204 protein-coding genes, 1 tRNA gene and 2 riboswitches (2 of these 207 running past the window's edge) are annotated in these 230686 nt (G+C 70.7%); of the genes, 120 read left to right on the forward strand and 85 right to left on the reverse strand.

The features are described 5' to 3' along the window. The 4 genes from ACFYRY_RS12130 to ACFYRY_RS12145 all read right to left on the reverse strand — a co-directional run. Positions 1-15, reverse strand: the 5' end (the start) of a protein-coding gene (locus ACFYRY_RS12130) for a GntR family transcriptional regulator (RefSeq protein ID WP_389142940.1). 609 nt of this gene lie to the left of the window's left edge; the window shows 15 of its 624 coding nt (coding positions 1-15); the start codon lies at positions 13-15; its stop codon lies off the left edge, out of view. Between the two features lie 226 nt (positions 16-241). Continuing rightward, positions 242-2062 (reverse strand): 2-oxoglutarate dehydrogenase, E2 component, dihydrolipoamide succinyltransferase, encoded by a 1821-nt coding sequence (gene sucB, locus ACFYRY_RS12135; RefSeq protein WP_389142943.1) that lies wholly within the window; start codon positions 2060-2062, stop codon positions 242-244. 68 nt (positions 2063-2130) lie between these two features. Continuing rightward, positions 2131-3519 carry a dihydrolipoyl dehydrogenase gene (gene lpdA / locus ACFYRY_RS12140; protein WP_356764960.1) on the reverse strand — a complete coding sequence of 463 codons (1389 nt, stop codon included), beginning with the start codon at positions 3517-3519 and terminating at the stop codon, positions 2131-2133. 249 nt (positions 3520-3768) lie between these two features. After that, positions 3769-5307 carry a leucyl aminopeptidase gene (locus ACFYRY_RS12145; RefSeq protein WP_389142946.1) on the reverse strand — a complete coding sequence of 513 codons (1539 nt, stop codon included), beginning with the start codon at positions 5305-5307 and terminating at the stop codon, positions 3769-3771. Positions 5308-5563: 256 nt separating this feature from the next. Here ACFYRY_RS12145 and ACFYRY_RS12150 point away from each other — a divergent pair, with 256 nt between their 5' ends. Next, positions 5564-6352 (forward strand): endo alpha-1,4 polygalactosaminidase, encoded by a 789-nt coding sequence (locus tag ACFYRY_RS12150; protein ID WP_389142948.1) that lies wholly within the window; start codon positions 5564-5566, stop codon positions 6350-6352. A gap of 11 nt (positions 6353-6363) precedes the next feature. Here the strand turns inward: ACFYRY_RS12150 and ACFYRY_RS12155 are convergent, their stop codons facing one another. After that, on the reverse strand, positions 6364-7146 hold the full coding sequence (locus tag ACFYRY_RS12155) for an adenosylcobinamide-GDP ribazoletransferase (RefSeq protein WP_389142951.1): 783 nt from the start codon (positions 7144-7146) through the stop codon (positions 6364-6366). Positions 7147-7229: 83 nt separating this feature from the next. Here ACFYRY_RS12155 and ACFYRY_RS12160 point away from each other — a divergent pair, with 83 nt between their 5' ends. After that, the gene (locus tag ACFYRY_RS12160; RefSeq protein WP_389142953.1) at positions 7230-7982 is read left to right on the forward strand and encodes a hypothetical protein; all 753 of its coding nucleotides are present in this window, start codon (positions 7230-7232) and stop codon (positions 7980-7982) included. On the opposite strand, the gene ACFYRY_RS12165 is transcribed toward ACFYRY_RS12160, so the two are convergent. The 3 genes from ACFYRY_RS12165 to cobT all read right to left on the reverse strand — a co-directional run bounded on the left by ACFYRY_RS12165 (position 7934) and on the right by cobT (position 11794). Continuing rightward, the gene (locus ACFYRY_RS12165) at positions 7934-8620 is read right to left on the reverse strand and encodes a hypothetical protein (RefSeq protein ID WP_389142956.1); all 687 of its coding nucleotides are present in this window, start codon (positions 8618-8620) and stop codon (positions 7934-7936) included. The genes ACFYRY_RS12160 and ACFYRY_RS12165 overlap by 49 nt on opposite strands. After that, positions 8620-10467 (reverse strand): phosphatidylglycerol lysyltransferase domain-containing protein, encoded by a 1848-nt coding sequence (locus ACFYRY_RS12170; RefSeq protein ID WP_389142959.1) that lies wholly within the window; start codon positions 10465-10467, stop codon positions 8620-8622. The genes ACFYRY_RS12165 and ACFYRY_RS12170 overlap by 1 nt, the downstream gene beginning before the upstream one ends. A gap of 124 nt (positions 10468-10591) precedes the next feature. Continuing rightward, on the reverse strand, positions 10592-11794 hold the full coding sequence (gene cobT, locus ACFYRY_RS12175) for a nicotinate-nucleotide--dimethylbenzimidazole phosphoribosyltransferase (RefSeq protein WP_389142961.1): 1203 nt from the start codon (positions 11792-11794) through the stop codon (positions 10592-10594). 138 nt (positions 11795-11932) lie between these two features. On the opposite strand from cobT, the gene ACFYRY_RS12180 reads away from it, so the two are divergent. Next, the gene (locus ACFYRY_RS12180) at positions 11933-12643 is read left to right on the forward strand and encodes a class I SAM-dependent methyltransferase (RefSeq protein WP_389142964.1); all 711 of its coding nucleotides are present in this window, start codon (positions 11933-11935) and stop codon (positions 12641-12643) included. Here the strand turns inward: ACFYRY_RS12180 and ACFYRY_RS12185 are convergent. Beyond that, positions 12632-13834, reverse strand: coding sequence for a bifunctional adenosylcobinamide kinase/adenosylcobinamide-phosphate guanylyltransferase (locus tag ACFYRY_RS12185; RefSeq protein WP_389142967.1), 1203 nt, complete (start codon positions 13832-13834; stop codon positions 12632-12634). The genes ACFYRY_RS12180 and ACFYRY_RS12185 overlap by 12 nt on opposite strands. Positions 13835-14004: 170 nt before the next feature. Between ACFYRY_RS12185 and ACFYRY_RS12190 the strand changes: the two genes are divergently transcribed. Beyond that, positions 14005-14220 carry a hypothetical protein gene (locus tag ACFYRY_RS12190; protein ID WP_356764940.1) on the forward strand — a complete coding sequence of 72 codons (216 nt, stop codon included), beginning with the start codon at positions 14005-14007 and terminating at the stop codon, positions 14218-14220. Positions 14221-14494: 274 nt separating this feature from the next. Here ACFYRY_RS12190 and ACFYRY_RS12195 read toward each other — a convergent pair whose 3' ends face one another. Together ACFYRY_RS12195 and ACFYRY_RS12200 are read right to left on the reverse strand one after the other, a co-directional pair. Continuing rightward, positions 14495-15196, reverse strand: coding sequence for a class I SAM-dependent methyltransferase (locus ACFYRY_RS12195; RefSeq protein WP_389142969.1), 702 nt, complete (start codon positions 15194-15196; stop codon positions 14495-14497). Positions 15197-15279: 83 nt separating this feature from the next. Beyond that, a complete protein-coding gene (locus ACFYRY_RS12200) occupies positions 15280-15918 on the reverse strand; it encodes a DUF3043 domain-containing protein (RefSeq protein WP_389143748.1) in 639 nt (212 codons plus the stop codon). A gap of 260 nt (positions 15919-16178) precedes the next feature. On the opposite strand from ACFYRY_RS12200, the gene ACFYRY_RS12205 reads away from it, so the two are divergent. From ACFYRY_RS12205 to ACFYRY_RS12225, 5 genes are all read left to right on the forward strand, one after another. Next, positions 16179-16973 (forward strand): PspA/IM30 family protein, encoded by a 795-nt coding sequence (locus tag ACFYRY_RS12205; protein ID WP_389142972.1) that lies wholly within the window; start codon positions 16179-16181, stop codon positions 16971-16973. A gap of 61 nt (positions 16974-17034) precedes the next feature. Continuing rightward, on the forward strand, positions 17035-17313 hold the full coding sequence (locus tag ACFYRY_RS12210; RefSeq protein WP_389142975.1) for a hypothetical protein: 279 nt from the start codon (positions 17035-17037) through the stop codon (positions 17311-17313). 122 nt (positions 17314-17435) lie between these two features. After that, positions 17436-18665: a sensor histidine kinase gene (locus ACFYRY_RS12215; protein WP_389142977.1), complete on the forward strand. Its 1230-nt coding sequence runs from the start codon at positions 17436-17438 to the stop codon at positions 18663-18665. Beyond that, positions 18662-19345 carry a response regulator gene (locus ACFYRY_RS12220; protein WP_389142980.1) on the forward strand — a complete coding sequence of 228 codons (684 nt, stop codon included), beginning with the start codon at positions 18662-18664 and terminating at the stop codon, positions 19343-19345. Before ACFYRY_RS12215 ends, ACFYRY_RS12220 begins: the two co-directional genes overlap by 4 nt. 160 nt (positions 19346-19505) lie before the next feature. Continuing rightward, a complete protein-coding gene (locus ACFYRY_RS12225; protein ID WP_389142983.1) occupies positions 19506-22646 on the forward strand; it encodes an efflux RND transporter permease subunit in 3141 nt (1046 codons plus the stop codon). Positions 22647-22731: 85 nt separating this feature from the next. On the opposite strand, the gene nadA is transcribed toward ACFYRY_RS12225, so the two are convergent. Next, positions 22732-23916 (reverse strand): quinolinate synthase NadA, encoded by a 1185-nt coding sequence (nadA, locus tag ACFYRY_RS12230; RefSeq protein WP_389142986.1) that lies wholly within the window; start codon positions 23914-23916, stop codon positions 22732-22734. Between the two features lie 274 nt (positions 23917-24190). Between nadA and ACFYRY_RS12235 the strand changes: the two genes are divergently transcribed. Further along, positions 24191-24547, forward strand: a complete 357-nt coding sequence (locus tag ACFYRY_RS12235; protein ID WP_030794551.1) for an iron-sulfur cluster assembly accessory protein — start codon at positions 24191-24193, stop codon at positions 24545-24547. Positions 24548-24664: 117 nt separating this feature from the next. Here the strand turns inward: ACFYRY_RS12235 and ACFYRY_RS12240 are convergent, their stop codons facing one another. After that, positions 24665-26749, reverse strand: a complete 2085-nt coding sequence (locus ACFYRY_RS12240) for a hypothetical protein (protein ID WP_389142989.1) — start codon at positions 26747-26749, stop codon at positions 24665-24667. A gap of 151 nt (positions 26750-26900) precedes the next feature. After that, on the reverse strand, positions 26901-27134 hold the full coding sequence (locus ACFYRY_RS12245) for a hypothetical protein (protein ID WP_389142992.1): 234 nt from the start codon (positions 27132-27134) through the stop codon (positions 26901-26903). 180 nt (positions 27135-27314) lie between these two features. Here ACFYRY_RS12245 and ACFYRY_RS12250 point away from each other — a divergent pair, with 180 nt between their 5' ends. Further along, on the forward strand, positions 27315-28289 hold the full coding sequence (locus tag ACFYRY_RS12250) for a carbohydrate kinase family protein (protein WP_389142995.1): 975 nt from the start codon (positions 27315-27317) through the stop codon (positions 28287-28289). 56 nt (positions 28290-28345) lie between these two features. Here ACFYRY_RS12250 and ACFYRY_RS12255 read toward each other — a convergent pair whose 3' ends face one another. Continuing rightward, positions 28346-29725, reverse strand: coding sequence for a cysteine desulfurase/sulfurtransferase TusA family protein (locus ACFYRY_RS12255; RefSeq protein WP_389142997.1), 1380 nt, complete (start codon positions 29723-29725; stop codon positions 28346-28348). Positions 29726-30023: 298 nt separating this feature from the next. Between ACFYRY_RS12255 and coxB the strand changes: the two genes are divergently transcribed. From coxB to ACFYRY_RS12275, 4 genes are all read left to right on the forward strand, one after another. Continuing rightward, the gene (gene coxB, locus ACFYRY_RS12260; RefSeq protein WP_389143000.1) at positions 30024-30983 is read left to right on the forward strand and encodes a cytochrome c oxidase subunit II; all 960 of its coding nucleotides are present in this window, start codon (positions 30024-30026) and stop codon (positions 30981-30983) included. Next, entirely contained in the window at positions 30980-32722 is a 1743-nt protein-coding gene (gene ctaD, locus ACFYRY_RS12265) for a cytochrome c oxidase subunit I (protein ID WP_389143003.1), read from the forward strand. Before coxB ends, ctaD begins: the two co-directional genes overlap by 4 nt. Next, positions 32719-33117, forward strand: a complete 399-nt coding sequence (locus tag ACFYRY_RS12270) for a cytochrome c oxidase subunit 4 (protein WP_389143006.1) — start codon at positions 32719-32721, stop codon at positions 33115-33117. Before ctaD ends, ACFYRY_RS12270 begins: the two co-directional genes overlap by 4 nt. A gap of 130 nt (positions 33118-33247) precedes the next feature. Then, positions 33248-34522: an Ig-like domain-containing protein gene (locus ACFYRY_RS12275; protein ID WP_389143009.1), complete on the forward strand. Its 1275-nt coding sequence runs from the start codon at positions 33248-33250 to the stop codon at positions 34520-34522. Between the two features lie 129 nt (positions 34523-34651). On the opposite strand, the gene ACFYRY_RS12280 is transcribed toward ACFYRY_RS12275, so the two are convergent. Beyond that, entirely contained in the window at positions 34652-35053 is a 402-nt protein-coding gene (locus ACFYRY_RS12280; RefSeq protein ID WP_389143012.1) for a hypothetical protein, read from the reverse strand. 189 nt (positions 35054-35242) lie between these two features. On the opposite strand from ACFYRY_RS12280, the gene ACFYRY_RS12285 reads away from it, so the two are divergent. The 6 genes from ACFYRY_RS12285 to ACFYRY_RS12310 all read left to right on the forward strand — a co-directional run bounded on the left by ACFYRY_RS12285 (position 35243) and on the right by ACFYRY_RS12310 (position 42385). After that, positions 35243-35863: a heme-copper oxidase subunit III gene (locus ACFYRY_RS12285; RefSeq protein WP_389143015.1), complete on the forward strand. Its 621-nt coding sequence runs from the start codon at positions 35243-35245 to the stop codon at positions 35861-35863. 63 nt (positions 35864-35926) lie between these two features. Continuing rightward, on the forward strand, positions 35927-36736 hold the full coding sequence (locus tag ACFYRY_RS12290) for a c-type cytochrome (protein ID WP_389143017.1): 810 nt from the start codon (positions 35927-35929) through the stop codon (positions 36734-36736). Next, positions 36733-37806, forward strand: coding sequence for a Rieske 2Fe-2S domain-containing protein (locus ACFYRY_RS12295; protein WP_389143020.1), 1074 nt, complete (start codon positions 36733-36735; stop codon positions 37804-37806). Before ACFYRY_RS12290 ends, ACFYRY_RS12295 begins: the two co-directional genes overlap by 4 nt. Further along, on the forward strand, positions 37803-39443 hold the full coding sequence (locus ACFYRY_RS12300) for a cytochrome bc complex cytochrome b subunit (RefSeq protein WP_389143023.1): 1641 nt from the start codon (positions 37803-37805) through the stop codon (positions 39441-39443). Before ACFYRY_RS12295 ends, ACFYRY_RS12300 begins: the two co-directional genes overlap by 4 nt. Positions 39444-39579: 136 nt before the next feature. After that, on the forward strand, positions 39580-40644 hold the full coding sequence (trpD, locus tag ACFYRY_RS12305; protein ID WP_389143026.1) for an anthranilate phosphoribosyltransferase: 1065 nt from the start codon (positions 39580-39582) through the stop codon (positions 40642-40644). Between the two features lie 71 nt (positions 40645-40715). Then, a riboswitch (SAM riboswitch) is annotated at positions 40716-40832 on the forward strand. A 179-nt stretch (positions 40833-41011) separates the two neighbouring features. Further along, a complete protein-coding gene (locus ACFYRY_RS12310) occupies positions 41012-42385 on the forward strand; it encodes an aminotransferase class V-fold PLP-dependent enzyme (protein ID WP_389143028.1) in 1374 nt (457 codons plus the stop codon). 15 nt (positions 42386-42400) lie between these two features. Here the strand turns inward: ACFYRY_RS12310 and ACFYRY_RS12315 are convergent, their stop codons facing one another. Next, complete coding sequence (locus tag ACFYRY_RS12315) at positions 42401-42682, reverse strand: Lrp/AsnC ligand binding domain-containing protein (RefSeq protein ID WP_356776441.1); 282 nt, start codon at positions 42680-42682, stop codon at positions 42401-42403. After that, on the reverse strand, positions 42679-43422 hold the full coding sequence (locus ACFYRY_RS12320; RefSeq protein ID WP_389143031.1) for a rhomboid family intramembrane serine protease: 744 nt from the start codon (positions 43420-43422) through the stop codon (positions 42679-42681). The genes ACFYRY_RS12315 and ACFYRY_RS12320 overlap by 4 nt, the downstream gene beginning before the upstream one ends. Before the next feature lie 195 nt (positions 43423-43617). Between ACFYRY_RS12320 and ACFYRY_RS12325 the strand changes: the two genes are divergently transcribed. From ACFYRY_RS12325 to ACFYRY_RS12345, 5 genes are all read left to right on the forward strand, one after another. Next, the gene (locus ACFYRY_RS12325; protein ID WP_389143033.1) at positions 43618-43857 is read left to right on the forward strand and encodes a hypothetical protein; all 240 of its coding nucleotides are present in this window, start codon (positions 43618-43620) and stop codon (positions 43855-43857) included. A 68-nt stretch (positions 43858-43925) separates the two neighbouring features. Further along, entirely contained in the window at positions 43926-45269 is a 1344-nt protein-coding gene (locus ACFYRY_RS12330) for an NYN domain-containing protein (RefSeq protein WP_389143035.1), read from the forward strand. Positions 45270-45478: 209 nt separating this feature from the next. Continuing rightward, entirely contained in the window at positions 45479-46516 is a 1038-nt protein-coding gene (locus ACFYRY_RS12335) for an NlpC/P60 family protein (protein WP_389143038.1), read from the forward strand. A 226-nt stretch (positions 46517-46742) separates the two neighbouring features. Further along, the gene (locus tag ACFYRY_RS12340; RefSeq protein ID WP_389143040.1) at positions 46743-47765 is read left to right on the forward strand and encodes an NlpC/P60 family protein; all 1023 of its coding nucleotides are present in this window, start codon (positions 46743-46745) and stop codon (positions 47763-47765) included. A 31-nt stretch (positions 47766-47796) separates the two neighbouring features. Next, complete coding sequence (locus tag ACFYRY_RS12345; RefSeq protein WP_389143042.1) at positions 47797-48993, forward strand: hypothetical protein; 1197 nt, start codon at positions 47797-47799, stop codon at positions 48991-48993. A gap of 17 nt (positions 48994-49010) precedes the next feature. On the opposite strand, the gene ACFYRY_RS12350 is transcribed toward ACFYRY_RS12345, so the two are convergent. Next, positions 49011-50246 (reverse strand): glycosyltransferase 87 family protein, encoded by a 1236-nt coding sequence (locus ACFYRY_RS12350; protein ID WP_389143044.1) that lies wholly within the window; start codon positions 50244-50246, stop codon positions 49011-49013. 121 nt (positions 50247-50367) lie between these two features. On the opposite strand from ACFYRY_RS12350, the gene ACFYRY_RS12355 reads away from it, so the two are divergent. After that, positions 50368-51510, forward strand: coding sequence for a glycosyltransferase family 4 protein (locus ACFYRY_RS12355; protein ID WP_389143047.1), 1143 nt, complete (start codon positions 50368-50370; stop codon positions 51508-51510). 139 nt (positions 51511-51649) lie between these two features. Continuing rightward, complete coding sequence (locus ACFYRY_RS12360) at positions 51650-53236, forward strand: GMC oxidoreductase (RefSeq protein ID WP_389143750.1); 1587 nt, start codon at positions 51650-51652, stop codon at positions 53234-53236. A gap of 22 nt (positions 53237-53258) precedes the next feature. Here ACFYRY_RS12360 and ACFYRY_RS12365 read toward each other — a convergent pair whose 3' ends face one another. After that, positions 53259-55055 (reverse strand): AMP-dependent synthetase/ligase, encoded by a 1797-nt coding sequence (locus tag ACFYRY_RS12365; protein WP_389143049.1) that lies wholly within the window; start codon positions 55053-55055, stop codon positions 53259-53261. 385 nt (positions 55056-55440) lie between these two features. On the opposite strand from ACFYRY_RS12365, the gene ACFYRY_RS12370 reads away from it, so the two are divergent. From ACFYRY_RS12370 to ACFYRY_RS12395, 6 genes are all read left to right on the forward strand, one after another. After that, on the forward strand, positions 55441-56196 hold the full coding sequence (locus ACFYRY_RS12370; RefSeq protein ID WP_389143753.1) for a metallophosphoesterase: 756 nt from the start codon (positions 55441-55443) through the stop codon (positions 56194-56196). A 126-nt stretch (positions 56197-56322) separates the two neighbouring features. Then, positions 56323-56766 (forward strand): SRPBCC family protein, encoded by a 444-nt coding sequence (locus ACFYRY_RS12375; protein WP_389143051.1) that lies wholly within the window; start codon positions 56323-56325, stop codon positions 56764-56766. A 59-nt stretch (positions 56767-56825) separates the two neighbouring features. Beyond that, positions 56826-57995 (forward strand): ArsA family ATPase, encoded by a 1170-nt coding sequence (locus tag ACFYRY_RS12380; RefSeq protein WP_389143054.1) that lies wholly within the window; start codon positions 56826-56828, stop codon positions 57993-57995. Positions 57996-58052: 57 nt separating this feature from the next. Then, positions 58053-58550, forward strand: coding sequence for a DUF5304 domain-containing protein (locus tag ACFYRY_RS12385; RefSeq protein ID WP_389143057.1), 498 nt, complete (start codon positions 58053-58055; stop codon positions 58548-58550). 135 nt (positions 58551-58685) lie between these two features. Next, positions 58686-59639, forward strand: coding sequence for an ROK family glucokinase (locus ACFYRY_RS12390; RefSeq protein ID WP_389143059.1), 954 nt, complete (start codon positions 58686-58688; stop codon positions 59637-59639). A gap of 201 nt (positions 59640-59840) precedes the next feature. Further along, positions 59841-60599 carry an endonuclease/exonuclease/phosphatase family protein gene (locus ACFYRY_RS12395; RefSeq protein ID WP_389143062.1) on the forward strand — a complete coding sequence of 253 codons (759 nt, stop codon included), beginning with the start codon at positions 59841-59843 and terminating at the stop codon, positions 60597-60599. Positions 60600-60630: 31 nt separating this feature from the next. Here ACFYRY_RS12395 and ACFYRY_RS12400 read toward each other — a convergent pair whose 3' ends face one another. Together ACFYRY_RS12400 and ACFYRY_RS12405 are read right to left on the reverse strand one after the other, a co-directional pair. Next, positions 60631-61347: a hypothetical protein gene (locus ACFYRY_RS12400; protein WP_389143064.1), complete on the reverse strand. Its 717-nt coding sequence runs from the start codon at positions 61345-61347 to the stop codon at positions 60631-60633. Next, positions 61340-62119 carry an alpha/beta hydrolase gene (locus tag ACFYRY_RS12405; RefSeq protein ID WP_389143756.1) on the reverse strand — a complete coding sequence of 260 codons (780 nt, stop codon included), beginning with the start codon at positions 62117-62119 and terminating at the stop codon, positions 61340-61342. Before ACFYRY_RS12405 ends, ACFYRY_RS12400 begins: the two co-directional genes overlap by 8 nt. Before the next feature lie 160 nt (positions 62120-62279). On the opposite strand from ACFYRY_RS12405, the gene ACFYRY_RS12410 reads away from it, so the two are divergent. From ACFYRY_RS12410 to ACFYRY_RS12425, 4 genes are all read left to right on the forward strand, one after another. Continuing rightward, positions 62280-63041, forward strand: coding sequence for a lysophospholipid acyltransferase family protein (locus ACFYRY_RS12410; RefSeq protein ID WP_389143758.1), 762 nt, complete (start codon positions 62280-62282; stop codon positions 63039-63041). 81 nt (positions 63042-63122) lie between these two features. Further along, positions 63123-64355 carry a MacS family sensor histidine kinase gene (gene macS, locus ACFYRY_RS12415; protein WP_389143067.1) on the forward strand — a complete coding sequence of 411 codons (1233 nt, stop codon included), beginning with the start codon at positions 63123-63125 and terminating at the stop codon, positions 64353-64355. Then, positions 64352-65041: a response regulator gene (locus ACFYRY_RS12420; protein ID WP_389143070.1), complete on the forward strand. Its 690-nt coding sequence runs from the start codon at positions 64352-64354 to the stop codon at positions 65039-65041. The genes macS and ACFYRY_RS12420 overlap by 4 nt, the downstream gene beginning before the upstream one ends. A 120-nt stretch (positions 65042-65161) precedes the next feature. Further along, the gene (locus ACFYRY_RS12425) at positions 65162-66190 is read left to right on the forward strand and encodes a 6-phosphofructokinase (RefSeq protein WP_389143073.1); all 1029 of its coding nucleotides are present in this window, start codon (positions 65162-65164) and stop codon (positions 66188-66190) included. Between the two features lie 90 nt (positions 66191-66280). Here the strand turns inward: ACFYRY_RS12425 and ACFYRY_RS12430 are convergent, their stop codons facing one another. Next, positions 66281-68176 (reverse strand): anthranilate synthase family protein, encoded by a 1896-nt coding sequence (locus ACFYRY_RS12430; RefSeq protein WP_389143076.1) that lies wholly within the window; start codon positions 68174-68176, stop codon positions 66281-66283. Positions 68177-68278: 102 nt separating this feature from the next. Further along, the gene (locus tag ACFYRY_RS12435; protein ID WP_076973970.1) at positions 68279-68335 is read right to left on the reverse strand and encodes a trp operon leader peptide; all 57 of its coding nucleotides are present in this window, start codon (positions 68333-68335) and stop codon (positions 68279-68281) included. A gap of 96 nt (positions 68336-68431) precedes the next feature. Between ACFYRY_RS12435 and ACFYRY_RS12440 the strand changes: the two genes are divergently transcribed. Then, entirely contained in the window at positions 68432-69784 is a 1353-nt protein-coding gene (locus ACFYRY_RS12440; RefSeq protein WP_356776481.1) for a class II 3-deoxy-7-phosphoheptulonate synthase, read from the forward strand. 145 nt (positions 69785-69929) lie between these two features. Continuing rightward, entirely contained in the window at positions 69930-70172 is a 243-nt protein-coding gene (locus tag ACFYRY_RS12445) for a bacterioferritin-associated ferredoxin (RefSeq protein WP_389143079.1), read from the forward strand. 11 nt (positions 70173-70183) lie between these two features. Here the strand turns inward: ACFYRY_RS12445 and bfr are convergent, their stop codons facing one another. Next, the gene (gene bfr / locus ACFYRY_RS12450; RefSeq protein WP_389143082.1) at positions 70184-70663 is read right to left on the reverse strand and encodes a bacterioferritin; all 480 of its coding nucleotides are present in this window, start codon (positions 70661-70663) and stop codon (positions 70184-70186) included. Positions 70664-70838: 175 nt separating this feature from the next. Between bfr and ACFYRY_RS12455 the strand changes: the two genes are divergently transcribed. Further along, positions 70839-71486: a sulfite oxidase-like oxidoreductase gene (locus ACFYRY_RS12455; RefSeq protein WP_389143084.1), complete on the forward strand. Its 648-nt coding sequence runs from the start codon at positions 70839-70841 to the stop codon at positions 71484-71486. A 25-nt stretch (positions 71487-71511) separates the two neighbouring features. Here ACFYRY_RS12455 and ACFYRY_RS12460 read toward each other — a convergent pair whose 3' ends face one another. From ACFYRY_RS12460 to thiO, 5 genes are all read right to left on the reverse strand, one after another. Next, on the reverse strand, positions 71512-72432 hold the full coding sequence (locus ACFYRY_RS12460) for a deoxyribonuclease IV (RefSeq protein WP_389143086.1): 921 nt from the start codon (positions 72430-72432) through the stop codon (positions 71512-71514). A gap of 34 nt (positions 72433-72466) precedes the next feature. After that, entirely contained in the window at positions 72467-74401 is a 1935-nt protein-coding gene (gene pknB, locus ACFYRY_RS12465) for a Stk1 family PASTA domain-containing Ser/Thr kinase (RefSeq protein ID WP_389143089.1), read from the reverse strand. A 192-nt stretch (positions 74402-74593) separates the two neighbouring features. Next, positions 74594-75388, reverse strand: a complete 795-nt coding sequence (locus ACFYRY_RS12470) for a thiazole synthase (RefSeq protein ID WP_389143092.1) — start codon at positions 75386-75388, stop codon at positions 74594-74596. Between the two features lie 3 nt (positions 75389-75391). After that, entirely contained in the window at positions 75392-75592 is a 201-nt protein-coding gene (thiS, locus tag ACFYRY_RS12475) for a sulfur carrier protein ThiS (protein WP_389143095.1), read from the reverse strand. After that, positions 75589-76764, reverse strand: a complete 1176-nt coding sequence (thiO, locus tag ACFYRY_RS12480; protein WP_389143097.1) for a glycine oxidase ThiO — start codon at positions 76762-76764, stop codon at positions 75589-75591. Before thiO ends, thiS begins: the two co-directional genes overlap by 4 nt. Continuing rightward, positions 76761-76873, reverse strand: a riboswitch (TPP riboswitch). Its footprint overlaps the gene before it by 4 nt. Before the next feature lie 52 nt (positions 76874-76925). On the opposite strand from thiO, the gene ACFYRY_RS12485 reads away from it, so the two are divergent. The 6 genes from ACFYRY_RS12485 to ACFYRY_RS12510 all read left to right on the forward strand — a co-directional run bounded on the left by ACFYRY_RS12485 (position 76926) and on the right by ACFYRY_RS12510 (position 81890). After that, a complete protein-coding gene (locus ACFYRY_RS12485; protein ID WP_389143100.1) occupies positions 76926-77297 on the forward strand; it encodes a hypothetical protein in 372 nt (123 codons plus the stop codon). Between the two features lie 32 nt (positions 77298-77329). After that, positions 77330-78571, forward strand: a complete 1242-nt coding sequence (locus ACFYRY_RS12490; protein WP_389143103.1) for an NAD(P)/FAD-dependent oxidoreductase — start codon at positions 77330-77332, stop codon at positions 78569-78571. A 113-nt stretch (positions 78572-78684) separates the two neighbouring features. Beyond that, a complete protein-coding gene (locus tag ACFYRY_RS12495) occupies positions 78685-79056 on the forward strand; it encodes an Rv2175c family DNA-binding protein (RefSeq protein WP_389143105.1) in 372 nt (123 codons plus the stop codon). 117 nt (positions 79057-79173) lie between these two features. After that, positions 79174-79827 carry a thiamine phosphate synthase gene (thiE, locus tag ACFYRY_RS12500; RefSeq protein ID WP_389143108.1) on the forward strand — a complete coding sequence of 218 codons (654 nt, stop codon included), beginning with the start codon at positions 79174-79176 and terminating at the stop codon, positions 79825-79827. A 126-nt stretch (positions 79828-79953) separates the two neighbouring features. Then, positions 79954-80877, forward strand: a complete 924-nt coding sequence (gene metF / locus ACFYRY_RS12505) for a methylenetetrahydrofolate reductase [NAD(P)H] (protein WP_389143111.1) — start codon at positions 79954-79956, stop codon at positions 80875-80877. Positions 80878-80933: 56 nt separating this feature from the next. After that, complete coding sequence (locus tag ACFYRY_RS12510) at positions 80934-81890, forward strand: hypothetical protein (protein ID WP_389143114.1); 957 nt, start codon at positions 80934-80936, stop codon at positions 81888-81890. 31 nt (positions 81891-81921) lie between these two features. On the opposite strand, the gene ACFYRY_RS12515 is transcribed toward ACFYRY_RS12510, so the two are convergent. The 5 genes from ACFYRY_RS12515 to ACFYRY_RS12535 form a co-directional block, all read right to left on the reverse strand. Next, the gene (locus tag ACFYRY_RS12515; protein ID WP_389143117.1) at positions 81922-83424 is read right to left on the reverse strand and encodes a phytoene desaturase family protein; all 1503 of its coding nucleotides are present in this window, start codon (positions 83422-83424) and stop codon (positions 81922-81924) included. Between the two features lie 67 nt (positions 83425-83491). Further along, entirely contained in the window at positions 83492-84106 is a 615-nt protein-coding gene (locus ACFYRY_RS12520) for a DUF4126 domain-containing protein (protein ID WP_389143120.1), read from the reverse strand. Between the two features lie 402 nt (positions 84107-84508). Next, positions 84509-85138: a TetR/AcrR family transcriptional regulator gene (locus ACFYRY_RS12525; RefSeq protein ID WP_389143122.1), complete on the reverse strand. Its 630-nt coding sequence runs from the start codon at positions 85136-85138 to the stop codon at positions 84509-84511. Between the two features lie 47 nt (positions 85139-85185). Further along, on the reverse strand, positions 85186-87270 hold the full coding sequence (locus ACFYRY_RS12530) for a YhgE/Pip family protein (RefSeq protein ID WP_389143125.1): 2085 nt from the start codon (positions 87268-87270) through the stop codon (positions 85186-85188). Further along, entirely contained in the window at positions 87242-87979 is a 738-nt protein-coding gene (locus ACFYRY_RS12535; RefSeq protein ID WP_389143128.1) for an ATP-binding cassette domain-containing protein, read from the reverse strand. The genes ACFYRY_RS12530 and ACFYRY_RS12535 overlap by 29 nt, the downstream gene beginning before the upstream one ends. Before the next feature lie 167 nt (positions 87980-88146). Between ACFYRY_RS12535 and ACFYRY_RS12540 the strand changes: the two genes are divergently transcribed. The 3 genes from ACFYRY_RS12540 (at position 88147) to ACFYRY_RS12550 (ending at position 90435) form a co-directional block, all read left to right on the forward strand. After that, on the forward strand, positions 88147-88713 hold the full coding sequence (locus ACFYRY_RS12540; protein ID WP_389143131.1) for an SAV_6107 family HEPN domain-containing protein: 567 nt from the start codon (positions 88147-88149) through the stop codon (positions 88711-88713). A gap of 274 nt (positions 88714-88987) precedes the next feature. Beyond that, the gene (locus ACFYRY_RS12545; RefSeq protein ID WP_389143133.1) at positions 88988-89758 is read left to right on the forward strand and encodes a class I SAM-dependent methyltransferase; all 771 of its coding nucleotides are present in this window, start codon (positions 88988-88990) and stop codon (positions 89756-89758) included. Positions 89759-90045: 287 nt separating this feature from the next. Next, positions 90046-90435: a DUF3040 domain-containing protein gene (locus ACFYRY_RS12550; protein WP_389143136.1), complete on the forward strand. Its 390-nt coding sequence runs from the start codon at positions 90046-90048 to the stop codon at positions 90433-90435. A 320-nt stretch (positions 90436-90755) separates the two neighbouring features. On the opposite strand, the gene ACFYRY_RS12555 is transcribed toward ACFYRY_RS12550, so the two are convergent. The 4 genes from ACFYRY_RS12555 to ACFYRY_RS12570 form a co-directional block, all read right to left on the reverse strand. Continuing rightward, positions 90756-93146 (reverse strand): DUF3488 and DUF4129 domain-containing transglutaminase family protein, encoded by a 2391-nt coding sequence (locus ACFYRY_RS12555; protein WP_389143138.1) that lies wholly within the window; start codon positions 93144-93146, stop codon positions 90756-90758. Then, positions 93143-94507: a DUF58 domain-containing protein gene (locus tag ACFYRY_RS12560; RefSeq protein WP_389143141.1), complete on the reverse strand. Its 1365-nt coding sequence runs from the start codon at positions 94505-94507 to the stop codon at positions 93143-93145. The genes ACFYRY_RS12555 and ACFYRY_RS12560 overlap by 4 nt, the downstream gene beginning before the upstream one ends. Beyond that, positions 94507-95541: an AAA family ATPase gene (locus ACFYRY_RS12565; protein WP_389143144.1), complete on the reverse strand. Its 1035-nt coding sequence runs from the start codon at positions 95539-95541 to the stop codon at positions 94507-94509. The genes ACFYRY_RS12560 and ACFYRY_RS12565 overlap by 1 nt, the downstream gene beginning before the upstream one ends. Before the next feature lie 289 nt (positions 95542-95830). Further along, a complete protein-coding gene (locus ACFYRY_RS12570; RefSeq protein WP_389143147.1) occupies positions 95831-96379 on the reverse strand; it encodes a beta-class carbonic anhydrase in 549 nt (182 codons plus the stop codon). 495 nt (positions 96380-96874) lie between these two features. On the opposite strand from ACFYRY_RS12570, the gene rsmH reads away from it, so the two are divergent. The 16 genes from rsmH (at position 96875) to ACFYRY_RS12650 (ending at position 114958) form a co-directional block, all read left to right on the forward strand. Then, positions 96875-97831: a 16S rRNA (cytosine(1402)-N(4))-methyltransferase RsmH gene (gene rsmH, locus ACFYRY_RS12575; protein ID WP_389143150.1), complete on the forward strand. Its 957-nt coding sequence runs from the start codon at positions 96875-96877 to the stop codon at positions 97829-97831. An 85-nt stretch (positions 97832-97916) separates the two neighbouring features. Beyond that, positions 97917-98519, forward strand: a complete 603-nt coding sequence (locus ACFYRY_RS12580; RefSeq protein ID WP_389143153.1) for a septum formation initiator family protein — start codon at positions 97917-97919, stop codon at positions 98517-98519. Then, positions 98516-100495 (forward strand): peptidoglycan D,D-transpeptidase FtsI family protein, encoded by a 1980-nt coding sequence (locus tag ACFYRY_RS12585; RefSeq protein ID WP_389143156.1) that lies wholly within the window; start codon positions 98516-98518, stop codon positions 100493-100495. Before ACFYRY_RS12580 ends, ACFYRY_RS12585 begins: the two co-directional genes overlap by 4 nt. A 207-nt stretch (positions 100496-100702) precedes the next feature. Beyond that, entirely contained in the window at positions 100703-102286 is a 1584-nt protein-coding gene (locus ACFYRY_RS12590; RefSeq protein WP_389143159.1) for a UDP-N-acetylmuramoyl-L-alanyl-D-glutamate--2,6-diaminopimelate ligase, read from the forward strand. A 4-nt stretch (positions 102287-102290) separates the two neighbouring features. After that, positions 102291-103712: a UDP-N-acetylmuramoyl-tripeptide--D-alanyl-D-alanine ligase gene (murF, locus tag ACFYRY_RS12595; RefSeq protein WP_389143161.1), complete on the forward strand. Its 1422-nt coding sequence runs from the start codon at positions 102291-102293 to the stop codon at positions 103710-103712. Beyond that, on the forward strand, positions 103712-104800 hold the full coding sequence (gene mraY, locus ACFYRY_RS12600; RefSeq protein ID WP_389143761.1) for a phospho-N-acetylmuramoyl-pentapeptide-transferase: 1089 nt from the start codon (positions 103712-103714) through the stop codon (positions 104798-104800). Before murF ends, mraY begins: the two co-directional genes overlap by 1 nt. Continuing rightward, positions 104782-106230, forward strand: a complete 1449-nt coding sequence (gene murD, locus ACFYRY_RS12605; protein ID WP_389143164.1) for a UDP-N-acetylmuramoyl-L-alanine--D-glutamate ligase — start codon at positions 104782-104784, stop codon at positions 106228-106230. The genes mraY and murD overlap by 19 nt, the downstream gene beginning before the upstream one ends. Before the next feature lie 90 nt (positions 106231-106320). Further along, on the forward strand, positions 106321-107676 hold the full coding sequence (gene ftsW / locus ACFYRY_RS12610; protein WP_389143167.1) for a putative lipid II flippase FtsW: 1356 nt from the start codon (positions 106321-106323) through the stop codon (positions 107674-107676). Between the two features lie 6 nt (positions 107677-107682). After that, on the forward strand, positions 107683-108780 hold the full coding sequence (gene murG / locus ACFYRY_RS12615) for an undecaprenyldiphospho-muramoylpentapeptide beta-N-acetylglucosaminyltransferase (protein WP_389143170.1): 1098 nt from the start codon (positions 107683-107685) through the stop codon (positions 108778-108780). Between the two features lie 25 nt (positions 108781-108805). Continuing rightward, positions 108806-109600, forward strand: coding sequence for a cell division protein FtsQ/DivIB (locus tag ACFYRY_RS12620; protein ID WP_389143173.1), 795 nt, complete (start codon positions 108806-108808; stop codon positions 109598-109600). 283 nt (positions 109601-109883) lie between these two features. After that, a complete protein-coding gene (ftsZ, locus tag ACFYRY_RS12625; RefSeq protein ID WP_389143176.1) occupies positions 109884-111089 on the forward strand; it encodes a cell division protein FtsZ in 1206 nt (401 codons plus the stop codon). A 10-nt stretch (positions 111090-111099) separates the two neighbouring features. Next, positions 111100-111831 carry a peptidoglycan editing factor PgeF gene (gene pgeF / locus ACFYRY_RS12630; RefSeq protein ID WP_389143179.1) on the forward strand — a complete coding sequence of 244 codons (732 nt, stop codon included), beginning with the start codon at positions 111100-111102 and terminating at the stop codon, positions 111829-111831. A 6-nt stretch (positions 111832-111837) separates the two neighbouring features. Next, the gene (locus ACFYRY_RS12635) at positions 111838-112557 is read left to right on the forward strand and encodes a YggS family pyridoxal phosphate-dependent enzyme (protein ID WP_389143182.1); all 720 of its coding nucleotides are present in this window, start codon (positions 111838-111840) and stop codon (positions 112555-112557) included. Positions 112558-112686: 129 nt separating this feature from the next. Then, positions 112687-113346 carry a cell division protein SepF gene (sepF, locus tag ACFYRY_RS12640; protein ID WP_389143185.1) on the forward strand — a complete coding sequence of 220 codons (660 nt, stop codon included), beginning with the start codon at positions 112687-112689 and terminating at the stop codon, positions 113344-113346. A 72-nt stretch (positions 113347-113418) separates the two neighbouring features. Further along, on the forward strand, positions 113419-113703 hold the full coding sequence (locus ACFYRY_RS12645) for a YggT family protein (RefSeq protein ID WP_266440999.1): 285 nt from the start codon (positions 113419-113421) through the stop codon (positions 113701-113703). 46 nt (positions 113704-113749) lie between these two features. Next, positions 113750-114958 (forward strand): DivIVA domain-containing protein, encoded by a 1209-nt coding sequence (locus ACFYRY_RS12650; protein WP_389143188.1) that lies wholly within the window; start codon positions 113750-113752, stop codon positions 114956-114958. A 167-nt stretch (positions 114959-115125) separates the two neighbouring features. Here the strand turns inward: ACFYRY_RS12650 and ileS are convergent, their stop codons facing one another. Continuing rightward, entirely contained in the window at positions 115126-118263 is a 3138-nt protein-coding gene (ileS, locus tag ACFYRY_RS12655; protein ID WP_389143194.1) for an isoleucine--tRNA ligase, read from the reverse strand. A 600-nt stretch (positions 118264-118863) separates the two neighbouring features. On the opposite strand from ileS, the gene ACFYRY_RS12660 reads away from it, so the two are divergent. From ACFYRY_RS12660 to ACFYRY_RS12680, 5 genes are all read left to right on the forward strand, one after another. Continuing rightward, positions 118864-119934 (forward strand): TraR/DksA C4-type zinc finger protein, encoded by a 1071-nt coding sequence (locus tag ACFYRY_RS12660; protein WP_389143197.1) that lies wholly within the window; start codon positions 118864-118866, stop codon positions 119932-119934. A gap of 70 nt (positions 119935-120004) precedes the next feature. After that, positions 120005-120616: a signal peptidase II gene (gene lspA, locus ACFYRY_RS12665; protein WP_389143199.1), complete on the forward strand. Its 612-nt coding sequence runs from the start codon at positions 120005-120007 to the stop codon at positions 120614-120616. 75 nt (positions 120617-120691) lie between these two features. After that, a complete protein-coding gene (locus tag ACFYRY_RS12670) occupies positions 120692-121636 on the forward strand; it encodes an RluA family pseudouridine synthase (protein WP_389143202.1) in 945 nt (314 codons plus the stop codon). Then, complete coding sequence (locus tag ACFYRY_RS12675) at positions 121633-122103, forward strand: GNAT family N-acetyltransferase (protein ID WP_389143204.1); 471 nt, start codon at positions 121633-121635, stop codon at positions 122101-122103. The genes ACFYRY_RS12670 and ACFYRY_RS12675 overlap by 4 nt, the downstream gene beginning before the upstream one ends. A 119-nt stretch (positions 122104-122222) precedes the next feature. Further along, entirely contained in the window at positions 122223-123809 is a 1587-nt protein-coding gene (locus ACFYRY_RS12680; RefSeq protein WP_389143207.1) for a Na+/H+ antiporter, read from the forward strand. A gap of 120 nt (positions 123810-123929) precedes the next feature. Here the strand turns inward: ACFYRY_RS12680 and ACFYRY_RS12685 are convergent, their stop codons facing one another. Next, entirely contained in the window at positions 123930-125069 is a 1140-nt protein-coding gene (locus ACFYRY_RS12685) for a mechanosensitive ion channel family protein (RefSeq protein ID WP_389143209.1), read from the reverse strand. A gap of 143 nt (positions 125070-125212) precedes the next feature. On the opposite strand from ACFYRY_RS12685, the gene ACFYRY_RS12690 reads away from it, so the two are divergent. Then, complete coding sequence (locus ACFYRY_RS12690) at positions 125213-125782, forward strand: dienelactone hydrolase family protein (protein WP_389143212.1); 570 nt, start codon at positions 125213-125215, stop codon at positions 125780-125782. An 85-nt stretch (positions 125783-125867) separates the two neighbouring features. On the opposite strand, the gene ACFYRY_RS12695 is transcribed toward ACFYRY_RS12690, so the two are convergent. From ACFYRY_RS12695 to ACFYRY_RS12710, 4 genes are all read right to left on the reverse strand, one after another. After that, entirely contained in the window at positions 125868-127538 is a 1671-nt protein-coding gene (locus ACFYRY_RS12695; RefSeq protein ID WP_389143215.1) for an alkaline phosphatase D family protein, read from the reverse strand. A 93-nt stretch (positions 127539-127631) separates the two neighbouring features. Beyond that, complete coding sequence (locus ACFYRY_RS12700; protein WP_389143217.1) at positions 127632-128441, reverse strand: thioredoxin domain-containing protein; 810 nt, start codon at positions 128439-128441, stop codon at positions 127632-127634. A 116-nt stretch (positions 128442-128557) separates the two neighbouring features. Continuing rightward, positions 128558-129256, reverse strand: coding sequence for a hypothetical protein (locus tag ACFYRY_RS12705; protein ID WP_389143220.1), 699 nt, complete (start codon positions 129254-129256; stop codon positions 128558-128560). Between the two features lie 79 nt (positions 129257-129335). Continuing rightward, positions 129336-130661 (reverse strand): DUF2252 domain-containing protein, encoded by a 1326-nt coding sequence (locus tag ACFYRY_RS12710; protein ID WP_389143223.1) that lies wholly within the window; start codon positions 130659-130661, stop codon positions 129336-129338. Positions 130662-130886: 225 nt separating this feature from the next. On the opposite strand from ACFYRY_RS12710, the gene dnaE reads away from it, so the two are divergent. Next, the gene (gene dnaE, locus ACFYRY_RS12715) at positions 130887-134426 is read left to right on the forward strand and encodes a DNA polymerase III subunit alpha (RefSeq protein ID WP_389143226.1); all 3540 of its coding nucleotides are present in this window, start codon (positions 130887-130889) and stop codon (positions 134424-134426) included. 119 nt (positions 134427-134545) lie between these two features. Here dnaE and ACFYRY_RS12720 read toward each other — a convergent pair whose 3' ends face one another. Next, positions 134546-134710, reverse strand: coding sequence for a hypothetical protein (locus ACFYRY_RS12720; RefSeq protein WP_356767132.1), 165 nt, complete (start codon positions 134708-134710; stop codon positions 134546-134548). A 222-nt stretch (positions 134711-134932) separates the two neighbouring features. On the opposite strand from ACFYRY_RS12720, the gene ACFYRY_RS12725 reads away from it, so the two are divergent. From ACFYRY_RS12725 to ACFYRY_RS12740, 4 genes are all read left to right on the forward strand, one after another. Further along, the gene (locus ACFYRY_RS12725) at positions 134933-136156 is read left to right on the forward strand and encodes an NYN domain-containing protein (protein ID WP_389143229.1); all 1224 of its coding nucleotides are present in this window, start codon (positions 134933-134935) and stop codon (positions 136154-136156) included. Positions 136157-136279: 123 nt separating this feature from the next. Next, the gene (locus tag ACFYRY_RS12730) at positions 136280-137254 is read left to right on the forward strand and encodes an ABC transporter ATP-binding protein (protein ID WP_389143231.1); all 975 of its coding nucleotides are present in this window, start codon (positions 136280-136282) and stop codon (positions 137252-137254) included. A gap of 82 nt (positions 137255-137336) precedes the next feature. Then, a complete protein-coding gene (locus ACFYRY_RS12735; protein WP_389143234.1) occupies positions 137337-138158 on the forward strand; it encodes an ABC transporter permease in 822 nt (273 codons plus the stop codon). Between the two features lie 34 nt (positions 138159-138192). After that, the gene (locus ACFYRY_RS12740; RefSeq protein WP_389143237.1) at positions 138193-138897 is read left to right on the forward strand and encodes an AAA family ATPase; all 705 of its coding nucleotides are present in this window, start codon (positions 138193-138195) and stop codon (positions 138895-138897) included. Between the two features lie 48 nt (positions 138898-138945). Here ACFYRY_RS12740 and ybaK read toward each other — a convergent pair whose 3' ends face one another. From ybaK to ACFYRY_RS12760, 4 genes are all read right to left on the reverse strand, one after another. Beyond that, on the reverse strand, positions 138946-139446 hold the full coding sequence (gene ybaK, locus ACFYRY_RS12745) for a Cys-tRNA(Pro) deacylase (RefSeq protein WP_389143240.1): 501 nt from the start codon (positions 139444-139446) through the stop codon (positions 138946-138948). A gap of 34 nt (positions 139447-139480) precedes the next feature. Next, positions 139481-140221, reverse strand: coding sequence for an LON peptidase substrate-binding domain-containing protein (locus ACFYRY_RS12750; RefSeq protein ID WP_389143243.1), 741 nt, complete (start codon positions 140219-140221; stop codon positions 139481-139483). Positions 140222-140232: 11 nt separating this feature from the next. Then, the gene (locus ACFYRY_RS12755; protein WP_389143246.1) at positions 140233-141330 is read right to left on the reverse strand and encodes a hypothetical protein; all 1098 of its coding nucleotides are present in this window, start codon (positions 141328-141330) and stop codon (positions 140233-140235) included. Between the two features lie 184 nt (positions 141331-141514). Then, complete coding sequence (locus ACFYRY_RS12760) at positions 141515-143092, reverse strand: oxidoreductase (RefSeq protein ID WP_389143249.1); 1578 nt, start codon at positions 143090-143092, stop codon at positions 141515-141517. A 190-nt stretch (positions 143093-143282) separates the two neighbouring features. On the opposite strand from ACFYRY_RS12760, the gene hisD reads away from it, so the two are divergent. From hisD to ACFYRY_RS12810, 10 genes are all read left to right on the forward strand, one after another. Beyond that, positions 143283-144605, forward strand: a complete 1323-nt coding sequence (hisD, locus tag ACFYRY_RS12765) for a histidinol dehydrogenase (RefSeq protein WP_389143252.1) — start codon at positions 143283-143285, stop codon at positions 144603-144605. 8 nt (positions 144606-144613) lie between these two features. Beyond that, positions 144614-145720, forward strand: a complete 1107-nt coding sequence (locus ACFYRY_RS12770; protein ID WP_389143764.1) for a histidinol-phosphate transaminase — start codon at positions 144614-144616, stop codon at positions 145718-145720. Next, positions 145717-146310 (forward strand): imidazoleglycerol-phosphate dehydratase HisB, encoded by a 594-nt coding sequence (hisB, locus tag ACFYRY_RS12775; protein WP_123988567.1) that lies wholly within the window; start codon positions 145717-145719, stop codon positions 146308-146310. Before ACFYRY_RS12770 ends, hisB begins: the two co-directional genes overlap by 4 nt. Then, positions 146307-146471 carry a hypothetical protein gene (locus ACFYRY_RS12780; RefSeq protein WP_356767108.1) on the forward strand — a complete coding sequence of 55 codons (165 nt, stop codon included), beginning with the start codon at positions 146307-146309 and terminating at the stop codon, positions 146469-146471. The genes hisB and ACFYRY_RS12780 overlap by 4 nt, the downstream gene beginning before the upstream one ends. Next, on the forward strand, positions 146468-147118 hold the full coding sequence (hisH, locus tag ACFYRY_RS12785; RefSeq protein ID WP_389143256.1) for an imidazole glycerol phosphate synthase subunit HisH: 651 nt from the start codon (positions 146468-146470) through the stop codon (positions 147116-147118). Before ACFYRY_RS12780 ends, hisH begins: the two co-directional genes overlap by 4 nt. Continuing rightward, complete coding sequence (gene priA, locus ACFYRY_RS12790; RefSeq protein ID WP_389143259.1) at positions 147118-147867, forward strand: bifunctional 1-(5-phosphoribosyl)-5-((5-phosphoribosylamino)methylideneamino)imidazole-4-carboxamide isomerase/phosphoribosylanthranilate isomerase PriA; 750 nt, start codon at positions 147118-147120, stop codon at positions 147865-147867. Before hisH ends, priA begins: the two co-directional genes overlap by 1 nt. Then, the gene (locus ACFYRY_RS12795) at positions 147864-148262 is read left to right on the forward strand and encodes a RidA family protein (protein WP_389143261.1); all 399 of its coding nucleotides are present in this window, start codon (positions 147864-147866) and stop codon (positions 148260-148262) included. Before priA ends, ACFYRY_RS12795 begins: the two co-directional genes overlap by 4 nt. After that, complete coding sequence (gene hisF, locus ACFYRY_RS12800) at positions 148259-149014, forward strand: imidazole glycerol phosphate synthase subunit HisF (protein ID WP_389143263.1); 756 nt, start codon at positions 148259-148261, stop codon at positions 149012-149014. Before ACFYRY_RS12795 ends, hisF begins: the two co-directional genes overlap by 4 nt. A gap of 167 nt (positions 149015-149181) precedes the next feature. Beyond that, positions 149182-149763: a helix-turn-helix domain-containing protein gene (locus ACFYRY_RS12805; RefSeq protein ID WP_389143265.1), complete on the forward strand. Its 582-nt coding sequence runs from the start codon at positions 149182-149184 to the stop codon at positions 149761-149763. A 14-nt stretch (positions 149764-149777) separates the two neighbouring features. Beyond that, the gene (locus ACFYRY_RS12810) at positions 149778-151025 is read left to right on the forward strand and encodes an MFS transporter (RefSeq protein WP_389143267.1); all 1248 of its coding nucleotides are present in this window, start codon (positions 149778-149780) and stop codon (positions 151023-151025) included. A 33-nt stretch (positions 151026-151058) separates the two neighbouring features. Here the strand turns inward: ACFYRY_RS12810 and ACFYRY_RS12815 are convergent, their stop codons facing one another. Both ACFYRY_RS12815 and ACFYRY_RS12820 read right to left on the reverse strand, forming a co-directional pair. After that, on the reverse strand, positions 151059-151457 hold the full coding sequence (locus ACFYRY_RS12815; RefSeq protein ID WP_389143270.1) for a VOC family protein: 399 nt from the start codon (positions 151455-151457) through the stop codon (positions 151059-151061). Positions 151458-151469: 12 nt separating this feature from the next. After that, positions 151470-152105: a TIGR03085 family metal-binding protein gene (locus ACFYRY_RS12820; RefSeq protein WP_389143273.1), complete on the reverse strand. Its 636-nt coding sequence runs from the start codon at positions 152103-152105 to the stop codon at positions 151470-151472. Between the two features lie 83 nt (positions 152106-152188). Here ACFYRY_RS12820 and hisI point away from each other — a divergent pair, with 83 nt between their 5' ends. The 11 genes from hisI to lgt all read left to right on the forward strand — a co-directional run bounded on the left by hisI (position 152189) and on the right by lgt (position 161193). Beyond that, positions 152189-152638 carry a phosphoribosyl-AMP cyclohydrolase gene (gene hisI, locus ACFYRY_RS12825; RefSeq protein WP_389143276.1) on the forward strand — a complete coding sequence of 150 codons (450 nt, stop codon included), beginning with the start codon at positions 152189-152191 and terminating at the stop codon, positions 152636-152638. Positions 152639-152649: 11 nt separating this feature from the next. After that, positions 152650-154137 carry an anthranilate synthase component I gene (locus ACFYRY_RS12830; RefSeq protein ID WP_389143279.1) on the forward strand — a complete coding sequence of 496 codons (1488 nt, stop codon included), beginning with the start codon at positions 152650-152652 and terminating at the stop codon, positions 154135-154137. A 69-nt stretch (positions 154138-154206) separates the two neighbouring features. Beyond that, positions 154207-154845, forward strand: coding sequence for a TIGR02234 family membrane protein (locus ACFYRY_RS12835; protein WP_389143282.1), 639 nt, complete (start codon positions 154207-154209; stop codon positions 154843-154845). 160 nt (positions 154846-155005) lie between these two features. Continuing rightward, on the forward strand, positions 155006-155257 hold the full coding sequence (locus ACFYRY_RS12840; protein WP_389143285.1) for an HGxxPAAW family protein: 252 nt from the start codon (positions 155006-155008) through the stop codon (positions 155255-155257). Between the two features lie 103 nt (positions 155258-155360). Next, positions 155361-155816 (forward strand): DUF2752 domain-containing protein, encoded by a 456-nt coding sequence (locus tag ACFYRY_RS12845; RefSeq protein WP_389143287.1) that lies wholly within the window; start codon positions 155361-155363, stop codon positions 155814-155816. Positions 155817-155992: 176 nt separating this feature from the next. Beyond that, on the forward strand, positions 155993-156802 hold the full coding sequence (trpC, locus tag ACFYRY_RS12850) for an indole-3-glycerol phosphate synthase TrpC (RefSeq protein ID WP_389143290.1): 810 nt from the start codon (positions 155993-155995) through the stop codon (positions 156800-156802). Between the two features lie 22 nt (positions 156803-156824). Continuing rightward, positions 156825-157037, forward strand: a complete 213-nt coding sequence (gene trpM, locus ACFYRY_RS12855; protein WP_389143293.1) for a tryptophan biosynthesis modulator TrpM — start codon at positions 156825-156827, stop codon at positions 157035-157037. 68 nt (positions 157038-157105) lie between these two features. Beyond that, positions 157106-158395, forward strand: a complete 1290-nt coding sequence (gene trpB / locus ACFYRY_RS12860; protein ID WP_389143296.1) for a tryptophan synthase subunit beta — start codon at positions 157106-157108, stop codon at positions 158393-158395. Further along, positions 158392-159210, forward strand: coding sequence for a tryptophan synthase subunit alpha (gene trpA, locus ACFYRY_RS12865; protein WP_389143299.1), 819 nt, complete (start codon positions 158392-158394; stop codon positions 159208-159210). Before trpB ends, trpA begins: the two co-directional genes overlap by 4 nt. An 89-nt stretch (positions 159211-159299) precedes the next feature. After that, on the forward strand, positions 159300-160076 hold the full coding sequence (locus ACFYRY_RS12870; RefSeq protein WP_389143302.1) for a DsbA family protein: 777 nt from the start codon (positions 159300-159302) through the stop codon (positions 160074-160076). A 94-nt stretch (positions 160077-160170) separates the two neighbouring features. Continuing rightward, complete coding sequence (lgt, locus tag ACFYRY_RS12875; RefSeq protein ID WP_389143305.1) at positions 160171-161193, forward strand: prolipoprotein diacylglyceryl transferase; 1023 nt, start codon at positions 160171-160173, stop codon at positions 161191-161193. 67 nt (positions 161194-161260) lie between these two features. On the opposite strand, the gene ACFYRY_RS12880 is transcribed toward lgt, so the two are convergent. The 6 genes from ACFYRY_RS12880 to ACFYRY_RS12905 are packed head-to-tail and all read right to left on the reverse strand — an operon-like array spanning position 161261 to position 168278. After that, positions 161261-162091, reverse strand: a complete 831-nt coding sequence (locus ACFYRY_RS12880; protein ID WP_389143308.1) for an HpcH/HpaI aldolase/citrate lyase family protein — start codon at positions 162089-162091, stop codon at positions 161261-161263. Further along, the gene (locus ACFYRY_RS12885) at positions 162088-163305 is read right to left on the reverse strand and encodes a CaiB/BaiF CoA transferase family protein (RefSeq protein WP_389143311.1); all 1218 of its coding nucleotides are present in this window, start codon (positions 163303-163305) and stop codon (positions 162088-162090) included. The genes ACFYRY_RS12880 and ACFYRY_RS12885 overlap by 4 nt, the downstream gene beginning before the upstream one ends. Next, on the reverse strand, positions 163302-164714 hold the full coding sequence (locus ACFYRY_RS12890) for an ADP-ribosylglycohydrolase family protein (protein WP_389143314.1): 1413 nt from the start codon (positions 164712-164714) through the stop codon (positions 163302-163304). The genes ACFYRY_RS12885 and ACFYRY_RS12890 overlap by 4 nt, the downstream gene beginning before the upstream one ends. Then, positions 164702-165877 carry an ADP-ribosylglycohydrolase family protein gene (locus ACFYRY_RS12895; protein ID WP_389143317.1) on the reverse strand — a complete coding sequence of 392 codons (1176 nt, stop codon included), beginning with the start codon at positions 165875-165877 and terminating at the stop codon, positions 164702-164704. The genes ACFYRY_RS12890 and ACFYRY_RS12895 overlap by 13 nt, the downstream gene beginning before the upstream one ends. A gap of 8 nt (positions 165878-165885) precedes the next feature. After that, positions 165886-167193 carry an ADP-ribosylglycohydrolase family protein gene (locus ACFYRY_RS12900; protein ID WP_389143320.1) on the reverse strand — a complete coding sequence of 436 codons (1308 nt, stop codon included), beginning with the start codon at positions 167191-167193 and terminating at the stop codon, positions 165886-165888. Continuing rightward, complete coding sequence (locus tag ACFYRY_RS12905) at positions 167190-168278, reverse strand: ADP-ribosylglycohydrolase family protein (RefSeq protein WP_389143323.1); 1089 nt, start codon at positions 168276-168278, stop codon at positions 167190-167192. The genes ACFYRY_RS12900 and ACFYRY_RS12905 overlap by 4 nt, the downstream gene beginning before the upstream one ends. A gap of 258 nt (positions 168279-168536) precedes the next feature. Between ACFYRY_RS12905 and ACFYRY_RS12910 the strand changes: the two genes are divergently transcribed. The 3 genes from ACFYRY_RS12910 to ACFYRY_RS12920 all read left to right on the forward strand — a co-directional run bounded on the left by ACFYRY_RS12910 (position 168537) and on the right by ACFYRY_RS12920 (position 175711). Further along, a complete protein-coding gene (locus ACFYRY_RS12910) occupies positions 168537-169268 on the forward strand; it encodes a VIT1/CCC1 transporter family protein (RefSeq protein WP_389143326.1) in 732 nt (243 codons plus the stop codon). A gap of 370 nt (positions 169269-169638) precedes the next feature. Then, positions 169639-174255, forward strand: coding sequence for a glutamate synthase large subunit (gene gltB / locus ACFYRY_RS12915; RefSeq protein ID WP_389143767.1), 4617 nt, complete (start codon positions 169639-169641; stop codon positions 174253-174255). Next, positions 174248-175711: a glutamate synthase subunit beta gene (locus tag ACFYRY_RS12920; RefSeq protein WP_389143329.1), complete on the forward strand. Its 1464-nt coding sequence runs from the start codon at positions 174248-174250 to the stop codon at positions 175709-175711. The genes gltB and ACFYRY_RS12920 overlap by 8 nt, the downstream gene beginning before the upstream one ends. Positions 175712-175944: 233 nt before the next feature. Here the strand turns inward: ACFYRY_RS12920 and ACFYRY_RS12925 are convergent, their stop codons facing one another. The 7 genes from ACFYRY_RS12925 to ACFYRY_RS12955 form a co-directional block, all read right to left on the reverse strand. Beyond that, positions 175945-177294 carry a phosphomannomutase/phosphoglucomutase gene (locus ACFYRY_RS12925; protein WP_389143332.1) on the reverse strand — a complete coding sequence of 450 codons (1350 nt, stop codon included), beginning with the start codon at positions 177292-177294 and terminating at the stop codon, positions 175945-175947. Positions 177295-177493: 199 nt separating this feature from the next. After that, positions 177494-178261, reverse strand: a complete 768-nt coding sequence (locus ACFYRY_RS12930) for an NDP-sugar synthase (protein ID WP_389143335.1) — start codon at positions 178259-178261, stop codon at positions 177494-177496. A 52-nt stretch (positions 178262-178313) separates the two neighbouring features. Then, positions 178314-179189: a polysaccharide lyase gene (locus ACFYRY_RS12935; RefSeq protein WP_389143338.1), complete on the reverse strand. Its 876-nt coding sequence runs from the start codon at positions 179187-179189 to the stop codon at positions 178314-178316. Between the two features lie 115 nt (positions 179190-179304). After that, positions 179305-181389 carry a right-handed parallel beta-helix repeat-containing protein gene (locus ACFYRY_RS12940; protein ID WP_389143341.1) on the reverse strand — a complete coding sequence of 695 codons (2085 nt, stop codon included), beginning with the start codon at positions 181387-181389 and terminating at the stop codon, positions 179305-179307. Between the two features lie 331 nt (positions 181390-181720). Further along, a complete protein-coding gene (locus ACFYRY_RS12945; RefSeq protein ID WP_389143344.1) occupies positions 181721-183529 on the reverse strand; it encodes a right-handed parallel beta-helix repeat-containing protein in 1809 nt (602 codons plus the stop codon). Next, positions 183526-184755: a glycosyltransferase gene (locus ACFYRY_RS12950; protein ID WP_389143347.1), complete on the reverse strand. Its 1230-nt coding sequence runs from the start codon at positions 184753-184755 to the stop codon at positions 183526-183528. Before ACFYRY_RS12950 ends, ACFYRY_RS12945 begins: the two co-directional genes overlap by 4 nt. A 188-nt stretch (positions 184756-184943) precedes the next feature. Next, positions 184944-185831, reverse strand: coding sequence for a 2-dehydropantoate 2-reductase N-terminal domain-containing protein (locus ACFYRY_RS12955; RefSeq protein ID WP_389143350.1), 888 nt, complete (start codon positions 185829-185831; stop codon positions 184944-184946). 566 nt (positions 185832-186397) lie between these two features. On the opposite strand from ACFYRY_RS12955, the gene ACFYRY_RS12960 reads away from it, so the two are divergent. Then, on the forward strand, positions 186398-186640 hold the full coding sequence (locus ACFYRY_RS12960; protein WP_389143353.1) for a hypothetical protein: 243 nt from the start codon (positions 186398-186400) through the stop codon (positions 186638-186640). Positions 186641-186662: 22 nt separating this feature from the next. Here the strand turns inward: ACFYRY_RS12960 and ACFYRY_RS12965 are convergent, their stop codons facing one another. Beyond that, positions 186663-187598: a chitosanase gene (locus ACFYRY_RS12965; protein WP_389143356.1), complete on the reverse strand. Its 936-nt coding sequence runs from the start codon at positions 187596-187598 to the stop codon at positions 186663-186665. A gap of 246 nt (positions 187599-187844) precedes the next feature. Here ACFYRY_RS12965 and ACFYRY_RS12970 point away from each other — a divergent pair, with 246 nt between their 5' ends. Then, on the forward strand, positions 187845-189503 hold the full coding sequence (locus tag ACFYRY_RS12970; protein ID WP_389143359.1) for a cytochrome bc complex cytochrome b subunit: 1659 nt from the start codon (positions 187845-187847) through the stop codon (positions 189501-189503). On the opposite strand, the gene ACFYRY_RS12975 is transcribed toward ACFYRY_RS12970, so the two are convergent. Both ACFYRY_RS12975 and ACFYRY_RS12980 read right to left on the reverse strand, forming a co-directional pair. Then, positions 189491-190516 (reverse strand): acyl-CoA dehydrogenase family protein, encoded by a 1026-nt coding sequence (locus tag ACFYRY_RS12975; protein ID WP_389143362.1) that lies wholly within the window; start codon positions 190514-190516, stop codon positions 189491-189493. The genes ACFYRY_RS12970 and ACFYRY_RS12975 overlap by 13 nt on opposite strands. After that, the gene (locus tag ACFYRY_RS12980; protein ID WP_389143365.1) at positions 190516-191655 is read right to left on the reverse strand and encodes an acyl-CoA dehydrogenase family protein; all 1140 of its coding nucleotides are present in this window, start codon (positions 191653-191655) and stop codon (positions 190516-190518) included. The genes ACFYRY_RS12975 and ACFYRY_RS12980 overlap by 1 nt, the downstream gene beginning before the upstream one ends. A gap of 59 nt (positions 191656-191714) precedes the next feature. Between ACFYRY_RS12980 and ACFYRY_RS12985 the strand changes: the two genes are divergently transcribed. Genes ACFYRY_RS12985 through ACFYRY_RS12995 form a run of 3 tightly spaced genes read left to right on the forward strand, consistent with a single transcriptional unit; the run spans position 191715 to position 194352 of the window. Beyond that, the gene (locus ACFYRY_RS12985) at positions 191715-192500 is read left to right on the forward strand and encodes an SDR family oxidoreductase (protein WP_389143368.1); all 786 of its coding nucleotides are present in this window, start codon (positions 191715-191717) and stop codon (positions 192498-192500) included. 26 nt (positions 192501-192526) lie between these two features. Then, on the forward strand, positions 192527-193159 hold the full coding sequence (locus tag ACFYRY_RS12990) for a TetR/AcrR family transcriptional regulator (protein WP_389143370.1): 633 nt from the start codon (positions 192527-192529) through the stop codon (positions 193157-193159). A 35-nt stretch (positions 193160-193194) separates the two neighbouring features. Then, positions 193195-194352, forward strand: a complete 1158-nt coding sequence (locus tag ACFYRY_RS12995; RefSeq protein WP_389143372.1) for an acetyl-CoA C-acetyltransferase — start codon at positions 193195-193197, stop codon at positions 194350-194352. 6 nt (positions 194353-194358) lie between these two features. On the opposite strand, the gene ACFYRY_RS13000 is transcribed toward ACFYRY_RS12995, so the two are convergent. From ACFYRY_RS13000 to ACFYRY_RS13015, 4 genes are read right to left on the reverse strand one after another with little or no spacing between them, the layout of a single operon-like run. Then, complete coding sequence (locus ACFYRY_RS13000) at positions 194359-195408, reverse strand: NAD(P)H-dependent flavin oxidoreductase (protein WP_389143770.1); 1050 nt, start codon at positions 195406-195408, stop codon at positions 194359-194361. Further along, a complete protein-coding gene (locus ACFYRY_RS13005; protein WP_389143375.1) occupies positions 195408-196139 on the reverse strand; it encodes a CoA-transferase subunit beta in 732 nt (243 codons plus the stop codon). Before ACFYRY_RS13005 ends, ACFYRY_RS13000 begins: the two co-directional genes overlap by 1 nt. Next, positions 196136-196981: a CoA transferase subunit A gene (locus tag ACFYRY_RS13010; protein WP_389143378.1), complete on the reverse strand. Its 846-nt coding sequence runs from the start codon at positions 196979-196981 to the stop codon at positions 196136-196138. The genes ACFYRY_RS13005 and ACFYRY_RS13010 overlap by 4 nt, the downstream gene beginning before the upstream one ends. Further along, the gene (locus ACFYRY_RS13015) at positions 196982-197740 is read right to left on the reverse strand and encodes an enoyl-CoA hydratase family protein (RefSeq protein WP_389143380.1); all 759 of its coding nucleotides are present in this window, start codon (positions 197738-197740) and stop codon (positions 196982-196984) included. Between the two features lie 54 nt (positions 197741-197794). Between ACFYRY_RS13015 and ACFYRY_RS13020 the strand changes: the two genes are divergently transcribed. Beyond that, positions 197795-198535 carry an SDR family oxidoreductase gene (locus tag ACFYRY_RS13020; protein WP_389143382.1) on the forward strand — a complete coding sequence of 247 codons (741 nt, stop codon included), beginning with the start codon at positions 197795-197797 and terminating at the stop codon, positions 198533-198535. A gap of 1 nt (position 198536) precedes the next feature. Then, a complete protein-coding gene (locus ACFYRY_RS13025) occupies positions 198537-199442 on the forward strand; it encodes an SDR family oxidoreductase (protein ID WP_389143385.1) in 906 nt (301 codons plus the stop codon). A 172-nt stretch (positions 199443-199614) separates the two neighbouring features. Here the strand turns inward: ACFYRY_RS13025 and ACFYRY_RS13030 are convergent, their stop codons facing one another. Both ACFYRY_RS13030 and ACFYRY_RS13035 read right to left on the reverse strand, forming a co-directional pair. After that, complete coding sequence (locus tag ACFYRY_RS13030) at positions 199615-200493, reverse strand: hypothetical protein (RefSeq protein ID WP_389143387.1); 879 nt, start codon at positions 200491-200493, stop codon at positions 199615-199617. Positions 200494-200598: 105 nt separating this feature from the next. Then, positions 200599-202392 (reverse strand): beta-galactosidase family protein, encoded by a 1794-nt coding sequence (locus tag ACFYRY_RS13035; RefSeq protein ID WP_389143390.1) that lies wholly within the window; start codon positions 202390-202392, stop codon positions 200599-200601. A gap of 98 nt (positions 202393-202490) precedes the next feature. Between ACFYRY_RS13035 and ACFYRY_RS13040 the strand changes: the two genes are divergently transcribed. From ACFYRY_RS13040 to ACFYRY_RS13070, 7 genes are all read left to right on the forward strand, one after another. Beyond that, positions 202491-203378, forward strand: coding sequence for a helix-turn-helix domain-containing protein (locus ACFYRY_RS13040; RefSeq protein ID WP_389143393.1), 888 nt, complete (start codon positions 202491-202493; stop codon positions 203376-203378). Between the two features lie 11 nt (positions 203379-203389). Next, positions 203390-203731 (forward strand): chorismate mutase, encoded by a 342-nt coding sequence (locus ACFYRY_RS13045; RefSeq protein ID WP_356767015.1) that lies wholly within the window; start codon positions 203390-203392, stop codon positions 203729-203731. 189 nt (positions 203732-203920) lie between these two features. Further along, positions 203921-204472: a two-component system response regulator gene (locus ACFYRY_RS13050; protein WP_389143396.1), complete on the forward strand. Its 552-nt coding sequence runs from the start codon at positions 203921-203923 to the stop codon at positions 204470-204472. Positions 204473-204528: 56 nt separating this feature from the next. Then, positions 204529-207030, forward strand: coding sequence for an aminopeptidase N (pepN, locus tag ACFYRY_RS13055; protein WP_389143399.1), 2502 nt, complete (start codon positions 204529-204531; stop codon positions 207028-207030). A gap of 108 nt (positions 207031-207138) precedes the next feature. Then, entirely contained in the window at positions 207139-207972 is an 834-nt protein-coding gene (locus ACFYRY_RS13060; protein ID WP_389143402.1) for an NAD(P)H-binding protein, read from the forward strand. A 131-nt stretch (positions 207973-208103) separates the two neighbouring features. Next, entirely contained in the window at positions 208104-209462 is a 1359-nt protein-coding gene (locus tag ACFYRY_RS13065; RefSeq protein WP_389143404.1) for a pyridoxal phosphate-dependent decarboxylase family protein, read from the forward strand. Beyond that, positions 209459-210883, forward strand: a complete 1425-nt coding sequence (locus ACFYRY_RS13070; RefSeq protein WP_389143406.1) for a lysine N(6)-hydroxylase/L-ornithine N(5)-oxygenase family protein — start codon at positions 209459-209461, stop codon at positions 210881-210883. The genes ACFYRY_RS13065 and ACFYRY_RS13070 overlap by 4 nt, the downstream gene beginning before the upstream one ends. Positions 210884-210943: 60 nt before the next feature. Here ACFYRY_RS13070 and ACFYRY_RS13075 read toward each other — a convergent pair whose 3' ends face one another. Beyond that, the gene (locus tag ACFYRY_RS13075) at positions 210944-212761 is read right to left on the reverse strand and encodes a bifunctional metallophosphatase/5'-nucleotidase (RefSeq protein WP_389143408.1); all 1818 of its coding nucleotides are present in this window, start codon (positions 212759-212761) and stop codon (positions 210944-210946) included. Positions 212762-212914: 153 nt separating this feature from the next. Between ACFYRY_RS13075 and ACFYRY_RS13080 the strand changes: the two genes are divergently transcribed. Together ACFYRY_RS13080 and pyk are read left to right on the forward strand one after the other, a co-directional pair. Further along, positions 212915-213634 (forward strand): SIMPL domain-containing protein, encoded by a 720-nt coding sequence (locus ACFYRY_RS13080; protein WP_389143410.1) that lies wholly within the window; start codon positions 212915-212917, stop codon positions 213632-213634. 178 nt (positions 213635-213812) lie between these two features. Beyond that, positions 213813-215243: a pyruvate kinase gene (pyk, locus tag ACFYRY_RS13085; protein WP_389143413.1), complete on the forward strand. Its 1431-nt coding sequence runs from the start codon at positions 213813-213815 to the stop codon at positions 215241-215243. A gap of 8 nt (positions 215244-215251) precedes the next feature. Here pyk and ACFYRY_RS13090 read toward each other — a convergent pair whose 3' ends face one another. After that, complete coding sequence (locus ACFYRY_RS13090; RefSeq protein WP_389143415.1) at positions 215252-216040, reverse strand: helix-turn-helix domain-containing protein; 789 nt, start codon at positions 216038-216040, stop codon at positions 215252-215254. An 82-nt stretch (positions 216041-216122) separates the two neighbouring features. After that, positions 216123-216205, reverse strand: a tRNA-Leu gene (locus ACFYRY_RS13095). 101 nt (positions 216206-216306) lie between these two features. On the opposite strand from ACFYRY_RS13095, the gene ACFYRY_RS13100 reads away from it, so the two are divergent. Further along, the gene (locus tag ACFYRY_RS13100) at positions 216307-216963 is read left to right on the forward strand and encodes an ANTAR domain-containing response regulator (RefSeq protein WP_389143418.1); all 657 of its coding nucleotides are present in this window, start codon (positions 216307-216309) and stop codon (positions 216961-216963) included. An 81-nt stretch (positions 216964-217044) separates the two neighbouring features. Here ACFYRY_RS13100 and ACFYRY_RS13105 read toward each other — a convergent pair whose 3' ends face one another. The 7 genes from ACFYRY_RS13105 to ACFYRY_RS13135 form a co-directional block, all read right to left on the reverse strand. Then, the gene (locus ACFYRY_RS13105; RefSeq protein ID WP_389143421.1) at positions 217045-217761 is read right to left on the reverse strand and encodes an ABC transporter ATP-binding protein; all 717 of its coding nucleotides are present in this window, start codon (positions 217759-217761) and stop codon (positions 217045-217047) included. Continuing rightward, positions 217758-218612, reverse strand: coding sequence for an ABC transporter ATP-binding protein (locus ACFYRY_RS13110; protein WP_389143424.1), 855 nt, complete (start codon positions 218610-218612; stop codon positions 217758-217760). Before ACFYRY_RS13110 ends, ACFYRY_RS13105 begins: the two co-directional genes overlap by 4 nt. A gap of 5 nt (positions 218613-218617) precedes the next feature. After that, on the reverse strand, positions 218618-220435 hold the full coding sequence (locus ACFYRY_RS13115; protein ID WP_389143427.1) for a branched-chain amino acid ABC transporter permease: 1818 nt from the start codon (positions 220433-220435) through the stop codon (positions 218618-218620). Positions 220436-220440: 5 nt separating this feature from the next. Continuing rightward, on the reverse strand, positions 220441-221370 hold the full coding sequence (locus ACFYRY_RS13120; RefSeq protein WP_389143430.1) for a branched-chain amino acid ABC transporter permease: 930 nt from the start codon (positions 221368-221370) through the stop codon (positions 220441-220443). A 114-nt stretch (positions 221371-221484) separates the two neighbouring features. Beyond that, positions 221485-222714, reverse strand: coding sequence for a branched-chain amino acid ABC transporter substrate-binding protein (locus tag ACFYRY_RS13125; protein ID WP_389143433.1), 1230 nt, complete (start codon positions 222712-222714; stop codon positions 221485-221487). A gap of 608 nt (positions 222715-223322) precedes the next feature. After that, the gene (locus tag ACFYRY_RS13130) at positions 223323-223811 is read right to left on the reverse strand and encodes a PaaI family thioesterase (RefSeq protein WP_389143436.1); all 489 of its coding nucleotides are present in this window, start codon (positions 223809-223811) and stop codon (positions 223323-223325) included. A gap of 76 nt (positions 223812-223887) precedes the next feature. Continuing rightward, the gene (locus ACFYRY_RS13135) at positions 223888-226167 is read right to left on the reverse strand and encodes an FdhF/YdeP family oxidoreductase (RefSeq protein WP_389143439.1); all 2280 of its coding nucleotides are present in this window, start codon (positions 226165-226167) and stop codon (positions 223888-223890) included. Positions 226168-226401: 234 nt separating this feature from the next. Between ACFYRY_RS13135 and polA the strand changes: the two genes are divergently transcribed. Beyond that, entirely contained in the window at positions 226402-229128 is a 2727-nt protein-coding gene (polA, locus tag ACFYRY_RS13140; RefSeq protein ID WP_389143441.1) for a DNA polymerase I, read from the forward strand. 188 nt (positions 229129-229316) lie between these two features. On the opposite strand, the gene ACFYRY_RS13145 is transcribed toward polA, so the two are convergent. Then, positions 229317-230171: a DUF4184 family protein gene (locus ACFYRY_RS13145; RefSeq protein WP_389143444.1), complete on the reverse strand. Its 855-nt coding sequence runs from the start codon at positions 230169-230171 to the stop codon at positions 229317-229319. Positions 230172-230573: 402 nt separating this feature from the next. Here ACFYRY_RS13145 and ACFYRY_RS13150 point away from each other — a divergent pair, with 402 nt between their 5' ends. Next, a protein-coding gene (locus ACFYRY_RS13150) for a lytic murein transglycosylase (protein WP_389143446.1) crosses the window boundary here: on the forward strand, positions 230574-230686 show its 5' portion. Its footprint extends 1708 nt past the window's final position; the window shows 113 of its 1821 coding nt (coding positions 1-113); its start codon is at positions 230574-230576; its stop codon lies off the right edge, out of view.

A 230686-nucleotide genomic window follows, 5' to 3' on the forward strand; every position in this document is an offset into this window, starting at 1 on the left:
GACGGGCGCGGTCATGAGAGCTCCTTAGGAAGGGGCCGCCCCTCGGCCCCTGGCGCGTTTGACGTTTAGACAATACGGCCGCCGGCCCGTCCGGGAGGGGCGCACGGGGGCGCTTTCGCGCAGGTGAGACAAGGCTTACACGCTGCCGGCCGGGTGTCTTCGGCCGAGCCGGAAAAACCGGAAAAGCGGTGCCCCCGCCCGGAAACTCCGGACGGGGGCACCGTACAGCTGCCGCTGGGGGCTACAGGCCGAGCTCGACCTCGAACTCGCCCGCCTCCAGGATGGCCTTGACCGCGGTCAGGTAACGGGCCGCGTCGGCGCCGTCCACCAGACGGTGGTCGTAGGACAGGGTCAGGTACGTCATGTCGCGGACGCCGATGACCGTGCCCTCCTCCGTCTCGATGACGGCCGGACGCTTGACCGTGGCACCGATACCGAGGATCGCGACCTGGCCCGGCGGCACGATGATCGTGTCGAAGAGCGCACCGCGCGAACCGGTGTTGGAGATGGTGAAGGTCGCCCCGGACAGCTCGTCCGGAGTGATCTTGTTGGCGCGGACCTTGCCCGCGAGCTCCGCCGTGGCCTTGGCGATACCGGCGATGTTGAGGTCACCGGCGTGCTTGATGACCGGGGTCATCAGGCCCTTCTCGGAGTCCACCGCGATACCGATGCTCTCGGTGTCGAAGTAGGTGATGGTCCCGTCGGCCTCGTTGATCCTGGCGTTGATGGGCGCGTGCGCCTTCAGCGCCTGGGCCGCCGCCTTGACGAAGAACGGCATCGGGGAGAGCTTCACGCCCTCGCGGGCCGCGAACGAGTCCTTGGCCCGGCCGCGCAGCTTCATCAGACGCGTCACGTCGACCTCGACGACCGAGGACAGCTGCGCCTGCTCGTGCAGCGCCTTGACCATGTTGTCGCCGATGACCTTGCGGATGCGCGGCATCTTGACGGTCTGGCCACGGAGCGGAGACGCCTCCAGGGCCGGCGCCTTCTTGGCGGCATGGCCTCCGGCAGTCACCGCGGCGGCGGCCGGAGCCGGAGCGGCCGCGGCGGCCTTCGCCGCCTCGGCGGCGGCGGTGACGTCCTGCTTGCGGATCCGGCCACCGACGCCGGTGCCCTTGACGGAGGCCAGGTCGACGCCGTTCTCGGCGGCGAGCTTGCGCACCAGCGGGGTCACGTAGGCGCCGTCGTCACCGGAGGTGGCGGCGGGAGCCTGCGCGGCCGGAGCCGGAGCCGGAGCCGGAGCCGGGGCGGGAGCGGACGGGACCGGCTCGGGAGCCGGGGTGGTCTGCTGCTGCGGGGCCGGAGCCGTGGGCGCCTGCGGGGCCGGAGCCGGGGCCGCAGGGGCGGCCGGGGCGGGAGCCGGAGCAGGCGCGGGGGCCTCAGCGGCCGGGGCCGGAGCCGGGGCGGCGGGGGCCGCAGCGGCGGCCGGAGCCGCGCCCGGGGCGCCGATGACGGCCAGCTTGGCGCCGACCTCGGCGGTCTCGTCCTCGGCGACGGTGATCTCCAGCAGCACACCGGAGGTGGGCGCCGGGATCTCGGTGTCGACCTTGTCCGTGGAGACCTCGAGCAGCGGCTCGTCGGCCTCGACGGAGTCGCCGACCTCCTTCAGCCACCGGGTGACGGTGCCCTCGGTGACGGACTCGCCGAGCGCGGGCAGGACGACGTCCGTGCCCTCGGCGCTGCCGCCGCCGGTGGCGGCCTCCGCGGTGGGAGCGGGCGCCGGGGCGGCCTGCTCGGTGGACGGCTGGGCGGCCGGCTCAGGCTCGGGAGCCGGCGGGGCGACCTCCTCGGCCGCGGGGGCCGGGGCGGCAGCCGGGGCGCCGGTGCCGTCGTCGATGACGGCCAGCTCGGCGCCGACCTCCACGGTCTCGTCCTCGGCGACCTTGATCGACGCCAGGACACCCGCGGCGGGCGAGGGGATCTCGGTGTCGACCTTGTCGGTCGAGACCTCGAGCAACGGCTCGTCGGCCTCTACGCGCTCACCCTCGGCCTTCAGCCAGCGGGTGACGGTGCCCTCGGTGACGCTCTCGCCGAGCGCCGGAAGGGTTACGGAAACCGCCATGGTTTCGGTTGCTCCTTACGAATTGCGGAAGTCTGTGTTCTCGCGGAGTCGCGTTGTCGACCGAGGGATCAGTCGTGCGCGTGAAGGGGCTTGCCGGCCAGGGCCAGGTGCGCCTCGCCCATCGCCTCGTTCTGCGTCGGGTGGGCGTGGATGAGCTGCGCGACCTCGGCGGGCAGCGCCTCCCAGTTGTAGATCAGCTGGGCTTCGCCGACCTGCTCGCCCATGCGGTCGCCGACCATGTGGACGCCGACCACGGCACCGTCCTTCACCTGGACGAGCTTGATCTCGCCCGAGGTGTTCAGGATCTTGCTCTTGCCGTTGCCCGCGAGGCTGTACTTCAGAGCGACGACCTTGTCCGCGCCGTAGATCTCCTTGGCCTTGGCCTCGGTGATGCCCACGGAGGCGACCTCGGGGTGGCAGTACGTCACCCGGGGGACACCGTCGTAGTCGATCGGGACGGTCTTGAGACCGGCCAGACGCTCTGCCACCAGGATGCCCTCGGCGAAGCCGACGTGCGCGAGCTGGAGCGTCGGGACCAGGTCACCGACGGCGGAGATGGTCGGGACGTTGGTGCGCATGTACTCGTCGACCAGGACGTAGCCGCGGTCCATGGCGACGCCCTGCTCCTCGTAGCCCAGGCCCTGGGACACGGGGCCGCGGCCGACGGCCACCAGCAGGACCTCCGCCTCGAACTCCTTGCCGTCGGCGAGGGTGACCTTGACGCCGTCCTGGGTGTACTCGGCCTTCGAGAAGAAGGTGCCCAGGTTGAACTTGATGCCGCGCTTGCGGAACGCGCGCTCGAGAAGCTTGGAGGAGTTCTCGTCCTCGACCGGGACGAGGTGCTTGAGACCCTCGATCACGGTGACGTCCGAGCCGAAGGACTTCCAGGCGGAGGCGAACTCGACGCCGATGACACCGCCGCCGAGGACGATCGCCGACTTCGGCACACGGTCAAGGACGAGGGCGTGGTCGGAGGAGATGATCCGGTCGCCGTCGATCTCCAGGCCCGGCAGCGACTTCGGCACGGAGCCGGTCGCGAGCAGCACGTGACGGCCCTGGACGCGCTGACCGTTGACATCGACGGAGGTCGCCGACGACAGCCGGCCCTCGCCCTCGATGTACGTCACCTTGCGGGAGGCGATGAGTCCCTGCAGACCCTTGTACAGGCCCGCGATGACGCCGTCCTTGTACTTGTGGACGGCCGGTACGTCGATGCCCTCGAGGGTGGCCTTCACACCGAACTGCTCGCTCTCGCGGGCCTGGTCGGCGATCTCGCCCGCGTGCAGCAGGGCCTTGGTGGGAATGCAACCCCGGTGCAGGCAGGTACCGCCGACCTTGTCCTTCTCGATCAGGGCGACGTCCAGGCCCAGCTGCGCCCCGCGCAGGGCCGCGGCGTAACCACCGCTACCACCGCCGAGGATCACTAGGTCGAAAACGGTGCTGGCGTCGTTCGCCACGTCACGTCCTCCATGCATGTGCGCCACGCCGGTCTGCGGTGACCGGTCGGCGGCTGGTGTCCGGCCGCTCGTTCTTCGGCCCTTCGGTGGGGGCCCTGTCCTGCCGTGCCCCATCTTCGCACCTGTCGCCGGGGAAAGAGACGCCGGGCCGGGCTGTGAGACGCACCACGCTCATGTGAGAGCGCTGACCTGGCTGTCGGGGGTGGCGGGGCCCCGCACTACCCGCACGCGGGGCCCCGCCGACCACGATCAGCCCAGGTCGCCCGCCGCGGTCAGCTCGGCCAGCCGGACCAGCGTGCGCACGGCCGTGCCCGTACCGCCCTTGGGCGTGTATCCGAACGGGCCGCCCTCGTTGAACGCGGGCCCGGCGATGTCGAGGTGCGCCCAGGTGATCCCCTCGCCCACGAACTCCCGCAGGAACAGCCCGGCGACCAGGCCGCCGCCCATCCGCTCACCCATGTTCGCGATGTCGGCGGTGGGGGAGTCCATCCCCTTGCGCAGGTGCTCCGGCAGCGGCATCGGCCACGCCGGCTCGCCCACCTCCTCGGCGGCCTCGTGCACCGCGGAGCGGAACGCGTCGTCGTTCGCCATGATCCCGAACGTCCGGTTGCCCAGCGCCATCATCATCGCGCCGGTCAGCGTCGCCACGTCCACGATCGCGTCCGGGTTCTCCTGCGACGCCGCCCACAGCGCGTCGGCCAGCACCAGCCGGCCCTCCGCGTCCGTGTTGAGCACCTCCACGGTCTTGCCGCTGTACATGCGCAGCACGTCGCCCGGCCGGGTCGCGGAACCCGACGGCATGTTCTCGGCCAGCGCCAGCCAGCCGGTGACATTGACCTCCAGGCCCAGCCGCGCGGCGGCGACGACCGCGGCGAGGACGGCGGCCGCCCCGCTCATGTCGCACTTCATCGTCTCGTTGTGCCCGGCGGGCTTCAGCGAGATGCCGCCCGAGTCGTACGTGATGCCCTTGCCGACGAAGGCGAGGTGCTTGTTCGCCTTGGAGGACGTGTACGACAGCTTCACCAGCCGCGGGCCCGCCGCGGACCCGGCGCCGACCCCGAGGATGCCGCCGTAGCCGCCCTTGACGAGGGCCTTCTCGTCGAGCACCTGCACCTTGATGCCGTGCTCCTTCGCCGCAGTCTGCGCGACGGCGGCGAACGCCTCCGGGTCGAGGTCGTTCGGCGGGGTGTTGATGAGGTCGCGGGCGCGGTTGAGCTCCTCGACCACGGCGGTGGCGCGCTCCAGCGCCGCCTTGTACGCCCGGTCGCGGGACTTGCCGCCCAGCAGCGCGGCCTCGCCCAGCGGCGACCTGCCGTTCTTGGCCTTGGCGCCCTTGCTGCCGGCGCCCGCGGTGTCCTTGTACGCGTCGAAGCGGTACGCGCCGAGCAGCACGCCCTCCGCGACCGCGCCGGCGTCGGCGGCGTCCGTGAGGGGCAGCGCGAACGCGGCCTTCTTCGTGCCGGTGAGGGCCCGGGCCGCGACACCGGCGGCCTTGCGGAGCGCTTCCGCGTCGAACCCGGCGTCCTTCTCGGGCTCGGCACCCAGGCCCACCGCCACCACGAGCGGCGCCTTGAAGCCTGCCGGCGCGGGCAGCTTCGTCACCTCGCCCTCGGCACCGGCGGCGCCGAGAGTCTCCAGGACGCCGGCGAGTTTGCCGTCGTACGCCTTGTCCACGGCCTCGGCGCCCGGTGCGACGACCGGGCCTTCGGCACCCTTGGCAACACCGATCACGATCGCGTCGGCCCGCAGGCCGGGCGCCGCGGCGGTGCTGAGAGTGAGAGCAGTCACGGTGGTGAAATCTCGCTTCCGTTGAAGTGTGCTGTGGCCGAACACGGGTGGGTCGACCGGGCCCTGCATGCGGCCCTGGAGCCCTCCTGCGGAACGGTCTGTACAGGGCGGGCAAGCCCCGGCATGAGCCTACGCTCGGGTCCGCGCGTACTCACACGGGTCCCGAACTGTTCGACCGCACCTGCCCGGAGGGAACGCGGCCGCCCCGTAGATCATCCTTGGGGGTACGTTGCCCGCACACCCTGGAGCCCGCCCGGTGAGACGACCCGTCCTGTTCGCAGCCCTGCTTCTGCTGCTGACGGCCTGTACGACAGCCCCCGGAAAGGACGCAGGCGGGCGGACCGGTGACCACTGGCGGCCGCGCCCCGCGGTCGCCTGGCAGTGGCAGCTCACCGGCCGTATCGACACCGGCGTCGACGTCCCGGTCTACGACATCGACGGCTTCGACCAGTCCGAGGCGACGGTCGCCACGCTGCACGACGAGGGCCGCCGGGTGATCTGCTACCTCTCGACCGGCGCCTTGGAGGACTGGCGGCCCGACGCCGAGAAGTTCCCCGGATCGGTGGTGGGCGAGGGCAACGGCTGGGAGGGCGAGCGCTGGCTCGACATCCGCCGCACGGACATCCTCGAACCCCTGATGGCGGCCCGTATCGACATGTGCCGCGACAAGGGCTTCGACGCGGTGGAGCCGGACAACATGGACGGCTACCGCAACCGCACCGGCTTCCCGCTGACGGCCGCCGACCAGCTCCGCTACAACCGCCTGGTCGCCAGGCTCGCCCACGACCGCGGTCTGGCCGTGGGCCTGAAGAACGACCTCGACCAGATCCCGCAGCTGGTCGACGACTTCGACTTCGCGGTCAACGAACAGTGCGCCCAGTACGGGGAATGCGCGGACCTGAAGCCCTTCATCGCGGCCAACAAGGCGGTGTTCCACGTCGAGTACGAACTGCCCACCGACCGCTTCTGCGCCGACTCCCGCCGTCTGAAGCTGAGTTCGATGCTCAAGAAATACGACCTGGGGGTGTGGCGCGAGGCCTGCTGACACCCCGGTTGTCACCCCAGGGTCAGCACCACGAGCGCGGTGGTGGCCGCCGTCTCGGCGAGCCCTCCGAACACGTCCCCCGTCACCCCGCCGAACCGTCGGGTGCAGTGCCGCAGGAGGAGCTCGGCGATCCCGACGGCGATGACGACCGAGAGCGCGGTGCGGACGATGTCGTGCGTCCCGAGGAACGCGCCCGCGCCGGCCGCGGCCACGACGGTGCCGAGGGCGGTGAGCAGGGCGGCGCCCGCCGGGACCACGCCCGCGACCGCCGCCCCCAGCCCCTCCGGCCGCGCGGCCGGCACCCCGGCGCGGGCCGCCAGGGTGAGCGCGAGGCGGGCGGCGGTCGCCGAGACGACCGCGGCCACCGCGCCCCGGGCCCACGAGTCGCCGTACAGCTGGGAGACGGCGGCCACCTGCGCGAACAGGACGAGGACGAGGGCGATCACCCCGAAGGGCCCGATGTCCGACTGCTTCATGATCCGCAGGGCGTCCTCGGCGGGCTTGCCGCTGCCGAGCCCGTCCGCCGTGTCCGCGAGCCCGTCGAGATGCAGCCCCCGGGTGAGGACGGCGGGCACCGCGACGGTGGCGACGGCGGCGAGGAGGGGCGAGGCACCGAGGAGCAGCAGCAGAAGCCCGACGGCGGCGGCGAGGCCGCCCAGCACCACGCCGACCAGGGGAGCGCAGAGCATTCCGCCCCGGGCGGCCCGACGGTCCCAGCGGCTCACCCTGACGGGGAGCACGCTGAGGGTGCCGAAGGCGAAACGGAAGCCGTCGAGCGGCGGGGCGATGGGCATCCCGCCAGGCTAGCCAGCCCGTGTCATAGCCCGGACGCCACGTCCGCCGGGCGGGCCCGCCCGGTCCCCGGAAGACTGGGGGCATGGGCCACTGGCTGCATCGCAACATCGTCGAACCGGGCAAGCTGCCGCTGTTGTTGGCCCTGACCGCCTTCGTGCTCACCTTCGCGATCACCCGGGTCGTCACCCGCATGATCAGGGCGGGCAAGGGGCCCTTCGGCAACGTCAGCGCCGGGGGAGTGCACATCCATCACGTGGTCCCCGGTGTCGTCCTCACCGTCCTCGGCGGCTTCGGCGCGGTCGCCAGCAGCCGGTACGGCTTCGGCTCGGGCGCCTTCGCGGTCGTCTTCGGCATCGGCGCGGGCCTGGTCCTGGACGAGTTCGCGCTGATCCTGCACCTCGACGACGTCTACTGGACCGAGGCCGGCCGGCAGAGCGTCGAGGTGGTGGTGCTCACGGCGGCCCTGGTCGGCCTCATGCTCGCCGGGTTCTCGCCGCTCGGCGTCAACGGCGTGTCCGAGGACGAGCTCCACGACCGCGGCGGCGTCATCTCGACCGTGGCGGTCAACTTCCTCTTCGCCTTGCTGGTGCTGAGCAAGGGCAAGGCCCGGATGGCGATCTTCAGCGTGATCATCCCGCTGATCGGCCTGGTCGGCGCCATCCGGCTGGCCCGCCCGGGATCCCCCTGGGCCAAGCGCTTCTACCGGCGCCGTCCACGGGCCCGCGCGAGGTCGACCCTGCGTGCCTACCGTCACGACCGCCGCTGGGTGGGACCCCGCCGCAAGTTTCAGGACTTGATCGGCGGCAAGCCGGACCCGGCGGTCGCACGCCGGTGACGCAGGGCCGACACCCCGCACAGCACCAGGACCACCACGATGGCCGCCAGATGTTCCTTGCCGGCCAGGTTCTCCCGCACGGCCACCTCGGCCACCATCGCCGCGATCACCCCACCCGCGGTGACGTAGGCGCCGTAGCGCCACCCGAGGAACACCGCGAGGCCCACCACGGCCGCCGACGGCCCGGTGTCCACCACGTACGCGTCCGAGCCGGGCAGGCCCAGGGGATGGTCGGGGCCCAGCCGGATGCCGAGGCGCGCGTACAGGGTTCCGGCGAGCGTGGCAGCGTAGGCCAGGGCGAGCGTCCGCCACCGGCCCAGGCAGATCTCGGCGATCCCGAACACCAGCAGGATCTGCGCCAGGGCGCCCCACACGGGCAGGTCGAGCGCGGGCACGAACAGGGAGAGGGGAGTGCGCAGCAGCGCCAGCCACAGGGGGTCCGCGGCGCGCACGGCCCCGATGTCCTCCACGAACCGGTAACCCCACGACTGGTGTTGCAGCGTGTGCAGGAGCGCCGTCAGACACACCGCGCCGATCGTCATCGGGACGGCCCGCCTCCCGCGCCGGAGCAGCGGCTCGCGCACGGTGGCGTACAACAGCCCCCATTCGGCGCGGGCCCAGCGGACGAGCGTGCTCATCAGGTGGACCCCCCTCCCGTTCCCGTCGCCGTGGGTTTCGGCAGTCCCGGCGCCTTGAGGAACCCCTCCGCGCGCGCCGACGCGATGCCGATGCGCGGCAGGTCCGCGCTCTTCTCGAACAGCAGGAACCGCGGCTCCCAGATCGGCCGGTACTTGGCGTTGGCGCGGTACAGCGACTCGATCTGCCACCAGCGCGAGAAGAAGCTGAGCAGCGACCGCCACAGCCTCAGCACCGGTCCGGCCCCAAGACGCGCGCCACGTTCGAAGACCGAACGGAACATCGCGAAGTTGAGCGAGACCTGGGTGACCTGGATCTCGTGGGCGCGGCGCAGGAGTTCGATCACCATGAACTCCACCAGGCCGTTGTCGCAGTCGCGGTCGCGCCGCATGAGGTCGAGGGACAGCCCGTGCGGTCCCCAGGGCACGAAGGACAGCAGGGCCCGCAACTCGCCCCTGGCGTCGGTGCACTCGATCATCACGCACCGCCCGTCCCGCGGATCCCCGAGTCGCCCCAGCGCCATGCTGAACCCGCGTTCGGTGGCCCCGTCCCGCCAGGCGTCGGCGCGTTCCAGCAGACACGTCATCTCGACGGCCGGAATGTCCTCGTGCCGTCGCACGCGTACCGCGTATCCGGCCCGGCCGACCCGGTTGTGGGCCTGCCGCACGGTCCGCATGGCCCGTCCCTCCAGCGTGAACCCGGCCACCTCGACGATCGCCTCGTCCCCGAGTTCGAGGGCGTCCAGACCGTGCCGGGCGTACACCGTTCCCGCCTCCTCGCCCGCGCCCATCACCGCCGGGATCCAGCCGTGCGCCCGCGCCTCGGCGAGCCAGGGCCCGATCGCGCCGGGCCAGGCCTCCGGGTCGCCGAGCGGATCACCGGAGGCCAGTGACACCCCACCGACGACCCGGTACGCGACGGCCGCCTTGCCGGTCGGCGACCAGACGACGCTCTTCTCCCGCCGCAACGCGAAATACCCGAGCGAGTCCCGTTCGCCGTGCCGCTCAAGGAGCGCCCGCAGCCGTTTCTCGTCGTCCTCGGTGAGCGGGTCCACGGCCCGCCGGGAGCGGAAGGCGGCGTACAGGACGGCGAGGACGAGGACCGTGCTGAGCACGTTGACGACGACGTTCACCCAGTTCGGCGGGGCGATTCCGGGGACGTGGGAGTCGTCCGCGGCGACCGAGACCAGCCGCAGGGCGCCGTAACGCCAGCGCTGGGTGAAGGCGGACGGGCCGGGTGCCTGGTCGGTGACGGTCACCAGCAGCGCCGCGAGCAGCGAGGAGACGAGCAGCCCGCCGACCGCGACGGCGGCGGCGAGTTTCGGGTTGGAACGGTCGCCCTTGGCGTAGAACTCCCGCCGCCCGACCAGCAGCGCGGCCACGAAGGCGGCGGTGAGGACGAGCGAGATCCAGTTCTGGGCGTACCGCCGCACCTCCGGGGCCGCCAGCGCCAAGGCGAACAGGAGCAGGAACGGCCCGGCCAGCGCCAGGTTCAGGATCCAGGCCGCCCGCTTGCGCCGCCCCATGGTGATCGCGAGGAACACCGTGAACACACCGGAGGCGAAACCGGCGGTCAGCAGATACGGCGTGAAGTAGTTCTCCTGGTTGTGCCGCCGCACGTCCTGGCCCAGGGATACCCACACCGCACTGAGGAAGTTGACGGACGCGACGGCCCGCAGGTACCACACGGCAAGCCCGGCGGCCCGCCGCGAAGCGGCCGTCGACCGCCGGACCGCTGTGCTCCCGCGCCGGTCCGGCGTACGCGGTGGGGCTGCCGTACCCGGTCGGGCCGCCCTGCCCGATGGGGTACGGGGCCGGTCCTGTTCCGTGGCAATTCGGACATCTCCCATGAACGGGGATCATGCCCGCTTTCCACCACCTTGACGCTCAGCCGCGACGGCGCCTGCCCGCGACGCCGTCGGCCCGCTACGGCGCCTTTCCGCGACGGCGCCTGCCCCAGTGTCGCGCCGGAGGTTACGCCTCCTTCTCGGGCGGCACGTCTTTCTCCTGCGCCCCGTCCTTCTCCTGGACCCCGTCCTTCTCCATCGCCCCGTCCTCCTCCGGCGCCCCGGAGTCCCCCAGCACCCCGGAGTCCTCCAGTGCCCCGGACTCCTCCGGCTTCTCAGGCGCCTCCGGCTTCTCGGGAAGCTCCGCCGCGAGCGCGGCCGCGGCCTGCACCAGCGGCAGCGCCAACAGCGCCCCCGCGCCCTCGCCGACGGTCACGCCGTGGTCCAGCAGGGGCTCCAGGGCCATCCGGTCCAGTGCCTTCGCCTGCCCAGGCTCCCCGCTGTTCTGCCCGGCCAGCCACCAGTCCGGCGCCCGGAACGCGATCCGCTGGCCCACCAGCGCGCACGCGGCCACCACGACCCCGTCCAGGATCACCGGCAGCTTGCGCACCGCGCTCTGCAGCAGGAACCCGGTGATCGCGGCGAGGTCCGCTCCGCCCACCGTCGCCAGCAACTGCAACTGCTCCCCGAGCACCGGCCGGGCCCGCCGCAGCGCGTCCCGGATCGCGGCGCACTTGCGCATCCACGCCAGGTCGTCGATCGCCTGACCGCCCCGCCCGGTCACCACGGACGCGTCGGTCCCGCACAGCGCGGCGATCAGCACGCCCGCCGCCGTGGTGCCGCCCACGCTCACATCGCCGAGCACCACCAGATCCGTACCGGAGTCGGCCTCCTCGTCGGCCACCGCCACCCCGGCCCGGAACGCGGCTTCCGCCTCCTCCAGGGTCAGCGCGTCCTCGATGTCGATGCGCCCGCTGCCGCGCCGTACCCGGTGCCGCGTGACCTCGCCGGGCAGGGCCTCCGGCGCGCAGTCCAGCGCCATGTCGATCACCCGTACCGGCACCCCGAGCCGCCGCGCGAGCACCGACACGGGACGGCCGCCCTCCAGGACCTCCCGCACCAACTCCGCCGCGGTGCCCGCGGGTCGGGCCGAGACGCCCAGTTCGGCGATCCCGTGGTCCCCGGCGAACAGCACGACCCGCGGCTGTTCGATCGGGCGCACCGGCACGGCGGCCTGTGCCGCGGCCAGCCACTCACCCAGGTCGTCGAGGCGGCCCAGTGCTCCGGGCGGCACGATCTGACGTTCCCGGCGCGCCTCGGCGTCGCGGCGCACACCACCGTCGGGGCGCTCGATCAGATCGGTGAAGTCGTCGAGATTAAGCGAGCTCATTCGCCGAACAGTACCGGCCGCGATCGAACGGGACGGCGGCATGTCGCCACGACGACGGGGCGACGTCGTTGCGCTCCAGATCGCCATCCCATACGTTCCGTTTTGCAGCGGATTGTCATACGTCTCCGGGAGCCGCCCATGCCCGCACCGTCCGCCCTCTCCACGCGGCGTCTGCGCTCCATCGCCCGGGCGATACTGCCGTTCCCCGAGCCGGAGAGCTGGCTGGACGTGGGCACGGGCGAGGCCCGTTTCCCGAAGGCGGCGAAGGAGTTCTTCCCGTACACGTCCTTCGACGGCCTGGACGCCACACCCCGGGTCGAGCAGGCCCGGCGCGCCGAGCGCGTCGAGGAGGCCCACGTGGGCCTGCTGACGGACCCGCGGATCACCACCCGGCTGCGCGCCCGCTACGACGTGGTCAGCATGCTTCACCACCTGCCGCACACCCAGGACCCCCGCGACGAACTCCAGGCGGCCGTGGCGGTCCTGCGTCCCGGCGGGCATCTCCTGCTCGAAGCCCCCGACCCGCAGTGCGCGTTCGCCGCGCTGCTCGGCGAACGGTGGCTGCCGCGGGCCCACCGGTTCCGGCTGATGTCCCTGGACGACCTGTGCGCGGAACTGGAGTCCCAGGGCTGCGCGATCGTCCGGACGGAGCGCCGGGCCGCGCACCTCCCGCACGACCTGTCGGCGGCGCTGGCCCTGTCCCTGCCCGGGTTTCTGCCCCCCTGGGTGACCAGACCCCTGGTGGCCACGGCGAGGGCGCTGGACCACGCCCTGGCCCCCCTGCTCGGACTCACCCGCTTCGCCAACGCCTACCGGCTCATCGCCCGCCGCGAGGCGTCAGCCCCGTAGCACCAGCGCCTGACCCGCGACCACCAGCAGCACCTGCTCGCACTCGTGCGCGAACGCCGCGTTCAGCCGCCCGAGTTCGTCCCGGTAACGCCGCCCGGACGCGGTGGCCGGCACGATCCCCGAGCCCACCTCGTTCGACACCGCGACCACGGTCCGCCCGGTGGCGCGGACCGCCTCCGTCAACTCCCGTACCCGCGCCCGCAACGCCCGTTCGCCGCCGTCGGCCCACTGGGCGTCGTCCCACGCCCCGACGGCGTCCATCGCGTCCGTCAGCCACAGCGACAGACAGTCGACGAGCAACGGCGGCCCGTCCTCCTTCAGCAGCGGCACCAGGTCGCACGTCTCCGCCGTACGCCACGACCCCGGCCGCCGTTCCCGGTGCGCGGCGACCCGGGCCGCCCACTCGCCGTCCTCCTTGCGGGAACCGCCGGTGGCGACATACAGCACGTCCGGAAACGCCTCCAGCCGCCGCTCGGCCTCCACCGACTTGCCCGACCGGGCACCGCCCAGCACCAGCGTCCGCCGCGGTACATCCGGTACGTCCTCGTACACGCCCACCGCCAGAGTCGTCCCGTCCGGCACCGCCCGCGCTCCCGCCGCGGCCAGTCGGCGCCGCATCTCGGGCCCCGGCGGCGCGTCGTGGTCGAGGTGCACGGCGACCACGTCCGTCGTGGGTCCGACCGCCCCCACCGCCCGCAGCCGCGCCAGGGCGTCCGGCCGCCCCACGACATCCGCGAGCACCATGTCGTACGTCTCCGTGGTGCCCTCCGCGAGGCCGGCGGGCGCGCCCCCGGGCGGCAGGTACAGCAGCCGCTGCCCGTCCGGCCCGGCCACCGCGTACCCGGTGCCCGGCGCGTCCATCGCGACCGCCCGCACCCGATGCCCCGTCAGCAGCGCCAACTCCCGCCCGTCCGGCACCCGCCCGGGCTGCGGGAGGCCCGCCGGCACCTCGACCGGCGGCCCGTCGTGCGGATGCGACAGCAGCACCTGCCGTACCCGGCCCAGCGAATGCCCCGCCCGGGCCGCCGCGAACGCCGCACCGGGCGTCAGGTCGAGCAGCAGCGTCCCGTCCACGAGCACCGCGGTGGCCGCCCGGGCGGCCGCACCGAGGGCGGTGGCGCAGACAGCGCAGGGGCAGTCGGGGCGGGGGAGCCCCGCGGGGGCGCCGGTACCGAGCAGAGTTGCTTCCACGGCCCCGATTCTCGCCGGTCGCCGCCGCTCGTGCGCGCCCGAGTCCCCCCTCGCGGCCTTCAAGTGAGGGGAAGATTCAAAGTTGACCGAGCGGAGCGAATAGGCTGCGGAGCGGAGCCGGACCAAGATCCGGCTTCTGCTCTGCTCGTGCTCAGACGTGGGAGGCGTACATGGCGGCATGGACGTGGCGATTCGAGAAGGCCGACGGGGCGGAGGTCCAGCCCGCGGTGCAGCCGGAGGAATTCACCACGCAGGGGGACGCCGAGTCGTGGCTCGGGGAGTACTGGAAGGACCTGCTGGCCGGCGGCGCGGAACAGGTACGGCTGTTCGAGGAAGCCGCGGAGATCTACGGGCCGATGAGCCTGCGCGCGGCGGAAGAGGCGTAGGGCCTGTTGTTTGGATCAGGTCGCAGGAAACCGACGGTGCTGGTCGATGCCGGCGAGCGGGGTCTGGCGCGTGCAGCTGCAAGGCGGAGGAGGGCGTCGATGCGGAGCATCGGCAACCGACGACAACGCGGCAGATGTGCGTGCCAGACCCCGCGTCTGCGGCGTGATCCAAACGACAGGCCCTAGGTCCTGCCTGGAGGGGCGGGGGCGGCCGGGCGCCGGTCGCCCCTTCTCGGAGTTCGCCGGGGTCAGGTCCCCGGCGGACCGGGTCGGCTCAGCCGCGCACTCCGCACAGGTGCAGCAGGGCGGCGACCCCGCGGTACGGGTCCGAGCGCCCCGCCCGTTCCTCGACCGCGAGCAGGGCCGGCAGGTCGGCCGGGATCTCGGTGCCGTCCTCGGCCGTGTCCGTGAAGACCCGGACGCCGTACCAGGCCTGCAAGGGCGCCCCGATGCCGGCGAGCGTCGCGGTCAGCGTCTCCAGCCGGTCGGCCCGGACGTCGAGGCCCAGCCGGTTGACGTAGGCGGTGGTGTCGAACCCGGTGAGCGCCGCGGCCCAGTCCCCGGACAGTCCCGGCCGCATCGCCAGCGCGTTCCCGTTGCGCACCAGGAGCGACAGCAGCCCGCCCTGGGCGAGCATCCGGGCCAGCCCCGCCAGCAGCGGATCCGGCTCCTCGACGTACATCAGCACGCCGTGGCACAGCACCACGTCGAAACTGCCCGGCAGGAAGTGCACCCCGGTGTCCCGGCCGTCGCTCTGGACGAGCCGCACCCGCTCCCGGATCCCCTCCGGCTCGGCGGCGAGGGCCTCCCGGGCGACAGAGAGCATCTTGTGGTCCTGCTCGACCCCGGTGACCTTGTGCCCGGCCCGGGCCAGCCGCAGCGCCTGCGTGCCCTGACCCATCCCCACGTCGAGCACCCGCAGCCGCTGCCCCACCGGGAACCGCCCGGCTATCTGCTCGTCGAGCTGCCGGGCCACCAGCTCCTGTCGTACGACATCCCGCAGCCCACCCAGCGTGTTCAGCCAGGCATCCGCCGCGCCCCCGGTGAACGGCGTCGTGCTCAGGGCCGCTCTCCACGCTTGACCTGCGGCTTGGGCAGCCGGAGCCGGCGCATCTGGAGGGAGCGCATCAGCGCGTAGGCGACCGCGCCCCGGCGGCTCTGGTCGGCGAAGCGCTCGGCCAGCCGCTTCTTCAAGCGGAAGCCCGTGAGGATCGAGTCGAGCACGATCAGCACGATCACGACCAGCCACAGCAGCAGCGCGATGCTCTGCAGCGAACCCACCCGCACCATGCTCAGCACGAGGATGACCACGGCCATCGGCAGGAAGAACTCCGCCACGTTGAACCGCGAGTCGATGTAGTCGCGGGCGAACTTGCGCACGGGGCCCTTGTCACGCGCGGGCAGGTACCGCTCGTCGCCGGTGGCCAGCGCCTGGCGCTGCCTGTCCATCTGCGCCCGGCGCTCGTCGCGCTGGCGCTTGCTGGCCTCCTTGCGCGACGTCGGCGTGTTGGCCACGCTGCGGCGCACCGACTGGGCCTCACTCCGCTTGGGTGTGGGCCGGCCCTTCGGGGCCTGCGGGTGACGGGTCTGCTTGGAGTCGGTCAGCGACGCCTTGGCGGCGGCGGGGGCCTTCTCATCCTTCGCACGGCTACGGAACACAAAACCCAAGGGTACGTGGTGCGGGAGTGTGGGCCTCAGCCCGGTGGGGAACGATCCGGCAACACCAGTCGTCTGTACAGGGGACAGATGGGGACGTCGGGGACCCGGTGCTCACCCGGTGACCCGATGGTCACCCTGAAGGTCACCTACTCCCTACGCGGGAGCGGGGCCTGGCGCAGTCGTCCTTGGGGATGAGCGCATCAGTCCCTGAACAGTGCGGTAATGGATGCAGGGCCCGTACTGTGGGTTCTGTCGCAGCAGCTGAGCTGGAGTCCGTCAGAAGGGGGCGCGCGAAGCCCATGAGCGGTGTCATGAAGCGTATGGGGATGATCTTCCGCGCGAAGGCGAACAAGGCCCTTGACCGGGCCGAGGACCCGCGCGAAACCCTCGATTACTCGTACCAGAAGCAGCTGGAGCTGCTGCAGAAGGTGCGCCGTGGAGTCGCCGACGTGGCGACCAGCCGCAAGCGACTGGAACTCCAGCTGAACCAGCTGCAGTCGCAGTCGTCCAAGCTGGAGGACCAGGGCCGCAAGGCGCTGGCGCTGGGCCGCGAGGACCTGGCCCGTGAGGCGCTCTCCCGTCGCGCCGCGCTCCAGCAGCAGGTGACCGACCTGGAGACGCAGCACTCCACGCTGCAGGGCGAGGAGGAGAAACTCACCCTGGCGGCCCAACGGCTCCAGGCAAAGGTCGACGCCTTCCGCACCAGGAAGGAGACGATCAAGGCCACGTACACCGCGGCCCAGGCACAGACCCGGATCGGCGAGGCGTTCTCCGGCATCTCCGAGGAGATGGGCGACGTCGGCCTGGCCATTCAGCGTGCCGAGGACAAGACCGCGCAGCTCCAGGCCCGGGCGGGAGCGATCGACGAACTCCTCGCCTCCGGCGCCCTCGACGACCAGTCCGGCATGCACAAGGACGACCTCCAGGCCGAGCTGGACCGGCTCTCGGGTGGTACGGATGTAGAGCTGGAGCTGCAGCGCATGAAGGCGGAGCTGTCCGGCGGCACCTCGGAGCAGCAGGCCATCGAGGGTGGCACGAGCCAGCAGCAGTCCCAGCAGCAGCCGCAGGACACCCCACGCTTCGACAAGCAGTGACAGCACGAACAAGCACGGACAGTAGTGACGGACAGTAGGGCCCACGCCTGAGGAGGGCGACATGATCGTACGGATCATGGGGGAGGGGCAGGTGAGGCTGGCCGACAGCCACCTCACCGAACTGAACAAGCTGGACGACGAGCTCCTGGCCGAAATGGAGAACGGCGACGGCCCCGGCTTCCGCCGCACCCTGGAAGCCCTGCTGTCCAAGGTCCGCGAACTGGGCGAGCCGCTCCCCGACGACTCCCTGGAACCGTCGGAACTCATCCTCCCGGCGCAGGACGCGACCCTGGAGGACGTACGGGAACTGCTGAGCGACGACGGACTGATCCCGGGCTGAGCCCCCCGCACAATCGGGCCGAGTCTCCACCGCACGCCCCGCGCGGACACCTGAAGCGGGCGGGGAAACGTACAGGTGGCCCCCGTTCCGCCCCCGCGAGGGCACCCGTACCGTTGGCAGGCGTGAGCACCCTCGACCGCGCCCGGCGTCACCTCAGGGCGCACCCCATGGCGCTGGACGCGGCCATCGCGGCCGGCGTCCTCGTCTGCATGGTGGCCGGCTCGTTCGTGGACCCGCACTCGGAGCGCGGCGTCAGCTGGGGTTTCCGCACCCCCGACCCCCTGAGTCTGGTTCTCATCGCCTTCGCCTCCGTGGCCCTGGTGTTCCGCCGCCGGGCCCCCATGACGGTCCTCGCCCTCACCGGAACCTTCTCCCTCGTCGAGGCCGTCACCAGCGACCCCCGTGCCCCCGTCGCCATGTCCGCGGTGATCGCCCTCTACACCGTCGCCGCCACCACCGACCGCCCCACCACCTGGCGCGCCGGCCTGCTCACCATGACCGTCCTCACCGGCGCCTCCATGCTCGCCGGCCCGCTGCCCTGGTACGCCCAGGAGAACCTCGCGATCTTCGCCTGGACCGGCATCGGCGCCACCGCCGGCGACGCGGTCCGCAGCCGCCGCGCCTTCATCCACGCCATCAGGGAGCGCGCCGAACGGGCCGAGCGCACCCGCGAGGAGGAGGCCCGCCGCCGGGTCGCCGAGGAACGCCTGCGCATCGCCCGTGACCTGCACGACGTCGTCGCCCACCACATCGCCCTGGTCAACGTCCAGGCCGGGGTCGCCGCCCACGTCATGGACAAGCGGCCCGACCAGGCCAAGGAGGCGCTGTCCCACGTACGGGAGGCCAGCCGCTCCGCCCTCAACGAACTGCGCGCCACCGTCGGCCTGTTGCGCCAGTCCGGGGATCCGGAGGCGCCCACCGAACCCGCCCCCGGCCTGGACCGGCTCGACGAACTCGTCGGCACCTTCCGCAGCGCCGGACTCCGGGTCGAGGTCGCCCGCGCCGACCACGGCACCACCTTGCCCGCCGCCGTCGGACTGGCCGCCTACCGGATCGTGCAGGAGGCCCTCACCAACGTCCAGAAGCACGCAGGGACGGAGGCGAAGGCCGAGGTCAGCGTCGTCCGGGTGGGACCGGACATCGAGATCACCGTCCTCGACGACGGGAGGGGCGAGGACGGCGACCCGCAGACCGGTGGCGGCCACGGACTGCTCGGCATGCGGGAGCGGGTGACCGCCCTGCGCGGCACCCTCACCACCGGTCCCCGCTACGGCGGCGGTTTCCGCGTCCATGCGATCCTGCCGGTCAAGACCAGCACCGCCGTCACCCAGAGCCCGGGGGATCCCGTATGACCATCCGTGTCCTGCTCGCCGACGACCAGGCCCTGCTGCGCAGCGCCTTCCGGGTCCTCGTCGACTCCGAGCCCGACATGGAGGTGGTGGGCGAGGCGTCCGACGGAGCGGAGGCCGTCCGACTGACCCGGGAGCAGCGCGCCGACGTCGTCCTGATGGACATCCGGATGCCCGGCACGGACGGCCTCGCGGCCACCCGCATGATCAGCGCCGACGCCTCCCTCGCCCATGTCCGGGTGGTCATCCTGACCACCTTCGAGGTCGACGACTACGTCGTGCAGTCGCTGCGCGCGGGTGCCTCCGGCTTCCTCGGCAAGGGTTCCGAACCCGACGAACTCCTCAGCGCCATCCGGGTCGCCGCGGGCGGCGAGGCCCTCCTGTCCCCGGCGGCCACCAAGGGGCTGATCGCCCGCTTCCTCGCCCAGGGCGACACATCGGACGAGGACCGCGACCCCGCCCGCGCACAGCGCCTCGCCGCGCTCACCGTGCGGGAGCGCGAGGTGCTGGTCCTGGTCGCCGGCGGGCACTCCAACGACGAGATCGCGGAGCGGCTGGAGGTCAGCCCGCTCACCGTGAAGACGCACGTCAACCGGGCCATGGCCAAGCTGGGCGCCCGGGACCGGGCCCAACTGGTGGTGATCGCGTACGAGTCGGGCCTGGTACGTCCAAGGGTGGAGTGAGTCAGACCTCGCCGTACTGCGCGCGGAGTATGCGCCGTATAAGGAACGGGACCTGGGGCCTACGGATCGGCACCGGCACATGGCACAGGGTGTAGGGGCGGGCGCTCACATGTGCGGCCGCGCCTGAACTTCTGCCGCTCCAGAAGAGAGACCCCCACCCATGTCCTGGCTGTCGAGATTCAGCCTCGCGCAACGGGCCCTGATAGGCCTGATGTCCATCATCGCGCTCGCCTTCGGGGCGATCGCGATCCCGCAGCTGAAGCAGCAGCTGCTGCCCACCATCGAACTGCCGGTCGTGTCCGTGCTGGCGCCCTACCAGGGCGCGGCTCCGGACGTCGTGGAGAAGCAGGTCGTCGAGCCCCTCGAGGACAACCTGGAGGCCGTCGACGGCATCTCGTCCGTCACCTCCACGGCGAGCGAGGGCAACGCCCTGATCATGGCGTCCTTCGACTACGGCACCGGCACCGCGCAGTTGGTCGCCGACGTCCAGCAGGCCGTCAACCGGGCCCGCGTCCAGCTCCCCGACGACGTGGACCCGCAGGTCGTCGCCGGGTCGACGGACGACATCCCGACCGTGGTCCTCGCCGTCACCTCCGACCAGGACCAGCAGGCCCTGTCCGACCGGCTCGACCGGACCGTCGTACCGGATCTGAAGGACATCGACGGCGTCGGCCAGGTCACCGTCGACGGCGTGCGGGACCTCCAGGTCACCGTCACCCCCGACGACGCGAAGCTGGCGAAGGCGGGGCTGACCTCCCAGGACCTCTCGCAGGCGCTCCAGGCGGGCGGCGCGACCGTCCCGGCCGGCTCCTTCGACGAGGACGGTGGCAACCGCACCGTCCAGGTGGGCGGCGGCTTCACCTCGCTGAAGCAGATCCAGGACCTGATGGTCACGGGCCAGGGCGGCAAGAAGCCCGTACGTCTCGCCGACGTGGCCACGGTCGAGCAGCGGCAGGCCGTCGCCGACTCCATCACCCGGACGAACGGCAGGCCCAGCCTCGCGGTCACCGTCACCATGGACCATGACGGCAGCGCGGTCGCCATCTCCGACGCGGTCCAGGACAAGCTGTCCGACATGCGCAAGGACCTCGGTTCCGGCGCCACCGTCACGGTCGTCAGCGACCAGGGCCCGGCCGTCTCCAAGGCCATCGAGGGCCTGACCACCGAGGGCGCCCTCGGTCTGCTCTTCGCGGTCCTCGTCATCCTGGTCTTCCTGGCGTCGATCCGCTCGACGCTGGTCACGGCGGTGAGCATCCCGCTCTCCGTGGTCCTGGCCCTGATCGTGCTGTGGACCCGTGACCTGTCCCTGAACATGCTCACGCTGGGCGCGCTGACCATCGCCATCGGCCGGGTCGTCGACGACTCGATCGTGGTCCTGGAGAACATCAAGCGTCATCTCGGCTACGGCGAGGAACGCCAGGACGCCATCCTGAAGGCGGTCCGTGAGGTGGCCGGCGCGGTGACGTCCTCGACGCTCACCACCGTCGCGGTCTTCCTCCCGATCGGCCTGGTCGGCGGCATGGTGGGCGAGCTGTTCGGCTCGTTCAGCCTGACCGTCACGGCGGCCCTGCTGGCCTCCCTGCTGGTGTCGCTGACCGTCGTCCCGGTCCTGTCGTACTGGTTCCTGCGGGTCCCCAAGGGCACCCCCGAGGACGCTGAGGAGGCCCGCCGCCAGGCCGAGGAGAAGGAGGCGAGGAGCAGGCTCCAGCGCCTCTACGTCCCGGTCCTGCGGTTCGCCACCCGGCGCCGTCTGACCAGCCTGGCGCTCGCCGCCGTCATCCTCGTCGGCACCTTCGGCATGGCACCGCTGCTGAAGACGAACTTCTTCGACCAGGGTGAGCAGGAAGTCCTCACCGTCAAGCAGGAGTTGAAGCCCGGCGCCAGCCTGGCCACGACCGACGCCCAGGCGAAGAAGGTCGAGAAGCTGCTCTCCGCCACCAAGGGCGTGAAGGACTACCAGGTCACCATCGGCTCCTCCGGTTTCCTGGCGGCCTTCGGCGGCGGCACGGACACCAACCAGGCGTCGTACCAGGTGATGCTGAACGACTCGGCGTCGTTCGACGACGTGCAGAACGCCATCGAGGACGGCCTGCACAAGCTGTCCGGCATCGGCACCACCACGGTCGCCGCCGGTGACGGCTTCAGCAGCCAGGACCTGAGCGTGGTCGTCAAGGCCGCCGACGCGGACGTCCTGCGCGAGGCCTCGGAGAAGGTCCGCAAGACCGTGGCGGGCCTGGACGACGTCACGGACGTCACCAGCGACCTCTCGCAGAGCGTCCCGCGCATCTCGGTCAAGGCCAACTCCAAGGCGGCGGCGGCCGGTTTCAACGACCAGACCCTCGGCGCGGCCGTCGGCCAGGCCGTCCGCGGCACCACCGCCGCCAAGGCGATCCTGGACGACACGGAGCGGGACGTCGTCATCACGTCGGCCAAGCCGGCCCGGACGCTGGACCAGCTGCGCGACCTGCGGCTGGGTCCGGTGAAGCTGGGTGACATCGCGGACGTGAAGCTGGTCGACGGCCCGGTCGCGATGACCCGCATCGACGGTCAGCGCGCCGCGACCATCACGGCGAAGCCGACCGGCGACAACACGGGCGCGGTGAGCGCGGACCTGACGTCCAAGCTGGACTCGCTCAAGCTCCCGGCGGGTGCCACGGCGGCGATCGGCGGGGTCTCCCAGGACCAGGACGACGCGTTCAAGAACCTGGGCCTGGCGATGCTCGCGGCGATCGCGATCGTCTTCATGCTCCTGGTCGCGACCTTCCGCTCGCTGGCCCAGCCGCTGATCCTGCTGGTCTCGATCCCGTTCGCGGCGACCGGCGCGATCGGTCTGCTGGTGGCGACGGGCACCCCGATGGGCGTCCCCGCGATGATCGGCATGCTGATGCTCATCGGCATCGTGGTCACCAACGCGATCGTGCTGATCGACCTGATCAACCAGTACCGACAGCAGGGATACGGCGTCGTCGAGGCGGTCGTCGAAGGGGGCCGCCACCGGCTGCGCCCGATCCTGATGACGGCCCTGGCCACGATCTTCGCGCTGCTCCCGATGGCCCTCGGCGTCACCGGCCAGGGCGGCTTCATCGCCCAGCCGCTCGCGGTGGTCGTGATCGGCGGCCTGGTCACGTCGACCCTGCTCACCCTGCTGCTGGTCCCGACGCTGTACGCGATGCTGGAGCTCCGCAAGGAGCGCCGGGCGAAGAAGCGGGCGGCGAAGCGGGCGAAGAAGGCGGGAGCGCCGGACCAGCCGGCCTCGCAGCCCGCCGATTCCTCGGACGAGCCGGAGACCGCGTCCGTGTGACGCACCGGTCCCTGGCGGCCGGGCACCGAACCCGCACGGTTCGGTGCCCGGCCGTCGGCATGTCGCCGACGAAGGTGTGCGAGGGCTACGGCAGCGCCAGCATCCGCTCAAGCGCCAGCTTGGCGAACGCCTCGGTCTCCTGGTCGACCTCGATCCGGTTGACCAGGTTGCCCTCGGCGAGGGACTCCAGGGTCCACACCAGGTGGGGGAGGTCGATGCGGTTCATCGTCGAGCAGAAGCAGACCGTCTTGTCGAGGAACACGATCTCCTTGCCCTCGGGCGCGAAACGGTTCGCCAGCCGGCGTACGAGATTCAGCTCCGTGCCGATGGCCCACTTGGAGCCGGCCGGCGCCGCCTCCAGCGCCTTGATGATGTACTCGGTCGAGCCGACGTAGTCCGCAGCTGCCACGACCTCGTGCCGGCACTCGGGGTGCACGAGCACGTTCACCCCGGGGATCCGGGCGCGCACGTCCTCGACCGACTCCAGGCTGAAGCGCCCGTGCACCGAGCAGTGCCCCCGCCAGAGGATCATCTTCGCGTCGCGCAGCTGCTCGGCGGTCAGCCCGCCGTTCGGCTTGTGCGGGTTGTAGAGGACGCAGTCCTCCAGGGACAGGCCCATGTCCCGCACGGCGGTGTTGCGGCCGAGGTGCTGGTCGGGCAGGAACAGCACCTTCGACCCCTGCTGGAAGGCCCACTCCAGGGCCCGCTGGGCGTTCGAGGACGTGCAGATCGTGCCGCCGTGCCTGCCGGTGAACGCCTTGATGTCCGCGGAGGAGTTCATGTACGAGACGGGGACGACCTGCTCGGCCACGCCGGCCTCGGTCAGCACGTCCCAGCACTCGGCGACCTGCTCGGCGGTGGCCATGTCGGCCATCGAGCACCCGGCGGCGAGATCCGGCAGTACGACCTTCTGGTCGTCACTCGTCAGGATGTCCGCGGACTCCGCCATGAAGTGCACACCGCAGAACACGATGTACTCGGCCTCCGGGCGCGCGGCGGCGTCCCGGGCCAGCTTGAAGGAGTCGCCGGTCACATCGGCGAACTGGATGACCTCGTCGCGCTGGTAGTGGTGGCCGAGGACGAACACCTTGTCGCCGAGCTTCGCCTTGGCGGCGCGAGCGCGCTCGACCAGGTCCGGGTCGGACGGCGAGGGCAGGTCGCCGGGACACTCGACACCCCGCTCGCTCTTCGGGTCGGCCTCACGGCCGAGGAGCAGCAGGGCAAGAGGAGTCGGCTGTACGTCGAGCTCCGGGGTCTGGACGGTGGTCACGACACGAACCCTCTACTTTTCTCTACTTTTCGTCGAATTGACGTTATCTATCATAAACGCTTCACGTCACTTTGACGATCGTCATAACGTCGATGTGACGTGAATCCCGATGCCGGGCCGGCGGTCGCTGTTCGCTTCGGCGTGGGTGTGCGAGCATGAATGACAGGAAAAGGAAAGAAGTGGAAACACGAGCCCTCGGCCCGGAATGAATCCGCGGCCCCGTCGGTTGCAACCGTCGGCAAGGCAGTCTCCGTACAACCCGGGAGAGATGTAGATGTCCGTATCGGACGAGACCAGCACCGTCACCGACGGCATCATCCTGTCCGACGCCGCCGCGGCGAAGGTCAAGGCCCTGCTCGACCAGGAAGGCCGCGACGATCTGGCGCTGCGCGTCGCCGTTCAGCCCGGCGGCTGCTCCGGCCTGCGGTACCAGCTCTTCTTCGACGAGCGTTCCCTCGACGGCGACGTGGTCAAGGACTTCGACGGCGTCAAGGTCGTCACCGACCGCATGAGCGCCCCGTACCTGGGCGGCGCGTCCATCGACTTCGTCGACACCATCGAGAAGCAGGGCTTCACGATCGACAACCCGAACGCGACCGGCTCCTGCGCCTGCGGCGACTCCTTCAGCTGACCTCGACAGGCAGCCTGAACAGCGTGAAGGCGGCGGCCCCCTCCGACGGGGCCGCCGCCTTCACGCGTGTCCGGGACGGGGTCGTCGCGTCGTGTCCCGTCCCGGACGTCCTCGGCGTCAGCGCCCCTGGGGCGCCTCCGGCAGTCGTGCCCCCGCCTTCTGCAGCGGAATCCCCTTGCCGTCGGAGCCCTTGACCGCCCGGTCGCCCAGCGGCTCGTCCAGCCGCACGGTCTTCTGGAACTCCTTGGCGATCATGATGCAGACCTTGTCCTTCCACCGGGTCTCGGTCACCTTCACCGTCACCTGGTCGTCGCCCTCCTTCGCGCTCACCTTGTAGTCGGCGCACACACCGCCCGTGAAGCTCACGGTCAGCTCCCGCCCCTCGGCCGTGTAGCCGTCCACCTTGACGTTGCGCGGTTCAGGCGCGGCGGTCGTCTGGTCGCCGGGTCCGGACGGCCCGCTCGGCTGCGCCGACGGTGTGGGCGAGACCACGTAGGTCGGGTCGACCGCCGGGTAGGTCACCGTGAAGTCGTCACGCGCGCCGGCCGCCCGCACGTCGAAGAGCCAGGACGGCACCAGTGTCTGCCGCCCGGCCACGGTGTGCGGGGCCAGACCGAACACGGCCTTGTCGACGGTGAGGATCTCCTTCGCCGGGGTGGCGGTGGACGAGTTGCAGGGCGCTTCGAGCCGGTCCTTCAGCGGCACCGGACGGGCGCAGCCGCCGATGCCCATGCGGTGGCCGGTCCCGGGTGCCGCGTTCAGCAGCGCCAGCGTCTCCTTCGCGCTCAGCACGGGGTACGTGTCGCCCTTCACCGGCGCCTTCAACTGGCCGTTGCCGCTCAGCACCTGGCCTCGCGCGTCGACGGTCACCCCTGTCGTCCAGCCGTACGTGGGCAGGTCGCCGATCACCGGTTCGGCGTTCACGATCCGCTGGGCGCCCAGGGTCCGGCCGGCGTCCAGCTTCGGGTCGTCCTGACCGGCCGCCTTCAGGACCGGCGCGGCCGCCTTCTTCGCCACCGCCTCGCTCACCGGGTCGCCGTTCGGGTCGGCGGGGGTCTTGGCGCACACGGTCGTGCTCTGGCAGTTGTCCGTGCCGGGGGAGTAGCGGTGGAAGGTCCAGGTGCCCGGTGCCTGCCGGTTCACCTGGAGGCTCGGTCCCATGCTGTCCTTCGCCCCGACCGTCCAGGCCTGCCCGGCGGCCACGGGCGCCCCGTCCACCCCGAGGGCCCGGGCCAGCTCGGCCACCTCGCCCTCGGTCACCTGGCCCTGCGCCCGGTACACGGGCGCCGAGCCGGGGCCGTCGGGGAGCGTGCCGTCGGCGCGGTAGGTGACGCCGTAGGGGTTGGGCTCGCCGGGTGCGATGCCGTTCGAACCGCCGCCCGCGGAGTAGCCATCCAGGGCGAGAGGCGGGGGAGTGCCGTCACCGGACGCCCCGGCCGTACGCCCGCCCGGGTCCGCGGTTCCGTGTGCCGCGGTCGTGGCGTAGTACGCCCCACCGCCCCCGACCAGCAGCACGGCGGCGGCGACGGACACCACGACGGCGGGCGACCGGTGCCGGCCCGATCGGCGACCGCCGCCGCTCTCCTCGACGTCATGATCCCGGGGGATCTCCCCGTCCGGAACCGAGCCGGACGATCCATCGGGAGCGGGGGAGGGAGCGACGGCGGAGGGAGCGACGGCGACCTCCTCGACGCCCACCTCGTCGGAACCGGCGTCACCGGAACCGGCGTCACCGGAACCGGCGTCACCGGAACGGGGGTCACCCGAACCGGCGTGTTCACGAGCGGCCTCGTCCGCGGTCGCGTCGTCCTTACCGGCCTCGTCGTTACCGGCCTCGTCCGCTGTCGCGTCGTCCTTACCGGCCTCGTCCGTGTCGGCCTTGCCCGCACCGGACACGCTCGTGCCTGCCTCGCCCGGACCGGCCTCCTCCGCACCACCCTCGACAGAGTCGGGGACATCCGTCCCGCTGCCCGCGTCACCGGAAGCCTCCACGTCACCGGCAGCCTCCGCGGCTCCAGGAGCCTCGACACCAGGAGCTTCGGCACCGGGAGTCTCCCCAGCACCGTCCGACTCCCCGGCACCAGAAGCCTCCGCCCCCGCCCCCTTCGTCTCCGTGGCGCCCCGCTCCTCGGTGGAGCCACCGGCGCCCCGCTCCTCCACGGAGCCGTCGGCGTCGTCGTTGTCGGGTCGCTCGGTGTTCACCGCATCGCTCCTTCGGCTGCGCTTCTGTCCCAGGACCCTGACCCGACCCTGTCAAAAAGGTCGGACACCGGGTCGTATCCCGCATCCCCTTTACGGGGGACAGCGATGGGACGCAGCGGGGGAGCGCGCGGTTCCCCTGAAAAGCGCCGTCTCAGTCGCCGTACTCCGACATCGCGTCCAGCAGCCGGGCCGACCTCGACGGGACGGTCACGCCGTGGATGAGTGACGGGGAGACCGGGCGGGAGGCGATCCGGCCGGGCGCCGACCAGTGCGGGACCATCCGGGCGCAGTCACCGCGCAGCGACGCCAGGCCGGCCTCCAGGTCGCCCTGCAGATCGCGTTCCAGATGGGCCGGAGCGGGAGCGTGAAGCTCAAGGTTCGTCATACGGCACGGTAGGCACGCTCAAGCATGCGAAGAAAGATCTACTATCGGGTAGTTTCCGCTGCTCCAGAGCTGCCGCCGACCCGGTAGCGTGAACTGTCGATCCGCCTTTACGACGCCCGCAACCACCCTCCCATGAGCGCTATCGCGCGCCCCTGCTTATTCCACAGGAGAGTCAACACCGTGCGCATCGCAGTCACCGGCTCCATCGCCACCGACCACCTCATGACCTTCCCCGGCCGCTTCGCCGACCAGTTCGTCGCGGACCAACTGCACACGGTCTCGCTCTCCTTCCTGGTGGACAACCTCGACGTCCGGCGGGGCGGCGTGGGCGCGAACATCGCCTTCGGCATGGGCCAGCTCGGCACCCGGCCGATCCTGGCCGGCGCCGCGGGATTCGACTTCGACGAGTACCGCGCCTGGCTGGACCGGCACGGCGTCGACACCGACTCGGTGCGCATCTCCGAGACGCTGCACACCGCCCGTTTCGTCTGCACCACCGACGCCGACCACAACCAGATCGGCTCCTTCTACACCGGTGCCATGAGCGAGGCCCGCCAGATCGAGCTGAAGACCGTCGCCGACCGCGTCGGCGGTCTCGACCTGGTCCTGATCGGCGCCGACGACCCGGAGGCGATGCTCCGCCACACCGAGGAGTGCCGCTCCCGCTCGATCCCCTTCGCCGCCGACTTCTCCCAGCAGATCGCCCGGATGAACGGCGACGAGATCCGGATACTGCTGGACGGCGCCACGTACCTCTTCTCCAACGAGTACGAGAAGGGCCTCATCGAGTCCAAGACCGGCTGGAGCGACGCCGAGATCCTCGCCAAGGTCGGCCACCGCGTCACCACCCTCGGCGCGCGGGGCGTGCGCATCGAGAGCGTCGGCGCGGACCCGATCGAGGTGGGCTGCGCGGAGGAGCAGCGCAAGGCCGACCCCACCGGTGTCGGCGACGCCTTCCGTGCCGGCTTCCTCTCCGGTCTCGCCTGGGGCGTCGGACTGGAGCGCGCCGCCCAGGTCGGCTGCATGCTCGCCACCCTCGTCATCGAGACGGTCGGCACCCAGGAGTACCAGCTGCAGCGCGCCCACTTCATGGACCGCTTCACCAAGGCGTACGGCGACGAGGCCGCGACGGAGGTCCGGGGGCATCTCGTCTGAGTTCCTGCGCGGGTGTGCGGGGGGCTGGTCGTGCGGCTCCCCGCGCTCCCGGTGAGTCAGGTCGTCCGGCGGATCAGATAGGCCGTTCCTCGATCCGCCGGCTCCTCACCCACGTACTCCTGGCCCCGCATCTCGCACCAGGCCGGGATGTCCAGCCGGGCCGCCTCGTCGTCCGAGAGGACCCGGACCGTGCCGCCCACCGGTACGTCCCCGATGACCTTCGCCAGCTCGATCACCGGGATCGGGCACCGCCTGCCGAGCGCGTCCACCACCAGGCTGTCCCCCCGGGGCACGGCCGCCGTCGCCACCGGCGCACCCAGCTTCTCCCGCACGCCGGCCACCGCCTGCGGGAGCACCTCCAGGAACCGCTCGACGTCCTGGGCCGTCGTCCCGGCCGGCAACGACACCCGCACGTTTCCCTCGCTCAGCACGCCCATCGCCTTCAGCACATGGCTGGGCGTCAGCGTGCTGCTCGTACAGGACGATCCGGACGAGACGGAGAAACCGGCGCGGTCCAGCTCGTGCAGCAGTGTCTCCCCGTCGACATAGAGACAGGAGAAGGTGACGATCCCGGGCAGCCGACGCTCCGGATCGCCGACCACCTCCACGTCGGGCACCAGCCGCGGCACCCGGGACCGGATCAGCTCCGTCAGCTCCCGCAGTCGCAGCGACTCCTCGGCCGCCTCGGCCCGCACCGCCCGCAGTGAGGCCGCCGCCGCCACGATCGCCGGAATGTTCTCGAACCCGGCCGCCCGCCCCGACTCCCGCTCGTCCACGGGCCCTTGAGGGGCGAACCGCACCCCCTTGCGCACGGCCAGCAGCCCGACTCCCGAGGGCCCGCCCCACTTGTGGGCGCTCGCCGCCAGCAGGGACCAGTCGCCCCGCACCGGGCCCCAGCCCAGCGACTGCGCCGCGTCCACCAGCAGCGGCACCCCGGCCGCCCGGCACGCCTCGGCGACGTCCGCCACCGGCTGCCGCGTCCCCACCTCGTGGTTGGCCGACTGCAGACAGGCCAGCGCGGTGTCCGGGCGCAGGGCGTCCGCGTACGACTCCACGCTCACCGCCCCGGTCCGCAGCACCGGCACCTCGGTCACCGATCCGCCGGCCGCCTCGAACACCTCAGCCGAATGAAGTACCGAGGAGTGTTCGACCGCGGACACGATCAGGTGGCGTCCGACGCGACGGCGGCCGGCCAGGGCGCCGGAGATCCCGGTGTGCACCGCACCGGATCCGGAGGAGGTGAACGTGAGTTCGTCCGTACGGCAGCCCACGGCTTCGGCGGCGGTCTCCCGCGCCGCGTCCAACAGCATCCGAGCCCGTCGTCCCTCCCTGTACAGACGTGCGGGATCCGCCCACCCCTCGTCCAGGCAGGCCAGCAGCGCCTGCCGGGCCACGGGATGGAGAGGGGCACTGGAAGCAGCGTCGAAGTAGGCCACACGGCAACGCTAAGCCGCCGGTCGGTGTGACGTCGCCGAGGGGCGCGGGGAACTGCGCGGCGAACCACAAAATAGCCGCACCCGCCCCACAAGCCGCATCGCCGAGGTATCAGACGCCCGTCCCGTCCCTTCCGGGAGACCCGCGGCGCGTATGGCACCCTCCCCGCGAACCCCCGAAGGGCGTCGGCTAGGGTTTGGTCCGCATAAACATCCAAACCCCTGCCCGACGCAGGGCGGCGACCGACCAGCGAGAAGGCCGCAGCCGACCGCGCGGGCGAGACTCTCGGGAAGGCGCTACGTGAGTCCCAACGGCTCCGACCGCTCGCCGCGGCGCCCGATGCGGCGGAAGCTGCTGCAGGCACTGACCGCGGGCCTGGTCCTGGCTACCGCAACCGGTTGCACATACGAGGACTTCCCCCGCCTTGGTATGCCCACCCCGACCACGGAAGAGGCTCCGCGGATCCTCTCCCTGTGGCAGGGATCCTGGGCTGCCGCGCTCGCCGTGGGCGTGCTGGTGTGGGGTCTGATCCTGTGGAGTGCGATCTTCCACCGGCGCAGCCGCACCAAGGTCGAGGTCCCTCCACAGACCCGGTACAACATGCCCATCGAGGCGCTGTACACGGTGGTTCCGCTCATCATCGTCTCGGTCCTCTTCTACTTCACGGCCCGTGACGAGTCGAAGCTCCTCAGTCTGAAGGAGAAGCCCGACGTCACGATCAACGTCGTCGGCTTCCAGTGGAACTGGGGCTTCAACTACATCGAGCCCGTCGCCGGTTCCACCGGTGACGCGAAGACCGACAAGAACCTGGACGCGATTCCGAAGAGGTTCAAGGACGCCTTCCCGGCGAACGCCGGCGGTGTCTACGACGTCGGTACGCCGGCCACCAGGAACCCGCAGACCGGCAACCCCGGCCCCACCCTGTGGCTCCCCAAGGGCAAGACGGTCCGCTTCGTCCTCACCTCGCGTGACGTCATCCACTCCTTCTGGGTGGTGCCGTTCCTGATGAAGCAGGACGTCATTCCGGGCCACACCAACGCCTTCCAGGTGACTCCCAACCGGGAGGGCACCTTCATGGGCAAGTGCGCCGAGCTCTGCGGCGTCGACCACTCCCGGATGCTGTTCAACGTGAAGGTCGTCTCCCCCGAGCGTTACGAGCAGCACCTCAAGGACCTCGCCAAGAAGGGGCAGACCGGTTACGTTCCCGCGGGCATCGAGCAGACGGCCCATGAGAAGAACCGGGAGACGAACAACCTGTGAGCATCCTCAACGAACCTCAGGGTGCCGCGGCAGCAGGGTCCCACTACGAGGACGAGCTGCCGGTCAGGCGCCAGAACCGCGGCAGCGTGGTCATCAAGTGGCTGACGACCACTGACCACAAGACGATCGGGACGCTGTACCTGGTCACGTCGTTCGCGTTCTTCTGCATCGGTGGCGTGATGGCGCTGTTCATGCGCGCCGAGCTGGCCCGTCCGGGCCTGCAGATCATGTCGAACGAGCAGTTCAACCAGGCGTTCACGATGCACGGCACGATCATGCTGCTGATGTTCGCGACGCCACTGTTCGCCGGTTTCACGAACTGGATCATGCCGCTGCAGATCGGCGCGCCCGACGTGGCGTTCCCGCGGCTGAACATGTTCGCCTACTGGCTGTACCTGTTCGGCTCGACGATCGCCGTCGGCGGCTTCCTCACCCCGCAGGGTGCGGCCGACTTCGGCTGGTTCGCCTACAGCCCGCTCTCGGACGCGGTCCGCTCGCCGGGCATCGGCGCCGACCTGTGGATCATGGGTCTGGCCTTCTCCGGCTTCGGCACCATCCTCGGCGCGGTCAACTTCATCACCACCATCATCTGCATGCGCGCCCCCGGCATGACGATGTTCCGCATGCCGATCTTCGTGTGGAACGTGCTGCTGACCGCGGTCCTGGTTCTGCTCGCCTTCCCCGTGCTGGCCGCCGCGCTGTTCGCGCTGGAGGCGGATCGGAAGTTCGGCGCTCACGTCTTCGACTCGGCCAACGGCGGCGCCCTGCTGTGGCAACACCTCTTCTGGTTCTTCGGCCATCCAGAGGTGTACATCATCGCGCTGCCGTTCTTCGGCATCATCTCCGAGGTCATCCCGGTCTTCTCCCGCAAGCCGATGTTCGGCTACATGGGCCTGATCGCGGCGACCATCGCCATCGCCGGCCTGTCCGTGACGGTGTGGGCCCACCACATGTACGTCACCGGCGGCGTGCTGTTGCCGTTCTTCTCCTTCATGACGTTCCTCATCGCCGTACCGACCGGCGTGAAGTTCTTCAACTGGATCGGAACGATGTGGAAGGGGTCACTGAGTTTCGAGACCCCGATGCTCTGGGCCACCGGCTTCCTGATCACCTTCACCTTCGGTGGTCTGACCGGTGTCATCCTGGCCTCGCCGCCGATGGACTTCCACGTGTCGGACTCGTACTTCGTGGTGGCGCACTTCCACTACGTCGTCTTCGGCACCGTGGTCTTCGCGATGTTCTCCGGCTTCCACTTCTGGTGGCCGAAGATGACCGGCAAGATGCTGGACGAGCGCCTCGGCAAGATCACGTTCTGGACGCTGTTCATCGGCTTCCACGGCACCTTCCTGGTCCAGCACTGGCTGGGCGCCGAGGGCATGCCGCGTCGGTACGCGGACTACCTCGCGGCCGACGGCTTCACGGCCCTGAACACGATCTCGACGATCAGCTCGTTCCTGCTCGGCCTGTCGATCCTGCCGTTCCTCTACAACGTGTGGAAGACGGCCAAGTACGGCAAGCCGGTCGGCGTCGACGACCCGTGGGGCTACGGCCGCTCGCTGGAGTGGGCGACCTCCTGCCCGCCGCCTCGGCACAACTTCCTCACGCTGCCGCGGATCCGCAGCGAATCCCCGGCGTTCGACCTGCACCACCCGGAGATCGCCGCGCTCGACCAGCTGGAGAACGCCGGCCACGGTGACAAGGCGCTGGCCGGCAACGGCGGCAAGGAGGCCGGCAAGTGAAGATCCAGGGCAGGATGTTCATCTGGCTGAGCGTCTTCATCCTCGTCATGGCGATCGTCTATGGCGTGTGGTCGAAGGAGCCGGCCGGCACGACGGCCCTCTTCCTGGCCTTCGGTCTGTCCGTCATGATCGGCTTCTACCTGGGCTTCACGGCCAAGCGGGTGGACGCCGGCGCGCAGGACAACAAGGAAGCCGACGTCGCGGACGACGCCGGTGAGGTCGGGTTCTTCAGCCCGCACAGCTGGCAGCCGCTCGCCCTCGCCGTCGGCGGCGCGATGGCCTTCCTCGGTGTGGCGATCGGCTGGTGGCTGCTGTACTTCTCGGCACCGCTGATCCTGATCGGCCTCTGGGGCTGGGTCTTCGAGTACTACCGCGGTGAGAACCGCACCCAGTAGCACAACGCGAGCTCCGTGGAGCCCGGACACTCCGTGAGGAGCGTCCGGGCTCCTGCTTTTGCCGCATGCTCCGTACCTCGTTCGAGTTACCCAGCGCGCCATGCTTGACAAAGCTTCCTAGCTTGAGGTCATGAGCCATCCAGAGCCCTTTCGCGGCGCGGGAGCACGGACGGTCGTCAGCTGCATAGTGTTGCTGGCCGCCCTCGGTTCCGGTGTCGCCGCCTGCAGCAGCGACAACGACTCGCTGTCCGCCGAGCCCTATGACGCGGCGGACCAGATCGCCTTCAACGGCCCCGGGGACGACAAGAAGGCCGACCCCGACAAGCCCCTGGAAGTCACCGCCGAGGACGACGGCCGGATCACGGACGTGACGGCCCTGGACGCCACCGGACGCTATGTGGCGGGCGAACTCTCCGCCGACGGCACCCGCTGGCACAGCACCTCTCCGCTGGCCGCCAACGCCCACTACAAGATCCGGGTGAGCACCGAGGACGAGGACGGGGCGCCCGGTCGCAAGACCTTCACCTTCACCACCGGCAAACCCACCACCCAGAAGCGCCTGAACGTGACGTTCGGGCCGAAGGCGGGCGAGTACGGCGTCGGCCAGCCCATCACCGCCAAGCTGAGCAAGCCGGTCAAGGACAAGGCACAGCGGGCCGTCGTCGAACGGGCCCTCAAGGTGGACTCCACCCCCGCGGTGCAGGGAGCCTGGTACTGGGTGGACGACAAGGAGCTCCACTACCGGCCCAAGGAGTACTGGCCCGCCCACGCCGTCCTCCAGGTCCGCAGCAACCTGGAAGGCATCAAGATCAGCGACCGGCTGTGGGGAGGCAAGGCCAAGTCGCTGAAGCTGACCACGGGCGACAGTGTCATCGCGGTGACGGACGCCGCCTCACACCAGATGACCGTCTACAAGAACAACGAGGTCATCAAGGAGATCCCGGTCACCACGGGCAAGCCCGGCTTCGACACCCGCAACGGTGTCAAGGTCGTACTGGGCAAGGAGTACTTCGTACGTATGCGCAGTGCCACCGTCGGCATCTCCGAGGGCTCCTCGGACTCCTACGACCTGCCCGTCTACTACGCGACCCGGGTCACCTGGAGCGGCGAGTACGTCCACGCCGCCCCCTGGTCGGTCGGCTCCCAGGGCTACGCCAACGTCAGCCACGGCTGCACCGGCATGAGCACCGCCAACGCCCAGTGGTTCTTCGAGACCGTCCGTGAGGGCGACGTGGTGAAGGTCATCAACTCGGACGGCAACACCATGGAGACCTTCGGCAACGGCTTCGGCGAGTGGAACCTCGACTGGGACAAGTGGCGCGGCGGCAGCGCCCTGACAGCCGGCGGCGACTCGCAGGGCCCGGACACGCAGGAAGCGGCAAGACTGAGGCCGCAGAGCGTCTAGCGCCACCTCGGCGGCAGCGAGCCCACGGCCAGGAGTCCAGGGGCAGCGAGCCCACGGACAGGGGGCGCCCTCAGTCGCCCGAACAGGCAGGCAGGGGCGCCCACGGCGCCCGAGCCCACAGGGGCGCCCTCAGGCGTTCAGAGCCTTCTTCTCCCGCAGCAGCCCGGCCAGCGCCGCCGCGAACTCCACCGGATCCACCGGCAGCGTCACAGCGGCCTCCGCACGGCTCCAGGTGGCCAGCCACGCGTCCTGGGGCCGGCCGATCAGCAGGAGCACCGGCGGGCAGTTGAAGACCTCGTCCTTGATCTGCCGGCAGACCCCCATGCCGCCCATCGGCACGGCCTCGCCGTCCAGGACGCAGACATCGATGCCGCCCCTGTCCAGCTCCTTGAGCACGGCCGCCGGCGTCGCGCACTCCACGAACTCCACCACGGGCACATCCGGTGCGGGCCTGCGCCCGGTGGCCAGCCGCACCTGCTCGCGGGTGTTGGAGTCGTCGCTGTAGACCAGCACCGTGGCGGTCGGCTGCATGCTTCCTCCGTGACTTCGGCGTCGTACGGACCCAGACGGGCTCAGCCCGATGCCGCGGATGCTACTCCTTCGAGCACTTCGTCAACACCTGGCGTCACACCGCTCCCATGGTCCATCCGGGCACCGCACGAGCTGCGAACACTCCGAACGGCACCCCCGGGAGTGAGGGCGGGATAAGCGACCGACATAATGTCGGGCGTGGCGACAGCAACGACAGTAGACACCGGGCACGCGCACCCGTCGGTCAACCGACCGAACCTCACCAGCGTCGGAACCATCATCTGGCTGAGTTCCGAGCTGATGTTCTTCGCGGCCCTCTTCGCGATGTACTTCACCCTGCGATCGGTGACGGGTCCTGATCACTGGAAGGAGATGGCGCACGCTCTCAACGTGCCCTTCTCGGCGACGAACACCACGATCCTGGTGCTCTCCTCACTCACCTGCCAGCTCGGCGTGTTCGCCGCCGAGCGCGGTGACGTGAAGAAGCTCCGTGGCTGGTTCATCGTCACCTTCATCATGGGTGCGATCTTCATCGGTGGTCAGATCTACGAGTACACCGAGCTGGTGAAGAAGGACGGGATCTCCCTGTCCTCCGACCCGTACGGCTCGGTGTTCTACCTGACCACCGGCTTCCACGGCCTGCACGTGACGGGTGGCCTCATCGCCTTCCTGTTCGTCCTCGGCCGCACCTACGCGGCGAAGAGGTTCACGCACGAGCAGGCGACCGCCGCGATCGTCGTGTCCTACTACTGGCACTTCGTCGATGTCGTCTGGATCGGCCTCTTCGCCACGATCTACCTGATCAAGTAGCACGGGACCGCTCCCGCAATTCCAGAAGCATCGACGCAGAAGATCCTGACACCGGGGTAATCCGTGAAAAAGCTCTCCGCACGACGACGCCATCCGCTGGCGGCGGTCGTCGTACTACTCCTCGCGCTGGCATGCACCGGGGGGCTGTACGTCCTGTTCGCACCCACGGACAAGGCTGCGGCCGACGAAACCGCCCAGTCGCTTGCCATCACCGAGGGCAAGAAGCTCTACGCCGTCGGCTGCGCCAGCTGCCACGGGACCGGCGGTCAGGGCAGCAGTGACGGTCCGAGCCTCGTGGGCGTGGGCGCCGCGGCCGTCGACTTCCAGGTGGGAACCGGTCGTATGCCGGCCCAGCAGCCAGGCGCGCAGATCCCTAAGAAGAAGAACATCTACACGCAGGCCGAGATCGACCAGCTCGCGGCGTACATCTCTTCCCTGGGTGCCGGCCCGTCCGTTCCGACCGACGCGCAGTACGGCCCGCAGGGCGCCGACATCGCCAAGGGCGGTGAGCTGTTCCGCACCAACTGCGCGCAGTGCCACAACTTCACCGGCAAGGGCGGCGCGCTCACGCACGGCAAGTTCGCACCGGACCTCGAGGGCGTCAACCCGAAGCACATCTACGAGGCCATGCAGACCGGCCCGCAGAACATGCCCTCCTTCCCGGACAGCACGCTGTCGACGCAGAATAAGAAGGACATCATCGCGTACCTCGACGCGGTCAACGGTGACGACACCGAAAGCCCCGGCGGTCTCGAGCTGGGCGGACTCGGTCCGGTCAGCGAAGGCCTGTTCGCCTGGATCTTCGGCCTCGGCGCGCTGATCGCGGTCGCCGTCTGGGTCGCCGCTCGGACCGCAAAGGCCAAGAAGTCATGAGTAGCCAAGACATTCCAGAAGAGAACCTGCCGGCGGAACAGCCCGCCGGCCACAGCGAGCACGGGCACGGCGCGGTAGGCGTCGCGGACGAGAAGAACCCGTTCGCCGACCCCGGCCTGCCGCCCCACGAGCACCGCGTCCAGGACATCGACGAGCGGGCCGCCAAGCGGTCCGAGCGTGTGGTCGCCTTCCTGTTCACGGTGTCGATGCTGGCCACCGTCGGCTTCATCGCCTCGTATGTGACCATCCCGCACGACAAGGCGATCTTCGTCTTCCCGATCGGGCACATCAACGCGCTGAACTTCGCGCTGGGCCTGACGCTGGGCACGGCGCTGTTCACGATCGGCGCGGGCGCGGTCCACTGGGCCCGCACCCTGATGTCCGACGTCGAGGTCGCCGACGAGCGTCACCCGATCTCGGCTTCCCCCGAGGTCCGCGCGAAGGTCCACGCGGACTTCCGGGAAGGTGCCAAGGAGTCCGCGCTCGGTCGCCGCAAGCTGATCCGCAACACGATGTTCGGCGCGCTGGCCCTGTTCCCGCTGTCCGGCGTCATGCTCCTGCGTGACCTCGGACCGCTCCCCGGGACCAAGCTCCGCCACACCCTGTGGTCCAAGGGCAAGCTGCTCGTCAACATGAACACCAACGAGCCGCTGCGGGCCTCCGACGTCGCGGTCGGTTCGCTGACCTTCGCCAAGCCCGAGGGCCTGGAGGAGCACGACGAGGAGTTCCAGACCGAGATCGCCAAGGCGGCCCTGATGATCGTCCGGATCCAGCCGGACAACATCAAGGACAAGCGCGAGCTCGAGTGGTCGCACGAGGGCATCGTCGCGTACTCGAAGATCTGCACCCACGTGGGTTGCCCGATCTCCCTGTACGAGCAGCAGACGCACCACGTGCTGTGCCCCTGCCACCAGTCCACCTTCGACCTCGCCGACGGCGCCAGGGTGATCTTCGGCCCCGCCGGTCACGCCCTGCCGCAGCTGCGCATCGGCGTGAACGACCAGGGCTACCTCGAGGCGCTCGGCGACTTCGAAGAGCCCGTCGGTCCTGCATTCTGGGAGCGCGGATGAGCACTACGAAGTCCACCGACGCGCGCGACCCGCGCGGGAAGGCACCGGCCGGCGAGAAGGTCGCCGACTGGGCCGACGGCCGACTGGGGATCTACTCCCTGGCCAAGTCCAACATGCGCAAGATCTTCCCCGACCACTGGTCGTTCATGTTGGGTGAGGTCTGCCTCTACAGCTTCATCATCATCATCCTCACGGGTGTGTACCTGACGCTGTTCTTCCACCCGTCGATGAACGAGGTGGAGTACCACGGCAGTTACGTCCCGCTGCAGGGACAGCTGATGTCCGAGGCGTTCAACTCGACCATGCACATCTCCTTCGATGTGCGCGGTGGTCTGCTGATCCGGCAGATCCACCACTGGGCGGCGCTGATCTTCCTCGCCGGCATGTTCGTGCACATGATGCGCGTGTTCTTCACGGGCGCGTTCCGCAAGCCGCGTGAGGTCAACTGGCTGTTCGGCTTCCTGCTGTTCGTCCTGGGCATGTTCACCGGCTTCACCGGCTACTCGCTCCCGGACGACCTGCTGTCCGGCACCGGTGTCCGCTTCATGGAGGGCGCGATCCTGTCCGTGCCGGTCGTCGGCACGTACCTGTCGTTCTTCCTCTTCGGCGGTGAGTTCCCGGGCGGCGACTTCGTGGCCCGCTTCTACTCGATCCACGTACTGCTGCTGCCGGGCATCATGCTCGGCCTGCTGGTGGCGCACCTGATCCTGGTCTTCTACCACAAGCACACGCAGTTCGCGGGCCCCGGAAAGACCAACAACAACGTCGTCGGCATGCCGCTGCTGCCGGTCTACATGGCCAAGGCCGGAGGCTTCTTCTTCCTGGTCTTCGGTGTCATCGCTGCCATCGCGGCGATCGCCTCGATCAACCCGATCTGGTCGATGGGCCCCTACCGTCCCGACCAGGTGTCCACGGGCGCCCAGCCGGACTGGTACATGGGCTTCTCCGAGGGCCTGATCCGTGTCATGCCGGGCTGGGAGATCAACTTCTGGGGTCACACGCTCGTCCTGGGTGTGTTCATTCCGCTGGTGATCTTCCCGCTGGTCCTGGTCGCGATCGCGGTCTACCCGTTCATCGAGTCCTGGGTCACCGGCGACGAGCGCGAGCACCACATCCTGGACCGGCCGCGCAACGCCCCGACGCGGACCGCGTTCGGTGTCGCGTGGATCACCTGGTACATGGTGCTGCTGATCGGTGGTGGAAACGACCTCTGGGCCACCCACTTCCACCTGTCGATCAACGCCATCACCTGGTTCGTGCGGGTCGCGTTCTTCGTCGCCCCGGTCCTGGCGTTCCTCGCCACGAAGCGGATCTGCCTCGGCCTCCAGCGCCGCGACAAGGACAAGGTGCTGCACGGCCGCGAGTCGGGCATCATCAAGCGCCTGCCGCACGGTGAGTTCATCGAGGTGCACGAGCCGCTCAGCCAGGAGCAGCTGCACACGCTCACGGCGCACGAGCAGTACAAGCCGGCCGAGATCGGCCCGACGGTCGACGAGAACGGCGTCGAGCGCAAGGTGAAGGGCTCCGAGAAGCTCCGCGCCAAGCTCAGCGAGGCGTACTACGGCGAGGAGGCCCAGATCCCCAAGCCGAGCGTCGAGGAGTACAAGGAGATCACCAGCGGCCACGGCCACCACTGATCGCGTCGCCACACCACGGCAAGGGCCCCCGTCCGGTCTTCGGACGGGGGCCCTTCGCCGTGCCCGGCGCTGGATAGGGTGGACCCGACGAGAAGAACGGTGTCCCCGGCGTACGGGACCGACCCAGGAGCGGCTTATGAGCGCTGTGACCCCCGCTGGAGGCGACACCGCGGCGGGCCGTTCCTGGCCCGAGGTGTTGAGCGCGCTGCTCGGCGGCCGGGATCTGAGCGCCGGTGACACGGCGTGGGCCATGGACCGGTTCATGAGCGGTGAGGCCACGGACGCGCAGATCGCGGGCTTCATGGTGGCGCTGCGGGCCAAGGGCGAGACGGTCGAGGAGATCACCGGTCTCGTCGAGGCGATGTACGCGCACGCGCAGCCGCTGGACATCCCCGGACCCGCCGTCGACATCGTGGGCACCGGCGGCGACCGGGCCAAGACGGTCAACATCTCGACGATGTCCGCCATCGTGATCGCGGGCACCGGGGCGAAGGTCGTCAAGCACGGCAACCGGGCGTCGTCCTCGGCGAGCGGATCCTCCGACGTGCTGGAGAAGCTCGGCATCAACCTGGACCTGTCGCCCGAGGGTGTGGCCCGGGTGGTCGAGGAGGCCGGGATCACCTTCTGCTTCGCGGCCAGGTTCCACCCCTCGATGCGGTTCGTCGGCGCGGTCCGGCGGGACCTGGGGATTCCGACGTCGTTCAACCTGCTCGGTCCGCTGACCAACCCCGCCAAGGTCACCGCCTCGGCGATCGGCTGCTTCGACACCCGGATGGCGGGGCTCATCGCCGGTGTACTGGCCGAGCGCGGCTCGTCCGCGCTGGTGTTCCGCGGCGACGACGGTCTCGACGAGCTGACCACCACGGCCACCTCCCGGGTGTGGATCGTGCGCGACGGCAAGGTCAGCGAGGAGTCCTTCGACCCGCGGCACGTCGGCCTCGATCTGGTGCCGGTGCAGGCGCTGAGAGGCGCCGACCCCGCCTACAACGCCGAGGTCGCCCGCCGTCTCCTGGACGGCGAGCGGGGTCCGGTACGGGACGCGGTCCTGCTGAACTCGGCGGCGGCACTGGTGGCGCTGGAACCGACCGGGGCGCCGCTGACGGAGCAGATCCGGGCCGGCATGGACAAGGCGGCCCAGTCCATCGACTCCGGCGCGGCCAAGCGGACGCTGGAGCGCTGGGCGGCGGCCAGCAACGCCTGAGGACGTGGCGATGTCCCGCGATCCGGACACGGGTTGCGGGACCACGATCACGTCGCGTACGTTTTTGGCCAGGTCATGAGTGACAGTCATGAGGCCCCGGCCGACTGTCCGGCAACCCTCCGTCCGTGGCGGGGTGCCCCGGGTGAAGACCAGGCCGTAGGCAGCGAGGTCTACGGCAAGCGCGGACCCCTCGCACTCTTCTGAGTGAGCGCACCAGGGGTCCTGGTCGTCGAGGAGCCTTCCGTGAGCCAGCGAATGCGATAGGGCCGCAGAGCCCCGCCTCCGCACCCCTTTTTCTCACCTTCACCCGCGCTTGAGCCGTATCCGCTCGCGTGGTGTTTCCAGCTGCCTCTCACGGGAGTTCGCCATGTCTGTCCCCACCGTTGCCTCCGCCCAGTCCGTTCGCAGTGACATTTCGGGTGCGCTGCCCGTTCTGGGGCGGGATGTCACCGTCCCGCTCGTCACCGGCGGCGAGGTCACCTACGCGGCGCTCGACTACGCCGCCAGCGCGCCCGCCCTGCAGCGCGTCTGGGACGACGTGGCCGCCTACGCGCCCTACTACGGCAGCGTGCACCGCGGCGCCGGCTACCTGTCCCAGCTCTCCACGGACCTCTTCGAGAACGCCCGCCGGACCGTCGCCGAGTTCCTGGACTGCCGAGCCGACGACCAGCTGATCTTCACCCGGTCCACCACCGACTCCCTCAACCTCCTCGCCGCCGCGCTTCCGGCCGACTGTCAGGTCTTCGTCTTCGAGACCGAGCACCACGCCTCGCTGCTGCCCTGGCAGGACGCCCGGGTCAGCTACCTCGACGCCCCGCGCACCCCCGAGCAGGCGGTGGCCACCCTGGAGCGGGCGCTGGCCGACCGGGACCCGTACGGCCCGGCCCTGGTCTGCGTGACCGGCGCCTCGAACGTCACCGGGGAGCTGTGGCCGGTACGGGAACTGGCGGCCGCCGCGCACGCCCACGGCGCCCGGATCGTCCTGGACGCCGCCCAGCTGGCCCCGCACCACCCCGTCTCGGTGCAGGACCTCGACGTCGACTGGATCGCCTTCTCCGGGCACAAGCTGTACGCCCCCTTCGGCTCCGGCGTGCTGGCCGGGCGGGCCGACTGGCTGATCGCGGCCGACCCGTACCTCGCGGGCGGCGGCGCCAGCCGCAAGGTCACCCGGCGCGAGGACGGGGGAGTGGACGTGGAGTGGCACGAGAGCGCCGCCCGGCACGAGGCCGGCTCGCCCAACGTCATCGGCGCCTACGCCATCGCCGCCGCCTGCAAGGCGCTGACGGAAGCCGGGTTCGACACCCTGGTTGCCCGTGAGCGGCACCTGATCGAGAAGGTCACCACCGGCCTCGCCGAGGTGCCCGAGGTCCGGGTCCTGTCCCTGTTCGGGGACGACGCCCCCCGGGTCGGCGTGATCTCCTTCGTCGTCGATGGCTGGAACAGCTCCCACTTCGCCGCCGCGCTCTCCGCCGAGTACGGCATCGGCGTCCGCGACGGCCTCTTCTGCGCCCACCCGCTGGTCCGCACCCTGCTCGGCAGCGATCCCCAGACCCAGGGCGAGTGCGGCGCCCCCGAGGCCGCGCCCGGCGAGAAGTCGTTGAACGCCATCCGGGTGAGCTTCGGCGCGGGCACCCCGGACGAGCACGTGGAGCGCTTCGTCACCGCGGTCCGGGAGCTCGTGCGGGAGGGTGCGAAGTGGCGCTACCGGACCGAGGACGGCCGCTGCGTCCCGGCCGTGTGAGAAGGGTTCCGCCGGTCAGGAGTCCAGCCCGATCGCGAACGCCGCCTCCAGGTCGTGCTGGGAGTACGTACGGAACGCCACGTGGGTGTCCGTGCCCTCCACCCCGGGGATCTTGCTGATCCGGCCGGGGATGACCTCCGCCAGGTCCTCGTGCCGCCGCACCCGCACCATGGCGATCAGGTCGTACGTCCCGGTGACCGAGAAGACCTCGCTCACGCTCTCCAGCGAGGCGATCGACTCGGCGATCTCGGGGATCCGGTCCACGCTGGTCTTGATGAGCACGATCGCGGTGATCACGGCTGGTTCTCTCCCTCGGGGGCCGGAGCTGGGGTGGATCTCACTGTAGTCCCACGTCGAAACCGCACCCACGCGTAACCGAACCCCAGCCCGAACCCCATCAGGTGCGCCAGGTACGCCACCCCCGGCCCCGAGGCCGCCCGGCCCGCCGCCAGCCACTGCAGGGCCGCCCAGAAGGGGAGGACGACCCAGGCGGGGAAGCGTAGCGGCAGGAAGAACAGAAAAGGCAGGAGACTGGTCACGCGGGCCCCGGGGAACAGATACAGGAACGCTCCGAGGGCCGCCGAGATCGCCCCGGACGCGCCGACCAGGGACTGCTCGGAGTCCGCGTTGGCGGCGGCGTAACCGAGCAGGGCGAGGTAGCCGCAGCCGACGTAGAAGAGGGTGAACTGGAGGCGCCCCATGCGTTCCTCGGTCATCACCCCGAAGACGTAGAGGAAGAGCATGTTGCCCAGCAGGTGCACCCAGCTGCCGTGGACGAACAGGGCGGTGGCGGGCGTCAGCGCGGCTCGTGGCGACCCCTCGAACAGCTCGGTCGGGACCACGCCCCAGCGGTGGAAGTAGGCCCGCTGAGCGGTGAGCAGCGTGTCACCGGAGCCGTACACCGGATTCAGGCCGGCGGCCGGACCGAGCAGGAAGAGCAGGCAGCACAGGGCGATCAGCCCGTATGTGACCGGTGCCGACGACCACCGGACCGATCTTCGGGCCTTGTCGACCGCTTCGCTCCAGTTGCTGACCATGGACACAGAGCATGACGTAAGGGGACGCAACGGACGAGGCCGCCTCGCCGCCGTGGACGCCCGAGCGGCGAGTACGCGCCAGGCCGTAGGGTAACGAGCCACACGTGCCGGGAGTCCGGCGCGTCGTCGACACTGGAAGCACCCGGAAGTACCGGCACCATAAGTACTGACATCAGAAGGAAGCGAACAGTCACGATGACGGTTCCCCTGCCGACCACCACGACACGGTGGCGCTGCACCCTCTGCGGCAACCTCACCCGCTTCGATGTGACCCGCTCGTCGAAGGTCGTCGAGTACGTCCACCTCGACCTCGCCGGAGAGCCGAACGTCGAGGAGCGTGACGTGGTGAGTGAGACCATCGAGTCGGTGCGCTGCCGCTGGTGCAACGCCGTGGACAAGGTGGAACTCGTGGACAGGCCGGGCACCGGCTCCTGAGGATGGGGGTCCCCCCGCTCGAGCGAAGTCGAGAGTGGGGGAGGGCCCCGAAAGGCATTGGGGTGACGATGGTGGAGAGCACGGGCGGGGGGCCGGCCGACGGCGCCGCTGAGGTGCTCGACCGTCCGCTGCCCGACGGTGTGCGCCGCAGGGTCGTGCAGATCGTCTCCGACGGGTTCGGCGGGCTGACCGTCGCGGAGCTGCCGGCCCAGCTGCGGCAGTACGCCCGGTTCGCGCCGAACCGGCGCGCCAAGTTCGCCGGCAACGCCATGGCCGCCGCCCTGGAGAGCGATCCGCTGTTCCGGCAGCGCATCGGGGAGAAGTTCAGAGAGGCGCAGCCGGAGCTGTCCGGCGCTCTCGACTCCGGCTCGCCGCCCCCGGCCGCGGACCCGCTCGATGTGGCGGCCGCGGCCTATGTTCTGCGGCCCACCGACTGGGTGAAGCTGGTGACCGCGGCCGGCGAGGAGGCCCAGCGGGCCGACGCCGAGCGGGTCGAGGAGGAGAACCGGGCCGAGCTTGAGCGGCTGCGCGAGGAACTCGACCGGGCCCGTGAGCAGACCCGGACCGAGACCGAGCGGCTGCGCACCGAGCTGGATTCGGCCAAGAAGGAAGCCGAGTCGCTGCACCGCAAACTGCGCGCGGCGCTGAGTGACGTCAAGCGGGGCGAGGCGGCGCTGCGCAAGGCGCACGGCGAGATGGAGACCCTGCGTTCCGAGGGGCAGTCCCAGCTGTCCGCCGCCGAGAGCGAGACGCGGCGGCTGAAGGCGCGCCTCGGGGAGGCGGAGGCGGGCCTGGAGGCCACCCGCCGGGCGGCCCGGGAGGGGCGCAGCGTCGAGGACATGCGGGTACGGCTGCTCCTTGACACGCTGCTCGACGCGACCCAGGGGCTGCGCCGGGAACTCGCGCTGCCGCCGGTGTCGGTGCGGCCGGCGGAGACCGTCGACGCGGTCGAACCGGGACGGATGACCCCGAAGGACATCGCCGCGCGGGCCCTGTCCGAGAACGACCCCGCGATCCTCGACCAGTTGCTCGCGCTGCCGCAGGCCCATCTGGTCGTCGACGGCTACAACGTCACCAAGACCGGCTATCCCCAGATGCCCCTGGAGAAGCAGCGGCTGCGGCTCCTCGGGCAGCTCTCGCAGCTGGCCGCGCAGACCGGCGCCGAGGTGACCTGTGTCTTCGACGGGGCCGAGCTGGCCGCGCCGGTGCTCCTGGCGCCGCCGCGCGGGGTGCGGGTGCTGTTCTCCAAGCCGGGTGTCACCGCCGACGAGTTGATCCGCCAGCTGGTGCGCGCGGAGCCTCCGGGGCGTCCGGTCATCGTCGCCTCGACCGACCGTGAGGTGGCCGACGGGGTGGCCCGGGCGGGGGCGCGGCCGGTCGCTTCTGCGGTGCTTCTCAAGCGGCTGTCCTGAAGGTCAACGTACGGCCGTGATGCCCGAATTGAGGGCATCGTCGCGCAACGTAGCGTCAACCGGGCGTCACTGCATGTGGGTTGTGAGCAAAGAATGCATGGTGTGACGAGATTTTTCTCTTGAGGATTTGAACTGATCACAAGAGGGTCACTAAGGTCTGCACTCGAACCTCCGAGCGGGTGATCACTCAAAAGAAGGAGTTCACCTCCGTGGCGTCCCATCGTCGACCCAAGCAACCGAGCCGTGCGCGCGTGACCGTGCTGACCACGGCAGCCGCTGCCGCCGTAGCTCTGAGCTCGCAGGCCGCCAATGCCGCGCCGAGCGAGAAGCCGAGCAAGGACGAGGTCAAGGCCAAGGTCGACAAGCTCTACGAAGAGGCTGAGGCAGCCACCGAGAAGTTCAACGGGGCCAAGGAGAAGCAGGAGAAGCTCCAGAAGGAGATCTCCACCATCCAGGACAACGTCGCCCGCGGCCAGGACGAGCTCAACGTACTGCGCGACTCCATGGGCCTGGCGGCCGCCGCCCAGTACCGCACCGGCGGCGTCGACCCCTCACTCCAGCTGTTCCTGTCGTCGAACCCGGACGACTACCTGGACAAGGCCTCCACCGCCGACCAGCTGAGCGCTCAGCAGGTCGAGGCGCTGAAGAAGATCCAGGAGAAGCAGCGCGAGCTCGCGCAGGAGCGCTCCGAGGCGTCCGAGAAGCTCAAGGACCTCGCCTCCACCCGCACCGAACTGGGCAACAAGAAGAAGGAAGTCCAGGCGAAGCTCTCCGAGGCGCGCACGCTCTACAACTCCCTGACCGCGGCGGAGAAGGCCAAGCTCGAGGCCGACCAGGAACGCGCCAGCCGCGACAGCGGGCGTGAGGTCCTCGGCTCCAGCACCGCCGCCTCCGGCCGGGCCGGGGCGGCCTACGCCTGGGCGCAGAGCCAGCTGGGCAAGCCGTACGTCTACGGCGCCACCGGCCCCGGCTCCTACGACTGCTCGGGCCTCACCTCGGGTGCGTACGCGGCGGCCGGCGTCGGCATCCCGCGCACCTCCGAGGCGCAGGCGAACATCGGGACGAGGATCTACTCGCAGAGCCAGCTCCAGGTCGGCGACCTGGTCTTCTTCTTCAACGACCTGCACCACGTGGGTCTCTACGCCGGCAACGGCCAGATCATCCACGCCCCGCGCACCGGCACGGTGGTCCGCTACGAGTCGATGGGCACCATCGGGGGCCCGTTCATGTTCGGCGTCCGGGTCTGACGGTCCGCCCCGGACCGCCGTCGCGAACTCCTGGAAGATCAACACACCTTGCCGCCCGAACGGGCGAATCACGATGAGGTGAACTGACCCCGCGCCCCGCCCATGACCTGCGTCTGAGGCGGGGCGCCGCTTTATTCGCCCGCCGAGGTCTTTGGTGAGGCCCCCCGCCCGGGGCTACTGTCTGCCGCGTTTCCTTGTCCGCCAGTCGGAAGGAGTTCGGCTTCCCGTGGGGTCCCATCGCCGCCTTGCACCGTCCGGGTTCGACCGGGGCGCCGGTGCAGCGCTCTGTGTCATGTCAGCCGCGGCCGCGGCCCTCGGCGTTTTCCCGGCCACCTCGGCCGTCGCCGCACCGCGCGACGACACCCGTGCCGAGGTGGACCGTCTCTACGAGGAGGCCGAGAAGGCCACCGAGGCCTTCAACAAGGCCGACGAGAACGCCGACGCGCTGCGTACCGAGGTCGGCGGTGCCCAGGACCGGATCGCCCGGCAGCAGGAGCGCATCAACTCCATGCGGGAGGCGCTCGGTTCGCTGGCCGGAGCCCAGTACCGCTCCGGCGGCCTCGACCCCTCCCTCGCGCTGCTGTTCTCCGACGACCCGGACGACTACCTCGACAAGGCCGCCGTCCTCGACCGGATCAGCGTCCACCAGGCCGGGGCGCTCAAGGACCTCCAGACGGCGATGCGTGAACTCGCCCAGGAACGCTCGGAGGCGATCCGCAAGCTCGGCGAGCTGGACAAGAGCCGCAAGGCCGTCGTCTCCCACAAGCGGACCGTCGAGAAGAAGCTCGCGAAGGCCCGGCGGCTGCTCGACTCCCTGCCGACCGAGGAGCGTGCCGCCTACGACACTGTCTCCCGCTCCGGCCGCGCCGGCCTGCCCGACCTCGGGAGCGCCGCGCCGGCCTCCTCCCGGGCCGAGGCCGCCATCGCCGCCGCCCGCTCCGCGCTCGGCAGACCGTACGTCTGGGGCGCCAACGGGCCCTCCGGCTTCGACTGTTCGGGCCTGATGCAGTGGTCGTACGCGCAGGCCGGTGTCGCCCTGCCGCGCACCTCGCAGGCCCAGCGTTTCGCCGGCCGTCAGGTCCCGCTGTCCCAGGCCCGGCCCGGTGACCTGGTCACCTACCGCAACGACGCCAGCCATGTCGCGATGTACATGGGCAACGGCCAGGTGATCCACGCGCCCTACCCCGGGGCCCCGGTGCGCTACGACCCGGTGAACATGATCCCGGGCGCGACCGTCACAAGGGTCTGACCGCGCGGCCACGCCCCCGTACGATCGGGGCGTGGCAGGTCGAGGGCGGGCGGGGTCGGGGCGTGGAGTCGTCGGGTGGTGCCTGGCGCTGCTGATGGTCCTGGTGGGCTGCGGCGGCCGGCCCGCCACCGACAGCGCGAAGGCCGAGGTGCAGCGGGTCCTCGACCGGCGGGCCACCGCGGTGCTCGACCGGGACCGGGCGGCGTTCGTGCGGACCGGCGCGCTGAGCTGGTTCGGGAACCTCGGCGCGGTCCCGCTCGCCGCCTGGTCCTACCGGGTCACCGCCCTGCACCGCACCGGCGACACGGCCACCGCCGACGCCGAACTCGGCTACCGCGTCCAGGGCTACGACCGGGCCCCGGTCATCGCGGGCCGCACCCTGACGCTGTCCCGGGACGCGGGCGGGCAGTGGTACGTGGACGCGGAGCGGCCCGCCCGGAAGGCCTCCCAGCAGCTGTGGGACCAGGGCGAGGTGATCGCCGTACGGGGAAAGCACAGCCTGGTCCTGGGGGTCGGACAGAGCAGTGAGACGCTGCACTCCTACGCGGACCTGGCGGACCGCGCGGTGCCCGCCGTGTCGGACGCGTGGGGCACGCACTGGGCCGGGCACGTCGTGGTCCTGGTACCGAAGTCGCTGGCCGGCATGGCGGGGCTGCTCGGCTCGCCCGCCTCCTCGTACCGCGGGATAGCGGCCGTGACCACCGGCGAGACCGGTGCCCAGACGCGGGCGCCCGCGGACCGGATCATCGTCAACCCCGAGGCGTACGGCGTGCTCGGCCCGCTCGGCAAACAGGTCGTGCTCACCCACGAGACCACCCATGTCGCCACCCGCGCCGACACCACGCCCGCGACGCCGCTGTGGCTGTCCGAGGGGTACGCGGACTGGGTCGGCTACCGCGACAGCGGGCGTACCGCCGCGGAGGCCGCGCCGGAGCTGCACGAGTCCGTGGGGGAAGGCGAGGTGCCCGACGCCCTGCCGTCCGACCGGGACTTCGGCTTCAGCGGGGCCGCGACGGGGCTGGCAGAGGCCTACGAGGGCGGCTGGATGGCGTGCCGGATGATCGCGGGCCGGTGGGGCGAGGTACGGCTCGGCGAGTTCTACCGGGCCGTGGGCACGCATCAGAAACGGGCGGGCGCGGTCGAGGACGCGATGAAGAAGGTGCTCGACACGACACCGGAGGAGTTCACCGCGCGGTGGCGGGACTACCTGCGGGAGGAGCTGAGCTGAGGCGGCTCCCCGCCGGCTCAGGAGGAGGCGGACGCCTCCTGGGGGTGGGCGGGCTCGTCGGGGGGCAGCGGCGCGGCCGGCTTCGGGACCGTCGCGCGCCACAGGACGCGGGCGGCGGCGATGCCGGCGAGCACCAGCAGGCCGTTGCGTACGGCGAGAAGGGTGACGCCGAGCGGGTCGCTCGCCACGACGTGGGCGAACCAGAGAGGGAACTCCAGCACCGTCACGAAGCACGCCGCCAGGACCAGGACCGCGGGCACACCCATCCGGCTCGCCCGGAAACACAGGCAGACCGCCGCCAGGCCCACCAGCCACACCAGGTACTGCGGGCTGATCACCCGGCTGGTGGTGGTGAACATCAGCACCGCCACGAACGCCGTGTCGGCCATCGTGTGCGCCTCGAACCGGGTCGCCAGCAGCCGCCACAGCAGCAGCCAGCCGAAGGCCATGCCGGTCAGCGCGAGCGCGGCCGTGCTCACGATGGTCACCCACGGGCCGAGGAACTCGACCGAGCCGTAGTTCAGCTGCACCTCGCCGCCCCAGCCGTGGTGCCGGGCCACATGGAAGACGAGGGAGCCGAGCGACTCCACCTCGGTGCCCCGGTCGCGCTGGAAGGTCAGGAAGGCGAAGGCGCCCGGCATCGTGACGGCGAACAGCGCGGCCAGCCCGGACACGGTCACCGCCGCTGCGGCCCAGACGCGGCGGGTGCGGACGCCGAGCAGCAGCAGCGCTGGCCACACCTTCAGCATCGCCCCGAAGCCCGCGAGGGCGCCCATCAGACGCGGGTGCCGGGACCCGGCGAGCAGGGCGGCGACCGCGACCGCGGTGACCATCACGTCGTAGCGCGCGTATCCGGTCGGGCCGAGCAGCGGGACGCCCGCCACCCACACCCAGGCGCCGCGCAGCCGCTTGTCCGGGCGCCGGCCCGCGTACACCAGCAGCGCCAGCACGACCAGGTCGGCGAGGAAGGCGAGGACGAAGAAGGCGGAGGTGTAGTCCAGGCTGGGCAGCAGCGCGGGGGAGAGGATGGCGAGGGCGGCGGCGGGCGGGTACTGCCAGGTGACGTCGTCCAGCGGGAAGGTGCCGGTGCGCAGGACGTTGTACCAGTCCTGGTAGATCACCGACACGTCGCTGGTGACGTCCGGGCCGGGGAAGACGTACACCTTGAACACCACGAGCAACAGCAGCAGCCGGGTCACGCCCCAGGTGAGCAGCAGGCCGGTCAGTGACCGCCGCGCGCCTGTCGTCTCCACGTGATCCCCTGCCGTTCGATTTCCTGTCTTGAGGGGAACATGATGTCCTGCCCCGCTGTGAGCGTGCCACAGACGCGAGCCCGGACGGCCGTGAGCGGCCGGTTCGGTAGGGTCGGCCGCGATGGACAAGACTCTCGTCGTCACCAACGACTTCCCGCCCCGACCCGGCGGGATCCAGGCGTTCCTGCACAACATGGCGCTCAGGCTCGACCCCGAGCGGCTGGTCGTGTACGCCTCCACCTGGAAGCGCGGCCGGGAGGGGGCCGAGGCGACGGCCGCCTTCGACGCGGAGCAGCCCTTCACCGTCGTACGGGACGCCACCACGATGCTGCTGCCGACGCCCCGGGTGACCCGGCGGGCCGTCGGCCTGCTGCGCGAACACGGGTGCGGATCGGTGTGGTTCGGGGCGGCGGCGCCGCTCGGCCTGATGGCGCCGGCGCTGCGGAAGGCGGGCGCCGGGCGGCTGGTGGCCACCACCCACGGACACGAGGCCGGGTGGGCGCAGCTGCCCGCGGCCCGGCAGCTGCTGCGCCGGATCGGTGAGTCCACGGACACCGTCACCTACCTCGGCGAGTACACCCGCTCGCGGATCGCGACGGCGCTGACGCCGGACGCGGCCGGGCGGATGACGCAGCTGCCGCCGGGGGTCGACGAGAAGACCTTCCACCCGGGCTCCGGCGGCGACGAGGTCCGGGCCCGGCTCGGGCTGACCGACCGGCCCGTGGTGGTGTGCGTGTCCCGGCTGGTCCCGCGCAAGGGGCAGGACACGCTGATCCTCGCCATGCCCCGGATCCTGGCCGCCGAGCCGGACGCCGTGCTGCTGATCGTCGGCGGCGGCCCCTACGAGAAGGACCTGCGGCGGCTGGCCCGGGAGACCGGGGTCGCCGGCTCGGTCCGCTTCACCGGCTCGGTGCCCTGGTCCGAGCTGCCCGCGCACTACGGCGCCGGGGACGTGTTCGCGATGCCGTGCCGGACCCGGCGGGGCGGGCTCGACGTCGAGGGGCTCGGGATCGTGTACCTGGAGGCCTCGGCGACCGGGCTGCCCGTCGTCGCCGGTGATTCCGGCGGCGCTCCCGACGCGGTCCTCGACGGCGAGAGCGGCTGGGTGGTGCGCGGCGGCTCGGTGGAGGAGGCCGCGGAGCGGATCGTGGTGCTCCTCGGGGACGCCGGTCTGCGCCGGCGGATGGGGGACCGGGGGCGCGCGTGGGTCGAGGAGAAGTGGCGCTGGGACCTGCTAGCCGAGAGGCTCAGGGCGCTGCTGTGACGGAGACTCCGCAAAGACCCTTACAAAGGTCCGATCCAAGTCCGCCACAGCTCTAGGCGGAACCCGAAAATCCGCACATGCTGCGCACATGACAGCAAAACTGATGCAGCGTCAGCTGACGAGACGTCACATACTGGGCATGGTCGCCCTGCAGACCGCCGCCACCCTCGGCTTCACCCGTGTCGGCCTCCAGTCGGCCCGGGCCGCCGAACCCGACTCGGTCGAAACCGCCCCCGCGATCGTCGTCGGCTCCGGCTACGGCGCCGCCGTCGCCGCTCTCCGACTCGGTCAGGCCGGCATCCGCACCGTCATGATCGAGATGGGCCGGCTCTGGAACACCGCGGCTTCCGACGGCAAGGTCTTCTGCTCCACCACCGCCCCGGACCAGCGCTCCATGTGGTTCCGCACCCGCACCGAGGCGCCGCTGGCCTCCTTCCTCTGGCTGGACGTCGTCAACCGCGACATCAGCCGCTACCCCGGCGTCCTGGACCGGGTGCACTACGACAACATGTCCGTCTTCGTGGGCCGGGGGGTCGGCGGCGGCTCCCTGGTCAACGGCTCGATGGCGGTCACCCCGCTCCAGTCCTACTTCGCCGAGCAGTTCCCCACCGTCGACGCGACGGAGATGTACTCCACGTACTTCCCGCGCGCCCGCGCCATGCTCGGCGTCAACAGCGTCGACCCCGCCTGGTTCGAGTCGACCGAGTGGTACCAGTTCACCCGCGTCTCCCGGAAGCACGCCGCGAACGCCGGGCTGAAGACCACCTTCGTACCCAGCGTCTACGACTTCGGCTACATGCAGCGCGAGGCGGCCGGCACGGCGACGAAGTCGGCCCTCGGAGGGGAGGTCATCTACGGCAACAACTACGGCAAGCGCAGCCTCGACAAGTCGTATCTGGCGCAGGCGCTGGGCACCGGCAACGTCACGATCCACACCATGGAGAAGGTGCGCGCGATCAGCCGGGCGAACGACGGGACGTACGTCCTCACCGCCGACCGCATCGACGACACCGGCGCGATCGTCGAGACCAAGCAGTACGGCTGCACGTACCTCTTCCTCGGCGGCGGCAGCGTCGGGACCAGCGAACTCCTGGTCCGGGCGCGGGCGACCGGCACGCTGCCCAGGCTGGACGCGAGTGTCGGGGCGGGCTGGGGCACCAACGGGAACGTGATGCTCGGGCGGGCCAACCATCTGTGGGACACCGTCGGCGCCAACCAGTCGACCATGCCGGTGATGGGCATCGACGACTGGGCCAACGCCGCCAACCCGGTCTTCGCCGAGATCGCCCCGCTGCCCGCGGGGCTGGAGCACTGGGTCAGTCTCTATCTGGCGATCACCAAGAACCCGCAACGGGCGTCGTTCTCGTACGACAGCGGCACCGGCGGGGTACGGCTCGGCTGGTCCGCCGCCCAGAGCGCGGTCTCCGTCAGCATGGCCAAGAAGCTGTTCGACCGGATCAACGCGGCGAACTCGACGATCTACCGGTACGACCTGTTCGGTTCCTCCAACAAGATCTTCGCCGACGACTTCACGTACCACCCGCTCGGCGGCTGCGTGCTGGGCAAGGCGACCGACAACTATGGCCGGGTGAAGGGGTATTCGAAGCTGTACGTCACCGACGGCTCGCTGGTGCCCGGATCGATCGGGGTGAACCCGTTCGTGACGATCACCGCGCTCGCCGAACGGACGATGGCGCGGGTCCTGGTGGAGGACACCGCGCCATGAGCCGTCGTCGGACCGGGATGGGCTACTTCTGGTAGATGGCCTCGATCTCGGCCGCGTAGTCCTTCGCCACCACGTTGCGCTTGAGCTTGAGGGACGGCGTGAGGTGGCCCGAGTCCTCCGTGAACTGGGAGGAGAGAATGCGGAACTTCCGCACCGATTCCGCCTTCGACACCGCGGCGTTGCCGTCGTCGATCGCGGCCTGGATCGCCGCGTTCAGGTCCGCGTCGGCCAGCAGTGACGCCGCGGTGGAGCCGGCCGGCTTGCCGTGCTCGGCGGCCCAACGGCCCAGGAACTCGTCGTCGATGGTGATCAGCGCGCCCACGAAGGGCCGCCCGTCGCCGACCACCATGCACTCCGCCACCAGGGCGTGCGCCCGGATCCGGTCCTCGATCACGGCCGGGGCCACGTTCTTGCCGCCCGCCGTGACGATGATCTCCTTCTTGCGGCCGGTGATCTTCAGATAGCCGTCCTCGTCGAGGGTGCCGATGTCACCGGTGTGGAACCAGCCGTCGGCGAGCGCCTCCGCGGTCGCGGCCTCGTTGTTCCAGTACCCCTTGAACAGGTGCTCGCCGTGCAGCAGCACCTCGCCGTCGTCCGCGATCCGCACCACCGAACCGGGCAGCGGCTGGCCGACCGTGCCGATCTTCTGGCGGTCCCACGGGTTGAAGGCGGTGGCGGCACACGACTCGGTCAGGCCGTAGCCCTCCAGGACCGTGAAGCCGATGCCGCGGAAGAAGTGTCCCAGGCGCTCGCCCAGCGGGGCGCCGCCGGAGATGGCGTACTCGCCCCTGCCGCCGAGGACCGCGCGCAGCTTGCTGTAGACGAGCTTGTCGAACGTCCGGTACTTGATCTTCAGCCCGAGGGACGGGCCCGACGCCGTGTCCAGCGCCTTGCTGTAGGCGATCGCGGTGTCCGCGGCCTTGTCGAAGATCTTGCCCTTGCCGTCCGCCTGCGCCTTGGCACGGGCCGAGTTGTAGACCTTCTCGAAGACCCGCGGAACACCCAGGATCAGCGTCGGCCGGAAGGCGGCCAGCTCGTCGGTGAGTTCCTTGATGTCCGGGACCATGCCCAGCTTGATCGGCGCCATCATGGGCGCGATCTGCACGAGGCGGCCGAAGACGTGCGCGAGCGGCAGGAAGAGCAGGACGGAGCACTCGCCGGTGCGGAACAGCGGGCGCAGCCGCTCCACGATGTTCCCGCACTCCGCGAAGAAGCTGCGGTGGGTGAGCACACAGCCCTTGGGACGCCCGGTGGTGCCCGAGGTGTAGACGATGGTCGCCGGGTCGTCGGCCTTGGCGAGCTGGCTGCGCTCCTCGACCGCCTCGTCGGTGACGTCCTGTCCGAGCCGCCCCAGCTCCTCCAGGCCACCGGCCTCGATCTGCCAGACGTGCTTGAGGGCGGGCAGGCTCTCCCGCACCGATTCGACGGTGGCCGCGTGGCCGCCCTGCTCGACGACGCAGGCGGTGGCGCCCGAGTCGCTGAGGATCCACTGGACCTGCTCCGGCGAACTGGTCTCGTACACCGGCACGGTGACCGCGCCCGCGCTCCAGATCGCGAAGTCCAGCAGCGTCCACTCGTAGCGGGTACGGGACATCAGGCCGACCCGGTCACCGGGCTGCACGCCGGAGGCGATGAGCCCCTTCGCGGCCGTGTGCACCTCGCTGAGGAACACGGTGGCCGTCACGTCCTGCCACGTGCCGCCCACCTTGCGGGCGATGACGGCGACGTCCGGGTGCTGCGCGGCGTTTCTCCGGACGATGTCGGTGAGATTGCCGTCCGCAGGGACCTCGTACAAAGCCGGAAGGCTGAACTCGCGCAAGACTGCTGCTCCTCATAGGGCGCCGGCGCCACGACGTTGTGTGATGCGACGGTCGGTCCAAGGCCCGGGCAGGTGCTCAAGGGCCTCACCCCGGGCCTTGGGGGGCTCGGTGGTTGAAATCCTGAGCACAACTGGACTGCCCGGACGTTACCCGTCGGTATCGCTTTCTCGACAGGGGCCCCGGAGAGATGTTCGCCGCGTCACACGGACTGCTGTTTTTTCGTGGTGTTTTCTTCGTGGTGTTTCTTCGCGCACAGTAGTCGACGCACTAACTGACTGGCCAGTAACCGCAAGTCCCGCCGCCACTGTTCACGTATGCCCCACACCCTTACGCTTGATCGTCATGGCACCCTCACGGCCCGGTAACGGCAGGACGCGCGTCCATGTGGTCAGCGACGTACACGGCAACGCCCATGACCTGGCCCGCGCCGGCGAGGGCGCGGACGCCCTGATCTGTCTGGGTGACCTCGTCCTCTTCCTCGACTACGCCGACCACTCGCGCGGGATCTTCCCCGACCTCTTCGGCGCCGAGAACGCCCACCGCATCGTCGAACTGCGCACCGCCCGCCGCTTCGAGGAGGCCAGAGAGCTGGGGGCCCGGCTGTGGGCCCAGGTCGCCGGGGACCGGGCGGACGTGATCGAGCAGGCGGTACGCAAGCAGTACGCCGAGTTGTTCGCCGCGTTCCCGACACCGACGTACGCCACCTACGGCAATGTCGACATGCCTCCCCTGTGGCCGCAGTACGCCGGGCCCGGCACGACGGTGCTGGACGGGGAGCGGGTGGAGATCGGGGGCCGGGTCTTCGGCTTCGTGGGCGGCGGACTGCGGACGCCCATGCGGACGCCGTACGAGATCAGCGACGAGGAGTACGCGGCGAAGATCGAGGCGGTGGGCGAGGTGGACGTGCTGTGCACGCACATCCCGCCGGAGGTGCCCGAGCTGGTCTACGACACGGTCGCGCGCCGTTTCGAGCGGGGCAGCCGGGCGCTGCTGGACGCGATCCGCCGCACCCGGCCCCGGTACGCGCTGTTCGGCCACGTCCACCAGCCGCTGGTGCGCAGGATGCGCATCGGAGCGACCGAATGCGTGAACGTGGGGCACTTCGCGGGCAGCGGAAAACCGTGGGCGCTGGAGTGGTGAGCGCTTCCCGGTGACCGGGGCGGACGGGGGATGAAGTCGGCTGGTCGGCCGCGCGGTAGCCTTCACGCTGCACACACGTGCGCAGGACGACCTCAGTACCGGCCCGTATCTGGAGGAGCCACGGCGATGGCGGAACACACCAGCTCGAGCATCACGATCGAGGCGCCACCGGCCGACGTCATGGCGGTGATCGCGGACTTCGCCCGCTACCCGGACTGGACCGGAGAGGTGAAGGAGGCGGAGGTCCTCAAGACCGACGCGCAGGGCCGCGCCGAGCACGTCCGTCTCGTCATGGACGCCGGCGCCATCAAGGACGACCAGACCCTGGGCTACACCTGGACCGGCGACCACGAGGTCTCCTGGACCCTCGTCAAGTCCCAGATGCTGCGCTCGCTCGACGGCTCCTACCTCCTCGAGCCGGCCGGCGCGGGGGCGACCGAGGTCACCTACCGGCTCACCGTCGACGTCAAGATCCCCATGCTCGGCATGATCAAGCGCAAGGCGGAGAAGGTCATCATCGACCGGGCGCTGGCGGGACTGAAGAAGCGGGTGGAGTCGACGCGGGCCTGATCGGCGGCCGGGCACCGGCCCGACGCGGCCGCGCGCCGGCCTCGGTTACGGTCACCCCCATGCGCACCATCCTGATCACGGGCCCCGGCGGCAGCGGTCGCACCACCGTCGCCGCCGCCACCGCCCTCACCGCCGCCCGTGAGGGCACCCGCACCCTGGTCCTCGGTGCCGACCGCACCGACACCCTCGGCGCGGCACTCGGCACGGCGACCGGCCCGGCCCCCCGGCAGGTCGCGCCGAACCTCACCGCCTGGCGCCCGGACGCGGCCCAGCGCTTCCGCGACGACCTGACCGCGTTCCAGTCCCGCGCCGCCTCCGCCCTCGACCTGCTCGGCGCCTCCCCCCTGGACCCCGAGGAGGTCACCGCCCTCCCCGGCGCCGAGGAGCTCTCCCTGCTCCGATCCCTGCGGGACGCCGCCCTCACCGACACCCACGACCTGGTGGTCGTCGACCTCCCGCCCACCCCGCACGCGCTCGCCCTCCTCGCCCTGCCCGAGGAACTGCGCCGCTACCTGCGCCGCCTGCTGCCGAGCGAGCGCCAGGCGGCCCGCGCCCTGCGCCCCGTCCTCGGCCGGCTGGCCGGTGTGCCCATGCCCTCCGAGTGGCTGTACGAGACCGCTGCCCGCTGGGACCTCGAGCTGGCGGCCGTCGGGGCGGTCCTCGCCGACCGTGACACCGTCGTACGGCTGGTCGCCGAACCCGGCCCGGCCGGCGCCGACGCCGTCCGCGACGCGGGACTCGCCCTCGCCCTGCGCGGCCTGCGGCCCGACGTCCTGGTCGCCAGCCGGGTCCTGCCCGAGGCGGCGGCGGACTCCTGGTCGGCGGGTCTGATCGCGCAGCAGCGCAAGACCCTGGACGAGTGGCGGGCGGCCTACGACGTACGGCCCGTCGCCCATCTCGGCCACGACCCCCGGGGCGCCGACGACCTCGGCGCGCTCGGCGTGCCCGGGGTCAACGGCACGACGTCCACCGTCGAGTGGCCCGTGACCGACCACCTCGCCGAGGACGGGGTGCTGGTCTGGCGCATCCCGCTGCCCGGCGCCATACGCGACGAGCTGGACCTGATCCGGCGCGGCGACGAACTCGTCGTCAGCGCGGGCCAGTTCCGCCGGATCGTCGCGCTGCCGTCCGCCCTGCGCCGCTGCACCGTCGCCGGTGCCGCACTGCGCGAGGGCGAGCTGCGCGTCCGGTTCGCGCCGGACCCGGAACTCTGGCCGCGGACCCCGTGAACCGGATACGCCCGTTCGGGTAACGTCGTAGAGACGAACCGTAGTCAGGAGTCCGTCATGAGCGAAGAGCTCCCCCAGTCCGAGGAGGGCGGGCGCGAGGCCGTCGACGAGGTGCGGGCGACCGACGCCGACGCCTGGGCGACGGCGTGTGCCGAGGACCTCGCGGCGGAGAAGGCCCGCCGACGCACCGAGTACGGCCCGCCGCCGGGCTCGGCCGCCGAGGAGCTGCGCAAGCTCGTCGACTCCGTCGCGGACAAGCTGTCCGGCCTGCAGTCCCCCCTGCTCGGCGCGGTCGCCGGTCCGGCCGCCCAGCAGGTGGTGAAGCAGGTCGTCCAGCAGGCCAAGTCCGCCGTGGAACCCGTGATCGAGCGCAACCCGGACCTCTTCGACCATCTCGCCGCCGCGGGGAACGAGCTGCTGGCCGCGTACCGGTCGGCGGTCCAGTCGCAGGAGCGACGATGGACCGCCCGGGACACCGACCCACGCGACCAGGACGAGCCCCGCGACGGCAAGGGCGACGACCCCGGCCCGGGCGAACGCATCGACTTGGACTGAACCCCTGAGGACCCGTCGTCCGCCCTTCCAGGGCCCCCGGCCGGGGATCGCCGCCCCGGGCGGACGACGGGGACCTGGCGACAGGGCCTCGGGTACGGTTGGCCATAGCGGGGCTCGACCGAAACTGAGGGATTCATGGGACTCACCATCGGCGTCGACATCGGCGGCACGAAGATCGCGGCCGGCGTGGTCGATGAGGAAGGCAACATCCTCTCCACCCACAAGGTGCCGACCCCGGGCACGGCCGAGGGCATCGTGGACGCCATAGCCTCGGCGGTGGACGGGGCGCGCGTCGGGCACGAGATCGTCGGCGTGGGCATCGGTGCCGCCGGCTATGTCAACCGCCAGCGCTCGACGGTCTACTTCGCGCCGAACATCGACTGGCGCCAGGAGCCGTTGAAGGAGAAGGTCGAGGCCCGTGTGGGCCTTCCGGTCGTCGTGGAGAACGACGCCAACGCGGCAGCCTGGGGCGAGTACAAGTTCGGCGGCGGCAAGGGCCACCGCAACGTCATCTGCATCACCCTCGGCACCGGCCTCGGCGGCGGCATCATCATCGGCAACAAGCTGCGCCGCGGCCACTTCGGCGTGGCCGCCGAGTTCGGCCACATCCGGATGGTCCCGGACGGGCTGCTGTGCGGCTGCGGCTCGCAGGGCTGCTGGGAGCAGTACGCCTCCGGGCGGGCCCTCGTGCGGTACGCGAAGCAGCGCGCCAACGCCACCCCCGAGAACGCGGAGATCCTGCTCGGCCTCGGCGACGGCACCCCCGAGGGCATCGAGGGCAAGCACATCTCCATGGCCGCCCGCCAGGGTGACCCGGTCGCCGTGGACTCCTACCGTGAGCTCGCCCGCTGGGCCGGGGCCGGCCTCGCCGACCTCGCCTCCCTGTTCGACCCCTCCGCGTTCATCGTCGGCGGCGGACTCTCGGACGAGGGCGAACTGGTCCTCGACCCGATCCGTAAGTCGTACAAGCGCTGGCTGGTGGGCGGCAACTGGCGCCCGGTGGCGGACGTCATCGCCGCCCAGCTGGGCAACAAGGCGGGACTGGTGGGCGCGGCCGACCTGGCCCGGGAGCCCGACCCGATCATGTAGGTGCGGCTTTCAGACGTACGTCGGTTTCCCGCGCCCTTCAGGGGGCGCGGGGCCGTATCAACACCGTCTTCGCGGCCCGGGCACGACCAGCCCGCGCCGATCCGCACCGATCCGCACTGGCCCGCGCCGGCCCGCGTCGACCCGCCGCCGAGGAGCGACATATCGGCGGCTGCGCGGGGCGTCACCCCGTATCTTGACGGCATGGCGACGTCCCTCCCGCTGCTCCCACCCTCCCGTACCGAACCCGACGGTTCCGCCGTCGTCCGCGTCCTCAGCTACAACATCCGGTCGATGCGCGACGACACCACCGCGCTCGCCCGCGTCATCAGCGCCTGCGCACCCGACCTGGTCCTCCTCCAGGAAGCGCCCCGCTTCTTCCGCTGGCGCAAGAAGCTCGCCCGTCTCGCGGCGGCGTCCGGTCAGGTGATCCTCTCCGGCGGCGGCTCGGCCGCGGGCCCGGCGATCCTCTGCACGCTCCGGGCCACCGTCGAACGCACCGAGGACGTGCTGCTGCCCCTCACCCCGGGCCAGCACCGGCGCGGCTTCGCGACCGCTGTCGTACGGTTCGGCGGCGCCCGCCTCGGCGTGCTGAGCTGCCACCTCTCCCTGGAGAAGGACGAGCGGTACACGCAGGGCGGCATGCTCCTCGACCGGCTCGCCGGAATGGGCGCGGAGCACGCGATCGCGGGCGGCGACCTCAACGAACGCCCCGGCGGTCGCACCTTCGCCCGGCTCGCCGAGACCCTCCAGGACTGCTGGGCCACCGCCCCCTGGGGCGACGAGCACACCTGGACCCGCACCGACCCGCCCCGGCGCATCGACGCGATCTTCGCGACGAAGGGCATCGAGGTGCTGGGCTGCGGGGTGCCGATCGGCCACCCCGGGGTGACGGAGACCGACCTGAGGGCGGCCACGGACCACCTTCCGGTCCTGGCCGCCCTCAGAATTCCCGCCAACTGAGGCCCGGGGGGCGCGTCTACCCGAGGGGCGTCTAGACGACTGCCCCCCGCCCGGGATCCTCGTCGTCCTCGTCACCCGTGCGCATCCGCATCACCAGCGTGGCGAAGCCGCCCAGGAAACCGCCGATGCCGACCGTGGCCAGCCACCAGGTCATCTCCCAGCCGAGCACGACCGCCAGCAGGAGCAGCACCGGCCCACCGAGCACGCCCAGCCAGGCGAACTTCGCGGTGGTGTCGGCGGCGGGCAGCGGGGGCGGCTCCGGCGGTACGAAGTGACCCTCGTCGTCCTCATCGAGGTCCTCGTCGGCGGGCTCCGGCATGCGGTAGTCCCGCGGGCCCACCCCGGGCGCGAAGGCGACCGAGCCGCCGAGGGGCTTCACGGGCTTCTCGTCACCGGAGTTCTGGGAGTTCTCGGAGTGGTCGGAGTCCTCGGAGTTGTCGGAGCCCCGGGAGTGCCTGGAGCGCCGGGAGTCCCTGGCCTCCCCGGCCTCCTTCGTCTCTTTCGTCTCCTTCGTCCCCGTGGTGCCCTTGGTGTCCCCGGCGCCCTGGGGACCGCCGTCGTTGGTCTCGGTCTCCAGCAGCGCCAGGTCCTCGACCGACTTGAAGGGCTTGACGCCGGGTGGGTCCGGCGGCTCCTCGCCGTATCCGGCGACGATGGCAGCCCACGCGGCGGCCTCGTCGAACGGGACGCTCTGCTCCTCGGGCTCGCGCTCCTCGCGCTCCTCGCGATCGGAGTCGTGCTCAGCCACGGGCGGCCGTCCCTTCCTTGCCGATGCTGGGGGCGAGCCGGCTGATGAACGAGTAGCTCTCCTCGAAGATCCGGTCCGCCTCATGGTCCAACGTCGCGACGTGGTAACTCTGTTCCAGCACGATCTCCTGTACGTCCAGGGACGAGACACGACTCAGGACACGCGCGGAGTCGACCCCCGGCACCACGTGGTCCTGGACACTGCGCAGGACCAGCAGCGGCTGGGTGACCTGCGGCAGCTCACCGTCCACGAGACGGAAGAAGGACCGCAGCGAGTGCGCCGCGCGCAGCGGCACCCGGTCGTACCCCAGCTCGGTGCTGCCCTCCTTGGCGATGTCGCTCGCGATGCCCTTCGTCGAGCGGACGAGGTGATGGACCACGGGAAGAGCGTGCGCGGCCAGGCCGTGCATGCGGTTCGCCGGGTTCACGACCACGACACCGCTGACGGTGTCCCCGTGCTTCGCAGCCAGTCGCAGCGCGAGCGTGCCGCCCATCGACAGGCCCGCGACGAACACCTGCGAGCAGCGCTCGCGCAGGGCACGCAGCTCGCGGTCCACCTCGGCGTACCAGTCCTGCCAGCCGGTGAACTGCATGTCCTCCCAGCGTGTGCCGTGACCGGGCAGCAGGGGCAGCGAGACGGTCAGACCGCGCTCGGCCAGGAACTCCGCCCACGGGCGCAGCGACTGAGGGGAACCGGTGAAGCCGTGGCAGAGGAGAACACCCGCTTCTCCGCCCTCGTGGCGGAACGGCTCGGCTCCAGGGAGGACCGGCACCTTCGGTCTCCTGTTCATGAGAAGGGCGTGAACGAGTCCAGGTGATGTTCACCGTACGCGACCGCACTGACACCGACCAGGGCCGTCGGGCTCATTGGCCGTGCTGCGGGATATGGTCTGACCGACGGACACGGGAGGCACTCGGTTGTTGTACGGCACGATGAAGGTCGCCATCGGAGGGCCGCTCAAGGTCGCCTTCAGGCCCTGGGTGGAAGGCCTGGAGAACATTCCGGACGAGGGCCCCGCCATCCTGGCGAGCAATCACCTGTCGTTCTCCGACTCGTTCTTCCTGCCCGCGGTCCTCGACCGCAAGGTCACCTTCATCGCGAAGGCCGAGTACTTCACCACCCCCGGGGTGAAGGGCCGGCTGACGGCCGCGTTCTTCAAGGGGGTCGGCCAGCTCCCGGTGGACCGCTCCGGCGCGCGCGGCGCGGGCGAGGCGGCCGTCAAGAGCGGCCTCGACGTCCTGGAGCGCGGTGAGCTGTTCGGGATCTACCCCGAGGGGACCCGCTCGCCCGACGGCCGTCTCTACCGGGGCAAGCCCGGCGGGCTCGCGCGCGTGGCGCTGGCCAGCGGCGCGCCGGTCATCCCGGTCGCCATGATCGACACGGAGAAGATCCAGCCGCCCGGCCAGGTGATGCCGAAACTGATGCGGCCGGGCATCCGCATCGGCGAGCCCCTGGACTTCGGCCGCTACCAGGGCATGGAGCACGACCGCTTCATCCTGCGCGCCCTGACCGACGAGGTCATGTACGAGATCATGAAGCTCTCCGGCCAGGAGTACGTCGACATCTACGCGACCGCGGCCAAGCGGCAGATCATGGAGGCGGCGAAGGCCGACAAGGAAGCGGAGAAGGCGGCCAAAGCCGCTCTCGCGCAGGCGGAGAAGGAACAGGCCGAGAAGGAGAAGTCGGAGTCCTAGGGAGGGGACTGGAGATCTGGCCCGGCCAAGGTCTTCAGTGCTCTGCTGGACGGGGCGGTCCGGCGCCAGGGGGTGGGGGAGTTGGCCAAGCGCGAGCGGGTCATGAGGATGTCGGTCGAGCAGCCGATGTGGCGTGCGCTCACCGCGTACCGGGTGCTCACCATGCTGTACGCGGTCGGTCTGTTCGCCACCGCCTACGACGAGTACGTCCGCCCCGGCGTGGCCATCGCCTACTACGTGGTGCTCTGCGGCTGGACCCTGGCCACCCTTCCCCGGGTCGCGAACGCGGCGGCCTGCACCAAGCGGTTCCTCGCCGCCGACCTCACCGTGGCGCTCACCGGCATCCTGCTGACGGTCGTCGCCGACGCGCACGGCCGGATCGTGGAAGGCGGCCCGACCCTGCCGTCCATATGGACCGCGGGCTCGGTGCTGGCGTTCGCGGTCAAGGGCGGCTGGCGCTGGGCGGCCTTCGCCTCCACCGCGGTCGCCGTCGTGAACCTCATCGAGCGCGGCGCCCCCGCCCGCGACACGGTCCACAACGTGATCCTGGTCTGGGTCGCCTCCATCGCCATCGGTTACGTCGTCGAGGTCGCCCGCGCCTCCGAGCGCACCCTCGCCCGCGCCCTGGAGATCGAGGCCGCGACCCGGGAGCGGGAGCGGCTGGCCCGGGACATCCACGACGGCGTGCTCCAGGTGCTGGCGATGGTGCAGCGGCGCGGTGCCGTCCTGGGCGGCGAGGCGGCCGAGCTGGGCCGCATGGCCGGCGAGCAGGAGATCGCCCTGCGCACCCTGGTCTCCGGCGGGCTCGTCCCCGTCTCCCGCACCTCGGAGGACGCGGCCGACGGGGCCGTCGTACGGACCGTCGAGGTGCCCGACGACGAGGATGCCGACGAGCCTGTCGACCTGCGGTCCCTGCTCGCGCCGTACGCCTCCGCGAGGGTCAGCCTCGCCGAGCCCGGCGCCCCCGTGCGGCTGCCGCCGGCCGCCGCCCGCGAGCTGGCCGCCGCGGTCGGCGCCGCCCTGGACAACGTACGCAGGCACGCGGGGGAACAGGCGCGCGCGTGGCTCTTGGTGGAGGACGAGCCGGACGAGGTGATCGTGACCGTGCGGGACGACGGCCCCGGTATCCCCGAGGGCCGGCTCGCGCAGGCCGAGGGTGAGGGCAGACTCGGCGTGGCCCTGTCGATCCGGGGCCGGCTGCGCGACCTCGGCGGCAGCGCCGAACTGATCTCGGTGCCCGGCCAGGGCACGGAGGTCGAACTGAAAGTACCGAAGCAGACGCGGTTTCAACGGGGGAAGGCGGAGAGGCGATGACGGACAACAGCGAGGGCCGGGACCCGATCCGGGTCATGGTGGTCGACGACCACCCCATGTGGCGCGACGCCGTCGCCCGTGACCTGGGCGAGTCCGGTTTCGACGTGGTCGCCACCGCGGGCGACGGCGACCAGGCCGTACGCCGCGCCAAGGCCGCCGCGCCCGACGTGCTCGTGCTCGACCTGAACCTGCCGGCCAAGCCCGGTGTCCAGGTCTGCAAGGAACTCGTCGCCGCCAACCCGGCCCTGCGGGTGCTCGTGCTGTCCGCGAGCGGCGAGCACGCCGACGTCCTGGAGGCCGTGAAGTCCGGCGCCACCGGCTACCTGCTGAAGTCGGCGTCCACCGAGGAACTGCTGGACGCGGTCCGTCGCACCGCGGTCGGCGACCCGGTGTTCACCCCGGGCCTGGCCGGCCTGGTCCTCGGCGAGTACCGGCGCCTGGCGTCCGAGCCCGTCCCCGGCGTCCCGGACGCCGACCAGCCCAGGGCCCCGCAGCTCACCGAGCGTGAGACCGAGGTGCTGCGGCTGGTCGCCAAGGGCCTGAGCTACAAGCAGATCGCCGAACGGCTGGTCATCTCGCACCGCACGGTCCAGAACCACGTCCAGAACACCCTCGGCAAGCTCCAGCTGCACAACAGGGTCGAGCTGGTGCGCTACGCGATAGAACGCGGACTCGACGACGAGTGACGTCCCGAGGCGCCGCGCGGTGCGCGTTCCACGGAATTGACCGTCCCGCCCATGCCGAAGTGACCCGGATCACTATTAGCGTGACCTTCAGCAGGTGACCTCTGGCGAAGGGACCTTTCCATGCGCGTCGGAGTACTGACCGGAGGCGGCGACTGCCCCGGGCTCAACGCCGTCATCCGGGGCATCGTCCGCAAGGGCGTGCAGGAGTACGGCTATGACTTCGTCGGCTTCCGGGACGGCTGGCGAGGGCCTCTGGAAGGCGTCACGGTACGGCTGGACATCCCCGCGGTGCGGGGCATCCTGCCCCGCGGCGGCACCATCCTCGGTTCCTCGCGCACCAATCCCCTCAAGCAGCAGGACGGCGTCGCCCGCGTCCGGGAGAACCTGGCCCGCCTCGGCGTCGACGCGCTCATCGTGATCGGCGGCGAGGACACATTGGGCGTCGCCGCCCGGCTGTCCGACGAGCACGACGTGCCCTGCGTCGGCGTGCCCAAGACGATCGACAACGACCTGTCCGGTACGGACTACACCTTCGGCTTCGACACCGCCGTCGGCGTCGCCACGGAGGCGATCGACCGGCTGCACACCACCGCCGAGTCGCACATGCGGGTCCTGGTCTGTGAGGTGATGGGCCGGCACGCGGGCTGGATCGCCCTCCACTCCGGCCTGGCCGGCGGGGCGAACGTCATCCTCATCCCCGAGCGGCGCTTCGACATCGAGCAGGTGTGCGCCTGGGTGACCTCCCGCTTCAAGGCGTCGTACGCCCCGATCGTGGTCGTCGCCGAAGGGGCCATGCCCAAGGACGGCGACGTGGTGCTGAAGGACCAGTCACTGGACTCCTTCGGGCATGTTCGGCTGTCCGGGGTCGGCGAGTGGCTGGCCAAGGAGATCGAGAAGCGCACCGGCAAGGAGGCCCGTACGACGGTCCTCGGCCACATCCAGCGCGGCGGCACCCCCAGCGCCTTCGACCGCTGGCTCGCCACCCGCTTCGGCCTGCACGCCATCGACGCCGTCCGGGACGGCGACTTCGGCAAGATGGTCGCCCTGCGCGGCACGGACATCGTCCGCGTCCCCATCGCCGAGGCCACGGCCCGGCTGAAGACGGTCGATCCGCACCTGTACGAGGAGGCGGGGGTGTTCTTCGGCTGAACCCCGCCGGACCGGCACCCCCCGGGACGCGTGAGTGCACCGTGGCGCCGTCGGCCGGACCGGCGGCGCCACGGTGCACGACGCCCTCGACTACCGGGCGGGCCGACGCTCGGGGAACGTGCCGGCGCCGCGCAGCTGAGCCGCCAGCTCCCGCACGACCGACGCCCCGTTCAGCGTGAGCACCGACTCCGGATGGAACTGCACCCCGGCGAAGCCGGACCCGCGCAGCGCGTGCACCTCACCAGACTCGCTGCGGCTCACCTCCACGTCGTGCGCGGCGAGTTCGGCGGCCGTCTCGTCGTCGCAGCGCGCCACGAAGCTGTTGTAGAAGCCGACGGTCTCCCGCCGCCCGAACAGATCGATCTCCGTCTGCGTGCCCTGGTACGGAACGTCCTTCCGTACGATCTCCAGGCCCAGTTCGGCCGCGATCAGCTCGTGCCCGAGGCAGACACCGAGGACGCCGTGCCGGTTCTCCCGGATCACCTCGGCGGTCAGCCCTCGCAGGAACCGCATCTTGGGATCGGCGGTGTCCGCGGGATCGCCCGGACCGGGGCCGAGGACGAGGGGCCCCTCGTGCGCGCGGACCGCCTCCGTCAGGCCGGGCTCGTCGTACCGGCGGACCGTGACGGTCAGGCCCGAGGAGCGCAGCACATGCGCGAGCATCGCGGTGAACGTGTCCTCCCCGTCGACGACCAGAGCGTGCCCGGAGAGCTCCTCGGATCGGTCCTGCATCCGCAGCCAGAACGGCGCCAGGGACGCCCGGCGCCCGTCGAGCGCGGCCCGCACCCGGGGGTCGTCGGCCAGCCGGGGCCGTACGGACTCCGCGCGCGGCCTGCCCGGACGTACCCCCAGGGCCGCCAGCACCCCCGCCGCCTTCGCGTGGGTCTCCGCCACCTCGCCCGCCGGGTCCGAGCCGCGCACCAGCGTGGCGCCGACCGGCACCCGCAGCCGCCCGTCCGCGTCGATGTCGGCGGTGCGGATGAGGATGGGGGAGTCGAGGGTCTGGGCGCCGCCCGAGTCCCTGCCCAGCAGCGCCAGCGCCCCCGCGTAGTACCCGCGCCCGGCACCGTCCCGCCCGAGGGGCTCGTGCCGCTCGATGACCCGGCAGGCGTTCTGCACCGGCGAGCCCGTGACGGTCGCCGCGAACATGGTCTCCCGCAGCACCTCACGGGCGTCCAGCGAGGACCTCCCGCGCAGCTCGTACTCGGTGTGCGCGAGGTGCGCCATCTCCTTCAGCCGGGGCCCGACCACGACCCCGCCCATGTCGCCGACCGTGCACATCATCTTGAGCTCCTCGTCGACGACCATCGACAGCTCCTCGATCTCCTTGCCGTCGGCGAGGAAGTCCAGCAGGTGCTCGGGGGTGGGGCCGTCGGCCGGATAGCGATACGTCCCACTGATCGGGTTCATGACCACGGTCCCGCCGGACATCCGCACATGCACCTCGGGACTGGCGCCCACGAGTGTCCGGTCCCCGGTGTGCACGACGAAGGTCCAGTACGCGCCCCGCTCGCCTTCGAGCAGCCGCCGGAACAAGGCCAGCGCGTCGGCCCTGGAGAACCCCGGGATCTCGCCCTCGTACGTCCGCCGGATCACGAAGTTGGCGCCCTCGCCCGCGCCGATCTCCTCCCGCAGCACCCGCCCGACGATCTCCGCGTACTCCTCGTCGGCCACGTCGAAGCCGCCGTCCCGGACCCGCACGTCGTGCGCGGGGAGTTGGTCGAGGGCGGTGGCGAGCGGGATCTCGTACGTCTCCTCGGGGGTGAGCGCCACCAGCGGCGTCCCGTCGTCATGGACGTCGAAGCCGCGCTCGCGGATCTGCCGGAACGGGATCAGCGCGAGGCCCTCGTCGGGGAGGTCGGCGAGACGGTCGTGGCTGCTGACCGGACCGATCAGCAGCTCGACCGTGTGGTCGTCACGGCCGGGGGTGCGGCGGCGGAGCAGGGCGAAGGGGCGGGCGTCATACAGCAGCCGGGTCAGGTCCATGGGTCCTCTTCCGTCGATTTGCGTCGATTGGGTGAGGAACGGCCCCGGAAACGCCGAAGGCCGCCCCTCGGGCGGCCTTCGCGAAGTCGTGCGTACGCGCAGTCAGTGGGCCGCCGGATGAGCGGTCCACCACCAGTTCTGGATCGAGTGCGCGAACATGCGCCGCACACTACCTCACGCGCACCTGAGCGTGGGTGTGTCTCACCTGTCGAGCCGGGAGAAAACGACTCGACACGACCCCGTAATGTTGAGGGCGTGACCGTGAACGCTAAGACCAGCGCGAGCGCTGGCAACACCTGGCGAGACCTGCCCGCGGCGCAGCAGCCCGAGTACCCCGACACCGAGGCTCTGCGCGCAGTGATCGCGGACCTCGAGTCGTATCCGCCGCTCGTCTTCGCGGGCGAGTGCGACCAGCTGCGCGCCCGGATGGCGGCCGTCGCCAAGGGAGAGGCGTTCCTCCTCCAGGGCGGCGACTGCGCCGAGGCCTTCGACGCGGTGTCCGCCGACCACATCCGCAACAAGCTCAAGACGCTGCTCCAGATGGGCGCGGTGCTGACGTACGCCGCGTCCGTACCCGTGGTGAAGGTCGGCCGGATCGCCGGCCAGTACTCCAAGCCGCGCTCCAAGGGCACCGAGACCCGCGACGGCGTGACGCTGCCGACGTACCGCGGCGACTCCGTCAACGGCTTCGACTTCAACGAGGCCGCCCGCATCCCGGACCCCGAGCGCCTGAAGCGGATGTACAACGCGTCCGCCTCCACGCTCAACCTGGTGCGCGCCTTCACCACCGGCGGTTACGCCGACCTGCGCCAGGTGCACGCCTGGAACCAGGACTTCGTGAAGTCGTCCCCCTCCGGCCAGCGCTACGAGCAGCTCGCCCGCGAGATCGACCAGGCGCTGAACTTCATGCACGCCTGCGGGACCGACCCGGAGGAGTTCAAGACCGTCGAGTTCTACTCCTCGCACGAGGCGCTGCTGCTCGACTACGAGTCGGCGCTGACCAGGGTCGACTCCCGCACCGGGAAGCTGTACGACGTCTCGGCGCACATGGTGTGGATCGGTGAGCGCACCCGCCAGCTGGACCACGCGCACATCGAGTTCGCCTCGCGCATCCGCAACCCGATCGGCATCAAGCTCGGCCCGACGACGACGGCCGAGGAGGCGCTGCAGTACATCGAGCGCCTCGACCCCGACCGCGAGCCGGGCCGGCTGACCTTCATCGTCCGGATGGGCGCCGACAAGGTCCGCGACAAGCTCCCCGAGCTGGTGGAGAAGGTCAGCGCCTCGGGCGCGACGGTGGCCTGGATCACCGACCCGATGCACGGCAACACCTACGAGGCGGCCTCGGGCCACAAGACCCGCCGCTTCGACGACGTGCTCGACGAGGTCAAGGGCTTCTTCGAGGTCCACAAGGGCCTGGGCACCCACCCGGGCGGCATCCACGTCGAGCTCACCGGTGACGATGTCACCGAGTGCGTGGGCGGCGGCGACGAGATCTTCGTCGACGACCTGCACCAGCGCTACGAGACGGCCTGTGACCCCCGGCTGAACCGCAGCCAGTCCCTCGACCTGGCGTTCCTGGTCGCGGAGATGTACCGGGACCAGTAGCAGATCACCTGTGGGCGCGCCTCTTACCGGAGCGCGAAGTGGGGCGCGGATCACACACGATCCGCGCCCCACCCCACTTTTGTGGATCCGACGCGATGGGTAAGGTTAGGTTAGCCTTATTGATCTCGACGGGAGGTGAGTCCGCGTGTACGTCTGCCACTGCTTCGGGGTGACCGAAGCGCAGGTCCAGCGGCACGCGGAGGACGGCGCCAGCACCCCCCGCCAGATCGCCTCCGCCTGCAAGGCGGGTACGGACTGCGGATCCTGCGTCCGTCGGATCCAGGCCATCCTCGGCCGTCCGGCGTGTCCTCGTCATGAGCCTGCCCGCCAGGGCGGGCCGGTCCTCTCCGAAGCGGCGGGCGCGCAAGCACTCGAGGAAGCCGCCTAGGGTCTGTCGGTTCAGCTCTCCGGCTGCTCGATCAGCTGGGCGATGTAGAGGGCCTCGCCGAGCTTCTCCAGGAGCTCCAGCTGGGTGTCGAGGTAGTCGATGTGGTGCTCCTCGTCCTCCAGGATCGACTCGAAGATGTTGGCCGACGTGATGTCGCCCTTCTCCCGCATCACCCTGATGCCACGCCTGAGCCGGTCGATCGCCTCGACCTCGACCTGGCGGTCGGCCTCGAACATCTCCTGGACCGTCTGCCCCACGCGCACATGGAAAAGGCGCTGGTAGTTCGGCAGCCCGTCCAGGAAGAGGATGCGGTCGGTGAGCAGCTCCGCGTGCTTCATCTCGTCGAAGGACTCACTTCGCGTGTACTTCGCGAGCTTCGTCCAGCCGAAGTTCTCCTGCATCTTCGCGTGCAGGAAGTACTGGTTGATCGCGGTGAGCTCGGCGGTCAGCTGCTCGTTGAGGAATTCGATGACCTCGGGGTCGCCCTGCATCGCAGAGGCTCCTTCCGACCGGGGGGAACTGGCGGGTTGCGCCGCATGATTGCATCCGCCACGAAGATCGTCCAGTAAGCATTCACTTAGTAAGTAAGGGCACACTTAGTTCTAATTGCCCGATTTGGATGGGGGTCGGTCATGTGCACTGCCCCGGGTCTGTCAGGATGGAGTCATGGGTCAGCCGGTGGAACGCGAGCGGGGAGAGGGCGATTCCGGAGCAGTCGCACACTCCGATCTTCCACCGGGGCAGCGGATCCAGCGCGGCTGGCCGGTCACGCACTACGGCCCGGTTCCCAAGTTCCGGCCCGAGCGCTGGGAGTTCCGGGTCTTCGGCGCCACCGCGGACGGCGAGAAGCACTGCTGGACCCATGAGGAGTTCACCGCCCTTCCGTACGCCAGCGTCACGGGTGACCTGCACTGCGTCACGAAGTTCAGCATGCTCGGCGCCGAATGGGGCGGCATCCCCGCCCGGACCGTCCTGGACCTCGCCCCGCCCGCGTCCACCGTCACCCATGTGATGGTGTGGGCCGAGTACGGCTTCAGCTCCAACCTCCGCCTGGCGGACTTCGCGGACGAACGCGCGATCTTCGCCACCCACAAGGACGGCGAACTGCTGACGGCGGAACACGGCTTCCCGCTCCGCCTCGTCGTCCCCCACCTGTATGCGTGGAAGGGCCCCAAATGGGTCCGCGGCGTCGAGTACATGACCGCCGACCGCCGCGGCTTCTGGGAGGAGCGCGGCTACCACAACGTCGGCGACCCCTGGAAGGAACAGCGCTACTCCTACCAGGAGCAGCCGGGGGACGGCCCCGAGCTCTGAAACACCGCGGCAGCCACAGCGTCCCTCACTGCCGCGGACCGACCGTCTCGGCCTCCCGCAGCTTCTTCAGCCGCTCCACGTCCGCCGCGTGCCCCTCCTTGCCGCCGGGCGTCTCGATGATCAGCGGTACGCCCTCGGTGGCCGGGTGGGTCATCAGCGCGCGGAACGGGTCCTCGCCGATGTGACCGGAGCCGATGTTCTCGTGCCGGTCCTTGTGGGCGCCGACCACGTCCTTGGAGTCGTTGGCGTGGATCAGCTTCAGCCGGCCCTCGCCGACCGTGTCCACCAGCAGGTCCAGCGTCTGGTGCATGCCGCTCGGCCCGGTCAGGTCGTGGCCGGCCGCGAAGATGTGGCACGTGTCCAGGCACACGCCCAGCTTGGGATGGGCGTCCAGCGCCTCGAAGTACGGCCCGAAGTCCCAGGTCCGCGAGCACAGCGAGGCGCCCTGCCCGGCCGTCGACTCCAACAGCAGGTACGGGTCGTCGTCGTGGGTGAGCTCGTCCAGCAGCGGCAGCAGATACTCCCGCACCTGCTTCAGCGCCACGGACCGGTCCCGGCCCCCGGTCGCGCTGCCGGTGTGCACGACCACGCCCCGCGCCCCGATGTCCCGCCCGCGCCGCAGGGAGTGCCGCAGCGACTCCACCGACCTCTCCACGGTCGCCTCGGTGTGCGAACCGAAGTTGATCAGATACGGGGCGTGCACATACGCCGGGATCGACTCGGCCGCGCACTCCGCCCGGAACGCCTCGTCCTGCCGGGGGTTGCCGACGGGCGTGGCCCAGCCGCGCGGGTTGGCGACGAAGACCTGCACGGTCTCCGCCTTGAGGTCATGGGCGTACGACAGGCCCACCGAGTGGAGACCGCCCGCCACCGGGACATGACCGCCGACGGGGTTGCGCACCGTACCGGCCGCTTCGGGGCCGGTGCCGGCCTGTTGACTCTTCACCCACCCAGGGTGCCACGCGGCCCGGTACGCCCGGTCAGCGGATCGTGATCGTGATCGTCGACCCCTTGGGCGCGCTCTGGCCGCCCTCGACGGACTGCTTCTTGACGGTGTCGCCGAACAGCCCGAGCAGCCCGCGGTCCTTGTCGACCTCGAAGCCGGCGGCTTCCAGCTCGCTCTGCGCGTCATCGACGTCGTCACCGACCACGTCCGGGACCTCGACCATCACCGGGCCCTTGGACAGTGTCAGCGTCACGGTGTCGCCCTCGGCGGCGGTGGTGCCGTCCCGCGGGGTCTGCCGGGCGACCTGCCCCTTGTCGTAGTCGGAGGAGTTGACCTCCTCGGAGGAGACCTCCACCTTCAGGCCCGCCTCCTGGAGGTCCGCCCGCGCGTCCTGGAGGGACTCGCCGGTGACGTCCGGGATGTCGATCGGGCTGCCCTTGCTGACGGTGAGCGCGATCGCCGAACCGGCGCGCCGCTCGGTGCCGGCCCCCGGCTCGGTGGAGATGACGAAGCCCCGCTCCACCTCGTCGCTGAACTCCCGGGTGACCATGCCCGGCTGCAGCCCGTCCCCCTTCAGCACGGACCTGGCCTTGTCCAGCCGGTAGTCCGCCACGTCGGGCACCTTCACGGTCTCGGGGCCGTCGGAGATGACGAGCCGCACCGAGTCGTTGTCCCGGATCCGGGCGTTCGGCTTCGGGTCGGTGCTCACGACCGTGCCCCGCTTCACGGTGTCGCTGTACGCGTGGTCGATCTTGCCGACGTCAAGACCGGCCGCCTGCAGCCGGTCCCGGGCCTGCGCCTCGGTCTTCTCCAGCACCGTCGGGACCTTGGTGAACTGACCGGAGTTGATGTACCAGACGCCCGCGCCGACCCCGAGGACCAGCAGGACCGCCGCGATGATCGCCACCAGTCGGCGCGGCGGGCGGGAGCGGCCCCGTGGGGGCAGCGGCGGCCCGGACTCCAGGCGGCTGGTGCGCTGGAACCCGGCCTGGGCGTCGTCGTCCTCGTTGACCGGCAGCGGGCGCGGCACCGTCAGCGAGCGCGGGATCACGCTCGTCCGGTCCTCGGCGCCGTCGTGCGCCCCCGAGAGCGCCTGCGGAGGCACGGCGTCCAGCTGCTCCGCGCCGAGCCCGGCGCGTGCCTCCCGGACCTGCGCGAGCAGCGCGACCGCGTCGTACGGGCGGATGTCCGGATTACGGGCCGTCGCGGAGGCGACCAGCTCGTCGAGTGCGTAGGCCAGCCCCGGCACGAGGGCCGAGGGCGGCGGCACGTCCTCGTGGAGGTGCTTGTACAGCACGATCGCGGGGGAGTCCCCGTCGTGCGGCTTCTCGCCGGTGAGCATCTCGTGGAGGACGACACCGCACGCGTACACGTCGACGCGCGGATCGGCGGCGCCCGGCTGCTCGATCTGCTCGGGGGCGAGGTACGAGACCGTGCCGAGCACGGCCCCGGTGGTGCTGGTGACGGTGTCCACGGACCGCACCAGCCCGAAGTCGGCGACCTTGACCCGACCGTCGTCCCCTATCAGGACGTTCTCCGGCTTCATGTCCCGGTGCACGAAGCCCGCGCGGTGCGCGGCGCCGAGCGCGGCCAGCACCGGCTCCAGGATGTCGAGCGCGGCCCTCGGCTGCAGCGCCCCGCGGTCACGCAGCACGTCGCGCAGGGTGCAGCCGGCGACGTACTCCATCGCCAGGTAGACGTACGACCCGTCGGTGCCCTGGTCGAAGACCTGCACCACGTTCGGGTGCGCGAGCCGGGCCACCGACTTGGCCTCCCGGATGAACCGCTCGACGAACGACCCGTCAGCGGCCAGCGCGGGATGCATCACCTTGAGTGCGAGAACCCGGTCCAGGCGGGTGTCCAGGGCCCGGTAGACCGTGGCCATCCCACCGACCGCGATCCGCGCGTCGACGCGATAGCGGCCGTCGAGCACCTGCCCGACCAGAGGGTCCTGAAGGGTCGTATCCACGCGGGTGAGTCTACGAGCCGTGACTGACACGTACCGAGTTCGGCCAGGATCGAGGCGGTACTGCAGCGGACCTGTGACGCAACCCACCACGTCACAGCGGCCATCGGGGGCACCCGCCGTGGGGTTTCCGGCCGCCCGAGTTCCGCTCGGAACGCCGGCCGCGCTCGGCTCAGAACGCAGGCCGCGCTCCGCTCAGAACGCCGGCCGCTCCGGGTCCAGTACCGCCAGGCCGGCCGTGGGAGACGACGCCTCCGCGAAGTGCCGCCGCGGAATCCGGCCCGCCAGCCGGGCCAGCCTGCCCGCTTCGACGGCGTGCCGCATGGCGTCGGCCATCAGCACCGGCTCCTGGGCCCGGGTCACGGCCGAGGCGAGCATCACACCCGCACACCCCAGCTCCATCGCCAGCGCCGCGTCCGACGCGGTACCGGCCCCCGCGTCCAGGATCACCGGCACCCCCGCGTGCTCGACGATCAGCTGGAAGTTGTGCGGATTGCGAATGCCCAGCCCGGATCCGATGGGCGACCCGAGCGGCATGATCGCCGCGCACCCGACGTCCTCCAGCTTGCGCGCCAGCACCGGATCGTCGTTCGTGTACGGCAGCACCGTGAACCCGTCGTCGACCAGCGTCTCGGCGGCGTCCAGCAACTCGATCGGATCCGGCAGCAGGGTCCGCTCGTCCGCGATGACCTCCAGCTTGACCAGGTCCGTCCCGAGCGCCTCCCGCGCCAGCCGAGCCGTCAGCACCGCCTCACCGGCCGTGAAACAGCCCGCGGTGTTCGGCAGCACCCGGATGCCGAGCTTCTCCAGCACCGACAGCACCGACCCGTGCACGCCCGGATCGACCCGGCGCATCGCGACCGTCGTCAGCTCCGTCCCGGACGCGACCAGCGCCCGCTCCAGGACCTCCGGGCTGGGGGCGCCGCCGGTACCCATGATGAGACGGGACGTGAAGGACGTACCACCGAGGACAAAGGGGTCGTCGGCCATGGGTCAGCCTCCTTGGACGGCGGTCAGGACTTCGACGCGGTCACCCTCGGCGAGGGACGTCGAGGACCATCGCGCGCGCGGGACGACGGTTTCGTTGAGGGCGGCGGCCACTCCGGAGGGGGCCGCGGTGAGGGAGCGCACGAGCGTGTCCAGGGCGGTGCCCGGGGCGACCTCCCGCGGCTCGCCGTTGACCGAGACGTTCATACGGGCAGCTCCGTGCGGACGGCGCTGAAGCGCCTGGGCGTGAAGGGGCGGGCCTCGTCCGGGAGTTCACCGGTGACCAGGGCGTGCGCCAGGACGTCGCCGGTGACCGGGGTGAGCAGCACGCCGTTGCGGTAGTGCCCGGTGGCCAGCAGCAGCCCGTCCAGACCGGTTGGGCCGAGCAGCGGAGCGTTGTCGGGGGACCCGGGACGCAGACCGGCCCGGGTCTCCGTGAGCGGCAGCTCGGTGATCCCGGGGACCAGCTCGTGGGCGTCCCGCAGCAGCTCGTACACGCCGCCCGCGGTCACCGTGGTGTCCCAGCCCAGTTCCTCGCTGGTGGCGCCGACGACCAGCTCGCCGTTGCTTCTCGGCACCAGGTAGACCTGGCTGCCGCGCACCACGGCCCGCACCGTCCGGCTCAGGAACGGCGCGTACCGCTCGGGCATCGTCAGCCGCAGCACCTGCCCCTTCACCGGCCGCACGGGCGGCAGGACGTCCGGGGGGACCCCCGCGAGGCGCCCGCTGAGGCTGCCGGCCGCCAGCACCACCTGTCCGGCGCCCAGCGTCACGCCCTCACGCGTGACGACACCTCTCGCCCGCTCCCCTGCCACCGACAGCCGTTCGGCCCAGGTGCGGTGGAAGGCGACCCCGGCCCGCTCGCACGCGGTCACCAGGGCGTCGGCCAGCCGTCGCGGATCGATCTGGTGGTCGCCGTCGACGCGCAGCCCGCCGCGCACGCCCGGCGCGAGCATCGGCTCCAGGCGGCGGCACTCGCGCCCCGACAGCCACTCGGAGTCCAGCCCCGACTGCCGTTGCAGGGCGTGCAGTTCGCGCAGATGGGCGCGGTCGTCGGCGTCCAGCGCGACGGCGAGCGTGCCGCTGCGGCGGTAGCCGAGGTCGCGGCCGGTGAGGTCGGTGAGCTCGGCGGCGAAGTCCGGATAGCGGCGGGCCGACTCCAGGTTCAGGCCGAGCAGGGTCTGCTCGCCGTAGTGCAGTTCGGTGACGGCGGCCAGCATCCCGGCCGCCACCCGGGCGGCGCCGCCGCCCGGTTCGGGGTCCACCACGGCCGTGGCGAACCCGCGCTGCGCGGCTCGCCACGCGGTGACCAGGCCGATGATGCCGCCCCCGACGACCAGGACGTCCGAGGTGGCCGATGCATCTGGCGTACGCGACATGGGTGTCCAGCTCCTCCCTTCGCCGGCATGACCCGGATCAGGTTCGTACGGTCGGAGGCCGCCAGCCTCCCTCTCAGCCCGGTGCGTCCGGGCTCCCGCGAGTGCTTTACGTTGGCCACCCTAGCCCGACGCCGTCCCTCTCAGTAAGGGAGCCTCCGCCCGTGCCACGCCCGCCCGCCCCGCCCTCAAGATCTCTCGACGGACTCGTCCTGGCCCCCGTCGCCGACCAGGCCCCAGGTCAGGTGGGCACCCGCACCCGGTTCACGTACCACGAGAAGGACGGCGAGATCTGGGCCGAGTACGCGGGTGGGGACGTCGTCCGCGGGTACCTGGTGGGGACGCGGGAGGGCGACCGGCTGGACTTCCGGTACGTGCAGCTCAAGCAGGACGGGACGACGTCCTCGGGGCACTGTGTGTCGGTGGTCGTCGAGCTGTCCGACGGTCGCGTGCGGCTGGAGGAGAGCTGGGAGTGGGAGTCGCAGACCGGTAGCGGAACGAGCGTTGTGGAGCAGCTCACTGAGCAGACCGCCTGACTGACTGTTCGTCAGTTGTCTAAGGTGATCACGTGAGCGAGCAGACGCAGGAACAGGGAATCTCCACGAACCGGCGTGTCGTCGTGGTGGGCGCGGGCATGGCCGGGGTGCAGACCGCGGTCGCCTTGCGGGAACAGGGTTTCACCGGCACGGTGACCCTGATCGGCGCGGAGCCCCATCAGCCGTACGACCGTCCGCCGCTGTCCAAGGCCGTGCTGCTCGGCAAGGCCGAGGGCGCGGCCTTCGACGTCGACTTCGACGCCCTCGGCATCGAACTGCGGCTCGGGCTCGAGGTGATGGGCGTGCGCCCCGGCGAGCACCGGCTGGACACCGCCGAGGGGCCGGTGCCGTACGACGTCCTGGTCCTCGCGACCGGCGCCGAACCCATCCGGCTGCCGGGCGCCGAGGGCGTGCCCTCGGTCCATCTGCTGCGCACCCTGGACGACGCCGAGCGGTTGCGCCCGGTGCTGGCCCGGCAGGACGACATCGTGGTCGTCGGCGCGGGCTGGATCGGCGCCGAGTTCGCCACGGCCGCCCGCGAGGCCGGCTGCGCGGTGACGGTCGTCGAGGCCGCGGACCGTCCGCTGGCCGGCGCGCTGCCCGCCGAGGTGGCCGCCCCGATGGCCTCCTGGTACGCCGACGCGGGTGCCGTTCTGCGCACCCAGGCGCGGGTGGCGGGTGTCGAGCCCGGGGTGGTGCTCCTGGACGACGGCTCGCGGCTGCCCGCCGGCGCCGTGGTCGTCGGCATCGGCGCCCGCCCGGCCACGGCCTGGCTGGCCGGCTCCGGCATCACCCTCGGCGCCCACCGCGAGGTCGTCGCCGACGAGCGCCTGCGTACCTCCGAACCGGACGTCTACGCGGTCGGCGACTGCGCCTCCTTCCCCTCGGGGAGGTACGGCGAGCGCCTGCTGGTCCACCACTGGGACAACGCCCTGCAGGGGCCGCGCACGGTGGCCGCGAACATCGTCGGCGAGGCCACCGACGAGCCCCCGGCGGTCTACGACCCCATCCCGTACTTCTGGTCCGAGCAGTTCGGGCGCTTCGTGCAGTACGCGGGCCACCACGCGTCCGCGGACACCACCCTGTGGCGCGGCGACCCGTCCGGCCCCGCCTGGTCGGTGTGCTGGCTGCGGGAGAACCGCCTGGTCGCCCTGCTGGCGGTGGGGCGCCCCCGGGACCTGGCGCAGGGACGGCGGCTGATCGAGGCGGGGGTGCTCATGGATCCGGCGCTGCTGGCCGACTCGGCCAGGCCCCTGAAGGCGGCCACGGCGTAGGAGGGAACCGCGGGTCTCGGCCCGGCCCGGATCCCCCGTTCTCTCCCAGGAGAAAACCGCAGGTCCGGCGCTTCTGACTTCCGACTGTCAGTGCGAGATGGCACGCTTGTCCCGTGACCGAGATTGACGCAAAGATCGATGTTCTCGTCCCCGCCTGGCTCACCCTCCCCGACATCGCAGAGATGCTCGATGTCGAGGTGACGCGTGTGCGGCAGCTGGTCAAGGAGGGCCAGCTCATCGCCGTACGCCGTGGTGAGAACCGCGCGCTGCACGTCCCCGCCGCCTTCATCGACGGGGCCGAGCAGAAGGTCGTCAAGGGCCTCACCGGCACCCTGACGCTCCTGCGGGACGACGGCTTCACCGACGAAGAGATGCTCGAGTGGCTCTTCACGCCCGACCCGAGCCTGCCCGGAACCCCCGCCGAGGCGCTGAGCGAGAATCGCGGCACGGAGGTGAAGCGCCGCGCCCAGGCGCTCGCCGTCTGACCCAGCACGCTGCCGATCTGAACATCGCCGGCGTACGGGCCGTGGCTCGAGACAGCCACGGTCGTGGCCGACCGCGGCCGTGGCCCGTACGCCATCCACCACCGGGGGGATCTCCGCATGCCCGACAGCACCGCCCGCGCCCGGCTCGCCGACGCCCGGCTGTACCTCTGCACGGACGCCCGTGAGCGACAGGGTGATCTCGCGGAGTTCCTGGACGCCGCCCTGGCCGGCGGGGTCGACATCGTGCAGTTGCGGGACAAGGGCATGGAGGCGGCTCAGGAGCTGGAGCACCTGAAGGTGTTCGCCGACGCCTGCGCCCGGCACGGCAGGCTCCTCGCGGTCAACGACCGGGCGGACGTCGCCCACGCCGCGGGCGCCGACGTCCTGCACCTCGGCCAGGGCGACCTTCCGGTCCCCGCCGCCCGCGCGATCCTCGGCGACGACGTCCTCATCGGCCGCTCCACGCACGCCGGGCCGGAGGCCGCCGCGGCCGCCGTCCAGGAGGGCGTGGACTACTTCTGCACCGGCCCGTGCTGGCCGACCCCCACCAAGCCCGGCCGCCATGCCCCCGGTCTCGACCTGGTCCGGTACACCGCCTCCGTCGGCACCGAGCGGCCCTGGTTCGCCATCGGCGGCGTCGACCTCGGCAACCTCGACGAGGTGCTGGAGGCGGGCGCCCGCAGAGTCGTGGTCGTCCGGGCGATCACGGAGGCGGACGACCCGGGAGCGGCCGCCGCCGAGTTCGCGAAGCGACTGCGCCAGGCCTCGTGAGGCCCCGGCGACCATCCGATCAGCTTGTCCTATCTGTCCGTCCAATGGGTGGACAGTAAATAGACAAATCGGTCAAAAATCCATGATCCGGTTGGGGGACCGCCGCACCCTGACTAACCTGCGGGTATGGCCCTCGGTACCGCATCCACCAGGTCGGACCACGCACGCACCGTGCGTGACATGCTCGCGACCGGCAAGACGACGTACTCGTTCGAGTTCTACGCCCCGAAGACCCCGAAGGGCGAGCGGAACCTCTGGAACGCGCTGCGCCGGGTGGAGGCCGTGGCACCCGACTTCGTCTCCGTGACCTATGGAGCGGGCGGCTCCACCCGCGCGGGCACGGTCAAGGCGACCGAGGCGATCGTCTCCGACACCACACTCACCCCGATCGCCCACCTCACCGCGGTCGACCACTCGGTGGCCGATCTGCGCAACATCATCGGGCAGTACGCGGACGCCGGCATCCGCAACATGCTGGCCCTGCGCGGCGATCCGCCCGGCGACCCGATGGGCGAGTGGGTGCCGCACCCGCACGGCCTCACCTACGCCGCCGAACTCGTCGAACTCATCAAGTCGTCCGGCGACTTCTGCGTCGGTGTCGCGGCCTTCCCCGCGATGCACCCGCGCTCCGCCGACTGGGACGCGGACGTCCGCAACTTCATCGACAAGTGCCGCGCCGGCGCGGACTACGCGATCACGCAGATGTTCTTCCAGCCGGAGGACTACCTGCGACTGCGTGACCGGGTCGCGGCCGCGGGCTGCGAGACCCCGATCATTCCCGAGGTCATGCCGATCGGCAGCGCGAAGACGCTGGCCCGGATCCCGTCCCTCACCAACGCGTCCTTCCCGCCCGCCCTGAAAGAGCGGATCCTCACAGTCAAAGACGATCCGGCGGCTGTACGCTCCATTGGTATCGAGTTCGCCACGGAGTTCTGTGCGCGGCTGCTGTCCGAGGGAGTGCCCGGGCTGCACTTCATCACGCTCAACAACTCCACGGCGACGCTGGAGATCTACGAGAACCTGGGGCTGCACAACCCGCCGCAGGCCTAGACCGGTCGCACCGGCATACGACACACTGCGTAACGGCCACTGTGAGAGGGGCGTACATGGGCTGGACGGTCCTCTACATCGCGTTCGGCGTCGTCGCGCTGTGGCTGCTGGGCGAGGTGCTGCTGCAGTACAAGGCACGCCTGCGCTGGCGGCTGCTCGCCTTCGCCGGTTTCCTCGTCGTCGTGCTCGGCGTGCTGATCCCGTCGGTGCCCGTCATCGCACTCGGCGCTGTCGCCTTCGCGATCGGCCAGACCTACGTCACCCTCTCCTTCCGCCGTGGCTTCGCGGCCGGTTGGGCGGTCAGCCGCCCGGGCGCCGACGTCAGCAAGCGGCGCCGCGGCAGGGACGACCGCCCGGATCCGGCCCTGGAGGTCACCGACGTCGAGGCGTCCGACGCCGACTACGGGCAGCACGCCGACTTCGGCCGGCACACCGATGCCTACGGCGACGACGAGTACGACCGTGACGACGTGTTCACGCCCGCCCGCCCCGTCGGCCAGACGGCCGCCGAGACCACCTCCGTGTACGAGCCGCAGCCGATGCCCGACGAAACCGGCTCGTACGGCATATACGACTCCGGGTACGCCGCCGCCGACGGTTCCTACGCCGCCGCCGGGCAGACCCAGGACCAGTACGCGACGGCCGCCGCCGACCAGTCGTACTCCTACGACGGCTACACCGGCTACGACCAGCAGCAGTACGGCTACGACGCATCCGGACAGCAGCAGCAGTACGCCGCCTACTCCGACCCGTACATCGGCACCCAGACCTACGACGGTGCCGCGTACGACACCTCCTACGGCGGCCAGCAGCAGTACGGGCAACAGGGCTACAGCCAGGACCAGTACGCTACCGGTGGCTATGGCGAGACCCCGGCGGGCGGGGTGTGGGTGCCGCAACAGCGCAGCACCGACGACCCGTACGGAGACTTCCCGCAGGAGCAGCAGCAGTACGGCCAGCAGGGCCACGACCAGAACCAGGGCCACGGGTTCGACGAGCAGTACCGCTTCTGACGCGTCTCTCAGGGACGGTCGCGCGCGGTCGTCACTGAGAGCCCCGGAACTCCGGTCCCTCCACGATCAGTCCGGCGACGAGCGCGCCCGACATTCCGGCGTGGGGCAGACCGCCGCCCGGATGTGACCAGCCGCCGACGGTGAACAGGCCCGGTATCGCCGTGCTGTTGGAGGGATGCAGCAGACGGCCGTCCCCCGCGGCGAGCGCCGGTGGGGGCACGGCGCCGCCCTCCGCGCCGGTCACGTCCGCGATGTCGGCCGGGGTACGGACCTCGTGCCACAGAAGGCGCTCGCGCAGATCCGGTACGGCCTGCTCGGCGGCCCTCATCATGGTCTCGGTGTACGCGTCCACGACCTCGGGCCCGGGCCGGCCCGCCGGGACCACCGAGGTCAGCGTGACGGCCTCGTGCTCCGGGTCCGGGACGAGTTCAGGATCGTCCGGCCGCAGCACCGTCACCGTCGGACGCCAGGGCGTCGCGGGAGCCGCGGCGAACAGAGCGTCCAACTCGCTCTCGCGGTCGGGCGCGTGCACCACGGTCCGGTGCGCAGCCTCCTTCCCACGCCCGCCGCGCAGCGCCAGCAGCACCGTCATCCGGCTCGGCAGCCCGCGCTGCGGCGCCACCTCGTCCGCGCCCCGCGCCGCCGCCTGACCGACGACGCGGCTCAGCACCTCCGGCGCGACGCCGGCCACCACGAACTCGGCCTCCGCGACCGCGCCGCCCGCGAGTTCCACTCCCGCCGCCCGGCCGTCCTTCTCCAGCACCCCGGTGACCTCGGCGCCGAAGACGAACTCGACCCTCCTGGCCACGCACCGCTCGTACACCGCGCGCGCCAACTCCCGTATACCGCCGCGGACATACCAGGTACCGAAGGCGTGCTCCAGGTACGGCAGCACGGCCGCGCTCGCCGGGGCCACCCGCGGGTCGAGGCCGAACGCCAGGGCGTGGCTCTCCAGAAGGGCGATGAGACGGGGGTCGCGCAGTTCCCAGGCGCCGACCTCCGCGAGGGTCGTGGCCCTGCGGGTGCGCAGCAGGCGCTTGTGGGGGACCGCCGGATAGGGCTCGCGGTCGGCCAGCACCGACCAGTTCGGCCACAGCGGCTCCTCCAGGAGCGGTCGCCGGGTCCGGTCCCAGGCCTCCCGGGCCCGGATCAGGAAGTCGCCCCAACGCTGCCCGGCGCCCGACCCGAGCGCCTCGTCCAGGGCCGTGACGACGCCCGCGCGGGAGGCGTTGGGCACGGACAGCCGGGTGCCGTCCGCGAAGACGTGCCGTGCCGACGGGTCGACCTGGACCAGCTCGACGCAGGCCTCGAGCGGTTCCTTGCCGGTCTTGAGGAACAGGTCGCGGTAGACCGCGGGAAGGGGGAGGAGCCCCGGGCCCGTGTCGAAGGAGAAGCCGTCCCGCTCGAAGCGGCGCACCGCCCCGCCGTACGTCTCCGTACGCTCGTACACCGCCACCCGGTGGCCCGCGACGGCCAGCCGGGCGGCGGCCGCCATCGCGCCCGTCCCGGCGCCGATCACCGCAATCCGTGCCATGACCGCGACTCTATCGGCCGCCACCGACAATCCGGCCGCGAGCCTGTGACCAGCGATGTTCCCCGGCTCAGTGGGGCGGTTGCCAGGCCTCGCCCGCGAGCCGCCGCTCCTCGCGGCGCCGGGCCCTGCGGCGCAGGAACCGCCGGATCCTGGAGACCAGGAAGCAGAGCACGACGAGTCCGGCGAGCAGCACCACGCCCGCGATGATCGCCGCCGCCTGTGGATGGAACATCGCGAACGTGACGATCGCGCCGACCCCGAGATCCTCGGCGAGACTGACCACGATGTTGCTGAACGGCTCCGGGGAGGTGTTGACCGCCATCCTCGTGCCGGCCTTCACCGTGTGGCTGGCCAGCGCCGTCGAACCGCCGATCAGGCCCGCCGCCACATCGGACAGCGAACCGCTCTGCCCGGCCAGCAGCGCCCCGACCCACGCACCGGCGACCGGCCGGATCACGGTGTGCGCCGCGTCCCACGCCGAGTCGACGTACGGGATCTTGTCGGCGACCGCCTCGCACAGGAACAACAGGCCCGCCACGAGGAGCACCTCGGGGCGTTGCAGCGTCTGAGGGACGTCGTCGCTCAGTCCCGTCGCGCCGAACACGCCGAGCAGCACCACCACCGCGTACGCGTTGACGCCGCTGGCCCAGCCGCTGGTGAAGACCAAGGGGAGTACGGACACGGACGCGATCGTATCCAGTTGGCGACACCGTGGCCTGAGGCTGAGTGCGCAGGTCTGAGTACGCGTACCTAGGGGGTGAGTTGAGTACCCGCGCGGATGGGGGCCGGCCTCGGTGAACGAGAGAGTGGAGGCACGGAAAAGGGGCGCGGCTCCGGCACCGGCGACACGGGGCGCCGGAACGGAGCGGCCCCGGATCCGCTCCTTCCGCCGGCCGGTGTCGGCGGGAGCGAGGCACGGGGGACCCGGAAAGACGACCGAACGGGGGCCCAGCGGGGGGCACGGGAAAAAAATCGGGGGAGCACGGGGGAGCACGAGGGAGCGCCGGTTCGAGGTGGCCCGCGGGGGACGCGGCCACATCGGACCGGCGCTCTCGTGTGCTCGGCGCAGGGGCGGCGGCCTGCCTCAGCGGCGTCCGCTCACCCGCCCCTGGAGCAGCCGGGACAGCGCCGCGTGCACGTCGTCCAGGGAACGTTCCGGCTGGAACGCCTGCCAGTCCAGGGCGGCCACCAGCACCATGCCGACCAGGGCGGCGGCGGTGAGCTGGACATCGACCTCGTCGCTGAACTCGCCGTTGCCCACGCCCTCGCGCAGGACGCCCTCGACGACCGCCACCGCCTCCTGGCGGACGACCATGAGGGTGGACTGCCAGGCGCGGTTGGTGCGCCACAACTCCGCCACGTACAGCTGGGTGAAGGCCGGGTAGCGCTGGATGAAGACGAGACCCGCGCGGACCATGGCGTCCAGGGCGTCCACCTTGCTGCCGCCGTCCTGCTCGGTCCGCTCGGCCGCCTCCCTCAGGGAGGCGGTGAGCAGGCCCACTCCGTGCCGCAGCAGCTCTTCGAAGAGGACGGACTTGCTCGCGAAGTTGTAGTACACCGTGCCCTTGGCGACCCCCGCGCGTTCGGCGATCTCATCCACGGTGGTGGCGGAGAACCCCTGCTCGGCGATGAGCGTGACGGCCGCCTCGTAGAGCTTCTGCCGGGTGGCCTCGCGGCGTGTGCTGACACCCGGCGTGGTGCTGCTGCTTTCCATGGTCCTGATTCTCACAGGAGCCGGGCTCCGAGGAGTCACCGAAGAGCTCACAGGGTCAGCTCCGGGTGCAGTCGGTCGAGGGTCCAGACCTGACGGCGGCGGGCCGACAGGGCGGTCAGCGCCAGGGCCGCCGCGGTGAACGCCGTCAGGACGGCACACCCCTCCCACACCGGACCCAGCCCGCCTCCGGTGATGAGCCTGCGCAGGGCCTCCACGACATAGCTCATCGGCAGGAAGGGGTGCAGCGCGTTGAAGAAGCCCGGGCTGGTCTGCACCGGATAGGTGCCGCCCGCGGACGTCAACTGGAGCATCAGCAGGGCGAGGACGAGGATCCGCCCCGCCGCCCCGAAGCGTGCGTTCAGCCACTGCACGATCGCCGCGAAACACGCCGTCACCAGGAACAGGAAGCCCACCGTCCCGGCCGCCCGGACCATCTCCAGGCCGATCGCCCAGTGCAGCACGGACATCAGGGCCACGGTCTGCAGGACGCCGATCGCCACCACCGGCAGCCAGCCCGCCAGCGCGATCCTCCAGGCCGGGGCACCCGCGGCCAGCGCACGCCGGTTCATCGGCGTGATCAGCATGTACGCCACCATGGCGCCCACCCACAACGACAGCGGGATGAAGTACGGGGCGAAACCGGTGCCGTAGTTGGGCGCCTTGTGCAGGTCCCTGGAGACCAGCTGAACCGGGTCCGCCATCACGTCGGTGCGCCGGTCGCGGTCCCGCTTGTCGTAGTCGGGGATCTGCCCGGCTCCGTCGTGCAGGCCGTCGGAGAGCTTCCCGGAGCCGTCGACGAGCTTGTACATGCCGCCGCTGAGGTCCTCGGCGCCGGTCCTGAGGGCACCGACGCCCGAGTCCAGGTCCGACGCGCCGGTCTCGGCCGTGCCGAGCCCTTTGTGCAGCTCCTTCGCGCCGGCGGCGACCTTGCCGGCGCCCTCGTTCAGCTTGTCGATCTTCGATACGGCGTCATCGAGGTCCTCGGAGAGATGCGGGGCCCGGTCGGCGAGCGCCTGGGCCTGCTCCTGGAGGGTGCCGAGGTGGTCGTCGAGCTTCTTCAGGTCGCCGTTCTGGTCCGCGACCAGCGTGTTGACGTCGTCGGCGACCTTCGCCACGTCGGCGGCGGCCTGGCGGGCCTTCTTCAGGTCGGCGCAGGCGGCGTCCGGCAGGACGGGGTCCTCGCAGCGTGTCCGGTAGACCCCGTCCAGGGTGTCGGAGGCCGAGTGCGCCCCCTTGGCGGCCGTCGGGGCCGTCTCGACCAGGGTGTCGAGGTTGTGCCGGATCGTCCCGGCGGAGTCGGCCACCAGCTGGGCGGTGTGACCGATGGTCTTCTCGTTGTCGTCGAGGAAGGGGCCCACCGTGTCCGCGACCCCGTCGACCCGGTCGGCGAGGGTCCGGGTGCCCTCCGCGACCTTCCGTGAGCCGTCCTCCAGGTCGCCGGCGCCGGTGTTGAGCCGGGTCAGCCCCCCGGACAGCTTGCCGCTGCCCTTCTTGGCGTCCTTCAGGCCGTCGGCGAGGTCCTTGGAACCCTTCTCCGCCTTGCCGATGCCGCCTTCCAGGTCGTCGGCCCCGTTCGCGGCCTTCACCGTCTCGCCGTGGATGTCCGAGAACGAGATGAAGATCCGGTCCAGGAAGGATCGCGACGCCTTGGTGGAGGCGGCCGACCGCACCTCGCTGAACACCGTCCGCGAGATCTGCCCGACGATGTAGTTGTTCGCGTCGTTCGTGCGGACCTGGAGCGCGCCCGTCTCGGGGGAGTCGCCCGAACTGGAGGCGATACGCCGGCTGAAGTCGGCCGGCATGGTCAGCGACAGGTAGTACCTGCCGTCCTCCACACCCGCGCGTGCCTCGGCGGCGCTCACCTCGTGCCACTCGAAGGTGTCGCTGTCGCGCAGGCCCTTGGTGATGTCCTCGCCGGCCCTGAGCGTCGTCCCGTCGGCCTTCGCGCCCCGGTCGTCGTTCACCAGGGCGACCGGGATGCGGTCGAGTTGCCCGTACGGATCCCAGAAGGACCACAGATACAGGGCGCCGTACAGCAGCGGCAGCACCAGCAACGCGACCAGCGCCGCGCGCGGCAGCCTCCCCCTGCCGAAGCGGCGCAACTCAAGCGCGGCCAGTTTCGGCGAGCGCATCTGCCTTCACCTCCGGGTCGTCGGACGTGCGGGTGGACACCGTGACGGCGCCTTCGGGGGCCCGCGAGCACACGGCCAGGACGGTTGTCCCGGCCTCGGCGATCGACGTCAACAGGGCCCACACCTCGGCCCGTTCGGCCTCGGACAGCTTCAGGTCGACATCGTCGACCCCGAGCAGTCCCGGCCGCCCGACGAGCGCCAGGGCCACCGACAGCCGCAGTGCCTCGACCCGCTCCAGATCGCGTACGGCGGTCCGGGCGCCCTTGGGCAGGTGCTCGAGGTCGAGTCCGGCCAGGGCGAGCGCGGTGTCGATGAGCGTCTTCGACTCGCTCGCCCGCTCCGCCCGCGGACGCAACAGCCCTCGTAGGGGCCCGCCGTAGCGCCTCTGCAGCAGCGCGCGCTCGCGCAGGTGCTCGCCGACGGTCAGGGCCGGTTCGAGGTCGGTGACTCCGCTGACGTGCGCGACCGCGCTGACCCGGCGGACCGCCGCCGACTGCTTCGGCAGCCGGGCCGCTCCCACGGCCGCCGTCCCCTCGGTGGCCCTCATGCGTCCGGTGAGGGCGAGCAAGAGGCTCGTGCGGCCGGAGCCCGAGGAGCCCTCGATCGCGAGCAGCGACCCGGGATCCGCGTCGATGCCGACGCCTTGGAAGGCCCAACCGCGAGGGCCCTTGAGGCCGAAGCCCTCGGCTGTGACGCGGATGCCGTCCACAGTCTCCCCTGCCTCCGTTTTTGAACTGACTGGTCAGTGCAAAAGTAGCTCGAACCTTCGTTTGAGGCAAAAGCCCAGGTCAGAACGGATTGTCAGTGCCATACCGCACGATGGGCACATACGGCATCCCGTATCAGGGCGTGCCGTCAGACGACAGGAGGTTCGTCATGGCCACCTCTCACGCAGCAGCCGCACACCGGCGCCGCGCCACCGGCCCTGCCCCCTCACTGGCCGGCCCGGCGAGCGACGTGCACCCGGTGCTGCGCCGTGCCACGGCCCCGCCCGCCGCCCTCGACCTGCTCGCCCAGGCCCGCGCCGGACTGGACGAGGCCGCCACCCTGGAAACGTCGAACGAGCGCTACGCGACAGCCCACCTCGCGGCCCTGCGCACCGCCGCGGCCGTGCTCGCCGCCCGGGGGCGCCCGGAGACCACGCCCCGACGCCGGGCCCGCATCCGCAGCGCCTGGGAGGTGCTCCCCGAGATAGCCCCCGAACTCACCGAGTGGAGCGCGCTGTTCGCCTCCGGGGCCCGGCGCCGTGCCCGGGCCGAGGCGGGCATCCAGGGCGCGGCCGGCCGCCGGGACGCCGACGACCTGATACGGGACGCGGCGATGTTCCTGCGCCTCGTCGAGCGCATGCTGGTGCTCCAGCCCGTCCTTCCGCAGCCCCGCCAGGACACCGGCCAGCCGGCGGACCAGGACCGGGCCGACCGTGACTTCCCGGACGCCGGCTGACCCGAGGACCGCGCGCCGCCAGGCGCGACGGGAGGCGGTCGGGAGGCGCGGTCTGGAGGCGCGGTCGTGACCTGTCGTCGGGACGTGGCTTCGGGACGTGGCGTCGGGTGCGGCACCGCGATGACCGGCCGCGGTACCGGAGGCGATGTCGCGGCATCGGAGGCAATAGGGTGGGGAAGGCCTGAAGCCTTCCTTCTCCCGTGCTCCGGGGCGGGGAGGCGCCCCGTTCGCTCCGCCGCGCAAGAGGCGGTGCCGCGCCGAGGAGTCAACTGCCGTGTCGGACCCGATGCGCCCCCGCGCCTCCCTCCGTACCGCCGTGGTCTGGGATGTCCTCCAGGACGCCCTCGACCGCCGGGTCAAGGCCACGGGTCGGGAGTCGCTGGACGTCCTCGACACCGGAGGCGGCAGCGGCAACTTCGCGGTACCCGTGGCCCGCCTCGGGCACCGTGTCACCGTCGTCGACCCCAGCCCGAACGCGCTGTTCGCCCTGGAGCGTCGCGCCGCCGAGGCGGACGTCGCCGACCGGGTGCGGGGCGTCCAGGGCGACGCCCACGGCCTCTTCGACGTGGTCGAGCGCGGTGCTTACGACGCGGTGCTGTGCCACGGCGTCCTGGAGTACCTGGACGACCCCGCCGAGGGCGTCCGCAACGCGGTGGCCGCCCTGCGCGCCGAGGGCGTCCTCAGCCTGCTCGCCGCGGGCCTGGGCGGCGCCGTGCTGGCGCGCGCCCTCGCGGGCCACTTCAAGGAGGCCCAGCGGGCCCTCGGCGATCCGAACGGCCGCTGGGGCGAAGGCGACCCCGTACCGCACCGCTTCACCACCGAGCAGCTCACCGGCCTGGTCGAGGGCCAGGGCCTCGGGATCGCCGCGGTGCACGGCGTGCGGATCTTCGCCGACCTCGTCCCCGGTGTGCTGGTGGACACCGACCCAGGCGCCCTGGAAGCCCTGCTCAAGCTGGAGGAAGCCGCGGCCGAGCTCCCCGCATTCCACTCCGTGGCCACCCAGCTCCATGTCCTCGGCGAGACCCGCGGGGCCGACGAGACCTGAGACGTCCCCTGCACGGAGTGAAGGGGCGCCTCGCTGATCAGGTACTTGAGTGCACATGGAGTACGCCACAGGCCACCCGATCGCGCGCGCCGCGCCGTATGATCGAGGGAGACCGCCCGGCATGACGGGTCGGCCGCTGGGGAATGGAATCTTCAGCGAGCCGGGACTGCATGGCGGGATCCGGTTGGCCAATTGGCGCAGAGGGGCGGGTTTCACGGGGGCGATTCCCTGCCTATCCTGAAGGGACCCCCTAGTCGCCCCGGCGACTGCACGATGAGGAGGACTCCGTGCCGCTCTCGGAGCACGAGCAGCGAATGCTCGAGCAGATGGAGCGAGCGCTGTACGCCGAAGATCCCAAGTTCGCGACAGCGCTTGAGGGAAGCGGGCTGCGCACGTACACCCGGCGACGGGTCTACCAGGCGGTCGCGGGCTTCCTCGTGGGTATCGCGCTCCTCATGGCAGGAATGGTCGCCAAGCAGGTCTGGCTCAGTGTGGTGGGCTTCCTGGTCATGCTTGGTTGTGCGGTGCTCGCGGTGACCGGCTGGCGCAAGGCCCCCAAGCCGGGCGAACAGCCCGCTGGTGGCCCACAGGCCCGCAGTCAGGGACGGCAACGGCGCTCCATGATGGACAGGATCGAACAGCGCTGGCAGCGGCGCCGCGACGAACAGGGCCATTAGCTCGGGAAACAGCTCTCACAGACAGGTGAGGGGGTGACCATCCGATGGGTGGTCACCCCCTCACGTATGCCCGCGGCACACATCCCGGTCCGCATCGGGTACGCAGCGGCCTCGTCACGGGCGTGGACGGCTGAGCCTCTTCGGACGGACAGGAGCGGGCGGACAGGAGCGGACGGACAGAGCGGACGGACAGGAGCGGGCCCCGGGCCACATCGACCCGGGGCCCGCTCCTGTGCTGTGGAGCGTGTGCCGCTGTGTTGTGGAGCCTGTGCCGCGGAGCCCGTCTCAGCTGAGGGGACCCCAGGAGACGGCCGGTGGCCTCAGCTCTCCTGCCCCGACGGCTTGCGCGGGCTCGGCCGAGCCGCCGCCACGCGGGCCGCGAGACCGGCCCACCACTCCGACAACGCCCACACCACCCGTATGGCGGAACGCGGGGCCACCACCGCCCGCAGCCTGGTGCTCCCACTGACCGTGCTCCGCAGCCCCACGGCCGCCCGGCGGACGTCGTCGGCGAGACCTGCCGTCGGGCGCGGCCGTGGCGCGTAGAGGACCTGTTCCACGGCGTCCGCCACCCGGTGCACCGAGGCTGCCGCCGCCGGGTCGAGACGTCCGAGCCGGACGATCCGGGCAGCCGCTGTGCGCGGGGTCTGCGACTCGTCGGGTTCGATCCCGACGTCCCACGCCGTGTCGGTCAGCTCCTGCCAGACCGCCAGCGTGCTCAGCGCCACATCGGCTTCGCCGCGGCCGTGACCGCCCAGCCGTACCGCTCTGGTCCGCAGCCGCCACAACATCGGCGCCAGGGGGATCGCCAGGGCGGCCAGGCCACCGAGGACCCACGCCAGCAGCACGTACCACCTCGGGCCGTCGTCGTTCCCGGCGACCGCGGCCTGCGGGGACTGGCTCGCGCAGCCGTCCAGCTTCCGCTGCTGCGGTGTGCAGGTCTCGCTGGCCGACGGGGCGGCGGAGGCCGCCGTGCTCGCCGACTCGGACGGCTGCGAGGGGTTCGGAAGCGTACTGCCGGAGGCGTCCGGGACGGTGTACGACGGCACCGTGCCCCGGCTCGGGGTCGGCTCGAAGCGGGTCCAGCCCACGCCCTCGAAGTACAGCTCGGGCCAGGCGTGGGCGTCCTTCAGCCCGACCGCCACCGACCCGTCCGCCTGCGGGGAGCCGGGCGCGAAGCCCACCGCGACCCGTGCCGGTATGCCCAGGGAGCGGGCCATCGCCGCCATCGCGAAGGAGAAGTGCACGCAAAAGCCCTGCTTGTCCTTCAGGAAGCGGGCGATCGCCTCTGAGCCGCTGCCGACCTGTACCTGGGTGTCGTACTCGAAACCGCCGGTCACGGCGAAGTAGTCCTGGAGCGCGACCGCCTGCTCGTACGGGTTCGTCGCGTTCGCGGTGACCTTGCGGGCCGTGGCCGCCACCACGGGCGGCAGGGAGTCCGGCAGCTCGGTGAACTCGCGGGTCAGGGCCGGAGGCGGAGCCGGCGCCGAGGCGAGCTGCTCGGCCGTCGGCTGTACGTCCAGGCTCTTCACCTCGTACGTCACACCACGGGTGTTCTGGCCGTGGTCCCCGACGAGCGTCATTCCCTCGGGTTCGTAGCGCCAGTTGCCCCCGATCCGTACCCCGCTGGGCGGGTACGGCATCGGCAGCCAGTCCTGGGCGTACCAGTCGGCCGCCGTGATGGTCGTCTCGATCTCGGTGCGCTTGACGTCGGGTCCGAGGCCGATGGGGGTCGGGAACCCGTCCTTCGGTACGGCGGTGATGGACCGCTTGGCGGGCTTCCAGGTCGTGCCGTCGAAGTCGTCCAGTGACACAATCCGCAGATAGAGGTTGGAGACGTCCGTGTCGGCCTCGGGGCGCAGGGAGAGCACCTGCCGGTCCTCGTCCACGTTCAGACTGTCGCGCAGGGAGACCAGCGGGTTGACCGCGGAGATGGTGCCGCCGCCCCCACGGCCGGAGCCCACGCCCGCCCCGGTGCCGTCCAGCAGGCCGCCGTTCATCGCGGGCAGCGCCAACGGCACCACGAGGGCGACGCCCAGCGCGACCGCACCGATGCGGCGCCCGGTGCGCACCGGCGCCACCGCCGCGGACTCCTCACCCGGAACGCGTGCCGCCCCGCCGAAGAGCCGGCCCCACTGGGACAGCCGCTCCCGCCCCTCCGCCAGGAGCAGCAGCAGATAGCCGGCCGCCGCCACCAGGAACCAGAGCCAGTCGGCGCCGCCGTCGGACAGTCCCGCGGCGACCGAGTACAACGCGAGCAGCGGCAGGCCGGCCGGGGCCGCGCTGCGGAAGGTGACCGCCAGCGCGTCCACCGCGAGCCCGATGATCAGCACTCCGCCGACCAGCATCAGCCGGATGCCGTCGGACTCCAGCGGCGCCGGGATCGCGTACCGCGCGATGTCGTCCGAGCCCTGCCGCAGCAGGTCGGCGAAGTGTACGAAGGTGTCCGGGCCGGGAACCAGCCCGGCGACGGCCTGCTCGCGCGCGAAGGTCACGGTCAGCAGCATCAGCGCGACCAGGGCCTGCGCGGCCACGGTCAGCGGCCGGGCCAGCGGCACCCGCCGGGTCGCCGCCCCCACGCCCGACTGCACCGCCAGCAGGAACGCGGCCTGCAGGATCCAGGTGCTCGGCCGGACCAGCGGCAGCAGGGCGCACGCGGCCATCAGCGTGGCCGCCCAGGCGCACAGCGCCAGTCGTACCCGCCCGCTCATGACCACCCCTCCCCGGTGCCGAACGCACCGACCCCGGTGCGTTCCCGCTCCGCCTGGCGCCACAGGTCGTCCAGCGAGGCGCCCCGGGGCACGCTCAGCGCCGTCCAGCCCGCCTCGCGCAACATCCGCAGCCGCTCCCCGCCCCGGTCCGACGGGTCGGACACCTCGCCCGGCTCCCGCACCCAGCTGTCGCTGTCCAGCAGGAAGGCGACCGCTCCGCCGCTGCGCTGCCGCATCTTGCCGGCGATCGCGGCCTGCTCCTCGTCGAGGTCGCCGAAGAAGGCCACCAGCAGTCCTTCGTTGCCGCCGCGCAGCACGTCGTAGGCCCGGGACAGACCCGCGCCGTCCGAGTGGTCGATCACCGCGAGGGTGTCCATCATCAGCCCGGCCGCGTCCGCCGTCCCCTGGCTCACACCCGCGAACCCGTCGGCGCCCTCGCCGGGCACCGAGTTGCCGGTGTCCGTCAGCAGCCGTACCGAGAAGCCTCGTTCCAGCATGTGGACGAGGACCGACGCGGAGCCCGACACCGCCCACTCGAAGGCCGAGTCGGGACCCGCGCCCTCGAAGGCGAGGCCCCGGGTGTCCAGCAGGACCGTGCAGCGGGCGCGCTGCGGTTGCTCCTCGCGGCGCACCATCAGCTCGCCGTAGCGCGCGGTGGAGCGCCAGTGCACCCGGCGCAGGTCGTCGCCGTAGCGGTATCCGCGCGGGATGATGTCGTCCTCGCCGGCCAGCGCCAGTGAGCGGTGCCGTCCGTCGCCGTACCCCTTGGCCTCACCGCTGAGCCGCACCGGCGGCAGCGGCTCCACGCGCGGGATCACCGTCAGGGTGTCGTGCGTCGAGAAGGACCGGGTCAGCTCGCACATCCCGAACGGGTCGGTGAGGCGAAGTTGCAGGGGGCCGAGCGGATAGCGGCCGCGCAGGTCGGAGCGGACCCGGTAGGACACCTCGCGGCGGCCACCCGGCTCCACCCGGTCGAGCACGAAGCGAGGACGCGGACCCAGCACGTACGGCACCCGGTCCTGGAGCATCAGCAGCCCGGTGGGCAGCCGCGAGACGTTGTCCATCCGCAGGTGGACGCGGGCCTCGCTGCCGGCCGGTACGCGCCCGGGGGAGAGCCGGCGGCTGCCGGCCACCCGGTAACGGGTGCGGAAGAGCACGGTGGCGCAGATCAACGGCAGCGCGGCCAGCAGCAGCCCGACCCGCAGCAGGTCGGGCTGCCCGAGAACGTACGCGCAGATGGCCGCGGCGACACCGGCGGCGAAGAAGGAGCGGCCACGGGTGGTCAGACCGGCCAGCGCGGTGCGCATCCCGCCCTTCTCGCCGCGGTCGGCCTCGGCCGGCCCGGTTCCCCCGGAGGTCATCACAGCCTCCGCGGCGGCTGCGAGCCCAGCGCGGTCGCGCCGCGACCCAGACCGATGCCGCCCTGCTGGGGCGCGGCGGGCACCGGGGTGCGCTGCAGGATCTCCTGCACGACCTGCTCGGCCGTACGGCGGTTCAGCTGGGCCTGGGCGGTCGGCAGCAGACGGTGGGCCAGGACCGCCGAGGCAAGTGCCTGCACGTCGTCCGGCAGGGCGTACTCCCGGCCGCTCAGGGCGGCGGACGCCTTCGCCGCGCGCAGCAGGTGCAGCGTCGCGCGCGGGGAGGCGCCGAGTCTGAGGTCGGGGTGGGTGCGGGTGGCGGCGACCAGGTCGACCGCGTACCGGCGGACCGGGTCGGCGACGTGGACGCCGCGGACGGCGTCGATCAGCTTCAGGATCTCGTGCGCGTGCGCCACCGGCTGGAGGTCGTCCAGGGGGTTGACCCCGCCGTGGATGTCGAGCATCTGCAGCTCGGCCTCGGCGCTCGGGTAGCCGATGGAGACGCGGGCCATGAAACGGTCGCGCTGGGCCTCCGGCAGCGGGTAGGTGCCCTCCATCTCGACCGGGTTCTGCGTGGCGACCACCATGAAGGGGCCGGGCAGCTCGTAGGTCTGCCCGTCGATGGTGACCTGGCGCTCCTCCATCGACTCCAGGAGCGCCGACTGCGTCTTCGGCGAGGCCCGGTTGATCTCGTCGCCGATCACGATCTGCGCGAAGATCGCGCCCGGCTTGAACTCGAAGTCCCGGCGCTGCTGATCCCAGATGGACACCCCGGTGATGTCCGAGGGCAGCAGGTCGGGCGTGAACTGGATACGCCGCACCGAGCAGTCGATGGACCGCGCCAGTGCCTTGGCCAGCATGGTCTTGCCTACGCCGGGGACATCCTCGATCAGAAGATGTCCCTCGGCGAGCAGTACGGTCAGCGAAAGCCGTACGACCTCGGGCTTGCCCTCGATCACACCCTCCACCGAACTGCGGACACGCTCCACAGTGGCGGTCAGATCAGTGAGGCTCGCTCGATCGTCATAGGTCGTCACCCGGCCCTCCTCGGCCCGTTCTTTCCGGGCCGACGCACTCGATGCGCGACCGGCCCACCCCGGAACACGGACACCACACGAGGACAGTTCCGCGTGACGTCACACCCGCATTCTTGCTGCCGTTACCGTTTCGTGTCACTCGCCTGTGGATAACTGCCAGCGATATGTCAGGGCTTGCGGTCTTTTGAGTGCGCGAGGGCCGGGAATTAACAGCGAATCGACAGCTGCGGCGGTTGGTCACGAGCGTTCGCGCGGTCTGCCGGACGACCGCGCGGGGCCTGTTGGACGCCTACGCGGGGTCGATCTCGCGCAGCAGTCCGGTCTTCACGTCGAAGACGAAGCCGCGGACGTCGTCGGTGTGCTGCAGGAACGGCGAGGTCCGCACGCGCTGCATCGACTGTCGTACGTCCTGCTCGACGTCCCGGAAGGCCTCCACCGCCCAGGCCGGACGCTGGCCCACCTCCATCTCCAGGTCGGTGCGGAACTCCTCGGTGATCGCCTCCAGGCCGCAGCCCGTGTGGTGGATCAGGACGACGCTGCGGGTGCCGAGCTTGCGCTGGCTGATGGTGAGTGAGCGGATCACGTCGTCGGTGACGACACCACCGGCGTTGCGGATGGTGTGGCAGTCACCGAGTTCCAGGCCGAGCGCGGCGTGCAGGTCGAGTCGTGCGTCCATGCACGCCACGACTGCCACGCCCAGAACGGGTCGGGCGTCCATGCCGGGGTCGGTGAAGTCGGCCGCGTAGCGCTCGTTCGCCTCGACGAGGCGGTCGGTGACGGTGCCGTCAGTCACTATGGCGGCGTCGGGACCTGCGGGAACCGATGCGGAAGTCGTCATAGGCATCACGGTACTGGTCACGCTCGAATCGGGCCCGGCGTGAGAGTGGACAAAGAACGCCATTGAGTCTTGTTGTGAGCTAACCCACACGGGGGGTGCGAGTGTGACCGTACGAGTGATTCTTCCCGTTTCGCCGTATCGACGGCACCCGCGAGCGCGACGCGCAGGCCGGTTGATTGACCGTGCGGGGCCGTGGACTAAAGTGACGCGAAGCGGGAGGCGAGGCCTCCCTGCGGACTGTTTTCCCCTGGAGATCCCGGCGATTTTCCGGAGATCTCCCCACGTGCGCGGCGCGTACGTACGGCTCGGCCTCCTCCCGCTCCCGGTCGGCTGACGCTCCCGGCGCCGGCAGGCCGCCCCTTCACCGGGGTCGCCCCCAGCGAAACTGGGGAAGGGCGGGGACCCGGCGGTGCGTACGGCCCGCGCCGGACCTGAGAGGGCCCAGATTCGATGGGGCGCGAAGCGCATTCGAGCAAGGGCGGTGGCGGGCGACAGGTGGGAGAGAGCCGACACGTCCCGGTGATGCTCCGACGGTGCCTGGACCTGTTGGCGCCCGCCCTGGAGCGGCCGGGAGCGGTGGTCGTCGACTGCACACTCGGCCTCGGCGGCCACAGCGAGGCCCTGCTGGCGAGGTTCCCCGAGGCCCGGCTGGTCGCCCTGGACCGGGACAAGGAGGCCCTGCGCCTGTCCGGCGAGCGGCTCGCGCCCTACGGGGAACGCGCCGACCTCGTCCACGCGGTGTACGACGAGCTGCCCGAGGTCCTGGACCGGCTCGGTGTGCCCCGCGTCCAGGGCGTCCTGTTCGACCTCGGTGTCTCCTCCATGCAGCTCGACGAGGCCGACCGAGGCTTCGCCTACGCCCAGGACGCCCCGCTGGACATGCGCATGGACCAGACGACCGGCATCAGCGCCGCCGAGGTCCTGAACACCTATCCGCCGGGCGAACTCGTGCGGATCCTCAGGGCGTACGGCGAGGAGAAGCAGGCCAAGCGGATCGTGTCCGCGATCGTGCGGGAGCGCGAGAAGGAGCCGTTCAGCAACAGCGCACGGCTCGTGGAGCTGATCCGGGACAGCCTGCCGCAGGCCGCCAAGCGCACCGGCGGCAACCCGGCCAAGCGCACCTTCCAGGCCCTGCGCATCGAGGTCAACGGTGAACTCTCCGTGCTGGAGCGGGCGATCCCGGCCGCGGTGAAGGCGCTGGACGTGGGCGGCCGGATCGCCGTCCTGTCGTACCACTCGCTGGAGGACCGGCTGGTCAAACAGGTGTTCGCGGCCGGCGCCGCCACCACCGCGCCGCCCGGGCTGCCCGTCGTCCCCGAGCGCTACCAGCCGCGGCTCAAGCTGCTCACGCGTGGTGCCGAACTTCCCACCGAGGAAGAGATCGCCGAGAACCGGCGGGCGGCACCGGCGCGACTGCGCGGAGCCGAGCGCGTCAGGGAGGACGTCGAGTGAGGCAGACGCAGGGGCGGGGCTGTCCGGTGTGCGGCCCGGCCCCGGGGGCGGGCAGGTCGGACATCGGGACGCAGGGGGAGGGCGAGTGAGGAGCAGACCCCGACTGAGGGGCAGGGCCGCACGGCTCGCACGGCTCATCCCGGTCTCGGCGGGCTCCGGCCAAGCCGCCCGCACCCCGTTCGTCCTGCTGGTGGTGCTCCTGCTCGGCGGTGGCCTGATCGGGCTGCTGGTGCTGAACTCCGCCCTCTCCGAAGGCTCGTTCACACTCGACGACGTGCAGAAGGGGACGACGAACCTCACCGACGAGGAACAGGCGCTGCAACGGGACATCGACGCCTACTCGGCCCCCGAAGCCCTCCAGCGCCGCGCCCGTGAACTCGGCATGGTGCCGGGCGGCGACCCGGCCTTCCTGAACCCCGACGGCACCGTCAAGGGCGTACCGACCCCCGCAGCCGACGCCCGACCGGCCTCCGTACGCGTCCCGCTCGCTCCGGCCCCCGAAGCGATGGGCCTGGAGCCCCAACTGCCCCCGGCGACCGGCACCCCGGCCCCGGCGGCCATCGCGCCGACCCGGACGCCCGTGCCCGCCGCCGCGGCCCCCGCCGGGCAGGCCGTTCCCGCGCAGCAGGCCGGGCCGGCCTCGGCGGCCCCGTCCTTCACGACCCCGACTCCGACCCCCGGCAGGTGACGGAAGTGTCCGACAGGCAACCGCCGCGCCGCCGCGTGCCCCGCCCCGCCCGTCCCGAGCGACCCGCCCGTCCGGTCGCCCGGCGTGGCCCGGGCTCGGGCCCCGGCGCCCGCCCGGCCCGCCGACCGGCGCCCCGCCCCGCTGCCCCCAACGCCATCCGGCTGGGCAGCCCCCGCCCGCGGCTGCGCATGGTCGGCCTCGCCCTCGCCCTCGTCCTCATCGCCTTCGTCGTACGACTGCTCCAAGTGCAGGCCGTCGACGCGAGCACATACGCCGCCAAGGCCCAACAGAACCGGTACGTCGGCTACACCCTGGCCGCCGACCGGGGCGGTATCACCGACCGCTCCGGCGTGTCCCTCGCGACCAGCGTGGACGCGTACACCATCACCGCCGACCCCACGCTGTTCTCCCGCAAGCAGCTGAAGGTCGACGACGGGCCCGAGCAGGCGGCCGCCCTCCTCTCCCCGATCCTCGGGGTCGACCAGGACACGCTCGTCAGGAAGCTCAGGCCCGCCAACCCGAACCTGCGCTATGCCGTGCTCGCCTACCGTCAGACCCCGCAGGTCTGGAAGCAGATCAAGGACCTGAAGGCGGCGCTGGCCGACAAGGCCGAGACCGACCCGCGCACCGTCAACGCTCTCGCGGGCGTCCTCGCCGTCCCCACCAGCAAGCGGGTGTACCCGAACGGAGATCTCGCCGCTGGGATACTGGGCTGGGTCAACGCCGAGGGCAAGGGCGCCGGAGGTGTCGAACAGCAGCTCAACGGCCTGCTCTCGGGCAAGGACGGCAAGATCCGCTACGCCCAGGCCGGGGGCCGCCAGGTGCCGACCGTGGGCTCCACCGAGACGCCCGCCGTGCCCGGCAGCGATGTCGAGCTCACCGTCGACCGGGACATCCAGTGGGCCGCGCAGAACGCGATCACGGATCAGGTCAAGGAGTCCGGGGCGGACCGCGGCTATGTGGTGGTGCAGGACACCCGCACCGGTGAGATCCTCGCCATGGCGAACTCGCCCGGCTTCGACCCCAATGACCTGTCCAAGGCCAGCTCGGTGAACATGGGCAACGCCGCCCTCCAGGACGCGTACGAGCCGGGCTCCACCGCCAAGGTCATGTCGATGGCCGCGGTCCTGGAACAGCACGCCGCCACCCCCGAGACGCATGTCGTCGTGCCCAACCGCCTGCACCGCGGCGACCGGCTGTTCAAGGACGACATCGACCACCCGACCTGGTACCTCACCCTCAACGGCGTGCTCGCCAAGTCCAGCAACATCGGCACCATCCTCGCCACCGGCCAGCTAGGCAAGACCCAGCGGCAGGCCAACCAGGTCCTCTACTCCTATCTGCGCAAGTTCGGCATCGGCAGCTACACCGGACTCGACTTCCCCGGCGAGACGAAGGGCATCCTGGCGCCGCCCGGCACCTGGTCGACCTCGCAGCAGTACACGATTCCTTTCGGCCAGGGCGTGTCCCTCAACGCGGTGCAGGCCGCCTCCGTCTACTCCACCATCGCCAACGGCGGCGTACGCCTGGAACCGTCCCTGGTACGCGGCACGAAGGGGCCGGACGGACGCTTCACACCCGCCGCGAAGCCCAAGGAGACAAGGGTCGTCAGTGCCAGGACGGCCAAGACCCTCGCCAAGATGCTGGAGTCCGTCGTGGACGACGAGGAGGGCACCGGCATCGAGGCGCGCATCCCGGGGTACCGGGTCGCGGGCAAGACGGGCACCGCCAACCGCGTAGATCCGGCCACCGGCAAGTACAAGGGCTACACCTCCTCGTTCGCCGGATTCGCGCCCGCCGACAAGCCCCGCGTCACCGTCTACTGCGCCATCCAGAACGCCACCAAGGGCAGCTACTTCGGCGGCCAGATCTGCGGACCCGTCTACAAACAGGTCATGGAGTTCGCCCTGAAGTCGCTGCAGGTCCCGCCGACCGGGGCCAAGGCCGTCAGCTTCCCGGTCACCTACAAACCCTGACCGGCCGGGCCCCTGGTCCGACCAGTCAGGACCCCACGTCCTGATCAGCACCGAGCACCCAGGAACCACCTCGTGACAACGATCACCCCCGATTCCGGGAACCAGGCAACGCCCGGCCCCTCACTTCGCTCCGAGGCCGGTGCGCCCGGTACGCTCACCGCCGTGCCACACCCTGATCAGCCCCGAACCACCCAGAAGGGCGCACCCGTGACATATCTGGGACCGCCCCGCCCGGTCCAGGTCTCCGCCACACCCCTCGCGGAGCTCGCCGATCAACTGGGTGCCGACATGCCGGCCGGCCCGGCCGACGCCGAGGTCACGGGCATCACCCACGACTCGCGCGCGGTGCGCCCCGGCGACCTGTACGCCGCCCTCCCGGGCGCCCGTCTGCACGGCGCCGACTTCGTCACCCAGGCCGACGGCCTCGGCGCGGTCGCCGTGCTGACCGACCCGACGGGCGCCGAGCGGGCCGCCGCCACCGGACTGCCGGTGCTGGTCGTCGCGGACCCGCGTGCGCTGATGGGCGAACTGGCGGCCACGATCTACGGCCACCCGGGCCGCGATCTGCTGCAGATCGGCATCACCGGCACCTCCGGCAAGACCACCACCGCCTACCTCGTCGAGGGCGGCCTTCGGGCGGCCTGGACCACCGGCGAGAGGGGACGGCGCGAGGCGTCGTCGGCGGAGGGCGGTGGAGAGCACCGGGTGGGTCTGATCGGCACCGTCGAGACGCGGATCGGCGACGAGCGCATCAAGTCCGAGCGCACCACCCCCGAAGCCACCGATCTCCAAGCCCTGTTCGCGGTCATGCGCGAGCGGGGCGTCGAGGCGGTCGCGATGGAGGTCTCCAGCCACGCCCTGGTTCTGGGGCGGGTCGACGGCTGTGTCTTCGACCTCGGTGTCTTCACCAACCTGAGCCCGGAACACATGGAGTTCCACTCCGGCATGGAGGACTACTTCCAGGCCAAGGCGCGGCTGTTCACGCCGAAACGCAGCAGGCTCGGCGTGGTCAACTTCGACGACGAGTACGGGCGCAGGCTGATCAAGGAAGCCACCGTCCCGGTCGTCACCTTCTCCGCCGAGGGCCACCCGGACGCCGACTGGCGTGCCGAGGACGTCGAAGTCGGGCCCCTGGACTCGACGTTCACCGCGATCGGCCCCAAGGAGGAGCGGATCACCGCCCGCTCGCCGCTCGCCGGGCCGTTCAACGTGGCCAACACCCTCGCCGCGATCGCCACCCTGGCCGCCGCCGGCCTCGACCCGCAGACCGCCGCCGACGGCATCGCCGCCGTGCCGGGCGTACCGGGCCGCCTGGAGCGGGTGGACGTCGGGCAGCCGTATCTCGCGGTCGTCGACTACGCCCACAAGACCGACGCCGTCGAATCCGTGCTGCGCGCCCTGCGCAAGGTCACCGAGGGGCAGCTGCACGTGGTGCTCGGCTGCGGCGGCGACCGGGACACGACCAAGCGGATGCCGATGGGCGCCGCCGTGGCCCGGCACGCCGACACGGCGGTGCTGACCTCCGACAACCCCCGCTCCGAGGACCCCCTCGCGATCCTCGCGACCATGCTCCAGGGCGCGGCCTCCGTACCGGCACACGAACGCGGCGAGGTCCAGGTCTTCGAGGACCGGGCAGCCGCGATCGCCGCCGCGGTGTCCCGCGCGCGGCCCGGGGACACCGTGCTGGTCGCGGGCAAGGGGCACGAGCAGGGCCAGGACATCGCCGGCGTGGTCCGTCCCTTCGACGACCGCCAGGTGCTTCGCGAAGCTATCCAGAAGACCCAGGGATGAACTTGTGATCGCCCTCTCCCTCGCCGAGATCGCAGCAGTCGTCGGCGGGCAGACGCACGACATACCGGACCCGTCCGTCGAGGTCACCGGAGCGGTGGTCCGTGACTCCCGTGAGGTGGAGCCGGGCAGCCTCTTCGTCGCCTTCGCGGGCGAGCGGGTGGACGGCCACGACTTCGCACCCGCGGTCGTCGAAGCGGGCGCGGTCGCCGTACTGGCGTCCCGCCCCGTCGGCGTACCCGCGATCGTCGTCGACGACGTCCAGACGGCACTCGGCGCCCTCGCGCGTCATGTCGTACGACGGCTCGGCGCGACCCTGGTCGCGCTGACCGGTTCCGCGGGCAAGACCAGCACCAAGGACCTCATCGCCCAGGTGCTCCAGCGCGAGGCGCCCACGGTGTGGACGCCGGGCTCGCTCAACAACGAGATCGGGCTGCCGCTGACCGCCCTGTCCGCCACCGAGGACACCAGGTTCCTGGTGCTGGAGATGGGCGCCCGCGGCATCGGCCACATCCGCTACCTCGCCGGCCTGACCCCGCCGAAGGTCGGCCTCGTCCTCAACGTCGGCACCGCGCACATCGGGGAGTTCGGCGGCCGCGAGCAGATCGCGCAGGCCAAGGGCGAACTCGTCGAGAGCCTGCCGGAGGACGGCACCGCGGTCCTCAACGCCGACGATCCACTCGTACGGGCCATGGCGTCCCGTACGAAGGCGAAGGTGATCCTTTTCGGAGAGTCCGGCGAAGCGGACGTACGCGCCGAGAACGTGCGACTCACGGACAACGGACAGCCCGCCTTCAGGCTTCACACACCCTCCGGTGCAAGCGATGTGACTATGCGCCTGTACGGTGAGCACCACGTGTCGAACGCGCTCGCCGCGGCCGCCGTCGCCCACGTCCTGGGCATGTCCGTAGCTGAGATCGCCACCGCGCTCTCCGAGGCGGGCTCCCTCTCCCGCTGGCGTATGGAGGTCACCGAGCGCCCGGACGGCGTGACGATCGTCAACGACGCCTACAACGCGAACCCCGAGTCCATGCGAGCCGCCCTGCGTGCGCTCGCCGCAATGGGCAAAGCCTCACAGGCAAAGGGGGGCCGGACCTGGGCGGTGCTCGGCAAGATGGCCGAGCTCGGGGACGAGGCGCTCGCCGAGCACGACGCGGTCGGACGGCTGGCCGTCCGGCTCAATGTCGGCAAGCTCGTCGCGGTCGGGGGCAGGGAAGCGTCCTGGCTGCAACTGGGCGCATATAACGAGGGTTCGTGGGGTGAGGAGTCGGTGCACGTGTCCGACGCACAGGCGGCGATCGACCTGTTGCGCAGCGAGTTGCGCCCAGGAGACGTCGTACTCGTGAAGGCGTCCCGGTCGGTCGGGCTCGAGAGCGTGGCGCAGGCGCTCGTCGAGACCGGTGCCGAGGGTGAGGTTTCCGCCCGATGATGAAGCAGATCCTGTTCGCAGGAGTCATTGGCCTCTTCTTGACCTTGGTCGGCACCCCGCTGCTGATCAAGCTCCTTGCCCGCAAGGGGTACGGGCAGTACATCCGCGACGACGGCCCGCGCACGCACGGCAGCAAGCGCGGTACGCCGACCATGGGCGGTATCGCCTTCATCCTGGCGACGGTCGCCGCGTACTTCCTGTCCAAGGTGTTCACCGGCCTCGGGGAGGCCAAGACGCCCCCTCCGACCTTCTCGGGTGTCCTGGTCCTCGCCTTGATGGTCGGCATGGGCATGGTCGGTTTCCTCGACGACTACATCAAGATCGTCAAGCGGCGTTCGCTCGGTCTGCGGGCCAAGGCGAAGATGGCCGGCCAGCTGATCGTCGGCATCAGCTTCGCGGTGCTCTCGCTCCAGTTCGCGGACTCCCGGGGACAGACGCCGGCCTCCACCAAGCTGTCCTTCATCACGGACTTCGGCTGGACGATCGGCCCCGTGCTGTTCGTGGTCTGGGCGCTGTTCATGATCCTCGCGATGTCGAACGGCGTGAACCTGACGGACGGCCTCGACGGCCTGGCCACCGGCGCCTCCGTGCTCGTCTTCGGCGCCTACACGTTCATCGGTGTCTGGCAGTACCAGGAGTCCTGCGCCAACGGCGAGACCCTGACGAACCCGGGCGCCTGTTACGAGGTGCGTGATCCGCTCGACCTCGCGGTCGTCGCCTCCGCGCTGATGGGCGCCTGCCTCGGCTTCCTGTGGTGGAACACCTCGCCCGCCAAGATCTTCATGGGGGACACCGGTTCGCTCGCGCTCGGCGGTGTGCTCGCCGGCCTCGCGATCTGCTCCCGCACCGAGCTGCTGCTCGCCCTGCTGGGCGGCCTGTTCGTGCTCATCACCATGTCGGTCGTCATCCAGGTCGGCTCGTTCCGCCTCACCGGCAAGCGGGTCTTCCGTATGGCGCCACTCCAGCACCACTTCGAACTAAAGGGGTGGTCCGAAGTCCTTGTCGTGGTCCGCTTCTGGATCATTCAGGGCATCTGTGTGATTGTCGGACTGGGCCTCTTCTACGCGGGATGGGCGGCGGAAAAGTGACCGACTGGCAGGGGAAACGCGTCACCGTCGCCGGACTCGGCGTCTCCGGCATCCCGGCGGCCAAGGTGCTGCACGGATTCGGCGCCGTCGTCACGGTCGTCAACGACGGCGACGACGAGCGGGCCCGTGCCCAGGCCGCCGAACTGGAGGCCCTGGGCATCACGGTGCGCCTCGGCGACGGCGCGACCCTGCCGCAGGGCACCGAACTCATCGTCACCACACCCGGCTGGAAGCCGGACAAGCCGCTGTTCGCGGCCGCCGCGCAGGCCGGGGTCCCGGTGTGGGGCGACGTCGAACTCGCCTGGCGGCTGCGCGGCCGGGAAGGACGGCCGGCAGCTCCGTGGCTCGCGGTCACCGGCACCAACGGCAAGACGAGCACCGTCCAGATGCTCGCCTCGATCCTCAAGGCGGCGGGCCTGCGCACGGCAGCCGTCGGCAACATCGGCGTCTCGTTGCTGGACGCGGTGCTCGGCGAGGAGCAGTACGACGTCCTCGCCGTGGAGCTGTCGAGCTACCAGCTCCACTGGGCACCCTCCCTGCGCGCCCATTCCGCCGCCGTCCTGAACCTGGCCCCCGACCACCTCGACTGGCACGGCTCCATGGAGGCGTACGCCGCCGACAAGGGCCGCATCTACGAGGGCAATCAGGTCGCCTGCGTCTACAACGTCGCCGACAAGGCCACCGAGGACCTGGTGCGCGAGGCCGACGTCGAGGAGGGCTGCCGAGCCGTCGGCTTCACCCTCGGCACGCCCGGCCCCTCCCAACTCGGTGTGGTGGAGGGCATCCTGGTCGACCGGGCCTTCGTGGAGAACCGGCAGAAGAACGCCCAGGAGCTGGCGGAGATCTCCGACGTCAACCCGCCGGTCCCGCACAACATCGCCAACGCCCTCGCGGCGGCCGCTCTCGCGCGTGCCTACGGGGTGCCCGCCGCGGCCGTACGGGACGGCCTGCGGGCCTTCACCCCGGACGCCCACCGCATCGCGCACGTCGCCGACGTGGCCGGGGTCACGTACATCGACGACTCCAAGGCCACCAACACCCACGCGGCAGAAGCCTCGTTGGCGGCGTACGAGTCGATCGTCTGGATCGCCGGCGGGCTGGCCAAGGGCGCGTCCTTCGACGAGCTGGTCGCCAGGTCGGCACGGCGACTTCGCGCGGTCGTCCTGATCGGCGCGGACCGCGCCCTCATCCGCGAAGCCCTCGCGCGACACGCGCCGGAAGTACCCGTCGTCGACCTCGACCGGACCGACACTGGGGCGATGCTCCAGGCAGTCCAGGAGGCGCAGCGGCTCGCGGTCGAGGGCGACACGGTTCTGCTGGCCCCGGCCTGTGCCTCCATGGACATGTTCGCCAACTACAACAAGCGCGGTGACGCGTTCGCGGAGGCGGTTCGCGAGCTCGGCGCCGAGGGCACCAGACACCCCCTATGACCCGGCCGCCCGCCGGGCGACCCTGGGAGGGACGCGTGGGACTCGCGAACCCCGCCACGCACACGTGGCGGACGTACAGCAAGGACGCCGATGTCCGGTAGCCGTACCGGGCGGCCGCCCGTGCAGCGGAGGGTGACGCGGCCCGCCGCTCCCCGTACGGTGCGCGAGAACCCGCTCCTCAGTCTGTACACGCGGGCCCGCCGCGCCTGGGACCGGCCGCTCACCGCGTACTACCTGATCCTCGGCGGCAGTCTGCTGATCACCGTGCTCGGTCTGGTGATGGTCTACTCGGCCTCCCAGATCACGGCGCTGCAGATGTCCCTGCCGGGCTCCTACTTCTTCCGCAAACAGCTCCTGGCGGCCGTGATGGGCGGTGTGCTGCTGCTGATCGCCTCCCGGATGCCGGTGAAGCTGCACCGGGCACTCGCCTACCCGATACTGGCGGGCGCCGTCTTCCTGATGGCCCTGGTGCAGGTGCCGGGGATAGGGATGTCGGTCAACGGCAACCAGAACTGGATCTCGCTCGGCGGCTCCTTCCAGATCCAGCCCAGCGAGTTCGGCAAGCTCGCCCTGGTGCTGTGGGGCGCCGACCTGATGGCCCGCAAGCAGGACAGGAAGCTGCTGTCCCAGTGGAAGCACATGCTGGTGCCGCTCGTGCCGGTCGCCTTCATGCTGCTCGGACTGATCATGCTCGGCGGTGACATGGGTACGGCGATCATCCTGACCGCGATCCTGTTCGGCGTGCTGTGGCTGGCGGGCGCCCCGACCCGGCTGTTCGTCGGGGTGCTGTCGGTCGCCGCCACCCTCGGTGTGATCCTCATCAAGACCAGCCCCAACCGGATGGCCCGGCTCCAGTGCATCGGGGCCACCGAACCGAAGTCCGGAGTGGCCGACTGCTGGCAGGCCGTGCACGGCATCTACGCCCTGGCCAGCGGCGGGCTGTTCGGGTCCGGGCTGGGGGCGAGTGTGGAGAAATGGGGGCAACTCCCGGAAGCGCACACGGACTTCATCTTCGCCGTGACCGGTGAGGAACTGGGCCTGGCGGGGACGCTGTCGGTGCTCGCCCTCTTCGCGGCTCTAGGCTATGCGGGTATCCGCGTGGCCGGACGCACGGAGGACCCCTTCGTGAGGTATGCCGCGGGAGGTGTGACCACCTGGATCACCGCGCAGGCGGTGATCAACATCGGTGCGGTGCTCGGCCTGCTGCCGATCGCCGGTGTCCCCCTGCCGCTGTTCTCGTACGGGGGGTCCGCCCTGCTGCCGACCATGTTCGCCATCGGGCTCCTGATCGCCTTCGCGCGTGAGGACCCCGCTGCGCGGATGGCGCTTTCCATGCGGCAGAGCCGCTTTGGTAGAAAGCGCGCGGGGGGCCCTGTGCGGGGGCCTCGGAGATGGAACACGATGCGACGGCGTGCCTCGGCGGCGCGCTCGTCCGGAGAGCGGTGAATTTCGGTGCATGTCGTACTCGCCGGTGGGGGGACCGCCGGCCACATCGAGCCCGCGCTCGCCCTCGCGGACGCCCTGCGCAGGCAGGACCCGACCGTGGGGATCACGGCCCTGGGCACGGAGCGCGGCCTGGAGACCCGGCTCGTACCGGAGCGGGGCTACGACCTCGCGCTCATCCCCGCGGTGCCGCTGCCACGCAAGCCCACCCCTGAGCTGATCACCGTCCCGGGCCGGCTGCGCGGCACGATCAAGGCCGCCGAGCAGATCCTGGAGCGCACCAGGGCGGACGCCGTCGTCGGCTTCGGCGGCTACGTGGCGCTGCCCGGCTATCTCGCCGCCAAGCGCCTGGGGGTGCCGATCATCATCCACGAGGCGAACGCCCGGCCCGGCCTCGCCAACAAGATCGGCTCCCGGTACGCCGTCAAGGTCGCCGTCTCCACCCCCGACAGCAAGCTGCGGGACGCCCGCTACATCGGCATCCCGCTGCGCCGGGCCATCGCCACCCTCGACCGGGCGGCCGTGCGCCCCGAGGCCCGCGCCGCCTTCGGGCTCGACCCGAACCTGCCGACGCTGCTGGTCTCCGGCGGTTCGCAGGGCGCCCGCCGCCTCAACGAGGTGGTCCAGCAGGTCGCGCCCTGGCTCCAGCAGGCCGGAATCCAGGTCCTGCACGCGGTCGGCCCGAAGAACGAACTGCCGCAGGTGCAGCAGATGCCTGGGATGCCCCCGTACATCCCGGTACCGTACGTGGACCGGATGGACCTCGCGTACGCCGCTGCCGACATGATGCTGTGCCGCGCGGGCGCGATGACCGTCGCCGAACTCTCCGCCGTCGGGCTCCCGGCCGCCTATGTCCCGCTGCCCATCGGCAACGGCGAACAGCGGCTGAACGCCCAGCCGGTGGTCAAGGCCGGCGGCGGACTGCTGGTCGACGACGCGGAACTGACCCCCCAGTGGGTCCAGCAGAACGTGCTGCCCGTGCTCGCCGACCCGCACCGGCTGTACCAGATGTCCCGCGCCGCCGCCGAGTTCGGCCGCCGGGACGCCGACGACCTGCTCGTGGGCATGGTGTACGAGGCGATCAACGCCAGTCGTGCACGCCGCTAGGCACGTATGAGGGAAGGCAGGGAGCGTGGCCGGATCGACGACCGCCGAGCGCGGTGAACGCCAGCAGAAGTCGTCCGGCCCGCCGCCCGTCCGGAGGTTCACGCCGCCCCGCCTTCGTATGATCATCATTCTCGCTCTCGCGCTGGTCCTCCTCGGTGCGGGCACCGTCTGGCTGTTGTACGGCTCGCAGTGGCTGCGAGCGGAAGAGGTGTCCGTCTCCGGGACCCGGGTGCTGACCCCCGCGCAGGTGCGCGAGGCGGCCGACGTACCGGTCGGGGAGCCGTTGATTTCCGTCGACACCGACGCGATTGAGGCACGACTGCGCCGGAAATTGCCCCGAATTGACGCGGTTGAGGCAGTGCGTTCCTGGCCCCATGAAATCCGGCTGAACGTGACTGAGCGCACTCCGGTTCTCCTTGTCCAAAAGGGTCGAAACTTCGTCGAAGTGGACGAAGAAGGCGTCCGATTCGCCACCGTTCCGCAGGCTCCGAAGGGTGTCCCGGTACTCGAATTGACGCTCTCTCAGCCGGGTTCACGCGCCGCGAGCCTGCGCCGCTTCGGCGAGGGGCGGCTGGTGCGCGAGGCGGTCCGGGTCGCCGGCGCGCTTCCGGACGCCGTCGCCCGCGACACCCGAACCGTCAAGGTGCTGTCGTACGACGACATCTCGTTGGACCTGGGCGGCGGTCGCACCGTCGCGTGGGGTAGCGGAGAGCAGGGTTCCGTCAAGGCCCGTACGCTCACAGCTCTCATGAAAGCCACCCCCGGCGCGCGGCACTTCGATGTCAGCGCCCCCACCGCGCCTGCGTCATCGGGGAGTTGACGCACATCCGCGCAGGCCAGCACCCTGGTTGGGCAGCGCTACGCCTGATCACATAGGGTGAAAAGAAAAACGGGAGGTTCGGCGTGTTCGTTGAACGCGCGCCACTTGTCGACTTAGTGTCCTGTTCAGAAGACTCCAGGGAACAGACACACTGGTAACCCTAAACTTCAGCGTTAGGGTTCGGGTCGGCGTTATGGACCGTCCCATTCGGCATCTGTCGTCGGACCACGGGTTCACACCCGTGAGGCGGCGACAACGTAATTCGAGGCGAGAGGCCTTCGACGTGGCAGCACCGCAGAACTACCTCGCAGTCATCAAGGTCATCGGTGTCGGCGGCGGTGGTGTCAATGCCATCAACCGGATGATCGAAGTCGGTCTCAAGGGTGTCGAGTTCATCGCCATCAACACCGACGCACAGGCGCTGTTGATGAGCGACGCCGACGTCAAGCTCGACGTCGGCCGTGAACTCACCCGAGGACTCGGCGCCGGAGCCAACCCGGCCGTCGGCCGCAAGGCCGCCGAGGATCACCGTGAGGAGATCGAGGAGGTCCTCAAGGGGGCCGACATGGTCTTCGTGACGGCCGGTGAAGGCGGTGGCACAGGCACCGGCGGCGCGCCCGTCGTGGCCAACATCGCCCGCACGCTCGGCGCCCTCACCATCGGCGTGGTCACGCGCCCGTTCACCTTCGAGGGACGGCGCCGCGCGAACCAGGCCGAGGACGGCATCGCCGAACTCCGCGAAGAGGTCGACACCCTCATCGTCATCCCGAACGACCGGCTGCTGTCCATCTCGGACCGCCAGGTCTCCGTCCTCGACGCGTTCAAGTCGGCGGACCAGGTCCTGCTCTCCGGTGTTCAGGGCATCACCGACCTCATCACCACCCCCGGCCTGATCAACCTCGACTTCGCCGACGTGAAGTCGGTCATGTCCGAGGCCGGTTCGGCCCTCATGGGCATCGGCTCGGCCCGCGGCGACGACCGCGCGGTGGCGGCGGCCGAGATGGCGATCTCCTCGCCGCTGCTGGAAGCCTCCATCGACGGCGCCAGGGGCGTGCTGCTGTCCATCTCCGGCGGCAGCGACCTCGGTCTCTTCGAGATCAACGAGGCGGCCCAGCTGGTCAGCGAGGCGGCCCACCCCGAGGCCAACATCATCTTCGGCGCGGTCATCGACGACGCGCTCGGCGACGAGGTGCGAGTCACCGTGATCGCGGCCGGCTTCGACGGCGGCCAGCCGCCGGCCCGCCGGGAGAATGTCCTCGGCTCGGCGTCGTCCTCCTCGTCCGCCCCGGCCCGCCGGGACGAGGCCACTCCGGTCCGGCAGGAGAGCCGTCCGAGCTTCGGCTCGCTCGGCAGCGTCATGCCGAAGGAGGAGCCGGAGCCCGTTCCGGAGCCGGTGGCCGACATCCAGGTCTCCCCGCCGGTTCCGCCGTCCCGGTCCTACACGGACAGCGCGGCCGAGGAACTGGACGTACCGGACTTCCTCAAGTGATCATCCTGACGTGATAAGACAGCGCGACACCGTGAGCGGCGCGCACTTCGCCTTCACCGACAGGTGGGGCGGGGTGAGCGCCGTTCCGTACGAGGAGCTCAACCTCGGCCCGGCGGTCGGCGACGACCTCGAGGCCGTACGGACCAACCGTGCCCTGGCCGCCAAGTCCCTCGGCCTCGACCCCGCCCAGGTGGTCTGGATGAACCAGGTGCACGGGACGGACGTCCGGGTGGTCGACGGACCCGAGGGCTCCGCTCCAGCGGTCCCCACGGTCGACGCGGTCGTCACCGCCCGGCGAGGCGTGGCCCTCGCCGTACTCACGGCCGACTGCACACCCGTCCTGCTCGCCGACCCGGTCGCCCAGGTGGCCGCCGCCGTCCACGCGGGTCGTCCCGGGATGGTCGCCGGCGTCGTCCCGGCGGCCGTCCGGGCCATGATCGACATCGGCGCCGAACCGTCCCGGATCGTCGCCCGCACCGGACCCGCCGTCTGCGGCCGGTGCTACGAGGTGCCCGAGGAGATGCGGGCCGAGGTCGCCGCCGTCGAACCGGCGGCGCACGCGGAGACGAGCTGGGGCACACCGGCGGTGGACGTGACCGCCGGAGTGCACGCGCAACTCGAACGGCTCGGGGTGCGCGACCGGGAGCAGTCGCCGGTGTGCACGCTGGAGTCGGGGGACCATTTCTCGTATCGCCGCGACCGGACCACGGGACGGCTCGCGAGCTATGTCTGGCTGGACTGATGGTGCATGAGGGAACGTAAGGACGAACTCGCCGCGAATCTGGCGAATGTGGAGGAGCGCATCGCCGCCGCGTGCGCGACCGCCGGGCGGGAGCGTGCGGAGGTGACCCTGATCGTGGTCACCAAGACGTATCCCGCGAGCGATGTGCGGATGCTGTCGGAGCTCGGCGTGCGGCACGTGGCCGAGAACCGTGACCAGGACGCGGCACCCAAGGCTGCCGAATGTGCGGATCTGCCGCTTTCCTGGCATTTCGTAGGCCAGTTGCAAACCAACAAAGTGCGATCCGTGGTCGGTTACGCGGATCTCGTGCAGTCCGTCGATCGTTCCAAGCTGGTGACGGCCCTGTCCAAGGAGGCCGTACGGGCCGGGCGTGAGGTGGGCTGTCTGATTCAGGTCGCCCTCGACGCGGGGGAGAACGAACGAGGGGAGCGAGGTGGTGTGGCGCCGGGCGGGATCGCGGAGTTGGCCGACCTCCTCGCCGGGGCCCCGGGTCTGCGGCTCGACGGACTGATGACCGTCGCGCCGCTCACCGGGGAGTTCGCCGGGCGTCAACAGGCGGCATTCGAGCGGTTGATGTATTTGTCGACTGACCTGCGCCGAGCCCATCCTGCTGCCACCATGGTCTCGGCAGGGATGAGTGCGGATCTCGAAGAGGCCGTGATGGCCGGAGCGACACATGTACGCGTTGGCACCTCGGTACTCGGAGTCCGCCCCAGGCTCGGGTAACGTCGCCAAGAAGTCGGACCACAGCAGAAAATATGGTCATTACCGCTGGAAAGCGGGCATAACGACCTCGTGGATCGCGGGCACTTGGCAGTAGTCAGTCGATCCACCACAGAGCGGAGGACTCAGAGCATGGCCGGCGCGATGCGCAAGATGGCGGTCTACCTCGGCCTCGTGGAGGACGATGGGTACGACGGTCGCGGATTTGATCCCGATGACGACTTCGAACCCGAACTGGACCCGGAGCCCGAGCGGGACCGTCGACGGCATGAGCCGTCACACCAGTCGCATGGCTCGCACCAGCCCCACCAGGCGCTTCAGCCTGAAAGGGATGAATCGGTACGAGTGGTACAACCTTCGGCGCCGCGTGAGCCGGTGCCCCGACCCGCTTCGCTAGCCGCGGAATCCGGGCGCCCGGCGCGTATCGCGCCCGTGGCATCCATCACACAAGAACGCGCAAGTCTGGAGAAGAACGCACCGGTGATCATGCCCAAGGTCGTGTCCGAACGAGAGCCTTACCGGATCACCACACTTCACCCTCGAACCTACAACGAGGCCCGTACCATCGGGGAACACTTCCGTGAAGGCACCCCGGTGATCATGAATCTGACCGAGATGGATGACACGGACGCGAAGCGACTTGTCGACTTTGCGGCCGGTTTGGTGTTTGGTCTTCACGGCAGCATCGAGCGGGTGACGCAGAAGGTGTTCCTGTTGTCGCCTGCTAACGTCGATGTCACGGCGGAGGACAAGGCCCGCATCGCAGAGGGCGGGTTCTTCAACCAGAGCTGAGACGCACGACCGGAAACCGCGGTACCAGCAGTACCCAGCAGCATGGAAACAGGGGAGAGGGAAGCACCAGTAATGAGCGTGGTCCTGGATGTCATCTACATCGCGCTGATGTGCTTCCTCATCGTGCTCATCTTCCGGTTGGTCATGGACTACGTCTTCCAGTTCGCCCGCTCATGGCAGCCCGGCAAGGCGATGGTGGTCGTTCTGGAGGCCACCTACACTGTCACTGATCCACCGCTCAAGCTTCTACGGCGGGTCATACCGCCGTTGCGTCTCGGGGGCGTGGCGCTCGACCTGTCCTTCTTCGTACTGATGATCATCGTCTACATCCTGATCTCCGTCGTGAGCCGGCTGTGAACGATACGGTCTTGCCGAATGCCGACGACTACGTTGAGGTGAAGAGATGCCGTTGACCCCCGAGGACGTGCGGAACAAGCAGTTCACGACCGTCCGCCTCCGAGAAGGCTATGACGAGGACGAGGTCGATGCCTTCCTCGACGAGGTTGAAGCCGAACTGACCCGACTGCTCCGCGAGAACGAGGACCTGCGCGCCAAGTTGGCCGCGGCGACGCGCGCTGCTGCCCAGAACCAGCAGAACATGCGCAAGCCTCCGGAACCGCCGCAGGATCAGCAGCAGCAGCAACAGCAACAGGGCATGCAGCCTCAGCAGGGAATGCCGCAGCAGGGTATGCCGCAGCAGGGCATGCGAGGTCCCGGCGCTCCGGTCCCGGCCGGCATATCGGGCCCGCCGCAGCAGCAGATGGGTGGCCCCATGGGTGGCCCGCCCCAGCTGCCGAGCGGTGCGCCGCAGCTGCCCGCCGGTTCCGGCGGTGGCCAGGGCGGCCCGCAGGGTCCCGGTCCGATGGGCCAGGGGCCGATGGGTCAGGGGCCGATGGGTCAGGGCCCCATGGGTCAGGGTCCGATGGGTGGCCAGCCCCCCATGCAGCAGCAGATGGGCGGCCCGATGGGTGGCCCCATGGGCGGCCCGATGGGTGGCCCCGGTCAGGGCCCCGGTGGCGACAGCGCCGCCCGTGTCCTCTCGCTGGCCCAGCAGACCGCCGACCAGGCGATCGCCGAGGCTCGCTCCGAGGCCAACAAGATCGTCGGCGAGGCGCGTTCGCGTGCCGAGGGTCTTGAGCGTGACGCCCGTGCCAAGGCCGACGCCCTGGAGCGGGACGCGCAGGAGAAGCACCGTGTCGCGATGGGCTCCCTGGAGTCCGCCCGCGCCACGCTGGAGCGCAAGGTCGAGGACCTGCGCGGCTTCGAGCGCGAGTACCGCACGCGTCTGAAGTCGTACCTGGAGTCGCAGCTGCGTCAGCTGGAGACCCAGGCCGACGACTCGCTGGCTCCGCCGCGGGCTCCGGCTGCCGCGTCGCTGCCGCCGTCCCCGGCGCCGTCGATGGCTCCGGCCGGTGCGAGTGCCCCGTCGTACGGCGGCAACCAGACGATGGGCGGCGGACCGTCTCCGGCTCCTCCGTCCTACGGCGGCCAGCAGCAGATGTCACCGGCGATGACCCAGCCGATGGCGCCGGTGCGGCCGCAGGGCCCGTCGTCGATGGGCCAGGCTCCCTCGCCGATGCGTGGCTTCCTGATCGACGAGGACGACAACTGATGTTGGTGGGCAACTGACGGTTGGTAGTACGACGTAGATGTCGGAAGCGTTCAGAGCGGGGCCCCGGATTTCGATCCGGGGCCCCGCTCGTTTGCGCGTCTGACCGGTGGTGCCACGCACGAGGGCCCGGCCTCCCGAACGGGAGACCGGGCCCTCGCGGGTCCGATCTACGCCTTGCGCAGGCGGAACGTCAGGGTCAGGCCCTCGTCCGTGAACGGAGTGCCGTAGGTGTCGTCCGCCTCGCCCTGGGCGAAGTCCGTGCCGAGAACCTCGTCGGCGATCAGGCCGGCGTGCTCGGTCAGGGCCGCGATCACCGCCGGGTCCGTCGCCGTCCAGCGCAGGGCGATACGGTCGGCGACATCCAGGCCGCTGTTCTTGCGGGCCTCCTGGATCAGGCGGATCGCGTCACGGGCCAGGCCCGCCTGCCGCAGTGCCTCCGTGATCTCCAGGTCCAGGGCCACCGTCGCACCCGAGTCGGACGCCACCGACCAGCCCTCGCGCGGGGTCTCGGTGATGATCACCTCGTCGGGAGCCAGGGTGACCGTCTCGCCGTCGACCTCCACCGACGCGGTGCCCTCGCGCAGCGCCAGCGACAGTGCCGCCGCGTCCGCGTTCGCGATGGCCTTCGCCACGTCCTGGACGCGCTTGCCGAACCGCTTGCCCAGGGCCCGGAAGTTGGCCTTGGCCGTCGTGTCGACCAGGCTGCCGCCGACCTCGCTCAGCGACGCCAGCGTCTCCACGTTCAGCTCCTCCGTGATCTGCGTGTGCAGCTCAGGGTTCAGAGCGCCGAAGCCCGTCGCCGCGATCAGCGCCCGACTCAGCGGCTGGCGCGTCTTGACGCCGGACTCCGCGCGGGTGGCACGGCCGAGCTCCACCAGGCGGCGCACCAGGAGCATCTGCTGGGACAGCTCCGGGTCGATCGCGGTCAGGTCCGCCTCCGGCCACGCCGTCAGGTGCACCGACTCCGCGGCGCCCGGGGTGACCGGGACCACCAGGTCCTGCCAGACCCGCTCGGTGATGAACGGGGTCAGCGGGGCCATCAGCCTGGTGACCGTCTCCACGACCTCGTGCAGCGTGCGCAGCGCCGCCTTGTCGCCCTGCCAGAAGCGGCGACGGGAGCGGCGTACGTACCAGTTGGACAGGTCGTCGACGAACGCCGAGAGCAGCTTGCCGGCGCGCTGGGTGTCGTAGGCCTCCAGGGACCGGGTGACCTGGTCGGTGAGGGCGTGCAGTTCGGACAGCAGCCAGCGGTCCAGCAGCGGGCGATCCGCCGGGGCCGGGTCCGCCCCGCTGGGCGCCCAGTCGGACGTGCGCGCGTACAGGGCCTGGAAGGCGACCGTGTTCCAGTACGTCAGGAGCGTCTTGCGGACGACCTCCTGGATGGTGCCGTGGCCGACCCGGCGGGCAGCCCAGGGGGAGCCGCCGGCCGCCATGAACCAGCGGACCGCGTCCGCGCCGTGCTGGTCCATCAGCGGGATCGGCTCAAGGGTGTTGCCGAGGTGCTTGGACATCTTGCGTCCGTCCTCGGCGAGGATGTGGCCGAGGCAGACCACGTTCTCGTACGACGACTTGTCGAACACCAGCGTGCCGACCGCCATCAGTGTGTAGAACCAGCCGCGGGTCTGGTCGATGGCCTCGGAGATGAACTGCGCCGGGTAGCGCGCCTCGAACAGTTCCTTGTTCTTGTGCGGGTAGCCCCACTGCGCGAACGGCATCGAGCCCGAGTCGTACCAGGCGTCGATGACCTCCGGTACGCGGGTGGCGGTCTTCTCGCACTGCGGGCAGGCGAAGGTGACGTCGTCGATGTACGGGCGGTGGGGGTCCAGACCGGACTGGTCGGTGCCCGTCAGCTCGGTGAGCTCCGCGCGGGAGCCGACGACGGTGAGGTGGTCGTCCTCGCAGCGCCAGATCGGCAGCGGGGTGCCCCAGTAGCGGTTGCGGGACAGCGCCCAGTCGATGTTGTTGTTCAGCCAGTCGCCGTACCGGCCGTGCTTGACCGTGTCCGGGAACCAGTTGGTGTTCTCGTTCTCCTGGAGCAGGCGGTCCTTGACGGCGGTGGTGCGGATGTACCACGACGGCTGCGCGTAGTAGAGGAGCGCGGTGTGGCAGCGCCAGCAGTGCGGGTAGCTGTGCTCGTACGGGATGTGCTTGAAGAGGAGGCCGCGCTGCTGGAGGTCCTCGGTGAGCCGTTCGTCCGCCTTCTTGAAGAAGACGCCACCGACCAGGGGGACGTCCTCCTCGAAGGTGCCGTCCGGCCGGACCGGGTTCACGACCGGAAGGCCGTAGGCGCGGCAGACCTTGAGGTCGTCCTCACCGAAGGCGGGGGACTGGTGGACCAGACCCGTGCCGTCCTCGGTGGTGACGTAGTCGGCGTTCACCACGAAGTGGGCCGCTTCGGGGAACTCGACGAGCTCGAACGGACGCTGGTAGGACCAGCGCTCCATGTCGGCGCCGGTGAAGGTCTGGCCGGTGGTCTCCCAGCCCTCGCCGAGCGCCTTCTCGACGAGCTGCTCGGCGACCACGAGCTTCTCCTCGCCGTTGGTCGCGACGACGTAGGTGACCTCGGGGTGCGCGGCGACCGCCGTGTTGGAGACCAGCGTCCAGGGCGTGGTCGTCCAGACCAGGAGTGCGGCCTGGCCGGCGAGGGGGCCGGAGGTGAGCGGGAAGCGGACGTACACGGAGGGGTCCACGACCGTCTCGTAGCCCTGCGCCAGCTCGTGGTCGGACAGGCCGGTGCCGCAGCGCGGGCACCAGGGGGCGACGCGGTAGTCCTGGACCAGCAGACCCTTGCCGTAGATCTCCTTGAGCGACCACCACACCGACTCGATGTACGCCGGGTCCATCGTGCGGTAGGCGCCGTCGAGGTCGGTCCAGAAGCCCATGCGGGTCGTCAGCTCGGCGAACGCGTCGGTGTGCCGGGTCACGGACTCGCGGCACTTGGCGTTGAACTCGGCGATGCCGTACGCCTCGATGTCCTGCTTGCCGCTGAAGCCGAGCTCCTTCTCCACGGCCAGCTCGACGGGCAGACCGTGGCAGTCCCAGCCGGCCTTGCGGGCGACGTGGTAGCCGCGCATGGTGCGGAAGCGGGGGAAGACGTCCTTGAAGACGCGGGCCTCGATGTGGTGGGCGCCCGGCATGCCGTTGGCGGTGGGCGGGCCCTCGTAGAACACCCACTCGGGGCGGCCCTCGGACTGCTCCAGGCTTTTGGTGAAGATCTTCTGCTCGCGCCAGAAATCGAGCACCGCGTGCTCGAGGGCGGGCAGGTCGACCTGGGCGGGTACCTGGCGGTACGTCGGCGTTGTCATCAGCGGGCTTCCTCCGGCGGACTTGCTGCCTTCCGTCCGGAGGGACGAGAGCTGTGTCTTCCTGCGCCGCTTTCGGCGCGCTCCCGCGGTACCACCCTCCTTGGCCCTCCGGTGTGCCGTGCACGCCGGTGAGCCCCCTCATTGGGGTCGCGATGCCGGGTCTACTCGCCGCCGGTGGGGCTCTGCGGCTTTCTTCCGGCGCTCCGGGGTGATCTTCACGTCGCGCTCGCCCCCGGGCTTCCACCGTCCCCGGGTCGCTCTGGGCTGCGTACGCCGCTACTCGTCCCCATCCACGCTTTTCGCTCCGCCCAGTGTACGGCGCCGGAAGGACAGCGGCCGACCGGTTTTCCGGCGCCGTCCGGCGGGGCTCGGCGGCGCCCTCGGTGACCCGAATGGCGAGGTGCGTCTGTTCGGAACCCGGGACCCCTCGACCTGGCGGATTACCCGGCGGGGAGTTGGGCACAACGCATGCAGGTTTGCCGCACGACTTCCGCGAGGTGGTGAATCGTACGGTATGCCCCGTTGCCGCGGGGCTGAAGTCGATTTATCGTCCCAGCACGATTCGCGTGCAAGATCACAGTGTGTGAAGGGGCCGCGGCCATGGTGGCGAAGAAGACCGCCGTACAGCAGTCGACGCCCGGGTCCCCGGGCGCCTCAGGCGGTGCGGCCAAGGACGTCGGGGGGAAGAAGAGCCTGCGGAGGGGCGCGGCCGAGCGGGAGGTCGAGGCCGTGAGGACGAAGGCGGCGGCGGTGGAGCAGGCTCCTGGGAAGGGGGCTGCCGGGAAGGCCGCGGGGAAGGCTGCTGGGAGGCAGGGCTCGGGGAAAGCGGCCTCTCGGAAAGCGGCCGCGGGGAAGGAGACCTCCAGGAAAGCGGCCTCGGGGAAAGCGGCTGCGGGGAAGGCCCCTGCGGCTTCGAAGGGGGCTCCTGCTGGGAAGGGTGCTTCCACGGAGGCGGCTGCTGCGAGGGGTGCGACCAAGCGGGGTGCGACCAAGAAGGGCGCTTCCGCGACGGGCGCGTCCAAGGTGGCCGCTTCGGTGGAGGGTGGGGCTGCGGGGGGTCCCTCCAGGAGGGGTGCGGGGGCGAAACGCGCTGCTTCGAAGAGCGCCCAGAAGACGGGCGCAGCCAAGACGACTGCGGCCAGGAAGAGCACGTCCAAGAAGGCGGGCGCGGCCCAGGCCGCGGAGCAGACGGGAGCCACGACGGTGGTTGCGAAGAAGACCACGGCGGCGAAGACCGCCGTACCCAAGGCGCGCCTGCGCGTCGCCGCCGAGCCCGGTGAGCTCGCGGTGCGTCCCGGTGAGGACCCCTGGACCCCGGACGAGGTCGCCGAGGCCCGCGCCGAACTGCAGTCGGAGGCGACGAGACTCAGCAACGAGATCACCGCCTCCGAGGAGTCCCTGGTGGGCCTGATGCGGGACTCCGGGGACGGCGCCGGCGACGATCAGGCGGACACCGGCACGAAGAACATCACGCGTGAGCACGAGCTGGCGCTCGCCGCCAACGCGCGCGAGATGCTCATCCAGACCGAGCGCGCCCTCGGGCGGCTCGACGCGGGTACCTACGGCCTGTGCGAGAACTGCGGCGATCCCATCGGCAAGGCCCGGATGCAGGCGTTCCCGCGGGCCACCCTGTGCGTCGAGTGCAAGCAGAAGCAGGAACGCCGGTACTGACCAGTACCCGGGTGCTGGTGGGCGTGCCGTACTCTCGTCCTCAGTCAGGTACCTAGGTTGAGGGACTCACGTGGCAGAGGCGGAGCGGATCATCGGTACGCCGGAATCCCCGGAGGGGGCTGGTGCCGAGCCGGAGCAGTCGTCCGGTCCGGATTCCGGTTCGGCGGGGCAGCAGGACGCGGGCGCGCGACCCAGGGGCAAGCGGCGGATCGTCGTCCTGTTCGCGGTCGCGGCGTTCGCCTACGCCCTCGACCTGATCAGCAAGATGATCGTGGTCGCCAAGCTGGAGCACCACGCGCCGATCGAGATCGTCGGGGAGTGGCTGCGGTTCGAGGCCATCCGCAACGCGGGCGCGGCCTTCGGTTTCGGTGAGGCCTTCACCGTGATCTTCACGATGATCGCGGCGACCGTGATCCTGGTCATCGCCCGGCTCGCCCGCAAGCTCTACAGCCTGCCCTGGGCGATCGCGCTCGGTCTGCTGCTCGGTGGCGCGCTCGGCAACCTCACCGACCGGATCTTCCGTTCGCCGGGCGTGTTCGAGGGCGCGGTCGTCGACTTCATCGCGCCCAAGCACTTCGCGGTCTTCAACCTCGCCGACTCGGCGATCGTGTGCGGCGGCATCCTGATCGTGCTGCTGTCGTTCAAGGGGCTCGACCCGGACGGCACCGTCCACAAGGACTGAGCCCGCCGGACCTGCGGGAGGGGTTGTCCACAGGCTCCGTACGGGGCGGGCCGGCCCGTCCGGCATACTCGACGGGTGAGCACCATTCCCGAGATCCGCACCCTGCCCGTACCCGACGGCCTGGAGGGCGAGCGCGTCGACGCCGCCATCTCCCGCATGTTCGGCTTCTCCCGGACGAAGGCGGCCGAACTCGCCGCCGCGGGGAAGGTCACGGTCGACGGGTCGGTGGTCGGGAAGTCCGAGCGGGTGCACGGCGGGGCCTGGCTGGAGGTCGAGATGCCGCAGGCGCCCGCGCCCGTGCAGATCGTCGCCGAACCGGTCGAGGGCATGGAGATCGTGCACGACGACGAGGACGTGGTCGTGATCGTCAAGCCGGTCGGTGTCGCCGCGCACCCCTCGCCGGGCTGGACCGGGCCGACCGTGATCGGCGGACTCGCGGCCGCCGGGTACCGCATCTCCACCTCGGGCGCCGCCGAGCGTCAGGGCATCGTGCACCGACTGGACGTGGGCACCTCCGGCCTGATGGTCGTGGCCAAGTCGGAGTACGCGTACACCTCGCTCAAGCGCCAGTTCAAGGAGCGCACGGTCGACAAGCGGTACCACACGCTCGTCCAGGGCCACCCCGACCCGACCAGCGGCACCATCGACGCGCCCATCGGCCGCCACCCCAACCACGACTACAAGTGGGCGGTCACCGCCGACGGGAAGGCGTCGGTCACGCACTACGACATGATCGAGGCGTTCCGCGCCGCCTCCCTGCTCGACGTGAAGCTGGAGACCGGGCGTACCCACCAGATCCGTGTGCACATGGCCGCCCACCGCCATCCCTGCGTCGGCGACCTGACGTACGGCGCCGACCCCACGCTCGCCAAGCGGCTGCGGCTGACCCGTCAGTGGCTGCACGCCGTCCGGCTCGGCTTCGAGCACCCCGGGGACGGGCGGTGGGTGGAGTTCGAGTGCGGCTACCCGGACGACCTGCAGCAGGCCCTGGACCAGGTGCGCGAGGAGACCTACGCATGAGCCCGATGTCGTACGCGCTGCGTGTCGCTGAGGACCCCGCCGACCGGGAGGCCTGTTTCCGGGTGCGCAAGGAGGTCTTCGTGCGTGAGCAGGGGGTCCCCGAGGACATCGAGTACGACGCCTACGACGCCGACGCCGTGCATGTCCTGGCGATCCGGGAGGACGGCGTACCGCTCGGCACGGGGCGGCTGCTGCACGGCGAGACGGCCGCGGCGAAGACCGGCGCAGATCTGTCCGTGGGGTCGCTGGGGCGGCTCGCGGTGACGAAGGCCGCGCGGGGGCTCGGGGTCGGGGCGGCGCTGGTCGGGGCCATCGAGGAAGCGGCCCGCGCGCGGGGACTCACGGCTGTGGACCTGCACGCGCAGACCCGGGCGACGGGGTTCTACGAGCGGCTGGGATACGTGGCCTACGGCCCGGAGTTCCCGGACGCGGGGATCCCGCACCGGGCCATGCGCCGCGCTCTGTGACTGGGGGCTTCGGGCGGGGCCTTCTGTGACCGGGGAGGTCCGGAAGGGCAGGTGAGCACGGTGGCGTGGCAGGCTTGAGGTCCGCTGTGTGAACGTCGAGACCTCCCGGAGCACTGACCGTGGATCAGTTGGCCCTGTTGTTCGTGCTGTTGCTCGGGGCCGTGGTGAGCGTCCCGGTGGGAGAGCGGTTCGGGTTGCCGGCGCCGGTGCTGATGACGCTCCTCGGGATCGTCCTCGCCCTGCTCGACTTCGTGCCGAACGTCAACATCCCGCCGGATCTCATCCTGCCCGCGCTCCTGCCGTCGTTGCTGTACGCCGCCGTGAGACGCACGTCCTGGCGGCAGTTCACCGCCAACATGCGACCCATTCTCCTGCTGGCCGTGGCGTTGGTCTTCGTCACCACGCTGACCGTGGCCGTCGTCGCGAGCGCGATCGTGCCCGGGCTGCCGATCGCCGCCGCGGTGGCGCTGGGCGCCCTGGTGGCGCCGCCCGACCCGGTCGCCGCGACCGCCGTCGCCGGGCAACTCGGGCTGCCACGCCGGCTGGTGTCCATTCTGGAGGGCGAGGGGCTCTTCAACGACGTCACGGCCATCGTGCTGTACCACGTGGCGATCGCGGCGGCCATCAGCGGGTCCTTCTCGCCGTGGAAGGCGGGGCTCGACCTGGTGCTGTCCGCCGTCGTCGCGGTGGCGGTCGGGCTGGCGCTGGGCTGGGGCGCCAACAAGTTGATGGACCTGCTCGACGACGCCACCCTGCAGATCGGGCTCACGCTGCTGGTGCCGTACGCCTCGTACGTGCTGGCGGAGGAGTTCCACGGGTCCGGGGTGCTCGCCGTGCTCACCACCGCGTTGTTCCTCGCCGAGTACGCCACCGACGCCGACGACGTGCTGACCCGGCTGGCCGGGCACACCTTCTGGAACATCGTCGACACGCTGGTCACGGGCGTGGCGTTCGGGCTGATCGGGCTGGAGCTGCACAACGCGATCAGGACGGCGTCCGGGCGGTGGGCCGAGATGCTCGGGTGGGCGGCGGCGGTCGTGGGGGTGGTCGTGTTGGTGCGGCTGCTGTGGTTGATGCCGGCGACCTGGCTGACCAAGCGGTTGCACGCGCGGCGCGACCACGACGAGGACATCCCGATGACCTGGCGGGAGACCGTCGTCATGTGGTGGTCGGGGATGCGGGGGGTGGCCTCGGTGGCGTTGGCGCTGGCGATCCCGTTGAAGACGGATGAGGGGGCGCCGTTTCCGGACCGGGACGAGATCGTGTTCATCGCGTTCGGGGTGATCATGGCGACGCTGGTGCTTCAGGGGCTGACCTTGCCGTGGCTCGTGAAGCGGCTGGGGGTGCGGGCGGACACGGATCGGGAGAAGCAGTTCGAGAAGGCGTTGGCGGTTCGCGCGGCGAAGGCGGCGAAGCAACGGCTCCGGGAGATCGAGACGGTGGAGGACCTGCCGGAGGAGTTGTCCGAGCAGATGGTGCGACGGGCCTTCGAGATCGGGGTGCGGATCAGTCCGGACATGGGGGAGGAGGAGCGACGCGAGGCGCATGTGCAGCGGGTGCGGAGGCTCAAGCGGGCGCGGCGGATCCACGGGGAGATGTTGAGTGCGGCGCGGCACGAGGTGCTGGCGGCGCGGAACGAGCCCGGGGCGGACCCGGAGGTGGTGGACCGGGTGCTGCGGCATCTTGATGTGCGCAGCTTGCGGTGAGAGTTCGGCCCGATACGCGGACCGCTCCGCCCGGACCCGCCGCCCGCCGCCGTCCTGTACGGCGCCGGACTCGGCGGGCCTCGGTCCTTCTGCGGTAAGGCTGCTGCGGAGGCAGCAGGTTCAGCGGCCCGGGCCGGTTCGTGGTGAATCGTGAAGGCGGCGCGGGCCGGTGCGGTCCCGGGAGGGAGCGGCCTCGTCGAGGGACGGGCCGCCGTTGCCCCGGCCCCGGGGAACAGCCGCGTCGGCCGTGTTGACGCGGGGGAGGGCGTACGGGTGTTCCTCGGACAGCCAGCGGATCATGCTTTCGCGGACCGTGACCCGTACCGTCCAGATGTCGTCCGCGTCCTTGGCCGTCACCAGGGCCCGTACCTGCATGGTGTTCGGGGTGGTGTCCGTGACGTCCAGGCCGTAGGCGCGGCCGTCCCAGGCCGGGCAGTGGCGCAGGATGTCACGCAGCTTCTCGCGCATCGCCTCCATGGGGGCCATGTGGTCGAGGTGCCAGTACACGATGCCGGTCATCTGCGGGGTCCCGCGCGACCAGTTCTCGAACGGCTTGGAGGTGAAGTACGAGACGGGCATCGTGATCCGGCGCTCGTCCCAGGTCCGCACGGTCAGGAAGGTCAGGGTGATCTCCTCGACCGTGCCCCACTCGCCGTCCACCACGACCGTGTCACCGATGCGCACCATGTCGCCGAACGCGATCTGCAGTCCCGCGAACAGGTTGCTGAGCGTCGACTGCGCGGCGACACCGGCGACGATGCCGAGGATGCCGGCGGAGGCCAGCAGCGAGGCGCCCGCCGCGCGGAACGCGGGGAACGTCAGGAGCATCGCGGCGACCCCCACCACACCGACCACGGCGGACACCACGCGCATGATCAATGTCACCTGGGTGCGCACGCGCCGGACCCGGGCAGCGTCCCGATGGGCCCGCGCGTAGCGGCTGTACGTCGTCTCCACTATCGCGGAGGCGATCCGGATCACCAGCCAGGCGGTGGCTCCGATGAGGACCAGCGTGAGGGTCCTGCCGACCCCGTCCTGGTGCCGTTCCAACAGCCTCGCCTCGTCGAACGACCCTCTCAACAGGGCCGCGCAGAGTACGAGCTGGTAGGGAATCCGGCCACGACGGAGCAGACCCCACAGGGGGGTCTCGTGATGTCGTTCGTCGGCCTTGCGCAGCAGCAGGTCGGTGGCCCAGCCGATGAGCAGCGTGAGCAGGACCGAGCCGCCGACCACGATCAGTGGGCGGAGTACGTTCTCCATGCCTCCGAACGTAACCGTCCCCGGGCGTTCATGAACATGTGACTTCCGACGCGATGTGGGTAGGGCGGTGCTCGCGAGGCGGGATCCGCGCTCTGATCCGCCGCGGGAGCACCGGTGTCGTACCCGGCTGGCACCATGGCCTCATGAACATCATGCTCTTCCATTCGACCTACGGTCCGAGACCTGCCGTGGCCGCGGCGGCGGACCGGTTGCGCGCCGCCGGGCACGAGGTGTGGACGCCGGACCTCTTCGGGGGACGCACGTTCGACACCGTCGAGGAGGGCATGGCCTTCAAGGACGAGCTCGGCAAGGACGAACTGCTCAAGCGGGCCGTACTGGCCGCCGCGCCCTACTCGGAACGGGGGCTCGTGTACGCCGGTTTCTCCCTCGGCGCCTCCATCGCGCAGACCCTCGCGCTGGGCGACGCCAAGGCCCGCGGTCTGCTCCTGCTGCACGGCACCTCGGACATCGCGGCCAACGCCGAGGCGGACGAGCTGCCCGTCCAACTGCATGTGGCCGAGCCGGATCCCTTCGAGACCGACGACTGGCTGAGCGCCTGGTATCTCCAGATGCGCAGAACGGGCGCCGATGTCGAGGTCTACCGGTATGCCGGAGCCGGCCACCTGTACACCGACCCCGAACTGCCGGACTACGACGAGGAGGCCGCCGAGGCCACCTGGCGGGTGGCGCTCGGCTTCCTCGACTCGCTGTAGCGGTCCGTCGCGAGGGACCTCCACCTACGGTCGGACAAGGTGTTCGGCGCTGTCCGGATTCTCCGGCCGCGTCCGGAATGGTGCTCTACACCGGGTCGTAGGCGCGCTCCACCTTCTGCGTGCCGGTGCGGGTGCGGTACGAACGGGCCCAGGCCGAGGTCGCGTCGGCCTTCGTGCGGTCGGACAGGACGTAGTAGTCCATCTGCGCACGGTCGGCGGTGATGTCCAGGACGCCGTAGCCGTGGCGGTCGGTGTCGACCCAGTGGACGTGCCGGTTGGCGGCGCGGATGACCGGCGAGGCGATCGCGGAGACGGTGCCCTCGGGGACCTTCACCAGGTCGTCGAGGTTGTCGGAGGTCACCGAGGTGACCACGAACTCGGTGGCGGCCGAGGCCGACAGCGGGTACGTGCCGGCGTCCACCGGCACGTCGTTGGCCCACGCCATGTGGATGTCGCCGGTCAGGAAGACGGTGTTGCCGATCGCGTTAGAGCGCAGGTGGGCCAGCAGTTCACGGCGGTCGTCGGTGTAGCCGTCCCACTGGTCGGGGTTGAGGCCGAGGCCCTCCTGCGGCAGCCCCAGCAGCTTGGCGAGCGGCTTCAGGAGGTCCGCGGAGAGGGAGCCGATGGCGAACGGCGAGATCATCACCGAGTTGCCGACCAGCCGCCAGGCGGTGTCGGACGACTTCAGCCCGGCCTTCAGCCAGTCGAGTTGGGCGCGTCCGGTGATCGTACGGTCCGGGTCGTCGACCGAGCCGTTGCCGACGCCGACCTGCTGCGAACGGAAGGACCGCAGGTCGAGCAGCGAGAGGTCGGCGAGCCTGCCGAAGCGCAGCCGCCGGTAGGTGGTTCCCGCGACGGCCGTGCGCACCGGCATCCACTCGAAGTAGGCCTGCTTGGCGGCGGCCTGGCGGGCGAACCAGGTGCCCTCGGCGCCCTCGGTGTGGTTCTCGGCCCCGCCGGACCAGGCGTCGTTGGCGAACTCGTGGTCGTCCCAGATCGCGATCACGGGCGCGGTGCTGTGCAGCGCCCGGAGGTCGGGGTCGGTCTTGTAACGGCCGTGCCGGACGCGGTAGTCGGCCAGCGTGAGGATCTCGTGGGACGGCGCGTGCGGCCGTACGACGGTGCCCCGGGTGCCGTACGCGCCGGTGCCGTACTCGTAGATGTAGTCGCCCAGGTGCAGCCAGGCGTCCAGGTCGCCGCGGGCCGCGAGATGGCGGTACGACGAGAAGTAGCCGGCCTCCCAGTTGGCGCAGGAGACCACCCCGAAGCGGAGGTTCGCCACGGCGGCGTCGGCGGCGGGCGCGGTGCGGGTGCGGGCGACGGGGGAGTCGGTGCCCTGGGCGGAGAAGCGGAACCAGTAGTCCGTCGCCGGCGCCAGGCCCCGTACGTCGGCCTTCACGGTGTGGTCGGAGGCGGCGGTGGCGGTGACTGAACCCTTGGCGACGATGTCGGTCATCGCCTTGTCCCTGGCGACGAGCCAGTCGACCGGGGTGTCCGGGCCGAGCCCGGAGCCCGGTACCGCCTCGGCGGTGGGCGTCACACGGGTCCACAGCAGGACGCCGTCGGGAAGCGGGTCCCCGGAGGCGACCCCGTGGAGGAAGGCGGGAGAGTCGGCGTCGGCCCGCGCGGGCAGGGCGGCGACGAGCGGACCGGCCAGCACCGCGGAGGCGGCTGCGGCCTTGACGACCGTACGGCGGCGCGGGGACAGGGAGTTGGCTGAACCGGCGCTCTCGGATGATCTGTATCGACTGGTCACGACCGATCAGGTTACTGATCGGTATGCGCCGAGAGCGGGCGAACTCGGAAAGTTCGCCCGCTCTTCACGTGGCGGCAGGAGTTCCCGCGGGTGTCAGCCCTTGAGAGCCGCGCCCACCACCTTGTCGAAGTCCGCCACCGTCATCAGCGGCTTGCCGTCGTTGAGCTGCTTGCCGTCCATGACGAAGCCCGGGGTGCCGGTCACGCCTTCCTTGTTGTCGTCGAAGGTCTTCGACATGGCCATCGCCCAGGGGTCGTAGGTGCCCTTCTTGACCGCGTCCTGGAACTTGGTGTTGTTCTTCAGCGCGGGGACGGTGTTCGCGACCTTGATGAGGTAGGCGTCGTCCTTGAACTTGTCGGTCGTCTCGTCCGGGTGCCACTTCGTCGAGTACATCGCGGTCTTGTACTCGAGGAACGCCTCGGGGCTCACGTTCAGCGCGGCGCCCAGGGCGCTCAGCGCGTTCTTGGAACCCTCGCCGTTGTCCTTGTTGTCGATGAACGTGGCGCCGACGTACTGGAACTTGAACTTTCCGCCGTCGATGTCCTTCTTCACGGTCGGGCCGACGGTCTGCTCGAACTGGGCGCAGATCGGACAGCGCGGGTCCTCGTAGATCTTGAGGGTCTTCTTCGCGCTGCTCTTGCCTATGACCACGGTGGTGCCGTCGGCGCCGGTGGTGTTGGCCGGGGCGACGACCTTCTCGTCCTTCATGGCCTCCCAGTGGCTGGGCTTCTGCGACTGGACGACGGCGTAACCGATGCCGCCGGCCAGCGCCAGCACGGCGACGACCGAACCGGCGACGATGGCCTGCCGCTTGACCTTGTCGCGCTTGGCCTGCCGCTCGCGCTCCTGGCGCAGCCGTTCCCGGGCGGCCGTCTTCGCTGACTGGCTGTTCCGCTTGCTCATGGTGATGTTCTCCGTAGGGGACGCGCACACGACGTGGGCGTGTGCGGGATACGTATGGGGGTCCGGCTGGTGCTCAGCCGCGGTTCGGTGCCGCTCGGGCCGAGTCCGGCTCGGACTCAGGCGTGGGCGAACGCGACCGGGCACGGCGGTCCACGCCGTCCCAGGGAGTGCACGAGGAGCCGCTCGCGCGCGGTGGTCGTACGCGGGCCGGGGTGCCGCGCGGGGAGCGCCGCGGGGGCCGTGCGTACCGTCACGGCCGCGACCGCCAGCAGCAGCGGGCGGAACGTGGTCGCGGCCACCGCCCGCAGCAGCTGGGCCAGCGCTCGCTCGCCGCGGCGCAGATAGGCGGCCGCGAGGAGACCGACGCCGACGTGCGCGCCCAGCAGCAGCCAGGTGGTCGCCGGGTCGGCGTGGGCGAGCAGCCCCGCCAGCCGGTCGGTGCCGGTGCCGGTCACCCGGGTCAGCGGGGCGCCGAGGCCGGTGCCGCCGCCGCACAGTACGTCGAAGCCGACGGAGCGCAGGGGGCCGGTGACCGGGCCGCCGGCCGCGCCGTAGCAGACGTGCTGGCCGGTGGTGAACACCGTGTCGGCGGCCAGTTCCAGCGGGATCAGCAGGGCCGCGATCCGGCCGAAGCCGCGCTCCCGGCCGGCCAGGGCGTAGGCGACCACGAACACGACGGCCGCGATCGCGGCCACCGTGTTCAGCGGCAGCGGGACCCGGGACAGCAGCACGTGCGACGCGCTGCTGAGTGTCACGACGAGTGCCGTGAACAGTGCCGCGCGTACGGCTCTGAGCTGAGTCCCGGATATGTCCATAGCGAAGAAGAGTCTGTCACGTGGGCCGGTAAGGGACCCCTAAAAGATCCCTGTGAGCGGGCCTACCGACAGCGGATCGTCACAGACCCGGAATCCGGCCGTTGCGGAACAGGTCCACGAAGGTCTGGTGGTCGGCACGCGCCCGTGCGCCGTACTCGTGCGCGAAGTCGACCAGGAGGCCCGCGAAGCCCTCCTCGTCGGCGGCGATCGCCGCGTCGATGGCGCGCTCGGTGGAGAACGGCACCAGGGACTCGCCGGACTGGTCGTCCGCCGCCGCGTGCATGGTGGCGGTGGCCCGGCCCAGGTCGGCGACGACCGCCGCGATCTCCTCGGGGTCGTCGATGTCGCCCCAGTCGAGGTCCACGGCGTACGGCGAGACCTCCGCGACCAGCTGGCCCGCGCCGTCCAGCTCGGTCCAGCCGAGCCACGGGTCGGCGTGCGCCTGGAGGGCGCGCTGCGAGATCACCGTGCGGTGCCCCTCGTGCTGGAAGTAGTCCCGGATCTCCGGGTCGGTGATGTGGCGCGAGACGGCCGGGGTCTGGGCCTGCTTGATGTAGATCACGACGTCGTTCTCCAGGGCGTCGCTGTGGCCCTCAAGGAGGATGTTGTACGAGGGCAGGCCGGCCGAACCGATGCCGATGCCGCGGCGGCCGACGACGTCCTTCACGCGGTACGAGTCGGGGCGGGCCAGTGACGTGGCTGGCAGCGTCTCCAGATAGCCGTCGAAGGCGGCGAGGACCTTGTAGCGGGTGGCCGCGTCCAGCTCGATGGAGCCGCCGCCCGGGGCGAAGCGGCGCTCGAAGTCACGGATCTCCGTCATCGAGTCGAGCAGCCCGAAGCGGGTCAGCGAGCGGGCGTCCCGCAACGCGTCCAGGAGCGGGCCCTGGGCGGTGTCCAGGGTGAAGGGCGGCACCTCGTCGCTCTTCGCGCCGGTGGCCAGGGCGTGGACGCGCTCGCGGTACGCGCCCGCGTACACCTCCACCAGCTCGGTGATCTGGTCGTCGCCGAGCGCCTTGGCGTATCCGATCAGCGCGATGGAGGCGGAGAAGCGCTTGAGGTCCCAGGTGAAGGGGCCGACGTACGCCTCGTCGAAGTCGTTCACGTTGAAGATCAGCCGGCCGTTGGCGTCCATGTACGTGCCGAAGTTCTCCGCGTGCAGGTCGCCGTGGATCCACACGCGGGAGGTGCGCTCGTCCAGGTAGGGGCCGCCCCGCTTCTCGGCGTCCAGGTCGTGGTAGAAGAGGGCGGCCGTGCCCCGGTAGAACGCGAAGGCCGAGGCCGCCATTTTCCGGAACTTCACGCGGAACGCGGCCGGGTCGGCGGCCAGGAGCCGTCCGAAGGCGGTGTCGAAGACGGCGAGGATCTCCTCGCCGCGGTGCTCGTCCTTGAGCTGCGAAACCGACATCGCTGGGTGCCTCCTGGTACGGATGATGCGTGACGAGTGGGACCGGACCTCCCGCCCGGACCAACGCGCGGCGGTCGGCGGGAGTGCCCGTTCTTCTTCACATGAAGGTACGCGGGGGAACCGGCTCGGTGTCAGTGTCGAGGCATAGACTTCGACGCTGTCCCCCGGACTGCCCGCAACCGGTGGGACGCCCGTCGACCAATGTTTCCCTTGGAGGCCGCAGCCGTGTCAAAGCCGCCGTTCACGCACCTGCACGTCCACACCCAGTACTCGCTGCTGGACGGTGCCGCGCGGCTCAAGGACATGTTCAAGGCGTGCGAGGAGATGGGGATGACCCACATCGCCATGTCCGACCACGGCAACCTCCACGGCGCGTACGACTTCTTCCACACCGCGAAGAAGTCCGGGGTCACCCCGATCATCGGCATCGAGGCCTACGTCGCGCCCGAGTCCCGCCGCAACAAGCGCAAGATCCAGTGGGGCCAGCCGCACCAGAAGCGGGACGACGTCTCCGGTTCGGGTGGTTACACCCACAAGACCATCTGGGCGGCCAACTCGACGGGCCTGCACAACCTCTTCAAGCTCTCCTCGGACGCGTACGCGGAGGGCTGGCTGCAGAAGTGGCCCCGGATGGACAAGGAGACCATCTCCCAGTGGTCCGAGGGGCTCATCGCCTCCACCGGCTGTCCCTCCGGCGAGCTCCAGACCCGGCTGCGCCTCGGCCAGTTCGACGAGGCCCTGAAGTCCGCCGCCGAGTACCAGGACATCTTCGGCAAGGACCGCTACTTCCTGGAGCTGATGGACCACGGCATCGACATCGAGCACCGGGTTCGTGACGGCCTCCTGGAGATCGGCAAGAAGCTCGGCATCCCGCCGCTGGTGACGAACGACTCGCACTACACCTACGCGCACGAGGCGACCGCGCACGACGCCCTGCTGTGCATCCAGACCGGCAAGAACCTCTCCGACCCGGACCGCTTCCGCTTCGACGGCACCGGCTACTACCTGAAGTCCACGGACGAGATGTACGCCATCGACTCGTCGGACGCCTGGCAGGAGGGCTGCGCCAACACCCTCCTGGTGGCCGAGCAGATCGACACGGCCGGCATGTTCGAGGCGAAGAACCTCATGCCGAAGTTCGACATCCCCGAGGGCTACACCGAGGTCACCTGGTTCAAGGAGGAGGTCCGCCGTGGCATGGAGCGCCGCTTCTCCGGCAACGTCCCGGAGGACCGCCAGAAGCAGGTCGAGTACGAGATGGACGTCATCATCCAGATGGGGTTCCCGGGCTACTTCCTGGTCGTCGCCGACTTCATCATGTGGGCCAAGAACCAGGGCATCGCGGTCGGCCCCGGCCGTGGTTCCGCGGCCGGTTCGATCGTCGCGTACGCCATGGGCATCACCGACCTCGACCCGATCCCGCACGGCCTGATCTTCGAGCGGTTCCTCAACCCCGAGCGCGTCTCCATGCCCGATGTCGACATCGACTTCGACGAGCGTCGGCGCGTCGAGGTGATCAGGTACGTCACGGAGAAGTACGGCGCTGACAAGGTCGCCATGATCGGCACGTACGGCAAGATCAAGGCGAAGAACGCCATCAAGGACTCCGCGCGCGTGCTGGGCTACCCGTACGCCATGGGCGACCGCCTCACCAAGGCGATGCCCGCCGACGTCCTCGGCAAGGGCATCGACCTCAACGGCATCACCGACCCCTCGCACCCCCGCTACAGCGAGGCCGGCGAGATCCGCGCGATGTACGAGAACGAGCCGGACGTCAAGAAGGTCATCGACACCGCCAAGGGCGTCGAGGGCCTGGTCCGGCAGATGGGCGTGCACGCCGCCGGCGTCATCATGTCCAGCGAGCCCATCGTGGACCACGCCCCGATCTGGGTGCGGCACACGGACGGCGTGACCATCACGCAGTGGGACTACCCGCAGTGCGAGTCGCTCGGCCTGCTGAAGATGGACTTCCTCGGCCTGCGCAACCTGACGATCATGGACGACGCCGTCAAGATGGTGCGGTCCAACAAGGGCATCGACCTCCAGCTGCTCGATCTGCCGCTCGACGATCCGACGACCTTCGAACTGCTCCAGCGCGGTGAGACCCTCGGCGTCTTCCAGTTCGACGGCGGCCCCATGCGCTCCCTGCTGCGCCTGATGAAGCCCGACAACTTCGAAGACATCTCCGCCGTCTCGGCGCTCTACCGTCCGGGCCCGATGGGCATGGACTCGCACACCAACTACGCGCTGCGCAAGAACAAGCTCCAGGAGATCACCCCGATCCACAAGGAGCTGGAGGAGCCCCTCGAAGAGGTCCTCGCGGTCACCTACGGCCTGATCGTCTACCAGGAGCAGGTGCAGAAGGCCGCCCAGATCATCGCCGGCTACTCGCTCGGCGAGGCCGACATCCTCCGCCGCGTGATGGGCAAGAAGAAGCCCGACGAACTGGCGAAGAACTTCGTCCTCTTCCAGCAGGGCGCCCGCAAGAACGGCTACAGCGACGAGGCGATCCAGGCCCTGTGGGACGTGCTGGTCCCCTTCGCCGGCTACGCCTTCAACAAGGCGCACTCCGCCGCGTACGGCCTGGTCTCGTACTGGACCGGGTATCTGAAGGCGAACTATCCCGCCGAGTACATGGCGGCGCTGCTGACCTCGGTCAAGGACGACAAGGACAAGTCGGCCGTCTACCTCAACGAGTGCCGGCGCATGGGCATCAAGGTGCTCCCGCCGAACGTCAACGAGTCGCTGCACAACTTCGCCGCGCAGGGCGACGACGTGATCCTCTTCGGCCTCGAAGCCGTGCGCAACGTCGGCACGAACGTGGTCGAGTCGATCATCAAGAGCCGTAAGGCGAAGGGCAAGTACAGCTCCTTCCCCGACTACCTCGACAAGGTCGAGGCGGTCGCGTGCAACAAGCGCACCACGGAGTCGCTGATCAAGGCGGGCGCGTTCGACACCCTGGGGCACACCCGCAAGGGCCTCACCGCGCACTTCGAGCCGATGATCGACAACGTGGTGGCGGTCAAGCGCAAGGAGGCCGAGGGGCAGTTCGACCTCTTCGGCGGCATGGGCGAGGAGGACACCAGCGAGCCCGGCTTCGGACTCGACGTGGAGTTCACCACCGAGGAGTGGGACAAGACCTACCTCCTCGCCCAGGAGCGGGAGATGCTCGGTCTGTACGTCTCCGACCACCCGCTCTTCGGTCTGGAGCACGTGCTGTCCGACAAGGCGGACGCCGGTATCGCCCAGCTCACCGGAGGTGAGCACGCGGACGGCGCGGTCGTCACCATCGGCGGCATCATCTCCGGCCTCCAGCGCAAGATGACCAAGCAGGGCAACGCCTGGGCCATCGCCACGGTGGAGGACCTGGCCGGTTCCATCGAGTGCATGTTCTTCCCGGCCACCTACCAGCTCATCTCGACCCAACTCGTCGAGGACGCCGTGGTGTTCGTCAAGGGCCGCCTCGACAAGCGCGAGGACGTGCCGCGCCTGGTCGCCATGGAACTCCAGGTGCCGGACCTGTCGAACGCGGGCGCCAACGCGCCGGTGATCCTCACCATCCCGGCCACCCGGGTCACTCCGCCCATGGTCAGCCGCCTCGGTGAGATCCTCACGCACCACAAGGGCGAGAGCGAGGTCCGGATCAAGCTCCAGGGCCCGCGCAAGACGACCGTGCTGCGTCTGGACCGGCACCGCGTCAAGCCCGACCCGGCGTTGTTCGGCGACCTGAAGGTGCTGTTGGGCCCGTCCTGCCTGGCGGGCTGACGGCAGGCGGTCGACGTGCGCGAGGGGCGCATCCGGTCTCGGATGCGCCCCTCGGGGTATCGACGGTGTCTCGATGGGCGTCAACAGCCCGTCACCCGGATGTCAGTTGTGACCTGATGTCAGTTGTGACCGAAGCGCTTGTGACGCCCCTTGCGGGCCATGTCGCCCGGACTCACCTGCGGGGAGTGCTCCTCGCCCTGCGTCTCCATCGACGACGGGCGGGCCGCCTGCTGACCGCGCTCGGACTGGGGCTGCTTACGGTCCTGCTTCTTGTTCTTGGCCATGGTGCTGCCTCCTGTGGGGGATCTAGGGGCCAGGGCCGGGACCAGATTCACATAGGCTGACAAAGAGCGCATGTCGGATAATTACCGTGTGTGACAGGGCTTGTCGGAGCGCGAGGGGCCGAAACGCCACGCCGAAGATCGAGTTCGGGCCGTTAACCCCCGCGCGGTCGGGCAGACTCGAAGCAAGCCCGAAGCAAACCTCCCGGGAAGAGGGTGAGTCGTGTGGACCGCTGCATCGTCCTGGTGGACGCCGGGTATCTGCTGGGGGCCGCCGCCAGTCTCCTTGCCGGGGAACCCTCGCGATCCCGTATCACCGTCGACCACGCCGCCCTCATCCAGGGACTGCGCGAACGCGCCGAGTCCGACACCGAACGGCCGCTGCTGCGCATCTACTGGTTCGACGGCGCCCCCGACCGCGTCCCCCAGCCCGAACACCGCAGGCTGCGCGTGATGCCCCGGGTCACCGTCCGGCTGGGCGCCCTGACCCGCAGCGACGGACGCTGGGCCCAGAAGGGCGTGGACGCCGCGATGCACGCCGAGCTGACCGAGCTGGCCCGCAACCGTGCCTGCTCCGACGTCGTTCTGGTCACCGGAGACGGTGATCTGCTCCCGGGCATGATGGCGGCCAAGGAACACGGGGTCGCCGTGCACCTGTGGGCCGTGCAGGCCGCCGACGGGGACTACAACCAGTCCGAGGACCTGGTCGCCGAGGCCGACGAGCGGCGCGTGCTCGACCGTACGTGGATCACCAAGGCCGTACGCGCCAAGGACCTCGGCGGGGTCTGCGCTCCGCCGCCCGTGCCGCGGCCCGAGATCGCCGCGATCCTGTCGGCGCCGCTGCCCGAGTCCGGGCTCTCCTCGGCGGCCGAGCGTTCCACCGAGGAGCCCGAGCACGCCACGGTGGCCGGTGCCTCGGAGAACGGCACCGAGGAGAGAACGCCGGCCACGAAGGGCGTACCCACGCCGAAGGACCTGGCCGCGCTGCGCGCTCCCGGTGTCCAGCCCGCCCAGCCGCCCCAGACCGCGACCCTGCGGTGGTCCTCCGACAAGGGCTGGGTCGACCGGCCCGGCGCCGCCTCCGAACCCCCCGAGGTGGCGTCCATGCCGACGCTGGCGCAGCTGACCACGGCGGAGCAGCGGTGGGCCGACCGGGAGGAGGACATCACCACGGTCGGCGGGGACCCGTTCGAGGTCGGACAGGTGTTCGCCAGGAGGTGGATGGAGCGGCTCGGGGACCAGGGGGCCAACCTGCAGAGGCTGTCCCAGATGTATCCGCGTGTCCCGCACCGCATCGACGGCGAGCTGCTGCGGTACGCGGCCCGGTTCGGGCTGCTCGCCCACAAGGACGACCAGATCGACGAGCACGACCGCTACGCCATCCGGGCCGGGTTCTGGCGGGAGATCGACCTACGGACGGCGGCGGGGCACGCCCCCGCGGCCGAGTGAGATCTTTACCGCCCACATCCCCCTTATGGACCGACCCGGGAACCGGCCGGGGCGGCGGACCACGTAGTCTCGTCACTTGTGAGTACGCGCGCGACACCGGCACTTCGGCACAGTGGTGATGTCGTGTGCGCCGTGCGCGGGCTGACCAAGACCTATCCGGCGGTACGGGGTCGGCGCGGCGTTCCCGCGACCTCCGAGGTGAGAGCCACCGACGACGTACGCCTGGACATCGGGCGCGGTGAGATCTTCGGGCTGCTGGGCCCCAACGGCGCCGGGAAGACCACCCTGGTACGGCAGCTGACCGGGCTGATGCGGCCCGACCGCGGCAGTGTCGAGATCCTCGGACACGACATCGTCCGCCACCCGGAGCGGGCCGCCCGGCTCCTCGCCTACCTGGGGCAGGAAACCTCCGCCCTGGACGAACTCACCGTGTCCCTCGCCGCCGAGACCACCGGTCGGCTGCGCGGACTGGACGCGCGGGGCGCACGGGCCGAACGGGACGCCGTACTGGACGAACTCGGCCTCGCACCGCTCGCCGGACGGCCGCTCAAGAAGCTGTCCGGCGGGCAGCGCCGACTGGCCTGCTTCGCCACCGCGCTGGTGGGGCAGCGGCCGCTGCTCGTGCTCGACGAGCCGACCACCGGAATGGACCCCGTGGCGCGCCGCGCGGTCTGGGGCGCCGTCGACCGGCGCCGCGCCGAACACGGCGCGACCGTCCTGCTCGTCACCCACAACGTCATCGAGGCGGAGACCGTCCTGGACCGGGTCGCCGTCCTCGACCGGGGCCGGGTGATCGCCTGCGACACCCCCACCGGCCTGAAGGAACAGGTCGCCGGAGAGGTGCGGGTCGACCTGGTGTGGCGCGAGACGGCTCCGCTGCACGTGCCCGAGGTCGCCGCGCTGCGCGAGCGGTCCCTGGAGTCCGGGCGCCGCTGGACCCTCAGACTCGCCCCCGACGAGGCCCGCGCGGTCGTCGCCACCGTCACCGGCGGGGCCGCGTTCGCCGCGCTGGACGACTTCACGCTCGCCACACCCAGCCTGGAGGACGTGTACCTGGCCCTGGGCGGCGCGGCGCAGCAGGGGCTGGTGAAGGCGTGAGCACGTTGAGTACGCGGACCGTCACATCCGTACGCACCAGGACGACCGCCGCAGTGAGACCGAGTGAGGGGAGCCGCACGAGGTGAGTGTCGTACCCGCCGAGGTGGTGCCGGGCAGTGCCCTGGCCGCCGAGGAGCCGGTCCGTGAGGCGACCGAGCTCGGTCCACGCGCGCGGCTGTGGCCGGCGCTGGTGGCCGTGTACCGGGCGCAGCTGTCCCGGGCACGGGTCGCGCGCATCCCGCTGCTGTTCGTGGCGACCTTCCAGTCGGTCGGGATCATGATCCTGATGCGCGGGGTCGTCGACGGCGGCGGTGAGGCGCAGGCCGTGGTGGCCGGGTCGTCGGTCCTGGTCGTCGCCTTCGTCGCGCTGAACCTGCTGGCGCAGTACTTCGGGCAGCTGCGGGGCAGTGGCGGGCTCGATCACTACGCCACGCTGCCGGTGCCGCCGGCCGCTGTGGTGCTGGGCGCGGCGGGCGCGTACGCGTCCTTCACCGTGCCGGGGACCGTGGTGACCGCGGTGTTCGGTTCCGTGCTGTTCGGGCTTCCGCTGACGCACCTGTGGATCCTCGTCGCCGTCATCCCGCTCGCGGGCGCCGCCCTCGCCGGGCTCGGGGCCGCGCTCGGGCTGCTCGCGCCGCGTCCGGAACTGGCCACGCTGCTCGGGCAGCTCGGCATGTCGGCGGCGCTGCTGCTGGGGGTCCTGCCCGCGGACCGGATGCCGGAGGCGGTGCGGTTCGCCCGGGATCTGCTGCCGTCGACGTACGGCGTCGAGGCCTTCGCGCGTACCTTCGGACCGCACCCCGACTGGGCCTTCGTCCTCGGTGATCTCGCCGTCTGCGGCGGCGTCGGCGTGGTCTCGCTGGCCGTCGCCACCTGGGCGTACCGCCGGGCGGCCGTCCGGTGACGCGCCGCACAGACGGGCCTGGCACGATGTCAGAGTGACCGCACCGTTGACTCCTCCTCCTCCGCCCCACGATCAGCCCGCGCACCGTGCGTGGCAGGGGTCGCCTCCCGGGTATGTGCCTCCCGTGCCGGACCCGGCGTACGGCGCGCACGGTTCGTACGGACAGGATGGGCCCGGGATGAAGACCGAAGTGCGGGAAGCCGCCGTGATCACGGTGGCGGTGGCGCTCTCCGGGGTGCTGCTGGGCGTGCTGTGGTGGTGGCTGGCCCCGCACGTCCCGCTGGTGGGTGACGTGGTCGACAAGAGCTGGGTCGTCTACCTGAAGGAATCCGAGGGCGAGCAGGCGGTCGGGGTCGATGGAACGTTCACCCTGCTGGGGCTGGCCTTCGGGGCGCTGAGCGCGCTCGTCGTCTTCCTGCTGCGACGGCGCGGGGGAGTGCCGCTGGTGGTGGCGCTCGGTGTCGGAGGGCTGCTGGGTTCGCTGCTGGCCTGGCGCCTCGGCGTGTGGCTCGGGCCGACCCAGGACGTGATCGCCCACGCGAAGTCCGCGGGCAAGGGAGTCACCTTCTCCGCGCCGCTGAAGCTGGGAGCCAAGGGGGCGTTGCTGACGTGGTCGCTGGCGGCCCTGGTGGTGCACCTGGGCCTGACCGCCCTGTTCGGGCCCCGGGACCCGGAGCTGCACGGCCCCTATGAGCAGGACCCCGCCCCGAAGGACCCGCACGGCGCCCCACAGGCGTGAGCCGGACACCCCCTAGGCCCCGATCAGGGTGATCCAACGGCACCGCCGTCACGCACGCCCGATGGGCGCCACCACCGCGTCCGTGAGGTCGGCCAGGTCCGACGGGGAGAGTTCGACCTCGAGGCCGCGGCGGCCCGCCGAGACGCAGATCGTCGGATGGGTGGACGCCGACGCGTCGAGGACCGTGGGCAGCTTCTTGCGCTGGCCGAGCGGAGAGATGCCGCCGCGTACGTACCCCGTGGTGCGTTCGGCGAGAGCCGGGTCGGCCATGGTGGCCCGCTTGCCGCCGGCCGCCGAGGCCAGGGCCTTGAGGTCCAGCTGGCCCGCCACCGGGACCACCGCGACCGTCAGGGCCCCGTCCACGTCCGCCACCAGCGTCTTGAACACCCGCTCCGGAGACACGCCCATGGCCTCGGCCGCCTCCTCGCCGTAGGACGGGTGGGAGGGGTCGTGGTCGTAGGAGTGGACCGTGTACGGCACCCCCGCGGCCGTCAGGGCCACCGTCGCGGGCGTGCCGCCCGACTGCTGCTTCTTCGCCTTCTTCGCCATCGCGGCCTGATCCCGCCTGTTCCGAGGTCGTGCGTCAGTTGAGACTCATCGGGCCCCGCGTCAGTTCCGACGCGGGCAACGACGGCAGGTTACGGATGATCGACGTCTCCGAGCGAAGGAGTTTCAGCTCGTCGCGCAGCCGGGACGCGGCGTCCGGGGCCTGGAGCAGGCGCTGCTTGGTCGGGGTGTCCAGCATCATTGCCGCGGCCACCAGGTAGGAGAGCACGGACGGTTCGTCCGGCAGGTCCGAGCCGGTCGACAGGGACCGCTCACGGGCGCCCGCGAGCCGCTTCTGGTACTGGCGGAAGGACCGCAGCACCCCCTCGGCCAGCGCCCCCGCCTCGTCGCCCGGCGCCTCCGGGAGCTCCTCCAGCTCGGCCGTCAGGAACGGACCCGACGCGTCCACGGACAGCAGGCGCACCCGCGTGGTGCCGGTGGCCAGGACCTCGAAGGTGCCGTCGGCCCGTTCCCGGATGGTCGCCGCGTCGGCGACGCAGCCGACACCGTGGAACGCCTTGATCGGGTCGTCGCCGAAGCCTGCCGCCGGTCCGCGCTCGGGCACGGCCGTCTGGTCCGGCAGGCCGGGGGAGGTCGTCGCCACCTCGTGGCCGTCGCGGATGGTCACGACGGCGAACTTCCGCGGCTCGTCCTCGGGGGTCTTCACCAGCTCGCGCATCATGGCGCGATAGCGCTCCTCGAAGATGTTCAGAGGAAGCACGAGCCCCGGGAACAACACAGTGTTCAGGGGGAAGAGCGGGAGCCGCACGGTGGTCACGACGCAAGAGCCTAGTGGTCGCCGGAGCGGGCACGTTCGCCGTGCTCACTTCGTGGATGGACGGACGCGGTTCGCCGACGGGTCTCGCCCCGGATCCGGTCCCGGATCCGGTCCCGGATCTCGTGGCGGATCTCCAGGAACCCGGCGAGCGGATCGTGCGAGAACCGGTCCCAGGGGAAGGAGGTGGCGTACGGGCCGATCTGGCGCAGTTGCTCCGCGGCGTCCGTCCAGCGCTCCAGCCGTACCAGGACGTACATCAGCTTGTTGCGGACCTCGGCGGGCCACGGGTCGGCCGCCGGGAAACGGGCGGAGAGCGCGATCGCCCGGTCGGCCGCCGCGTCCAGCCGTTCCCGCGTCACCTCGGGGCCGCGGCCGCCGGCCGGTCCGTGCGCGGGTCCGTCGGCCCGGCCGTGGAGCAGACCGACGGTCAGGCAGGAGAACGCCGCCCGGGCCGGCAGCGCCTGGACGAGCGAGGTGGCCGGGGCGTCGTGCGCGGCCAGCTCGGCGAAGTCGAAGCACGCGGGCAGGGAGCCCTGTGAGGACGAGGCCAGGTACCGCATGGCCGCGACATGGCAGCCGTAGTGGTGCGGGGCGCGGCGGACAGCCGCCTCCCACAGCTCCTCGAAGTACGTGTGTCCGGCGTGCGAGCCGCGCGCGTGGTCCAGCGCGATCCGCCACGGCACGGGATCGCGCAGGTCGCCGTGCCCGGCGGCGGTGATCAACGGGCTCACCTCGCGCAGCAGCTCCGCCCGCGCCGGCGACCGCCAGACGCGGTCCACCGCGAGCTGTGCGCCGACCAACAGCGCGTCCGGATCGTGCGGCGCGGCCGTGCGCCAGGCCCTGTACCACTCGTCGCGCGAACGGGCGAAGGCCGCGAGCCTTCGCAGGTGGCGGTCCCGCATCTCCCAGTCCGCGCTCGCCCGGGTGGCGCTCAGCAGCGCGGACGCGGGGCCGTACTCGCCCTGGGCCGCCGCGACCAGGGCGGGGCCCAGCCGGTGGTCGGGCGCGTCGAGCAGCACCTCGTTGTCGGCGGGAAGTCCGCCGGCCTCACGTGAGGAGGGCCGAGAGGCGCGGTTGAACGGGTGCAGCAGAGCCATGGTGTCGACCATTGAAAGTCCGCAGGTCACGCGGGCGCCAGCGGGAACGGCCAACTCGCGGAAAGTTGTACGCGCTGAGGAAAAGGGAAAGCAAAATGGTGACCGTTCAACAACTCTGGCATCACCAGCCCCTCCTGTTTCACCCGGGCCGGACAGCGGACCGGCGGACAGTGGAGGGCCCGACAGCAGACAGGTCTCAGTTGCGCCGTAACAGCCGCGTCGCCCCCGCCGCCACCGTCGTCGCCAGGATCCAGCCCAGCAGGATGATCGCGGCGGCCAGCCACTGCCAGCCGCCGCGCAGCTGCCAGAACCCGACCTGCCCGAGGTCGATGACCGGCAGAAGCAGATCCAGCGCGAACAGCGCGGGGTTCCACGGCGGATGCTCGCCGCGCTTGAGCGGTGGATGGTCGGCGTGCGCGAACGCCACCGAACTCGCCGCCCACAGCACCGCCATCCACACGGCGGCCCGGCCCGGCCGGTATCCGTAGGCGACCGTCCAGTCCTGGACGTACCCCCACAACTGGCCGGCGACCGGCAGACTCTCGCGGCGCCTGCGCTGCTTGGCGAGCAGCACCTCGCGCGCGTCCTCGTCCTCGCCGCCGGCACGCAGCACGGCGGCCAGCAGTTCGTACGGCTCCGGGTTGTACTCGGCGGTCGCCGCCGCCACCCACTCCAGCCGTTCGTTCAGCGGGAACGGGCCCCGCGGCACCAGGTTCTCGTAGGTGAAGCCGCCCATGTGCAGCCGGCCCGGCCCCGGCCAGGCGTCCGCCCGGTCCATCAGGTTGACCACCCGCGCCCCCGACAGCACCACCGCCCCCCGGGCCGGCCGCTCCCCGAGGAAGCGCAGCTCGGGCGTCTGCACGCGGCGCAGCGACAGTTCCTGCTCGTCGGTGAGGGTGAACCGGGCCCGCTCCAGGTCGACGGCGTCCCCGAACCGTCCGTCGTCCAGGCGCAGCCCGCCCTGACACTCGAAGCGCTGGATCCGCGTCCCGCGCGCGGGCGTCGTCCCGCTCAGCTGGAGGCCGCCCACGGCGGCCGGGGTGAGGTACAGCGAGCGCTCCACGGTCAGCTGGGGGGCGTTCAGGGCGAGCCGGGTGTACGGGTTGGCCAGCCGGGCGCCGCGCAGGCTCAGCGAGACGCCGATCTTGGCGCTGCGCAGACTCAGCTCGCCGTGCGACTCCAGCATCTCGGCCTGGAGGTCCTGGCCGACGGTCAGGCCGTCGGCGGCGATCGAACGGCCGCTGCGGTCGCGGTAGACGATCGCCTGGTTCATCAGCAGGTCGGTGCCTATCTGTGCGTCGGTGAGCCGGACGCCGTTGTGGAAGCGGCAGCGAGGCAGGTGCAGATCGCCCTCCGTGTGCACCCGGGCGGCCTCCAGGCGCGGCACCGAGCAGTCCACCAGCCGCAGGGTCGTGAAGTGGGCCTCCGGCAGCAGGACGTCCCGCTCGAAGCGGCAGTCGCGCATCTCGACGTACGGCACCACCGTGCCGCCCGCGAGGTCCAGGGCGCCGCTGATCTGCACGCCCACGAGCTTCAGGGAGGACACCCGACCCGCGAGCGCCGGCGGGCCGTCCAGGAGCAGCCAGCACACGATCCGTGCCCGTACGGTCCGGTCCGCGCCCCAGGGATGGCCCCCGTGCGGATCGTCGACGACGGTGTCGCCGCTGCTCAGGTCGTACACGCTGCCGTTGCGGAAGGCCTGCCACATACCGGCCTCGGCGGCGGTCAGATCACCCGGCAGGTCCCCGTCCGGGAGGCCGGCCCCCTCGCTCACCGGTCCTCTTCCTCCTCAGTGGCGTTTCCTTGTCTCATACAACCTTTCATGCCCGCTGGGTGACGCCCCGAACGCTCAACGTGAAGGCGATCTTCCAGGTTTCCCCCGGGATCCGTATCAGCCATTGATACGCGCGAACAGTGCCCGATCCGGGTCTGAGAGAATTGACCGCGTGCTGCAACATTTCCCGATGGCCCGCATCGATCTGCGCGGTGACGCCCTCCCCGAGGGCCCCGCCCTGCGCGACCTGCTGCCCCGAGCCGAGTTCGACGTTCAGGCCGCCCTGGAGAAGGTGCGCCCGATCTGCGAGGCCGTGCATCATCGGGGCGACGCGGCGATGATCGACTTCGCGGAGAAGTTCGACGGCGTGCGTCTGGCCTCGATCAGGGTCCCGGCAGAGGCGCTCACCCGGGCCCTGGCGGAACTGGACCCGGCGGTGCGCGCGGCCCTGGAGGAGTCCATCCGCCGCGCCCGGCTCGTCCACCGGGAGCAGCGGCGCGACACCCACACCACCCAGGTCGTGCCCGGCGGCGCGGTGACCGAGAAATGGGTCCCCGTCGACCGGGTCGGGCTGTACGCGCCCGGCGGCCGGTCGGTCTACCCGTCCTCCGTGATCATGAACGTGGTCCCCGCGCAGGAGGCCGGCGTCGAGTCGATCGCGCTCGCCTCCCCCGCGCAGGCCGACTTCGACGGGCTGCCGCACCCGACGATCCTCGCCGCCTGCGCCCTGCTCGGCGTCGACGAGGTGTACGCCGCGGGCGGCGCGACCGCCGTCGCGATGTTCGCGTACGGCACCGAGTCCTGCCCGCCCGCCACCATGGTCACCGGTCCCGGCAACATCTGGGTCGCCGCCGCCAAGCGCTACTTCACCGGCAAGATCGGCATCGACGCCGAGGCCGGCCCGACCGAGATCGCGATCCTCGCCGACGACACGGCCGACCCGGTGCACGTCGCCTCCGACCTGATCAGCCAGGCCGAGCACGACCCGCTGGCCGCCGCCGTGCTGGTGACCGACTCCGTCGCGCTCGCCGACGCGGTCGAGAAGGAGCTGGAGCCGCAGGTCGCCGCGAGCAAGCACGTGGAGGACCGGATCTCCCCCGCGCTGCGCGGCCGGCAGTCCGCGATCGTGCTGGTCGACGGGATCGACGAAGGGCTCAAGGTGGTCGACGCGTACGGCGCCGAACACCTGGAGATCCAGACCGCGGACGCGGCCGCGGTGGCCGACCGGGTGCGCAACGCCGGCGCGATCTTCGTCGGGCCCTGGGCGCCGGTCTCGCTCGGCGACTACGCCGCCGGGTCCAACCACGTCCTGCCCACCGGCGGCTGCGCCTGCCACTCCTCGGGCCTGTCCGTCCAGTCCTTCCTGCGCGGCATCCACATCGTCGACTACACGCGGGACGCGCTGGCCGACGTGGCGCATCACGTGGTCACGCTGGCGGAGGCGGAGGATCTGCCCGCGCACGGCGCGGCGATCAAGGCAAGGTTCGGCTGGAAGGTACCGACGAGCAAGTGAGCTTCGCAATGGACGATCTCCCCGTACGGGACGAGCTGCGCGGCAAGTCGCCCTATGGCGCGCCCCAGTTGGATGTCCCGGTACGGCTGAACACCAACGAGAACCCCTACCCGCTGCCCGAGCCGCTGGTCGAGCGGATCACCGAGCGGGTGCGCGCGGCGGCGCGGAACCTGAACCGCTACCCGGACCGCGACGCCGTCGAGCTGCGCACCCGGCTCGCCGAGTACCTGACGAACACGTCCGGCCACCAGGTCGGCCTGGCCAATGTCTGGGCGGCCAACGGCTCCAACGAGGTCATCCAGCAGCTGCTGCAGACCTTCGGCGGACCGGGCCGTACGGCGATCGGCTTCGAGCCGTCGTACTCGATGCACGCCCTGATCGCGCGCGGCACGGGCACGGGCTGGATCTCCGGTCCGCGCCACGACGACTTCACGATCGACGTCGCCGCGGCCGAGAAGGCCATCGCCGAGAACCAGCCCGACGTCGTCTTCATCACCACCCCCAACAACCCCACCGGCACCGCGGTCCCGCCGGAGACCGTCCTCGCGCTGTACGAGGCCGCGCAGGCCGCGAGGGCCGCGACCGCCGGGGCGATGGTCGTGGTCGACGAGGCGTACATCGAGTTCAGCCACGGCGACTCGCTGCTGCCGCTCATCGAGGGCCGGCCGAACCTAGTCCTGTCACGGACGATGTCCAAGGCGTTCGGAGCGGCCGGGCTGCGCCTCGGCTATCTCGCCGCGCACCCGGCGGTCGTGGACGCCGTCCAGCTCGTACGGCTGCCCTACCACCTGTCGGCGATCACCCAGGCGACCGCGCTGGCCGCCCTGGAGCACACCGACACCCTGCTCGGGTACGTCGAGCAGCTGAAGGCCGAGCGGGACCGGCTGGTCGCCGAACTCCTGGCGATCGGCTACGAGGTCACCGCGTCGGACGCCAACTTCGTCCAGTTCGGACGGTTCGACGACGCGCACGAGATGTGGCGCCGGATCCTCGACCGGGGTGTCCTGGTCCGGGACAACGGCGTGCCCGGCTGGCTGCGGGTGACCGCCGGAACCCCCGAAGAGAACGACGCGTTCCTCGACGCGGTCCGTGAGTTGAAGAAGGAGAGCGCATGAGCCGCGTAGGCCGCGTTGAGCGGGTGACGAAGGAGACCTCGGTCCTCGTCGAGATCGATCTCGACGGTTCCGGCAAGGTCGAGGTGTCCACGGGCGTGGGCTTCTACGACCACATGCTCGACCAGCTCGGCCGGCACGGTCTGTTCGACCTGACCGTGAAGACCGAGGGCGACCTGCACATCGACTCCCACCACACCATCGAGGACACCGCCCTCGCGCTGGGCGCCGCCTTCAAGCAGGCGCTCGGCGACAAGGTGGGCATCTACCGCTTCGGCAACTGCACGGTGCCCCTGGACGAGTCCCTCGCCCAGGTCACCGTCGACCTGTCGGGCCGCCCCTACCTCGTGCACACCGAGCCCGAGAAGATGGCGCCGATGATCGGCGAGTACGACACCACGATGACCCGGCACATCCTGGAGTCGTTCGTCGCCCAGGCGCAGATCGCGCTGCACGTGCACGTGCCCTACGGGCGCAACGCGCACCACATCGTGGAGTGCCAGTTCAAGGCGCTCGCCCGGGCCCTCAGGTACGCCTCCGAACGCGACCCGCGTGCGGCCGGAATTCTCCCCTCCACGAAGGGCGCGCTGTGAACGGGCTGTCCACCATCCTGATCGTCTTCGGGCTCTTCCTCCTCGGCGGCATCTACTCGTTCGTCAAGCAGAAGATGCCGAAGAACCTCATCGTGCTGCTCTCCATCGGCGCCGCGATGTGTCTGGTCGCCGGTGTCATGAGGCTGGAGGTGTGGAATTGAGCGGCTCCGCCGGGAAGCGGCAGGTCGTCGTCTTCGACTACGGCTTCGGCAACGTCCGTTCCGCCGAGCGGGCCCTCGCCCGCGCGGGCGCCGACGTCGAGATCACGCGTGACTTCGACCGGGCCATGAACGCGGACGGCCTGCTGGTGCCGGGCGTCGGGGCCTTCGCCGCGTGCATGAAGGGCCTCAGGGAGGCCCGCGGGGACTGGATCATCGACCGTCGGCTGTCCGGTGGCCGTCCGGTCATGGGCATCTGCGTCGGCATGCAGATCCTGTTCGCGCGCGGCATCGAGCACGGAGTGGAGACCGAGGGCCTGGACGAGTGGCCCGGCTCGGTCGCGCCGCTGGAGGCCGACATCGTCCCCCACATGGGCTGGAACACCGTGGACGTGCCCACCGGCTCCGAGCTGTTCGCGGGCCTGGACACGGACGCCCGCTTCTACTTCGTGCACTCCTACGCCGTGCACGACTGGAGCCTCGAGACCGCGAACCCGGCGATGCGCGCCCCGCTGGTGACCTGGTCGACGCACGGCAAGCCCTTCGTGGCCGCCGTGGAGAACGGCGCCCTGTGGGCCACCCAGTTCCACCCCGAGAAGTCCGGCGACGCCGGAGCGCAGCTGCTCACCAACTGGATCGGAACCCTCTGATGTCTTCCAACCCCCCGGGACGGCTCGAACTCCTGCCCGCCGTGGACGTCCGTGACGGCCAGGCGGTCCGGCTCGTGCACGGCGAGTCCGGCTCGGAGACCTCGTACGGCTCCCCGCTGGAGGCCGCCCTGGCCTGGCAGCGCTCGGGTGCCGAGTGGCTGCACCTGGTCGACCTGGACGCCGCGTTCGGCACCGGCGACAACCGCGCCCTGATCGGCGAGGTCGCCGAGCGCATGAAGGACCTGGACGTCAAGGTCGAGCTGTCCGGCGGCATCCGCGACGACGCCACACTGGCCGCCGCCCTGGCCACCGGCTGCGCCCGGGTCAACCTCGGCACGGCCGCCCTGGAGACGCCTCAGTGGGTCGCCGAGGTCATCGCCCGGCACGGCGACCAGATCGCGGTCGGTCTCGACGTACGGGGGACGACCCTGCGCGGGCGCGGCTGGACCCGTGACGGCGGCGACCTCTACGAGACGCTGGAGCGCCTCGACAAGGAGGGCTGCGCGCGCTACGTGGTGACCGACATCGCGAAGGACGGCACGCTGCAGGGCCCGAACCTGGAGCTGCTGAGGAACGTGTGCGCGGCGACGGACCGGCCGGTCGTGGCCTCCGGGGGTGTGTCGTCGCTGGACGACCTGCGGGCCATCGCCGAACTGGTGCCTGTCGGTGTCGAGGGCGCCATCGTCGGGAAGGCGCTGTACGCGAAGGCGTTCACCCTTGAAGAGGCCTTGGAGGCGGTGGCCAAGTGAGCGATCTGCGACGCGTCACGACCGGCGCGCCCTGGGAGGAGACCTTCGGGTACTCCCGCGCGGTGGAACTGCCCAACGGCCTGGTGCTGGTGTCGGGCTGCACCTCGATAGTGGACGGCGAGATCGCCGGCGGCGGTCCGTACGAGCAGACGGTCAACGCCTTCAACGTCGCGTTCGCGGCGCTCGGGCAACTGGGGCTCGGCCGCGAGGACGTGGTGCGGACCCGGCTGTACCTCACCCACGCCCGGGACGTGGAGGACGTCGGACGCGCTCACAAGGAGCTGTTCGACACCGTCCGGCCCGCCGCCTCGATGATCATCGTCTCCGGCTTCGTGGACCCCAGCCTGGTCGTCGAGGTCGAGGTGGAGGCGTTCCGAGGAGAGGGCACCGCATGACCCTCGCCGTACGAGTGATCCCCTGCCTGGACGTGGACGACGGCCGGGTCGTCAAGGGTGTGAACTTCCAGAACCTGCGCGACGCGGGCGACCCCGTCGAGATGGCGAAGGTGTACGACACCGAGGGCGCCGACGAGCTGACCTTCCTGGACATCACCGCCTCCTCGGGCAACCGCGAGACGACCTACGACGTGGTGCGCCGCACCGCCGAGCAGGTGTTCATCCCGCTGACGGTGGGCGGGGGTGTCCGCACCGCCGAGGACGTGGACAAGCTGCTGCGGGCGGGCGCGGACAAGGTGGGCGTGAACACCGCGGCCATCACGCGCCCGGACCTGATCCGCGAGATCGCCGAACGCTTCGGCCGGCAGGTGCTGGTGCTGTCGGTGGACGCGCGCCGTACCGAGTCGGGCTCCTTCGAGGTCACCACCCACGGCGGCCGCAAGGGCACCGGCATCGACGCCGTCGAGTGGGCGCACCGGGCCGCAGAGCTGGGCGCGGGGGAGATCCTGCTCAACTCGATGGACGCGGACGGCACCAAGGACGGCTACGACCTGGAGATGATCGCCGCCGTCCGCCAGCACGTCACGGTCCCGGTGATCGCCTCCGGCGGCGCGGGCAGGCTGACGGACTTCCCGCCGGCCGTCGCCGCGGGCGCCAACGCGGTGCTCGCGGCCTCCGTGTTCCACTTCGGTGATCTGCGGATCGGGCAGGTCAAGGACGTGCTGCGGGAGTCGGGGCACCCGGTGAGGTGACCTCGTCGGCTGCGATGTGAACCCCGGTTGCCCCAGGGCGGCCGGGGTTTCTGTTCGAGGTGATGCGAAAGGGAAGTTGCGCAAAAAATATTGTGCAACTTTCCTTTCCTGTCTACGGTGGGTCGCACGACAGGGCCAGGAGCTCGCACGACAGGCAAGGAAGTCGCATGGCAGGCAAGGAGAGGGACCGTCGGATCACCGACGTCGGGACGCTGAAGGCGCTCGCGCACCCGCTGCGGGCGCAGCTCTACCGACGGCTGATCATCGCCCGCTCGGCGACCGCCTCACAGCTCGCCGACCAGGTGGACGAGGCCGTCTCACTGGTCAGCTACCACCTGCGGAAACTGGCCGAGCACGGGCTCATCGACGAGGCCGTGGCACAGAGCGAGGACGGCCGGGAGCGGTGGTGGGAGCCGGCCTCGGACGGGGTGAGCATCCGCGACGAGGACTTCCGCGACGCCCCCGAGAAGGCCGCCGCCCACACCGCGGCCAGCAGGCTCTTCTTCGAGCAGCGCGCCGACATGTACCGCCGCTACCTCGACGAGCGCGCGCACTGGAGCGACGCCTGGAAGACCGCCTCCGACTCCTCCGAGTGGCTGCTCAGGCTCACCCCGGACGAGCTGGCCGAGCTGTCGAAGGAGATCTACGCCCTCGTCCGCCGGTACGAGGAACGCGGCCGCGCCGCCGAGGACACCGAGGACCGCGAGAACGTCGCGGTGCACACGTACGGCTTCCCGTTCCGCACCTGAGAGGACCGCCCCGTATGTCCGCCACCGCCGTCCGCCCGGGGTCCCTCACCGAGGGACCCGCCCATCGCGACCCCAACGTCCTGCGCTGGCTCGGCGGATACACCTCGTCCGCGATCGGCGACAACGTCTACTACATCGCCCTGTCCTGGGCGGCCGTACAGGCCGGCACACCCGCGCAGGCCGGGCTCGTGACGGCGGTCAGCGCCGTGCCCCGCGCGCTGCTGATGCTGGGCGGGGGAGTGGTCGCCGACCGGTACGGACCGCGTCGGGTGGTCCTCGGCAGCAGCACGGTGCGCTGCCTGCTCGTGGTCACCGCGGCCGCGATGGTTCTCGCGACCAGCCCGGGACTGTGGGCGCTGGGCGCTGTGGCGGTCCTGTTCGGCGTGGTCGACGCCGTGTTCCTGCCGGCCACGGGTGCCCTGCCCGCCCGGATCACCGGCCGCGACCAACTCGCCCGCGTGCAGGGCATGCGGGCGCTCGCGACCCGGCTCGCCAACGTCCTCGGCGGACCGCTCGGCGGCCTCGGCGTCGCCCTCGGCGGCACCGGCGGGGCGTTCGGACTCGCCGCGCTGCTGATCGGGGTGTCCCTGCCGGTGCTGTGGACCGTGCGGGTGGGGCAGCTTCCTCCGGACGAGGGGAAGGAACGCGGCGGCGCCGTCCTGGCCGACATCCGGGACGGGCTGCGGCACATCGGCCGGGACCGGGTGCTGTGCCCGCTCGTGCTCGCCATCGCCCTCGCCGACCTCGGCTTCGTCGGTCCCATGAACCTGGGCCTGACCCTGCTCGCCCAGGAACGTGGCTGGGGGTCCTCCGGCATGGGCTGGGTGCTCGCCGGGTTCGGCACCGGCGCCGGGGCCGCCTCACTGCTGCTGACCCTGCGCGGGTGGGTGCCGCGCGCCGGGCTCGTCATGGCGGTGGCGGAGATCGGCGGCTGCCTGGCCATCGCCGGGCTCGCCCACGTGCCGACCGTCGTCGGCGCGACCTGCGTGGCCCTCGCCGTCGGCCTGCTGGCCGGGCTGGGCGGCGCCCTGAGCGGCGCCCTGGTGCAGGCCCAGGCGGGCCCCGCCTACGTCGGACGCGTCACCGCCGTCTCGAGCCTGGTCGGCTTCGGCGTCGCCCCGCTCACCTTCCCGCTGGTCGGCGCGGCCACCGACCGGTGGGGCACCGGCCCCGTCTTCGCGGCCTGCGCCGCCCTGTGCGCGCTGGGCGGCGTCCTCGCCCTGTGCTCCCGCTCCCTGCGCCGCGCCGAACTGCCCCGCTGACCCTCGCCAGTCCTCGCCCTCAGCCCTTGGCCCTCAGCCCTTCGGCTGCACCAGCTGCACGAGGTTGCCCACCGTGTCGTCGAGCACGGCCGCGACGACCGGCCCCTGCCCCCTTGGTTCCTGGGTGAACGCGACGCCGAGCCCGCGCAGCCGCTGGTACTCCGCCTCGATGTCGTCGACGGAGAACACGATGCAGGGCAGGCCCGCCTCACGGACCGCCCTGCGGTACGGGTCGGCGATGGGGCCCTGGCCGGGCTCCAGCAGCAACTGGAGGTCCTGCTGGGCCCCGTTCGCGGCGCCCACCGTGACGAACAGCGTGCCGTCGCCGAGGTCCATGTGGATACGGGTCTCGAAGCCCAGCACATCCGTGTAGAAGGCGTGGGCCTTGGACACGTCGTCGACGTAGACGCTCGTCATCGCCACCTTGATCATGACCGGGCCCTCTCAGATCCCGAGCTGCCTGCCGGCGTGCAGCTGGGTGATGGCGTCCTTCTCCCCCTCCAGCTCCACGTCGGCGGCGTCCTGCCGGCCGTACAGGAACAGCAGCAGCTCCGACGGCTCCCCGGTCGCCGTCACGACGGGCGTGCCCCGGTTGGCGACCGCCGTACGACCGTCCCCGCGACGCAGCACCAGGCCGGTCGGGACGCCGCGGCCCATCAGACGGGCGGTGCGCTCCAGACGGGACCACAGGGCGTCCTGGAAGACCGGGTCGAGCTCGCGCGGCGTCCAGTCCGGCTGGGCACGGCGGACGTCCTCGGTGTGGACGTAGAACTCGATCGTGTTCGACGCCTCGTCGAGCTGCTTGAGCTGGAAGGGTGAGAAACGCGGCGGGCCGGTCCTGATCAGCTGGATCAGTTCCTCGTACGGCTTGGCGGCGAACTCCTCCATCACCTTGTCCAGACGGGACGCGAGCTGTTTGATCAGGATGCCGCCGGCGGCGTCGGGGCGGCGCTCGCGCACCACCACGTGCGCGGCCAGATCCCGGGTCTGCCAGCCCTCGCAGAGGGTCGGGGCCTCGGGACCCGCGGTTTCCAAGAGGTCGGCGAGCAGGAGCCGTTCACGCTTGGCGAAAGTGGACATGCAGTCAGCCTACGACCGCCCAGCGGGTCCGCCCAGTGGACGCCCCGCCGTCACTGTCAGTGGCGCGCGGCACAATGGCACCCATGACCAGCAAGCCCGCCCGCCGCCCGGCCACCGCCCCTCCCGGAGACGCCTCGCGCCACCGCTCTCCGTCCAGCGGCCTCGACCCCGAGATCGCCGCCCGCCTCAAGCGCAGCGCCGACGGCCTCCTGCCCGCCATCGCCCAGCAGTACGACACCGGCGAGGTGCTGATGCTCGGCTGGATGGACGACGAGGCGCTGCACCGCACCCTCACCACCGGCCGCTGCACCTACTGGTCCCGCAGCCGCAGCGAGTACTGGGTCAAGGGCGACACCTCCGGCCACTTCCAGTGGGTCAAGTCCGTCGCCCTCGACTGCGACGCGGACACCGTGCTGGTCAAGGTCGACCAGGTGGGCGCCGCCTGCCACACCGGCGCCCGCACCTGTTTCGACGAGGACGTCCTCAAGGCCGTCGAGGGCGCCGATTCCGACGCGGCGCCCTCCGCTCAGTAAGGTCAGCCGCCATGGACCTCGAGACCTTCCGCAAGCTGGCCATCGACCGGCGGGTCATCCCCGTCACCCGCAAACTCCTCGCCGACGGCGACACCCCGGTCGCGCTCTACCGCAAGCTCGCCGCCGAGCGCCCCGGCACCTTCCTGCTGGAGTCCGCGGAGAACGGCCGCACGGCGTTCCAGTGGTCCCGCTACTCCTTCGTGGGCGTCCGCAGCGCCGCCACCCTCACGGTGCGCGACGGACAGGCGCACTGGCTCGGCACCCCGCCCGTCGGCGTCCCCGTCGACGGCGACCCCCTCGCCGCCCTGCGCGCCACCATCGAGGCCCTGCACACCCCCCACCAGGAAGGCCTGCCGCCCTTCACCGGCGGCATGGTGGGCTACCTCGGCTACGACATCGTGCGCCGCCTGGAGAAGATCGGCCCCGGCGAGCGGGACGACCTGCGGCTGCCGGAGCTGACCATGCTCCTCACCAGCGACCTGGCCGTGATGGACCACTGGGAGGGCTCGGTCCTGCTGATCGCCAACGCGATCAACCACAACGACCTCGCCACGGGCGTCGACGAGGCGTACCACGACGCGGTGGCCCGCCTGGACGCCATGGAGGCCGACCTCTCCCGCCCGGTGGCCCAGCCCCCGGCGGTCCTCCCGCCCTCCGAACTCCCCGAGTACACGGCCCTGTGGGGCGGCCCCGACTTCCAGGAGGCCGTCGAGGACGTCAAGGAACGCATCCGCGCGGGCGAGGCCTTCCAGGTCGTCCCCTCCCAGCGCTTCGAAACGCCCTGCACCGCGAGCGCGTTGGACGTCTACCGGGTGCTGAGGGCGACCAACCCCTCGCCGTACATGTACCTGTTGCGTCTCGACGGGTTCGACATCGTGGGATCCAGCCCGGAAGCCCTGGTGAAGGTCGAGGACGGACAGGCGATGGTCCACCCCATCGCCGGCACCCGGCCCCGCGGCGCCACCCCGCAGGAGGACCAGGCCCTGGCCGACGAACTGCTCGCCGACCCCAAGGAGCGCGCCGAGCACCTCATGCTCGTCGACCTGGGGCGCAACGACCTGGGGCGGGTCTGCGAGCCCGGCTCGGTCGAGGTCGTCGACTTCATGTCCGTCGAGCGGTACTCGCACGTCATGCACATCGTCTCGACGGTCACCGGCAAGGTCGCCGGGGGCCGTACCGCCTTCGACGTGCTCACCGCCTGCTTCCCGGCGGGCACGCTCTCCGGCGCGCCCAAGCCCCGCGCGATGCAGATCATCGACGAGCTGGAGCCCTCCCGGCGCGGCCTGTACGGCGGCTGCGTGGGCTATCTGGACTTCGCCGGCGACTCCGACACCGCCATCGCCATCCGCACCGCCCTGCTCCGCGACGGCACCGCGTACGTCCAGGCGGGCGCGGGCATCGTCGCCGACTCGGACCCGGTCGCCGAGGACCAGGAGTGCCGCAACAAGGCGGCGGCGGTCCTGCGCGCGGTGCACACGGCCAACCGGCTGGGCAAGTAGGGCGCTTCGTGGCAATGGGGCGCTTCTCACTCGGCCCCGGGTGACCGTTCGCCCGGGGTTCAGGCGATAGTGGGGTACGTGACTGCTGTACCGCACCCCCGTTCCGAAGCCGCCGGCCCCGCCCGGGGCGGCCGCCGAAGCCTTGCCGTAGCTCTGCTGTCCGGCGCGCTCGGCGCTGCCGTGGCACTGCTGGCCACCCGCCAGCAGTGGTCGCAGGGCACCGCGACGGTGGCCGGCGGCGACTTCCCGCTGACCGCCACCGGCAGCGACGTCACCGGCGTCCCCGCGGCCCTCGCCATAGTGGGCCTCGCCGCGCTCGTCGCCGTCTTCGCGGTGCGCCGGGCCGGCCGCTTCGCCGTCGCCGCCCTGCTCGCGCTCTCCGGCGCCGGCACCATCGCCGCGGCCCTGCTCGGCGCCTCCGACTCCACCGCGCTCGACGAGAAGGCCGCGGAGGCCTCCGGGGACACCTCGGCCACCGTGGAATCGCTGACCCACACCGCCTGGCCGTATGTCGCGGCCGTCGGCGGCCTCCTGCTGCTGCTCGCCGGACTGCTCGCCCTGCGCTACGGCCGCCTGTGGCCCGCGATGTCCGGCCGCTACGAACGCTCGGGCGCCCCCCGCCCCCGGCGCACGGCCGCCGCCGACCCCGACCGGCCCGAGGAGCTGTGGAAGGCCCTCGACCGGGGCGAGGACCCCACCGGGGCATAGCTTCCGACCCGCCGGAACACCCGCAGGGCAGGCCCAGGCGGCAGGGAGTCCGACGGACCGGCGCACGAGGGCGACCCCCGAAGAGTCCGCCCGCGCGCGTACGGGATGATGGACCCTGAGCGTCCGGCTCAGACACGTACACAGCAACGAGGAGCAAGTCATGGCGGGCAGCAGCCACGGTCACACCCCGGCCGCCTGGACCGGTGTCACGATCGTCTTCATCGGTTTCTGCGTGGCGGGCGCCTTCATGGTGCTGGCCGAGCCCGCGGGCTTCTGGGCCGGTATGGCGATCACGGTCCTCGGCGGCGTGGTCGGCTGGATCATGAGCGCGATGGGCCTGGGCATGCCGAAGCAGACCCACCCGGTGCACCAGGGCGCCGAGCAGCCCGAACCGGCCGGCGCCGAGAGCTGAACCCCCTGCGGCGCGACAGCGCGCTCGTACGGTCATGGAGGGGCGACCCGGCGATGCCGCCGGGGCCGCCCCTTCCGCGCGCGTACGGCCGGGGCGCGGCACAATGCCAGACGTGAACGCCGACAGCCTGCACAGGGCGACAGGGACACGGTCCGGCGCCCGGGGCGTGGCGGCCCGCCTTGCGGTGCCCGCCGGGACCCTCGCCGCGGTCGCCGGAGCCTTCGCGTACGTGGGGACCGTGGACCCCAACCAGCCCGGCCACTACCCCGTCTGCCCGCTGCTGCGCTACACCGGCCTGTACTGCCCGGGCTGCGGCGGGCTGCGCAGCGCGCACGCCTTCGTGCACGGGGACTTCCTGACGGCGCTGCACGCCAACGCCCCGGCCGTCGTCGGCTATCTGGGGTTCGCCGTCCTGTGGACGGTCTGGGTGGCGCACGCCGTGCGCGGACGGCGGCTGCGGATCGATCCCGCCCCGGCGCTCGTCTGGACGCTGGGCGCGTTGCTGCTGGTCTTCACGATTGTCCGGAACCTGCCGTTCGGTGGCTGGCTCCACCCTTGATCAACTGTCGGAGGTCCAGGTAGTGGGACCGACGTCAACCGGATGTGAGGCCTACGCCCTCCTCCGGATACCATCGCAGTGACCATCGGTTTTCTTCTCGTCCGCGCCCGATGGGGCGGACCGGGTGACGGAAGCCGGACCGTGAACAGTCAACCGTCTGGAAGGGGGCCGCTCGCGTGAGTGTGCTCGACGAGATCATCGACGGAGTCCGTGCCGACCTCGCGGAGCGGCAGGCGAGCGTCAGCCTCGACGAGCTCAAGGAACGCGCGGCGAAGGCCCCCGCAGCCAAGGACGGGGTGGCCGCGCTGCGCGGCGACGGCGTCAAGGTGATCTGCGAAGTCAAGCGTTCCAGCCCGTCCAAGGGCGCGCTGGCCGCGATCGCCGACCCGGCCGGGCTGGCCGCGGACTACGAGGAGGGCGGCGCGGCCGTCATCTCGGTCCTCACCGAACAGCGCCGCTTCGGCGGCTCGCTGGCCGACCTGGAGGCGGTCCGCGCGCGGGTGGACATCCCCGTACTGCGCAAGGACTTCATCGTCACCTCCTACCAGCTCTGGGAGGCCAGGGCCTACGGCGCCGACCTCGCGCTGCTGATCGTCGCGGCCCTCGAGCAGTCGGCCCTGGAGTCCCTCATCGAGCGCGCGGAGTCCATCGGACTCACCCCCCTCGTCGAGGTGCACGACGAGGACGAGATCGAGCGCGCCGTGGACGCGGGCGCGAAGGTGATCGGCGTCAACGCGCGCAACCTGAAGACGCTGGAAGTGGACCGCGGCACGTTCGAGCGGATCGCCCCGGAGATCCCCGCCCACATCGTCAAGATCGCCGAGTCCGGTGTCCGCGGCCCGCACGACCTCATCGCGTACGCCAACGCCGGCGCCGACGCGGTCCTGGTCGGCGAGTCCCTGGTCACCGGCAAGGACCCGAAGACGGCGGTCTCCGACCTGGTCGCGGCGGGCGAGCACCCCGCACTGCGACACGGACGCGGCTGACGCCCCGGTACCCTGAGCGACGATGAACCTGACGACCGCCCTGACAGCCAGGGACCCGTACGCCCGCCTCGCGCGCGGCTGCCGGCCCCGAGGCTGTCGTGCGCCCGCGCGCAGGGTGCATGGTCGGCGCGTCCGGTACGTCATCGGTGACGAGCCGGGCCAGGTGAACGGTATGCGATGGCAGCGCGCCCTTCAGGGGCGCGGGGAACTGCGCGACCAGCCGCACACGGCCTGAGGTCGTACGACAAGCCCTGCCCCCACGGCGATTGGTGTCCATCCGAACACTCACCGTGAGGTTTCCGCATGCCCAGCGACTTCTTCATCCCCGACCCGGACGGTCGGATCCCCAGCGCCGAGGGCTACTTCGGCGCGTTCGGCGGCAAGTTCATCCCGGAGGCCCTCGTCGCCGCCGTGGACGAGGTGGCCGTCGAGTACGACAAGGCCAAGCACGACCCCGAGTTCGCTCGCGAACTCGACGATCTGCTCGTGCACTACACCGGCCGGCCCAGCTCCCTCACCGAGGTGCCGCGGTTCGCCGAACACGCGGGCGGCGCCCGGGTGTTCCTCAAGCGCGAGGACCTCAACCACACCGGCTCGCACAAGATCAACAACGTGCTCGGCCAGGCGCTGCTCACCAAGCGCATGGGCAAGACCCGTGTCATCGCCGAGACCGGCGCCGGTCAGCACGGTGTCGCGACGGCCACCGCCTGTGCGCTGTTCGGTCTCGAGTGCACCATCTACATGGGCGAGATCGACACCCAGCGGCAGGCGCTGAACGTGGCCCGGATGCGCATGCTCGGCGCCGAGGTCATCGCCGTGAAGTCCGGCAGCCGCACGCTGAAGGACGCGATCAACGAGGCGTTCCGCGACTGGGTCGCCAACGTCGACCGCACCCACTACCTGTTCGGCACGGTCGCCGGACCGCACCCCTTCCCCGCCATGGTCCGTGACTTCCACCGGGTGATCGGCGTCGAGGCGCGACGCCAGCTGCTGGAGCAGGCCGGACGGCTGCCGGACGCCGCGGTGGCCTGCGTCGGCGGCGGCTCCAACGCCATCGGTCTGTTCCACGCCTTCATCCCGGACGAGACCGTCCGCCTGATCGGCTGCGAACCCGCCGGGCACGGCGTCGATACCGGCGAGCACGCGGCCACGCTCACCGCGGGCGAGCCGGGCATCCTGCACGGCTCACGCTCGTACGTCCTCCAGGACGAGGAGGGTCAGATCACCGAGCCGTACTCGATCTCGGCGGGTCTGGACTACCCGGGCATCGGACCCGAGCACGCCTACCTCAAGGACAGCGGCCGCGGCGAGTACCGCGCGGTCACCGACGACGCGGCCATGCAGGCGCTGCGTCTGCTGTCGCGCACCGAGGGCATCATCCCGGCCATCGAGAGCGCGCACGCGCTGGCCGGCGCCCTGGAGGTCGGCAGGGAACTCGGCGGTGACGGCCTGATCGTGGTCAACCTGTCCGGCCGCGGCGACAAGGACATGGACACCGCCGCCCGCTACTTCGGCCTGTACGACAGCGACGCCGATGCCGAGGTCGCCGCCAACGCGGCCGACACCGCCGAGATCGAGGGGGACGCCAAGTGAGCGGCACCATCCAGCTGTTGACGGACACCCTCGCCGCCGCGAAGGCGGAGGGGCGTTCCGCGCTGATCGCCTACCTCCCGGCCGGGTTCCCGACCGTGGACGGCGGCATCGAGGCGATCAAGGCCGTCTTCGACGGCGGCGCCGACATCGTCGAGGTGGGTCTGCCGCACAGCGACCCCGTCCTCGACGGACCGGTCATTCAGACCGCCGACGACATCGCCCTGCGCGGCGGCGTCAAGATCGCCGACGTCATGCGGACCGTCCGGGAGGCCCACGAGGCGACCGGGAAGCCGGTGCTCGTGATGACGTACTGGAACCCCATCGACCGCTACGGCGTCGAGCGCTTCACCGCCGAACTCGCCCAGGCGGGCGGCGCGGGCTGCATCCTGCCCGACCTGCCCGTGCAGGAGTCGGCGCTGTGGCGGGAGCACGCGGAGAAGCATGGTCTCGCCACGGTCTTCGTGGTGGCGCCCAGCAGCAAGGACGGACGGCTCGCCGAGATCACCGCGGCGGGCAGCGGGTTCGTCTACGCCGCCTCGCTGATGGGGGTCACCGGCACCCGCGCGTCGGTCGGCGCGCAGGCGCAGGACCTGGTCGAGCGGACCCGGGCCACCGGCACCGACCTGCCCGTCTGTGTGGGCCTCGGGGTCTCCGACGCCGGACAGGCCGCCGAGGTGGCCGGATTCGCCGACGGCGTGATCGTCGGCTCGGCCTTCGTCAAGCGGATGCTGGACGCGCCGGACCACGCGGCCGGAATCGAGGCGGTCCGCGCGCTCGCCGGTGAGCTCGCCCAGGGCGTGCGCGGAAGGTCGTAACAAGACCGGACATATCGTGCGGGTCACTCGAACGGGTGGACCTGGGACCGGGGAGGCGCGGTGCGCCTCCCCGGTTCGTTCTGCGGGATGTGAGCGAGAAGAATCGAGAGAGAAAACGCACCGCCCGGGAGCGGCTGGCGGTCGAGCGTGAGAAGCAGAAGTCCGCGGACCGGCGCCGCCGGGTCCTGATCGTGGGCGCGAGCGTGGTCTGCGTCCTGGGTCTCGCGGCGGTGATCGGCGTCGTCGCGGCCAACGCGGGCAAGGACGACGGCAGCAAGGCCGCGGGCCCGGTGGTGGCGCCCTCGGGGGCGCAGGGCAAGGACAGCCTGGCCATCCCGGTCGGCAAGGAGAGCGCCAAGTCGACGCTCACGGTCTGGGAGGACTTCCGCTGCCCGGCCTGCAAGGCCTTCGAGACGGCGTACCGTCCCGCCGTCCACGAGCTGACCGCCGCCGGGCAGCTGAAGACGGAGTACCACCTGGCGACGATCATCGACGGCAACCTGGGCGGCACCGGCTCCCGCAACGCGGCCAACGCCGCGGCCTGCGCGCAGGACGTCGGAAAGTTCCCCGCCTACCACGACGTGCTCTACGACAACCAGCCCGCCGAGACCGACGACGGCTACGCCGGCAACGACAAGCTCATCGAGCTGGCGGCCAAGGTCGACGGTCTCGACACGCCCGCGTTCCGCACCTGCGTCGAGAAGGGAACGCACGGCAGCTGGGTCGACAAGTCCGCGACGGCCTTCCGCAAGGGCGGCTTCACCGGCACGCCGACGGTGCTTCTCAACGGCAAGAGCATCTACCAGGACCGGACGATGACCCCGGCGAAGCTGAAGCAGCTGGTCCAGCAGGCGGACAAGGGGTAAGCGTCGGCCAAGGGGTTTCACACCCCCCTGTTATGGACCCGTAGCCGGGCTGCCTGCCGTGCTCGCGGCCCGGCAAGGTAGCGTCGACCTTGCCATGGAACTTGCCTTCATTCCCAGCCCGTCGCGCGGGGTGCTGCATCTCGGCCCCATTCCGCTGCGCGGCTACGCGTTCTGCATCATCATCGGCGTCTTCGTAGCCGTCTGGCTCGGCAACCGGCGCTGGATCGCCCGGGGCGGTCAGGCCGGGACGGTGGCCGACATCGCGGTCTGGGCCGTGCCGTTCGGTCTGGTCGGCGGCCGGCTCTACCACGTGATCACGGACTACGAGCTGTACTTCAGCGAGGGCCGTGACTGGGTGGACGCCTTCAAGATCTGGGAGGGCGGCCTCGGTATCTGGGGCGCGATCGCGCTCGGCGCGGTCGGCGCGTGGATCGGCTGCCGGCGCCGGGGCATCCCGTTGCCGGCCTGGGCCGACGCCCTCGCCCCCGGTATCGCCCTCGCGCAGGCGATCGGCCGCTGGGGCAACTGGTTCAACCAGGAGCTGTACGGCAAGCCCACCGACCTGCCGTGGGCGCTGAAGATCACGTCGTCCACGGACGGGCGGGTGCCGGGCACCTACCACCCGACGTTCCTGTACGAGTCGCTGTGGTGCATCGGCGTCGCGGCGCTGGTGATCTGGGCGGACCGCCGGTTCAAGCTCGGACACGGGCGGGCGTTCGCGCTGTACGTCGCGTCGTACTGCGTGGGCCGGTTCTGGATCGAGTACATGCGCATCGACGACGCCCACCACATCCTGGGCCTGCGGCTGAACAACTGGACCGCGCTCGTCGTGTTCGTGCTCGCGGTGGTGTACATCGTGCTCTCGGCGAAGAAGCGGCCGGGGCGGGAGACCGTCGTGGAGCCGGGTGTCGGCGACGACACGGCAGACGGCGCGGACGACGCCTCCGATGAGGAGACCGAGGCCGGGGCGAAGACCGACGAGAAGACGGACGCCGACACCGACCCGGACAAGGGCGCGGGCAAGGGCTTGGACAAGGGCCCGGACAAGGACGCCGAGACCGGCGCGGACACCGACGCGGATGTGAAGGACGAGGCGGGGTCGGCGAAGAAGAGCTGACGTCACGCCGTACGACCATGAGGGCGCCCCGGGATCCCGGGGCGCCCTCGTCGTGTGCGGGCGATGCTCAGTTCCGGCGGGCCAGTGACAGGGTGCGGTGGGCCGCCGACACCACCGCGGCGTCGATGAACCTGCCGTCCGGCAACGCCTGGGCGCCTTGTTCCGTGGTTGCCGCCTTGATGATCGTCTCCGCCTGCTCGATCTCCCGCTGGGTGGGGAGGTAGGCCCGTTCGATGACCGGGAGCTGGCGCGGGTGGATGGCGGCCCGGCCGAGGAAGCCCAGGGTGCGGCCGTGGGCGCAGGACGCCGCGAGGCCCTCCAGATCGCGGATGTCGGGGTGGACGGACTGGGACGGCGGGAGCAGGCCGGCCGCCCGTGCGGCCACGATCACGCGGGAGCGGGACCAGTCGAGGCCCGCGTCCTCACGGACGCCCAGGTCGGCGGCGAGGTCCGCCTCGCCCAGGGCGATGCCGCGCAGGGCGGGGTGGCAGGAGGCGATCGCGTGGGCCCGTTCGATGCCCAGGGCCGACTCCAGAAGGGCGTACAGCGGGGGTGCTCCTCCCCCGGCGGGGGCGGTGTCCTCGGCGACGCGGACGATCTGCTCGGGGGAGGTCACCTTGGGCAGGCGCAGTCCGCGCACGCCGGGGAGCGCGGCGACCGCCTTCAGGTCCGCGTCGGCGCCGGGCGTGCCGAGGGCGTTCACGCGCACGTGGACCGGGGACGGCTGCGGCTCGGTGAGGAGTTCCGCGGTGGCCGCGCGGGCGTAGTCCTTGCGGTCGGGGGCGACCGCGTCCTCCAGGTCGACCACGACCACGTCGGCACCCGCGGTGAGGGCCTTGGCGACCACGTGCGGGCGGTCGCCGGGGGCGTACAGCCAGGTGAGCGGGGGCACCGTCATACGGCACCCGCCTCGCGCAGGGTCGCCAGTTCCGCCTCGGTCAGGCCCAGTTCGGTGAGGACCTCCGTGGTGTCGGCGCCGTGCGGGCGGCCCGCCCAGCGGATCGCGCCGGGCGTGGCGGACAGACGGAAGAGCACGTTCTGCATACGGACGGGGCCCAGCTCGGGGTCGTCGACCGTGGTGACGGTGTCCAGGGCCTGGTACTGCGGGTCGGTCATCACGTCACGGACGTCCTGGATCGGCGCGACGGCCGCCTCCGCTTTCTCGAAGGCGGCCAGGACGTCGGTGCGGGTGCGGGCGGCGATCCAGGTGCCGACCGCCTCGTCGAGGACGTCGGCGTGGGCGGCCCGGCCGGAGCCCGTCGCGAACCAGGCCTCGTCGATCAGTTCCGGGCGGCCCACCAGCCGCATCACCCGCTCGGCGATCGACTGGGCGGAGGTGGAGACGGCGACCCAGGTGCCGTCCGCGGTGCGGTACGTGTTGCGCGGGGCGTTGTTCTGGGAGCGGTTGCCGGTGCGGGGCTGGACGTGGCCGAGCTGGTCGTACCAGGTCGGCTGCGGGCCCAGCACGGTCAGGATCGGTTCGATGATCGCCATGTCGACGACCTGGCCCTCGCCGGTGCGGTCGCGGGCGGCCAGGGCCGTCATGACGGCGTAGGCGGTGGCGAGGCCCGCGATGGAGTCGGCGAGGCCGAAGGGCGGGAGCGTCGGCGGAGCGTCCGGTTCACCGGTGATCGCGGCGAAGCCGCTCATCGCCTCGGCGAGGGTGCCGAAGCCGGGGCGGTGGGCGGCGGGCCCGAACTGGCCGAAGCCGGTGACCCGGGTGAGGACCAGGCGCGGGTTGGCGGCCGACAGCTCCTCCCAGCCGAGGTCCCACTTCTCCAGGGTGCCGGGGCGGAAGTTCTCGATGACGACATCCGCGGTGGCGGCCAGGCGCAGGAGGGTGGCGCGACCGCCGGGCGTTGCGAGGTCGAGGGTGATGGTGCGCTTGTTGCGGGCGAGGAGTTTCCACCACAGGCCCACGCCGTTCTTCGACGGGCCGTGACCGCGGGAGGGGTCGGGCCTGGTGGGGTGCTCGATCTTGATGACCTCCGCGCCGAAGTCACCGAGCATGGTCGCGGCCAGCGGGCCCGCGAAGAGGGTGGCGAGGTCGAGGACGCGGAGGCCGGTGAGAGGGCTCTGGGGCTGGTCGTGCCCCGCGGCGCCGGGAGTCATGGGCAAGGTCCCTCCGGGCGGGTGAGTGTGCGGGTGAGGTGGGCGAGCGTGTCGAAGCCGACGCCGTTGAAGTCGCCGACGGTGGTGGACAGACGGTTCTTCAGCGGGGTGGTCCAGCGTTCGGGCAGGGCGGACGGGGCGCCGGCGAGCAGACCGGCGACGCTGCCGGCGGTGGCGCCGTTGGAGTCGGTGTCCCAACCGCCCGACACGGCACGGCAGATGGAGCCCGTGAAGTCGCCGTCCGCGTGGGTGAGGGCGGCGGCGATCAGCGCGGTGTTGGGGATGGCGTGGACCCAGTGGGTGTGCGCGTGGGTGGCGTGCAGTTCGTCGACGACGGTGTCGAAGTCCTGGTGGCCGCGGGCCAGTTGGAGGGCGTGCCGGACGGCTCGGGCCAGGCGGGAGTCCGGGGGGACCACGGTGAGGCCGGTGCGCAGCGCGGTGTGGACGTCGGTGGTGCCGGTGGCCGCCCGGGCGATGGTGGCCGCGATGAACATCGCCGCGTAGACGCCGTTGGCGGTGTGGGTGAGGGTGGCGTCCCGGTGGGCCTGTTCGGCGGCGGCGGCCGGGTCGCCGGGGTTGGTCCAGCCGTGGACGTCGGCGCGGATCAGGGCGCCGATCCATTCGCGGAAGGGGTTGTGGTGGCGGGCGGTGTGCGGGGGTTCCAGGCCGGTGAGGAGGTTGCGGTAGACGACGCGTTCCGCGGTGAACGTGCGGCCCGCGGGGAGTTCGTCGAGCCAGAGGGCCGCCACGTCGTGGGTGGTGAAGCGTGGTCCGTGGCGTTGCAGCAGGAGGAGGTTGAGGAGGGGGTAGTTGAGGTCGTCGTCCTCGGGCATTCCGTCGATGTTCTCGGCGAGGGAGGTGGCGGCCGAGCGGCGGTTCCAGGGGTGTGCCGCCAGCAGGGCGCGGGGGACTCCGCGAGCTGTGAAGTACCCGGTGAGCGGCCGGTTCCCAGCCGCTGCGGCCAGCTGCCGGATGGCTTCGAGGGGGAGTTTCTCGACGGGTTTGCCCAGGAGGCAGCCGGCGGCTCGGCCCAGCCAGGCGGCTTCCAGGCGGGCCCGGGCGGGGGCGGTGGCGTCGGCGGCCGGGTGGGCGACGGGACGCGCGTGGCCGCGCTCGCCGACGTCGTTCGGCCAGTCGGGGCACAGCGACTTGATCTGGTCCAGGTCCGTCGGCTCCTGGTGCGCCAAGGGGCTTGGCAGGTCCGCCAGTTCGTCCAGCAGGTCCACCGCGAGGAGGCGCAGACGGCGGGAGGCGTGTTCGGGGGAGGCGCCCGCCGTCGCCGGGGCCTCCCGGCCTCCGGCCGCCTTCCAGCGGGACGCGATCGCCGAGGGCTCACGGCCGTCCTCGGCTGCCTGGCGGAGTTCGTGGCCGATGAGGTCCTCCGGCTGGACCCAGGTCAGGCGCAGCACCCGGAGCCTCCGAGGAGGGTCAGGGCCTGCTCGTGGGCGCGGCGTCGGCGGACGTCCCGAGCGAAGATCTCCCGGGTGACGGCCGCCAGGGTGGCCGCCGGTTCCCACAGGTCCAGACGGCTCGCCTCACAGACCTGCTTCGACCAGTCCTCCGGGACCGCGGAGCCCAGGGCGCCCGCCAGCGCGCCGGCCATCGTCGCGATGGAGTCGCAGTCGCGGCCGTAGTTCACCGCGCCGAGGACCGCGTGACGGTAGTCCCCGCCGGAGACCAGCAGCATGCCCAGCGCGATCGGGAGTTCCTCGATCGCGTGCAGACGCGACGGGCGGCGGGCGCCCAGGGAGGGGGCCCGGTAGTCGGGGCCCACCGTGTCGTAGGGCGCGACCGCCTCGCGGAGAGGACCCAGCGCCGATTCGAAGTCCGTGTGGCGGGACGCGGTCTCGCAGACCTTCTCGATCGCCTCCCGGGTGCCGTCCATGGCCAGCGACAGGCAGGCTGCGACGACCGAGTCCGGGTCGGCGCCCGGCGTGGTCGCCGCGGCCACCGCCGCCGCGAGGACGGCCGCCGCCTCACGGCCGTACGAGGATTGGTGGGCGCCCGCGATGTCCAGGGCCTCGGCGTAGGCCGCCCGGGGGTTGGCCGCGTTGACCAGGCCGACCGGGGCCATGTACATCGCCGCACCGCAGTTGACGATGTTGCCGACGCCGGCCTCGCGCGGGTCGACATGGCCGTAGTGGAGCCTCGCCACCAGCCACTTCTCCGCGAGGAAGACCCGGTGCAGGGGCAGAGCCTCCGTCTCCAGCTCCGGGATCCAGCGCGGGGTGGTCATCAGGTCGGGGACCAGGTGCTCCGCGATCGCGTACGCGTCCAGGTGGTCGCGGACCTGGGCGTAGACCCGTACCAGCGCGTGCGTCATCAATGTGTCGTCGGTGACGTGGCCGTCGCCCTTGTGGTACGGCGCGATGGGGCGGGCGGTGCGCCAGGAGTCACCGTTCCAGGGGCCGACGAAGCCGTGGACGCGGCCCGCGTGGCGTTCCAGGATCTGCTCCGGGGAGTAGCCCTCGACGGGGCCGCCCAGCGCGTCGCCGACGGCCGCGCCGACCAGGGCGCCGGCGATGCGCTCGTCCAGGCCCACTTCTCGGGTTTCTTCGCTTTTGGGCGTCATGCCCTGAATCATCCCTCTGGTGGGGCGGGTTGTGCGGCTTCCAGGAGTTCGGCGAGTTCCACCAGGTCCGTGCCGGTGAGCCGGGGCAGTGCGCAGCCGGAGAGCGAGCGGCAGGCGGCGCGCCAGGAGGCGGGGATCGACGCGCTGCCGCCCAGGGCGCCGGTGAGAGCGCCGGCCAGGGCGGGGGCGGAGTCCGCGACCCGGGAGAGGCAGGCCGCCGCCGGTACCGCCTCCGCGATCCGGCCGTTCGCGGCGGTGGCCAGCGCGAGGGCGACCGGGACCGTCTCCGCGGCGGCGATGCCGTAGCTGTAGACGTGGTCGACGATCTGGTGTTCCAGCAGGGGGATCAGGGCGAAGGTGCTGTCGGTGGCACCGGCCAGGGTGAGGGCGTGGCGGGCATTGCGTCCGATCTCGGTGGACTCGGGGAGCTCCGCGAGGGCCGCGGTCGCGCAGGTGTGGACGTCGGCTCCGGTGAGGGCGAGGGCGAGGGCCGCCGCCATCGCCCTGGCGCCGTGCACGCCGTCGCCGTCCTGGGTGTAGCGGGCGTCGAACTCGGCCAGGTCGGCGGCGAGCCGGGGGTCACCGGGGTGGGCCACGGCGAGGACGCAGGCCCGGACGCAGGCCGCGTCGTCGAAGTAGTGCGGGTTGTCGTGGCCGGTGGCGGGCGGGCGCAGGCCGGTGGCGAGGTTGCCGAGGCCGGCGCGCACCGAGATGCGGGCGCGCAGGGGCAGGACCGCGGACTCGATCTCGGGCGCGCGGTTCGCGGCGGCGGCCACCTCGCTGGCCAGGGCGTTCCAGGTGAGGTCGATCGCGGCGCGGGTGCGGCGCTGTCGGCTCAGATCGCCGAGGGCGCTGTCGTCCCCGGCCCGCAACAGGGCCTCCGCGGCGAAGGCCGCCCACTCGGCGTCGTCGGAGGGGCCCAGGCGCAGGGGCTCCGGGGGCTGGTTGAGTGCGATCGGGACGGGGAGGGTCGTGGTGGCGTTCTGTTCGGCGAAGGTGTCGAGTTCGCGGGTGAGACGGCGGGTCCAGTCGGGCATCCGGGAGGCTCGGTGGCGGGCGGCGGGCCAGCCGGCGGCGTCGCCTGCGGCCAGGCCCAGCAGGAGTCCTTCGGTGCGGCTCCTTGTTTCGGTGCGGCGGCTTGTGGGGTGGGCGGCCTCGGCTTTGCCTTCGGCCTTTTTGTTCCCACCCGCACCACCCGTGCGGCTTTCCTTGTCGGGTGCGGGTGGCCCTTGTGGGGGGTCCTCGCCGTCGGCGGCCGCGGGTTCGGTGGTGCCGAGGGTGAGCGTCGTTTCGTCCCAGGGGGCCGGGGGCGTCATGAGACCACCTCTGCCTCGTCGTTGGCCGGAGCGTCCGCTCGTCCCGCGGCCTCGCTCGGTACGAATCCGCGGGCGCCCCACCTGCCGTCCTCGCCCGGGGTCAGCAGTTCCGCCACGTCCAGGACGTGGTGGCCCGCCATCGACGGCAGGCAACTGCCGCGGGCCGGGCCGATGGCCGAGGCCCAGTCGGCGGGGATCGCCGCGGCGCCCCGGGTCGCGCCGGCCAGGGCGCCCGCCACCGCCGCCGTGGTGTCCGCGTCGCGGCCCATGTTGACGGCGGTCAGCACGGCCTGGACGAAGTCGCCGTCGGCCGACGCGTAGGCCCCGAAGGCCAGGGCGACCGCCTCGGGGGCCAGGTCGGTCCATGGGTAACCGCCGATGACGACGGCGGAGCGGACCGCGCGTTCACCACGGTGGGCCGCGGTCACGGCACGGCGCAGGGAACGGGCCGTCCAGGAGTCGTCGGGCACGACAGCCAGGGCGGAGGCGATCACCGCGATGACCGGGGCGCCCGCCATGGCCGCCGCGACCCCGGCCGCCACCGCCTGGCCGCCGTAGATGCCCTCGCCGTCGTGGCTCACCGAGCCGTCGATCGCGACCAGACGGGCGGCCTCGGCGGGGCGGCCCGCGGCGAACACCCCGAAGGGCGCGGCACGCATGGCGAGGCCGTCGCTCCAGGCGTGGCGGTGCTGGGCGGAGATCGGGGCGGCCAGACCCCGCCGCAGGTTCTCCAGGGTGCCGCGTTCGCTGAAGCCAGCGCCCCGGAAGGGGCCCTCGGCGCGGTCCGCGATCCACAGGTGCCAGGCCGCCTCCACGTGCGCCGGGGTGAGCGCGGAGCCGTGCCGGGCCAGGAGGAGGCCGGAGAAGATCGCGTACTCGGTGTCGTCCGTGCCGGCGGGAGTGTCGGTGACGTAGCCCGTGATACGGCCCCAGCGGGTGCGGATCTCGGAGGGCTTCATGTTCTCCGCGGGGGCTCCGAGGGCGTCACCGACAGCCAGGCCGAGCAGCGAGCCGCGGGCCCGCTCGCGGAGGTCGGCGGTGTTGTCGGGCGCCGGGGTCGAGGGAATGCAGGCGATGGATGCCATCCGCGGCCTCCTCTACGGGGGTTTCGCACAGGGCGCGGAGCCCTTTGCGGATGTGTCCCACCGCAGTGGTTCGCCGGAGCCTCGGGAGCTTCAGCATCACCCGGTCGACATCTGTGCGGGGTATCTATCGAATGAGCGTCCGAGGGTAAAGGTGCAGGTTAGCCGAGCCTTTCCTTGCTGGTGGGCGGGAATTCGAGAGCGTACTGTGGGTGTTGTCGAAAAGTGGAATCAGTCCAAAAAAGCTACTGGGGGACCGGAATGGCGCTCATCGAAACCGAGGCCGCGCTGCACGAGGCGCACCGCGACAACCACACGCACCGGGATGTCAACGGTGGCTGGCTGCGCCCCGCCGTCTTCGGCGCGATGGACGGCCTGGTCTCCAATCTCGCCCTGATGACCGGCGTCGCGGGTGGTTCGGTCGGGCACCAGACCATCGTCATCACCGGCCTCGCGGGACTGGCCGCCGGCGCCTTCTCCATGGCTGCCGGTGAGTACACCTCGGTCGCCTCGCAGCGCGAGCTCGTCGAGGCCGAGCTGGAGGTGGAGCGCGGGGAGCTGAGAAAGCACCCCAAGGATGAGGAGGCCGAGCTGGCCGCCCTGTACGAGGGGCGGGGCGTCGAACCCGGGCTGGCGCGTGAGGTGGCCCGGCAGTTGTCCCGCGACCCCGAGCAGGCGCTGGAGATACACGCCCGGGAGGAGCTCGGGATCGACCCCGGCGACCTGCCGTCGCCGCTGGTCGCCGCCGTGTCGTCGTTCGGGGCGTTCGCGTTGGGCGCGCTGCTGCCCGTGCTGCCGTATCTGCTCGGTGCCACCGTGCTGTGGCCCGCGGTACTGCTCGCACTCCTCGGGCTGTTCGCGTGCGGCGCCGTCGTGGCCAGGGTGACCGCGCGGTCCTGGTGGTTCAGCGGGCTGCGACAGCTCGCTCTCGGGGGCGCGGCGGCCGGTGTGACGTACGCCCTGGGCAGCCTGTTCGGAACGGCCGTAGGATAGGTCGGCTACAAGGTATGCGTTGGGCCGCATAAGTAGCCGTTACTCGCTGGTTTCGAATGCTTAACGACCGGGCATGAGCCGTAAGCGCTGTGGGCAATGACGCCTGCGGCGCATCGCGGGGTGGGCGACGACGCGCACTCCGCCCCCTGGATCGACGGACACTGACCTGTCTCGCTCGGTCACCACATATTTCAAGCCACGTGTGCGGCACCCCCTCGCACCCACGTGGCGTCCGCATGTTGGAACGGACCATCCCGGTTCCCGAGAACCGCTCCATCATGTAACCTGCACGAAATTTTGCACTCACGCAGAGGGCCAACGTCGTCCCTCGGCAATCTGCATATGCCACATGACGACGACGGGAGAGCCGATGCGTACGCCGCGCCAGCCGTCCCAGCACTCCACGAATGGCCAGAAGTGGTCGTTCATGGATGCTCGCCCTGCTGCGCAGGGTATGTACGACCCCCGCAACGAGCACGACGCCTGCGGCGTCGGCTTCGTGGCCACCCTCACCGGCGAGGCGAGCCATGCGCTGGTCGAGCAGGCGCTCACGGTCCTGCGCAACCTGGAGCACCGGGGCGCCACCGGTTCCGAGCCCGACTCGGGCGACGGAGCGGGCATCCTGTCCCAGGTGCCGGACGCCTTCTTCCGTGAGGTGGCCGAGTTCGAGCTGCCCGCGGCCGGTGCGTACGCCGTAGGCATCGCCTTCCTGCCGGAGGACGGCACCGAGGCCACTGTCTCCCAGATCGAGACCATCGCCGCGGACGAGGGCCTGACGGTTCTCGGCTGGCGCGAGGTGCCGGTCGCGCCCGAACTGCTCGGCGCCACCGCCCGGTCCACGATGCCCGCCTTCCGGCAGATCTTCGTGACCGACGGCTCCTCGACGGACATCGCCCTCGACCGCAAGGCGTTCGTGCTGCGCAAGCGCGCCGAACGTGAAGCCGGTGTCTACTTCCCCTCGCTGTCCGCGCGGACGATCGTCTACAAGGGCATGCTGACCACCGGCCAGCTGGAGCCCTTCTTCCCCGACCTGTCCGACCGCCGCTTCGCCTCCGCGATCGCGCTGGTCCACTCGCGGTTCTCGACGAACACCTTCCCGAGCTGGCCGCTCGCGCACCCGTACCGCTTCGTCGCGCACAACGGCGAGATCAACACCGTCAAGGGCAACCGCAACTGGATGGCCGCCCGCGAGTCCCAGCTGGTCTCCGACCTGTTCGGAGACGCCGGCAAGGCAGCGGACCAGAAGGCCCTCGACCGGGTCTTCCCGATCTGCACGCCCGACGCCTCCGACTCGGCGTCCTTCGACGAGGTCCTCGAACTCCTGCACCTGGGCGGCCGTTCACTGCCGCACTCCGTGCTGATGATGATCCCGGAGGCGTGGGAGAACCACGACTCCATGGACCCGGCCCGCCGCGCGTTCTACCAGTTCCACTCCAACCTGATGGAGCCCTGGGACGGCCCGGCCTGCGTCACCTTCACCGACGGCAAGCAGGTCGGCGCGGTCCTCGACCGCAACGGACTGCGCCCCGGCCGCTACTGGGTCACCGACGACGGCCTCGTCGTCCTCGGCTCCGAGGTCGGCGTCCTCGACATCGACCCCGCCAAGGTCGTCCGCAAGGGCCGGCTGCAGCCCGGCCGCATGTTCCTCGTCGACACGGTCGAGCACCGCATCATCGAGGACGACGAGATCAAGGCCCAGCTCGCCACCGAGGCCCCCTACGGCGAGTGGCTGGAGGCCGGCGAGATCGAGCTGTCCGACCTGCCCGAGCGCGAGCACATCGTGCACACGCACGCCTCCGTCACCCGCCGCCAGCAGACCTTCGGTTACACCGAGGAGGAGCTGCGCGTCATCCTGGCGCCGATGGCCAAGGCCGGTGCCGAGCCGATCGGTTCGATGGGCACCGACTCGCCGATCGCCGCGCTGTCCGAGCGCCCGCGGCTGCTCTTCGACTACTTCACCCAGCTGTTCGCGCAGGTCACCAACCCGCCGCTGGACGCGATCCGCGAAGAGCTCGTCACCTCCCTGCGCTCGTCGCTGGGCCCCCAGGGCAACCTGCTGGAGACGAGCGCCGCGGCCTGTCGCAGCGTCGTCCTGCCCTTCCCGGTGATCGACAACGACGAGCTGGCCAAGCTCATACACATCAACGCCGACGGCGACATGCCGGGCATGAAGGCCGCGACCCTCTCCGGTCTCTTCCGCGTCTCCGGCGGCGGCGACGCCCTGGCCGCGCGCATCGAGGAGATCTGCGCCGAGGCCGACGCCGCCATCGAGAACGGCGCCCGCCTGATCGTCCTGTCGGACCGCCACTCGGACGCCGAGCACGCGCCGATCCCGTCGCTGCTGCTCACCGCGGCCGTCCACCACCACCTCATCCGCACCAAGCAGCGCACCCAGGTGGGCCTGCTGGTCGAGGCCGGTGACGTCCGCGAGGTCCACCACGTCGCCCTGCTCATCGGCTTCGGCGCCGCCGCCGTGAACCCGTACCTGGCCATGGAGTCGGTCGAGGACCTGGTCCGCGCCGGCACCTTCCTGTCGGACATCGAGGCCGAGAAGGCCATCCGCAACCTGATCTACGCCCTCGGCAAGGGCGTCCTGAAGGTCATGTCCAAGATGGGCATCTCGACGGTCGCCTCCTACCGGGGCGCCCAGGTCTTCGAAGCGGTCGGCCTGGACGAGCAGTTCGTCACCAAGTACTTCAGCGGCACCGCCACCAAGATCGGCGGCGTCGGCATCGACGTCATCGCCAAGGAGGTCGCCGCCCGGCACGCGAAGGCGTACCCGGCCAGCGGCATCGCGCCCGCCCACCGCGCCCTCGACATAGGCGGCGAGTACCAGTGGCGCCGCGAGGGCGAGCCGCACCTGTTCGACCCGGAGTCGGTCTTCCGCCTCCAGCACTCGACGCGCAGCGGCCGGTACGACATCTTCAAGAAGTACACCGAGCGCGTGAACGAGCAGTCCGAGCGTCTGATGACGCTGCGCGGCATGTTCGGCTTCAAGACCGAGGGCCGTCAGCCGATCTCCATCGACGAGGTCGAGCCGGCGTCCGAGATCGTCAAGCGTTTCTCCACCGGCGCCATGTCGTACGGCTCCATCTCCAAGGAAGCCCACGAGACGCTCGCCATCGCCATGAACCAGCTGGGCGGCAAGTCCAACACCGGTGAGGGCGGCGAGGACGCGGACCGGCTCTACGACCCGGCGCGCCGCTCCAGCATCAAGCAGGTCGCCTCCGGCCGCTTCGGTGTGACCTCCGAGTACCTGGTCAACGCCGACGACATCCAGATCAAGATGGCCCAGGGCGCCAAGCCCGGCGAGGGCGGCCAGCTGCCCGGCCACAAGGTGTACCCCTGGGTCGCCAAGACCCGGCACAGCACCCCCGGTGTCGGTCTGATCTCACCGCCGCCGCACCACGACATCTACTCCATCGAAGACCTGGCCCAGCTGATCCACGACCTGAAGAACGCGAACCCGCAGGCGCGGATCCACGTGAAGCTGGTCTCCGAGGTCGGCGTCGGCACGGTCGCGGCGGGTGTGTCGAAGGCCCACGCGGACGTGGTGCTCATCTCCGGCCACGACGGCGGTACCGGCGCCTCCCCGCTCACCTCGCTGAAGCACGCGGGCGGCCCCTGGGAGCTCGGCCTCGCCGAGACCCAGCAGACCCTGCTGCTCAACGGCCTGCGCGACCGCATCGTGGTGCAGACCGACGGCCAGCTGAAGACGGGCCGGGACGTCGTGATCGCCGCGCTGCTCGGCGCCGAGGAGTTCGGTTTCGCGACCGCGCCGCTCGTCGTCTCCGGCTGCGTCATGATGCGCGTCTGCCACCTGGACACCTGCCCCGTCGGCATCGCCACCCAGAACCCGACCCTGCGGGACCGCTTCACCGGCAAGGCCGAATACGTGGTGAACTTCTTCCAGTTCATCGCCGAGGAGGTCCGCGAGATCCTCGCCGAGCTGGGCTTCCGCTCCATCGAGGAGGCCGTCGGTCACGCCGAGACGCTCGACGTGACCCGCGCGGTCAACCACTGGAAGGCGCAGGGCCTGGACCTGGCCCCGCTCTTCCACGTGCCCGACATGCCCGACGGCTCCGCGCTGCACCGGGTGATCGAGCAGGACCACGGCCTGGAGAAGGCGCTCGACAACGAGCTGATCAAGCTCGCCGCCGACGCCCTCGCCGCGGACTCCCAGGCCGACGCCCGGCCGGTGCGCGCCCAGGTCGCCATCCGCAACATCAACCGCACGGTCGGCACCATGCTCGGCCACGAGGTGACGAAGAAGTTCGGCGGTGCGGGCCTGCCCGAGGACACCATCGACATCACCTTCACCGGCAGCGCCGGCCAGTCCTTCGGCGCCTTCCTGCCGCGCGGTGTCACGCTGCGCCTGGAGGGCGACGCCAACGACTACGTCGGCAAGGGCCTCTCCGGCGGCCGGGTGATCGTCCGTCCCGACCGGGGCGCCGACCACCTCGCCGAGTTCTCGACGATCGCGGGCAACACCATCGCGTACGGCGCGACCGGCGGCGAGCTGTTCCTGCGCGGCCGCACGGGCGAGCGGTTCTGCGTCCGCAACTCCGGCGCGACGGTGGTCTCCGAGGGCGTGGGCGACCACGGCTGCGAGTACATGACCGGCGGTCACGCGGTCGTCCTCGGCGAGACGGGCCGCAACTTCGCGGCCGGCATGTCGGGTGGCGTCGCGTACGTCATCGACCTGAACCGCGACAACGTCAACGTGGGCAACGTCGACGCGGTCGAGGCGCTGGACGACACCGACAAGCAGTGGCTGCACGACGTGGTGCGCCGGCACGCCGAGGAGACCGGCTCGACGGTCGCCGAGAAGCTGCTCGCCGAGTGGACCGTGTCCGTGGAGCGCTTCAGCAAGATCATCCCCAGTACGTACAAGGCAGTGCTCGCCGCCAAGGACGCCGCCGAGCGAGCGGGTCTCACCGAGACCGAGATCACCGAGAAGATGATGGAGGCGGCGATCAATGGCTGACCCGAAGGGCTTCCTGAACCACGGCCGTGAGGTCGCCGAGACCCGCCCCGTCGAAGAGCGCACGAAGGACTGGAACGAGGTCTACGTCCCCGGCTCCCTGCTGCCGATCATCAGCAAGCAGGCCAGCCGCTGCATGGACTGCGGCATCCCGTTCTGTCACAACGGCTGCCCGCTGGGGAACCTGATCCCCGAGTGGAACGACTACGCCTACCGCGAGGACTGGGCGGCCGCCTCCGAGCGACTGCACGCGACGAACAACTTCCCGGAGTTCACGGGCCGGCTGTGCCCCGCGCCCTGCGAGTCGGCGTGTGTGCTCGGCATCAACCAGCCGCCCGTCACCATCAAGAACGTCGAGGTCTCGATCATCGACCAGGCGTGGGAGACCGGTGACGTCGCCCCGCAGATCCCGGAGCGGCTGTCCGGCAAGACCGTCGCGGTCATCGGGTCCGGCCCCGCCGGACTCGCCGCCGCCCAGCAGCTCACCCGGGCCGGCCACACGGTCGCCGTCTACGAGCGTGCGGACCGCATCGGAGGCCTCCTCCGGTACGGCATCCCCGAGTTCAAGATGGAGAAGCGGCACATCAACCGCCGTATCGAGCAGATGCGCGCGGAGGGCACCCGCTTCCGGACCGGCATCGAGATCGGCCGCGACCTCAAGGCGACCGACCTGAAGAAGCGGTACGACGCGATCGTCATCGCCGCCGGCGCGACGACCGCGCGTGACCTCCCGGTCCCCGGCCGGGAACTTCAGGGCATCTACCAGGCCATGGAGTACCTGCCGCTGGCCAACAAGGTGCAGGAGGGCGACTTCGTGGCGCCCCCCATCTCCGCCGAGGGCAAGCACGTCGTGGTCATCGGCGGTGGCGACACCGGCGCCGACTGCGTGGGCACCGCCCACCGCCAGGGCGCGGCCTCGGTCACGCAGCTGGAGATCATGCCCCGCCCGAACGACGACCGGAACCCGGTCTCCCAGCCGTGGCCGACCTTCCCGATGCTCTACAAGGTCACCTCCGCGCACGAGGAGGGCGGCGAGCGGGTCTACTCCGTCTCCACCACCCACTTCGAGGGCGACGAGGACGGCAACGTCCAGTGGCTGCACCTCACCGAGGTGGAGTTCGTCGAGGGCAAGCTGACCCAGAAGCCCGGCACGGAGCGCAAGATCCCCGCCCAGCTGGTCACCCTCGCGATGGGCTTCACGGGCACCGACCGGGACAACGGCCTGGTCGAGCAGTTCGGCCTGGACCTCGACGAGCGCGGCAACATCGCCCGCGACGCCGACTTCCAGACCAATGTGCCGGGCGTGTACGTCGCCGGTGACGCCGGCCGCGGCCAGTCCCTCATCGTGTGGGCCATCGCGGAGGGCCGCTCGGCCGCCCGCGGGGTCGACCGCCACCTGACCGGCGACAGCGACCTGCACGCCCCGATCCGGCCGACGGACCGCTCGTTGATGGTCTGATCCGCAGGATCGACAGGCCTCCCGTACAACGGCGTACGGGCGGGATATCCGGGGGCGCCACCATCAGCGGTTGAGCCGCGGGCCCCCGGACCCCCCGAGACGGCGCCTGCCCCTTTGTCCCCGACCGGACGACGGGCAGGCGCCGTCGTCTTCCCCGGCCTGCAGGGGTCGTTGCGGACATCGAGCACGGCGGCAGTACGAACCGCCTGGGCGGCCTGTCGCGCCGGGTGCCCTCAGCCCCGCACCAGGACGAGCACCCGGTCGCGCAGGGCGTCGACGGCTTCCTGGAGGGGTGCCTCGACGTTCAACCGGAGCAGGGGCTCGGTGTTCGACGGCCGGAGATTGAACCAGCGGCCGTGGCCCAGGTCCACGGTCAGCCCGTCCAACCTGTCGGTGGTGGCCCCTTCCCCGCAGTAGACGGCTTCCACCCGGTCAAGGGTGCCGGTCACGTCGGCGACCACGGAGTTGATCTCACCGGAGGCCGCGTAGCGGGAGTAGCCGGCGGTCAGCTCGGACAGCGGACGGTCCTGCTCGCCGAGGGCGGCCAGCACGTGAAGGGCGGTGAGCATCCCGGTGTCCGCACGCCAGAAGTCCCGGAAGTAGTAGTGGCCGGAGTGCTCGCCGCCGAAGACCGCGTCGTGCTCGGCCATCGCGGCCTTCATGAACGAGTGGCCGACCCGGGAGCGGACCGGCGTGCCGCCATGCTCACGGATGATCTCGACGGCGCCCGCGGAGGTGATCACGTTGTGCACAACGGCCGAGCCGGGGTGACGGGCCAGCTCACGCGCGGCGACCAGGCCGACGACGGCCGAGGGGGCCACCGCCTCGCCGCGCTCGTCGACGAAGAAGCACCGGTCGGCGTCTCCGTCGAAGGCGAGGCCGATGTCGGCGCCGACGGCACGGACCCGGGCCTGAAGGTCGACGAGGTTCTTCGGGTCCAGGGGATTGGCCTCGTGATGGGGGAAGCTGCCGTCGAGTTCGAAGTACAGGGGGTCGACGTCGACCGGCAGGCCGTCGAAGACTGCCGGGACGGTGTGGCCGGCCATGCCGTTGCCGGCGTCCACGACCGCTTTCAGGCGGCGGTTGCCCTTGAGGGGGACGAGGGCGTTGAGGTGGGCGGCGTAGTCGCCGAGCAGATTCTGGGGGGTGGTGGTGCCGGGGCGGGCCGCCGGTCCCGGAATGTCGTCGGCCTCCAGCCAGGACCGTATCCTCCCCAGCCCGGAGCTCTCACCGATGGGCGCCGCTCCGGCGCGGCACAACTTGATGCCGTTGTCCCTGGCCGGGTTGTGGCTGGCGGTGATCATCGCACCGGGCAGGTCGAGGCTGCCGGAGGCGTAGTACAGGTAGTCGGTGGAGCCGAGCCCGGCATCGACGATGTCCGCCCCGGCGGCATTCGCCCCTGCGGCGAACGCCGCGGCCAGCTCCGGGCTGCTGTCGCGCATGTCGCGGGCGACCACGATCCGCGGCGCGTCGGTGAGCCGGACGAAGAGGGCGCCGATCCTGTGGGCGAGGTCGGCGTTCAGTTGTACGGGGACCTCGCCACGGATGTCGTAGGCCTTGACGAGACGTGAGTAGTCGGGCACGGAAAACCCTTTCGTTGTCGGGGCGGTTCGGGGCCGACGGACCCGGCTCCGGGGCGAGGCACCTCGCGTCACGGGCCCCGCAGGTGCCAAGCCGCCTCCACGTCCGCCGAAGCGCAGACAGCGCAGACGGCGCAGACAGACGTCGGGGTGCCACGCGGACAGCGGAGATGCGGTGGTGTGCTGCGAGGGAATCCGGCGGCTACTGGGCGACGACCGCCTGGACCCAGCCGAACGCCGTGATCTCCTTCGTCGCCGTCTTGAGGTCCTTGGCGTTGTCCACGCCGCGCCAGTACCCGTTGATCCGGTACGCCGACAGTCGGCCCTCCCGGGCCAGCTCGGGGAAGGTGGTGTCCTCGTGGTCGCCCAGGTCCGGCAGGAGCGCGGTGACCTCCGGCTCGAACAGGTACACCCCCGCGTTGATCCAGTGCGGCAGCACCGGCGCCTCGGTGAAGCTCGTCACCCGGTCGGAGTGGGTCATCTCCACGATCCCGTACGGCGACTTCAACGGCGTCACCGCCAGGGTGGCGAGCGCGTCCCGCTCGACGTGCGCCCGCGCCAGGTCGCGCAGAGAGAAACGGGTGAGGATGTCGCCGTTGAGGCCCGCCCACCGCTCTCCGGGGAACGGGAGGTGGGCGGCGGCGTACTTCAGACCACCGCCGCGGCCGAGCGGCTCGTCTTCGACGACGACCCGTACGCGCAGCGGAAGCCGGTTCGCGGCCACGTACTCGCGCAGCACGTCGGCCCGGTAGCCGCAGGAGATGACCACCTCCTCGATGCCCTCGGCCGCCAGCCAGTGCGCCTGGTGCTCGAAGATGGGCCGTCCGGCCACCTCCACGAGGGCCTTGGGGACGTGATCGGTGTAGGGACGCAGCCTGCTGGCCTGCCCTCCGGCGAGGATGACGGCCTGTCGGACGTGCGATCCGCCCCAGCCGGTGATGGCGAGAGCCGTGTCATGGGTGATGGTCATCGTGGGTCCCTCCTAGGACGAAACGTTCGGACGAAAGGTGCGGACGAAAGGTTCAGACGTTCGGAAGCGGGCCGATCGGTCGGTCGGACACGGCGAACGCCGCGAAGTCGGCGTACTGCGAACGCACCGTCGCCCAGCTCGGGTCGCTGCCGCCGAAAAAGGTCGAGAAGAGCACTCCGTCGATGCCGAGCCGATCGGTGGTACGGAATTCCAGTCCGCCCTGGCTCAGCACCTGCCGCCCGTCGACGTGGACGGTCACGTTTCCGTCCAGGCGGCCCGGTCGGTTGAGGCGTACGGCCTGTTCGACGCACACCCAGCGGCCGACCGGCCAATCCCAGGAGCCACGGCCGAGCGAGGTGCCGTGGGCGACCGACGTCGGCAGATAGGCGTAGACCTCGGCGGCGCCGTGAGCGCGCCACATGTAGCGGGTGGACAGTCCGTTGCCGCCGTCGGGAATACGGCGGCCGCTCGTCACCGTCCCGCCGTACAGTCCGGGCAGCTTGCCACCCTTGACGAAGTCGAAGTCGTCCGGGAAGCGCACGTAGTAACGAAGGTGGAGGACGTCGACGGAGCCGTTCACCAGCTCGAGGTAGAGCTGCGCTCCTCCCTGGGGCCGGTCGTACTCTCGCGCCACGGTCGGGCTGGCGGAGCGGGCCGGGTAGTGCACCCGCAGCAGCCGGCCCAGCGCGGGGTGGCTGACCGGCAGCAGCTCGACGCGGGAGAGGCCGAACGAACCGCCCGAACGTGCCGTGAGACGGGGGCCGAAGAACCGGGCCAGGGCTGCCGGGTCCACGCTCAGCGGGGTGGCCGAGCCGACGGAGGATCCCGGGGAGGCGGACGTGCCGCTCCCCGGGCCGGAGGAGCAGGCGGTGAGCCCCGTACCGATCATGGTGACCCAAAAGGCCGTGATGAACTGCCGTCTGCGCAATGCCGCCACTCCCGTCGCCCGGTGCACCGGACCGTCGGTCTCCGCGATCTCTGTCGGTCTGTGTTGATCTCTATTGATCTCTGTCGACCTGTGGGTCACGTCCTCGCACGGTCCGCTAACCCGCGCTGACGACCCGGTAGTCCACCTCCTGCGTCGTGCCCGGCGCCCTGTGCAGGGTGAGGGTGCCGGCGGCGGAGGCCGTGCCGGTGGCGAGCGTGATGCCGCCCGCGGTCAGCGCGTAGCTCGCGCCCGCGGTCAGCCCGGTGGCGGTGAAGGCGAGGTCGGTTCCGGCGGTACCGGGCGCTGCCAGGACCTCGTAGGCTCCGGCCCCGGTGGGCACGCGGCTCGTGGCGGTGCCGCTCGCGGGAACCACCGCGACCGACTGCGGGGTGACGGTCACCTGGGAGGTGCCGACGGTCGCCGCGGTCAGCGTCGCCGTGCTGCCGGCCCCCGGGGAGCCGAGGGTGGTGGTGACGGCCGGGTAGCCGCTCGCCTTGTAGACGGTGCCGGTGGAGCCGGTGAACGTCGCCGAGCTGACCGAGTCCACCGACGCCTTCGTGGGCTGCTTGATGTCCTTGAACGTGATGCTGCCCGGTGTGGTCGAGTCGCCCTTCACCGAGTACGTCAGTGACGTGGGGACGGTGTTGCCGGAGAACACGGTCCCCGTGCTCCACTGGGTGAGCACACCGGAGGAGAACACACCGCTGAACGTGTTGCCGGTGAAGACCGTCCCGTCGGTCTGGTTCAGCTTCACCACGTTGCTGGAGGTCGTGTCGAAGGTGTTGCCGGTGAAGACGAGGTTGCTCGGCCGGCCGGTGCTGTTGGTGTAGGCCGGGATGTCCGAGCCCTGGTAGGTGAAGACCGCGTACTGGCTGCTGTTGGTCACCGTGTTGCCGGTGGTGGTGATGTTCCTCGAGCCGACGCTGTAACGCAGCCCGTACTCCGCGCCGGTGACGGTGTTGTTGCGGATGGTGTCGCCGCTGCTGTCGAAGACCGCGATGCCGGAGCCGTTGGGCTGGTCGTGGACGTAGTTGTTCTCGATGACGCTGTCGGTGACCCCGCGGTGGATCATGATGCCGTGGACCTGGTTGTCCGACGGGTCGTCGTCACCGGTCGGGACGTACGGCGGAATGCCGTTGTGGTCGACCTCGTTGTACGCGATCTCCAGGTGGTCACAGCGCTGCGAGCAGATGATCCCGTGGTCGCCGTTGTCGTGCGAGTGGTTGTGTGTGATCGTCAGGTAGTCGGAGTCGTCGTGCGGGTCGAGCCCGTACATGACGTTGTGGTCGTACTCGTTGCCGGTGAAGGCCATGGCGTACGCGTCGAACGTGTACGTGCCCATGAAGTTGTCGTGGAACCGGCTGCTGGTCTGCGAGCCGTAGACGTTCAGCGCCGCGCACACGTCGAGGTGGGTGGAGTCGCAGCCGCGGCCCTTGTAGGACACGCCGTAGCTCTCGGCGGCGTGCGAGCCGAGGTAGCCGATGTCGCTGTCCTTGATGTCCATCCGCGACTCGCGCGGTGTGCCGTCGGTGTCCAGGTACGACAGCGCCCGGATGAAGGCGCGCGCCCGTGAGCCGGAGGCGGCGTTCGCGGGCAGGTAGGGGTCGGTGTCCGGGGCGGCGGTGGCATCGTCCCAGGACGTGATGTGCACGGAGTCGATGTCGATGTCGCCGTACTGCGCGGTGATGGCGCTGACATGGGTGGCGACGTTGTCGGACAGGCTGCGCAGCCGCAGGGTGTCGACGTCGCCGCCGACCGCTGTGCCGTGCAGTTCGAGAGTGGCGCCGTTCTGGACGACCAGGTCCGCGCTCAGTTCCCAGGTGTTGGTGCCGGGGTCCGTCTCCACCAGTGGCGCGGACGGGCAGAGGGCGTCGATGTCCGACAGGCTTGCGGTGCCCGAGGTCAGGTAGATGGTGTTGGTACTGCTGGCGTAGCGGACCTGGCCGGAGCACGAGGCGGCCTGGGCCGGCGCTCCGAACAGCACGACCGGGCCGGTCAGCAGTCCGAGGACGCTGAGGGAAACGGCAAGGAGTCGGGGGGAGCGGCCCGCACGGGCATCCCTCCTGGCCGACCGGGTGAGAAGGACCGGCGGGAGGCCGGCCCGAGTCCGGCCGGCCGGGGCGGTCGAGCCCGCCAGGGCGGTCGGGGCGACCAGGACGGCCGGGGCGGCCGGGCCTGGTCTGAGTGGCTGGTCGTTCATCGAGGCTCCTGACACGTCCCCCGCCGTTCGGCACTGAACTGCGGGGGCGCTGATTGCGGTGAGGACGGGTGGCGCTCGTTCCGGAGAGTTCTCCGGCCGTCCTGTGATGTGCGCCGTATCCGATTGGGTGGTGCGGTTGTCCGCCGGTGGGCCGTAGCCCGGCCGGGGGCCTACGTCGGGCCCCGGGAGGCGTCCGACGGGCTTCCGGGGGGGCCTACGTCGGGCCCTTTGAAGCGCCCGGCTGCCACGCCGGGCCCTTCGGAGGTGCGGAGCCGATGGCGTCACCCGGTGACCGGTGTCTCTCGGCCCCCGGGTCGGCCTGTCCCTCAGGTCATGCGGTGTTCCTCACGTGGGCCGCCACCCGGGGGCGTGGTGTCCTGCGGTGGCGGACCTGGTGGATGGTCTGCAACAGAACCGTGAGGGTGAGCGCGACCAGCGCCGCGAACCCGAGCCAGGGGAACGGCGGCAGGGTCACCTCCGTGTTCCCGAGCCGCTTGATCGTGCCGTTTCCGGAGAGGGCTGTGGGAGCCCTCACCCGCGAGTCCTCGATGCTGATCCACGCACCCGCGTCCGCCTCGATGCCCTTGCGCTCGGCGAGGATGTCCAGGCCCTGACCGCGTGCGTGCACGTCGGCGGCCAGATGCAGTCCCCGTTGGGCATCACTGACGGTCAGCTTCTCCAGACGGGCGGAGGCACCGAGGTCGACGGCCGTGACGGCACCTGTGACCGACCCGCCGGAGACCACCAGGCCCTCGGACGCGGAGGCCAGGCCCTTGCGTGAGGTGCCGCTGATCCGAACGTCGGACAGGACGACGTCCCTGGTGGTGGCCGAGGCTGTGACTCCCACCCGGCCGCCGCGGACCACCACGGAGCTCAACGCGACGTCGCGGGCCCGCCCGTAGACCTTGACGCCGGTGCCGGCGACGGCGACGGTGGTCCCGTCCACCCGGACGCCGGGACCGGAGACCGCGATGCCCCGGTCGAAGCCGCTGATCGTGCCGCCGGTGACGGCGGCACCGGCGATGTCCGCGGCGAGCGTCACCCCGGCGCCGTCCCCGCCGCCGGTGAGCCGGGCATCGCGCACGGTCACCCGCGAGCCCGGGCCGGAGACGCCGATCGCGGAGGGCGCACCGTCCACCACGGCTTTGTCGAGGGTGCAGGAGACGCAGGAGACCAGCCGCACACCGCCGCCGGCGTCGCGGTGCGAGGCCGTTGCCGTGAGGGTCAGGCCACGCTGGGGGGTGGCCTTGATGCCGGCACCGTGGTTGTCGCTGGTGGTGACGCCGGACAGACTGCGCGAGTCGGTGCCGCCGACGGTCACACCGTTGCCGCCGCTGCCCTCGACGGTCAGCCTCCGTACAGTCGTGTCCCGGTCGTCCTTCAGTACGACGCCGTCCTGGACGGACCCCTTGACGGTGACCTTGTCGAGATCCACCCCGGTCGATCCGCTCAGTCGCAGGCCGGTGCGGCCCCCCTTGAACGTCGAGCCGGTGGCCGAGCCGGTGGCGGCCCGGCCCCAGGAGACTCCGGCCTCCCGGGCAGGTGCGCCTGCTCCCCGGCCGAAGCCGATCACTTTCGCGTCCGTGATCGTCATGTGGCCCCCCGCACCCATGGCGAGGTACGGGCGTCCGGCCATATCCGTGGGGGCCGGGTCGGTCCCGTCGGCGGCCGTGGACGTGAGGGTGACATCGTCGATGTCGAGGGTGGCCCGGCTGCCCCTGATCCAGGTGCCGGAAGCGGCGGTCTTCCCGGCGGTCATCAGCACCTTGGGTGTGCGGCGGCCCATGTGCAGGGTGGTGTCGGGGGCAAGCAGCACGGCCGAGTCGATCCGCACGGTCTTGGACGCGCCCGCCTTCGCCGGCAGGTAACCGACCCACCCGGGGCCGGCGTTGGCGGCCAGCCAGCTGAGCGGGAGCGGTCCGTACGGTGGGAACAGCCGTCGCACCACGGAGCCGTGACTGACCAGTGCGACAGTGCCGGGCCTGACCACCATCAGCCGGTCCGGGCGTCCGCTGCGCTGCCAGGCGGCGATGTCCGGGTCGCCCCAGGTGGCACCGGCGGCGTGGGCGGCGGGCGCGACGGCGGCCAGCAGGGCGGTCGCGGCGAGGGCGGCGCGTACGACGAGGGTGAGGTGCCTCATGCCGCGACCTCGGCTTCGGCGGGCTGCGTGGTCCTGACGACGACGCCGTTCTCCACCGACACCTGCCTCGTCAGCCAGCGCTGCTTGCGGATGGTGGCGAGCGCGCAGAGCTTGACGATCGCCATCATGAACGAGATCAGGACGAAGCCGGGCACCAGGAAGAACGACGAGGGCTTGCGCACCAGGTGGGGAAGGATCTTCATCGACCGGCTCACCCACCACCAGCCGGCCAGGCAGGCGACGAAGAACCAGTCCTGCCGGATGATCGCCCAGGTCATGAAGAACGGTGAGAACAGCAGGGTGAAACTGCTGACCCCCTTGTCGATCATGGTGAAGGCGAGGAAGGGGTGCCGCCAGACCCAGCGGCTCGACAGCGCCCGCACATCGGAGCGCCAGGTGTTGCGGGCCCAGCGCAGCCGCTGCTTGAGGAAGATCCGCAGCGTGCCGGGGAAGGTCGACCAGACACGGGCGGAGCGCTGCATGTAGGTGAGGTGACCGCGCTCCAGTATCAGAGTGGTCAGCCGCTTGTCGTCGCCCGACATACAGGGGACGCCCCAGAACGTCTCCGCCATGAAGTCGTCGGATATCTCCAGCAGCAGCTCGCGGCGGTACACGGCGGTGCGCCCGGACAGGCACGAGACAGCGCGGCCCATGACGGTCTGCGCGGCGTTCTCGTCGAAGTACCGGTAGTCCAGGAACATGTCGTTGACCCGCTGCAGGAAGCCCTTGGGGTTGTACACGTTCTGCCGGGTCCCCACCCCGCCGATCCTGGGGTCGGCGAAGGGCTTGCAGATCTCCTGGGCGACGTCGTCCGCCCAGATGGTGTCCGAGTCGACCAGCGCCACCAGGTCGGTGGAGCACACCTCCCACCCCTTGCGCAGGGCGTCGCGCTTGCCGGGCACGTCGGTGATGACCACGGTCACCGGATAGCGCGCCGCGATCTCCTGACAGGCCTGGTCGGTGACGTCGATGACCAGGACGACCTCGTCCACCCCGTTCGCCAGCCACGACTCGATCGCGTGGGCGAAGATCTCCGGGTCTTCCTGGTACACCGGCACGACGATGCTGAGCGGAAGGGAGTGGTCGTTCGTCACGGACCGGTAGAGGGCCGCAGGCGCGCGCCGCACGAGCCAGCAGCCCCAGCGGACCAGCCCGAGTATGCCCAGCGGCAGGTAGACGAGGTAGTACCGGAAGTCCAGCAAGGTGGTGTCGAATAGTCCGCTCATGAGCCTGTTCTCGTTGAGTCCACAGGTGTCTGACAGCCTCCGCCGCCGCGCCGGCCCTTCGGCGCGGCGCGGCAGCGGAGTGAAATACCCGGCGGCCGGAATCCGGCCCGGGAGAGGCCCGGGGAACGCCCAGGGCCGACCCGCGTTCGACTCGGGCAGGAACGTTTCCGCCCGTGCCTGCCGCCTGACTAGGCGGTCAGGGCCTCGGCCTCCAACTCGGCCACCTCGGCGAGCTTGTCGTTCACGGCGACGACCGCCTGCAGCAGCGGCATGTCGACGCCGATCGACGCGGCGAGGCCGAGGAATCCCTGGGTGTCCTTCGGCAGGCAGACACCGCCGTACGGGGCGCCGCCCCGGATGCCGTAGTGCGGGTTGTAGGAGGCCTCCGCCGAGCGGGCGACGGTCTGCGCGATCGGGTCGAGGTCGAGACCGAGGTGCTGACCCACCAGCCACATCTCGTTCCAGAAGCTGATCTTCGTGGCGTTGTAGATGTTGTGGGCGCACTTGACGAACTCCGCCTCGGCGGGGTTCGAGAAGACCCGCGTCTCACCGCCGAAGGGCGCCAGCAACTCGGCCAGCCGCTCCCGGGTGCGTACGCTGCGCGAGGCCATGACGGTCATCCACGGGTGGCGGAAGTCCTCGACCGCGGTGGCCGCACGGAGGAACTCCGGGTTGCTGGCGAGCGAGAAGCCCTCGCCGAGGCTTTTGCCGGAGTGCTTCTCCAGCAGCGGCAGTACGAGCCCCTCGGCCGTACCCGGCGGGACCGTGGAACGGACCACGACGATGGGCGTGCCCGTGGCGTCGGCCAGCGCCTCACCCACGGAGGCGGTGCCCGCCTCGAACGCGGACAGGTCGTACCGGTGGCCGACGTTGGGCGTGGGGAGCGTGAGGAAGATGAACGAGTCCGGCTCGGCACTGAGGTCGAGGTCGGCACGCGCGTCCAGCCCCTCGGAACGCAGGTGGTCCAGACGATGCCGCGCCACGTCGATGAAGGTCACCTGGTGTCCGGCGTTGACGAACCCCTTGCCGGTGGCTGTTCCGACGACACCGGAACCGACGATGAAGATTCTGGCCATTTGAATCGTCTCCTGTTCGGATTCGGGTGCCGGCGGGCACGCCGAATACGGAAGCGGAATGCAGTGTCCGGCGGCTGGGAAAAGTGAACGCCAAACCGCGCGGAAAGCGATGGGTCGGCACCCGTAGCTGCGCCTGAGCACAGTTCACCGTGGATTCACCGACACCGTGTCCGGCGCTGACACGCCTCCCCTGTGGCGTGCGGCCGACAGCGCGACGGCGCAAGAAGACGCCGTCGGCGAAAGCCCCCCAACCCCCTGTTCAGTGCTGCGTCAAGTGACGACACCCCCCACTTGGCGCCTGTCGCTATAAGTCAGACAGTAGGAAGTTATACACGGGATCCACACATCGATGGAGATGCAGGTGTTAACTACTTATGTCGCAAGAGTAAAGAACGCCCCTTGTAAGGGTGCTTCTGGCGTATGCCGGGACCTGTGCACCACACCCGCGCCCCGCGGTGTCGGTAACGCTCCGCGACAAGCAGGAGCAAGGGGGCGGCAAAGCGTAATTACATGGCCTTTACACGCCTGCACACGATGTTTACGTCGGCAGGTCTCGCTTGACGGCCGTGATCTGGACCAGCGTGCCGGCGTACGCCTGGGACATCAGCAGCCGCACCGGCGACGCCGAACAGGCCGCCGCCCACCGGGCGTTACTGGACACCTTCACCGGCCGCCCGTGGTGGGCCGGGGTGTGCTGGTGGATGTGGGACGACTGGCCGGACAGCGGCGAGACCCCGGCCGCGCTGGCCTACACCCCGCACGGCAAGCCGGCGGAGCGGGTGCTGCGGGAGAGGTGGGGCGCGTCCTGACGCCGGGTCAGAAGGCCAGGGGTTACGGCACCTTGTACGTCTGCCCGTACACCTTCCACTCCAGCGGAGTGGAGAGCTTCAGGTTGCCCTCGTTCAGGAAGCGGCGTTGTTCCGTGTCCACGCGGCTGGTGTCCGTGCCGGGGTGCAGGGTGGTCATGGCGGCGCGGCGGACGTCGAGGAACGCCTCGAGGTACGTCTTCTCCGAGCCGCCCTGTGCGGGGGTGGCCGCCCGGCGAAGGGCCGCGGCGCGGATGCCGTCGAAGCTGGTCGGGTTGCTGCCGGGGCCGTGGTACACCATCGCGTCGTAGTAGACGAACTGGCCGAGGACACCGAGTCCGTCCCGCTGCGCCCGGCGTACCGCGGGGTCGAAGTAGACGCGGTCGCGCTGCTCGTCCTGGGCTCCGCGGAACGCGGGACGGGCGGCCTCTGCCTTCCAGGCCGCGGTGAAGCCCGGGCCCAGGCCCGCGTGGGAGTCCGTGCCGTCGACCGCGCGCAGGGCGGGGAGGTAGCGGGCGAGGCGGTTGCCGGGGTGCTCCTCGGTGTAGGTCTCGACGAGGGTGAGCAGGTCGTGGGTGCCGGTGCAGAAACCGATGAGGCCGGCCGTGTAGCCCTGCCCGTCACCGATGTCCTCGATGTAGGCGTAGGCGGCGCGCCAGTCGAGGGTGGAGTTCTCGGCGCTGGCCACCAGCTGTTGGGCCAGTTCCTTCTTGCCGGGGTCGGCCAGGCTCGCGGGCCTGGCGGCGGGTTTCCGTGCGGTCGGTGTACCCACCGCCGCTGTCACCGCGGCCGGTGTACGGGCGGCCGGTGTACGCACGGCCGACGTACGGGGCGCGGCCGCCGGCCCCGTCCTCCCCGGTGCCTTGTCGTCCACGTCCGAGGTGGGTGCCGTGGAGGCGTAGACCGCCGCCGCGGCCACGAGGGGCACGGCGCCGAGCAGCAGGAGACCGGCACGTTTCATGCCGCCCAGCGTACGGTCGCCCGGTGTCGCGGCGGCGGTGGCCGGGGCGGTGCGCGAGGGGAAGCGCGCGGATCTCCGCCGGATGCCTCATCCCGGGCTGCCGACCCTGTCGTGGACGAGTCGCCGCGGTGGCCGGCGGCGGCGCGGACGCGGAGAATCGTCCGGCCCGCCTGACTGGCCGCCCCATGGGCTTGGTCGTACTGTCGTGTCACCTTGGGGGTTGATCCGACGGGGAGGCGACGAGGCATGGACGGCGCACGATCGGTGAACGGGGGAACGGGGCGGGGCGTTCCGGCGCGCGGGGAGGCTCCCGGCAAGGGTGAGAAACTCGCCGACTGGGCCGACGGCCGGCTCGGGTTATACACGTTGGCCAAGGCCAACATGCGCAAGGTCTTTCCGGACCACTGGTCCTTCATGCTGGGCGAGGTCTGCCTGTACAGCTTCCTCGTCCTGATCCTCACCGGGATCTACCTCACGCTGTTCTTCGAACCGAGCGGTGTCGAGGTCGTCTACAACGGCACGTACCAGCCCCTCAACGGCGTCATCATGACCCGGGCGTACGAGTCGACGCTCGACATCAGCTTCGATGTGCGCGGCGGGCTGCTGATCCGGCAGATCCACCACTGGGCGGCACTGGTCTTCGTCACCGGCATGCTCGTGCACATGATGCGGGTGTTCTTCACCGGCGCGTTCCGCAAGCCCCGCGAACTGAACTGGATGTTCGGCTGGACCCTGCTGTTCCTCGGCATCCTGACCGGCCTGACCGGCTACTCGCTCCCCGACGACCTGCTGTCCGGCACCGGCGTCCGCTTCGCGCAGGGCGCCATCCTGTCCGTCCCGGTCGTCGGGACGTACCTGTCCTTCTTCCTCTTCGGCGGGGAGTTCCCGGGGCACGACATCATCCCGAGGTTCTTCCCGATCCATGTGCTGCTGCTGCCGGGGATCATGCTGGGCCTGGTGGTCGCCCATCTGATCCTGGTCTTCTTCCACAAGCACACGCAGTACCCCGGGCCCGGCCGCAACGAGAAGTCGGTGGTCGGCATGCCCTTCCTGCCGGTCTACATGGCCAAGGCGGGCGGCTTCTTCTTCCTGGTCTTCGGCGTTCTGACGATCATCGGCGGCATCGCCAGCATCAACCCCGTGTGGGCCTTCGGACCGTACCGCCCGGACCTGGTGACCACGGGCGCCCAGCCCGACTGGTATCTCGGCTTCTCCGAGGGGCTGATCCGGGTGATGCCGGGATGGGAGATCAACGCCTGGGGCCACACCCTGCAACTGGGCGTCTTCATCCCCTTCTCCCTCTTCCCGCTGATCCTGCTCGCCATCGGCCTGTATCCGTTCATCGAGGCATGGGTCACCGGCGACCGGCGCGAGCACCACATCCTGGACCGGCCGCGCAACGCTCCCGTGCGCACCGGCCTGGGAGTGGCCTGGCTGAGCCTGTACGCGGTGCTGCTGATCGGCGGCGGCAACGACATCGTCGCCACCCATATGCATCTGTCCATCAACGCGATCACCTGGTTCGTACGGGTGTCGGTGTTCGTGGTGCCGGTGCTCGCCTTCGGCGTCACCCGTCGCGTCTGTCTCGGTCTGCAGCGCCGGGACCGGGAAAAGGTGCTGCACGGCAGGGAGACCGGCACCATCCAGCGCCTGCCGCACGGCGAGTACGTCGAGGTCCACGAACCTCTCTCGCAGGGGCAGCTGTTCACCCTCACCCAGCACGAGCAGGCGAAGGCGTACGAGATCGGGCCGCTCGTGGACGCCCACGGGGTACGACGGCAGGTCAAGGTCTCCCAGCGGGTGCGGGCCCGGCTTTCGCGGGCGATGTTCGGTCCGGAGACCCGGGTGGAGAAGCCGACGGTGGAGGAGTACCGGGAGGTCACCAGCGGCGATCACCACCACTGAGGGCGATCACCGGTACCGAGGACGGTGGCCCGGCACTCGTCGGGGCTGCCCCAGGCGGCCCGCAGGGCGCGGGCCTTGGTCAGCCACAGCGACAGGTCGTACTCGGCGGTGTAGCCGATCGCGCCGTGCAGCTGGAGAGCCGTGCGGGCGGTGGCGTACGCCGCCTCGCACGCCGTGACCTTCGCGGCGGCGATGTCCTGCCCGGTCATGGTCAGCGCGGCACCGAGGACCAGGGGCCGCGCGAACTCCAGGGCGATCCTGGCGTCCGCCAACTGGTGCTTGACGGCCTGGAACGAGCCGATCGGAACACCGAACTGGGTGCGCTGCCTGACGTACGCGACGGTCTGGTCGAGCAGCGCGAGGCCGACGCCCAGGGCCTGGGCGGCCGTGGTGAGCCGGGCGATCCCGACCGCCCGCGCCATGGCCGCGGTCACCTGCGGGCCCGTGGCGAGCAGGTCCCCGCCCGGCGGGAGGGAAAAGAGCCGACGCCCGGGGTCGAGGGAGGGACGCGGGAGACCCGGTGCGGGGGCCAGCCGCAGCTCGGCGGCGGACGGCGCCGCTCGGGTCGCCGCCGCGGCGCCCTCCGGTTCCGACACGCTCAGCCGCAGGTCCGCCGCGTCCGCGTCCAGCGCGTATCCGCCGTGGGTCACGGTGGCCACCGACTCGCCCGCGGCCACGGCGGGCAGCAGGCGCTTGGCCGGGCCCGGATCGTCCAGGGCAGCCAGCAGCGTCGCCGTCGTCACCGTCTCCACCAGCGGTCCCGGCACCGCGTGCCGCCCCAACTCCACGAAGGCGACGGCGAGTTCGACGGGAAGCGGCCCCATCCCCTGGTACGCCTCCGGCACCGCCAGGGCGAAGACGCCCACCTCGGCGAGACGGGACCACAGCGCGCGTCCGCCCGCGCGGTCGCCGCGACCCCAGTCCCGTACCACGGCCGGGGTGTCGGCGGCCGTCAGCAGGGCGGTCAGGGAGTCGGCGAGGGCACGCTGCTCGGTGGTCGGGAGGAACCGCATCACCGGCGTCCCTTCGGCAGGCCCAGCAGGCGTTCGGCGATGATGTCCCGCTGGATCTCGTTGGTGCCGGCGTAGATGGGGCCGGCGAGGGCGAACACATACCGCTCGGCCCACTCGGTGTCGGCCGCCTCGCCCGCCGCGCCCAGGAGGTCGAGGGCCGTCTCGGTGAGCGCGATGTCGTACTGCGACCAGAACACCTTGTTCAGGCTGGACTCCGGGCCGAGGGTCGCTCCGTCGAGGTGCCGGGAGGCGGCGGCGTAGGTGAAGAGCTGGTAGGCGCGGGCGCCGATCAGGGCGTCGGCCACCCGATGCCGCGCGGCGTCCGGGCTGCCCCGGTCCCGCCACAGCCCGCACAGCCGGGCGGCGCCCGCCAGGAAACGGCCGGGGGAGCGGAGCGTGAGCCCGCGCTCGTTGCCCGCCGTCGACATCGCCACCCGCCAGCCCTGACCGGGTTCGCCGATCACGTCCTGGTCCGGCACGAACACCTCGTCCAGGAACAGTTCGGCGAAGGCGGGCCTGCCGTCGAGGCGGCGGATGGGGCGGACGGTGACGCCGGGCGCCCGCAGGTCGAACATCACGTAGGTCAGTCCCTGGTGCGGCTTGGCCGGCTCCGGGGCGCTGCGGAACAGGCCGAACGCGCGGTCGGCGAACGCCGCCCGCGAGGACCAGGTCTTCTGGCCGCTCAGCAGCCAGCCCCCGGCGGTGCGGACGGCTCTGGAGCGCAGGGACGCCAGATCCGAGCCCGCCTCCGGCTCCGACCAGGCCTGCGCCCACACCACCTCACCGGTGGCCATCGGCGGCAGCACCCGCGCCCGCTGCTCCTCCGTGCCGTGGTCGAAGAGGGTCGGCGCGAGCAGACTGACGCCGTTCTGACCGACCCGGCCCGGCGCGCCCGCCGCGTAGTACTCCTCCTCGAAGAGCAGCCAGCGGATCAGGCCCGCGTCCCGCCCCCCGTAGCGCGCCGGCCAGTCGACCACCGACCAGCGGTCCGCGGCGAGTTCGGCCTCCCACGCGCGGTGCGCGGCGAAGCCCTCCTCGGTCTCCAGGGAGGGCAGCGGAGCGGACGGCACGTGGGCCGTGAGCCAGGCACGGGCCTCGGCCCTGAAGGCCTCTTCTTCCTGCGTGAAGGCGAGATCCATCGGCGGCAGCCCTTCGACGGCACTTCCCTAACAAGTGTTTGGTAGGTTAGCGTGGCCCCATGACAGGCGTCGAGACTCCGGAGTACGTGCCCGGGCACGGGCTGCTGAGCGGACGTACCGCCGTCATCACGGCCGCCGCGGGCGCCGGGATCGGCGGTGCGACCGCCCGCCGCTTCCTGGAGGAGGGCGCGCGGGTGCTGCTCAGCGACACGCACACGCGGCGCCTGAAGGAGTACCAGGTCCGGCTGGCCGAGGAGTTCGGCGCGGACCTGGTGTCCGCGCTGCCGTGCGACGTCACCGACGAGGACCAGGTACGGGAGCTGTTCGACCACGCCGTACGGGAACACGGCCGACTGGACGTGGTGGTCAACAACGCCGGCCTCGGTGGGACCTCCGCCCTGGTGGACATGACCGACGAGCAGTGGTCGCGGGTCCTGGACGTGACCTTGAACGGCACGTTCCGATGCACCAGAGGAGCCCTCCGGCGGATGAGGGACACCGGCGGTGTGATCGTCAACAACGCCTCCGTCGTCGGCTGGCGCGCCCAGGCCGGACAGGCGCACTACGCCGCCGCGAAGGCGGGCGTGATGGCGCTGACCCGGTGCGCGGCGATCGAGGCGGCCGAGTTCGGGGTGCGGGTCAACGCCGTCGCGCCGAGTCTCGCCATGCACCCCCACCTGGTGAAGGTGACCTCTCCCGAACTGCTGGAGGAGCTGACCGCGCGCGAGGCCTTCGGGCGGTACGCCGAGCCCTGGGAGGTGGCCAACGTGATCGTGTTCCTGGCGTCGGGCTACTCCTCGTACCTGACCGGAGAAGTCGTCTCCGTCAGCAGCCAGCACGCGTGACGAGCGGGACAGACCACAATGGAACCGTGCCGACCAAGAAGAAGCCCCAGGTGACCGCCGTCCGGAAACCCGCGGCCGCCGCCCGGGACCGCCGCCGCGAACTCCTCGACACCGCCGCCGAGGTCTTCGCCGACCAGGGCTACAACGCCACCACCGTGCGCAAGATCGCGGACCACGCGGGCATGCTCGCGGGCAGCCTCTACTACCACTTCGACTCCAAGGAATCGATGCTGGAGGAGATCCTGCGGACCTTCCTCGACGAGCTCTGGGACGGCTACGACGCCGTCCTGGACGCGCCCCTCGACCCCCGCGAGACCCTCGAAGCCCTGGTCACCGAGTCGTTCCGGGAAATAGACCGGCATCGCGCCGCCGTCGCGATCTACCAGAAGGAGAGCAAGCAGCTCGTCGCGCAGGAGCGGTTCGCGTTCCTCGCCGAGTCGCAGCGCCGGTTCGAGACGGCGTGGCTGTCCACGCTGGAGCGCGGGGTCGCCGCCGAGGTGTTCCGGTCCGACCTCGACGTCCGCCTCACCTACCGGTTCGTGCGCGACACCGTGTGGGTCGCCGCGTCCTGGTACCGGCCCGGCGGACAGCACAGCCCCGAGGAGATCGCCCGGCAGTACCTGTCGATGGTGCTGGACGGGATCGCCGTACGCACCTAGCCCTGTTGTCCGACCTTTCCTGTAAGGAAGTTGCCATGGCCGAGGCCTACATCGTCGAAGCGGTCCGTACGCCTGTCGGGCGGCGCGGGGGAGGACTGAGCGGAGTCCACCCGGCCGACCTGGGGGCGCATGTGCTCAAGGAACTGGTCGCCCGCGCCGACGTCGACCCGGCCGCCGTCGAGGACGTCGTGTTCGGCTGCCTCGACACCGTGGGCCCGCAGGCCGGGGACATCGCGCGGACCTGCTGGCTGGCGGCCGGGCTGCCCGAGGAGGTGCCCGGGGTGACGGTGGACCGGCAGTGCGGCTCCTCGCAGCAGGCCGTGCACTTCGCCGCGCAGGGCGTGCTGTCCGGGACGCAGGACCTGGTCGTCGCGGGCGGTGTGCAGAACATGTCGCAGATCCCGATCGCCTACGCCACCCGGCAGGCCGCCGAGCCGCTCGGCTTCACCGAGGGCCCGTTCGCCGGCAGCGAGGGCTGGCGGGCGCGGTACGGGGACCGGGCGGTGAACCAGTTCGCCGGCGCCGAGATGATCGCCGCGAAGTGGGGCATCAGCCGGCAGGACCAGGAGGAGTTCGCGCTGCGCTCGCACCGGCGGGCACTGTCGGCGATCGACGAGGGGCGGTTCGACCGGGAGATCGTGGCGTACGGCCAGGTCACCGCCGACGAGGGGCCGCGCCGGGACACCTCCCTGGAGAAGATGGCCGGGCTGAAGCCGGTCATCGACGGCGGCACCATCACCGCGGCCTGCTCCTCGCAGGTCTCCGACGGGTCGGCGGCCATGCTGCTGGCCTCGGACCGGGCGGTGCGCGAACACGGGCTGCGGCCACGCGCGCGCGTGCACCACCTGTCGGTGCGCGGCGAGGACCCGATCCGGATGCTGAGCGCGCCGATACCGGCCACCGCGCACGCCCTGAAGAAGACCGGCCTGTCGATCGACGACATCGACCTCGTCGAGATCAACGAGGCCTTCGCGCCGGTCGTGCTGGCCTGGCTGAAGGAGACGGGCGCGGATCCGCAGAAGGTCAACGTCAACGGCGGTGCGATCGCTCTCGGGCATCCGTTGGGCGCGACGGGCGTCAAGCTCATGACGACCCTGCTGCACGAACTGGAGCGCACCGGCGGCCGGTTCGGCCTCCAGACGATGTGCGAGGGCGGCGGACAGGCGAACGTGACGATCATCGAGCGTGTGTGAGGGCGTTCAGGGTGAGGCCGTGAGTCTTTCCCTGACCTGCTCGGCCTCCTTCATGATCCGTTCCACCAGTTCCGCGCACGACGGCAGGTCGTCGATCACCCCGGCGACCTGCCCGGACGCCATGACCCCGAGATCCGTACGGCCGTCCACCATCGCCGACTTCAGCAGCATCGGCGTGTTCGCGGCGAGCAGCACCTGGCTCCAGGACAGCTCCTTGCCGTGCTTCATGGCGAGGCCGTCACGGACCAGCTGCGGCCAGGTGAGACCGGAGAGCCTGCGGAAGGCCGCCGCGTGCCGGACCGCGTGCAGCAGCCCCCGCGCGCGACCCGAGCGCTCCAGGGAGTCCACCAGGTCCGTGCGCAGCATGCGGTGCGGAAGGCCGTCCACCGCGCGCGTGACCGTGACGTCCTTCACCGTCGCCGTCTGATAGCGCGCCTTCACCGCGTCCGGCACCGTCGAGTCCGAGGTCAGCAGGAACCGGGTGCCCATCGCGACCCCCGCCGCCCCGTAGGCCAGCGCCGCGACCAGCCCCCGTCCGTCGAAGAAGCCCCCGGCCGCCACCACCGGGATGCCCACGGCGTCCACCACCTGCGGCAGCAGCACCGTCGACGCCACCTCACCGGTGTGCCCGCCGCCCTCCCCGCCCTGTACGACCACCGCGTCCGCGCCCCACGCCGCGACCTTCTCCGCGTGTCTGCGCGCCCCCACGGACGGGATGACGACGACGCCGGCCTCCTTCAGCTCCGCGATCAGCTCCCGCGAGGGCGCCAGCGCGAACGACGCCACCCGCACCCCCTCCTCGACGACGATCCGTACCCGGTCCGCGGCGTCCGCGGCGTCCGCGCGCAGATTCACCCCGAACGGCGCGTCCGTACGGGACTTCACCTCCCGGACCGCCTCCCGAAGCCCGTCCACCGTCATCGTCGCCGAGCCCAGGATGCCGAGCGCCCCCGCCTCCGCGACCGCGCTCACCAGCCGCGGCCCGGCGACCCAGCCCATCCCGGTCTGCACGACCGGATGCCGCACCCCGGTCAGCCGGGTCAGTGCCGTGTCCATCACGCCGGGACCTCCCGGGCCCGGGTGTTCCCCGGATCGATCACCCCGCGGATCAGCGCCAGTTCCCCGGGCGTCGGTTCACGGGTGTACGGCACCTCGTCCGGGACGGTCAGCTCGAAGCCGGTGGCCTCGCCGACCTGGTCCACGGTGACACCGGGGTGCAGCGAGGCCAGCCGCATCGAGCGGTCGGGGGTGGCGAAGTCGAAGACGCCCAGGTCGGAGACGACCCGGGGGAGACGGTGGTAGCGCGCCGTTCCCGGATGGCCGGCGGCGTGGTCGTAGCCCACCCCGCACACCATGTCGACGCGCTCGACGAAGACCCGTCGGGAGTGTCTCGGGATCCAGTAACTGGTCGGGTTGTTCAGGGTGTTGACCGACGCGCCGCGCACCCCGAGCAGCTGCCGGGTGGGGCGGTCCCAGTCGCCTATGCAGGAGATGTTCTGGTTGCCGTACCGGTCGATCTGGCTCGCGCCCATCATCACGTGCCGCCTGCCGCCGGTGACCAGGGTGAGGTGCTGCCGGTAGGGCAGCCAGCCCTCGACGGTGCCGTCCGGGCCGACGAGCATCGCCTCCCCGTCGGTCAGCAGCAGGTCCGGCGCGAAGGTACGGCGGGCCAGCCGGGCGCCGATGGACGGGATCACGCCCATCGGGCTCGCCAGGATCTCACCGGCGTCCCGCCAGGCCTCCGCGCAGGCGATCACGCAGTACTCGGCGCGGCTGACGGTGCTCATGCCTCCTCCTCGGCGGCCCTGACGGCCGACTGGTAGGCCTGCTCGTCCCCGTCGAGGAACCGCGCCGCGAACCGCGCCCACGGCGTGGTCGCGTACCGCTTCTGGAACGCCTCGTCCCGGCCGTAGTCGGGGGCGCAGGACGTGAAGTGGGCGCCGTTCGGGGCCTCGACCACGCCGGTCACCGTGTGGCGTTTGACCAACAGGGTCTGCGGCGCGGCCGCCTTCGTCAGCTCGGCCGTGTCCACCAGCCGCTCGCAGGACACGTACGCGGTGTCCGCCGCCTCGCAGAACAGGTCGTCGAAGTACGGGTCCGGGCCGAGGTACTGGCCGTTGCCCTGCCGGTCCGCGCGGCTCATGTGCACCAGGGCGGCGTCCATCCGGAGCGCCGGCATCGCCACGAACGTCTCGTGGTCGTCGTACGGCGACGTCACCGTCCGCAGACCGGGGTTGACCCGCATCACGTCCGAGCCGACACCGGCCCGCACCGGCAGGAAGGGCAGCCGGTTCGCGGCCGCCTGCAGACCCCACAGGAACATCGCCTCGTCGATCTCCGTCAGCTCGAGCAGGCCGCGCTCGCGGGCCGCTCGGTAGTGCGGTTCGAGAGGGATCGAGTCGAGGGTGACGAAGGCGGTGACCAGCTTGCGGATCCGTCCGGCGGCGGCCAGCATGCCGACGTCGGGACCGCCGTACGAGACGACGGTGAGGTCGGTGACGTTCGACCGGAGCAGCGCTCTGACCAGGGCCATCGGCTTGCGCCGGGAGCCCCACCCGCCGATGCCGAGGGTCATGCCGCTGGTGAGGCGGGAGACGGCCTCGTCGGCGGTCATCGTCTTGTCGCTCACCTACGCACCTTCCTTCCGGAAGTTGTCGCGGACGCGGTCGGCCACGCCGCTGAGGTTGGCCTCGAAGGTGAAGCCCTGCTCGAAGCGGTAGCTGCGCCGCACGTCCACGGGGTCGATACCGTTGATGGCCGCCTTCGCCATACGCAGCAGCCGGCCGTCCTTAGCGGCGATCTCGCGTGCCAACTCCAGTGCGGCCGCGAGCAGTTGCTCGCCGTGCACCACCCGCCACACCGAGCCGTGCGCGTGCAGTTCGGCCGCGGTCGCCGTGCGGGAGGTGTAGTACAGCGCCCGCATCAGGTGCTGGGGGACCAGCCGGGACAGGTGGGTGGCCGCGCCGAGCGCCCCCCGGTCCAGCTCGGGCAGCCCGAAGGTGGCGTCCTCGCTCGCCACGACCGCGTCCGCGTTGCCCACCAGGCCGATGCCGCCGCCCAGGCAGAAGCCCCGCACCGCCGCCACCACCGGCACCTCGCACTCGTACACGGCCGCGAAGGCCTCCGCGCAGCCGGAGTTGGCGCCGAGCAGGGCGCTGTGCCCATGGGCCTGGATCTCCTTGATGTCCACGCCCGCGTTGAAGCCGCGCCCCTCCGCCGCCAGCACCACGCACCGCACCTCCGGCTCGCGGCCGGCCGCGCGCACGGCGTCGGCCAGCGCGAACCAGCCGTGCACCGGCAGCGCGTTCACCGGGGGGTAGTCGACCGTGACGACGGCGATGCCGGTGTTTCCGGGTTCTTTTTCCAGGAACGAGGTGGAGACACCCATGGGCGCATCAGCTACCTTTCCACCAAACGTTTGTTAGGTGAAGGGTAGCGGCGAATGGACCTGGACGGGAAGGTCGTGGTCGTCACCGGCGGGACCCGCGGTGTCGGTGCCGGGATCGCGCGGTCCTTCGTGGAGGCGGGGGCCGAGGTGGTCGTTCTTGCGCGCAGACCACCGGAAGTTCCCCTTTCGAACACGGAGTTCGCGGCGTTGGACGTACGGGACGGTGACTCCGTACGGCGGTTCTTCGCCGGGCTGCCACGTGTGGATGTCCTCGTCAACAACGCGGGCGGCGCTCCCTACCGCCTGCTCAATCAGGCAGAGCCCGAACGGCACGTGCGGGTCCTGGAGTTGAACCTCCTCGCGCCACTGACGGTGTCCCTGGCCGCGTACGACCACCTCAAGCGGGCCAGGGGCTCGATCGTGATGACCGGCAGCGTCAGCGGCGGCCGTCCCTCGCCCGGGGCGGCCGCGTACGGGGCGGCCAAGGCGGGGCTGGAGAACCTCGCCCGCTCGATGGCCGTCGAGTGGGCGCCGGACATCCGCGTCAACACCCTCGTCGTCGGCATGGTCCGTACCGAGCAGTCCCATGTGCATTACGGGGACGAGGAGGGGGTCGCGGCCGTTTCCCGCACGGTCCCCCTCGGGCGACTGGCCGAGCCGTCGGACGTGGGAGCGGCGGCGGTCTTCCTCGCCTCGGACGCCGCCGCCTACATCAGCGGGGCGAGCCTGCTCGTCCACGGTGGCGGGGAGCGGCCCGCCTTTCTGGACGCGGCAACCGTCAACAAGGAGACATGAGATGAGCGGACTGTGTGACGGACGGGTCGTCGTCGTCACCGGCGCCGGCCGTGGACTCGGCCGCGCCCACGCCCTGGCGTTCGCCGCCGAGGGCGCCCGGCTCGTCGTCAACGACCTCGGCGTCGGCCTTGACGGCGCGCCGGGCGCCGACGACCCGGCCGAGCGGGTGGCGGCGGAGATCCGCGCGGCGGGCGGTGAGGCGGTCGCGCACGGCGGCGACATCGCCGTGAGCGAGGTGGCGGCATCCCTGGTGGCGACCGCCGTGGAGACGTACGGCCGTCTCGACACCCTCGTCAACAACGCCGGGTTCCTGCGCGACCGGATGCTCGTCAACCTGGACGAGGACGACTGGGACGCCGTCCTGCGGGTCCATCTGAAGGGTCACTTCCTGCCCCTGAAGCACGCCGCCGCACACTGGCGTGCCGAGACCAAGGCGGGCCGCACACCCGACGCGCGGATCGTCAACACCAGTAGCGGAGCGGGGCTGTTGGGCTCGCTCGGGCAGGGGAACTACAGCGCGGCGAAGGCCGGGGTCGTCGGGCTGACCCTGGTGGCCGCGGCCGAGCTTCGGCGCTACGGCGTCCAGGTCAACGCCATCGCGCCGGCGGCCCGGACCCGGATGACGGAACGTACGTTCGCCGACACCATGGCCGCGCCTTCCGTCGGGTTCGACGCCATGGCCCCGGAGAACGTCTCTCCTCTGGTCGTCTGGCTGGGCTCGTCGGCGAGCGCCGGTGTCAGCGGGCGGGTCTTCGAGGCGGAGGGTGGGCGGATCACGGTGATGGAGGGCTGGCGGGCGGGGCCGAGCGTCGACAAGGGCACGCGGTGGAGCCCCAGGGAGGTGGGGGAGGCGGCGCTGAAGTTGTTGGGGGAGGCGGAGGTGCCGGGAATGGTGTACGGGGCTTGAGCGGGCCGACCGTGCGGGGTGGGGTCGGGGCCGCGTCGGGGGGTGTCCGTCCTCGGAACGTCGCGGAATCGGTTTCTTGGGGGGTGGGCGGTGTTGACGCGACAACCGCTGCGGGCGGACACCCCCCGACACGTCCCCTTGGCGCCGTGCGCCGGTGCGGGAGCGTGGGGGCTCATGTGTCGCATTCCATGACGGTCCGGCACAGTGCGCACCGTGCTCTTACTCTTCCGCGTACGGGGATCCGGATGCGTTGGTGGCAGGTCGGGCAGGGGAAGGAGACCCGCAGGCCGGTGCCGTCGGGGGTGAAGGAGTAGGGGACGCCGGGGTGGGGGGCGGGTGCGTGGCGTCGGTCGCGGGCGTAGCGTCGGCGGCCCGCCCAGCCTGCCGCTGTCAGGGGCGGAGTCTGTTCGTCCTGCCGGGCCAGCGCCATGCCCCGTACGTAGGCTGTGTAGGCCTGCGGGCTGGTGAACCATACCGAGGGGTCCTCGCCGAAGACGAGGGCGCGCTTGGCGAGGACGTAACCGAACTCCTCCGGGGTGAGGTACCCGAGCTTCTGTGACGACGCCGCGTCCTGACGGAACGCGTCGAGAAGCAGCCAGCCGGCGCCGAGGTAGGTCGCGGCCGTGTCCGTGAGGATCTCGTTGTCCCGGGTGCCGGGGAACGACAGGTCGAGGCGGTGCAGATAGACGTGCATCACCTCGTGCGCCAGGGCCGCGCCGATGTCCCGACGGTGGGTGCGGAACCGGTCGTTCAGCTCGACGAAGTACTCCGGCCCGGCGGTGAGTTCGACGTTCGCCGCGTGCCGCATCTCGCGGAAGCTCACGACCAGCCGCGCGTCCGGCAGGCGGTAGTGCCGCACCAGCTCGCGGGCCACCCGCTGCGCCCCCAGATACAGGTCGTCGGTGTCACCGAAGGCCACGTCGGCGGGGACCACGCTGGTCGCGAACGTCTGCACGGTGTCGTTGGACAACCGTTTGTACAAAGCGTTGATGGCGGCCCGCACCGTCTCCAGGTGCGGGTAGCCGTGCTCGACCGGTCCGTCGTTCGCCACGCCCGTACCCCCAAGACGCCCTGAACCCGATTCCACTCTACGGGGGAGCGGCCGGTCTGCGGCCGTCCTACGGGGGAGCGGCCGTCCTACGGGGGAGCGGCCGTTCTACGGGGGAGCGGCCGGAGCCTCTCCGGTTGGTGAGCTTGCCCTGAGGGTGGGGGCGCGCAGCGAGTCTTCCGGCGGCGCTCCCTCGTATTCCAGGACCCATACGTCGTTGACGCCCTCCCGCAGGAGGGGCCCGGGCACGTACAGCGTCCGCTGGGGGCCCGCCGACCAGTAACGGCCCAGGTTGAAGCCGTTGATCCACACGAAACCGCGTGTCCAGCCCGGCAGCTCCAGCCAGGCGTCCCCGGCACCCCGGACGGTGACCGTGCCCCGGTAGAGGCCCGGGCCGTCGTCCCCGGGAAGCGCACCCAGGGCGACGCCCGTGAGATCGTCCAGGGCGTCCAGCCGCAGCCCCCGCGCGCGTACCCCGTGCAGATACTGCCGCTCGTGCAGCAATCCCCCGGTGATCCCCTTGGGCTCACCGGCCCGGGGACCGTAATTGACCCGCCCCAGGGACTCCACCCACAGCTGCACGCGCGCGTGCCCGGCGACGGGCTCTTCGAGACGGTCGTCGTCCTCGGTGAGCGTCCCGGCCCGCTCCCCGTCGACGTACACCACCGCCAGGTCCCGCAGCCCGCGCACCGTCAGCGGGTAGGGCCGCCGTGGGCCCGGCACGGTCACCTCGTACCGCACGATGCCCCGGTCGACATCCAGCTCCTCGAAGGTGGGCGGCACCGGAGAGAAGGTCTGAGGGCCACCGAGCGCGTCGACCACGGAACCGAGTGACGCCCACCCGGTCAGATCCACCTCGGCCGGGGCAGCCAACCGTGCGGGCGGGGCGGGAGGGTCGGGCAGCGGGCCGTCCGCGTACCCGGCCAGGACCTCGCGAAAGAGCCAGAACTTCTCCGTCGCGGCCCCGGCCTCGTCGACCGGGGCGTCGTAGTCGTACGAGGTCACGTCCGGCAGCAGCGGACCCTCGTGCAGATCACCGCCGCCCCGGTTGGCCCCGGCCCAGCCCCCGAAGTTGGTGCCCCCGTGCGCCATGTACAGATTGACCGAGGCACCGCACTCCAGGATCTCCCGCAGGGCCTCCTGGGCGTCCGCCGCGTCCCGTACGACATGCTCCCCGCCCCAGTGGTCGAACCAGCCGCACCAGAACTCCGCGCACATCAGCGGCCCGGACCCCCGGTGCCTGCGCAGCGTCTCGAACGCGGTGCGCGCGTGGGAGCCGAAGTTCACCGTGGCGAGCACACCGGGCAGCGAACCCCCGGTGAGCATGTGGTCCTCCGGGCCGTCCGAGGTGAACAGTGGCACCGTCACGCCCTCGCCGCGCAGCAGGTCGGCCAGGCGGCCCAGGTACCCCGCGTCCGAGCCGTAACTTCCGTACTCGTTCTCGACCTGCACCAGGAGCACCGGCCCGCCGCGATCGACCTGCCGGGGCACCACCTGGGGCAGCAGCCGCCGCAACCAGCGCTCCACCGGGCGCAGAAAACCCTCGTCGCGGGTCCGCGCGCGCCTGCCCAGCGCACCCGTCACCCAGTACGGCAACCCCCCGTTGTCCCACTCCGCACAGATGTACGGCCCCGGCCGCACGATCGCCCACAGGCCCGCCTCGCGCACCGCGTCCAGGAACCGGCCCAGCCGCTCCACATCCCGGAACTCACCGGGGCGCGGCTCGTGCAGGTTCCACGGCACGTACGTCTCCACACAGTTGAGACCCATCGCCCGCAGCATCCCCAGCCGGTGCCCCCACTGCGCCTCGTGCACCCGGAAGTAGTGCAGCGCACCGGACAGCAGCCGCACCGGCCGCCCATCCAGCAGGAAGTCCCCTTCCCCCACCCTGAACTCACTCATGCGCCCCACCCTCACCCCCTGGCGGCGATCACGTCCATGGACAAAGATCGGCGAGGCTTGGACGAAAAGCGGCAGCACAAGAACCCGGGAGGCCGCGGATGTACCACACCTGGATGCGGTTCCTCACGCCCGGACCCGCCCACCACCGCCTCGGCCTCGTCTGCCTCGGCGTCGGCCTCCAGCACGGCACCCTGCCCACCGTCGGCCCCCGCACCCTCGACCACCACGTCGCCGTCGTCATCAGCTCCGGCACCGGCTGGTACCTGAGCCCCGACGGCCGCCGTACGACCGTCACCGCACCCGCGCTGCTGTGGCTCACCCCCGGCGTCCCGCACCACTACGCACCCGACCCGGGCGGCTGGGACGAGGGCTTCGTCGACTTCACCGGCCCCGCCACCGCCACGTACACCGAACTCGGCTACATCGAGCCCGACCGCCCCGTGGTGCCCCTGACCGACGCCGCCGCCCCACGCGGAGTCGTCGCCCGCATCGCCCGCGCCGCCCGCCGCGACAACCCCCTCCTGGAAGTGGAGACCGGAGCCGCCGTCCACGAACTCCTCGTCGCCCTGCGCCGCACCCGCGCCGACCTCACCCCCGACGGCGACCAGGTCCTCAAGGCCCTCGCCCGCGACGCCTGCCTGCCGCTGTCGGTCGCCGACCACGCGACCCGGCACGGCATGACCCCCGCCGAACTGCGCACCGCCGTCCGCCGCGGCGCCGGCTGCAGCCCCAAGGACTACCTCCTCGGCATCCGCCTCGGCCGCGCCAAGGAACTCCTCGCCGCCACCGAACTGCCCGTCGCGGCCGTCGCCCGCCGCGTCGGATACGACGACCCCGCCTACTTCTCCCGCCTGTTCACCCGCCGCGTCGGCATGGCCCCCGTCCGCTTCCGCACCCAGCAGGGCCGCACCGTCCCCGGCGGCTGGAGCAACCAGGTCCCCGACCCCGACGATCCACCCATGATCGAACGCCCGCACGCCCCGTAATGTGGTCGCCCATGACCACCAGCAACACCCCGGCCGGCGACGTCGACCCCGCCGTCCGCGAAGAACTCGCCCGGCTGCGCGACAGCATCGACAACATCGACGCCGCCGTCGTCCACATGCTCGCCGAACGCTTCAAATGCACCCAACAGGTCGGCCACCTCAAGGCACGGCACCAACTCCCGCCCGCCGACCCGGCCCGCGAGGCCCGCCAGATCGAACGACTGCGCACCCTCGCCGAAAACGCGAAACTCGACCCGGCGTTCGCCGAGAAGTTCCTCAACTTCATCATCGCCGAGGTGATCAGGCACCACGAGAGCATCGCCGAGGACACCGTGAACGGCTCGACCCGATAGGCGAACCGCCCCCCACCTCGAAAAAGTCTCGAACAGGCCTCGAACGGACCTCGGTGGGCGCCCGCGAGGACGTGACACGAGGGCCACTCGGCGGCATGCTGCACTGTGCACTCCTTGTCAGCTGACGAGTACTCCCCGTCAGCTCATCGGACATAAGCTGGTCTGTCCACAAGGGAGGGACGTCGGACCATGCCGTCGGATGCCAGGATCCTCATCGTCGACGACCACGAGGACACCCTGTACGCGCTGGAGAGCGCCCTGGCCCCCCTGGGCTACCTGCTGGACCGCGCCACCAGCGGCGACGAAGCCCTCAAGCAGGTACTGCGCGGCCACGTCGGCCTCCTCCTGCTCGACGTCCGCATGCCCGGCGTCAGCGGAGTCGACGTCGTGCGCTACATGCGACGCCTCGAACAGACCCAGCACATCCCCGTCATCCTGCTCACCGGCTTCGGCCCGGACCACGAACTGACCTCCGCCGCCTTCGCACTCGGCGTCGCCGACCTCGTCATGAAACCCGTCGACCCCTGGGCGCTGCGCACCAAGGTCCGCTACCTCTTCGACGCCCACCAACGCCACCTCGCCCTCGAACACGAGGTCCGCGAACTGCGCGCCCTCATCAAGGACCACACCGAAACCGAGGAAACCCCGCCCCATCACAGCCCGCCCCACCCGGACACCAGGATCCCGCCCCCGCGCGCACAAGGGGCGCACACCGGGGAGCTCGAACAGGACCGGACATAGGGCGCGTACCGATCCGCCTCTGTGCCGTGCCACCACCATCAGGCAGCATGGCCATCATGTCCGTACTGACGCGCGACGAAGCGCAGACCCGTGCCAGGCTCATCGACGTCCACCGCTACACGATCGACCTCGATCTGACCGCCGGGGACGACACCTTCGACTCCCGCACCGTCATCAGGTTCACCGTTCGCGCGAACCAGGACGTCACGGACACCTTCGTCGAGGTCAAGCCCGCCGCACTGCGCTCCGTCACCCTCGACGGACACCCCCTCGACCCGGAAACCCTGGACGAGAACCGACTGCCCCTGAAGAACCTCACCCCCGGCGAACACGAACTGCGCGTCGACGCCGGCATGCGCTACTCCCGCACCGGCGAAGGCATGCACCGCTTCACCGACCCCACCGACGGCGAGACCTACCTCTACACCCAACTCTTCATGGACGACGTGCAGCGCGTCTTCGCCGCCTTCGACCAGCCCGACCTCAAAGCCGTCTTCGACCTGACGGTGAAGGCCCCCGAAGAGTGGACCGTCCTCGCCAACGGCATCACCGAACACCTCGGCGACGGCCGCTGGCAGGCCGCCCCCACCCCCCTCATCTCCACCTACCTCGTCGCCGTCGCCGCCGGCCCCTGGCACTCCGTACGCACCGAACACCGCGGCCTGCCCTTCGGCATCCACTGCCGCCGCTCCCTCGCCCCGTACCTGGACACCGACGCCGACGAACTCCTCGACATCACCCGCCAGTGCTACGACCGCTACCACGAGAAGTTCCAGGAGCCCTACCCCTTCGACTCCTACGACCAGGCGTTCGTCCCCGAATTCAACGCCGGCGCCATGGAGAACCCCGGACTGGTCACCTTCCGCGACGAGTTCGTCTACCGCTCCGCCGTCACCGACACCGAACGCCAGACCCGCGCCATGGTCATCGCCCACGAGATGGCCCACATGTGGTTCGGCGACCTCGTCACCCTCCGCTGGTGGGACGACATCTGGCTCAACGAGTCCTTCGCCGAGTACATGGGCTACCAGACCCTCACCGAAGCCACCCGCTTCACCGACACCTGGACCGACTTCGGCGTCACCCGCAAAGCCTGGGGCTACGACGCCGACCAGCGCCCCTCCACCCACCCCGTCGCCCCCGAGAACGTCGACGACACCGCCTCCGCCCTCCTGAACTTCGACGGCATCTCCTACGCCAAGGGCGCCTCAGCACTACGCCAACTCGTCACCTGGCTCGGCGAGAAGGACTTCCTGGCCGGCATCAACACCCACTTCACCCGCCACAAGTTCGCCAACGCCACCCTCGCCGACTTCATCGACTCCCTCGCCTCCCACACCGACCGGGACGTCCACGCCTGGGCTGACGCCTGGCTGCGCACCACCGGCGTCGACACCCTCACCCCCCACATCACCACCGACGGCGGCACCTGCACCCTCACCGTCAAACACACCGGCAGCCGCCCCCACCGCGTCGCCGTAGGCCTCTACGACCGGGACATCGCCGACGGCGGCCCCCACCTCGCCCTGCGCGAACGCCTCGACCTCGACATCCCGCAGACCCGATCCGCCGAACCCCGGCCCATCGGCAAGCGCCCCGCCCTGCTCCTCCTCAACGACGGCGACCTCACCTACGCCAAGATCCGCTTCGACTCCGAGTCCTTCCGGACCGCCGGCGCCGCCCTCGCCGGCCTGCCCGAACCCGTCACCCGCGCGGTCGTCTGGAACGCCCTCCGGGACGCCGTCCGCGACGCCGAACTACCACCCACCGCCTACCTGGAAACCGCCCGCACCCACCTCCCCCACGAGACGGACCTCGCCCTCGTCCAAGGCGTCCTCGCCTTCGCCGCCACCCAGATCACCGACCGCTACCTCACCCCCGAGGAACGCCCCGCCGCCCTCGCCACCCTCACCGCCCTGTGCCGCGACCTCATCCGCCGCACCGAGGACGGCGACCACCCCGGCCTGCGCCTGATCGCCGTACGCCACCTCATCGACGTCGCCGCCCACCCCGACACCATCGCCGCCTGGCTCGCCGACGGCACCGTGCCCGGAGGCCCCGAACTCGACCCCGAACTGCGCTGGCGGGTCCTCGCCCGACTCGCCGTCCTCGGCGCCACCGACGAAGCAGCCATCGCCGCCGAACTGGAACGCGACCCGAGCGCCACCGGCCAGGAAGGCGCCGCCCGCTGCCGTGCCGCGCTACCCGACCCGGACACCAAAGCGAAGGCCTGGGCGTCGATGTTCACCACCGACGACCTCTCCAACTACCTCTTCACCGCCACCGCCCAGGGCTTCTGGCAACCCGAACAGGCCGACCTGGTACACGAGTACGTACCGCGCTACTTCCAGGACGCCGTCGCCGTCGCAGCCCGCCGCGGCCCCGCCATCGCCGACGCCGCCGGCCGCTGGGCCTTCCCCACCCACGCCGTCGACACCGACACCCTGCACCAGGGCCAGACCTGCCTGCGCGACAGCGACCCCATCCCCGCCCTGCGCCGCAAACTCGTCGACCAACTCGACGACCTCACAAGGGCGTTGCGCGTGCGAGGGGAGTAGTACCAGGGACGTAGGGCACGGCTGGTCCCCGCGGATGACGCGCGGGGCCGGTCACGCTTCCTAGGCTCGCAGGGAAACGTGACCAGCCCTCACCCCAGGAGAAAACCTGTGATCGCAGTGACCGGCGCCACCGGCAACGTGGGCCGTGCCCTCGTCCACCGACTCCTCGCGGCCGGCCGGCCCGTGCGGGCCCTGACCCGCGACCCCCAGCGAGCCGCCCTGCCCGAGCGGGCCGACACCGTCCGCTTCCAACTCGACGACCCCGAAGCCCTTTTCGACGGTGTGACCCAGCTCTTCCTCTACGCCCAAGCCGCCGGCGACACCACCGGCCCGTTCCTCGACGCCGCCCGCCGGGCCGGCGTCCGCCACGTCGTCCTGCTGTCCTCCGGCATCATCCAGGACGGCGCAGACGAGACCCACCCCATCCACGTCATGCACGCCACCGTCGAACAACACATCCGCGACAGCGGCCTGACCTGGACCTTCCTACGCCCCAACGCGTTCGCCACCAACGCCTTCCAGTGGGCCCCGCAGATCCGCACCGGCACCACCGTCCGCGGCGTCTTCGCCGACGGGCTGACCGCCCCCATCCACGAGGACGACATCGCCGCCGTCGCCGCACACGCCCTCCTCGACGACGGCCACGAAGGCGCCGTCCACCGCCTCACCGGCCCCGAAGCCCTCAGCAACGCCGAACAGGTCACCGCCCTCGGCCGCGCCCTCGGCCGCCCCCTCGACTTCGTCGAAGTCCCACCGGACCAGGCCGGACCCGACCTTTTCCCGCACGTCCCACCGCACATGCTCGCCGGCCTGCTGAAGACCTTCGCGGCCACCGTCGGCACACCCCCGGAGATCACCACCACCGTCGAACAGATCACCGGCACCCCGGCCCGCACCTTCGACGCCTGGGCACACGACCACGCCGAGCACTTCCGCGGCTGAAAACCAGCCCCACACGTTTTCCCCGCACGGCAGTACCCCCTTTCGGGTTCCGATCGTTGAACTTTTCGGGCGCGTCCACGCAACCACGCACAAGCTGGAACTCCCTTCGTCCAGCGCCCCGGAGGACAACGATGAGCACGCCGCCCCTCGCCTCAGGACCCGAAGGCCCCCACGCCCTGCGGCCGTTGCTCCACACCGTCCTCGACGCACTGCACGACGGCAGCCGGACCCGCGGCGGCCCCATTCCCCAGGGCGGACCGGCCGCCGTCGCCGCCCGCATCCGCACCGCGGTCGGCGACGTCCTGCCCGACCAAGGCGACCCCGACGCCCTACGACGCCTCGTCCACGCCCTCACCGAAGGCGCCGCCGACCCCGCCGACCCCCACTGCGCCGCCCACCTGCACTGCCCACCCCTCGCCGTCGCCACCGCCGCCGACCTCGCCGCCTCCGCCCTCAACCCGTCCCTCGACTCCTGGGACCAAGCCCCCGCGGCATCCGAACTGGAAAAACTGACCACCTCCGCCCTCGCCCGAGAGACAGGCGCCACCGACGCCCTGGTCACCACCGGCGGCACCGAATCCAACCAACTCGCCCTCCTCCTCGCCCGCGAGACACACGGCCCCGGCATCCGACTCGTCCACGGCGCCAACGCCCACCACTCACTGCCCCGCGCCGCCTGGCTCCTCGGCCTGCCCGAACCCGTCGTCGTCCCCGCCCCCGCCGGCACCCTCGACCCCGCCGCCCTCGACGAAGCCCTCACCACCGTCCCCGGGCCCCTCCTCGTCGCCGCCACCGCAGGCACCACCGACGCCGGACTCATCGACCCCCTCCCCGACATCGCCGCCCGCTGCGCCGCCCACGGCACCCGCCTCCACATCGACGCCGCCTACGGCGGAGGCCTCCTCTTCAGCGACCGCCACCGACCCAAACTCACCGGCCTCGAAGCCGCCGACACCATCACCCTCGACCTGCACAAACTCGGCTGGCAACCCATCCCCGCAGGCCTCCTCACCGTCAAGAACCCCCACGACCTCACCGCCCTCAACCAACACGCCGACTACCTCAACGCCGACGACGACACCGAAACCGGCCTCCCCGACCTCCTCGGCCGCTCCCTGCGCACCACCCGCCGACCCGACATCCTCAAGATCGCCGTCACCCTCAAAACCCTCGGCCGCACCGGCCTAGCCACCCTCGTCGACCAGGTCTGCGACCACGCCCACACACTCGCCGACCTCGTCCACGACCACCCCACCCTCGAACTCCACGACCGGCCCACCATCAGCACGGTCCTGTTCCGGCCCACCGGCGCCACCGACGACACCGTCGCCGGCATACGCAGACACCTGCTCCACCACGGCCGAGCCGTCCTCGGCCGCGCCCGCCTCGACGGCCGGCTCTGGCTCAAGGCCACCCTCCTCAACCCCCACACCCGGCCCGAAGACCTCACCGGGCTCCTGAAACTCGTGGAAGGAACCACCCCCCGATGACCCCGACGCCCCACCCCCCACAGCACCAACCCGACACACCCCGCGACCTCGTCGGCATCGGCATCGGCCCCAGCAACCTCTCCCTCGCCGCCCTCGCCCACCCCCTCCCCGACCTCGACACCGTCTTCTACGAACAGCGCCCCACCTTCACCTGGCACCCCGGCCTGCTCATCGACCACACCACCGTCCAAGTCCCCTTCCTCGCCGACCTGGTCACCCTCGCCGACCCCGCCAACCCCTGGACCTTCCTCAACTACCTCAAAGCCCGCGACCGGCTCTTCCCCTTCTACGTCGCCGAGCGCTTCCACATCCAACGCGCCGAGTACGACGCCTACTGCCGCTGGGTGTCCGAGAACCTCCCCGCACTGCACTTCGGCCACCAGGTCGACGCGGTCCGCTGGAACCCCGACCGCGACCTCTTCGAAGTCGACTACACCCAACTCGACACCCACGGAGAAGCCGAAGCCCTCGGCCGGACCTACACCAAAAACATCGTCCTCGGCATCGGCACCGAGCCATACATCCCCGAACCACTCAAACCCCTCGTCGAGACACCCGGCGTACCCGTCCTCCACGCCGCCGACTACCTCGCCCACCGCGACACCCTGCTCACCGCCGACCACGTCACCGTCATCGGCTCAGGACAGTCAGGCGCCGAAGTCTTCCTCGACCTGCTCCGCAACCGCCCCACCGGCCACGAAAAACTCCACTGGCTCGGCCGCACCGAAGCCTTCGCCCCCATGGAGTACTCCAAACTCGGCCTCGAACACTTCACCCCCGACTACACCCGCTACTTCCACGCCCTCCCCGAAATCGTCCGCGACCGCCTCGTCACCACCCAATGGCAACTCCACAAAGCCATCGACGCGGACACCATCGCCGCCATCCACGAAGAGCTCTACCGCCGCACCCTGCACGGCGGCTGGCCCGACGCCGTCCTCACCCCCGGCGTCCACGTCCGCACCGCCGGCCGCATCGCCACCACCCAGATCGAACTCCACCTGGAACACACCCAGCAAAACACCCGCTCCCGCCTCACCACCGACGCCGTCGTCCTCGCCACCGGCTACCGCGAACGCCCCCTCGACCGCATCCTCGCCGGCCTCGACCCCTACCTACGCCGCGACAACCGCGAACGCCCCCGCATCGACGAACAGTTCCGCCTCCTCCTCGACCCCTCCGTCACCGGCGCCGCCTACGTCCAGAACGCCGAACGCCACACCCACGGCATCGGCACCCCCGACCTCGGCCTCGCCGCCTGGCGCAGCGCCACCATCCTCAACACCCTGACCCCGCACCAGCCCTACCCCCTGCCCACCCGCACCGCCTTCACCACCTTCGGCCTCCACCAACACCACCCACACGTACCGCACGCACGCCAGGCCCCCCGAACCCTCACCCCACTCATCGACGGCCGGTAAAAAACAGAGAGGGACGACGGGAGAAACCTCCCAACGTCCCTCACACGCAACCCCGGACCCCTAGAACACCGGCGTACCGTCCCGCGTCAACTTCCAGTCCACCGACGCGAAGTCCTTCGGATCCAACACACCCTTCGCCGTCACCCACTCCGAGATCCGCGTCCGGATCTCCGTCGACTCCGACCACAACTCCTTCGCCGACGCCACATGCGGGAACGCACCACCACCATTGGCACGGTAATTGTTCACCGCCAACACGAACTGCTGCGCATCATCCAACGCGACACCACCGAACGACAGATTGCTGATCCGCGAACCAGGCGCCTGAGCGATATCGATCTCGTACGACACCCCCGACACATAGTCGTAGTTGTAGTCCGGACGACCGCCCGCGTTCGTCAGCTTCTCCACATCCACCGCCGCACCCGACGCCGTCTGCACGAAATACTGCGCCGAATACTCCAGATACGCCCTGACCTGCGCACCCGTCAGCAACTTCGCGACCAGCGTGTTGTCATACACATACAGACTCGACAGATCCCGGATCGTCACCTCACCCGCCGGAATCTCCGACGTCCGCGAGAACGGCGACGCCTGCGCGATCACCGGCAACGACGCGTACTCCGTACCCGCCAACGCCGCCCTGACCACGTCCTCCTGCACCTTCGTGATCAAGTCGATGATCGGCGCGTCCTTGTACCGCGCCTCCACCGTCGTCAACGTCTCCGTCGCCGTACCGACCACCTGATTCACATACGCCACCACGACATCGTGATCGTCCTTCAGCAGCCTCGTGATCTTCGGATCGTCCGCGACCGAATTCGAGTTCCGCACCGACGCCTTCACCGACTCCACCGACCAGCGGCCCCTGTCGAAGACCAACTCGACATCGAACACGGACAACCGCTCCGCATACGCCAACGGCTCCGACAGCACCACCGTCCTGCCCGTCGTCGTGTTGGTGACCTTCAGCTCCGGAATCTCCACATGCGCATGCCCGACGAGGATCGCGTCGATCCCCGGCACCTGCTGCGCCACCAGCGCCGCCGAATTCTCCACATACGGCACCTGGTCACCGTACGACGACGTACCCGACGACCCCGAATGCGCCGACACCACCACCACATCCGCACCCATCGACCGCAGCCTCGGCACCCACTTCGCCGCCTGCTCCTCAAGACCCGGGAACGTCAACTTCCCCTGCACATACGCCTTGTCCCAGATCGCGATCCCCGGATTCGTCAACCCCAGCACCGCCACCTTCACCGGCGGCGCACCCTTCACATGGAACTTCTTGATGAAGTACGGCGGAAACGCCGGCTTCAACGTCTTCGCGTCCAACGCGTTCGCCCCCAGCAGCGGAAAATCACACTGCTCCTCGAACTTGCGCAACGTCTCGATGCCGTAATTGAACTCATGATTGCCCAGCGCCACCGCGTCATACCCGATCGCGTTCATCGCCGCCGCCATCGGATGCACCGGACCACCCTTGGCGGTGATCGGATCCACCTTCGCGTAGTAGTACGTCAACGGCGTGCCCTGAATCGTGTCGCCCGCGTCCAGCAACAACGTGTTCCGACGGCCCTTCTCCGCACGGACCTGATTCACCAGCGTCGAGATCCGCGACAGCCCCTGCGCGTTGCCCGCCGCGTCCGCGTACTCCGCGTCCTTGAAGTAGTCCCAGTTGAAGACATGACCATGCAGGTCCGTCGTCCCCATCACCGTCAGCGCATACCGCTTCACGGGCCGATGCCCCTTCCCCGCCACCGCGGCCTTCGCGTCCGCGGCCTGAGCCACCGGAGCCGCCGCCCCCGTCAACGCCACCCCCGCCCCGGTCACAGCGGACTTCTTCAGGAACTTACGGCGATTCAACGGCATGTCTCGATCTCCTCGGGAATGGCCCATCGCGCCATGGTCAACGACGCGCGTAGATTCTGACCCGTCCACGCCACAACGCAACAGCCCCCACAGGTTGCGATCCGATGACCAGCCACAGCCCCCGACCACAAAGCGAGTGACAGAGTGGGACACATGACCACCCCGACACCCGACGACCCCCAACCCGCCGTCCCCTACGGCACCCCCGACGCCCCCCGCATCGCCGTCCGCGGCGAAGCCCACCTCGAAGTCGACCCCGAAATCGCCCGCATCGGCATCACCGTCGCCTCCCGCGGCAAAGACCGCCGCACCGCCCTAGACGACCTCACCCACCGCAACACCACCGCCCTCAACCTCCTCAAGAGCTACGGCGAAGCAGTCGAACGCATCGAAACCGGCACCTTCTCCATCACCCCCCAACTCAAAGAAGGCCGCGGCGAACGCATCCACGCCCACCACGGCCGCGTCCACATCACCGCCGAACTCACCGACTTCACCGCACTCGGCGAACTCACCACCCGCCTCGCCGACCTCGACCTCACCCGCGTCGACGGCCCCTGGTGGGCCCTGCGCCCCAACTCACCCGCCCACCGCACAGCCCGGCAACAAGCAGTACGAGAAGCCGTACAACGCGCCAGGGAATACGCCGAAGCACTCGGTACCACCCTCGCCGCCCTCGTCGAACTCGCCGACATCGGCGCCGAGAACACCCCACCCGCCTACCCCGCCGCACCCGGCGGAGCCATGCGCTCCAGGGCCCTCTACGGCGGCGCCCCGGACACCGCCGCCGCCCCCCTCGACCTCGAACCCCAACGCCAACACGTCCACGCCCAAGTCAACGCCCGATTCACCATGGCGCCGCCACAGCTGTGAACCACACGGTTCCGAGGGCGGAACCACAGCCGTGACCGCACAAGAATTCGGGCACCGAATGCTCATCGGAGCAGCCCTGCGCACAATTCAACACTTGTCAATACCTCGTCACCCAAAGGTTGTCGAGAAGCCATGCACAGCCAATTCCCTACCCACCGGTAAGCCCTAGGGTCACCTCATGCGCCGAGCGAAAATCGTCTGCACCCTGGGCCCCGCCACCGACTCATACGACCAGATCAAAGCCCTGGTCGAAGCCGGAATGGACGTCGCCCGCTTCAACCTCAGCCACGGCACCCACGCCGAACACGAGGAGCGCTACCACCACGTACGCAAGGCCGCCGACGAGACCGGCCGCAGCGTCGGCATCCTCGCCGACCTTCAAGGCCCGAAGATCCGCCTCGGCCACTTCACCGAAGGACCCGTACTCCTCGAACGCGGCGACACCTTCACCATCACCGTCGAAGAGAACACCCCAGGCAACGGCCACACCTGCGGCACCACCTACCCAGGCCTCGCCACCGACGTCACCCCCGGCGAACACATCCTCGTCGACGACGGAAAAGTCTGCCTCCAAGTCACCGCCATCGACGGCCCCCGCATCCACACCACGGTCATCGAAGGAGGCATGGTCTCCGACCACAAAGGCCTCAACCTCCCCGGCGTCGCCGTCTCCGTCCCCGCCCTCTCCGACAAAGACGAAGCCGACCTCCGCTGGGCCCTGCGCACCGGCTTCGACATCGTCGCCCTCTCCTTCGTCCGCAGCGGCGACGACATCCACGACGTCCACCGCATCATGGACGAACAAGGCCGCCGCCTCCCCGTCATCGCCAAAGTGGAAAAACCACAAGCAGTCGAAGCCATCGACGACATCGTCGCCGCCTTCGACGGCATCATGGTCGCCCGCGGAGACCTCGGCGTCGAAATGCCCCTCGAACAAGTCCCACTCGTGCAAAAACGCGCCATCAAACTCGCCAAACGCAACGCCAAACCGGTCATCGTCGCCACCCAAATGCTCGACTCCATGATCGAGAACTCCCGCCCCACCCGCGCGGAAGCCTCAGACGTCGCCAACGCGGTCGTCGACGGCACCGACGCCGTCATGCTCTCCGGCGAGACCAGCGTCGGCAAATACCCCATCGAAACCGTCACCACCATGGCGAAAATCGTCGAAGCCGCCGAAGAAGTCATCCTCGCCAAAGGCCTCCCCGCCCTCACCGACAGCAACAAACCCCGCACCCAAGGCGGCGCCGTCGCCCGAGCCGCAGCCGAAATGGGCGACTTCCTCGGCGCGAAATTCCTCGTCGCCTTCACCCAGTCCGGCGACACCGTCCGCCGACTCTCCCGCTACCGCTCCCCGATCCCCCTCCTCGCCTTCACCCCCGAACCAGCGACCCGCTCCCAGCTCAGCCTGACCTGGGGCGTCGAGACCTTCCTCGGCCCCCACGCCGACTCCACGGACGCCATGGTCGACCAGGTGGACGAGCTGCTCCTGCAGTACGGCCGCTGCGAGAAGGGCGACGTCGTGGTCATCACGGCCGGCTCCCCGCCCGGGGTATCGGGGTCGACGAACCTGGTGCGGGTGCACCACATCGGCGTGGACGACAAGTAGGTCGGCGGTCAGTGCTTGGGGCCCACGTGGGTGTCCATGAGGGCGACTGAGGCTTTGCGGGCGATGGAGATGTTGAACGGGTCGCTGCCGCGAGCGAGAGTGGTCCACTCGACACCGACCCTGTCGAGGGTGTCGCTGAAGAGCTTCCGGATGTCGTCCGACTTGTTGGCGAAGAAATAGCGGGGGTATTCGTACCGCTTGCGCTCACCTGCCACGAGGCGAGTCGTCCAGTTGGTGATGCGGCACCCGTCGGAGTGGATGAGGCCGCGGACGAACTCCCACGGGTTGGCGTCGACGATCGCTTGCTGCCAAGGCTCGAGAGCGATGGTGCGCTCGTGTTTCTTGCCCGGCCCGTGTTGAGGGAACAGGCAGTGCAGGTGCTTCGAGTAGACCTTCACGTTGCTGCAGCCGGTCCTGCGGACGCGGCACACCGAGTTGTCAGGGAAGACCGCGCGCATGGCCTGCTCACAGTCGTCCATGAGGCCGGGCCATGATTCGGTGCAGGTGATCATGAGATTGGGCACTCGATGCTCGGAGTAGTGACTGATGTGCCCATCGCCGAGGTAAAGGCCCAGCAGGTAGCTGTACGCGGGTTCATCGAGGTCCCGTCCGTCACATCGCGGGCACTTCGGACCGTGCCTGCCAGGGCACTCGCCGCGTTTCGCTCGGTCCAGATGCTTCCAGTAGCTGACCGTGCCGAGCGGCACGTTCAAGCGCCGTGCGACCTCGGCGTTTTTCGTGCCGCTGCGCAGGAGTGCGACGGCCTTCTGTCGTACCTCAGTGCCGTGAAAGTTCATATGGCCACTCTGCGTCACCGACTGTGGCCGAATGCAGCAAAAAGCGGATGTTCACGAGAACGTGAACATCCGCTTTCAATCGTGCCGGGTGCGGGACTCGAACCCGCAAGCCCTCTCGGGCAGATGTGTTTGAGACATCCGTGTATGCCATTCCACCAACCCGGCAGGACTGGCCCTCCGGAAGCATACCGGGTCACCGCAGCCCCCCGCCTCTAGGTAGGCTGCATGAGCAGCAGTACCTGCCCGGCCCGTAACGAGGAGCCCCCGTGACCGCCCCCGAGTCGCCCCAGCCCGTAGACGCGCCCGACGACGACAAGTCGCACGTGCCTCCGCTGACGACCCGTGTCGTCATCGCCGAGGACGAGGCCCTGATCCGGCTCGACCTCAAGGAGATGCTGGAGGAAGAGGGCTACAACGTCGTCGGCGAGGCCGGTGACGGTGAGCGGGCCGTCGAGCTGGCCCGCGAGCACAAGCCGGACCTGGTCATCCTCGATGTGAAGATGCCGAAGCTGGATGGGATCTCCGCGGCGGAGAAGATCGCCGAGGAGCGGATCGCCCCGGTGCTGATGCTCACCGCGTTCTCGCAGCGTGACCTCGTGGAGCGGGCGAGGGACGCCGGTGCGATGGCGTATCTGGTGAAGCCGTTCAGTAAGAGTGACGTGATTCCGGCGATCGAGATGGCTGTCTCGCGGTTCACGGAGCTGCGGGAGCTGGAGAACGAGATCGCGGACCTCACTCTGCGGTTGGAGACGCGGAAGCTGGTGGATCGGGCGAAGTCGATTCTGCAGACGGCTTACGGGCTGACGGAGCCGGCGGCGTTCCGGTGGATTCAGAAGACGTCGATGGATCGTCGGATGTCGATGCAGCAGGTGGCGGAGGCGGTCATCGCGGATGCCGATGAGAAGAAGGCCGGCAAGGGCTGATCTCGCCCCTGAACGCCGTCGAGGCCCGCGCCCCCTGTTCCGGGGTGCGGGCCTCGTCGTATGTGCGGGGTGCCGGTGTGCTCAGTCCTCGCCGAGGTACGCCTTGCGTACGGATTCGTCGTGGAGGAGGTCCTGTCCGCTGCCGGAGAGGACGATCTTGCCGACTTCCATGACGTGGCCGTGGTCGGCGAGGGAGAGGGCGGCTTGGGCGTTCTGCTCGATGAGCAGGATGGTGGTGCCCTGGCTCTTGAGTTCCTGGATGGTCGCCATGATCTTCTGCATCATGATCGGGGAGAGGCCCATGGAGGGTTCGTCGAGCATGAGCAGTTTGGGTCGGGACATGAGGGCGCGTCCCATGGCGAGCATTTGTTGTTCGCCGCCGGAGAGGGTGCCTGCGGCCTGCTTGCTGCGTTCCCCGAGGATGGGGAAGAGGTCGTAGGCGCGCTGGATGTCCTTTTCGATGCCTTCTTTGTCGTTGCGGAGGAAGGCGCCGAGGCGGAGGTTGTCCTCGATGGTCATGCGGGGGAAGATGTGCCGGCCTTCGGGGGAGTGCGCGAGTCCGAGGGCGACGATTTTGTGTGCGGGGGTTTTGTTGAGTGATTTGCCGTCGAACTTGATCTGTCCGGCGAGGGGTTGGAGGAGGCCGGAGAGGGTGCGCAGGGTGGTCGTTTTTCCGGCGCCGTTGGTGCCGATGAGGGTGACGACTTCGCCGGCGTTCACCTTGAATGAGATGCCTTTTACGGCTTCGATCTTGCCGTAGGCGACCCTGAGGTCTTCGACCTCGAGCAGTGCGGTCACTTGGCGTCTCCTTCCCTGGTGTTCTCGGCGGCTTCGACTTCGGCGGCTTCCTCGGTGCCGGGTGCGCCTTCGAAGGGTGTGCCGAGGTAGGCGGCGATGACGCGTTCGTCGGCTTGGACGATGTCGGCGGTGCCTTCGACGAGTTTTTCGCCTTGGACGAGGACGGTGACCCGGTCGGAGAGGTTCATGATGAACCGGATGTCGTGCTCGATGACGAGGACGGCGGTGCCCTGGTCCCGGATGGCGAAGACGAGTTCCTCGGTGGCCCGGGTTTCCTGGGGGTTCATGCCGGCGGTGGGTTCGTCGAGGAGGAGGAGGCCGGGTTCGCTGGCGAGTGCTCGGGCGATTTCGAGCTTGCGTTGTTCGCCGTAGGGCAGGTTACGGGCGAGGTGGTCGGCTTTGGCGGCGAGGCCGGTGAACTCGAGGAGTTCCATGGCTCGTTCGCGTGATTCCTGTTCGGCTTTTTTGAAGCCGGGGAGGCGCAGGAGTGCTGACCAGAGGCCTTCTTTGGTGCGGGTGTGGCGTCCGACGAGGACGTTTTCCAGGACGGTCATGTTGGCGAAGAGCCGGATGTTCTGGAAGGTGCGGGCGATGCCGGCCTGGGTGACGAGGTGGGGCTTGGGCGGCAGGACGGTGCCCTTGTATTTCACGGTTCCGCTGGTGGGCACGTAGAGCCCGGTGAGGCAGTTGAAGAAGGTGGTTTTGCCTGCGCCGTTGGGGCCGATGAGGCCGACGATTTCGCCGGTGTTGACGGTGAGGTCGACGGAGCGTACGGCGGTGAGGCCGCCGAATTTCATGGTGACGTCGCTGGCGTCGAGGACGGTGGTGGGGGCGGTGGTTGTGGTGGTCATCGCGGTCACGTTCCTGCCTTGGCGACGCCGGTGGCACCTTCGGGCAGTGGGGTGTCCTTGGGTACGTCGAGTTGTCCGGTTTCGTGGAATTCGAGCTGTTTCCTGCGGTCTGCGACGAGGCCTTCGGGCCGGAAGCGCATGAGCAGCATCAGGGCGATGCCGAAGAGGAGCAGCTGGTAGTCCGCCATGAACTGGAGTTTGGCCGGGATGAGGTAGAGGAGTGCGGCGCCGATGATGGGGCCGCTGATGGTGCCCATGCCGCCGAGGATGACGGCGGCGAGGAGGAAGGCGGAGTTGGGTGGTACGGGTCCGGCGAACTGGTATTGCTCGGGGGTGACGCTGTAGGACACGTGCGACTGGACGGTGCCGGCGAGGCCGGCGAGGCTGGCGCCGAGTGCGAAGGCGAGGAGTTTGAGGCGGAAGCCGTTGATGCCCATGGCGGTGGCGGCGGTTTCGTCTTCGCGGATGGCGACCCAGGCGCGGCCGATGCGGGATTCCGCGGAGCGGCGGAAGACCATGACGACGATGCCGGTGAACAGCAGCATCAGGAGGTAGTAGTTGCCGGATCGGGTGAGTTCGTGGCCGAGGACGTCGTGGGGCAGGCCGAGGTTGAAGCCGAAGATCTCCAGGTCGGGGATGTTCGGGATGCCGTTGGAGCCGTTGGTGACGTCGGGTCCGCTGTTCCCGTTGAGGTTGTTCATGGTGATGCGGAAGATCTCACCGAATCCGAGGGTGACGATGGCGAGGTAGTCGCCGCGCAGCCGCAGGGTGGGGGCGCCGATGACGACGCCGAAGATCAGTGAGGCGAGTGCTCCGGTGAGGACTGCTGCCCAGAACGGGAAGTGGACGCCGATGGTCGACTGGGGTGAGCCGGAGACCAGGGCGGCGGCGTAGGCGCCGACGCCGAGGAAGGCGACGTATCCGAGGTCGAGGAGGCCGGCGAGTCCGACGACGACGTTGAGGCCGAGGGCGACGGTGGCGAAGATGAGGATGTTCGCGCCGATGAGGGCGAACTGGTCGTTGCCCTGGGTGAAGGGGAAGCAGATCGCGGCGACGAAGGCCGCGGTGAGGGTGACGTTGCGGTGTTTGGCCGTCAGTGTGGAGAGGCGTTTGAGGAGGCCCGCGCGGGTGAGGGCGATGAATCCGAACGCGGCGGTGATGAGGAAGCCGATGAAGAGTTCGGAGTATTCGGTGCCGATGCCGTAGGCGAAGACGTACAGTCCGGCGCCGAAGCCGGCCGCGATGATGAGGATCTCGGCCCATGCGGGGAGTTCCTTGGCGCGGCTGGGTTCGGGGGCGGCGAGGGTGTGCCGGATGCGGCCCCACAGGTTGGGTGTGGGGTCGTTGTCGTCGTAGGGCTGGTCGGCGGGGAGGGCGAAGGCGCCGATGGTGGCTATGAGGGCGCCGATGCCGGAGACCCAGGCGCCGGGTTCGAGGTTGACGAGTCCGCCGAGTTCGTCGCTGATGGCGCCCATGGCGTAGCCGGTGGTGCCGAGGACGCCGAGGGTGAGGAGGCGGACGGGGCTGTTGGTGCCGCCAGGGGTGAGCCAGCGCAGTCCTTGGATGCCTTGGCCGGAGAGGGTGAAGAGGAGGGTGAGGATGGCTCCGACGAGGGTGAGGACCTGGAGGCCGCCGGGGTAGCCGGTGATGGTGAGCTTGCCGGGGAATTCCTCGGTCCAGGTCCAGGCGAGGAAGGTGCCGGCGAGGGCGGTGGCGGAGCCGGCGAGGGTGATGGCGCGTGCCGCGGTGGGTGGCAGCGGTATCAGGGGGGTCGCGTGGGGCGCCGTGGCGGTGGTGTTTGTGGTGGTGGTGTCGGTGGTCATGGGTATCACGCCCGATCCGCGACGCGTTCGCCGAGCAGGCCTTGTGGTCTGATCAGGAGGACGAGGATGAGCAGGGCGAAGGCCCAGACGTCTTTCCAGGCTCCGCCGCCGAAGAGGTCCATGCCGGGGACGTCGCCTATGTAGCCGGTGGCGAGGGATTCGGCGACGCCGAGGACGAGGCCGCCGAGCATGGCGCCGTAGATGTTGCCGATGCCGCCGAGTACGGCGGCGGTGAAGGCTTTGAGGCCCATGAGGAAGCCCATGCGGAAGCCGACTTGGCCGTTTTTGAGGCCGTAGGCGACGGCGGCGATGGCGGCGAACGCGGCGCCGATGGCGAAGGCCATGACGATGATGCGGTCGGTGTTGATGCCCATGAGTTTGGCGGTGTCGGGGTCCTGGGCGGTGGCCTGCATGCCGCGGCCGGAGCGGGTCTTCGTGACGAAGAGGCCGAGGGCGATCATGCAGAGGGGTGCGGCGATGAGGACGAAGAGGTCGCCGCGTTGGATGTTGGCGCCGAAGACGTCGAAGGGGCCGCCGTCGAACTGGGGGAAGGGGCGGTCCTTCTTGGCGTCGGGGTACCACATCCAGACGATTTGCTGCAGGACGATGGACAGGCCGATGGCGGTGATGAGGGGTGCCAGTCGTGGTGCGGTGCGCAGGGGCCGGTAGGCGAAGCGTTCCGCGGCGGTGGCGACGGCGACGGAGATGACGATGCCGCCGAGGATCATGAGGGGTACTGCGGCGCCGAGGGCGAAGCCGTCGGGGAGCCAGAGATAGACGGTGAGGGCCCCGAAGCCCCCGACCATGAAGATCTCGCCGTGGGCGAAGTTGATGAGCTGGACGATGCCGTAGACCATCGTGTAGCCGATCGCGATGAGTCCGTACATCGCGCCGAGGATGAGTCCATTGGCCAGCTGTTGCGGCAGTTCGTTCACCGCAGGGCCTCCGTGGAGTGGTTCGGATATGGCGCCGCGCGGGAGCGCTGGTGGGCGCTCCCGCGCGGCCTGGATCAATGTGTGCTGTGGGAGGGCTTGGTTACGCGGCCTTGCTCATCCGATCTTGGGGGCGGCGCTGTATTCGGGCGTCCACGCGTTGTTCTTGACCTTGTAGGCGGTCATGAGGTGGTTGGTGGTGTCGCCGAACTCGTCGAAGGAGATGGCTCCGGTGACGCCGTCGAACTTGACCTTGGCCATGGCGTCGAGGACTGCCTTGCGGCCGTCGCTGGGGACCTTGCCGTCGTTGGCTTCGACTGCGATCTTGACGGCTTCGATGATCGACCAGGTGGCGTCGTAGGTGAGGCCTCCGTAGGCCTCGTAGGCGTCCTTGTAGCCCGCGTTCTTGTAGTTCGCGATGAACTCCTTGGCGGACGGCAGCTGTTCGACGGGCTTGCCGACGGAGGTGGCGAGGTCGCCGTCGGCCTTCTTGTTGAGCTTGGGGAATTCGGCGGAGTAGATGCCGTCGCCGCCCATGAGCGGGATGTTCTGGCCGCTGTCCTTGAGCTGCTGGCTCAGGGGGGCGGCGGCGGGGTATTCGCCGCCGTAGTAGAGGGCCTGGGCGCCGGTCTTCTTGATCTTGGCGACGACGGCGTTGAAGTCGCGGTCGTCGGGGTTGATGTGGTCGCTGCCGACGATCTTGCCACCGAGCTTGGTGTAGTTCGTCTTGAAGGAGGCGGCGAGGCCGGCGCCGTAGGTCTTCTGGTCGTCGATCAGGTAGGTCTTCTTGATGCCGGCCTTGGTGTACAGGTACTCGGCGGCGAAGGCGCCCTGGATCTCGTCGGTGGTGGCGGTGCGGAAGAAGGTCTTGAACTGGCGGACCGACTTGCCGGTCTTCCAGCCGTCGCCCTGGGTGAGTTCCGTGCCGGTGTTGGCGGGGGAGACCTGGGTCAGTCCGGCGTCGCTGAGGGGCTTCTGCATCTGCTGGGAGACGCTGGAGTTCAGCGGGCCGACGACGCCGAGGACGTCCTTGTCGCTGATGAACTTCTGGGCGTTCTGCTGGCCGACGGAGGGCTGGGCCTGGTCGTCCGTGGCTTCCAGCTTGAATTCGACGCCCTTGACGAACCCTTGCTTGTTGGCGGTCTTGATGGCGAGGTCGGCGGAGTTCTTGATGCCGAGGCCGAGCGCGGACAGGTCGCCGGTGGTGGGGGCGTCGACACCGATCACAACTGTGGTCTTGTCGCCGCTGCCGCTCTTGCCGTCGTCGTCACGCGACCCACAGGCGGTGAGTGTCAGCGATCCCGCCGCGAGTGCGGCGGTGATAGCGATGATCGAACGTTGACGCACGAATCAGGTCCTTTCCCTGGCACGGCGGCTCCCCGTGGAACGCACCGAGTCGAGCGCTGGGTCGAAATGACTTCGAATCCGCTGGCGCGGTGACTGGGCGTGACTCTAAGCGGGTGGGGGGAACGCGGAGGAGTGTCTGGCCAAGGCTGTGACGCTCTTGTTATGACACGGCGTAATACAGAGCGGTACGCAGTTGGGTGGTTGCGTGGACTTCCGGCCGATTTGCCCGGTCCACATGGTGAGAACGCGCAGGGTGGCGCGGTGGTGGTTTTGGGGGTGTCCTGCGGTTTCGGTGAGGGCGGGGTGACGGCAGGGGATTGTTGCTGGAGGCAACTTGGGTGACGACTGAGGTGGCGGTGGGTGCAGGGGGCACGTGAATGAGTCCGGAGCCTTCATTGCGCGCGTATTACGCAGAGTTACGCCCTGGGAAGCGGATCCGGCGTTTGCCGGTGCATCCGCGTATTGCCTGACATGTGTGGGATCGCCGACGACGGTCACTGACCGCAGATCGGCGGTCAGTGACCGCCGCTCACCGGGCGTCGTTCACCGCCACGGGCCTTTGCCGGAGCCGCCGTTGAGGTACCACTGGCCGTTGGACGGGTCCAGGGTCAGTCGCTCGCGCGCTCCCGGGTCCGGTCGGCGTGCGGGGCGTCGCGGAGCAGGCAGGTCAGGCGGGCGGTGCACACCCGTCGTCCGTCCTCGTCACTGATGACGATCTCGTACGTCGCCGTGGTCCGTCCCTGGTGCACGGGCGTGGCCACTCCGGTGACCAGCCCTGAGCGGGCACCCCGGTGGTGGGTGCAGTTGAGGTCGACGCCGACGGCGATCTTGGAGCTGCCTCCGTGGAGCATGGACCCCACGGATCCGAGTGTCTCGGCGAGCACCGCGGAGGCGCCGCCGTGCAGCAGTCCGTAGGGCTGCGTGTTGCCCTCCACCGGCATGGTCCCCACGACGCGTTCCGCCGACGCCTCCACGATCTGTACGCCCATGCGCGTGCCGAGGTGTCCGGCGGAGAACAGGGCCTGCAGGTCGACGCCGAGGGCGGCGTACTCGTCGATGACGTCCTGCGGGAACTTCACGTGCTGGGGCTCGCCCATGGGGTCCGGCTCCGTTCGTTGTGATCGGTACGCGTCCGCGCGCGGGCGGCCGTACGGCTCCTCGCTGAGCAAACGCTCAGTCGGTCGCCGATTGTTCCAGACGTACGACGACGGACTTGCTGGCCGGGGTGTTGCTGGTGTCGGCCGTGGAGTCCAGCGGCACGAGCACGTTGGTCTCGGGGTAGTACGCCGCCGCACAGCCCCGCGCGGTGGGGTAGTGCACGACCCGGAAGCCCGGCGCCCGCCGCTCCACGCCGTCCTTCCACTCGCTCACCAGGTCGACGTACGAGCCGTCGGTGAGGTGCAGGGCCCGCGCGTCGTCGGGGTTCACCAGGACCACCCGGCGGCCGTTCTTGATGCCCCGGTAGCGGTCGTCGAGGCCGTAGATCGTGGTGTTGTACTGGTCGTGCGAGCGCAGGGTCTGCAGCAGCAGGCGGCCCTCGGGCAGGGTCGGGTGCTCGACCGGCGCGGCGGTGAAGTTGGCCTTCCCGGTGGCGGTCGGGAAGCGGCGCTCGTCGCGGGGGGCGTGGGGGAGCGCGAAGCCCCCGGGGTGTGCCACGCGCGCGTTGAAGTCCTCGAAGCCGGGGATCACGCGGGCCACGCGGTCGCGGATGGTGGCGTAGTCCTTCTCGAACTCCTCCCACGGCACCTTGCTGCTGTCGCCGAGGACCCGGCGGGCGAGGCGGCACACTATCGCCGGCTCGGACAGCAGATGCGGGCTCGCGGGCTGGAGGCGTCCTCGGGAGGCGTGCACCATGCCCATGGAGTCCTCGACGGTCACGAACTGCTCGCCGCTGTCCTGGAGATCGCGTTCGGTGCGGCCGAGCGTCGGCAGTATCAGGGCTCGCGCGCCGGTGACGGCGTGCGAGCGGTTGAGCTTGGTCGACACGTGCACGGTCAGCCGGGCCCGTCGCATGGCCGCCTCGGTGACGTCGGTGTCGGGGGAGGCGGCGACGAAGTTGCCGCCCATCGCGAAGAAGACCTTCGCCTCGCCGTCGCGCAGGGCGCGGATGGCCTGGACGACGTCGTAGCCGTGCTCGCGGGGCGGCGCGAAGCCGAATTCCTTCTCCAGGGCGTCCAGGAAGGCGGGGGCGGGGCGTTCGAAGATGCCCATCGTGCGGTCGCCCTGCACGTTGGAGTGGCCGCGCACCGGGCACACGCCCGCGCCCGGACGGCCGATGTTGCCGCGCAGGAGAAGGAGGTTGACGACCTCGCGGATGGTCGGCACGGAGTGCTTGTGCTGGGTGAGGCCCATCGCCCAGCACACGATGGTGCGCTCGGAGGCGAGGACCATGCTCAGGGCTTGTTCGATCTCGCTCTGGGACAGGCCGGTCGCGGTGAGTGTCTCGTCCCAGTCGGCGGCGCGGGCGGTCGCCGCGAACTCCTCGTATCCGTGGGTGTGTTCGCGTACGAACTCCTCGTCGACCGCGCCGTCGTGCTCGAGGATCAGTTTGTTGAGGAGGCGGAAGAGGGCCTGGTCGCCGCCGATCCGGATCTGTAGGAACAGGTCGGTGAGAGCGGTGCCGGCGGTGAGGCCCTTGGGGGTCTGCGGGTTCTTGAAGCGTTCCAGGCCGGCCTCGGGCAGCGGGTTGACGCTGATGATTTTCGCGCCGTTGGCCTTGGCCTTCTCCAGGGCGGAGAGCATGCGTGGATGGTTCGTCCCCGGGTTCTGTCCGGCGACGATGATCAGGTCGGCCTTGTGGAGATCCTCCAGCAGGACGCTGCCCTTGCCGATGCCGATCGTCTCCGACAGGGCCGAGCCGGACGACTCGTGGCACATGTTGGAGCAGTCCGGCAGGTTGTTGGTGCCGAGCTCGCGGGCGAAGAGCTGGTAGAGGAACGCGGCCTCGTTGCTGGTGCGGCCGGAGGTGTAGAAGAGGGCCTCGTCGGGTGAGCCGAGGGCGGTGATCTCCTCGGCGACGATGTCGAAGGCCCGCTCCCAGGTCACCGGCTCGTAGTGCGCTGCGCCCTCGGGGAGGTACATGGGGTGGGTGAGCCGCCCCTGCTGTCCCAGCCAGTAGCCGCTCCTGGTGGCCAGGTCGGCGACGGAGTGCTCGGCGAAGAACTCCGGCGTGACCCGGCGCAGGGTGGCCTCCTCGGCGACCGCCTTCGCGCCGTTCTCGCAGAACTCGGCCGCGTGCCGGTGCTCCGGCTCCGGCCAGGCGCAGCCGGGGCAGTCGAAGCCGTCTTTCTGGTTCATGCGCAGGAGGGTCAGCGCGGTGCGCCTGACGCCCATCTGCTGCTGGGCCATGCGCAGACTGTGGCCGATGGCCGGGATCCCCGCGGCCGCGTGCTTGGGCTCGGTGATCTGCGGCGCGTCCTGGACCGGATCTGCCTTGGGCGGCTTCGTTGCCATCGCGCGCTCTCCTTCTTCCCTGGCCGCGTGTACACCTGTGCGGTGTCCGTCGGTTCCGGGTGGTGCCCCGGTCGCCCGCACTTCGCCGAATCCTCGCACGTGCCTGTGACAGCGATCGAGGCCGGGCGGTGGCCGGTGGCGTGCGTGATGAACGGGGCGGACGGCGCCGTCCGGGGAGCGGCCGTCGGGGGCGGGCGGGCCGCACTGTCAGTGGCTCGTGGCAGGATCGGGGTCGTGGCAGAAACAGCATCGAAGAAGACCGAAAAGACCGCCGAGGGTGAGCGCCCCCGCCTGATGCTCATGGACGGGCACTCGCTGGCCTACCGTGCGTTCTTCGCGCTGCCCGCGGAGAACTTCACGACCGCGACGGGCCAGCCGACGAACGCGATCTACGGCTTCGCGTCGATGCTGGCCAACACGCTGCGCGACGAGGCGCCCACACACTTCGCGGTGGCGTTCGACGTCTCCCGCAAGACCTGGCGTTCCGAGGAGTTCACGGAGTACAAGGCGAACCGCTCCAAGACCCCGGACGAGTTCAGGGGCCAGGTCGAGCTGATCGGTGAACTGCTCGACGCGATGAACGCGCAGCGTTTCGCCGTCGACGGTTTCGAGGCGGACGACATCATCGCCACCCTCGCCACCCAGGCGGAGGCCGAGGGCTTCGAGGTGCTGATCGTCACCGGTGACCGTGACTCCTTCCAGCTGGTCAGCGAGCACACGACCGTGCTGTACCCGACGAAGGGCGTCTCCGAGCTGACCCGGTTCACTCCGGAGAAGGTCTTCGAGAAGTACGGGTTGACGCCCGCGCAGTACCCCGATTTCGCGGCTCTGCGGGGCGACCCGTCGGACAACCTGCCGGGCATCCCGGGTGTCGGGGAGAAGACGGCCGCGAAGTGGATCAACCAGTTCGGTTCGTTCGCGGAGCTGGTCGAGCGGGTGGAGGAGGTCAAGGGCAAGGCGGGGCAGAACCTCCGCGAGCACCTGGAGGCCGTGAAGCTGAACCGGCGGCTGACCGAGATGGTCCGCACCGTCGAGCTGCCCAGGACGGTCCCCGACCTGGAGCGCGCTCCGTACGACCGCAAGGCGGTCGCGTTGGTCCTGGACACCCTGGAGATCCGCAATCCGTCGCTGCGTGAGCGGCTGCTCGCCGTCGACCCCGGCTCCGAGGAGGCCGAGTCGACACCGGTCGTGGACAGCGGTGTGGAGCTCGACGGCACGGTGCTCGGCACCGGCGAGCTGGCCGGGTGGCTCACCGAGCACGCCACCGACGTCCTCGGTGTGGCCACCGTCGACACCTGGGCGCTCGGCACCGGCTCGGTGGCCGAGGTGGCGCTCGCCGCGTCCGGGGGAGCGGCGGCGTGGTTCGACCCGTCGCAGCTGGACGAGGCCGACGAGACGGCGTTCGCCGCCTGGCTCGCCGACGCCGGCCGGCCGAAGGTCTTCCACAACGTCAAGGGCGCGATGCGGGTCTGCGCCGAGCACGGCTGGACGATCGCGGGCGTCAGCATGGACACGGCGCTCGCCGCCTACCTGGTCAAGCCGGGCCGTCGCTCCTTCGACCTGGACGCGCTGTCCCTGGAGTACCTGCACCGTGAGCTGGCCCCCGCGGCCACGGCCGACGGCCAGCTCGCCTTCGGCGCGGACGACGGCGCCGAGGCCGAGGCTCTGATGATCCAGGCCCGTGCCGTCCTCGACCTGGGTGAGGCCTTCGAGGCGCGCCTCCAGGAGGTCGGCGCCGCGGGCCTGCTGCGTGACGTGGAGCTGCCCACCTCGGCGCTGCTGGCAAGGCTGGAGCGGCACGGCATCGCCGCCGACCGGACCCATCTGGAGGCCATGGAGCAGATGTTCGCGGGCGCCGTGCAGCAGGCCGTGAAGGAGGCGCACGCGGCGGCCGGCCACGAGTTCAACCTCGGCTCGCCCAAGCAGCTCCAGGAGGTCCTCTTCGGCGAGCTCGGACTGCCGAAGACGAAGAAGACCAAGACGGGCTACACCACCGACGCGGACGCGCTGGCCTGGCTGGCCGCCCAGACCGACAACGAGCTGCCGGTGATAATGCTCCGGCACCGTGAGCAGGCGAAGCTGCGCGTCACCGTCGAGGGCCTGATCAAGACGATCGCCGCGGACGGCCGTATCCACACCACCTTCAACCAGACGGTCGCCGCGACCGGCCGCTTGTCGTCCACGGACCCGAACCTCCAGAACATCCCGGTCCGCACGGACGAGGGCCGGGCGATCCGCCGTGGCTTCGTCGTCGGTGAGGGCTTCGAGTCGTTGATGACAGCCGACTACAGCCAGATCGAACTGCGGGTGATGGCGCACCTCTCCGAGGACGCGGGCCTGATCGAGGCGTTCACCTCCGGCGAGGACCTGCACACCACGGCCGCCGCGCAGGTGTTCGCGGTCGAGCCGACCGCGGTTGACGCGGAGATGCGGCGCAAGATCAAGGCGATGTCGTACGGACTGGCGTACGGGCTGTCGGCGTTCGGTCTCTCCCAGCAGCTGAACATCGAGGCGGCGGAGGCGCGTGCCCTGATGGACGCGTACTTCGAGCGGTTCGGCGGGGTACGGGACTATCTGCGCCGGGCCGTCGACGAGGCGCGGGCGACGGGCTACACGGCGACACTCTTCGGGCGTCGCCGCTACCTCCCCGACCTCAACAGCGACAACCGCCAGCGCCGGGAGGCGGCCGAGCGGATGGCCCTCAACGCCCCCATCCAGGGCACGGCGGCGGACATCGTCAAGATCGCCATGCTGAACGTGGACCGGGCCCTGCGTGAGGCGGACCTCAAGTCCCGGATGCTGCTCCAGGTCCACGACGAAATCGTCCTGGAGATCGCCCCCGGCGAAAGCGCGGCCACGGAGGAACTGGTCCGCCGGGAAATGGCGGACGCCGTCGACCTGACGGTCCCCCTGGGTGTGTCGGTGGGCGTGGGCGCCGACTGGGAATCGGCGGCCCACTAGATCAGGGCGAAGCCCGGAACCGAGCAGGGGGGACGGTGACCGGCCCTGGCGCGCAGGGGCGCAGGCGCGCTGGGGTTCCGCCCGGGCACGATCGTGGCGGGGCCCCGGGGCAAGGGTGTGCCGGGCTCCCAGGTGGGGCGTGCGTGGGGTGCGTTGGCGCGTTGTCCGCCCTCACGTGGGCGTCGCCGTCAGCGAGCGGCGCGGTTCCGTTCCCCGGCAGCCGTTCCCGGATCGTGGGCGACCCGGACCGGACGCCACACCCTGACCCCCACGGCGTACAGCAGCACGCCCAGCATGAGCCCCGCGCCCGCTCCGAAGCACAGCGTCGGAATCAGTTCCCAGGGCTTCGCGGTGGACCCCCAGTAGTCCCACCACCGCGTCGCCCGCTGCGCCGCGGCGACCACCGCACAGCCACCGATCACGGCACCGGCCGACCAGCGGTCCCGTACCGACAGAGCCGCGACCCCCGTCACCGGGGCCGTGCCGGGCGCCCGCCGCAGCGCGTGCACCACGAACACGGCGATGACGACGGCGGCGACCGCCGAGCCGGCGTACTGCAGATACCAGTACCAGGGGAAGCCCGCCGCCTCCCGCCCCAGGACGGGGAACAGCCGCGTTCCCCACCGGCCGAGATGCGTGAACGCGTCCCACACCACATGGGTCAGCGCGCCGAGGGCGGCGGACACGTACCACCGCAGCACCACGGACGCCGCCACCCGTGCGCGTGGCGTCCCGCAGCGCAGGAGCTCCGCCACCCGGCCCTGCCGTGCCCGCGGCAACAGCGCCACCAGTGGTTCACGCACCAGCAGCCACAGCCCGACCAACGCCCAGGCGAGCAGCACGTCGATGGTGAAAACGCCCGGAAACGAATGGGTCACCTCGCCGAACTCCATCGCCCCGGACACCGCACTGGCCGCGTAGAAGGTCACGTCGGGCGCGAAGGAACCCGCCACCAGTACGGCCGGTACCAGTGGCCCACGGCCGCTTCCGTCACCGCGTACCGCGGGCAGGACCGCCGCGGCGTGGCTCAAAGTGAACGGCAACGGGGTTCCTCACAGCAGTCGTTGGCGGGGCCGAAGGGGCCCGGTGATCGGCGAAGCCCAGTATGCGGGACATGGCGCGCGGGTATCGGGGGTCGGCACCCCACGTGGCCAACTGGTGAAAACCGGGCACGAACGGGTGCCCATGCAAAGGAAGTTGTCGTAGGGTCGCCTGGGCTGCCGTGCAGGGTGGCGGCGGCCGTACGCGCGAACAATGCAAGCAAAAGGATAACGAGGGCAACCCGCACCGCGGGTCGTTCGTCACAACAGGTCGAGGACGATCGTTGAGAGGTACTTCTGACAACGGCTTCTCATGACGGCTTTTGGGAACGACTGACGGCAACGACGTAGCGAGTCCGGCAGACGAAGACGGACGCTCGGGCGTCCACGGGAGGGGTTCACTTTATGGCGGCGCAATTCGGCAGGAGGCTGTACAAGGGTGCGGCAACCACCGCCGTGGCCGCGGTCGCGGTCGCGGCTCTGTCCGCCTCTCAGGCCCCCGGGGTGACGGTCGGCGA

Origin of the sequence: Streptomyces sp. NPDC005263 (assembly GCF_042872365.1) — a bacterium.
In the GTDB taxonomy this organism is placed as follows: Bacteria; Actinomycetota; Actinomycetes; order Streptomycetales; family Streptomycetaceae; genus Streptomyces.

Bases quoted from the DNA above. Each gene is read 5' to 3' on its own strand.
- ACFYRY_RS12940 (WP_389143341.1), bottom strand. From the start codon at position 181,389: ATGAACGACCAGCCACTCAGACCAGGCCCGGCCGCCCCGGCCGTCCTG.
- ACFYRY_RS12700 (WP_389143217.1), bottom strand. From the start codon at position 128,441: ATGAGCAAGCGGAACAGCCAGTCAGCGAAGACGGCCGCCCGGGAACGG.
- ACFYRY_RS12355 (WP_389143047.1), top strand. From the start codon at position 50,368: ATGGACAAGACTCTCGTCGTCACCAACGACTTCCCGCCCCGACCCGGC.
- ACFYRY_RS13130 (WP_389143436.1), bottom strand. From the start codon at position 223,811: ATGGGCGAGCCCCAGCACGTGAAGTTCCCGCAGGACGTCATCGACGAG.
- ACFYRY_RS12425 (WP_389143073.1), top strand. From the start codon at position 65,162: ATGCGCGTCGGAGTACTGACCGGAGGCGGCGACTGCCCCGGGCTCAAC.
- thiE (WP_389143108.1), top strand. From the start codon at position 79,174: ATGCCCGACAGCACCGCCCGCGCCCGGCTCGCCGACGCCCGGCTGTAC.
- ACFYRY_RS12235 (WP_030794551.1), top strand. From the start codon at position 24,191: ATGTCCGTATCGGACGAGACCAGCACCGTCACCGACGGCATCATCCTG.
- ACFYRY_RS12160 (WP_389142953.1), top strand. From the start codon at position 7,230: ATGGGCCACTGGCTGCATCGCAACATCGTCGAACCGGGCAAGCTGCCG.
- hisD (WP_389143252.1), top strand. From the start codon at position 143,283: ATGGCCCGCATCGATCTGCGCGGTGACGCCCTCCCCGAGGGCCCCGCC.
- thiS (WP_389143095.1), bottom strand. From the start codon at position 75,592: ATGAACGTCTCGGTCAACGGCGAGCCGCGGGAGGTCGCCCCGGGCACC.
- ACFYRY_RS12385 (WP_389143057.1), top strand. From the start codon at position 58,053: ATGAGCGAAGAGCTCCCCCAGTCCGAGGAGGGCGGGCGCGAGGCCGTC.
- ACFYRY_RS12710 (WP_389143223.1), bottom strand. From the start codon at position 130,661: ATGTCGGTTTCGCAGCTCAAGGACGAGCACCGCGGCGAGGAGATCCTC.
- ACFYRY_RS12830 (WP_389143279.1), top strand. From the start codon at position 152,650: ATGGACCTCGAGACCTTCCGCAAGCTGGCCATCGACCGGCGGGTCATC.
- ACFYRY_RS12910 (WP_389143326.1), top strand. From the start codon at position 168,537: ATGGCGCTCATCGAAACCGAGGCCGCGCTGCACGAGGCGCACCGCGAC.
- ACFYRY_RS13110 (WP_389143424.1), bottom strand. From the start codon at position 218,612: ATGACCACCACAACCACCGCCCCCACCACCGTCCTCGACGCCAGCGAC.
- priA (WP_389143259.1), top strand. From the start codon at position 147,118: ATGTCTTCCAACCCCCCGGGACGGCTCGAACTCCTGCCCGCCGTGGAC.
- ACFYRY_RS12805 (WP_389143265.1), top strand. From the start codon at position 149,182: ATGGCAGGCAAGGAGAGGGACCGTCGGATCACCGACGTCGGGACGCTG.
- mraY (WP_389143761.1), top strand. From the start codon at position 103,712: ATGAAGCAGATCCTGTTCGCAGGAGTCATTGGCCTCTTCTTGACCTTG.
- ACFYRY_RS12470 (WP_389143092.1), bottom strand. From the start codon at position 75,388: ATGGCCGACGACCCCTTTGTCCTCGGTGGTACGTCCTTCACGTCCCGT.
- ACFYRY_RS12965 (WP_389143356.1), bottom strand. From the start codon at position 187,598: ATGAAACGTGCCGGTCTCCTGCTGCTCGGCGCCGTGCCCCTCGTGGCC.
- ACFYRY_RS12280 (WP_389143012.1), bottom strand. From the start codon at position 35,053: ATGCAGCCGACCGCCACGGTGCTGGTCTACAGCGACGACTCCAACACC.
- ACFYRY_RS12530 (WP_389143125.1), bottom strand. From the start codon at position 87,270: ATGCGCTCGCCGAAACTGGCCGCGCTTGAGTTGCGCCGCTTCGGCAGG.
- cobT (WP_389142961.1), bottom strand. From the start codon at position 11,794: ATGAGCTCGCTTAATCTCGACGACTTCACCGATCTGATCGAGCGCCCC.
- ACFYRY_RS12660 (WP_389143197.1), top strand. From the start codon at position 118,864: ATGGTGGCGAAGAAGACCGCCGTACAGCAGTCGACGCCCGGGTCCCCG.
- ACFYRY_RS12635 (WP_389143182.1), top strand. From the start codon at position 111,838: ATGAGGGAACGTAAGGACGAACTCGCCGCGAATCTGGCGAATGTGGAG.
- ACFYRY_RS12920 (WP_389143329.1), top strand. From the start codon at position 174,248: ATGGCTGACCCGAAGGGCTTCCTGAACCACGGCCGTGAGGTCGCCGAG.
- ACFYRY_RS12540 (WP_389143131.1), top strand. From the start codon at position 88,147: ATGGCCACCTCTCACGCAGCAGCCGCACACCGGCGCCGCGCCACCGGC.
- ACFYRY_RS12390 (WP_389143059.1), top strand. From the start codon at position 58,686: ATGGGACTCACCATCGGCGTCGACATCGGCGGCACGAAGATCGCGGCC.
- ACFYRY_RS12155 (WP_389142951.1), bottom strand. From the start codon at position 7,146: ATGCCCATCGCCCCGCCGCTCGACGGCTTCCGTTTCGCCTTCGGCACC.
- sucB (WP_389142943.1), bottom strand. From the start codon at position 2,062: ATGGCGGTTTCCGTAACCCTTCCGGCGCTCGGCGAGAGCGTCACCGAG.
- ACFYRY_RS13065 (WP_389143404.1), top strand. From the start codon at position 208,104: ATGAGCACGCCGCCCCTCGCCTCAGGACCCGAAGGCCCCCACGCCCTG.
- ACFYRY_RS12970 (WP_389143359.1), top strand. From the start codon at position 187,845: ATGGACGGCGCACGATCGGTGAACGGGGGAACGGGGCGGGGCGTTCCG.
- ACFYRY_RS12515 (WP_389143117.1), bottom strand. From the start codon at position 83,424: ATGGCACGGATTGCGGTGATCGGCGCCGGGACGGGCGCGATGGCGGCC.
- ACFYRY_RS12295 (WP_389143020.1), top strand. From the start codon at position 36,733: ATGAGTAGCCAAGACATTCCAGAAGAGAACCTGCCGGCGGAACAGCCC.
- ACFYRY_RS12770 (WP_389143764.1), top strand. From the start codon at position 144,614: ATGGACGATCTCCCCGTACGGGACGAGCTGCGCGGCAAGTCGCCCTAT.
- ACFYRY_RS12880 (WP_389143308.1), bottom strand. From the start codon at position 162,091: ATGACGGTGCCCCCGCTCACCTGGCTGTACGCCCCCGGCGACCGCCCG.
- ACFYRY_RS12180 (WP_389142964.1), top strand. From the start codon at position 11,933: ATGCCCGCACCGTCCGCCCTCTCCACGCGGCGTCTGCGCTCCATCGCC.
- ACFYRY_RS12985 (WP_389143368.1), top strand. From the start codon at position 191,715: ATGACAGGCGTCGAGACTCCGGAGTACGTGCCCGGGCACGGGCTGCTG.
- ybaK (WP_389143240.1), bottom strand. From the start codon at position 139,446: ATGGCGAAGAAGGCGAAGAAGCAGCAGTCGGGCGGCACGCCCGCGACG.
- bfr (WP_389143082.1), bottom strand. From the start codon at position 70,663: ATGCAGGGCGACCCCGAGGTCATCGAATTCCTCAACGAGCAGCTGACC.
- ACFYRY_RS12245 (WP_389142992.1), bottom strand. From the start codon at position 27,134: ATGACGAACCTTGAGCTTCACGCTCCCGCTCCGGCCCATCTGGAACGC.
- ACFYRY_RS12205 (WP_389142972.1), top strand. From the start codon at position 16,179: ATGAGCGGTGTCATGAAGCGTATGGGGATGATCTTCCGCGCGAAGGCG.
- ACFYRY_RS12310 (WP_389143028.1), top strand. From the start codon at position 41,012: ATGTCTGTCCCCACCGTTGCCTCCGCCCAGTCCGTTCGCAGTGACATT.
- ACFYRY_RS12320 (WP_389143031.1), bottom strand. From the start codon at position 43,422: ATGGTCAGCAACTGGAGCGAAGCGGTCGACAAGGCCCGAAGATCGGTC.
- ACFYRY_RS12675 (WP_389143204.1), top strand. From the start codon at position 121,633: ATGAGCCCGATGTCGTACGCGCTGCGTGTCGCTGAGGACCCCGCCGAC.
- ACFYRY_RS12810 (WP_389143267.1), top strand. From the start codon at position 149,778: ATGTCCGCCACCGCCGTCCGCCCGGGGTCCCTCACCGAGGGACCCGCC.
- ACFYRY_RS12560 (WP_389143141.1), bottom strand. From the start codon at position 94,507: ATGACCTCCGGGGGAACCGGGCCGGCCGAGGCCGACCGCGGCGAGAAG.
- lgt (WP_389143305.1), top strand. From the start codon at position 160,171: ATGGAACTTGCCTTCATTCCCAGCCCGTCGCGCGGGGTGCTGCATCTC.
- thiO (WP_389143097.1), bottom strand. From the start codon at position 76,764: ATGTCGCGTACGCCAGATGCATCGGCCACCTCGGACGTCCTGGTCGTC.
- ACFYRY_RS12430 (WP_389143076.1), bottom strand. From the start codon at position 68,176: ATGGACCTGACCCGGCTGCTGTATGACGCCCGCCCCTTCGCCCTGCTC.
- ACFYRY_RS12330 (WP_389143035.1), top strand. From the start codon at position 43,926: ATGGTGGAGAGCACGGGCGGGGGGCCGGCCGACGGCGCCGCTGAGGTG.
- ACFYRY_RS12455 (WP_389143084.1), top strand. From the start codon at position 70,839: ATGGGTCAGCCGGTGGAACGCGAGCGGGGAGAGGGCGATTCCGGAGCA.
- ACFYRY_RS12645 (WP_266440999.1), top strand. From the start codon at position 113,419: ATGAGCGTGGTCCTGGATGTCATCTACATCGCGCTGATGTGCTTCCTC.
- ACFYRY_RS12555 (WP_389143138.1), bottom strand. From the start codon at position 93,146: ATGAGCGGGCGGGTACGACTGGCGCTGTGCGCCTGGGCGGCCACGCTG.
- ACFYRY_RS12950 (WP_389143347.1), bottom strand. From the start codon at position 184,755: ATGAGCGGACTATTCGACACCACCTTGCTGGACTTCCGGTACTACCTC.
- sepF (WP_389143185.1), top strand. From the start codon at position 112,687: ATGGCCGGCGCGATGCGCAAGATGGCGGTCTACCTCGGCCTCGTGGAG.
- trpB (WP_389143296.1), top strand. From the start codon at position 157,106: ATGCCCAGCGACTTCTTCATCCCCGACCCGGACGGTCGGATCCCCAGC.
- ACFYRY_RS12395 (WP_389143062.1), top strand. From the start codon at position 59,841: ATGGCGACGTCCCTCCCGCTGCTCCCACCCTCCCGTACCGAACCCGAC.
- ACFYRY_RS13135 (WP_389143439.1), bottom strand. From the start codon at position 226,167: ATGGCAACGAAGCCGCCCAAGGCAGATCCGGTCCAGGACGCGCCGCAG.
- ACFYRY_RS12210 (WP_389142975.1), top strand. From the start codon at position 17,035: ATGATCGTACGGATCATGGGGGAGGGGCAGGTGAGGCTGGCCGACAGC.
- ACFYRY_RS12820 (WP_389143273.1), bottom strand. From the start codon at position 152,105: ATGTCCACTTTCGCCAAGCGTGAACGGCTCCTGCTCGCCGACCTCTTG.
- ACFYRY_RS12420 (WP_389143070.1), top strand. From the start codon at position 64,352: ATGACGGACAACAGCGAGGGCCGGGACCCGATCCGGGTCATGGTGGTC.
- ACFYRY_RS13075 (WP_389143408.1), bottom strand. From the start codon at position 212,761: ATGCCGTTGAATCGCCGTAAGTTCCTGAAGAAGTCCGCTGTGACCGGG.
- ACFYRY_RS13035 (WP_389143390.1), bottom strand. From the start codon at position 202,392: ATGAGTGAGTTCAGGGTGGGGGAAGGGGACTTCCTGCTGGATGGGCGG.
- metF (WP_389143111.1), top strand. From the start codon at position 79,954: ATGGCCCTCGGTACCGCATCCACCAGGTCGGACCACGCACGCACCGTG.
- ACFYRY_RS12980 (WP_389143365.1), bottom strand. From the start codon at position 191,655: ATGGATCTCGCCTTCACGCAGGAAGAAGAGGCCTTCAGGGCCGAGGCC.
- ACFYRY_RS12690 (WP_389143212.1), top strand. From the start codon at position 125,213: ATGAACATCATGCTCTTCCATTCGACCTACGGTCCGAGACCTGCCGTG.
- gltB (WP_389143767.1), top strand. From the start codon at position 169,639: ATGCGTACGCCGCGCCAGCCGTCCCAGCACTCCACGAATGGCCAGAAG.
- ACFYRY_RS12755 (WP_389143246.1), bottom strand. From the start codon at position 141,330: ATGGTCGACACCATGGCTCTGCTGCACCCGTTCAACCGCGCCTCTCGG.
- ACFYRY_RS12845 (WP_389143287.1), top strand. From the start codon at position 155,361: ATGCCAGACGTGAACGCCGACAGCCTGCACAGGGCGACAGGGACACGG.
- ACFYRY_RS12325 (WP_389143033.1), top strand. From the start codon at position 43,618: ATGACGGTTCCCCTGCCGACCACCACGACACGGTGGCGCTGCACCCTC.
- hisF (WP_389143263.1), top strand. From the start codon at position 148,259: ATGACCCTCGCCGTACGAGTGATCCCCTGCCTGGACGTGGACGACGGC.
- ACFYRY_RS13000 (WP_389143770.1), bottom strand. From the start codon at position 195,408: ATGGACACGGCACTGACCCGGCTGACCGGGGTGCGGCATCCGGTCGTG.
- ACFYRY_RS12975 (WP_389143362.1), bottom strand. From the start codon at position 190,516: ATGCGGTTCCTCCCGACCACCGAGCAGCGTGCCCTCGCCGACTCCCTG.
- ACFYRY_RS12930 (WP_389143335.1), bottom strand. From the start codon at position 178,261: ATGACCATCACCCATGACACGGCTCTCGCCATCACCGGCTGGGGCGGA.
- ACFYRY_RS12410 (WP_389143758.1), top strand. From the start codon at position 62,280: ATGAAGGTCGCCATCGGAGGGCCGCTCAAGGTCGCCTTCAGGCCCTGG.
- trpD (WP_389143026.1), top strand. From the start codon at position 39,580: ATGAGCGCTGTGACCCCCGCTGGAGGCGACACCGCGGCGGGCCGTTCC.
- ACFYRY_RS13090 (WP_389143415.1), bottom strand. From the start codon at position 216,040: ATGAACTTTCACGGCACTGAGGTACGACAGAAGGCCGTCGCACTCCTG.
- ACFYRY_RS12360 (WP_389143750.1), top strand. From the start codon at position 51,650: ATGGTCGCCCTGCAGACCGCCGCCACCCTCGGCTTCACCCGTGTCGGC.
- murD (WP_389143164.1), top strand. From the start codon at position 104,782: ATGGGCGGCGGAAAAGTGACCGACTGGCAGGGGAAACGCGTCACCGTC.
- hisB (WP_123988567.1), top strand. From the start codon at position 145,717: ATGAGCCGCGTAGGCCGCGTTGAGCGGGTGACGAAGGAGACCTCGGTC.
- ACFYRY_RS12225 (WP_389142983.1), top strand. From the start codon at position 19,506: ATGTCCTGGCTGTCGAGATTCAGCCTCGCGCAACGGGCCCTGATAGGC.
- ACFYRY_RS12720 (WP_356767132.1), bottom strand. From the start codon at position 134,710: ATGGCCAAGAACAAGAAGCAGGACCGTAAGCAGCCCCAGTCCGAGCGC.
- ACFYRY_RS12510 (WP_389143114.1), top strand. From the start codon at position 80,934: ATGGGCTGGACGGTCCTCTACATCGCGTTCGGCGTCGTCGCGCTGTGG.
- ACFYRY_RS12945 (WP_389143344.1), bottom strand. From the start codon at position 183,529: ATGAGGCACCTCACCCTCGTCGTACGCGCCGCCCTCGCCGCGACCGCC.
- ACFYRY_RS12285 (WP_389143015.1), top strand. From the start codon at position 35,243: ATGTCGGGCGTGGCGACAGCAACGACAGTAGACACCGGGCACGCGCAC.
- pepN (WP_389143399.1), top strand. From the start codon at position 204,529: ATGTCCGTACTGACGCGCGACGAAGCGCAGACCCGTGCCAGGCTCATC.
- ACFYRY_RS12840 (WP_389143285.1), top strand. From the start codon at position 155,006: ATGGCGGGCAGCAGCCACGGTCACACCCCGGCCGCCTGGACCGGTGTC.
- ACFYRY_RS12170 (WP_389142959.1), bottom strand. From the start codon at position 10,467: ATGGGAGATGTCCGAATTGCCACGGAACAGGACCGGCCCCGTACCCCA.
- ACFYRY_RS13050 (WP_389143396.1), top strand. From the start codon at position 203,921: ATGCCGTCGGATGCCAGGATCCTCATCGTCGACGACCACGAGGACACC.
- ACFYRY_RS12300 (WP_389143023.1), top strand. From the start codon at position 37,803: ATGAGCACTACGAAGTCCACCGACGCGCGCGACCCGCGCGGGAAGGCA.
- ACFYRY_RS13070 (WP_389143406.1), top strand. From the start codon at position 209,459: ATGACCCCGACGCCCCACCCCCCACAGCACCAACCCGACACACCCCGC.
- ACFYRY_RS12815 (WP_389143270.1), bottom strand. From the start codon at position 151,457: ATGATCAAGGTGGCGATGACGAGCGTCTACGTCGACGACGTGTCCAAG.
- ACFYRY_RS12220 (WP_389142980.1), top strand. From the start codon at position 18,662: ATGACCATCCGTGTCCTGCTCGCCGACGACCAGGCCCTGCTGCGCAGC.
- ACFYRY_RS12905 (WP_389143323.1), bottom strand. From the start codon at position 168,278: ATGGCATCCATCGCCTGCATTCCCTCGACCCCGGCGCCCGACAACACC.
- ACFYRY_RS12650 (WP_389143188.1), top strand. From the start codon at position 113,750: ATGCCGTTGACCCCCGAGGACGTGCGGAACAAGCAGTTCACGACCGTC.
- hisI (WP_389143276.1), top strand. From the start codon at position 152,189: ATGACCAGCAAGCCCGCCCGCCGCCCGGCCACCGCCCCTCCCGGAGAC.
- ACFYRY_RS12895 (WP_389143317.1), bottom strand. From the start codon at position 165,877: ATGACGCCCAAAAGCGAAGAAACCCGAGAAGTGGGCCTGGACGAGCGC.
- ACFYRY_RS13040 (WP_389143393.1), top strand. From the start codon at position 202,491: ATGTACCACACCTGGATGCGGTTCCTCACGCCCGGACCCGCCCACCAC.
- ACFYRY_RS13080 (WP_389143410.1), top strand. From the start codon at position 212,915: ATGACCACCCCGACACCCGACGACCCCCAACCCGCCGTCCCCTACGGC.
- ACFYRY_RS13020 (WP_389143382.1), top strand. From the start codon at position 197,795: ATGGACCTGGACGGGAAGGTCGTGGTCGTCACCGGCGGGACCCGCGGT.
- ACFYRY_RS12165 (WP_389142956.1), bottom strand. From the start codon at position 8,620: ATGAGCACGCTCGTCCGCTGGGCCCGCGCCGAATGGGGGCTGTTGTAC.
- ACFYRY_RS12275 (WP_389143009.1), top strand. From the start codon at position 33,248: ATGAGCCATCCAGAGCCCTTTCGCGGCGCGGGAGCACGGACGGTCGTC.
- ftsW (WP_389143167.1), top strand. From the start codon at position 106,321: ATGTCCGGTAGCCGTACCGGGCGGCCGCCCGTGCAGCGGAGGGTGACG.
- trpM (WP_389143293.1), top strand. From the start codon at position 156,825: ATGAACCTGACGACCGCCCTGACAGCCAGGGACCCGTACGCCCGCCTC.
- ACFYRY_RS12955 (WP_389143350.1), bottom strand. From the start codon at position 185,831: ATGGCCAGAATCTTCATCGTCGGTTCCGGTGTCGTCGGAACAGCCACC.
- ACFYRY_RS13045 (WP_356767015.1), top strand. From the start codon at position 203,390: ATGACCACCAGCAACACCCCGGCCGGCGACGTCGACCCCGCCGTCCGC.
- ACFYRY_RS12190 (WP_356764940.1), top strand. From the start codon at position 14,005: ATGGCGGCATGGACGTGGCGATTCGAGAAGGCCGACGGGGCGGAGGTC.
- ileS (WP_389143194.1), bottom strand. From the start codon at position 118,263: ATGACAACGCCGACGTACCGCCAGGTACCCGCCCAGGTCGACCTGCCC.
- ACFYRY_RS12375 (WP_389143051.1), top strand. From the start codon at position 56,323: ATGGCGGAACACACCAGCTCGAGCATCACGATCGAGGCGCCACCGGCC.
- ACFYRY_RS12705 (WP_389143220.1), bottom strand. From the start codon at position 129,256: ATGGACATATCCGGGACTCAGCTCAGAGCCGTACGCGCGGCACTGTTC.
- ACFYRY_RS13115 (WP_389143427.1), bottom strand. From the start codon at position 220,435: ATGACCACCGACACCACCACCACAAACACCACCGCCACGGCGCCCCAC.
- ACFYRY_RS13005 (WP_389143375.1), bottom strand. From the start codon at position 196,139: ATGAGCACCGTCAGCCGCGCCGAGTACTGCGTGATCGCCTGCGCGGAG.
- ACFYRY_RS12900 (WP_389143320.1), bottom strand. From the start codon at position 167,193: ATGACGCCCCCGGCCCCCTGGGACGAAACGACGCTCACCCTCGGCACC.
- ACFYRY_RS13015 (WP_389143380.1), bottom strand. From the start codon at position 197,740: ATGGGTGTCTCCACCTCGTTCCTGGAAAAAGAACCCGGAAACACCGGC.
- ACFYRY_RS12995 (WP_389143372.1), top strand. From the start codon at position 193,195: ATGGCCGAGGCCTACATCGTCGAAGCGGTCCGTACGCCTGTCGGGCGG.
- ACFYRY_RS12380 (WP_389143054.1), top strand. From the start codon at position 56,826: ATGCGCACCATCCTGATCACGGGCCCCGGCGGCAGCGGTCGCACCACC.
- ACFYRY_RS12570 (WP_389143147.1), bottom strand. From the start codon at position 96,379: ATGACGACTTCCGCATCGGTTCCCGCAGGTCCCGACGCCGCCATAGTG.
- ACFYRY_RS12885 (WP_389143311.1), bottom strand. From the start codon at position 163,305: ATGACTCCCGGCGCCGCGGGGCACGACCAGCCCCAGAGCCCTCTCACC.
- ACFYRY_RS13025 (WP_389143385.1), top strand. From the start codon at position 198,537: ATGAGCGGACTGTGTGACGGACGGGTCGTCGTCGTCACCGGCGCCGGC.
- ACFYRY_RS12685 (WP_389143209.1), bottom strand. From the start codon at position 125,069: ATGGAGAACGTACTCCGCCCACTGATCGTGGTCGGCGGCTCGGTCCTG.
- pyk (WP_389143413.1), top strand. From the start codon at position 213,813: ATGCGCCGAGCGAAAATCGTCTGCACCCTGGGCCCCGCCACCGACTCA.
- ACFYRY_RS12525 (WP_389143122.1), bottom strand. From the start codon at position 85,138: ATGGAAAGCAGCAGCACCACGCCGGGTGTCAGCACACGCCGCGAGGCC.